Origin of the sequence: Vibrio sp. B1ASS3 (assembly GCF_905175355.1) — a bacterium.
GTDB classification, from domain to species: domain Bacteria; phylum Pseudomonadota; class Gammaproteobacteria; order Enterobacterales; family Vibrionaceae; genus Vibrio; species Vibrio owensii.
In genome coordinates, this window is record NZ_HG992742.1 from 288,357 (window position 1) to 519,042 (window position 230,686).

The window sequence follows — 230,686 nt, forward strand, 5'->3', positions numbered from 1 at the left end:
TGCCCATGGTCATGGGTACGGTCATTTTGCGTAAGGTGTCGGGAATGGGGGCGGTCAACAAACCATGTTTGTCTTCGGCCTGATTGCCCGGCTTATTCTTTTCCAACATTTTTGACGTCTATCTGGTGAGGGAAGGGCAAGGATACAAGAAAGCCATTGCCTCGGCGAGCGAGCATTTCGCACGCAAACCGTTGCTTAGCTGCTGGTTATTTTAACTAAGTCACAAAAATTTCACGTCTACCCCTTGGGATCCTTAGCTTTGCCCTTATATACAGATCACGTGCCCCTGAGCGGGCAATTATCAAATAATCATGGAAATTTTCAGGAGAGACGACCGATGAACATTCGTCCATTACATGACCGAGTTATCGTTGAACGTAAAGAAGTTGAATCTAAGTCAGCTGGTGGCATCGTTTTAACTGGTTCTGCTGCGGAAAAATCGACTCGCGGTGTTGTTCTAGCTGTGGGTAAAGGCCGCATCCTAGAGAACGGCACAGTGCTACCGCTGGACGTTAAAGTTGGTGATACCGTTATCTTCGCTGAAGGTTACGGCACTAAGACTGAGAAGATCGACGGCAAAGAAGTTCTTATCATGTCTGAAAACGACATCATGGCTATTGTCGACTAATAGCAATCGTTGAGTAATTTTTTGCTCTGATTCAAAACGCAATCAAAAACAGAATTTAGAAAGGAAATCAAAGATGGCTGCTAAAGACGTTAAATTTGGTAATGACGCACGAGTTAAAATGCTAGAAGGCGTAAACGTTCTAGCGGACGCAGTAAAAGTAACACTGGGTCCTAAAGGTCGTAACGTAGTTCTAGACAAATCTTTTGGTGCACCAACAATCACTAAAGATGGTGTATCAGTAGCGCGTGAAATTGAGCTGGAAGATAAGTTCCAGAACATGGGCGCACAAATGGTTAAAGAAGTTGCGTCTAAAGCAAACGACGCAGCGGGTGACGGTACAACAACAGCAACCGTACTAGCGCAAGCAATCGTAAATGAAGGTCTAAAAGCAGTAGCAGCGGGTATGAACCCAATGGATCTTAAGCGCGGTATCGACAAAGCAGTTATCGCAGCGGTTGAGCAACTAAAAGAGCTATCTGTTGAGTGTAACGACACTAAAGCAATCGCACAGGTTGGTACTATCTCTGCGAACTCTGACTCAAGCGTAGGTAACATCATTGCTGAAGCAATGGAAAAAGTTGGCCGCGACGGTGTTATCACTGTTGAAGAAGGTCAAGCGCTACAAGATGAGCTAGATGTAGTAGAAGGTATGCAGTTCGACCGCGGTTACCTATCTCCTTACTTCATCAACAACCAAGAAGCAGGCAGCGTTGATCTAGAAAACCCATTCATCCTTCTGATCGATAAGAAAGTATCGAACATCCGTGAACTTCTTCCAGCACTAGAAGCAGTAGCAAAAGCATCTCGCCCACTACTGATCATCGCTGAAGACGTAGAAGGTGAAGCACTAGCAACACTAGTTGTGAACAACATGCGTGGCATCGTTAAAGTAGCAGCAGTGAAAGCGCCTGGTTTTGGTGACCGTCGTAAAGCAATGCTACAAGACATCGCTATCCTAACTGGCGGTATCGTGATTTCTGAAGAAGTAGGTCTAGAGCTAGAAAAAGTAGCACTAGAAGACCTAGGTCAAGCGAAGCGCGTTGCAATCACAAAAGAAAACACAACCATCATTGATGGCGTGGGTGAAGAAGCAATGATCCAAGGTCGTGTTGCTCAAATCCGTCAGCAAATCGAAGATGCAACTTCAGACTACGACAAAGAGAAACTACAAGAACGCGTTGCTAAGCTAGCAGGCGGTGTTGCAGTAATCAAAGTTGGTGCAGCAACTGAAGTTGAAATGAAAGAGAAGAAAGACCGCGTAGAAGACGCACTACACGCGACTCGCGCAGCGGTTGAAGAAGGCGTAGTTGCTGGTGGTGGTGTTGCACTAATCCGCGCTGCATCTAAGATTGTTGACCTAGAAGGCGACAACGAAGAGCAAAACGTTGGTATCCGCGTTGCACTACGTGCAATGGAAGCGCCAATCCGTCAAATCACGAAGAACGCAGGTGACGAAGAGTCAGTAGTAGCGAACAACGTGAAAGCGGGTGAGGGTTCTTACGGCTACAACGCAGCAACAGGCGAATACGGCGACATGCTAGAGATGGGTATCCTAGACCCAACTAAAGTAACTCGTAGCGCACTACAATTCGCAGCATCAGTAGCGGGTCTAATGATCACAACTGAAGCGATGGTTACTGACCTACCACAAAAAGACGGCGCAGGTATGCCTGATATGGGTGGCATGGGCGGTATGGGTGGTATGGGCGGCATGATGTAATTTGCTGCTTGTCTTGTCGCTCTAACGCTGTATCGCTGCATCGAAAGTGCTCATTTACGAGTGTAAACTCCGCGCTTTCTCTTTGCTCTAAGACGTTATAGCTTAAAGACAACCGACCAAACCAAACTAGAAAGCCGAGGCGAATGCCTCGGCTTTTTTGTGTCTGTTACTTTGGGACTGAGCCATTTGTGCGTAAGTTTGTAGGTTTGTTCTTACTTTTTCTTTTTAATCTGATAGTTAGCGAGTAATTATTACGCTTAATTTTTATCAGGTTAATTGGTTTAAAAATACGCAATTGTGTGGCTATTGTGCGCAAACGGTCAGGAAAAATGCAGAAAAATAAGTTTGATGAATCAATTGCTTATTTATTCAAGCGGTTAAATATGACTTCCCGCTAACATTTATTTGGTTAAAATGACGCAAACTTTGAACATTACAGTGTGTTGTAAACACTAAATTCCCCCATGGAGATAAAAATGAAAAAGCTAATGACGTCACTGGCTGTTGCAGCCGTTATCGCTTCACCTGTTGCTCTTGCTGATAGCTCACCAGTTATGTTCTCTACTATCGACAACACTAACGCACCTTCTAACTCTTCTGTTGGCGGTGTTCGTCTTGCGGTTCTTCACGGTCAAGTGAATGAAGTAAAAGGTGTCGATTTCTCTCTACTAGGTATGTCTGAAACAGACCGTACTACTGGTGTGAACTTCGGTCTTTTCTTTGGTGCGTCTAAAGTAAACCAAGAAATGAAGGGTGTTTCTCTAGGTCTATTCAACTGGAACCAAGGCCAAACAACGGGTCTTAACCTAGGTGCGGTAAACGTAACTAACAACGTTGAAGGTCTAAACTGGAGTGCTGTGAACTACTCTGAAGGTTACACAATGGCAGACATCGGTCTGGCAAGTATCTCTAAAAAATCTAACTTCCAGCTAGGTTTCTTCAACATGACTGACCAAATCGACGGTGTTCAAATTGGTCTTCTAAACTGTGCGGACAACGGCTTCTTCAAGTGTTTCCCAATCGTGAACTTCGCTAAATAATCAGCGAGCTTCGCCAAAAGTTAAGTCACCTTCCTAACTTAACGCCAGATACAAAAAGACCCCGGCTTGATGTCGGGGTCTTTTTTATTGTGCTTGATTACTTAACTAAACGCGTTGATGTTTTTCGTTGCTGCATTTTCTGGTGCACACCACGGCGCAATGCTTTGACGCGGTTTTCCGCTTTGTCCACACCGAGTAAAACGGTCAGTGCCAATACGGTAATGATGATCGACTGTGATAAGTAACCCAAGCCAATCATCAAGCCTAACCCCGCCAACACCCAAATGACGGCCGCAGAAGTCACGCCGTGAATTTTTCCGTCTTGAGTCATCATCACACCGGCACCTAAAAAGCCGACACCAGTAATGATCTGACCCAGTACACGGGCTTGATCTAATGTATTTGGCGAGAGCGATACCGCCATCGACATAAACAGGTAAGTACCTGAGATAACTAAAATTGCGGTACGAATACCAACGGGTTTACCGCGAGTTTGGCGCTCTATGCCAATCATCAAACCATTGATGGCACAACAAAGCAGCGCAGCCCAACTAAAAGGGCCAAGATCGAAAAGGTGTTCAAAAGTTGCTTGCATCTTAACCTCCAAATTTGCGGAGTATGCATAGATAAGACCGCCTGATCGAACAAAAGCTTTTGCTCGTAACGACAATCTTTATACGGCAAGCAACTTACTCTAGATGCAGATCCAGTGGTGTTTTACTTGGGCGACCGCCAATTTCACGGGTGAGCTTAGGTACTAGGTAACCGGAAACTCGCGTGATCACACCGCGCATGATTTCTTTGGCTTCTTCATCGGAAACAAAGTAGTGCGCTGCACCTTGGACTTTATCCAAAACGTGCAAGTAGTACGGCAAAATGCCAGCATCGAATAACGCTTCGTTCAGCGCAACCTGTGCTTCAACGCTGTTGTTAACGTCTTTCAGCAGTACACCTTGGTTAAGCAGAGTGACGCCAGCTTGCTTTAGATTCGCCATTTGAGCTGCAAACTCAGCGTTGATTTCGTTGGCGTGGTTAATGTGCGTCACCAATACGATCTGTAGACGAGAAGCGCGAAGTAGGTGGCATAGTTCATCGGTGATACGTGCAGGGATCACCACAGGCAAGCGGCTATGAATACGCAGGCGTTTGATGTGTGGGATTTTTGCGATGTGTTCAAGTAGCCAGTGAATTTCATCGTCTTTGGCCATCAGAGGATCGCCACCAGAGAAGATCACTTCATTGAGCTCTGGTTGTTGTGCCATGTACTCCAAGCACTTCGTCCACGCCTGTTTGCCACTTTTATTCTCTTGATATGGGAAGTGGCGGCGGAAGCAGTAACGGCAATTCACCGCACAACCACCTTTCACGATCATCAATGCGCGATTGCGGTATTTGTGTAGCAACCCAGGAAGTTCGTTGTCTTGCTCTTCCAAAGGATCATTCGAATAGCCTTCATGTACCTCAAACTCTTCGCTCAAAGGTAATACTTGGCGCAAAAGTGGATCGTAAGGATTGCCTTTTTCCATCCTATCGACAAAACTTTGCGGTACACGCTGTGCAAACAGCTTACGCGCAGCGAACCCGTCCTGCCACGGTGAAGGATCGATTTCCAACATTTCCAGCAATTTTGCAGGATCGGAGATCCCATTCGCTAACTGTTTGAGCCAGTTTTGCTCAACAGATTCGACTTTTCGGGTTATTATGTGCGGCATTGAATTTAGCTCTAAGAATGTAAGAGGAAAAAATGGCTACAGTTAGCACCAATGAATTTAAAGGCGGCCTTAAGTTAATGCTTGATAACGAGCCTTGTGTAATTCTGGAAAACGAATACGTTAAACCAGGTAAAGGCCAAGCGTTCAACCGCGTTAAAATTCGTAAACTTCTTTCTGGTAAAGTGCTAGAGAAAACATTCAAGTCTGGTGACACTTGTGAAGTGGCAGACGTAATGGATATCGACCTAGATTATCTATATTCAGACGGCGAATTCTACCACTTTATGAACAACGAAACTTTCGAGCAGATCGCTGCTGACTTGAAAGCGGTTGGTGAAAACGCTAAGTGGTTGGTAGAAAACAACACTTGTATGATCACGCTTTGGAACGGTAACCCAATTACTGTTACTCCACCAAACTTCGTTGAACTAGAAGTTACTGACACAGATCCAGGTCTGAAAGGTGATACTCAAGGTACAGGTGGTAAACCAGCAACACTATCAACTGGCGCTGTAGTACGTGTACCACTATTCATCGCAATCGGCGAAGTGATCAAAGTTGACACTCGTACTGGTGAATACGTAGGTCGTGTGAAGTAATTCACCTTAGATTTTCTGATTGAAAAGGTCGCTTCGGCGGCCTTTTTTATTGCCCGCTATTTTCCTCCCTTTGACGCCTCTGTGCAAAACATCGATATTCTCCGCAAATTTCTGATGATTTTGTATTATTCGTAAAAATCTTATTTATTTCATGAATCTTTCGATTATTTCTTAATGTAACAATTTGATACATTAGACCTCGTTGTCAGCGAGTTGCATAGCAATTTGATTTTTATCGATTTAACTCAATGACAATCCAAAAAGGAGAACAAAATGGAAAGCAGAGGCTTAGGACGAGGTTTAAAGGTGGAAGAGAGACGTCAGTTACTACATAAAGGATTGAAAGCAGCCGTATTTGGTATTCCACTGCTGGCAATAGGCTTAACGATTAACAGCTCAGTGCTGATGACCGATGCGGGTTACAGCTATGTGCATCAGAACAACATCACTGGTGAATTGGACGTATTCACAGAGCCGGGCATTCACTTTCGCATGCCGTTTCTGTCCAAGATTACCAAGTATGACCAAGTGATCACCGTGTCATTTGGTAACAGCAAGGGCGAAGATTTTTATCAACGTCTTGATGCGATTCAGGTTCGCTTTGCCGATACCTACATTGGTCAGATCCCAGTGACATTCCGCTTCAAGTTAAGTAATGACCCAGAAGCGGTGAAGAAGATGCATAAAGAGTTCCGCAACAACAGCAACCTAATCGATGCATTGTTGGTGAAGAACGCACGTAACGTGACGGTGATTACCGCGACTCAATACACAGGTGAAGAGTTTTTCCAAGGCGGCTTGAACCAGTTCAAATCCAAATTGGGAGACCAACTGCGTGAAGGTATTTATCTGACAGAGCGTCGTCAGGTAGAAGTGGAAGAGCTAGATCTTGCTCCGGTGGGCGCGAATCAGTCGAACGCGAACCAACTGCAACGCACTAACCAATTGGTTTGGAAGACGGTACCGGTCGTGGACAATACAGGCCAACCAATCCGTCAGGATAACCCGCTACAGCAATACGGTATTCAAGTGACGCAGGTGACCATCGGTGACCCACAGCCAGAGAAGCAGCTTGATCAATTGCTGGCAGATAAAAAGCGCTTAGTAGCAGACCGTATCCGTGCGATTCAGGAGCAAGAGACCTCGAAAGCACAAGCAGAGACTGAGCAGTTACGTAAAGAGATTCAACGTACCCGCGAAGTACAAGATGCTCAACGTAGTAAAGAGCTCGCGATCATCGCACAGCAAAAAGAAGTCGAAGTTGCACGTCAGATTGCAGAGCGTGAAATCGTCGAGGTTGAGAAAACCAAGCGATTGGCTGAGGTGGAAAAAGAGAAAGAGTTAGCGATTGCAGAAGCGAACCTAGCGATTCAAAAAGCCAATGCTTTATCTGCGGAATTTGAAGCAAAAGCGATTCTTGAAAAAGGCCGTGCAGAAGCGGAAGTCTTGAAAGCGAAGTACGCAGCACTGGGTGCAAACCGAGAAGTGTACTTGGCAGAGTTGAACCGAGATGTGGCGAACTCGCTGTACAACAACCTGCAAAACTTCCAAGTGCAGATGCCACAAAACTACATCGGTGGTGGTGACGAAACGGGTCTGAAAACTAACCTTGATGTGATTACTGGCTTTGGTGCGTTGGGCTTAATGGACCAAACTAAGAAGGTCACACAGCAATAAGATCATAGGTGGTCAAAAGCTCAAAAAGCAAAAAGATCATAGGTGACCAAAAGCTCTGGTAGCTGTACAAATCGGAGTAATGCAGAGGCGGATACGTGTTATCCGCCTCTCTTTTTTGTTGGTGAAATACGGCTGAATATTTGCGCCTTATCTCAATATCACATTGATTTTATGAAGATAAAAAGGCGAGGGTGAAATTTGTGGCTATAGTGAATCAACACCCAACAAGCGCAAGGAAGCACTATGTCGAATCAAGAACAGCATCACCCACTCAATGATTATGTGGAATACCCTCCACAGGAAATGGCAGCAAGAGCTGTACATAATCTTGAGCAACTTCAGCGCCGTCATTCGATTCGAAGTTTCTCTGATCGCCCAGTGGCGAGAGAAGTGATTGAACATTGTATTCGAGCGGCAGGTACGGCACCTAGTGGGGCAAACCATCAACCTTGGCATTTTGTTGCGATTAACAGTGCAGAAGTCAAAGGGCAGATCCGTCAAGCCGCTGAAGAACTAGAACGTTCTTTCTATGAAGGTCGAGCAGGGCAAGAATGGTTAGATGCACTGAAGCCACTTGGCACGAATGCCAGTAAGCCGTATTTGGAAAAAGCGCCGTGGCTGATCGCGGTGTTTTCGCAAAAGAAAGGTGGTATGAGTAACGATGGGGAGCAAGCCAATTATTACGTGCATGAGTCAGTCGGGATTGCGACGGGCTTTTTGCTTCAAGCATTACATAACGCCGGTTTGGGTACCTTGACGCACACGCCAAAGCCGATGAGTTTCTTGAGCAAGATTTGTGGGCGAGACAACGATGTTGACCGTCCGTACATGTTGATTGTGACCGGTTATCCGGAAGAAGATGCGACCATTCCAGAGCATGCGATGCACAAAAAGTCGTTGGATGAAATCGCGACCTTTATTGAATAGTGCCTGAAACGAATAGCACTGACGATAAACACAAATAGCAGGCAATAAAAAAGCTGGCGAGGTGCCAGCTTTTTTCATTTCCGTCGGTATCTTAAATCATGAAGATAAAGATAACGGCTAGTGCAGAGATAAGACCTGCAAACGCGTAACATGCAATTTTACCTACCACACCTGTGTGGAATTTAAGGTCGTGCATGCCGTGGTGTACACGGTGCATCGCATGCCACATTGGCAATGCTAGCGTACCGATGATAAACAGTGCGCCAATGATGCTAGTCGCGAATTCAGATACGCGCTCGTAGCTCATTGCTTCTGCATCAATCACACCTAGTGGAACTAGGATGCCCAGTACGAGTACCGTGATTGGCGTGATCATCGCAAACCAAGTACCACCGGCACCAAATAGACCCCACCAGATTGGCTCATCAGAACGTTTCGGTGCTGTATTAACACTATAATTCGGTTTCATTACTCAAGCTCCTTACATCACGATGAGAACGATCAGTGAGATGAACGCTACCGCTGCCCACTGAGTCAGAACGATGATCTTCTTATCCACTGGTTTGCCTTTCAGACGAATTGGCATTACCTGTGGCATCATGCTGAAGAAAGTTTGTGCGTGGAATAGGCTACCTAGCAGTGCAACGATGTTGATCGCTACTACGATAGGGTTTGCCATGAACTCCAACCAACCTTGCCAAGCTTCTGGGCCTTTCACTAATGAACCTAGACCGAAAGTCAGGAAGATAGTGAATAGGATCAGAGGAAGCACCGTTGCTTCACGTACCATGTAGAAGCGGTAGAAAGGATGGTTCTTCCACCATGTGCGTTTTATTTCACGAACGTAAGGTTTACGGTTGCTCATCCTTATGCCTCCACTTTCTTTGGTGAACCATCAGGTTTCAACATCGCAATCACGAAGTCCATAGAAGACTCCACTTTGCCTTGGTTTACTGCCGCTGCAGGGTCAACGTTCTTCGGACAAACTTCAGAACAGTAACCTACGAATGTACAACCCCAAGCGCCGTTTTCACCATTGATCAGCTTCATGCGCTCATCTTTACCGTTGTCACGGCTGTCTAGGTTGTAACGGTGTGCCAGAGTTAGTGCTGCAGGACCAATGAACTCAGGGTTCAAACCGAACTGAGGACAGGCTGCGTAGCAAAGACCACAGTTGATACAGCCAGCAAACTGCTTGTATTTCGCCATTTGCTCAGGCGTTTGCAGGTTTGTGCCGTCTTCTGGTTTGCGGTCGTTACCAATGATGTAAGGTTTGATCGCTTCTAGGCGCTCGATGAACGGCGTCATGTCCACGATCAAGTCTTTCTCGATTGGGAAGTTTGCTAGTGGCTCGATAGTCACGCCATTCGGGTAATCACGTAGGAAGCTCTTACAAGCAAGCTTAGGCACGTTGTTTACCATGATGCCGCAAGAACCACAGATCGCCATACGACAAGACCAGCGGTAAGACAGATCTTTATCTAGGTGATCTTTGATGTAGCCAAGTGCGTCAAGTACAGACATGGTTTCATCAAATGGAACTTCGAATGTTTGCGTGTATGGTTCCGCGTCCTTCTCAGGGTCGTAACGCAGAATGTCTACTTTTTGAATGCGGTTTGCTGACATTATGCTTGCTCCTCTGCGCTCTTCGCTTCTGCTTCAGCGGCTTTTTCAGCTGCTGCTGCTTTCTCTGCCGCTTCACCGTATAGGCGCGCTTTAGGCTGAGACTTAGTGATCTTCACGTTGCTGTAGTCGATGCTTGGTGCTGCATCTTCTTTGAAGAAAGCAAGCGAGTGTTTCAGGAAGTTCACGTCATCACGCTCTGTACAACCATCGTCTAGACGTTGGTGCGCACCACGAGATTCTTTACGCAGGATTGCAGAGTGAACCATCGCTTCTGCGACTTCTAGACCGTAGCCCACTTCAATAGCGTAAAGAAGGTCAGTGTTGAACACTTTGCCTTTGTCTTTGATGCTGATTTTCTTGTAACGAGCTTTCAGCTCAGTGATCTTTTCAATCGTTGCTTGCATCAAATCTTCTTGGCGGTAGATACCACAACCCGCTTCCATGGTGTGACCCATTTCAGTACGGATATCTGCCCAGTTTTCTTCGCCTTCTTGGTTCATTAGAGCGGCAATGCGGTCTTCAACTGCTTTCACCTGAGTCGCGATAGACTCTTCGTTCCAGCCTTTGAACTCTGCAGCACGTTTCACCGCTTGTTCACCCGCAACGCGACCAAATACCACGAACTCAGCCAGCGAGTTAGAACCTAGACGGTTTGCACCGTGAAGACCAACAGACGCACATTCGCCAACCGCGAATAGACCTTTAATGCGAGTTTCACATTCGCCGTTAGTCTCAATACCACCCATGGTGTAGTGAACCGTTGGACGAATTGGAATTGGCTCTTTTGCAGGGTCAACGTTCACGTAAGCTTTCGCTAGTTCACAGATGAACGGTAGACGCTCTTGTAGGTACTCTTCACCTAGGTGGCGAAGATCTAGATGCACTACATCACCAAGAGGGTGTTTGATGGTGTTGCCTTTCTGTTGTTCGTGCCAGAAAGCTTGAGAAACTTTGTCACGTGGACCAAGTTCCATGTACTTGTTCTTAGGTTGACCCACTGGAGTCTCAGGGCCCATGCCGTAGTCTTGTAGGTAACGGTAGCCGTCTTTATTGACGATGATACCGCCTTCACCACGACAACCTTCAGTCATCAGGATACCTGTACCAGGAAGACCTGTTGGGTGGTACTGAACGAATTCCATATCACGTAGAGGAACGCCGTGACGGTAAGCCATCGCCATGCCGTCGCCCGTTACGATACCGCCGTTGGTGTTACAGTGGTAAACGCGACCTGCGCCACCTGTTGCTAGTACGACAGACTTCGCCTTGATCGTAACTAGTTCACCTTCAGACATGTGGATTGCAATCAGACCTTGTACTTCACCTTCATCAACAAGCAAGTCGACAACAAAGTACTCATCAAAGCGCTTGATGTTGTCGTACTTCATCGACGTCTGGAATAGCGTGTGAAGCATGTGGAAGCCAGTTTTATCTGCAGCGAACCAAGTACGTTCAACCTTCATACCACCAAAGCGGCGTACGTTGACTTCACCGTTCTCTTTACGACTCCATGGGCAACCCCATTGCTCCATTTGGATCATTTCGCGAGTCGCGTTCTCTACAAAGTATTCAACAACGTCCTGTTCACATAGCCAGTCACCACCGCCAACAGTGTCGTTGAAGTGGTTGTCTAAGCTATCTTCATCCTTGATAACTGCTGCTGAGCCACCTTCTGCAGCAACCGTATGGGAGCGCATTGGGTAAACTTTAGAAATAAGCGCTACTTCTAAGTCCGGGTTTGCTTCAGCCGCTGCAATAGCAGTACGAAGACCAGCGCCGCCTGCGCCGATGACTGCGATATCTGTGGTGATAGTTTGCACAGTTATCCTCCAGTGTGTGATTGCGGAAATCCGCTTGTTATTGTGAGTGTGAGGGCACCGTTTTTAGGCTATCCCTCAAAAGTAGTAGGGTTAGTGTAGGGGAGCCTTATGGCAGAAAAATTGATGTATTTGGGTTTTTTCTCCGGTAATGCACACGAGAGCATAGAAATTCTAGGTTATGTGACTGCTATCACGGCACGAAACAGTTGAGGGATAAACGTAAAGCTGCTCAATGTTACACAGGTGTTGCACGACATTACCCTCATTGATAATAGGGTAAGTTGTGAGTGTTTTTTGTACTGTAGAACGTGGAATGCTTGCTTCAATTCTGATCGAGTTTTATTCGTATTTAGACCAATACAATTAAGATGAATCCCCCCTCGCCGAGCTAGGCAAAGCGTGACAAAATTGCTATTTTCCTCGCTCACTTATGTATTGAGAGTCTTGTTATGCAAACGATCTGGCAACCTACTGCTTCTATGGAACAACTTCGTCAACGCGCCGCGTTGATCACCGCTATTCGTCAATTCTTTGCCGAGCGACAGGTGATGGAAGTCGACACGCCAGCCATGAGTCACGCCACCGTGACCGACATTCATTTGCATACCTTCCAGACCGAGTTTGTTGGCCCAGGTTATGCCGATGGCAGCAAGCTGTTCTTTATGACTAGCCCTGAATTTCACATGAAGCGCTTACTTGCTGCAGGCAGTGGTTGCATCTACCAAATCAACAAAGCGTTTCGTAATGAAGAAAATGGTCGTCACCACAATCCTGAATTCACTATGTTGGAGTGGTACCGCATCGGCTTTGATCACCACAAGCTGATGGACGAAATGGACGATCTGCTGCAACTGGTATTGAAGTGCGGTGCTGCTGAGCGAATGACTTACCAGCAAGCCTTTATTGACGTGCTTGGCGTGTGCCCGTTAGAGGGCTCGATGCAAGAGCTCAAAGCAGTCGCGGCAAAGCTGGGTTTGAGTGACATAGCCGAGCCTGAAGAAGATCGTGATACCTTACTCCAACTACTTTTCAGTATTGGTGTCGAAGCGAAGATTGGTCAGCAAGTGCCTGCATTTGTTTATGACTTCCCTGCATCGCAAGCCGCATTAGCGAAGATTAATCCACAAGACAATCGCGTTGCTGATCGCTTTGAGGTGTACTTCAAAGGTATTGAGTTGGCGAACGGTTTCCACGAGCTAGATAACCCGAAAGAACAATTGGCGCGCTTTGAACAAGATAATGCTAAGCGTCTTGAAATGGGCCTGAAGCCACAGCCGATCGATTATCATTTGATTGGCGCATTAGAAGCAGGCTTGCCAGATTGTGCCGGTGTGGCGTTAGGCGTTGATCGCCTGATTATGTTGGCTCTTGGTTGTGACCATATTGACCAAGTGACTGCTTTCCCATTCCCTATTGCGTAAGGATTGACGATGAACCTGACCGCTGCACGTTTGGTGCTGCTTAGTTATGCGACCTTGATTGCTTACTTGTCTCTGAGCTCGGGAGAGTTGCAAGATTGGGGCAACATTGCATATTTGGATAAGATGCAGCACGCGATGGCGTACAGTGGTTTTGGTTTCTTGGGCTGCTTCTGTGTCGCAAGCTGGCGTCAGCGTTGGACGGTGGCTCTGAGCATTCTGTTATTCAGCGCTGTGATTGAAGTTTTACAAGGTTATGTGGGGCGCCAAACCTCTTGGCACGACTTGGTTGCGAACTCGATTGGCATTCTAACTGGTCTGCTATGTTACCGTATTTGGAGCCTCTATCGACCTAGGTTGGTGAAGTCGCTATACTCGATTCGATAATGAAGAGGGAATACGATAACCATGAAAACGCGCGACAAAATCGTTTATGCCGCACTGGAGTTGTTTAACCAACATGGTGAGCGCAATATCACAACCAACCATATTGCTGACCATATTGAAATTAGCCCAGGCAATCTTTACTACCACTTCCGCAACAAACAAGAAATCGTGCGTGAGATTTTCGCGCTTTACTCTGCGGAACTGCTAGAACGCTTTACTCCAATTCAAGGTTCTCAAGAGAGCCTGACCATGCTGAAAAGCTACCTCGATTCAATCTTCACTCTGATGTGGAAGTACCGCTTTTTCTACGCGAACCTGCCAGAAATCCTTTCTCGAGACGAGCAACTGCATGATGAATACATTGATGTTCAAGAGAAGCTGCAAGCCAACCTCATTGCAATCATGCAAGAGTTTGTGTCGCTGAAGCTGTTGAATGTCGACCAAGAGCAGTTGAAATCACTGGTTTGCACGCTGCACCTTATTGCGTGTAGTTGGTTAGCTTACCAATCGGCGATGTCATCAAAGACCGATATTACCGAGCTCATGGTGAAACAAGGCATGTTGCAGATGCTTAACGTGGTGAAACCCGTGGCGACCGAGCAGGGCATGGAACAGTTGCTTTTGCTTGAAGAAGCAGTGAGTCGTCTGCACAGTTAATACTATTTTCCCTCCTTATTCATTTCAGAAAATGAGAGTATGGCTCAACGCTTAAGGTTTAGAGCGCAGCTCTCATTTTCAACTCCTTCCTTGAGTTGACTTGCTGTGCTCATTTCGCACAATAGAACTCATGCTCTTCCATACTTTCTAGTGGAAGATGATTCTCGATAAAGGAACTATCGTTCAATGAATTACGACATTTTTAATGGCGATGCCGATGGCATCATTGCATTGCTGCAATTGCGCTTAGCGGATCCTATCAACGCTCAGTTGGTGACTGGAGTAAAGCGCGACATCAAACTGGTGGAAAAAGTGGATGTGCAAGCGGGTGATGAGCTGACAGTGTTGGACATTTCAATGGAAAAGAACATGGTAGGCCTAGAGCAAGCTTTGGCTCAAGGCGCGCATGTTTTCTACGCCGATCACCACAAAGCGGGCGATATTCCTCAGCACGGTAATTTGGACGCGCACATCGATCTCGATGCCAACATGTGTACTGCGTTGATTGTCGATAAACTGCTTGATGGCCGTTTTCATACGTGGGCGATTACCGCTGCTTATGGCGATAACTTGATCGCTAAAGCAGATGCATTGGCGGACAAAGCCGGACTTAATCAAGAGCAGAAAGCACAACTAAAAGAGCTTGGCACTTTAATCAACTACAACGGTTATGGCTCTAAAGTAGACGACCTTCATTTTCACCCAGCGGACTTGTACCAAGCGTTAAAACAATACGTTTCACCATTCGATGCGATTGCAGATAAAGCGTCACCTTACTACCAATTGCAATCGGCTTATCAACAAGATATGGATGCGGCGCAGGCGGTTCCTGCTACTCACGAAAGTGCGAAGCTCAAGCTATTTGAACTGCCAAACAATGCAGCATCACGTCGAATTAGTGGTGTTTATGGCAACTGGCTTGCAAACCAAAAACCAGACTCCGCGCATGCGGTATTAACTGAAAATGCAGACGGTACTTACACGGTTTCTCTTCGTGCACCGTTGAATAATAAGCAGGGTGCCGTGGCGGTGTGTGGACAGTTCCCAACAGGTGGTGGCCGAGAGGCTGCGGCGGGCATCAATGCGCTAAGCAAAGATGACGTTAGTGCCTTTATCGATGCGGTCGAAAGCTACTACGCATAGCATTTTCCAAAATAGACATACAACAAAGGAGCCGAGTGGCTCCTTTGTTTTTTGTGTCGTGATAGTGCTGATTAGAACTGCGATGATAAACGGCAGCTACATGCGCTTTAACCAAGATTTTGGGTTTTGCGCTTCACTGTTACGGCGAATTTCGAAGTAGAGTGAAGGTCTGTCTTGACCACCTGTATCACCCGCAAGGGCAATTACTTCACCGGCTGTTACCTTATCGCCTTCTTTCTTGGTCAATGCTTGGTTGTAACCGTAGAGCGTCATGTCGCCTTTACCATGGTCGAGCAGAACGACTAGACCATAACCGCGTAAGTATTCAGCGAATACAACGGTACCTGGGTAAACGGCTTTGACTTGTTGACCGTAGCTTGCTGAAAGCACCATGCCTTTCCAGTTTACTTGGCCAGTTTGTCTGGTTCCGAAGTTATGTAGCACTCGGCCTTTGAGTGGCCAAGGCAGTTTGCCGCGTTGTTTCGCAATACCATCCATCGGTACTGCGTTACGTTTCGCGGCTTTCGCAATTTCCGCTTTTAGGCGGGTTTCGTTGCGTTGCAGTTCTGAAAGGTAACGTTTGTCGTCTTTGATGCTTTTCTGAATCTTGCTTAGCGTGCCTTTACGTTTTGATTGCGTGCTTGCCAATGACGAGCGCTTTTCCGATTGCTGCTTAAGCAAGGTTTCTATCTGTTCTTTTTCCAACTCAAGTTGGTTTTTATTGTGCGCCAACTCTTGAGTGGTTTTAGTAATGGCATCAATAACCTCCGCACGTGCTTTCGCTAAGTGCTGGAAATATTGGCTGATACGATCTTCTTCAACCCCTTCATTGAGCAGATGCCCATTGGCTTTGGCGCGTTCTGTCACGTAGTAGGTTTGAATGAGCTGTTTTAGCTCTTCCTCTTGCGCTTGGCGTTGGCCTTCTTGCAGTGCAATTTTCTCTTCCAACTTATTAATGTTCTGATCGGCTTGCGCTAATTCCGCCTTAGTTTGCTTAATTTCTCTTTCTAGTTTAGAGATACCAAGCTCTTGGTCTTTAAGCGACTTTTGCAGATCGTTAAGTTGTTTTTCTTGAGAAGTGAGCGATTTACGCTGACGGCTGATTTCGCTAGAAACGCCTTTTAACTCTTGCTGACTGTCAGCGGAAGAGGTGAGGGGATATGTGGCAGATAAAGCACAAGTTAATAAAATAGCCGAGCGTAGCACTGGGTGATTTTGTTTTCGCACTTGAGAGTTACCTACCACATTATTGTCAAAGGATCAGATGACGATTAAATACCATCTCCATGGATAAAGCTTTGCGATTTGCCATTAAAGCCTTGATCCATATCGAGAGAAGGTTTGTCCGTTTTCGGACGACCAACGATTTTTGCAGGCACACCAGCCACAGTTGTGTGGGGTGGCACTGCTTGCAATACCACAGAACAAGAGCCGATTTTCGCCCCTTGACCGACTTCAATATTGCCAAGAATCTTTGCACCTGCGCCGATCATTACGCCTTCGCGAATTTTCGGGTGACGGTCACCGCATTCTTTGCCGGTACCACCAAGGGTGACGTCCTGCAAAATAGACACGTCGTTTTCTACGACAGCCGTTTCACCAATCACGATGCCAGTTGCATGGTCTAGCATGATACCACTACCGATGCGCGCTGCAGGGTGAATATCGACCTGACACGCCACAGAAATCTGATTTTGTAGATATGTCGCAAGAGCGTGACGACCTTGTTTCCACAACCAGTTTGCTACTCGGTAGCCTTGCAGAGCATGGTAGCCCTTTAAGTACAATAATGGCATTGAGTACATAGAAACCGCAGGGTCGCGATTGACCGTGGCACAAATATCACAAGCTGCGCCGTCCGTGATAGTAGGATCGGCAGCAAATGCCTCTTCAACCACTTCACGCACTGCCATAGCAGGCATCGACGCAGTGTTTAATTTGTTGGCCAGAATATAGCTCAATGCGGCACATAGGCTGTCATGCTTAATAATGGTCGCATGATAAAAGCTCGCCAGCATAGGCTCTTGCTCTGACATTTCACGGGCTTCTGAAACGATTTTGTTCCAGACTTTTTGTTTTTCGCAGTGTTTCATTCTCAATATCCTGAGTGGTTCTTCCGTGACCCGACAACTTCTATTCTTCTCAGATGAGGTGCAAAGGGAGCTAGGGTGCTACTTTCCTTCGGCTTTTTTGTCACGAGCAAGTAAATCTTGCGCTGCCAGGCGTGCATCTTTTCCTTGATACAATACTTGATAAATTTGGTCAACAATTGGCATCTCTACGCCCATGCGCTGAGAGAGCATCCAAACTTCTTTGGTGTTGCGGTAGCCTTCAACGACTTGACCGATTTCTTCTTGCGCAGTGTCGACGTCTTTACCTTGACCTAGTGCCAAACCAAAACGGCGGTTACGCGATTGGTTATCGGTACAAGTCAAGACGAGGTCGCCCAAGCCAGCCATACCCATAAAGGTTTCTGGTTGTGCGCCCAGAGCTGCGCCAAGACGGCTCATTTCTGCCAAACCACGTGTAATCAGTGCGGTACGAGCGTTGGCACCAAAACCAATACCATCAGACATACCTGCGCCAATCGCGATAACGTTCTTCACCGCACCGCCAAGTTGCATACCGATAAAGTCGTTGTTTGCGTAGACACGGAAAGTTTTGCTGCAGTGAATCTTCTCTTGCAGGTCAGCAACGAAGTCTGCGTCTGGAGAGGCAACAGAGATAGCAGTAGGCATGCCCATCGCAAGCTCTTTAGCAAACGTAGGGCCAGACAGTACCGCTAGCGAATAGCTGTCACCGATGATGTCGAACGCCACTTCTTTTAGTAGACGACCGGTTTCTGGCTCAAGACCTTTGGTTGCCCAACAGATGCGAGAATCTTCACGTAAGAAAGGCTGACAGCTTTTTAGTACGATGCCGAAAACGTGGCTAGGAACCACAACTAACAAGTCACGGCTTGCTTGAACGGCTTTTTCTAAATCCGATTCAATGATCAAGCTCTCTGGGAAATCAATACCAGGTAGGAATTCGTGGTTGGCACGGTCTGCTTCAAGGCGTGCCATGTGCTCTGGCTCGTGACCCCAAAGGATAACGTTCGCGCCGTTACGAGCAAGGGAGATTGCCAAAGAAGTGCCGTATGAGCCAGCACCGATCACAGTCATTGCGATGTCTTTACCGTAAGCATTGTTTGTATTTGCTTGTGTCATGCTACCGCCTAATTGTCTTTCTACTAGTAGAATCTAGTTCATAATCGCTAGAGTTTACGCTCTCAAGGGGTTAGGAACTAGGAACTTTTATCAGAAATAAAAAATGCACATTGCATCGCTGAGAGGACGCTTTGTGCATTTTCTTCAGGTATATGACGTGTGCTCATTCTCTATGAAGGACAACACGTCACTTACAAAACGTGAATTACGCTTCAGCTTCGCCTTGTTGAGCTTGCTGTTGTAGGTAGTTCATGAATAGCGCGTCGAAGTTAACTGGCGCTAGGTTCAGTTGAGGGAACGTACCTTTAACCACTAGGCTTGAGATAGTTTCACGAGCGTATGGGAATAGGATGTTCGGGCAGAATGCGCCTAGGCAATGTGCAAGTTGACCTGCTTCCATTTGCTCAGCAGTGAAGATACCACCTTGTTGAACTTCACATAGGAACGCTGTTTCTTCTTCGTTCTTAACAGTAACAGTTAGACGTAGAATTACTTCGTAAACACCTTCACCAAGCTCACGGCTTTGAGTGTCTAGGTCTAGTTTAACGTCTGGGTTCCACTCTTTTTGGAAGATTACTGGAGAGTTAGGCGCTTCGAAAGAAACGTCTTTTAGGAAGATGCGTTGAATTGCAAAGTTTTGTTGTGCGTCTTGTGGTGCTGCTTCAGCCATTTTTAAATCCTTAATAAACATTTGTTGGGTCTAGGATTATCTAAACCCAGAAATATGGTTTGTCCTGAGACTAACTGAGCAAATCTACCTTGACTAGATGAAGCGCTTATTACGTGCAAAGCATCACAACTTAGTGCTTCAACTGCTTTCAATTTGCTCAGTTTATATAAACGAGGCTGGCAAAATTGTTTTACCGCGACCTTATTTCTTACCACGTACTAGTGGAAGGTTCGCTTCGTTCCATGCAATCAAACCGTTTTTCAGTAGGCTTACGTTTTCGAAGCCTGCTTTCGCTAGTAGGTTTGCACTTTCTTGAGCGGTTTGACCCGTTTTGCATACCACAATGATTGGGGCTGATTTGCGGTTTTCAAGGCTACCAAAGTTACCTGCTTTGATATCAGACGGCAAAATGTGAAGTGCGTCGGTGATATGACCTTGTTTGAACTCATCTTTAGAGCGGATATCCACCACAACGCCGTTTTCACGGTTCATAAGGTGAGTCAATTGGTTTACGTTAATCTCTTTGTATGCGGCTGTCGCTGATTTCACGAGGTTCATGATAAATGCGACAAGAAGACCTACCCAAACCAAAGATAGAATCATGTTCTGTTGGAAAAAATCAATGTACTCTTGCATGTCTTGAGCTCTTGCAATGTTGGCGGAAAAATAAAGCAGGAGTATAGCGGGGTTAGCCGTCTTAGGCGAGAGGGTTAAAATTTTCTAACGAATAATTGAGATCTACGCGCTTGCCTCAAGGCTTTTCTGATGCGCTATTCATGCAATCTTATTATCACTTCCTCCTATCAATTCAATCGGCGTAATTGACTTCACTTCTGGTCGAAAAAGCGCACAATGGGTCACAACAAAAAGTTTTTCACCAAAGTATTTCGGTGGTCGTACAAAGCGTCTTGAAAGTGACTATGCTTGTGGAACACGTTTGCTGACTGAGTCGGATTGCTTGCTAACTTGTAAGATAGCAACAATAAATCGCAAACATTATTTGATCTTAACCTACAGTTTTGGTTAAAAAGTGTAGTAAAATTACGCTAGTTTTGTTTCAAGGTTAGATAGAGCAGCGAAGCTCTACACCGAAAGTTACTTAAATTTGATGAGGTCATCACTATGTCTGCTAAGAAGCCATTGGCTCTAGTTATCCTTGACGGTTACGGTTACCGTGAAGACACAGCAAGTAACGCAATTGCAAATGCTAAAACACCAGTAATGGATGCACTAATTGCGAACAACCCTAACACTCTAATCTCTGCTTCAGGCATGGACGTTGGTCTACCTGACGGTCAAATGGGTAACTCAGAAGTTGGTCACACCAACATCGGTGCAGGTCGCGTTGTATACCAAGATCTAACTCGTATCACTAAGTCTATCGCTGACGGTGAATTCGCTGAAACAGCAGCACTAGTTGAAGCTATCGACTCTGCAGTAAAAGCTGAGAAAGCTGTACACATCATGGGTCTTATGTCTCCTGGTGGTGTTCACTCTCACGAAGATCACATCTACGCAGCGGTTGAAATGGCAGCAGCTCGTGGCGCAGAGAAAATCTACCTACACTGCTTCCTAGACGGCCGTGACACGCCACCACGTAGTGCTGAAAACTCACTACAACGTTTCCAAGACCTATTTGCGAAACTAGGTAAAGGTCGTGTTGCTTCTCTAGTGGGTCGTTACTACGCAATGGACCGTGACAACAACTGGGATCGCGTTCAAGTTGCTTACGATCTTCTAACTCAAGCGAAAGCTGAGTTCACAGCAGAAACGGCAGTTGCAGGTCTAGAAGCGGCTTACGCTCGTGAAGAAAACGACGAATTCGTTAAAGCAACAGCTATCAAAGCAGAAGGTCAAGAAGACGCAATCATGCAAGATGGCGATGCGGTTATCTTCATGAACTACCGTGCTGACCGTGCACGTCAAATCACTCGTGCATTCGTTCCTGCATTTGACGGCTTCGAGCGCGCTGTATTCCCAGCAATCAACTTCGTGATGCTGACTCAATACGCAGCTGATATCCCTCTAGCTATCGCATTCCCACCTGCGTCTCTAGAAAACACTTACGGTGAGTGGCTATCTAAGCAAGGTCAAACTCAGCTACGTATCTCTGAAACAGAGAAATACGCGCACGTAACGTTCTTCTTCAACGGTGGTGTTGAGAACGAATTCGAAGGTGAAGAGCGTCAACTTGTTGCTTCTCCAAAAGTAGCAACTTACGACATGCAGCCAGAAATGAGCTCTCCAGAGCTAACAGAGAAGATGGTAGCTGCTATCAAGTCTGGTAAGTTCGATACTATCATCTGTAACTACCCGAACGCAGATATGGTTGGTCACACTGGTGTTTACGAAGCGGCTGAGCAAGCTATCGAAGCACTAGACGAAAGCGTTGGTAAAGTGGTTGAAGCAATCAAAGAAGTTGGCGGTCAAATGCTAATTACTGCGGACCACGGTAACGCAGAGATGATGATCGACCCAGAAACGGGCGGCATCCACACTGCTCACACTAACCTACCAGTACCTCTAATCTACGTAGGTGACAAAGCGGTTGAGTTCAAAGAAGGCGGTAAACTGTCTGACCTTGCACCAACAATGCTTTCTCTAGCAGGTCTAGAAATTCCTGCAGAAATGTCTGGTGAAGTGCTAGTTAAGTAATTAACTGACGATTCAGAATGATAAAAGCCCGAGTTCGACTCGGGCTTTTTTGTATCTGTAATTCTGTGTTCGGTAAGGCGGTGAGTTACTGAGCTCAACAGTTACTAAGCTCAACAGGCCTTAACTACTGCACTAAGATGCCAGTGCCTATGACCGCTAGTGCTGCGCCAAACCACGCGAATCGATTCGGACGTCTCTTGGTGTAAATCCACAACAATGGCAGCAACATGATCGGCGTTGTTGAAGAAAGCAGAGCTACCATCCCGACATTACCCTCACGCAGGGCATATAGAATCAACGTCATACCTACCGCCATGGCCAAAAAGCCGTTTAATGCGGTAATGCCAAAAACTTTCCATGTGATGGTTTGAGTCGCGCGAGCGACTTTTGCGCCAATTAACCAAAGTGCGCAATGTGCGACGAAAGCACTGATCATACGAATCGCGGAAGCTGCGACTGGATCGACACTGGTTTGCATGACAGGTTTAGCAATAATGCCGCCCAGAGCCTGACACATAGCGGCAGTTAAACCGAGCCCAACACCAATCCAAACGTTACCTTTTATCTCTTCTAGCGCATTGCTGGTTTGCCCGCGTCGACCATAGAAAATCGCCATCACTACTCCGCTAAAAACTAAGGCGGCTCCAATCAGCTCCATACCCGTCATGCTTTCGCTAAATAGAAAGTAACCTAAAATGGCAGAGAAGACGGCGTGACAAGAAAACAGTAAACCTGCTTGGCGTGGCCCCATGCGGTTCAAACAAGCGAACAACGCGGTATCGCCAATAAAGATACCAATCAAACCGGACGCCATCATCGGCGTAATGTGTTCCGCCGAGACACTCAGCCAACCACCCGTTATCCACGCCATTGTGGAGAGGATTACTGCGGTACAGCCCATACGCCAACGGCTATAGGCAAACGCACCAAGATGCTGAGCGGGAACAACAGAAATTAAGCTAGAAACAGCCCATAGGAAAGCAGCGCATAGCGCCAGCCATTCATAACCCATGATTGCGAGACATCCTTGTAGAGCAGGGTAAGGCTCTAATATGCATCAATTTATAGAGATGTAAAAGAGCATCTTATCGCTAATAAAAAAGCAGCTCGTTGAGCTGCTTTTGATAGGGCGCGTTACACTTTAAAGCGACTGATGTTCTCACGCATGGTATTGGCGGTATCGTACATCTGGCGTGCGCCTTCACTGCTTTTAAGCGATTGTTCGGCAATCATGTCGGCATCGTCTTTAATGCCTTGTGTGTTGCGGCTGATGTCTTCGCTTACCGCGCGTTGCTCTTCTGCAGCGCTTGCGATTTGCATTGCCATGTCGTTGATCTCAGTGATCGAGTTAGTAATGCTGGTTAAGCTGTCGTGTGCTTGCTGAGCATAATCCACGCTAGTATCTGCCAAGCTGGTGCTTGTTTGCATGCTATTGACTGCCAGCTTGGTGTTGTTTTGCAACGTTTCGATCATGGTGCGGATTTCTTCCGTTGAACCATGAGTGCGTTGGCTAAGCACACGTACCTCATCAGCAACCACGGCAAAACCACGACCTTGCTCACCAGCACGAGCCGCTTCAATGGCAGCATTAAGTGCTAACAAGTTGGTTTGCTCGGCAATGCCTTGGATAGTCGATAGGATTTGGTTGATGCTTTGCGTGTTTGCTTCTAGCTCTGAAATCACGCTGGCAGCATCACTGACTTGTTCAGCCAGTTCGACAATCGCTTCACGGTTTTTCTGGATGACGTTTTGTCCTTCCATACAAGCAGATGCGGAGTTTTGCGAAGCACTTGCTGTTAGCTCTGCATGACTTGCTACCTCAGCAGCGGTTGCTGACATCTCATGAATAGCAGTAGCAATTTGGTTGACGTCATTTTGCTGATGTTCAACACGACCCGCTGCCATCGCAGATAGCTCATTTGCTTGATTCGCCTGTTCTGAAAGCTGTTCACTGTTTTCAACAATACTCTTCAACATGGTCTGCATTTGAGCAAGGAACTGGTTCACGTGAGTGGCAAGTTCACCAATTTCATCCATGCGCTCGATCTTGATGCGTTGAGTAAGGTCGCCTTCGCCCTGTGATAACTCTGAAAGCGCATCAGACAGGGTTTGAAGTGGCTGCAGTAGGCGAGTGATGATGTAAGTACTGATTGCCGCAATAATCAGGTACAGCACGATAGAAGCGATAGCCGTAAACGTCACCTGCTCAGAGACAGAAGCAAACGCCATTTGTTTGTCTTGCACAATACCTAAAGACCAATCGGTGTTCGGCACTTTAGCCACGTAAATCAGCTTATCGCCTTGGCTCGGCCATTGAATTGTGTCTAGCTTCGCATCACCGGCTAGCGTCATCATCGTGCTATGAGTTAAGGCTGGGTTGAGCTCTGTCAGCGGTTTTTGGCTGAGCTTTTCATCTTTGTAAGCCACTAAGTTGTTGTTGCCATCAACTAGGAACGCGAAACCGTCATTATCAAGCTGAATATTAAGGACTTCTTTGATGATGTCAGTTACTGCTAAGTCAGCGGCAAGTACCCCTTTTTTACCTTGGTTGAATGCCTTAGCAAAGCTAACCACAATGCTGCCATCGAAATCTTGATATGGCTCCGTGATGATCAACCCCGATTTCGCCATCGCATCTTGATACCAAGGACGAGTGCGAGGATCGTAGTCAGAAGGCCAAGATTCAGACTTATCACCGTAGGCAATCGAGCCGTCAGAGAAGCCAGCGTAGACCGATAAAAACTTACCAGCACGCTTGGTCAGTAGCATCTCGCGATCGGCGGTATCAGTGTCAGCGATGATGTTTTCATTCGCGAGCATCATGTCGCTGCGAATCGCCAGCCAATCGCTGATATAACGGTTGGTCGATTGAGAGATGTTTTGAATTTCTCGATTAAGGGTAGAAGTGGTTTCTTCGCGTAATTGATGGTATGTAATATTTACCTTTAAGAGTAGAATCAAAGAAACAAGAGATTTAGAAAGGTAAGTATTTATGAGCATTGCGTATTCTTACATCCGCTTTTCATCAGCACAGCAAGCACAAGGGGATAGCTTGCGCAGACAGACACAACTCGCCCAACAATACTGTGAAAAGCACAACCTGACGCTATCAGATACCAACTTTCAAGACTTAGGAGTATCTGCTTTTCATTCTGTTAATGCACAAGAGGACAGTGGTCTAGGACAATTTTTAGCGGCACTACGGCAAGGTTTGATTCCAGAGGGCTCTTATCTGTTAGTGGAAAGTCTAGACCGCTTGAGTAGGGCTAAAGTTCAAACTGCATTGGAGCAAATGTTAGGCATTATTCGATGCGGAGTGAAGATTGTTACATTGATAGACGATTGTATTTATGACCGAGATTCTGATAGTCGAGATTTGATTATCTCTTTGACTATCATGGAGCGAGCACACAATGAAAGTAAGACAAAGTCAGAGCGCTTAAAGGCTGCATGGGATAACAAAAGGCAAAACCCGAGCTCAACCAATCGTCATGGTAGTACGCCATTTTGGTTGGCTCTAAACCCAGATAAGCGCACGTATACAGTCAAAGAAGATTATGCAGAGCTCATACGTAAAATCTACCAATTATCCATTGACGGGTGGGGACTAGTTAAGATTGTTCGGTATTTGAATGAGTGTGGTATACCTGCGCCTAAAGGTCGTAGTTGGGCTATAACGACGGTTAGTAAAATCTTAAATTCGAAAGCTGCTCTAGGTCATTATGAGCCTGCTCAAGGTAGAAAGTCTTTGAATACCCTGATTAAGAACTACTACCCTTCAATCATTGATGAAGAAACTTACTATACTTCTCTACAGCGTAAAAAAGAACGTTCAGCACCAGAGGCGGCGGGAAGAAAAACCACTTACCCTAATCCATTAGTTCATATAGCTAAATGTCATTTGTGTGGTTCTTCAATGTTCTTTGAAAACAAACAACCATCACTTAACTATTTGACTTGTAGAGAGTCTAAAAAGAAAAACTGTACTAACAAACCAATAAGAATGGAGTTGATTTACCGGTTCATCTATGAAGTGTTCAACAGTCCTATGTACCATCAACAACATGCTAAGTTAGTGGACAAGTCAAAGCAGAAAGATGTTAACAAGCTTGCAGAGTTAGAAGGAAGGTATGAAGCAGAACGCATAGCTTATGAGGGGCTTCTAGAGGCATTTTCTTCCTTTAGTGACCCTGTTGCGCTAAAAGAGTTGCAAAGGCGCTCTACGTTGATTACAGGGCTTTCTAAGCAGGTGGAAGAGGCAAAAGCTAAGAAAGCAGTTGAACAAGCTAGAACAGCACACATAAACTTTGCGGAAGCCCTAAAATTAACAACTAAAGCATTATATTACCCCTTAGAGGGGGAAAGGATAGAGGAGTTATCCCCTGAAGAACTATTCAATACTAGGGTTAGACTCAATAGAATCTTAAAGCAAACCTTCAATCATCTATCTATCTTCCATTGTAATGAAAGTAAAAGAATAACAATAGAAACAGAAGTGACAGAGGATTACCCAATAGATTTGAGATATGAGACCAACCAGAAAGCTATCAAAGAACCAATGAAGGATAGGATTTGGTCAGTGTACTAAGCCTCTCAGTGCTAAGCACAATAGCCCCAAGTCAGGGGCTTTCTTTTTCCTTTAATATCAAAAAAGAGAGAGTATCTAAGGCTTTGTAAAGCTTGTATCTCTTTGTTTCTTCTATCTGGATACTAATAGGAAGAGAAACTAGAATGAAGACAATTTACTCTTAACCCCCTTTATTATAAAACGTAAAATCATCATTTGTGTGACATAGAAGTAACAAAAAAACAAATGTAGATGAGAAAAATTCTTTTATATCAGAGGCTTTTCCCCCTTTTAGGGAATGTGTCTACTCACGGTAGACGGATATAAAAAATGGACAAATCCTATAGGGATACATATATCAATATTATGTATGTGACACATTGCCTACTAAGTTAGTGAAATCTAATGGATGATTAGTTATTGCGTTTAAAGATTAATCAATTCGAGATTGGTAAAATCGTTAGATTACTCTCATTTATCTAATAACGTTATGCCTATCGAGTTTCCTAAACCTAAGCACCTTAGAGGTGCAGGTTATGCCCCCATTCAAGAAGATATCCCTAAATTACCGCTTCCAGCGGTTTCTGATGTAGAGGTTCAACCAACGCCAGAGTACGAGTGCAAGATTAAAATACATGCCTCTAAGAGCGTTCTAGATGCGCTACAGACAGGTCTTTTCTCTATTGAAAACTTCGGAGGAGGATAAGATACAGCGCTGGCAAATGAGCGAAGAAACAACTCCTTACCGTCACACTGTTCTCACCACTGAATGCTTTCAAGACGAAGAGAAAACACTACTGCATGAGTTTTTCTCTGACATAGGGGTAAGTGAATCATTTAAGATTGAGCCAAAACCAATCGATTCAAACCATATCAATGCAGAGTTTGTACCCTTCCTTCCCTCTGTTGAAACAAATGAATGTTTGGGATGGGCAGCTCACGGCTTTTACTATTACTTTGTCGACGGTAGGTTAGTTTATGAGTTCGACATTTTAGGCAATGGGAAATGGGCTTGGTGTATCACTCGCTCTACCCATGATGGCATAAGCTCAGAGCAAGTTAGTGACCAAGTCTTTACCTCTCTATTAGTCCCTGTATCCATTGAAGGGCAACCAATGCCCCCTCAGCACATATTATATCGTCGAACTAAGTTAACAAATGATGAACTGGCAGAGGTCAACACTTCATGGCTTGATGAGCATGCAGCACTGATAGATACCAAGGCTCTAACATCAATCTGTGAGCAAAAGCTACTGCCTAGGGAAGCAAAGCAAGATAAAGCGAATGTCACTCAACCAGAAGCCAACAAGCACACCGTAAAGAACAAAGAAGATGGACAGCCAGAACAATGGACAGACATTGCTGCTTTGTATGGCATAGGAGCAAAGGATTTACTAAGTCTCAATCCTGCTTATGAGCATGACCCTTTATCTTTGAGTGTTGGGGATGTTTTGTTTATCGAAGATGCACTAGATTCAGTAGAAGATGTTGAGCAAGCAGAACAACCATCACCAATCACTAAGCCTAGCGTAGGTAAGTGTTATCCATTTGGTGATGCTTGGGGACATTATCTAGAATCCTCGCTCTCTGCTTCTGTGAAGCGCATCTTTAATCATTCTGACTACAGCCCTAACATTGCGGTGTTAGATGTGGCAAGGGTGGAAGAGAAAGTGCTACGCATAGGTGTCTTCTTTGATGGGACAGGACAAAACCACCTCAATGATAAGTACAAGGAAAGTCACGGAGTAAAATCTCGCACTAATGTAGCTCGGTTGTTTGAGGTTTATCCGGTAAATGAAGAAGATGTGAATAAAATCTATGTATCTGGTGTCGGTACTGTTGATGATGCTTGGAAGAATCCAACCCTGATAGATGAAGGAAAGGATGAGGTTGATTTAGCTCAAGCGTTTGGCGTAAGCCCTAACAAGCTACATCAAACATCTACTTTTATTGACGCTGCTTACAACCTTGTTGCTGACGAAACAGGGGCTTTCTATAAGTGGCAAAACTGGATAAAACAGTATTTTAATATAGTTCAAGCTTTAAAAGATAATCAATCATTTCAGAGTATTACACACATTGAATTTGACGTTTTCGGCTTTAGTCGTGGCGCTGCTTTGGCTCGTCATTTTGTCAATGCAGTCAAAGATGGATTACCTGATTATGACAAGCCTCGTGATGGTGAAAAATTCGGGGAAGTCTATCCCAATTTATTAGCACACCAAGACGATATAAGTAGTCAGCTTAAACATGGTTACTATCCTGACGAAACACGTACCTGTAGCGTTCGTTTTGTCGGATTATTCGATACCGTAGGCTCATTTTACCTCGCTGGTAACAACAATGAAGGTAACTTTGAATTAGGGCTTGATACCAATTGTGCGGAGCGTGTATTCCAGATAAGTGCACACCACGAGTATAGAAAGAACTTTCCTTTAACGTCATTACTATCTAGTGATGGAATCTTACCCTCTAACTTTTATGAAGAAGCTTTTGCTGGCTGTCACACTGACATTGGTGGTGGATACCCTTCAAAAGAGCAGTATGCAAAACAGGGGCTACCTGAAAGGTACGGCATGCCTCTTTCTGCAACTTACAATCGTGAGCTAATGAAAACAGAATCCATAAGACAAGAGGTACAGACACAACAAAATGCTTATGGAGCAGCCGTATACAGCGAGCGTTTACACAAGCAAGCTCAAGATGCTTGGGATTTGGAATGCAGCTCTAAGAGCTTGTATGGAGTTGTGACATTGGTTAATGGCATTCTTTACTATTACGAGTTACAACCTATTAGCAATGCTCTATCAGCTTTGTCTTTAGAAAGGATGAGGCAACAAGCAGAGAATATTGGGGTTCAATGGGCTAGAGAAGTTGAACATCCATCTGATTTTATTCAGCTAACAGGGAGCGATTCAGCTTTAACAGTGCTGAATGAAAAGCTATTAACCCAGCCTTTGGGAAGTATTACGCCGACACATTGGCAAGGTGAGATTAGTCAATATGGGAAGGAGTGGATACACCGCCCTCATGATGCGCTAATCAACGCAGGATGCGCAACGCCTATGGATAACCTTGTAAATGCAGTGACAAAAGAAGGAAACCAACTCAAACGAGTGGTATTTGATAATGAAGTATAGATTTTTAATCGCCGTAAGTATGTGTTTCTTACTTAATGGTTGCTTTGAAAGTAAGCCTGTTTCAGTTGCTAGTATCGGTAATGCAGGAACTCTAGGAAGTCCTCATTTCATTAGTGACATGTGGGTGAGTGATACCTATGGTGGTGGTGCCAATTTTGGCTATGGTGCTGTTCAGGGATGTTGTGCTAGCTCAAGTATTGGCATTGGTATTCCTAATGCTATCAAAGGTGAATGGGAGAATAACTTCGGTAGCGGTTACTGGAAGAAGGAATGGAAAAAACGCTGGAAGCCTGAATGGGGGGATTACGACAAGAATTATGGTACTCGTTGGTATCGAATTGATGATGTGATAGATAGTGACCTTGCTAAGCAAAAAATAGAAACAATGAACCATTACTACAAAAACCACCATGCAAATCCAGTAATGAAGCTTCTTGTTAATGATGACAAAGTTATGCTTCTGTATTCAATTTTGTGTGTGAAATCTGCAAATGATGATTGCACTGTTAAAGAGGGGGTAGACCCTAATGGATGGATTGTCCCATCCCCTAATAGACATCCTAAAAGTGTTGCTGTAGTTGCCGTACTATATGAAGGTAAAGGGGAAATATCAGACAAGCCATTTACAGATAAGACTCATTAGTATGACCATCACAAAGCCTAAAAACAAACAGGTAAAACGCTCATTGCTCAAGATGCTGATTGTCATTGTAGGATTGATTGCGCTTGGCTTTATTGGCTATATGGCTCTCTTTGTTACCGCTGTCGGTCAAGTCGGTTGGCGGTAACCTCTTAACATTAAAGGTTAGAATTTAGTGGATGATAGAAAGGCTCGGTATCGAGATATCTCTGATGGATTACTTCGGCAGCGTCGTAACTTGTTACTCATATCTATGCTTATGCCTCTGTTCTTCTTAAGCGGAGCGAGTATTGAAAAAATCAACATTCTTGGGACTATTATCAATGTATCTAATCCTGTAATTCTCAAGTATGCATTAGTCACGCTCTTTGCATACTTTTTTTTGAGGTATTGGCAGTATTACCAAGAAGAAACATACGTCAAAGATATGCACCGAGAGATGCGTGATTACATGTATCATCTGGAGTATATGTACTTGCTGAGAAAGGTTAGAAAGAAAGCCAACTTTGTAGAAGAATCGGTTTTAAGCGCATGCTTTACAGACCCACGTTATAACCGTAGTGTCAGATATACTGCAATCCCAGAGAAGGAAGATAAAGTACTTTTTCTATTTAGGCGAGAGTGTGAATTTTACATTTATCCAGATGATAGAGGCTACCCCAATAAGCAAGAACACATTAGACAATTTCATGCAACTTTAGCAACTGAACAACAGGCAAGCTGGAAGCCAGTTGATAGTTCAGGCGGTGAAAGTGGTGAGCCTCATTTCTATCGAGAGTACTTAAATTACAACATTATTCGCTTCAACATCTATCGTTTAATCGGCTTATCTAAGTACGCACTCAATCAGTCTTATTTTACTGACTATCAACTGCCTTTTTTGATTGCTTTGGTCTCAACAATAGTGACTGCTAGTGCAGTCCTTAGTTAAACAATTACAGAGCCTCTTTCCAGTGTCTTTTTACTGTGCTTAGACCAATCCCTAAAGTTCTAGCTATGTCGCTTTGTCCTAAGCCTTGAGCTTTGGCTAATTGGACTCTTCTGTTTGTTTCTGTTGCTGGTGGACGTCCTAGTTTCTTACCTTCGGCTTTTGCTCTCTCTAAGCCTTGAGCTGTACGCTCTCTTATTCTGTTTCTTTCAAACTCAGCAAAAGCCCCGAACATTTGAAGCATCAAACGCCCTTCTGAACTGCTAAGGTCAGTAACAGGTAAATCAAGACAAACAAGCCTTACACCCATATCAGAGAACATCTGTACAGTTTGCTGTATGTCGATAGCATCACGCCCTAAACGGTCAAGCTTTAGAACAATAAGACAGTCACCTTCTTCTAGTCTGTCTACTAGCTTTGAAAACTCTGGTCTATCCATAGCCTTAACACTACCGCTAATCGTTTCTGATACAACTCTGTTTGTTTGTACTTCAAAACCTGCATTAGCAATAGCTAAAGTTTGGTTCTCTGTTGTTTGTTCAGTGGTACTAACACGACAATAAGCAAAACTTCTCATTCGTCTATCTCTAGTTCTCTAGTTGGTTCATAAAAGGGTAGCTCATATTTAAGCATAGTCCATAAATGAACTTCAATGCTTTATGGACTAGTTTTTTATGGTTAATGAGTTAGGTCATAAAACGAATGTTTAATGGTCTAGTTGTAAGCTAACCTCTTTTTTATATTGCATTTATTAAAAAGGTTAATATTGCATGCGTAATTGATTGACGGAAACCCAAGCTTGAACGCCACTAACAATGGCGATAATGACTGCAATCGCAATCTGTATTTTTAGTTTGATGGTATTTCTCATTGCCTTACCTTCATAAAACAGACAAAAAGATCAATGTCACGAGCCGTGACTTCAAAGGGTGTGAGACGATTCAAGCACTGAAAGTTACATGAAAGGCTTTAGCTAATTTATCGACGTTTTACGTGAAAACTTGAGATAAATAGCGTAATTTTTATTCAATATGTTGATTATAAAAGTGAATTTTCTAGATTCGAAAATCGATATGGATTTCGCAAATATCGCTGTGGATTGAAAGTGCTGGAAGGAAAGAGTCTGGGGTGGCGTGAACCACCCCGAAGTTAGCGTGTTAGAACAAGATAATCACAGCGCCATAGACGATGAACAGGCCAACCAAACCGATAATCAAACCGACTTTTGCCATGTCTTTGCTTTCAATTAATCCTGTTGAGTAAGCGAGTGAGTTAGGTGGTGTAGAGACTGGCAAAATCATACCGAGCGATGCCGAGAAGGCGACCACAACCAACAAACCTTGTAAGCCTCCGATAGCAACCAGGCTCGGCATAGAAGCCCCAATCGCTGCTGCAATCGGCATCAACAAGTTCGCGGTGGCGGTGTTGGACATAAAGTTTGCCATTAGCCAACACACGACCGATAGGGCAACGACCACCGCAAATGGAGACAGGGACTCATAATCTATTGCGTGAGCGAGGGCTTCTGCCAAGCCGGTTTTATCTAGCGCAATACCAATGGCGATACCACCGGCTACCAGCCACAGCACATCCCAGTTGATAAGCTTGAGCTCTTCTTTACCCATGATGCCTGTTAGCGTGAACACAGCGAGTGGAATGATGGCGACGACATAGGTATTCATGCCATGCACTTTGGTTGTCATCCACAGCAGAATGGTCATGGCGAAGGTGACGTAAACCACGATCGCACGCCAGCTCTTCTTGAACTTACCATCCAGACGCAGCTTCATTTCTGGTTCGCTAGAAGGGAAGAGCTTTTGCAATAAGAACCAAGCCAGCGTCAGTTGCACTAAGACAAAAGGCAAGCCCATCATCATCCAAGATAGGAAATCGATGCTGTTTTCTCCGGTTAAATATTGCAAGGCAATCGCGTTAGGCGGGGTACCGATTGGCGTTGCAATACCACCCGTATTAGCGGCAATAGGAATACATAAAACCAGCGCTTTGATCCCCAAGTCTCCTTTTGGTGCTGAAGCTACAATGGGACCAAGGAGAGCCAGCATCATAACGGTCGTCGCAGTGTTCGACATAAACATCGAGAACACGGCGGTGATCAGCATTAAGCCTAACATGATGAACTTAGGTTGAGTGCCAAACGGCTTGAGCAGCACACGAGCAAGGTTGTTATCAAGCTCGTATTTAGAGGCAGCAATAGCGAGTGCGAAACCACCCATGAAAAGGATAATGATGGGAGAGGAGAAAGCGGAGAAAATATCGGTGTAAGCGATCAACTCACCCAAATCATGTCCCGCTGGTGGATTGCGAAATAGGTGTAAGCCTTTGTCCGATATCATGATCAATTCAAGAGCGATGATAAGAATCGAAGTAGCGAATACGGGAACCGGCTCTAAAACCCAAAGTAGTGCAGCAAGAAGAAAAATAGCCAGAAGACGATGCTGAATTAAAGTGAGATCGTCAATTGGAATGGCATCTATCGGCATCATTAAGACACCGAGTGGAATCAAAAAACACACCAGTAACTTGACCAGTGTGTCCGCACTCATCTTTGGCATTGGCAGCCCCTTTTATAATCATCCCTTAACGCAGAATAATTGATTGCGCTTTTAGGTACTTAGAGGCAAGTACGAGTTTGAAAAAGAGAGGCGAAATTTCGAACAGAGTTTTGCTTTTTGTCAAAAAAGCCCCCGCGAGCGGCTGTCTCTTGATCACAAGTCTAGTGATCAAGAGACATTGCGAGCTCGTAGCCTTCAAGGATGGTTTGCAGTTTAAACCATCCTTCCCATAGTGCCTTTATTGAAGCTCTGCCCCGTTCCTCTTGGTATCTTTCCCAACCGTCCTAATTTAGCAAGATTTCTGTACGCCCAGCTCATATCGGGTACTTCTTTAGGTAATGTCTTGCTTTCTAGTTTCAACCACAGCAGCTTCCAAGCTTTTGTGCCCAAGGCCTTTTCACAACTTTCTGTTGATAGCTCATCAACTTCTTTAATGAAACGTAACGCCAATAAACGAGTCGCAACAAAGGCATAGATGACACTTAACCTCTCTAAGTTACCTTTACTTTGGAGTCTTAGTGACTCCACATCCGTACCTTCACTTTTCCAGACTTTATGGAAGTCTTCAATCAGCCATCGACGCTCGTAATAACCGATAATTCTCATGGCGTCTTCAACGTTGTTTATTGGCTCCGACGTCAAGAGGTGCCATGCTAACTTGTCTTTTGATGCCCCTTGCTCAAGGCAACCAACATAATAAACAGGTATGCCTGCGTGCTCTTTTTGTTTGCCGGAGCCTTTAATGTCACCTGACCATATTTAACGTCAAGCTTTACATCTCTCGCTTTTCTCCCTCCTTTTTGGGGGATGGTAAGCTCCTTTGTCTCGACACTTGGTAACGCTTGCGCATAGTCGTAAAGCTTTTGAGCGTGTTCTTCTAGACAACGACTTTGCATTGAGCGAACGACAAAGCGCTGCTGATGTTGACGTTTATAAGTTAAGTATTCGAATAGGTCTGTTCTCGGTCACAGACCGAGATAACATCTAACATCTTATCCCCTAGGCGCTCAACGACACGGCGAGAAGCTTGCTCCCATTTGTAACTCTCTTTCTCCTCGTAAGGACGAGTCGCGTGTTGGTGCTTTTGCCCACGCTTAGTAATATCTCGGCTCCATCGTTGTTGCTCTATAAGACCAACAATGGTCTGACTTTGTGGTGCAAAAAGTAACGTCGAATGTACATGGAGAGCTCGAATTCTGTCGCCTTGATTCGTGTGCCCGAGTTCATCTTTTATACTTCGATGAGGAAAACAGAGCGTTGTTGTATCTTCAAGCGCGAGTAATTCCTCATGCTCGTTAGCTCGAGATACCGTTGATTGAAAACCTGCTTCAGCGATGTCTTTTGCATCGATGTTTTCATTGCGGATAAAGCGATATGCCCCTTCCATATCGGCGGGAGAAAAAGGAAGTTTAGCCACGGAGACTCTGGTTGATTAGCAATGGAAGTCGCTAAACTGATGAGGCGTTGTGTTCTTCGAGGATCTTTAAGTTGTGCTTGTCCAAATTGTTCTTGCGCCCAAAGTTTAGCGTCTGAGTGTGTCATCTTAGTGTTTCAGTAAGGATTCTTAAGTGATCAGATCGCACACACTTGAAAGAGTTCAAAAAAAAATCCCTAAGCTACAAGCTTAGGGATTTGTGTATAAGAGACAGCCGCGAGCGGAGGCTTTAAAATCAGTTTGATCGGAAAAGCTTACTGCTGGTGCGCGTAAGGAGTACCCATTACGGTTGGCTTACCATTTTCCATGCTTTCATCAAATGCGATAGCATCTTTTGCGAACAGGTTGATAACGGTTGAGCCAAGCTTGAAGAGACCCATTTCTTCGCCTTTCTTCAAGATAACCGCTTTATCGCCCTCTGCTGGGTAATCCCATTTGTAAACCGAGTTTCCACGTGGTGGCGTGATAGTGCCAGCCCATACTTGCTCGATGCTACCTACGATGGTTGCACCAACCAGTACTTGTGCCATTGGACCAAACTCAGTATCAAAGATACATACCACGCGTTCGTTACGTGCGAATAGGTTTGGCACGTTCTCGGCAGTTAGTGGGTTTACCGAGAATAGGTCACCAGGTACGTAAATCATCTGACGCAGTGTACCGTCACATGGCATGTGCACACGGTGGTAATCACGAGGTGATAAGTACAAGGTTGCGAAAGAACCGTCTTGGAACTCTTCAGCTAGTTTTGCGTCGCCGCCAAGTAGTTCTTGTGCTGAGAAGTTATGACCTTTAGCTTGGATAAGCTGGCCGTCTTCAATTGGACCGAATTGGCTTACGCACGCGTCCGCAGGGTGAGTAATCACCGCATCGCCTTCAGCAATTGGGCGTGCGCCTTCCTTTAGCTCACGTACAAAGAACTCATTGAAGGTTTTGAAGTGTTTAGGATCGGAGTGCTTCGCCTCATCCATGTTCACGTTGTATTGCTTGATAAACCAGCGAATGATTGCTGTTGTTAGACCGCCAGCCTCTGCTGAAGCTAGTTTGCCCACTAGGCGTGTTAACCCATGTTGTGGGATCCAGTACTGCAGTCCAACTTTAATCTTGTCCATCTTTAATTCCGATACTTCTGTTTGATTCTCGCTTTAGGGCGCGTGATGTTACTGAAATTTAATCTGCTTGTCAGTATTAGGTGATGATTTCTTACACAGTTGCAGTCTTAACTCAGCTACAGATCCGCTTTCTTGCTGCGTGAGTACTGACGGTTTGCTTTGTTTTCACTCATGCTTTCTAGGATGCGATGGTAGTTTTCAAAACGGACTTCACTCACTTCGCCTTTTTCCACGGCTTCTCGCAAGATACAGCCAGGATCGTCGTTGTGCTTACAGTCGCGGAACTTACACCCACCAAGATAAGGACGGAATTCAACGAACGCTTTGGTCACTTCTTCTGCTTCTAAGTGCCACAGGCCAAACTCACGTACCCCTGGAGAATCGATCAGATCGCCGCCAGTAGGGATGTGGTACAAGCGAGCAGCTGTAGTGGTGTGTTGACCCAAGCCTGAGTTTTCAGAGATCTCACCTTCTTCAACTTCTTGCTCAAGTTCTGGCATTAACGCGTTCACTAGACTTGATTTACCTACACCAGATTGCCCAACGAAGATGTTGATACGGTCGCGTAGTTGCTCTTCAAGTTCGGCAATGCCCTCACCTGACTGCTTACTTACAAACAATACTTTGTAGCCAATACGTTTGTATTCTTCTAGCCACTCTTCGTACATTGCTCGCTCTTCATCAGCAAGCAAGTCGATTTTGTTGAGTACTAGTAGTGGTGCGATGTTCAGTGTTTCGGACGCCACTAGGTAGCGGTCGATGATGTTGAGTGAAAGCTCTGGCAAAACTGAGGAAACGATCACCATTTGATCGATGTTCGCGGCGACGGGTTTCAAACCATCATAGTAGTCAGGGCGAGTCAGCATGGATGTTCTAGGTTCAACAGCTTCAACAACACCAGAAATACCAGCCATTGATTCAAGACCTTCGCGCCATAGCACGCGATCGCCTGATACCAGTGATTCGATACCACGACGAAGGTTACAGCGCTGCACTTCACCAGTTTCTAAATCTTCGATGTCAGCGTGCTGACCGAAACGAGTGATAACGAGACCCTGTTTGCTTGCGCCTAGCATGTTCTCATCCCACTGGATGGACTCTTCTTGCTTCTTTAGGCGTTTTTGTTGGTTGCTGCGTACGCGGCGCACCTGACCTTTGGTTAACTTTTTCTTTTTTGCCACAATCTTGTACTTAATGTGAGTTAACTCAGTTGATTAAACGGAATCTTCGTCAATCGAGTGAGTATCGTGTTTCAAGTATTTTCAGGTATAGTACCTCTTTTATCGATAAACAAATAGGCGGCGTAATCATGTCCTTTAGCGATCAAAACCTGATTTGGGTGGATTTAGAGATGACAGGGCTCGATCCTGAAACGCATAAAATCATCGAAATTGCTTCTATCGTCACGGATAGTGAATTGAATATTTTGGCTGAAGGTCCTGTTCTTGCTGTCCATCAGCCAGAAGAAGAATTGGCTAAGATGGACGACTGGTGTACTAATACACATACGGCAAGTGGTTTGGTTAAGCGTGTTCAAAACAGCCAAATTTCAGAGCAAGATGCTGTTGCGCAGACCATTGAGTTTCTCGAAAAATGGGTACCAAAGGGCGTTTCTCCAATTTGTGGTAACAGTATTGGTCAGGACCGTCGATTCTTGTACAAACATATGCCTGAGTTGGAAGAATACTTCCACTACCGCTATTTGGACGTGAGTACGCTAAAAGAGCTGACTCGCCGCTGGAAACCAGAAGTGTTAGACGGTTTTTCGAAGCAGGGCACGCATCTGGCATTGGATGATATCCGTGAGTCGATTGCTGAGCTAAAGTACTACCGCGAAACGATCTTTAAGATCTAACTGTTAAGGCTGCGATCCAAATTGTTGGAATTAATGAGCGTTTTGCTTGCTTTTTCATCTGTTGGTAAAAAAATAAAGTTTTTTTGAACGAAGGACTTGCATCACAAAAAAATGCTCTTATAATTCGCAGCCCTGAACGACGGAAACGTTGTTGATGCGACACTAGCTCAGTTGGTAGAGCGCAACCTTGCCAAGGTTGAGGTCACGAGTTCGAACCTCGTGTGTCGCTCCAATTTTATAGCCCTCATTGTGCTTAACAATGAAATACGGACGCGGGATGGAGCAGCTTGGTAGCTCGTCGGGCTCATAACCCGAAGGTCGTCGGTTCAAATCCGGCTCCCGCAACCAAATTCAAGACAGTTTGATCGTTATTTATCATAACCCTCAGGCCGTCGACGGATGCGCCGCCCGGTTCAAATCCCGGCTCCCGCAACCAATTCTCTTTTGAGAATATGCGACACTAGCTCAGTTGGTAGAGCGCAACCTTGCCAAGGTTGAGGTCACGAGTTCGAACCTCGTGTGTCGCTCCAAATTAAAAGGCTTTCATCATGCCTCAAATGGTGAATTACGGACGCGGGGTGGAGCAGCTTGGTAGCTCGTCGGGCTCATAACCCGAAGGTCGTCGGTTCAAATCCGGCCCCCGCAACCAATTCTCTTTTGAGAATATGCGACACTAGCTCAGTTGGTAGAGCGCAACCTTGCCAAGGTTGAGGTCACGAGTTCGAACCTCGTGTGTCGCTCCAATTTGATAGCTCTCATTGTGCTTAACAGTGAAATACGGACGCGGGATGGAGCAGCTTGGTAGCTCGTCGGGCTCATAACCCGAAGGTCGTCGGTTCAAATCCGGCTCCCGCAACCAATGCGACACTAGCTCAGTTGGTAGAGCGCAACCTTGCCAAGGTTGAGGTCACGAGTTCGAACCTCGTGTGTCGCTCCAATTTGATAGCTCTCATTGTGCTTAACAATGAAATACGGACGCGGGATGGAGCAGCCTGGTAGCTCGTCGGGCTCATAACCCGAAGGTCGTCGGTTCAAATCCGGCTCCCGCAACCAATTCTCTTCTGAGAATATGCGACACTAGCTCAGTTGGTAGAGCGCAACCTTGCCAAGGTTGAGGTCACGAGTTCGAACCTCGTGTGTCGCTCCAGTTTGATAGCTCTCATTGTGCTTAACAATGAAATACGGACGCGGGATGGAGCAGCTTGGTAGCTCGTCGGGCTCATAACCCGAAGGTCGTCGGTTCAAATCCGGCTCCCGCAACCAAATTCCAAGACAGTTTGATAGTTATTTATCATAACCCTCAGGCCGTCGACGGATGCGCCGCCCGGATCAAATCCCGGCTCCGCAACCAATTCTCTTTGAGAATATGCGACACTAGCTCAGTTGGTAGAGCGCAACCTTGCCAAGGTTGAGGTCACGAGTTCGAACCTCGTGTGTCGCTCCAATTTAATAGTCCTCATTGTGCTTAACAGTGACATGCGACACTAGCTCAGTTGGTAGAGCGCAACCTTGCCAAGGTTGAGGTCACGAGTTCGAACCTCGTGTGTCGCTCCAATTTGATAGCTTTCATTGTGCTTAACAGTGAATTGCGACACTCGCTCGTTTACAGAGCAAACTTACCAAGGTTGAGGTTACGCCTTTCTGTTATGGATAGGGAACTTCGTGTGTCGTTCCAATTCTTGTTACTGCTTAAAGCAGTGATACATGGACGCGGGATGGAGCAGCTTGGTAGCTCGTCGGGCTCATAACCCGAAGGTCGTCGGTTCAAATCCGGCTCCCGCAACCAATTCACATCGCTCTTTTCATAATGCTGCGAAGCATGAACCCCTGAAAATCATATTTTAATCCGCATTAGTCGATGCCGGACGATTTCGTTTGTGTTTTAAACATGAGACGACTTGTCTGAGCAACGAATTATCTGGTGTTCGGAGTGCTTTCTGCTCTTTAATTAACAGAGTTATCCACATATATCATTCTGTGGATAAGTTGGTTGATAAAGTGTTTTCAGCTTGGGTTTAAAGGGCTGCAAAGAAAGATCTTTTCTTTATTCGACAACAATAAAATTTTCTCTTTACCACGTAAGTGTATGTTATTTATCGGGAAAGTTGCTTTTATTGCGGATCGGATGCGTTAAATCAGGATCATTAATTTGTATTTTTTTGATCCTAATCATTTCTTCAGGTTGTGTTTAACTTTTTTCTCTTCCCTGAAATCTTTCGAGTCTTGACTTTTTTTCCACATTCCAGAATTGAGAACAAGGTCATGAATTGAACATGTAAAAAGTGTTTTCAATCTCTTGCATATGAGCTACGCGTTAGGCATCTCTTGGAAGGCCTTTTTCGACGATTCTGATTAAGCGTTTCTTCTTCGTCTCGATAGAGTCGGATTCATTGGTAGGAAATTGGCTGAATTGCTGTTCTAGAGCCCAATTGATATGTTCATCTAGTAATTCACTTTCACCACGACGACTCTCTAGGGCGTCAATGGCCTCTTGGCTGTATTTTGCATTACCAAGTGCGACAGAAATATTACGCAACCATTGTAAGTGGCCAATTCGGCGGATCGCAGACCCTTCCATTTGTTTTAGGAAGGTTGCCTCATCCCAATTGAACATAGTAATGAGATCTGGGTCTTCAAAGCTATCACGGCGGTGAAAGTCTTCTTGAGTGGTGACTTCCGCGTATCGGTTCCATGGACAAACTAACTGACAATCGTCGCATCCGTAGATACGGTTCCCCATCGGTTTGCGGAACTCTTCAGGGATAACACCATCAAATTCGATCGTGAGATAAGAGATACAGCGTCGCGCATCTACGATTTTATCGTCAACGATAGCTTGCGTCGGACAGGATGTGATACATGCTTTACACTTGTCACATTGATCGACGCTTGGTTCATCCACGGGTAATGGCAAGTCGATAAGCAATTCGCCAAGGAAGAACCATGAACCACAGTCTTTATCTAAAATGAGTGAGTGCTTGCCTGTCCAGCCTAACCCAGCTTTTTGAGCGAGTGGGCGTTCAAGGATAGGGGCTGAGTCGACAAAGGGGCGATAGCCATATTGTCCGACTTCTTGCTCAATAAGTTTGCCAAGTTTATTAAGCTGCTTTCTCACCAACTTGTGATAATCACGACCAAGCGCATAGCGACTGATGTAAGCATGATTTTTGTTTGCCAAATTGGAAGCGAACTTAGCTTCAGGTGGCAGATAGTCCATGCGCACGCTGATGACACGTACGGTTCCCGGTAGAAGTTCACTGGGTCTGGCTCTCATCATGCCGTGACGAGCCATCCAATCCATTGAACCGTGATAGCCAGCATCAAGCCATTTTTGCAGAGCCGCTTCATGTTCACTAAGATCAACATCGCAGATACCGACTTTTTGAAAGCCGAGCTCTTTACCCCAAATTTTGATTTGTTGAGCGAGTTGTTCGAAGTTCATGTTTTATCACCGAGATAAAGGGGGCGGATCTTACCGGATCTTATGAATTGGTGCTACCAGAAAGTCTAGATAAGTATTTTGAAACAAAGTCAGCAAAAGTTGACGTGGGCATGAGCAATTTTCCTTATGCATTCAATAGAATCAGGTAATTAGGATTTGTCTTTTTTGGTCATTTTTTCGCATATATGACATTTGAGAGCTTGTCTCTCAAAACCAACACAGTTTACTATTCCTGTTCTTTTGATTTTTATATAGTCAACGATCATTAGTTAGAGAAACATCAATGAGCACGAAACAATTTAATCTTAAAGATGAGCATGAAACGGTAGCACTAGGTACCGCATTGGCTCAGCTTTGTTCTCAACAAACCACCATTTATCTGCACGGTGATCTGGGTGCGGGTAAAACAACCTTCAGTCGTGGTTTTGTCCGTGCTCTTGGCCATCAAGGAAATGTAAAAAGCCCGACCTATACTTTGGTTGAACCTTATCAGCTAGATAAGTGGCAAGTTTACCATTTTGATCTTTACCGATTGGCGGATCCGGAAGAGTTGGAATTCATGGGGATTCGAGACTACTTCACGGATGATGCGATTTGTTTGGTGGAATGGCCAGAGAAAGGGCAAGGAATGCTGCCACAACCAGATCTTGATGTGGACATTCGTTATCAAGGCGAGCAGCGTGTAGCCGAACTAACGGCGAACAATGAATATGGTGTGCAGTTACTCAGTCGATTGGAGCTATGTTGAGTCTTCCTAAATTTAGAGTAGTGGCGGCGTTTGTCGCCACTTTTCTCCTTATCATCCCCAATTTAGCATTTGCTAACGTCGTAAAAAGTTTCCGAGTTTGGCCTTCACCAGATGAGACTCGTGTCGTCATCGATTTGAGCTCGGAAGCAGATTATTCCTATTTTTCTCTGTCTGGACCAGACCGCTTAGTCGTGGATATTAAAAACACCACGATGCAAGCCAAATTGCCTGTCACAGTAACTGACAGCCCGGTTCTAAAGCGGGTTCGCAAGAGTTCTCCTCCGAGCAAAGGTACATACCGTTTGGTATTTGAGCTCAAGAAGAACGTTAAAGCTGAACTCTTTACGCTAAAGCCAACTGGGCAATATGGCCACCGTTTGGTTATTGACTTGCCACATGGCGCGAAGACATCGACAGCAGCAACCAGTACACCAAAACCAAGTACCCCAGCAACACCAAGTAAAGACATGAGCTCGGTGAAGCGCGCACAAGAAATTCTTATTGTCATCGACCCTGGTCATGGTGGTGAAGATCCTGGCTCAATCGGCCCATCGCGTCGTAAATATGAAAAGGATGCGGTGCTGAGCATTTCTCGTAAGATCTCGGCTCAGTTAGATGCGGTTCCAGGTATCAAAACTCGTATGACTCGTAATGGCGACTACTTTGTTAACCTCAACCGCCGTGTGGCGATTGCGCGTGAGAACAATGCTCACCTGCTGATTTCGATTCACGCTGATGCGTTCACCTCTCCAAAACCTCGTGGTGGTTCGGTATTCGTATTGAACACGCGTCGTGCAAACACAGAAATTTCCCGTTGGGTTGAAAACCACGAGAGACAATCTGAGTTGCTCGGCGGATCGGGTACGGCGTTTGTTGGCAACACCAATGATCGTAACGTCAACCAAACGTTGCTGGATCTTCAGTTCAGCCATTCGCAGAAAGAAGGCTACAAGCTAGCAACCAACATTCTTGGCGAGATGGGTAAAGTTGCTCGTTTGCATAACTCGAAGCCGATCAATACCAGCTTGGCGGTTCTGCGTTCTCCGCAAATCCCTTCAGTTCTGGTTGAAACAGGTTTTATCTCGAATCCAACGGAAGAGAAGTTATTGTTCCAACGTGCGCACCAAGACAAGTTAGCACGAGCTATCACTAAAGCGGTTGTACAATATCTGAAAGATAACCCGCCAGAAGGCACGGTGTTCTCGTCTTCTGCTAAGCCATCGATTTATACTGTGAAACGTGGTGAATCGCTGTCTGTGATTGCTCAGAAATACGGTACGTCGACCAAAGCAATCATGAGCGCGAACAAGCTTAAATCGAGTGGTTTAGCTGTTGGTCAGAAGCTGAAAATTCCTGGTTCTGGTGCGGCGTCGGTTTCTATTCCGAACAAGCCAAATACCGTTGAAACTGAGACGATCACACACACGGTTAAATCCGGAGAGTTCCTTGGCAAGATTGCCAGTCACTACAAAGTGAAAATTGCGGATATTCGCCGTGAGAACAACCTGAAATCAGACACTCTTTGGGTTGGCCAGAAGTTGAAGATCACTGTCGCAGTGAAAGAAAAACCAATCCGCAAGCACAAGGTTGCTCGCGGTGAATACCTAGGTAAGATTGCATCGAAGTATGGCGTTAGCGTGTCAAGTATTCGTAAGGCGAACAACTTACGTTCTGATGAACTAGCGGTTGGGCAGGTGCTGATCATTCCAAACAAATAAGTGAGCTGATAACTCATCATGACCATCAAGATTTTGCCAGCTCGACTGGCAAACCAAATCGCGGCAGGGGAAGTGGTTGAAAGACCCGCCTCTGTCGTGAAAGAACTGGTAGAAAACAGTCTCGACTCTGGCGCGACTCGTATTGATATTGATATCGAGAAAGGTGGCGCCAAGCTGATTCGCGTACGCGATAACGGCAAAGGGATTGTGAAAGATGAGTTAGGTCTGGCGTTGAGTCGCCATGCTACTTCTAAGATCCACACATTGGACGATCTAGAAGCCATCATGAGTTTGGGATTCCGCGGTGAGGCGTTAGCGAGTATTAGCTCTGTGTCGCGCTTAACCATGACTTCTCGCCCGGCAGCGCAAGAACAAGCGTGGAGTGCCTACTCGGAAGGGCGTGACATGAAGGTTAAGCTCCAGCCGACGGCACACCCAATTGGTACCTCGGTTGAAGTCTTAGATCTGTTCTTTAATACGCCCGCACGCCGTAAATTTCTCCGCACTGAGAAAACCGAATTTGCTCACATCGACGAGTTGCTAAAGCGTATTGCGTTAAGTCGTTTTGATGTCACTATCAATGTTCGCCACAACGGCAAAGTGATTCGCCAATACCGTGCGGCAAAGAACCAGCTTCAAACTGAAAAGCGTATTGCTGCAGTGTGTGGTAATGCCTTTGTGCGTAATATGCTTCGCATCGAATTGGAGCATCAGGGTCTCAAGCTTCATGGCTGGATCACCACGCCAGAAGGGGCGAGACAGCAGAGCGACTTACAGTACTGTTACGTGAATGGGCGTATGATGCGTGATAAGTTGATCAATCACGCGATTCGTCAAAGCTATGAAACCAGCTTAAAGCCGGATCAGTTCGCCGCGTATGTCTTGTTTATTGAGCTCGACCCGCACCAAGTGGATGTTAACGTGCACCCTGCTAAGCATGAAGTGCGTTTCCATCAAGCCCGCTTAGTGCATGACTTTATCTATCAAGCTTTGGCAGATGCGCTTGCGCAAAGCTCGGTGATTGATAAACCCCACGTCAACGAATCCGCGTTCCACCATGCCGACTCTGTTGAATCTTTTGAGGCGAGCACGGCAAATCAAGAACCAGTCAGCGCACCAAAGCCTGTGACCTCTCCTGTGCCAGAGCAAGTCTATCAAGCGATTGATAACACTCCAGCTTATCCGGGGCGTTCAGACTATGAAGTGAAACCTCGCGATAGGGCACCAAGTGATTCTTCTGTGCGAGAAGCACGTCCGGTAGACTCTTTCAGACGAACAGATTGGGTTGAATCAAAACCTGCGCCTAAACCAAGTTCTAACAGAGAACAACGTCATGCTGAGCCTGCGCCAAGTAAACAAGAAGTGCGCGCTTATCATGAATTGCTTCAAACGCCAGATTTTGAGCCTCAAAAAGAAGCTCCAAAAGCGTCAGTTAGCACATCGGCAGAAGCTGCTTTACGGCCAGTTACGGCATTAAGCAAAGCGCTGGCTGTGGTGGACGAGCAGTTTGTCTTGATGAGCAGCGATAGTGGTGTGGCTTTGGTTGCACTGCCAAGAGCAGAGTTCTATCGAACCAAAGGTCAGCTCACACCAAGTGACGGAGCGTTAAAAGCTCAGCCACTGTTGGTTCCATTATCCGTAAAGTTGGAGCCGGAATTAGTGGAGCTTGCGCGCGATTATCAGCAAGATTTTGCGCAGCTGGGCATTCAACTGAAAGCTCGAAATGACAAAGCTTTAATGGTCATGGGCGTGCCATCACCATTGCGTCAACAAAACTTACAAAATTTGATACCAGATCTGTTATCTTACGCGCAAACTCGCGTGAGAGGAGAGGTGGCAACGGTTCAGCTGCTATCAGAGCTGATAGATTGGCTTGCTTTGCAGGTCACTACTGTTAAGAGCCACTATACTCTTTCCGAAGCCATTCAAATTATTGCGGAACTTGAACAGCTAAGACATGGTCAATTGCCATTAGAAGATACAAAATTTGTGTCTGCTGTTGATTTCTCTGCCACGATTGCCAAATTAAGACCATGACAGACAAACTACCTTTGGCGCTATTTCTAATGGGGCCAACAGCATCCGGGAAAACAGAGCTAGCGATTCGACTTCGCCAGAGATACCCAGTTGAGATCATCAGCGTGGACTCGGCGTTGATCTACAAAGACATGAATATCGGCACAGCAAAACCAGATGAGCGAGAGCTAAGTCTAGCACCGCATCGTCTTATCGATATTCTTGATCCAAGCGAATCATACTCTGCGGCGGACTTCCGTCGTGATGCACTACAGGCAATGGATGACATTGTTGCAGAAGGAAAAATTCCGTTATTAGTCGGCGGAACAATGCTGTACTACAAAGCGTTACTTGAAGGCTTATCACCTCTTCCTGCTGCAAATCCTGAAATTCGTCAGCAAATTGAGCAAGAGGCATTGACTAAAGGTTGGTCGGTGTTGCACGATGAGCTGAAAGAGATTGATCCTGTATCAGCTGCGAGAATTCATCCAAACGATCCTCAACGTTTATCTAGGGCATTGGAAGTATTCCGCATTTCAGGTAAAACTCTTACTGAGTTGACTCAAACGAAAGGCGACAGCTTGCCTTACCGAGTCAAACAGTTTGCAATAGCTCCCAAGGACAGGGCAGAACTTCACCGTCGAATTGAGCTGCGTTTCGATAAGATGATGGAAGCAGGTTTTGAAGAAGAAATGAAAGCGTTGTATGCGCGCAAAGATCTTCACCCTGATCTTCCTTCTATCCGTTGCGTGGGCTACAGACAGATGTGGGAGTACTTAGACGGGGACTGCACGCGCGACGAAGCCGTTTTTCGTGGCATCTGTGCAACTCGTCAATTGGCCAAGCGTCAAATCACCTGGTTACGCAGCTGGAATGATTTAACTTGGTTGGATAGCGATAACATTGAACAGGCACTTGAAACTATGTCAGAAGCAATAGCATCTGATTGAGATAGCTGTGTATAATGTGATCGTTTTTGCGTGAACGCACTCTCAAAGGATCTGTTATTGGCGGTTTTTATACTATGCTGCTAATTACTTAGGGTGCATTTTGATTCGTTTAGCTCAGATGCAAAAGCAGTATCTTTTGCATTGCACCACTAGCTAAATAATTACAACTACAAATTAAATAAGGAAAATAAAATGGCTAAGGGGCAATCTCTACAAGACCCATTCCTAAATGCGCTACGTCGTGAGCGTATCCCGGTATCTATCTACCTTGTGAACGGTATTAAACTACAAGGTCAGATCGAATCTTTCGATCAATTCGTGATCCTGCTGAAAAACACTGTAAATCAAATGGTGTACAAGCACGCAATCTCTACCGTTGTTCCGGCTCGTCCAGTGAGCCACCACAGTGGTGATCGTCCTCAAGGTGATCGTCCACAAGAGAAATCTGAAGATTAATTCTTCATTTAGTATTGCAAAAATAAGGAGTTGATTGCTTGTTTGACCGTTATGAATCCGGTGAGCGAGCCGTACTTGTTCATATCAACTTCACGCAAGAAGGTGAATGGGAAGATCTGGCTGAATTCGAAATGCTGGTTTCTTCCGCTGGGGTAGAGGCGCTGCAAGTTGTAACTGGCAGTCGTCAATCCCCACACCCGAAATACTATGTCGGAGAGGGTAAGGCGCAAGAAATTGCTACTGCGGTACAATTAACTGGTGCTGAAATTGTGATTTTTAATCACTCCCTCTCTCCTGCCCAAGAACGTAACCTCGAAGCGCTGTGCAAATGTCGAGTCCTCGACCGCACCGGTCTCATCCTCGATATCTTTGCTCAACGAGCACGAACACACGAAGGTAAGCTGCAAGTAGAGCTAGCCCAACTTCGTCATATTTCTACTCGTTTAATTCGCGGTTGGACGCACCTTGAAAGGCAGAAAGGCGGCATCGGTCTACGTGGGCCAGGTGAAACCCAGTTAGAAACCGACCGTCGTTTATTGCGTGACAGAATCAAAGCTATCCTTCGTCGTCTTGAAAAAGTCGCGAAGCAGCGTGAACAAGGGCGCCGTGCCCGAAACAGAGCAGAGATCCCAACGATTTCTCTCGTGGGCTACACCAACGCGGGTAAGTCGACACTCTTCAACCGTATTACAGAAGCTGGCGTTTACGCGGCAGATCAATTGTTTGCTACTCTTGACCCAACTTTACGTAAGATAGAGTTAGCAGACGTAGGACCTGCGATACTTGCAGATACCGTTGGTTTTATCCGACACCTGCCTCACGATTTGGTTGCGGCCTTCAAAGCAACCTTGCAGGAAACGCAAGAAGCTGACATTTTGTTACATGTTGTTGATGCCAGTGACGAGCGTTTTCGTGAGAATATTCAAGCTGTTCATGAAGTTTTAGAAGAGATCGACGCACATGAAGTGCCGACACTCGTAGTAATGAACAAGATTGACAATCTAGAAGAGCAGAAACCACGTATAGAACGTGATGAGGAAGGCGTGCCTCGTACGGTCTGGGTTTCCGCGATGGACGGATTAGGCATTGATCTTCTGTTTGACGCGCTGACCGAGCGTTTAGCGTCGCAAATGGTTGAGCATCAGTTGCGAATTCCTCCACAGTATCAAGGACGATTCCGTAGTACATTCTTCCAAATGAAGTGTATTCAACGTGAGGAATATGACCAGGAAGGTAACTTGTTGATCAATATTCGAATGCAACAGGTAGATTGGTCTAGACTTGAAAAAAGAGAAGGGGCAGTTTTAGTCGACTTTATAGTCACTTAAAGGACTGCTACAGTATAACGTCATATCAAATGATGGAGCTTTCTAATGGCGTGGAATGAGCCTGGAAATAACAACGGCAACAATGGCCGCGATAATGACCCTTGGGGTAATAATAATCGTGGTGGCCAGCGTCCTGGTGGCCGAGATCAAGGTCCGCCAGATTTAGATGAAGTGTTCAGCAAACTGAGTCAAAAGCTGGGTGGCAAATTTGGTAAAAAAGGCGGCGGTGGTGGTTCACCTATCGGCGGTGGTGGTAGTGCGATTGGCTTTGGTGTCATTGCAGTTATCGCGATTGCGGTGTGGTTCTTCGCTGGCTTTTACACCATCGGTGAAGCAGAGCGCGGTGTTGTGCTGCGTTTAGGTAAATACGACCGTATCGTAGACCCAGGTCTGAACTGGCGTCCTCGTTTTATCGACGAATACGAAGCGGTTAACGTGCAAGCGATTCGTTCGCTACGTGCATCTGGTCTAATGCTGACAAAAGATGAAAACGTAGTAACGGTAGCAATGGACGTTCAATACCGTGTTGCTGACCCATACAAATACCTATATCGCGTAACCAATGCGGACGACAGCTTGCGTCAAGCAACGGATTCTGCGCTACGTGCGGTAATTGGTGACTCACTGATGGATAGCATCCTAACAAGTGGTCGTCAGCAAATCCGTCAAACAACACAAGAAACTCTGAACCAAATCATCGATAGCTACGATATGGGCATCGTGATTGTTGACGTGAACTTCCAGTCTGCACGTCCACCAGAGCAAGTTAAAGATGCGTTTGATGATGCAATCGCAGCACGTGAGGATGAAGAGCGTTTCATCCGTGAAGCAGAAGCTTACAAGAACGAAATCTTGCCTAAAGCAACTGGTCGTGCAGAGCGTTTGAAGAAAGAAGCGCAAGGTTACAACGAGCGTGTAACTAACGAAGCACTTGGTCAAGTAGCTCAGTTTGAAAAACTACTACCTGAATACCTAGCGGCACCGGGTGTAACTCGTGACCGTCTGTACCTAGATGCGATGGAAGAAGTTTACTCAAGCACATCTAAAGTGCTGATTGACTCTGAATCTAGCGGCAACCTTCTTTACCTTCCAATTGATAAGTTGGCTGGTCAAGATGGTCAAACAGACACTAAACGTAAATCGAAATCGACTTCAACGTACGACCATATCCAATTGGAATCTGAGCGTACGCAAGAAGACACTTCGAGCTCGCAGTCTCGTTCAACTGGTACACGTCAAGGGAGATACTAAGAATGCGTAAGTTAATGATCCCTGTACTGGTAATCGCACTGGCATTAATGCTGATGTCACTGTTTGTGATTCCTGAAGGTGACCGCGGTATTGTGGTTCGATTTGGTCGTGTCTTGAAAGACAACAACGACATCACTCGTATTTACGAGCCGGGCCTGCACTTCAAAATGCCTTTGTTTGACCGCGTAAAAACACTTGATGCGCGTATCCAAACAATGGACGGCCGTGCTGACCGTTTCGTAACGTCTGAGAAAAAAGACGTAATCATCGATACCTACGTGAAGTGGCGTATTGAAGATTTCGGTCGTTACTACCTAGCAACTGGCGGCGGTAACACGCTGACAGCTGAAGCGCTTCTTGAGCGTAAAGTAACAGACGTTTTACGTGCAGAAATCGGTTCTCGTGAAATCAAGCAAATCGTATCTGGTCCACGTAATAACGACGTACTTCCAGAAGACGCAAGCAGTGATGAAGTAAGTACTGAGGCGGCTCGTGAGGCATTGGAAATCGATGGCGAACGTGACCTAATCATGTCTGAAGTGTTGAAAGACACGCGCGACAGCGCAATGAAGGACTTGGGTGTTCGTATCGTTGACTTCCGTATGAAGAAGATCAACCTACCAGATGAGATCAGTGAATCTATCTACCGTCGTATGCGCGCGGAGCGTGAGTCGGTAGCTCGTAAACACCGTTCTCAAGGTCGTGAGAAAGCAGAAGTAATCCGCGCACAAGCTGAGCTTGAAGTGGCAACGATTCTTGCTGAAGCAGACAAAACAGCTCGTGTAACACGAGGTGAAGCGGATGCAGAAGCAGCGAAGATCTACGCAGATGCGTACAACAAAGATCCTGAGTTCTTCAGCTTCCTACGTTCTCTAAAGGCTTACGAGAAATCATTCAGCTCTAAGAGCGACATCCTTGTTCTGGATCCGAAGAGCGAATTCTTCCAATACATGAACAATGCGAAAGGCGCAGAAGCGAAATAAGCTCCGCGTTCAAGCAAATTGAAAAGGCTCCGTTATGGCTGTCTCTTGATCACAAGTCTAGTGATCAAGAGACATTGCGAGTTCGTAGCCTTCAAGGATGGTTTGTAGTTTAAACCATCCTTCCCAAAGTGCCTTTATTGAAGCTCTGCCCGTCCTCTTGGTATCTTTCCAACCGCCTAATTTAGCGAGATTCTTGTACGCCCAGCCCATATCCGGCGTTTCTTTAGGTAACGTCTTACTTTCTAGTTTCAACCACAGCAGCTTCCAAGCTTTTTTGCCCAAGACCTTTTCACAACTTTCTGTTGATAGCTCATCAACCTCTTTAATGAAGCGTAACGCCAATAAACGTGTCGCAACAAAGGCATAGATGACACTTAACCTCTCTAAGTTACCTTTACTTTGGAGTCTTAGTGACTCCACATCCGTACCTTCACTTTTCCAGACTTTATGGAAGTCTTCAATCAGCCATCGACGCTCGTAATAACCGATAATTCTCATGGCGTCTTCAGCGTTGTTTACTGGCTCCGACGTCAAGAGGTGCCATGCTAACTTGTCTTTTGATGTCCCTTGCTCAAGGCAACCAACATAATAAACAGGTATGCCTGCGTGCTCCTTTTTGTTTGCTGGAGCCTTTAATGTCACCTGACCATATTTAACATCAAGATTTACATCTCTCGCTTTTCTTCCTCCTTTTTGGGGGATGGTAAGCTCTTTTGTCTGGACGCTTGGTAACGCTTGCGCATAGTCGTAAAGCTTTTGAGCGTGCTCTTCTAGACAGCGGCTTTGCATTGAACGAACGACAAAACGCTGCTGATGTTGACGTTTATAAGTTAAGTATTCGAATAGGTCAGCTTCTCGGTCACAGACCGAGATAACATCTAACATCTTATCCCCTAGGCGCTCAACGACACGGCGAGAAGCTTGCTCCCATTTGTAACTCTCTTTCTCCTCGTAAGGACGAGTCGCGTGTTGGTGCTTTTGCCCACGCTTAGTAATATCTCGGCTCCATCGTTGTTGCTCTATAAGACCAACAATGGTCTGACTTTGTGGTGCAAAAAGTAACGTCGAATGTACATGGAGAGCTCGAATTCTGTCGCCTTGATTCGTGTGCCCGAGTTCATCTTTTATACTTCGATGAGGAAAACAGAGCGTTGTTGTATCTTCAAGCGCGAGTAATTCCTCATGCTCGTTAGCTCGAGATACCGTTGATTGAAAACCTGCTTCAGCGATGTCTTTTGCATCGATGTTTTCATTGCGGATAAAGCGATATGCCCCTTCCATATCGGCGGGAGAAAAAGGAAGTTTAGCCACGGAGACTCCTGGTTGATTAGCAATGGAAGTCGCTAAACTGATGAGGCGTTGTGTTCTTCGAGGGTCTTTAAGTTGTGCTTGTCCAAATTGTTCTTGTGCCCAAAGTTTAGCGTCTGAGTGTGTCATCTTAGTGTTTCAGTAAGGATTCTTAAGTGATCAGAGCGCACACACGTTAAAGAGTTCAAAAAAATCCCCAAGCTATAAGCTTGGGGATTTGTGTATAAGAGACAGCCGTTATGGAGCTTTTTTTGTATCTATTTCTTGCTGCGCTTATTGCTAACGGCCAGATAGGTCAGAGTTAGAGCGATAGAGTGATTAACTCATCATGAGAGCGATCACAGCACCAGCTACGACCAAGCAACCGCCAATGCGACGCAGATGGTTATCGGGTTGCTCGCTCAGTTGAGCAACCATGTTGCGCCAACCATTTGGGGCGACCAAGGGGCCAATCCCTTCAACAATCAATACTAGCCCTATCGCTAGCCAAATTGACTCAGACATTGCGATTCCTTGTGGATTTAAGAAAGGTAAATATTATCAGTGATGTAGTGATTTCGAAATGAACAACATCGGTGATGTTTGCATTCTAGTATCAACTCTGTGAACAAAAATGACTGCAAGAAGAGTGATTCGGTGCTAGAATCCATTTTTAACTAGCAATCAGACTTGGAAAGATGGGAAATAACGTAGTCGTTCTAGGCACCCAATGGGGTGACGAAGGTAAAGGTAAAATTGTAGACCTTTTAACTGAAGATGCAAAATACGTGGTACGCTACCAAGGCGGTCACAACGCAGGTCACACACTTGTAATTGACGGTGAAAAAACCGTTCTTCACTTAATTCCATCAGGTATCCTTCGCGATAACGTAAAATGCGTTATCGGTAACGGTGTTGTACTATCGCCTGAAGCTCTAATTAAAGAAATGAAACCTCTTGAAGAGCGCGGCATTCCAGTACGCGAGCGTCTTTTCATTTCTGAAGCATGTCCTCTAATTCTTCCTTACCACGTTGCAATGGACCAAGCTCGCGAAATCGCTCGCGGTAAAAAAGCTATCGGTACAACTGGTCGTGGTATCGGTCCAGCATACGAAGATAAAGTTGCTCGTCGCGGTCTACGCGTTGGTGACCTATTCGATATGGAAGCTTTCGCAGAGAAACTAAAAGAAGTAATGGAATACCATAACTTCCAACTAGTTAACTTCTACAAAGCTGAACCAGTAAGCTACGAAGAAGTACTTGAGCAAGCTAAAGGCTATGCAGATCTACTAACTTCAATGGTTATCGACGTAACTGACGAACTAGACGCAGCACGTAAGCGCGGCGACAAGATCATGTTCGAAGGTGCACAAGGTACTCTACTTGATATCGACCACGGTACTTACCCGTACGTAACTTCTTCTAACACGACTGCTGGTGGTGTTGCTGCAGGTTCTGGTTTCGGTCCTCGTCACATCGGTTACATCCTTGGTATCGCGAAAGCTTACTGTACTCGCGTTGGTGCAGGTCCATTCCCGACTGAGCTATACGACGGTCTAGACAAGCAAGATCCAGTAGGTAAACACCTAGGTGAAGTTGGTCACGAGTTCGGTGCGACAACAGGTCGTCTACGCCGTACTGGTTGGTTCGATGCTGTTGCTATGCGTCGTGCAATCCAAATCAACTCTGTATCTGGTTTCTGTCTAACTAAACTAGACGTACTAGATGGTCTAGAAGAGCTAAAAATCTGTACTGGTTACAAGATGGAAGATGGCTCTACACTAGAAGTTTCTCCGATGGCTGCTGAAGCATTCGAAAAAGCAACGCCTATCTACGAAACAATGCCTGGTTGGTCTGAGAACACATTCGGTGCGAAATCAATCGAAGAGCTACCACAAGCTGCTCTAGATTACATCAAGCGTATCGAAGAGCTAACTGGCGTGCCAGTAGACATCATCTCTACAGGTCCTGACCGTAACGAAACTATCATTAAGGTTCACCCATTCGAAGCTTAATCGATACTCGTTAGAGATTATAAAAACCGGCTTTTATAGCCGGTTTTTTTGTATCTGTGAGTTATGTTCACTATTGAAAAACTGCTGAAAAATGCGACTCGCTGTGGCAAATATTTGCCGTTAAGCTTAAGTAGGAGGCAAAAATTGCCTAAAGCTTAACTGACCTTTGCCGATAAGGTTATCAAGCAGAGGAGATCCTTGGCTGATCTTTGGTTTCTTAGATACCTTAAAGAGTACATTTATGAAGTTACGAACAGTGGCTGCTTCACTGTTATTGATGCTGAGTGCGACATCGGCTAAGGCAAATGTTGCCGATGTAGGGGCGCCTGTCCCCATCTACACCGAAGCAGAGCTTATAAAGCTAATTGAGCAGAATAAGCACCTAGAACGTGTGCGCGCTGATAACTGCCAGTTGGTAGAAGATATCGTGGCACGTGCGACGCGCATTAACTTGCCGTCTTATGAATTCCTTTATGGCGATATGTTGGCGTGGGGCGTTTGTGTTGATCAAGATGTCGAACTTGGTCTTTATTACATGGAAAACGCAGCACACCAAGGTTTGCCTGCTGCACTAGAGCAGCTAGGTCGCTATTACTCTCGCGGTACTTTAGTCCAACAAGATAAAGAACGTGCAATCCCATACCTGCGAGAAGCGGCGGCAATGGGTAACTTGAATGCGCGTATTCATCTTGCTGAGCTATTGCTACGTGATTACGGTAGCCCGTTAGATTACGAAGACGCTTACCGTTGGTTATATAACTCGGTGACTGCCGACCAAAGAAAGCACAAGCGTATTGCGATGCTGAGAAACGGTCTTGAGCAACGTATGCCACAAAACATTATTGCGCGGGCTAAACGCCGCGACACCTTCTGGTAGGTGTACTCTTAAAATACCAGTAACTTCATAAAGCTCTGCCAATAGATACAACAAAGCCCACATCATGTCTGTCTCTTATACACAAATCCCCAAGCTTATAGCTTGGGGATTTTTTTTGAACTCTTTAACGTGTGTGCGCTCTGATCACTTAAGAATCCTTACTGAAACACTAAGATGACACACTCAGACGCTAAACTTTGGGCACAAGAACAATTTGGACAAGCACAACTTAAAGACCCTCGAAGAACACAACGCCTCATCAGTTTAGCGACTTCCATTGCTAATCAACCAGGAGTCTCCGTGGCTAAACTTCCTTTTTCTCCCGCCGATATGGAAGGGGCATATCGCTTTATCCGCAATGAAAACATCGATGCAAAAGACATCGCTGAAGCAGGTTTTCAATCAACGGTATCTCGAGCTAACGAGCATGAGGAATTACTCGCGCTTGAAGATACAACAACGCTCTGTTTTCCTCATCGAAGTATAAAAGATGAACTCGGGCACACGAATCAAGGCGACAGAATTCGAGCTCTCCATGTACATTCGACGTTACTTTTTGCACCACAAAGTCAGACCATTGTTGGTCTTATAGAGCAACAACGATGGAGCCGAGATATTACTAAGCGTGGGCAAAAGCACCAACACGCGACTCGTCCTTACGAGGAGAAAGAGAGTTACAAATGGGAGCAAGCTTCTCGCCGTGTCGTTGAGCGCCTAGGGGATAAGATGTTAGATGTTATCTCGGTCTGTGACCGAGAAGCTGACCTATTCGAATACTTAACTTATAAACGTCAACATCAGCAGCGTTTTGTCGTTCGTTCAATGCAAAGCCGCTGTCTAGAAGAGCACGCTCAAAAGCTTTACGACTATGCGCAAGCGTTACCAAGCGTCCAGACAAAAGAGCTTACCATCCCCCAAAAAGGAGGAAGAAAAGCGAGAGATGTAAATCTTGATGTTAAATATGGTCAGGTGACATTAAAGGCTCCAGCAAACAAAAAGGAGCACGCAGGCATACCTGTTTATTATGTTGGTTGCCTTGAGCAAGGGACATCAAAAGACAAGTTAGCATGGCACCTCTTGACGTCGGAGCCAGTAAACAACGCTGAAGACGCCATGAGAATTATCGGTTATTACGAGCGTCGATGGCTGATTGAAGACTTCCATAAAGTCTGGAAAAGTGAAGGTACGGATGTGGAGTCACTAAGACTCCAAAGTAAAGGTAACTTAGAGAGGTTAAGTGTCATCTATGCCTTTGTTGCGACACGTTTATTGGCGTTACGCTTCATTAAAGAGGTTGATGAGCTATCAACAGAAAGTTGTGAAAAGGTCTTGGGCAAAAAAGCTTGGAAGCTGCTGTGGTTGAAACTAGAAAGTAAGACGTTACCTAAAGAAACGCCGGATATGGGCTGGGCGTACAAGAGTCTCGCTAAATTAGGCGGTTGGAAAGATACCAAGAGGACGGGCAGAGCTTCAATAAAGGCACTTTGGGAAGGATGGTTTAAACTACAAACCATCCTTGAAGGCTACGAACTCGCAATGTCTCTTGATCACTAGACTTGTGATCAAGAGACAGACATCATGTGGGCTTTGTTGTTTTTCCCGAAGCGTAATCGCAGGCGATTAAACGACTTTGTGTGGACCGAAGCACTCGTAGTGGAACTGCTCTTGCGCTACGCCAAGCTCAAGCAATTGTTTCGCGACGTGCTGCATAAAGCCAACAGGACCACAGAAGTAGACTTGTACATTGTCTTGCTTAAGGGCTGCTTCAATTTCATTTAGGTTGACGAAACCAGTGAAGTGGAAGTCTTCACCAATCTTGTCTTCTGCTGTTGGTTGGTTGTACCAAACCAATGAATTTATGTTCTCTTTAGCATTCACGATCTGGTTTACGTGCTGTTTGAATGCGTGTTGTTGACCGTTTTCTGCAGCATGCACCCAGGTTACTGGCGCTTGGTGCTCAGAAAGGCTCTCAAGCATCGATAGAGTCGGAGTTAGACCAACGCCCGCTGACACCAAAACAACCGGTGTAGTTGCGTCCACATCCATAAAGAAATCACCCGCAGGTGCGGCAAGTTGCACCTTATCGCCGATGTTCAATTCATCGTGAAGGAAGTTCGATACTTTACCGCCTTCTTCACGTTTCACCGAGATACGATAAGTGTTCTCTTGAACCGCAGAGGATAGGCTGTATTGGCGAATCTCTTGGTTTTCGAACTTATCACTGTTGATGTAGATGCCTAGGTATTGACCCGGTTTGTACTCAGAAACCACTTCACCATCGGTTGGTTTGAAAACAAAGCTACAGATGTTTTCACTCTCAAGATGTTTACCCACCAACTCAAATTCGCGCAGACCACGCCATCCACCTTGAAGCGCAGCGTTCTCTTGGTAGATTTGCTCTTCGCGTTGAATAAACACGTTAGCCAAAACGCCATAAGCTTCTGCCCATGCATCAATCACTTCCTGACCCGGAGAGAACAACTCGTCGATCGTCGCAAGTAGATGTGTGCCGACGATTTGGTACTGATCTTTAGTGATCATAAAGCTGGTGTGCTTGTGCGCGATTTTCTCTACAGCACCAAGTAGTGCTGGTAGGTTATCGATGTTGGTTGCGTAAGCGCAGATTGCATTAAATAGAGCTTCACGTTGGTCACCATTACGCTGGTTGCTCATGTTGAAAATGTCTTTCAACTCAGGGTTATGGGTGAACATGCGATCGTAAAAGTGTGCCGTTAACTTAGGACCAGTTTCTGCAAGAAGTGGTGCAGTTGCTTTCACGATATCAATGGTTTGGTTGCTGAGCATAATGGCTTCCTATTTAAAGTTGTATTTGTAATGCATGTTTAAAGTTGTATCTCAAATGTATCTTTCGATCAAGAAAAGAATTACAATTTTGCTACTACAGAGGATAGCAACATGCAGTTAACTAGCTTTACCGATTATGCGCTCAGAACCTTGATTTACTTGGCTTCATTGCCAAAAGATGAGCTAACAAACATTACCGAAGTGACTGATTTATTTGGTGTATCACGTAACCATATGGTGAAAGTGATTAACCGCCTTGGTCAGCTTGGTTATGTGCATACGGTGCGCGGTAAAAATGGTGGTATCCGTTTGATGAAAGCGCCGCAAGAAATCACTGTCGGTGGTGTGGTGCGTGATTTAGAGCCATTAGATTTGGTGAATTGTTCTGTGGAATTTTGCCATATCACGCCGGCATGTCGTCTAAAAGAAAAGCTAGCGAAAGCGAAAATGGCGTTTTTGGCTGAATTAGATGGCTGCACGATTGAAGAGCTATTAAGTGATAATTCTGAACTGCTGATCTTACTTACCCGTCCTTAGCCTTCTTAACGTTCTATAAATCTTCTCACTGACACTCTTTTTTAAAGCAATTTCTGTAGCTTATCGAGAGACTCGGATATACTAGCTCTATACCTTCCTTGCTAGATAGGCGTGCCTATGTCAGACAATATTCCAAACGATCCTTTCGCAGATCGTGAATCCAAAAATTACGAAAATCCAATCCCAAGCCGAGAGTTCATTCTTGAGTTTCTAGAAGAAGCGGGCGTACCGATGAATCGCAATGATTTGTTTGAAGCGCTAAAACTTGAAGGTGAAGAGCATTATGAAGGTTTACGCCGTCGACTGCGCGCAATGGAGCGTGATGGTCAGCTCGTATTTACGCGCCGTCAGTGTTACGCGTTGCCAGAAAAACTTGAGATGGTGAAAGGTTACGTAATTGGTCACAAAGATGGTCATGGTTGGGTTCGTCCAGAAGGCAGTGTCGGCAAGGATAATGACATTGTACTGCCGCATCACCAGATGAAGCACATCATCCACGGTGACTACGTGTTGGTGCAACCAACTGACAATAGCAAGCGTGGTCGTCGTGAAGGTCGTCTTGTTCGTGTTTTAGAAGAGCGTAACACGCAGATCGTGGGGCGTTTCTTCCTTGAATACGGCTACTCATACGTTGTGCCAGATGACTCTCGCATCAGCCAAGATATTCTGATCCCAAATGAGCACAAAGCAGGTGCTCGTATGGGTAACGTGGTCGTTATTGAGATTACTGATCGCGGCTCTCGCTCACGTGGCATGATGGGTAAAGTGGTTGAAGTTCTTGGTGAGAACATGGCGCCGGGCATGGAAACGCAAATAGCAATCCGTACCCACCAAATTCCACACGATTGGCCAGCAGCCGTCGATAAACAGATCGAAAATCTGGGCGAAGAAGTTCCAGAAGAAGCAAAAGAAGGTCGTGTCGATCTACGTGACTTGCCGCTAGTAACCATTGATGGCGAAGACGCTCGTGACTTTGATGATGCTGTTTACTGTGAGAAGAAAAAGAGTGGCGGTTGGCGCCTATGGGTCGCAATTGCTGACGTAAGTTACTACGTGCGTACAGACTCTGCGCTGGACAAAGAAGCCATCAACCGTGGTAACTCGGTATACTTCCCATCGCAAGTTGTGCCAATGCTACCTGAAGTGCTATCAAACGGTTTGTGTTCACTTAACCCTCAGGTTGATCGCTTGTGTATGGTATGTGAGATGACCATCTCTGACACCGGTAAGCTATCAGGCTATAAACACTACGAAGCTGTGATGAACTCGCATGCGCGTCTGACTTACAACAAAGTGGGTGCGATTCTAGAAGGGGATGAAGAGCTGCGCATGCGTTATCACGCTGTCGTTCCTCACCTTGAAGAGCTGCATGCGATGTACAAAGTACTTAAAGAAGCGCGTGATAACCGTGGTGCGATTGAATTCGAAACCGTTGAAGCTAAATTTATCTTCAATGCGGATCGTAAGATTGAAAGCATCGAGCCGGTAATTCGTAACGACGCACATAAGATCATCGAAGAATGTATGATCTTAGCGAACATTGCTTCAGCGTCTTATGTTGAGAAAGCAAAAGAGCCAGCGTTGTACCGTGTTCACGAATCTCCGGGTGAACTGCGCCTGCAGGGGTTCCGTGATTTCCTCAGTGAGCTAGGTCTGGATCTGAAAGGTGGTTTAGAGCCATCACCAACCGATTATGCAGATTTGGTAAAACAAATTGCAGAACGTCAGGACAAAGAACTGATTCAAACCATGTTACTGCGCTCAATGAAGCAAGCGGTCTACAACGCAGACAATGCCGGCCACTTTGGTCTAGCGCTGAAACGTTACGCACACTTCACGTCGCCAATTCGTCGTTACCCAGACCTACTGTTGCACCGCGCAATCAAGTACCTGATTGCTAAAGAAGAAGGTCGCAACCAAGATCGTTGGACACCAACTGGCGGTTACCACTACTCGTTTGACGACATGGACTTCTACGGTGAGCAATGTTCGATGACAGAGCGCCGTGCAGACGACGCAACTCGTGAAGTAGCTGATTGGTTGAAGTGTGAATACATGCAAGACCATGTTGGCGACGAGCTGGATGGTGTTATTGCCAATGTAACCAGTTTTGGTTTCTTTGTTCGTCTGACTGAGCTGCATATCGATGGTTTGGTGCACATTTCGACACTAGAGAACGACTACTACCAATTTGATCCGATTGGTCAAAGACTTATCGGTGAAAGCTTCGGTAACATCTATCGTCTAGGCGATGCGGTGAAAGTGAAAGTGCTTGCGGTTAACTTAAATGACAAGCAAATTGACTTTGAATTAATCGAAACAAGCCGTAAGCTACGCGGCAAAGGTAAGACTGCGAAGAAACGCGCAGCAGATGCCAAACGCAAAGCAAAAGAGAAAAAACGTGCGGCAACCAAAGGCGGTACTCGCGCGAAGCCGATGATTGAACCGACCAAGCACCCTGAACCTGCGGAAGCAGGCAGTGCTCGCAAAGGTAGCGCGAAACGCGGTGACGCTGAAGGTACGAAAAAGCCGAAGAAAGCACGCAAGAAAAAGCCACACAGTAAGCCGAGAAAGACTAAGCGTACTAAGAGCGACGCTGAGTAGGCTGAAGCGCCAATCTAGTCCGGATTTAAAGGGGTAGATTGGCGAAGGCAAGACGACCAGAACAACAGGTTAAACAATGAGTAACGAATTTATTTACGGCATTCACGCAGTGAAAGCGGTATTAGAACGCGAACCAGAGCGTTTTATCGAAGCATACGTCCTAAAAGGCCGCCAAGACGATCGTCTAATGCCAATCCTGAACGATCTTCAGGTTTGTGGTGTTTCGATTCAACAAATGACACGTAAAACGCTAGACGACAAAGCACACGGTGCTAACCACCAAGGCATCATTGCTCGTGTTAAAGCTGCGAAACAGCTTAATGAAAATGACATTGATGGCATCCTAGCGCAGCATGAATCACCGCTACTATTGGTATTGGATGGCGTGACGGATCCACACAACCTAGGTGCTTGCCTACGTAATGCAGATGCAGCTGGCGTAGCGGCGATCATCGTACCGAAAGATCGTTCTGCACCGATGAACGCAACCGTAAGCAAAGTGGCTTGTGGTGCAGCTGAAGTCGTGCCATTGATCCGAGTGACTAACTTGGCTCGTACTATGCGTACACTGCAAGAGCAAGGTATCTGGTTTGTTGGTACGGCGGGCGAAGCAACGCACGACATCTACCAAGCAAAACTGACGGGTCCTCTTGCTATCGTAATGGGTGCAGAAGGTGACGGTATGCGTCGTCTAACTCGTGAAACCTGTGACGATTTGATTAAGATCCCAATGGCTGGCAGCGTCTCTAGTTTGAACGTATCTGTGGCATCAGGTATTTGTTTGTTTGAAGCGGTTCGTCAGCGTATTGCTGCAAAGTAATTGCTAAACAATTTTAATAAACAAACAGTTACTCTAAAGTCAGACAAAATGATAAAAACAAAGGATGGGGTGCCATCCTTTGTCGTTTTCACCGATTTATAAATAAAAATCTTCAGGGAAGTTATGACTCAACAAGACATTAAATTCATTGCCTTTGACCTAGACGGTACTTTGCTTGATAGCGTTCCGGATCTAGCGGTTGCGGCAGACCAAACCGTTCAAGCACTTGGTTTTCCTTCTGTTTCAGAAGAACAGGTTCGTGACTATGTTGGTAACGGCGCAGACGTGCTGATTGGACGCTCACTAAGCCAAAGCCTGACTATCAACCCAGATTTGAGCGAAGAGCTTCGTGCAAAAGCGCGTGTACTGTTTGATGATTACTACGAGCAAAGCGGTCACAAGCTAAGTCATCTATACCCAACGGTAAAAGAGACACTAGCAGAGCTGCACAAAGCGGGCTTTGTTATGGCGTTGGTGACCAACAAACCTTCAAAGTTTGTGCCTGACGTTTTGGAAAAGCACGACATCGCAAAATACTTCGTTGATGTCCTTGGCGGTGATGCATTCCCAGAGAAAAAACCAAACCCAGTAGCACTGAACTGGCTGATGGAAAAACACCAAATCCAACCTAGTGAAATGCTGATGGTTGGCGACTCGAAGAACGACATTCTCGCAGCGAAGAACGCAGGCTGTGCCTCATTTGGTCTGACATATGGTTACAACCACGGTGAGCCTATTTCTGCATCAAATCCAGATTTCGTCGCCGACAGTTTGGCAGAATTATTGGATGTTGTAGCGGTTTCTGCATAACGGCTACAAAAGAGCTTCCAAAATACTCGTTAATGAGTACACTGAGTAAACCGTGCATCTATTACTGCACGGTTTTTTTCATTTAATTAGATTAAGAAGTCAAAGGAATCATTCTAATGAGCAAACCCATTGTATTGAGTGGTGTTCAACCTTCGGGTGAACTAAGTATCGGTAACTACTTGGGTGCTCTACGTCAATGGCAGCAGATGCAAGACGATTATGATTGCCAATACTGTGTGGTAGACCTTCACGCGATTACGGTTCGTCAGGACCCTAAAGCGCTGCATGAAGCGACTCTAGATGCACTGGCGATCTGTCTGGCAGTTGGTGTTGACCCGAAGAAGAGCACGCTATTTGTTCAGTCACATGTACCAGAGCATGCTCAACTTGGTTGGCTTCTTAACTGTTACACCCAAATGGGTGAACTGGGTCGTATGACGCAGTTTAAAGACAAATCTGCACGTTACTCAAACGACAGCTCAAGCCAGTTTGGTGATGTAAACGTTGGTCTGTTTGACTACCCAGTACTGATGGCGGCAGACATCCTGCTTTACGGCGCGCACCAAGTGCCTGTAGGTAGCGACCAGAAGCAACACCTAGAGCTAGCGCGTGATATTGCTAACCGCTTTAACAACATCTACTCACCAGAGCAGCCAATCTTCCAAGTGCCAGAGCCTTACATTCCGACGGTAAACGCGCGTGTAATGAGCCTTCAAGACGCAACGAAGAAGATGTCTAAATCTGATGACAACCGTAAAAACGTTATCACGCTGTTGGAAGAGCCTAAGTCGATCATTAAGAAGATCAACAAAGCGCAAACCGACACAGAAACGCCACCGCGTATCGCTCACGATTGGGACAACAAGGCAGGTATCTCTAACCTAATGGGTCTGTACTCTGCGGCAACAGGCATGAGCTTTGAAGAGATTGAAGCGAAATACCAAGGCGTTGAAATGTACGGTCCATTCAAGAAAGACGTTGGTGAAGCTCTAGTTACTATGCTTGAGCCTATTCAAGCTGAATACCACCGTATCCGTGCTGACCGCGCTTACATGAACGAAGTGATGAAGCAAGGCGCTGAGAAAGCATCGGCACGTGCGGCTGAAACGTTGAAGAAAGCGTACGAAGCAGTCGGTTTTGTTGCTCGCCCATAGTTGCTAAAAAGCATTCAGAATTTAAGAGCTCCACCATCGGTGGAGCTTTTTTTATGCTTGTATTACTGGAATGGAGTGTCTTGTTCGCAGCGTTCCATATCGTAATACTCCACACGTCCTCTTTTTCCCAAGAACTCGGACTTTACGACGAGCCCGCGATCGACGAAATAGCTCAACTCAATACATGATATTTCATAACTGATTTCTTTTATCCTTGCGGGTTTCCAATAGTAGCCAGGGCCCGGCAATCGGGCGGTATAGGTGATTAAGCCATTGTCACTTACTTCAAACATTTCTAACTCACTGAGTTCTTGCTTAGCCACTTCGACCAGGTGCTCAGAGGTACTTGGTTCGATGGGCTCACTCGAGGTCAATTGACACCCCGCCATTAACATTGAAGCCGAAAAGGCTAGCGCAATCTGCTGAAATCGTTTCATTTTCTTATCCTGATAGTCGTTATTGGAGACCTTGTTCTCTGTCTCTTGCGGGTTTTATAACGAGTGGTTATGGATTTGGCTAGTATTGTGTGGTGAAAATGATGTTTGATTTATAAAAATTTGAACTTAACAGGCTTAAATAACCAGAAAGCTTATTTTGATTCACACGGTAAAAAGGAAGGAAATAATAAGTTTTGTTATTCTAAATTAGCATTGATTAATATTTGGTTTGGGTTACTAGAATCAAGTGAATTCAAAATAAATATCCAGATATTCACATAACATGTTGAGAAATATAAAACTGAGTAATAAGTCTAATTCTAACCTTTTATCTGTTTAGTTACTGTATTTGTTACAAAAACTGTTTAAATGAACAGCCCTGGCATAATTTTACGTATCCACATGTGATTTATTTCACGGCTTTTACTGGTCTTTCTTATTTATTTCATAAATAAACCTGATAGTAGGCGCAAATGGTGGGCTCTGCTTAGGGCTTAGTTTGCATTTAAATAAATATCAGGTACGACAATGGATACGTTAATCAAACCCTCTTTACTGGCACTGACGATTGCTAGCGCACTTAGTGCTAACGCTAATGCAGAAATTATCATCTCTCAGTATGTAGAAGGTGGTTCATACAACAAAGCAGTAGAGATCGCGAATACAGGCGATGCAGCGGTAACGCTAACCGGTTACGAGCTAGCGAAATCATCAAACGGTGGCGGTACTTGGGGTAGCACACTCGATCTTAGCCAAGTGACGCTACAAGCTAACCAAGTGTATGTACTGGCGCATGGTGACGCGAGCGATGCCATCAAAGCTGTCGCGGATATTACAGATAAAAGCGTTGCGAACTTTAACGGTGATGATCCGATCGCACTGCTTAAAGATGGTGAAGTGCACGACATCATCGGTGTGATGGGTGACGTAGACTTTGGTAAAGACACCACATTGGTTCGTAACAGTGATGCACTAACCCCTTCTGCCACTTATGATGCATCTCAGTGGACAGCATTTGAGAAAGACAACATTGACGGTCTTGGTGAGCTAAATGCGACTGAGCCACCTGCACCATTCGCTTGTGAAGTCGACGGTCAGCAACCTAACTTCACTACCATCCAAGATATTCAAGGTGAAGGCGATACGTCACCATTCATTGATGGTTACCCATACATTACTGAAGAAGATCATTTCGTAACTGGTGTTGTGACTGCTGTTACCACTGGCCTAACCAAAGGCTTCTACCTACAAGCACTAGAAAATGACAACAACGATAAGACCTCAGAAGGCTTGTTTATTCATACTGATGCGGCAGACACGGAACTAAAAGCTGGTGATGTTGTTTGTGTTAAAGGTAAAGTTCAAGAGTACTACAGCAATACTCAGCTAGCTTCTGATGCTAACAGCTATGTGAAAACAGGCACATCGGATATTCCTCGAGTTACCGATCTTGTTATCAAAGAAGGTGAGACGCTACGTGATGCGCTAGAGCGTCATGAAGGCATGCAAGTTGAACTAACTTCGGCAAGTGACCTGTTTGTAACTCGCAACTTCTCTTACGACTACGATTCACGTCGTAACAACATGATGTTGTCTCATGAAGCGCCATTGTTTAAGCCAACTCAATTACACGCAGCAGAGAGCGATGCTGCTGTTGAGCTAGCAAAAGACAACGCAGCGAACCGCGTATACCTAGAATCTGATGGCAAAGCACCAAACGGCCAAATCCCTTACTACCCAGATTTTGCGAAAGATGCAGACCAAGATGGCTCTTCTGAGCAGCACATTCGCCTTGGTTCGCGAGTAGAGGGTCTGCAGGGCGTGGTGGCTTACAGCTACAACGAATACCGCCTGATTGCGACCAATGAAGTTGATAACACCAACTTCGTGACTTCAGGTGAAGGCTTCGACGTGGCTCGTAAAGATGCTCCAGCGATTGCGGATTCAGATTTGCGTATCGCCAGCTTCAACGTACTGAACTACTTCAACTCTGTGGCTGACAGTGGCCATGAAAACCCAACTGGACAAAACCGTGGTGCGACTAACCTAGATGAGTTCCTGATCCAACAAGCGAAAATCGTTGCGGCGATGAACAAGATGGACGCTGACATCATTGGTTTGATGGAAGTCGAGAACAACGGCTTTGGTGACAGCAGTGCAGTGAAGAACTTGGTTGACGCATTGAACGCTGAAATCGAAGATGCAGAAGATCATTACACTTACGTTGAAATCGCGGATCAAGACAAATACCAAGATGAGTACTTTGGTAGCGATGCGATCATGGTAGCGATCCTATACCGTGCAAACGAAGTGACGCCAAAAGAAGCGGCGAAAGTGATTGTGACGCCAGAACAGCACATCGAAGAAAACACCATTACGCGTGGTGACGATGCGGAAGGCAACCCAGCTTACGACAAATACCAACGTCATAGCTTGCTACAAACCTTCACGGTGAAAGAGACAGGTAAAGATCTGTCTGTTGTTGTTAACCACTTCAAATCGAAAGGTTCTGAATGTATTGAAGAGTGGATTGCGGGCGTAGAAGACTCTGAGCCGGCGGATCTGCAAGGCAACTGTAACAACTTCCGTGTTTCTGCAGCCAACGTTGTGGGTGACGCTCTGAAAGGCATTGAAGGTGACGTGCTAGTAATGGGTGACCTGAACGCCTACGGCATGGAAGATCCTCTGCTTACACTGACTGATTACTCGAAAGAGAAATACGGCCGTGACATCTACACTGCTGCTTACACAACCATTGGTGGTGGTGAGCTTCAAGTCGAGAAGACCAAAATTGAAAAAGGTTACGGTTACCATAACCTGAACACAGTACTTCACGGTGCAGATACCTTCTCATACACCTACTCTGGTGAGCTCGGTAACCTAGACCACGCGTTGGCGAGCAACAGCTTGGCACAAAAAGTGGTGGCGATTGAAGATTGGCACATCAACTCACTAGAAAGTAACTTGTTCGAATACAGCAGCAAGTACACAGGTGATATGCCGAAGTACAAAGATGCGTTCTCGGCGTCTGACCACGATCCTGTGATCATCGCGATTGATTTCCCAGATACAGACATCGATCTACCAAGCTCAGGTGAAAACCTAGCAGTGGAAGTTCGTCTGCCACCAAACGCAGTTGTCGGTGATATCGTGACAGTAAGCCTAACGGAGGCAACTCAAGCGGCGTCGTCAACGTCTGATGCTGATGGTTACGAAGCGAGTGCAACTCTGACACAAACGGACATTGATGCTCGTAGCGTGAGTGTGGAGTTCGACAAAGCACCAACGGAAGGCCAGTACGTTCTAGAAGAGAGAGTGACAGACTCTACCGGTAACACGGTTAAGTTCAGTGACTCTCGCGATGTCACGTTAGAGCCGTCGAGCACTACCCCATCAGACGATGATGATGGTGGTTCATTTGGCTTTGGCGCGCTAATTGCTCTGCTAGGTCTAGGCTTATTCCGCCGTCGCCGCTAAGCGAATTTATTTCCTGACAAACAGTTCCTAAATAGCTGTAAAGACCAAAGGCCAGCCTATGCTGGCCTTTTTATTCAGCAAAAACTTGCCTTTCTTGCTTGGTATAGCAAAATACCGCCCTTGATTGTCACGAACGTGGCGATTCACTACGTAAGCATTGCCAAAACGGATTGGAGCAACCGACCCTTTATGTTGTTGATCATCGATAACTACGACTCTTTTACCTACAACCTTTACCAATACTTCTGCGAGCTTGGTGCAGACGTAAAGGTGGTGCGTAACGATGAAATCGACATCCAAGGCATTGAGGCGCTCAACCCAACTCATTTGGTGATCTCCCCAGGGCCATGTACCCCTAACGAAGCGGGTATCTCTCTACAAGCCATTGAACACTTTGCTGGTAAGTTGCCTATCTTGGGCGTTTGCCTTGGTCATCAGGCGATTGCACAAGTGTTTGGAGGGGAAGTGGTACGTGCTCGACAGGTGATGCACGGTAAGACATCCCCAATTCGCCACAACGGTCGCAGTGTGTTTAAAAATCTTAATAACCCACTGATGGTAACCCGCTACCACTCTCTGGTGGTGAAAAACGGCACATTACCTGATGTGTTTGAATTGACCGCTTGGACTGAACTGCCTGACGGAGCTATGGATGAAATCATGGGTTATCAGCATAAAACCCTGCCAATTGACGCAGTACAGTTTCATCCTGAGTCGATCAAGACAGAACAAGGTCACGAGCTGCTTGCAAACTTTCTTGCGCGCAAAGCGATCTGATCGCGATCACCTTTCTTAACAAATTCTTCATGTTTTTCGTCTAAGAATGGGAATGCAAAACTATGCGTTCCGTCTATTTGGTGGCGGCTATTCATTTTTCTCCTTTCTTTTTAACCCTTGTCATACATAACTTTTATAAAAAATCGCTTCTCTATTTGCGTTTCTTGGTGCATAAATAATCATAGATAGTGAGTATGGGTGGTTGCGCTCCAAAGCGAAAAGAATAAATCACTATTGAAATGGTTAATTAAATGTAAATACAATGCCGCAATAGCTTAAATGCAAAACATTATTTGCTGGCAAAGAGTGCCGGTTAAATTCGCTTATCTGCTAGGCATGCGGTATCAAGAAGGAATGTGCAATGACAACGGAAAACAAAGTAGAGCGCGGTTTATTCGATGAGGTAATGGTACCTTGCTATAACCCGATGGAAATGATCCCTGTAAAAGGTGAAGGTTCACGCATTTGGGATCAGAACGGAAATGAATACATCGACTTTGCTGGTGGTATTGCGGTGAGCTGTCTTGGTCATTGTCACCCAGTTATGGTGAACGCATTGACTGAGCAAGGTAACAAGCTTTGGCACCTAAGTAATGTTATGACTAACGAGCCTGCGCTGCGATTGGCGAAGAAGCTAACAGAAGTCAGCTTTGCTGAGCGCGTGTTCTTTGCTAACTCTGGCGCAGAAGCGAACGAAGCGGCACTAAAGCTAGCACGTCGTTACGCAGCAGACGTTCATGGTACAGAGAAATCTGAAATCATCGCATTCAAACAAGGTTTCCACGGTCGTACTTTCTTTACGGTAACAGTAGGCGGTCAAGCGGCTTACTCAGACGGTTTCGGTCCTAAACCTGGCGATGTGACACACCTTCCTTACAACGATATCGAAGCACTTCAAGCACACATGTCGGATCGCACTTGTGCGGTAATGATGGAGCCTCTGCAAGGTGAGGGCGGCATCATTCCACCAACACCTGAGTTCGCTCAAGCAGTTCGTGAACTGTGTGACAAGCACAACGCACTGTTGATCTTCGATGAAGTTCAAACTGGTAACGGTCGTACGGGCCACTTCTACGCATACCAAGGTCTAGGCATTACGCCAGACATTCTAAGCACAGCGAAATCACTGGGTGGCGGTTTCCCTATCGGTGCCATGTTAACGACGGCAAAACTGGCTGAGCACATGAAAGTGGGCACGCACGGTTCAACTTACGGTGGTAACCCACTAGCGTGTGCAGTTGCAGAAGCAGTTGTTGAAGAAGTGACAAAACCAGAAGTACTGGCTGGCGTATTAGAGCGTGAAGCCATGTTCCGTGAAGGTCTGGAGAAGATTAACGCGAAATACAACATCTTCTCTGAAGTGCGCGGTAAAGGTCTACTGCTTGGTGCAGCACTGAATGAAGAGTGGCAAGGACGTGCGCGTGACGTACTGGTTGCTGCAGGTAAACAAGGTCTCATGGTATTGGTTGCGGGTGCCAATGTCGTACGTTTCACACCATCACTCGTTATCACACAACAAGAAATCGAAGAAGGTTTGGCGAAGCTAGATAAAGCGATCGCAACGCTGGTTTAAGCGCGATCTCCGCTTATCGTCAAATTAGAAACCCCCATCAAGGATCTCTGATGGGGGTATTGTTCCTACAATATAGTTAGGATCTTCTTGCATCTGGAGGGAGTATTGATGCTAGTAGTTCGCCCTATCGCAATGTCGGATTATGACGCGCTGCACACCTGTGCGGTTGAGTCTGGTCATGGATTTACATCTCTACCGGTTAACGAAGAACTGTTAACCAATCGAATCAAACACTCAGAATACAGTTTTGGCAAACCTGACGTGAAGGAAGCCGGTGATGAAGGCTACTTAATGGTGGGCTTTGAATCTGAAACTGGTGAAGTGGCAGGTACCACAGGTATTGAAGCTTCGATCGGCTGGGATGTGCCTTTTTATTCTTACCACATCAGCAAAGTGGTGCACTCGTCACCAAAGCTTGGCGTAAACAACGTGGTGAAGCTGCTGACGTTTGGTAACAATTACACGGGTAACAGTGAAATCTGTACCTTGTTCCTACGTGAGAAATTCCGTGGTGGCTTGAACGGGCGTCTGATGTCCAAATGTCGTTTCTTAATGATGGCAGAGCACCCAGAGCGTTTCTCGGAAACCATCTTTGCTGAAATGCGTGGCGTATCAGACGAGAACGGTAACTCGCCATTCTGGCAGTGGCTTCAAGAGCATTTCTTCTCTATCGATTTTACGCTTGCGGATTACCTAACTGGTATCGGTAAGAAAGGCTTTATCGCCGACTTGATGCCGAAGTTGCCAATCTATATCAACCTACTGAGCCCAGAAGCACAAGCCGTGATTGGTAAAGTGCACGACAACACACGTCCAGCATTGAAGCTGCTTGAGCGTGAAGGTTTTACCAACCGTGGATACGTCGACATTTTCGATGGTGGTCCAACGGTGGAGTGTGACTTACGTAATATCGAATCGGTACGCCACTCATTCCGCGCGCAAGTCAAAATCTCGGAGCACACCAGCACACAAGACTTCTTGATGTGTAATTCATCATTCGAGAACTTCCGTGCTGCAGCTGCAAAAGCGGCTTACGACGCAGAAACGCAAAGCGTAGTGCTTGCACCAGAATTGGCGGATGCACTCTTGGTTGAGGAAGGGGATTTTGTTCGCCTTCTTCCGCAGTAACTGACGACAGAATTTAAGGATAGAAACAATGACACATTGGATTGCAGGTGAATGGGTACAAGGTCAGGGTGAAGCATTTACGTCTCTGTCGCCTTACAACCAAGAAGTGATCTGGCAAGGCAACGGCGCAACAGCAGAGCAGGTCAACCAAGCGGTATCTGCGGCGCGTGAAGCGTTTGTCGATTGGAAGAAGCGCCCATTTGCAGAGCGCGAAGCGATCGTGTTGGCTTTTGCAGAGAAAGTAAAAGAGAACAGCGAAAAAATCGCTGAAGTGATTGCCAAAGAAACCGGCAAGCCAATTTGGGAAACACGCACTGAAGCGGCAGCGATGGCAGGTAAAATTGCGATTTCTATTCGTGCTTACCACGACCGCACTGGCGAAGCGACACGTGAAGCCGCAGGCAACCAAATTGTATTGCGTCATCGCCCACTAGGTGTGATGGCGGTGTTTGGCCCTTATAACTTCCCAGGTCACCTGCCAAATGGTCACATCGTGCCAGCACTACTGGCTGGTAACACTGTCGTCTTCAAACCGTCTGAGCAAACACCATGGACAGGTGAACTCGCTATGAAGCTGTGGGAAGAGGTCGGTCTACCAAAAGGTGTGATTAACCTAGTCCAAGGCGCGAAAGAGACTGGTATTGCGCTGGCGGATGCGAAAGGCATTGATGGCGTGCTGTTCACTGGTAGTGCAAACACAGGTCATGTTCTCCATCGTCAGTTTGCTGGTCAGCCGGGCAAAATGCTGGCGCTTGAAATGGGTGGCAACAACCCGATGGTTATCTCGGATAACTACGGCGACCTAGACGCAACGGTTTACACCATTATCCAATCTGCTTTCATCAGTGCAGGACAACGCTGTACCTGTGCTCGTCGTCTATACATTCCGTTTGGCGACAAGGGTGATGCCGTCATTACTAAGCTGGTGGAAGCGACACTCAATATTCGCGTAGACCAACCATTTGCAGAGCCTGCGCCTTTCATGGGACCGCAAATTTCGGTAGCGGCGGCCAAGTTCATTCTCGATGCACAAGCGAACTTGCAAGCACTGGGTGGCGAAAGCTTGATTGAAGCCAAAGCAGGTGAAGCGGCGTTTGTTTCTCCGGGTATCATCGATGTGACGAACATTGCCGAATTGCCAGATGAAGAGTACTTCGGTCCACTTCTGCAAGTGGTGCGCTACGAAGGGCTAGAGAAAGCAGTCGAGCTGGCGAACGATACGTGCTTTGGTCTATCTGCAGGTCTGGTTTCAACTGATGACCAAGAGTGGGAATACTTCGTGGACCACATTCGTGCAGGCATCGTGAACCGTAACCGCCAGCTAACAGGCGCAAGTGGTGATGCACCATTTGGTGGTCCGGGTGCGTCGGGTAACCTACGTCCAAGTGCTTACTACGCAGCAGACTATTGTGCGTACCCAATGGCATCAATGGAAGGACAAGAGACGGTCTTGCCTGCTACATTGAGCCCGGGTGTAAGCCTGTAATAGAGAAACACGAAGTGGTGACAAAGTATCGCCGCTTCTCTCTGCCGGAGCTATTTACCAAGTTAGGATTCTGGTAAGCGCGCTGGCAAACGCCAAAGGCGAGCTTAAGACTCTCCAGAGCGTGTTGACTGACTGGCACTTATGCCACACATACCGTCACAGGTTGATGACCGCTCGTTCGTGATTCTGGACAGCTTTAGGGCTGTGAACGAGCGGTCAACTTCCTCTTACCCCTAACTCTACATTTCATAACAAGGAGTCGTTATGACGCCCGATGTGTTATTTGAATCGCTATGGCAAGACTACATTCAACGTCTTTGCCCTTCCGCTGCTAAAGTCCATCAACTTCTTCAAGAAGATGAGCCTCTGATTAATGACCATATTGCGCTACGTACATTTAATGTCGCTCCCCTAGGCATTGAAACGTTAGCGAAGCCATTCCTAGCGGTGGGTTACAAAGCCTGTGGTGATTACGTATTTGAAAGCAAAAAGCTGGTGGCAAAACATTTTGAGCACCCAGATCCGAAACAACCAAAAGTCTTCATCAGTGAGTTGAAAGTGGATGAGTGCTCATCAGAGCTACAAGCCATTGTTCATAAATTGGTAGAGCAGGTTGATGCTTCTAAACTGACAGGCAGTGACTTCTTGTACGGCGGACGTTTGTGGGACCTTAGCTATGCTGACTTCCAAACTTTGGCGAAAGAGAGTGAATACGCTTCTTGGCTTGCTGCGCACGGTTACGGAGCAAACCACTTCACAGTGAGTGTGAACCAACTCAATCAGCATGAAGAAGTAAAGCAAGTGAACGACCACCTGCGCACCGTAGGCTTTACCATCAACGAGAATGGCGGTGAAGTAAAAGGCACGCCAGAGGTGCTACTAGAGCAATCATCGACCATGGCAGACAAAGTGCCAGTGACCTTTACTGAAGGCGTTGAGGTGATTCCTGGAGGCTTCTACGAGTTTGCTAAGCGCTACCCAATGGATAACGGTGAGTTGTACCCAGGATTTGTGGCTGCATCGGCAGATAAGATCTTCGAGAGTACCAACGGGTAGAAAGAATCGAGAACGTGCTACGTACTAGAGATGCGGGAATGCTTCGCTTTGGGAGGTTTTAATTCTCAGAATCTTAGAGGGCTTTATCTCGTAGGACGAAGTCCGCTCTCGGAACGCAGTGTTCAAGGTTCTCATCTCTTAAAAACAAAAAAGCCACCAAACTTACATTTGGTGGCTTTTAAATTTTTTAAACGTTAATCGAGATTAACGAGTCCCGTAAACAACGATAGTTTTACCGTGCGCAGAAATTAGGTTCTGCTCTTCTAGCATCTTCAAGATACGACCTACTGTCTCACGAGAACAGCCAACGATTTGACCGATTTCTTGACGAGTGATCTTGATTTGCATGCCGTCTGGGTGCGTCATCGCATCTGGCTGTTTAGCAAGGTTCAGAAGAGTCTGAGCGATACGACCAGTTACGTCTAGGAACGCTAGGTCACCCACTTTTTGGCTAGTAACTTGTAGACGACGAGCCATTTGCGCAGAAAGGCGCATTAGGATGTCTGGGTTAACTTGGATAAGTTGACGGAATTTCTTGAAAGAAATCTCAGCCACTTCACAAGGAGATTTAGCGCGAACCCAAGCTGTACGCTCTTGGTCTTCTTCGAATAGACCAAGTTCACCAATGAAGTCGCCCTGGTTTAGGTAAGAAAGGATCATTTCCTTACCTTCTTCGTCTTTGATAAGAACCGCAACAGAACCTTTAACGATGTAGTACAAAGTCTCTGCTTTTTCGCCCGCGTGAATTAGCGTGCTTTTTGATGGGTACTTATGAATATGACAGTGTGAAAGAAACCACTCTAATGTTGGGTCGGTTTGAGGTTTACCTAGAACCATAATATCTCACTTCCTCTGCAGGGTACGCTTGCGCTATCCATATTTTAGCTAAGCCTGAATTGGCCTACTAGAATAAGAGCACTTTTTATATGCTGCAAGCTCTCTTGTGTTTCGGTTAGAAATAGTATCCTTTTTCGAAAACGATTTCTTGATTTTAATCGTGCCATGATTGAGATTTTGTAAGCAAAACTGTGCACATGATCACGGTATGAAAAGTAAACACTCCAGTAGGGAGGTTTTTAGCCAATTTTCCCTGTTTCGATGAGTTGTTGCAGAATCGGCCTTACTATGAGCTCCATTGCAAAGCTCATCTTGCCGCCAGGAACCACAATGGTGTTATGGCGAGACATGAATGAGCCATCAATCATCGCCAACAAATACGGGAAGTCGACATTCTTGATACCGCGTAGGCGGATCACCACAAAACTCTCATCCAAACTTGGGATGCCTTTGGCGTTAAGTGGGTTAGAAGTATCGACGGTCGGTACGCGCTGAAAGTTGATATGTGTACGAGAAAATTGCGGGGTAATGTAGTTTAGGTAATCGTCCATCGAGCGCACGATCGAATCCATCACCGCTTCTCTTGAGTGACCACGATCGCGTGTGTCACGCACGAACTTTTGGATCCATTCCAAGTTTACAATCGGCACCATGCCAATCAGAAAATCGACGTGACGCGCGACATTGACATCGCCATCTACCACGCCACCGTGTAAACCTTCATAGAACAGTACATCGCTGTTTTCTGGCAGATCTTGCCAAGGCGTAAAGGTGCCTGGCATTTGGTTGTATGGAACGGCTTCATCAAAAGTGTGCAGATAGCGGCGCACGCTGCCAGTGCCATCTTCACCAAACTTACGGAAGAACTCTTCTAGCCCCGGAAAGTCATTGGCTTGTGGACCAAAGTAGCTGATGTGTTTGCCTTGCTCACGCGCTTTACGGATTTCGACATCCATCTCTGGACGTGTAAAGCGGTGGAAGCTGTCACCTTCAACCCACGCTGGTTTGACGTTCATCATATTGAACATCTTACGGAAGGCTTCAGAAGTGGTGGTTGTGCCGGCACCGGACGAACCAGTAACCGCAATGATTGGGTGTTTCGCTGACATGACAAACCTTGTCGAAAATTACTTACCTGTAAAGTGCAGCACACGTATGCTGCACGGTCGATAACCCACTATAGCACGTAACAAGCCCTTGTCATCGAGTGGGATACGGTAAAATGTGAAGGGTCTAAAACTTTGCTTTTAGTTGGATATCAACCGTTTCATGAAGCTCAGAAAATACGATGACCGCTTCGCCTTTCTCTAATTGGGATTTGACCTGATCGATTTTACTCTGCAGTGAAACTTCGACTGAGCCGTAGTCGGTGCCTTCACGTAGCACGAATTCTCGGATCAGGTTTTCTAGTGTCTCTGGCGCAATGTCTTGCCATGGAATGATCATAAATACCTCAAACTTTTATGATGTTTAGTGCGTGCAGAAGCCTTATGTCTGGCACGTCTAGTAGTTTACTGTGTTCGCGGTACGGATACAGCAGAAAGGTAGTCTGCGGCGATACTTTCGTAATATGAAGGCAAGGCTTCTTCCAACCAGAACTTAGGTTTTAATGCCGTGCCCGTCAGGAAGCCAACGTGTCCACCATGTTCATAAAGCCGATAATCAATGTTGTCTGGCAACACGAATTTCGGGATCACCTCTTCGGTCATAAACGGATCGTCTTTGGCGTGGATGATCAAGGTTGGCAAGGTGATTTGTTGCAACTTGCTTAAGCCTGAACATTGATCGTAATAATCTTGCGCGTCTTTGAAGCCATGCAGAGGGGCAGTGATCAAGTCATCAAATTCATATAAGCGAGTCACGCGTTTGATCGAGTTATACGACAAGGCGAGTTCACCTTGGATTAAGTCGTGCTTTTGCAGCGCATTGCATTTGAGCGAAGAGAGTAGGTAGCGCTTGTAGACCTTGGAGAAGCCTTGTTCAATACGGTTAGCACACGCGGCCAAATCCAGTGGCGCAGACACAATGGTTGCGGCGCTCAAGATTGGATCATCTTTGTATTCAGCTAAGTAGTTCGCCAACATGTTCCCACCGAGAGAAATGCCTACCGCGACTTTTGGGTTGTTGGGAAACTGCTGATTGAGCTGTTCAAGGAAGAAGCGAGCATCGGTCACTTCGCCAGAATGATAAGCGCGGGCTTTCTTGTTTGGTTTACCGCTGCAACCACGAAAGTGCATCATCACTGACAGCCAGCCCGATTTAGAGAAGGCGTTCATCAAACCGTTCGCATATGGGCTATAGAAGCAGCCTTCCAAGCCATGGAATAGGACGAAAATAGGTTTATTGCGTGCGGCTTCGGAATCTGGCTGTTGCGACCATGCCAAATCGAGGAAGTCACCATCCGGTGTATCGAGTGTTTGCCAAATAGGCGTAAACAACGCTTTTTTGCGGATAAAGCGCGGTAATAGCGTCTGGAGATGCGGGTTCTTAATCCCGGCGGCTGCGAAAAATTGTGTCATACCTAACTGCTCTTATATGGTCCTTCAATGCTCGCTGAAGAACTTATTAATATAATCCTTTATAGCTTTAGTATAGATATTTTACTGGTTTATGACGGATTTATGGATGGTGAATGTTCGGAACGGGAATTGAGAACGCCTGTTGCAAATGCTCTCCACCCAATTGGCGGCAATATCTCAGCGTCAGTGGGTCACCATCGTTTTTGACTAATTGAAGTGAGTTAACACAGTCAACTAAGTCTGATTGCTGCTGCTTTTCGAGCTGCAATTCGAACTGCAATGCTTCACGATAAAGTGCGTCGTTGACTTGCGCTTTGAGGTGGCGACGAAGTTCGCGGTAAGAGTGGAGGAGGGTTTCGCTTCGACCAAGACAGCCTTGCACCAAGTGCCAGTCTTGCTCTTGGAAATCACCTGCTGCTCATCGAGCCATCTGAGCAGCAGTAATAAGTTCACGTTGCCGTGGTAGTTGTTTTGCAATGATAAGCACGCTTCCTTCACTTCTCGCACACCATAAAATTGCAGACTGAACTGCCAAAGGTGTTCTAGGGTAAGAGTGTATTCTGCGTGCTCGTTTGTCATTGATTAAACTCTAGTTCCATCTGCTCGAGTGTTTCTTGGGCAGACATCCATTCCATTTCTACTTCTTCAAGATCTGCTTTGCTAGATGCTTGAAGCGCCAACACTTCGTTAAGTTTAGCCTTGTTTTCGGCTTCATACAGCGAGTTATCCGCTAATTGCTCTTCTGCTTTCGCTAGAGCTTCACCTAACTTATCCATTTTGTTTTCTAACTGTGTCAGCGTTTTGCGAATTGGTGCGGTCTGCTTACGAAATTCTGCTTCGCGTCGCTTTTGCTCTTTTTTCGCCGCTGCACTGTTGGCGTTATCTTTAACTGGCTGAGCCGCTTGTGCTTCTTTACGCTCGGCTTTTTGTTGCTCGGTCAACCACTTGTAGTAATCGTTCAAGTCACCGTCGAATGGTGCTACTTGGCGATCGTGCACAAGGTACAGATCATCTGTGGTTGCACGCAATAGGTAACGGTCGTGCGAAACAATCACCATTGCACCTTCGAATGTTTGCAGTGCCATGGTCAGTGCTTGGCGCATATCCAAGTCCAAGTGGTTGGTCGGTTCATCGAGTAGCAATAGGTTTGGTTTCTGCCACACAATCAATGCCAATACCAAACGCGCTTTCTCACCACCTGAAAACGGTGCAACTTTCTCAAGCGCTTTATCACCTTGGAAACCAAAGCTACCTAGGTAATCACGTAGCTGCTGCTCGGTTTGATCTGGTGCGATTTGCATCATGTGCTGCAACGGTGTTTCTTCTGGGTGCAGCGTTTCTAGTTGATGCTGAGCGAAGTAACCGATCTTCACGCCTTGAGAATAAGTGAGATCGCCGCCTTGCGCTTTGAGCTCACCAGACAGCAATTTGATCAAGGTTGATTTACCCGCGCCGTTACGACCAAGTAGACCAATACGGCTGCCAGGCACTAGGTTAAGGCGGATCTTCTCTAGGATCAGGTTGTCACCGTAGCCTGCCGATACTTCATCCATCATCATGATTGGGTTTGGTAGGGCTGCAGGATCGCGGAACTGGAAACTAAATGGGTTATCGAACTGCGCTGGCAGTACCTTCTCCATACGCTCCAGCGCTTTAATTCGGCTTTGTGCTTGGCGCGCTTTTGATGCTTTGTAACGGAAGCGGTCGATGTAGCTTTGCATGTGCGACATCTGTTTCTGTTGCTTCTCAAACATCGCTTGTTGCAGCACCATTTTTTGTGCGCGTTGGTTTTCGAATGACGAGTAGTTACCCGTGTATTCGTTCAACTGCTGGTTCTCGATGTGAATGATGCGACCAACGATCGGGTCCAAGAAGTCACGGTCGTGCGAGATTAGAATCAGCGTGCCAGGGTAGTTTTGTAGCCAGCGCTCTAGCCACATTACCGCGTCCAAATCCAAGTGGTTGGTTGGTTCGTCGAGTAACAGTAGATCAGAACGACACAACAGCGCTTGAGCCAAGTTAAGGCGCATACGCCAACCACCCGAGAACTGAGTCAGGTTCCAACTCATTTGCTCTTGGCTAAAGCCTAGGCCGTCAAGCAGTTCGGCAGCGCGAGCGCGAATGCTGTAACCGCCAATGGTTTCAATTTTGCCGTGGATCTCTGCAACCAGTGTACCGTTGTCTTTCTCTTCGGCGATCGCCAGTTGAGCTTCAAGATCACGGAACTCTCGGTCACCATCAATAACGTATTCAATTGCGCTGCGGTCTAGTGCAGGGGTTTCTTGTGCTACCCATGCCAACTCCCAATGCTGCGACTGACTAAATGAGCCCGCATCAATCGACAACTCGTCTTTCAGTAGTGCGAATAGAGTCGATTTACCACAGCCATTTTTACCAACCAGACCCACTTTATCGCCTGGGTGAATGGTTGCAGAAGCTTGGTCTAAAAGAGGTTTACCGCCACGCAGTAACTGAATATCAGAGAAGGTAATCATAGAGTTTTAATTCACTTTGCGCAGTGCGCGTTTCTTGGTCGTTGATCTCGCGATGAATAGTAGGGGTATTGGCGGGAAAAGTCGATCTCTGAGCTTTAATTGCATTATGCTATACAAAAAAGTATAACAATCTGATAACGATAATTTTTACTAGGAAATCAATACAAGGACGACCATTTGGCTGTTGCAGCGTCTATTCCCCCAAGAGTTCTGGTTATTTATGCTCACCCAGAGCCGCAAAACTCCATTGCCAATCAAGTGATGATTAAAAAAATCGAATCGCTTGATCATGTCACGGTGCACGATCTTTATGGTGCGTACCCTGATTTCTTTATCGATGTTAACTATGAACACCACTTGTTGGCAGAACACGATGTGATCGTTTTTCATCATCCCCTCTATATGTATTCCTGCCCAGCATTGCTAAAAGAGTGGATGGATCGTGTGTTAGGCAAAGGTTTTGCGTTTGGCGATGGTTGTGCATTAGAGGGTAAGTATTGGCGCAGCGTCATTACCACCGGAGGGAAAGAAGATGCGTTTAGTCCTATGGGCTACAACAAGTACCCACTTGAGCAAATTCTGCAACCGTTCGAGTTGACCGCAGCACTATGTCAAATGCACTGGATGGAACCTTTGGTGTTGTACTGGTCGCGTAATGTCTCGGATATCGAACGTTATCAGCATGCAGAGCAGTATCGTCAGTGGCTCAATCATCCCCTGAGAGAGTGGGGAGAGCAAGGAGGTCAACATGGCGATGACCAGTGAGTTTCTTCAAAGTAGCGTCGTTTTTCTTTCTGCCGCCGTTGTTGCCGTACCGATTGCTCAGCGACTTGGTTTGGGATCGGTACTCGGTTACCTGATTGCAGGTGTTTTAATTGGCCCTTGGGGGCTGGGGTTGATCAGCGATGTGGATGCGATTCTCCATTTTGCTGAGCTCGGGGTTGTGTTGCTGCTGTTCTTAATTGGCTTGGAACTGAACCCCAAAAATTATGGCAAATGCGTGGGCCGATACTCGGCTTAGGTGGCGCTCAAGTCATCGTGACCACGGCAGTAATCGGCAGTATCGTCAGCTTGTTTGGATTGAGCATGCAAGTCAGCCTCGTCATTGGTATGGGTTTGGCGCTCTCGTCGACGGCAATTGCACTCAAAGTGATAGAAGAGCAGGGGCAAGCTGGCACGGAAACCGGACAGTCTGGCTTTGCAGTACTGTTGTTCCAAGACATTGCGGTCATCCCTATGCTCGCTATGCTGCCATTACTTGCTGGTGGGCAAGGTGGTGGCGATTGGTTAGATGCCATTTGGGTACTAGGTAGTGTGGCAGCGTTATTGGTGGGCGGGCATTTCCTTTTACGTCCTCTGTTCCGTTTTGTTGTGATGAGTGGCGTGCGTGAACTCTTCACCGTTGCCGCCCTCCTAGTCGTACTTGGCATTTCTGTTGCGATGCAAAAACTGGGGCTATCGATGGCACTCGGTACTTTCTTAGCGGGCGTGCTGCTAGCAGAAAGTGAATACCGTCATGAGCTAGAAATCGCGATTGAACCTTTTAAAGGTCTGCTGCTTGGCTTGTTCTTTATTGCTGTTGGTATGGCGGTGAATTTGGGCTTATTAGCACTCCAACCGTTCGCGATAATTAGTGCCGTGATTGCCCTTGTTGTAGTCAAAGGTTTAGTTCTGTATGTCTTGGCTCGCACTGCTCGAGTCCGTGCTAAATCACGTAGTCGTATGGCGGCGATTTTGAGCCAAGGTGGTGAGTTTGCGTTTGTGATTTTCACCGCTGCAAGCCAAGAAGGTATTTTAACCAAAGAGCAAGTTTCCTTCTTACTGGTCGTGGTGAGTTTGTCTATGGTGACGACACCACTGCTGCTCATGGGACAGAAAAAATGGTTTGCTCATACGCTGAACCAAGAAGAAGAGAGCGTGGCCAGCAATGTTGTTGATCGTCGACCACGAGTGATCATCGCAGGCTTTGGTCGTTTTGGTCAGATTGTCGGACGCTTGATGTACGCCAACAAGATCAAAGTAACGGTACTAGAAAGTGACGCGAGCCAAATCCACTTGCTGCGTAAATACGGCTATAAGGTGTTTTATGGTGATGCGACTCAAATTGATTTGTTACGTGCCGCAGGTGCAGACAAGGCGGAAGCGCTGGTTATCTGTACCGACTCACCCGATGAGGTCATGGCGATTGTCGACATTTGCCGTGAATACTTCCCGAAATTAAAAATCCTCGCCCGTGCTCGCAGCCGTGTGGAAGCGTATCAGCTGATGAATCACGGCGTGCAGAACTACTCGCGTGAAACCTTTTTAGGCGCCTTAGATCTAGGTCGCCAAGCGCTCGTAGAATTAGGCATGCACCCGTATCAAGCAAAGCGGGCAGAAGCACATTTTCGTAAGTTAGATAATGCTATGCTCAAGGACTTGTTACCTCAGCACAATGAGGACAAAGAACTTGCTCAACGCTCGAAAGAAGCACGTAAAGAACTAGAAGAAATCTTTGGTCGCGAAATGGAAAGCGACCAACAGTCGCCAAATCATTGGAAGTAGTACCCGCGCAGCATCAAGCGGGAAAAGGAATAAAAGTGAAAGCCAAGAAACGTTTTATCGCGGGTGCAAGCTGCCCGAAATGCAGCCAGCAGGATACCCTGCGCTGGTGGATCGAGAACAACATCGAACTGGTTGAGTGTGTTGACTGTGATTTTACCGAGCAGCGTAAACCGCAATCTGTAGAAAAAAATAAACACTCAGAACAAGAAATGATTGGGATTTTTAAGCCTGAGTAATTGAACTTCGTTAATTGATCCCCATAATACTACCATCTCGGTACTTAACCCCATTCTGGTTAGGTCAATTAATCTCCCTGGAGTTAGTATGAAAATTGAAAAGAACGTTGTTGCAAGCCTTGCATACAAAGTAATGTTGGAAGACGGTGTTGTTGTTGATCAATCAACAGCTGACGCGCCTCTTGATTACCTACACGGTCACAACAACCTGATCACTGGTCTTGAAAACGAACTAGAAGGCAAAGTGGCTGGCGACAAGTTCTCAGTAACAGTAGCTCCTGAAGATGCGTACGGCGACCACAACGATGCACTAGTGCAACGTGTTCCTGCAGACGTATTCCAAGGCGTTGACCAAATCGAAGTTGGCATGCGTTTCCTAGCAGATACTGACCAAGGTCCAATCCCTGTAGAAGTAACTGAAGTAGACGGCGACGAAGTTGTTGTAGATGGCAACCACATGCTAGCTGGCCAAACTCTAACTTTCGAAGTAGAAGTTATGGCTACTCGTGAAGCAACAGCTGAAGAGATCGAGCACGGTCACATCCACCAAGGTGGTGGCTGCTGCGGCGGTGACGACAAAGAAGGCGGCTGCTGTGGTGGCGAAGAGAAAGGCGACGACCACGAATGTTGTGGCGGCGGCGGTTGCGGTTCTCACTAATCGCACGCTCTTCACTAGATAACCTAATCTAGAAAAGCTTTGAAAAGCGCAAGTTGAGGTTTCAACTTGCGCTTTTTGTTTATCTAGGGTGTAGTGCAAATCATACAAGGAATAACAGTTGGACAAAGTGATGACGAAACCCTTCTCGATTGCGATTCATGGTGGTGCGGGCACTATCTTACGTGAACAGATGAGTGATGAACTGCAGCAATCCATCTTGGCGGATTTAGAGGCTGCGGTAAAAGCGGGCCATCAAATTCTAGAAAAAGGCGGCGAAGCGTTGGATGCTGTGGTTGCTGCGGTTAAGGTTCTTGAAGACTCCCCTAATTTCAATGCAGGCAAAGGCTCGGTTCTTACTCATAACGAAATGGTAGAAATGGACGCCTCCGTAATGGATGGTAGAAACCAAGCGGCAGGTGCTGTTGCCGGTGTTCGTCATATTAAGAACCCCATTGAGCTCGCTCGTGATGTAATGAAAAACAGCAACCATGTGCTGTTAGTCGGCGAGGGCGCTGAGAAATTTGCTTTCGAACAAGGTCATGAGTACACCGAGCAAGATTACTTCTTCACTGATCGTCGCTATGAACAACTGATTTCTATGCGTGAGAAAGGCTTGTTTGCTCTTTCCGAGTCCCGTTACCCAGATGATCGTAAACACGGTACCGTCGGCGCTGTGGCATTGGATCAACACGGTAACTTAGCCGCAGCAACCAGCACTGGTGGTGTGACCAACAAGAAATACGGACGAGTGGGAGATTCCGCTCTGATTGGTTGCGGCACGGTGGCAGAGAATGGCGTTGTTGCGGTTTCCACTACAGGTGTCGGCGAGTTCTTTATCCGTAAACGAGTGGCGGAAGATGTCGCAGCACGCATGCGCTATTTGCAAGAAAACGTCCACACTGCTTGTGAACATATCATCCAAGGTGAACTTAAAGAGATGGGCGGAGAGGGCGGTCTAATTGCCATTGATACACAAGGTGAGTTGCACTTTGCGATGAACAGTTCTGGTATGTACCGAGCAGGGATCAACACTCAAGGTGAGTTGAGCGTAAACATTTACTCGGACGAGTAGCGATTCGCTTTCTTAAAGACAACAAAGCCCAGATAAGAGTCTGGGCTTTGTGTTATTTACTGCACTGGGATTCGGAAGAATCAGTAGTGCGGTGGCGGTGTTTCTTCTGATGGATCGGCCAAATTCGACGAATCCATATTCTTCACTTTACCTACCACGTATTTCATCTGATCGAGCATCTTGGTGATTTGCAGTTGCTGCTGTGACAAGGCACCGTTCAGATCTTCAATCGTCTGTTCTTGGAACGCAAGCTGACACTCTAAGTCATTAATGCGAGCTTCCAATTGCTGAATAAGTTTTTCTGTCATGATCCGTTCTCTAGCTGCCAAGCTTGGGCAATGCCCGCAGAAGTGGCAGTAATTATACGTTGCTTGGAATCAAAGGCTGCATCATACACGACCGCACGAGGAGGGCGAGTATCTTTTTTCGGCTCGACTTCAAATCGATCCACTCGTTTACCCGTGTGAGTATCCCATACCATCACGCGCCCTGAAGGCGTTCCTGTAACTAATAAGCTGCCATCGTCTGAGAATCGTGCTGTCGAGAAGATTAATTGACGAGACCAACTGCTTAGTTGCGTGACTTCTTCTCCAGTTTCTAAATCCCAAATGATGGCTTGATTACCGCCATCGGATGTCATGGCCAGTTTCCCATCACGTTGAAGCGCGACTCTGACCACGCGTTGTTCGTGTTCAAAGCTGCGCAGTACTTGGCCTGTTTCTGTATCCCACAGATACGCTTTGTAGTCGTTGCCACCTGTGAGAGCGAAGCGACCATTGGGAGATATCGCCACGGAATTGACTTTTTCTTGGTGTGCAAGGAACTCTAGCCTGCGACCAGTGACTAAGTTGACGTGAATCGCTTTACCGTTGGACAAGCCAAGCAACACTTGTTCTCCGTTACTGGTGATATCAACGTCTCGAATCAGCGCGTCATCGATAGACCAAAGTCCTTCGGCTTGAGTCCATCCGAGATCCCATACAGCGAAGTTCATTTGGCTCGCAGTGACTGCATAACGACCATTGTCCGAAATGCGAATATGGGAGACCACATTGGCGGCTTGATCGAGTTCACCCAGCTTTGCGAGTTGTTTGTTTTGCTCTAAATCCCAAAGAACCAACTGGTGCTCTTTGGAGTACAGCAGTGCGAATCGGCCATCTCGACTGAGCGCAAAGCTGGTGGAACCTTGTGGTTCGAGTGACCAACGTTGAACATCGCGATCGGTAAAAAAGCATCCATTTAACGTGGTGATGACAATTAAATATAGGAATAAATGAGAAATTCTTTGCATCACATCTAATAATCCGGTTTGTGTCTTAAGACATATAGCTAGTATATTGGTATAACGATTGTCTTCACTAGTCTCATAGAAGATTTGTGCACAACAACCAGTGGCTAAGCCATTATTGGGAGAATTTAATGAAATCAGTTTTAAAAGTGTCGCTACTTGCTGCAACAGTAATGCTAGCGGTAGGTTGTCAAAAAGAAGAAACAAAACCAGAAGCAGCACCTCAAGCAGAACAAGTTCAAGCAGAAACTGGTAAAGCAGTTCACTTTAAAAACGACGATGACAAAGCGGCTTACGCGATCGGTGTTTCATTTGCTAACTACCTAAGCACTAGCATTGAGAAACCAAGCGAGATTGGCATCGACCTAAACAAAGACCTAGTTCTTAAAGGTATCGAAGACGTATTTAAAGACAAAGCAGCGCTAAACGAAGAAGAAACTCGTGCAGCTCTAGAATCTCTAGACAAGCGCGTTGCTGAAACTATGCAAAAGCAAGCGGCTGAAAAAGCAGCTGAAGCGAAGAAAGCTGGCGATGACTTCCGTGCAGAGTTCGAGAAACAAGAAGGCGTAGTGAAGACAGATTCTGGTCTTCTATACCAAGTTGAGACTCCAGCTGAAGGCGAGAAGCCAAAAGACACTGATACTGTTCAAGTACACTACAAGGGTACTCTGATCGACGGTACTCAATTCGACAGCTCATACGATCGTGGCGAACCAGCAACATTCCCACTAAACCGCGTAATCCCAGGTTGGACTGAAGGTGTTCAGCTAATGCCTGTGGGTTCTAAGTTCAAATTCGTTATCCCGCCAGAGCTAGCATACGGTGATCAAGACACACCAAGCATCCCAGCTAACTCAACGCTAGTATTCGAAGTTGAGCTGCTAAAAATTGAGAACGACAACGCTGCTCAATAATTACAGTTAGCGATAACTTGATGAAAAAAGGTCCGTTTTACGGACCTTTTTTGTTCTAGGTCACTAGTTGGTGAGTTTGCTAGGTTGCCTTTCAAATTTTCTGATAAACTTACACCAATTTGTTGATTTTTCGCTCGAAGGCTTATGACAACTACAGAAACAATAAATGCGGAAATGTTGCTCGAAATGGAATCTGTCAACGTGATGCCATTTACCGAGCACGATAAAATCATCTTGAGATCTTACGAAGCGGTCGTGGACGGCATTGCCAGTCTGATCGGTCCTTTCTGTGAAATCGTTCTTCACTCACTCGAAGATCTCAATACCTCTGCAATCAAAATCGCTAACGGCGAGAACACTGGTCGTCAGGTGGGCTCTCCTATCACAGATTTAGCGCTTAAGATGTTGAAAGACATCGAAGGCTCTGAGCGTAACTTCTCGCGTTCGTACTTTACCCGCGCAAAAGGCGGCGTATTAATGAAGTCGATCACCGTTGCTATTCGTAACGGCGAAAACCGCGTGATTGGTCTGCTTTGTATCAACGTCAACCTTGATGCGCCTTTCTCTCAAGTGCTGCAATCGTTCATGCCAACGCAAGAAGCGAAAGAAGCGGCGTCTTCTGTTAACTTCGCAAGTGATGTTGAAGAGCTCGTAGACCAAACGGTTGAGCGCACGATTGAAGAGATCAACGCCGATAAATCGGTATCGAACAACACCAAAAACCGTCAGATCGTGATGGAGTTGTACGACAAAGGTATCTTCGATATCAAAGACGCTATCAACCGCGTCGCAGACCGTCTGAACATTTCTAAACACACCGTTTACCTATACATTCGTCAGCGTAAAACTGAGGACGAATAAGCGTGAGTGGATTAACTTACACGCTGGTCGTGAACGGCCCAGTTTACGGCAGTCAATCGGCACGCAGCGCATACCAATTCGCAAAAGCGGTAATTGAACAAGGACATACTCTGGTGAGTGTGTTCTTTTACCAAGATGGCGTCACCAATGGTACGGTTCTGAGCGTGCCTGCCAACGACGAGTTTGACCTAACCAAAGCATGGCAATCACTCGCACAGCAACACGATGTTCGTTTGGAAACGTGCGTGGCAGCGGCATTACGTCGCGGCATCATCAGCGAAGATGAAGCGAATCAACATGGTCTTGAGCAGAACAACCTAGCTACAGGGTTCGAGCAGGCCGGTTTGGGGAGCTTAGCCGAAGCCATGTTAACCCAAGATAGAGTGGTGCAGTTTTGAGTCAGCTAACTTACCTATTTCGTAGCGCACCTCATGGTAGCAATGCAGGACGTGAAGGTGTGGATGCACTGCTAGCGGCATCTGCGTACTGTGAAGACATCACCGTTCTATTTGTTGGCGATGGTGTGTATCAGTTACTGCTTGGACAAGAGCCTAACGGCATCTTAAGCAAAGACTACGCACCAATGCTCAAGCTGTTCGACTTGTACGACATTGAGCAAGTGTTTGTTTGTACCGATTCGCTTGCCGAGCGTGGCTTGGTTCAAGCCGATTTAGTCATTGATGCAGAGGCTCTAAATACTGAGCAACTAAAAGCTAAACTGCAACAAGCGGGTAAACTGCTGTCATTCTGAGGAAGCCATGTTACATATCATCAAATCCGTAGCTGCATTAGACGATGCAATGGCACTGTACAGTGAGCAAGATGATGTCTTGTTGATTGAAGATGCCGTGTACGCTGCGAACCCTCAGCATAAGGCGTTCAGCAAGGTAAAAGGTCCATCAGTGTTTGCGCTACAAAGCGATATTGAAGCCCGTGGTATGAGCAATCGTATCAGCCCATCTATTGAGGTGATTGGCTATGCTGGCTTTGTTGAACTAACAGCAAAACAAGCCAAATCTCTGACTTGGGATTAACCCTTCTTTCCTGTCGATTGAGCTTTACGGACTAATTACCCTAATTGAACAAAAAAGATCCGTATATTTCTTGACACACCTCTCACTGCTGCATAGAATTTTGCGTCCCTAACTGCCAACCGCTGTTAGGGATAGATTTTTCACAAAGCTTACTTTCAAGTAAATCAGGAGCTAGTTAATGGCAACTATTAACCAGTTGGTACGTAAGCCACGTGCAAAGCAAGTTGTTAAAAGCAACGTGCCTGCACTAGAAGCGTGCCCACAAAAACGTGGTGTATGTACTCGTGTTTACACTACTACACCTAAAAAACCTAACTCAGCACTTCGTAAAGTTTGTCGTGTACGTCTGACAAACGGCTTCGAAGTTACATCGTACATCGGCGGTGAAGGTCACAACCTTCAAGAGCACAGTGTTGTACTAATCCGTGGCGGTCGTGTAAAAGACCTTCCGGGTGTACGTTACCACACTGTTCGCGGTGCACTTGACTGTGCTGGCGTTAACGACCGTAAACAAGGTCGTTCTAAGTACGGTGTGAAGCGTCCTAAGTCTTAATGGATTCCGTTAAGTAAGGCCAAACACTAAATTATTTTTAATTTTTTGAAAAAACTGAAAAGTTTTGGATAAAACCTGAAGAAGACAACGGAGAAAATCCATGCCACGTCGTCGCGTCATTGGTCAGCGTAAGATCCTTCCAGATCCAAAGTTCAAATCTGAACTGCTGGCAAAATTCGTTAACATCCTAATGGTTGACGGTAAAAAATCTACTGCAGAGAAAATTGTTTACACTGCACTAGATTCTATGGCTGAAAAGTCTGGTAAAGACCACTTAGCTATTTTTGAAGAAGCTCTTGAAAATGTTCGCCCAGCGGTAGAAGTTAAATCTCGCCGTGTAGGTGGTTCAACTTACCAAGTACCTGTAGAAGTACGTCCGGTTCGCCGTAACGCACTTGCTATGCGTTGGTTGGTTGAAGCTGCGCGTAAGCGTGGTGAAAAATCTATGGCTCAACGCCTAGCTGCTGAAATGCTAGACGCGTCTGAGAACAAAGGTACTGCGGTTAAGAAACGTGAAGACGTTCACCGCATGGCTGACGCAAACAAAGCGTTCGCTCATTACCGTTGGTAATACCTTTTCAGTGCTGCAAGGTTCCTTGCAGCACTTCTTTAGTTCCTATGCATATGCTAGGAACTATTGCTATATCTAGGGGATAGCATTTTTTAGCTATAGCAATAGTCCCTATCTCTAAGTAAGAGGATTCAATCGTGGCTCGCAAAACTCCTATTGAGCGCTACCGTAACATCGGTATCTGTGCTCACGTAGATGCAGGTAAAACAACCACTACTGAACGTATTCTGTTCTACACTGGTCTGTCTCATAAAATCGGTGAAGTTCACGATGGCGCAGCAACCATGGACTGGATGGAGCAGGAGCAAGAACGTGGTATCACAATCACGTCTGCGGCGACTACTACCTTCTGGCGTGGTATGGAAGCACAATTCCAAGAGCACCGCGTTAACATCATCGACACCCCTGGACACGTTGACTTTACTATCGAAGTAGAGCGTTCTCTGCGCGTACTTGATGGTGCAGTTGTTGTGTTCTGTGGTTCATCTGGTGTTGAACCTCAGTCTGAAACTGTATGGCGTCAAGCTGACAAGTACCACGTTCCACGTATGGTATTTGTAAACAAGATGGACCGTGCAGGTGCTGACTTCCTACGCGTTGTGGACCAAATTAAAAACCGTCTTGGTGCGAATCCTGTTCCAATCCAACTGAACGTTGGTGCAGAAGATGATTTCCGTGGTGTTATCGACCTTATCAAGATGAAAATGATCAACTGGAATGAAGCCGACCAAGGCATGTCGTTCACATACGACGAAATTCCAGCAGACATGCAAGAGCTTGCTGAAGAATGGCGCAACAACCTAGTTGAAGCGGCAGCGGAAGCAACTGAAGAGCTAATGGACAAGTACCTTGAAGAAGGTGAACTGTCTGAAGCTGAGATCAAACAAGCTCTACGTACTCGTACACTAAACAACGAAATCGTACTGGCTACTTGTGGTAGTGCGTTCAAAAACAAAGGTGTTCAAGCAGTACTAGACGCAGTGATCGAATTCTTGCCGTCGCCAGTTGATGTTCCTGCAATTAAAGGCATCGACGAAAGAGAGAACGAAGTTGAGCGTCACGCAGACGACAACGAACCGTTCTCAGCACTAGCATTCAAGATCGCGACTGACCCATTCGTGGGCACGCTAACTTTCATGCGCGTTTACTCAGGTGTTGTGAACTCAGGTGATGCTGTTTACAACTCAGTAAAAGACAAGAAAGAGCGTTTCGGTCGTATCGTACAGATGCATGCGAACAAGCGTGAAGAAGTAAAAGAAGTTCGCGCTGGTGATATCGCAGCTGCTATCGGTCTGAAAGACGTTACAACAGGTGACACGCTATGTGACCAGAACCACAAAGTGATTCTAGAGCGCATGGAGTTCCCTGAACCGGTAATTCAGATCGCGGTAGAGCCTCGCTCTGTTGCCGATCAAGAGAAGATGGGGATTGCACTGGGTAAACTAGCGGCAGAAGATCCATCATTCCGCGTAAAAACGGACGACGAAACAGGTCAGACACTGATCTCTGGTATGGGTGAGCTTCACCTAGATATCATCGTTGATCGTATGAAACGTGAATTCAGCGTTGACTGTAATGTTGGTAAACCTCAGGTTGCGTACCGTGAAACAATCCGTGGCAACGCGGAAGTTGAAGGTAAATTTGTACGTCAATCTGGTGGTCGTGGTCAGTATGGTCACGTATGGATCAAACTGGAGCCATCTGAACCTGGTGAAGGTTTTGTCTTTGTTGACGAAATTGTGGGTGGTGTTGTTCCTAAGGAATACATCAACTCGGTAGCGAAAGGTATCGAAGAGCAAATGAACAGCGGTGTTCTAGCGGGTTATCCTGTATTAGATATTAAAGCCACTCTGTTTGATGGTTCTTACCACGATGTTGACTCTAACGAGATGGCGTTTAAGATCGCTGGCTCGATGGCATTCAAGAAGGGTTCATTAGAAGCACAGCCTGTTCTTCTTGAGCCAATGATGAATGTTGAAGTAACTACTCCTGAAGATTGGATGGGTGATGTTGTTGGTGACCTTAACCGCCGTCGCGGTATGATCGAAGGTATGGACGATGGTGTGGCTGGTATTAAGATCATCCGCGCTCAAGTACCACTATCTGAGATGTTTGGTTACGCAACGGACCTACGTTCTGCAACTCAAGGCCGTGCGTCTTACTCTATGGAGTTTAACGAGTACGCTGAAGTACCGAAAAACTTCGCAGATAAAATCATTGCAGACCGTGGTTACTAATTAAAACGCTTTGAGCTGAAAAAAAGTCCAGCTTTTTTTAAAGATCAATGCGTCCAAATATTGCGCTAACAGGCGTTGGCGCATAAAATAACAATTTCTGGCGCGTCGGGATCAATAATGATCACGGCGAATCATAACTAGGAAGGAACACGATTGTGTCTAAAGAAAAATTTGAACGTGTAAAACCGCACGTAAACGTTGGTACTATCGGCCACGTTGACCACGGTAAAACTACTCTAACTGCAGCTATCTGTACAACACTTGCTAAAGTATACGGCGGTGCTGCTCGTGACTTCGCATCTATCGATAACGCTCCAGAAGAGCGTGAGCGCGGTATCACAATCGCTACTTCTCACGTAGAGTACGACACTCCAACTCGCCACTACGCACACGTAGACTGTCCAGGACACGCGGATTATGTTAAAAACATGATCACTGGTGCTGCACAGATGGACGGTGGTATCCTAGTTGTTGCTGCGACAGATGGTCCAATGCCACAAACTCGTGAGCACATCCTACTAGGCCGTCAGGTTGGTATCCCATACATCATCGTATTCATGAACAAATGTGACATGGTTGACGATGAAGAGCTACTAGAACTAGTAGAAATGGAAGTTCGTGAACTTCTATCTGAGTACGATTTCCCAGGTGATGACCTACCAGTTATCCAAGGTTCAGCTCTAGGCGCACTAAACGGCGAAGAGCAATGGGAAGCTAAGATTGTTGAACTAGCAGAAGCGCTAGATTCATACATCCCTGAGCCAGAGCGTGCAGTAGATATGCCATTCCTAATGCCTATCGAAGACGTATTCTCAATCCAAGGTCGTGGTACAGTAGTAACTGGCCGTATCGAACGTGGTATCCTAAACGTAGGTGACGAAGTTGCTATCGTAGGTATCAAAGACACTACTACTACTACATGTACTGGTGTTGAAATGTTCCGTAAGCTTCTTGACGAAGGTCGCGCTGGTGAGAACGTTGGTGCACTTCTACGTGGTACTAAGCGTGATGAAGTTGAACGTGGTCAAGTACTAGCTAAGCCTGGTTCAATCACTCCACACACTAAGTTCGAGTCAGAAGTATACGTACTTTCTAAAGATGAAGGTGGTCGTCACACTCCATTCTTCAAAGGCTACCGTCCACAGTTCTACTTCCGTACAACTGACGTAACTGGTGACATCTCTCTACCAGAAGGCGTAGAAATGGTAATGCCAGGCGACAACATCCAAATGCAAGTTGAGCTAATCGCTCCAATCGCTATGGACGAAGGTCTACGTTTCGCTATCCGTGAAGGTGGCCGTACTGTAGGTGCTGGTGTTGTTGCTAAGATCTTCGACTAATTCTTACTGAATTAATCGTAATCTTGCACTCTTCTTCTTTTTGAAGAAAGCGCTAGAAAAAGGGAAGCTAAGGCTTCCCTTTTTTATACCTACTATTCCTCTTTTCAATATGGTTATAAGCCCGTCATTCTTAATCATGCTTTTTGTTCCTTAAAAACATGAGCTTAGTTCTACTCGATTTTCTCTTCTTTTTAGCTATCTGCTAAGTCACTGAAAACTGCCAAAACGGTCCAGACCGTTATAACAAAACGTTCTGTAATTCGTCTTAATACAACTGGTAACAAGAACGATTCTTGTTTATATTTCATTCCAAAGTGAAATTTAAAGGTTTTGAATATGTACGTTTGTCTTTGCCATGGTGTCTCTGACAAGAAAATTAGGAAGTTGGCGATAGATGAAGGCGTAACCGACATTAAAGGAATCAAACGATGTACTGCTCTAGGTAGCCAATGTGGCAAGTGCATCAAGCAAGCAAAAGAAATTTTAGCTGAAACGGAATACTTAACACTGAAACAAGCTAGCTAATTATTAGTTAGGGCTTTTTGACACCTTCTCATTTGCTTCTACATTTAAATGAAGCCAAAGAGGAGGGCTTTGTCATGAAAGGCGATCCAATCATAATCCAACATCTCAATAAAGTGCTCGGCAACGAGCTCGTCGCTATCAATCAATATTTCCTTCATGCTCGAATGTATAAAGACTGGGGCTTAAAGCATCTTGCTGACAAGGAGTACCACGAATCGATTGATGAAATGAAGCACGCTGATCATCTGATCGAACGTATCTTGTTTTTAGAAGGGCTACCTAACTTACAGGATCTCGGTAAGCTAATGATTGGAGAAGATACCAAAGAAATGCTTGAGTGCGACTTAAAGCTCGAGATGGCAGCGATTCCCGATTTAAAAGATGCGATTGCTTATGCTGAAGACGTTCGTGATTACGTATCTCGAGATCTTTTCCAAGAGATCTTAGAGGATGAAGAAGAGCATGTTGATTGGCTTGAGACACAACTTGGCTTGATCGAAATGTCCGGCATAGAGAATTATCTGCAAGCACAGTACGTTGACGAAGAGTGAGAAGATAACGCTGTTTTCTCATCTGAACGAAGTGATTCAAAGAGCACCTGACCTGTAAACTAGGTGCTCATCACTAATATCTGGTCTAATCTCTTTTATTATCGGCCTTTTTAAGGATATCGCTCGCAATCTAGCCTATGAAGATTGACTTCTATCCTTTAGAATTTATTCCCCCTTACCGAAAAAATAACAAAAGAGAAACGATCCATGTCTGAAGACAATCGCCAAGAAGTCACCCCAGAAGAAGAACGCCGCCAACAAGCATTGGATTACCATGCATACCCAACTCCAGGAAAAATTGCAGTAGAGTTGACTAAGCCTGCTGAAACTGCAAATGATCTTGCTCTTGCATACAGCCCTGGTGTTGCAGAGCCTGTACGTGAAATCGCACAGAACGCTGACAACGTGTATAAGTACACAGCGAAGGGCAACATGGTTGCGGTTATTTCTAACGGCACGGCTATTCTTGGTCTTGGTAACCTTGGCCCGCTAGCTTCTAAACCAGTAATGGAAGGTAAAGCGCTATTGTTCAAACGCTTTGCTGGTTTAGACTCAATTGATATCGAAGTAAAACACCGCACGATCGACGAATTTGTCGACACAGTAGCAAACATTGCTGATACATTCGGTGGTATTAACTTAGAAGATATCAAAGCACCAGATTGTTTTGAGATTGAAAAGCGTCTGATTGAACGTTGTGACGTACCAGTATTCCACGACGATCAACACGGTACAGCGATCGTAACGGCAGCAGGTATGTTGAATGCAATCGAGCTGCAAGGTAAGAAGTTAGAAGAATCAACCATCGTTTGTCTTGGTGCGGGTGCTGCGGCTGTGGCATGTATGGAGCTGTTGATCAAATGTGGCGCAATGCGCGAGAAGATCTACATGCTGGATCGTAAAGGGGTGATCCATACACGTCGTGACGACCTAAACGAATACAAACAACTATTCGCAAACAACACTGACAAGCGCACGTTAGAAGATGTTATTGAAGGTGCGGATCTGTTCTTGGGTGTATCGGGTCCAAACCTACTACCTGCAGAAGCATTGAAGCTAATGGCAGATAAACCAGTGGTGTTCGCATGTTCAAACCCAGACCCAGAAATCAAACCCGAATTGGCTCACGAAGTGCGTGATGACTTGATCATGGGTACTGGTCGTAGCGACTACCCGAACCAAGTAAACAACGTGCTTTGCTTCCCATTCATTTTCCGTGGTGCGTTAGATGTGCGTGCAAGCGAGATTAATGATGAAATGAAGCTAGCGGCAGTTGATGCGATTCGTGAATTGGCAAAAGAGCCAGTTCCAGAAGCGGTATTGAAGGCGGCAGGCGTAGACAAGCTAGAGTTTGGCTCTGACTACATCATTCCAAAGCCAATGGACCCACGTCTATTACCACGCGTAGCAAAAGCAGTAGCACAAGCTGCGGTTGATTCAGGTGTGGCGCGTATTGAAATGCCTGAAAACTACATGGCTGAGTAATTAGTAGAGTAGATGCTTCAGATAAGCAAAAGGGACGCCAGTGCGTCCCTTTTTCGTTTGGTTTGAAACTGCCCCGGTGCAGGTTCTCATCTTGACGAATTTGTAAGCAATTATTCTTCGTCAAACGCTTCGAATTCGATGCCCATTGCTGTCATCAGTGCTTTCGCTTCCGTCGGAATATCATCTGGACGGTCTTTACGAAGGTCTTCATCTGTTGGCAGTGGTTGACCTGTGTAAGCATGTAGGAACGCTTCACATAGTAGTTCACTGTTAGTCGCATGGCGTAAGTTGTTGATCTGGCGGCGAGTTCGCTCATCAGTCAGCACTTTTAAAACTTTTAGCGGGATAGAGACGGTAATTTTTTTTACTTGTTCGCTTTTTTTACCGTGCTCAGCATACGGGCTAATGTATTCGCCATTCCAGTCAGCCATTGCGCACCTTCATTAATGTAATAAGTTAGAGAAATAAATATAGGTGCTGATTTTAGCTGCATTTACTGCCATAAGCAAAGATATATAGACGTCTAGAAGTGTTGACGTCTCATTTTTAGACAAGTAAAGTGAGGTTAATAGTTAGGGAAGAGTGTTAATCAATTGAGCAATACAAGCTAGATATAGCGCATTCCCATTTAGATGTCACCACCCGTGAAAGGATACACCCATGAGCACCCGTAAGCCTGCGACCATTGCTGTACGCACTGGTATCGAGTCAGACAGTCAATATCACGCTGTTGTACCACCAATCTACCTTTCTACTAACTACGGCTTCCCTGCGTTTGGTGAAGTTCCACAATACGATTACACCCGTTCTGGTAACCCAAACCGAGGCTTATTAGAAAAAGCACTGTACGAGCTTGAATCAGGCAAAGGCGCGGTTGTCACTAACTGCGGGACTTCGGCATTGAACCTTTGGGTATCGGCGTTTCTTGGACCTGATGACTTAATTGTTGCGCCACATGATTGCTACGGCGGTACTTACCGTTTGTTCAATACTCGCGCCAACAAAGGCGACTTTAAAGTGCAGTTTGTTGACCAGTCGGATCAGCAAGCGTTGGATGCGGCGATTGCGAAAAAGCCAAAGCTTATCTTGTTAGAAACACCATCAAACCCACTCGTACGTGTTGTTGATATTGCGGCCGTGTGTGAGAAAGCAAAACAAGTCGGCGCTTTAGTCGCAGTGGACAATACCTTTTTGACACCTGTGTACCAAAAGCCTTTGGAGCTTGGTGCGGACTTTGTTATCCACTCAACAACGAAATACATTAATGGTCACTCTGACGTGATTGGTGGCGTGGTGATCACCAAGAGCGAAGAGCATGCTGAAGAATTAGCATGGTGGGGTAACTGCATTGGCGCTACGGGTACGCCATTCGACAGTTATATGACGCTCCGTGGAATTCGCACGCTGGGTGCACGAATGCGAGTCCATGAAGAAAGCTCTCAGCAAGTGTTGGCGTATCTGCAAACACAACCCTTGGTAGCGAAGATTTATCATCCTAGTCTGCCAGAGCATCCCGGTCATGACATCGCGAAAAAACAACAATCAGGCTTTGGCTCTATGCTGAGCTTTGAATTTGCCGGTTCGTTTGAGCAATTAAAAGTGTTCGTTAAAGAGCTTGATCTGTTCTCCCTTGCTGAGTCGTTAGGTGGTGTAGAAAGCTTGATTTGTCACCCTGCTTCAATGACGCATCGTGCGATGGGTGAAGAAGCTCTGGCTGAAGCGGGTGTTTCTCAACAGTTACTGCGTTTATCAGTTGGCTTAGAAGATGCGCAAGATTTGATTGCCGATCTTGAGCAAGCATTCGCGAAAGCAGCACAGTAATTGGGAGAGAAAAGGTCATGAGTGTACAACGTCAGCTGCATAAATTTGGTGGTAGCAGCTTAGCAAACCCAGAGTGTTACCAACGCGTCGTGGGGATCCTTAAAGAGTATTCATCAGAAAATGATTTAGTGGTAGTGTCCGCAGCAGGCAAAACCACTAACCGCTTGATTGAATTTTTGGAAGGGTTGGATAAAGACGGCCGCATCGCACACGAAGCGCTGCAAAGCTTACGTCAGTTCCATACAGAGTTAGTTGAAGCTTTGTTAGAAGGAGAAGTTCAAGCGCAAGTGCTTGCTTCACTTCAGGATGAATTCAGTACCTTAGCTGAGTTAACGGCTCCGCTAACAGAAGCCCAAAAAGCCGCAGTGCTAGGGCATGGTGAAGTCTGGTCTTCACGTTTGCTAGCCGCCTTGTTATCTCAGCAAGACTTGCCAGCAGTCGCTCAAGACTCACGTGCCTTTTTACGCGCAGAAGCAGGCACGCAGCCAGAAGTCGATCGTGCTCGTTCTTATGCACTTATTAAAGAAGCGTTAACTCAACATAACCATAAGCGCGTCATCATTACGGGTTTCATGGCGCAGAATAATGCAGGTGAAACCGTTCTGTTAGGTCGCAATGGTTCAGATTACTCAGCCACTGTGATTGGTGCGTTGGCGGAAGTAAATACCGTCACTATCTGGAGTGATGTCGCTGGTGTGTATAGTGCAGATCCGCGTTTGGTGTCGGATGCATGCTTGTTACCTCTGCTGCGTTTAGATGAGGCTAGTGAACTTGCTCGTTTAGCAGCCCCAGTACTGCACAGTCGCACACTTCAGCCTGTTGCTCAAAGTGCGATGGATTTGAACTTAAAGTGCAGCTATCAACCAGAATCTGGCTCAACACGTATTGAACGTGTATTAGCCTCGGGGCGTGGTGCGAAGATCATTACTTCCCTTGATGAAGTGCTACTCGTGCAACTGTCATTTGTGCATGGCCATGATTTTGAGCGAGCGCAGAAAGAAGTATTGCAAGCGTTAAAGCGCGCTCAATTAGAGCCACTAGCATTTGAAGCGCAAGAGGATCAGCAAACCTTACGTTTGGCGTACACCGCAGAGATTGCTGGCGGTGCATTGACTTATCTACAAGAGCTCGCCGTTGAAGCGGAAATCAAACTGAAAGAAGGGTATTCGTTGCTAGCTGCCGTTGGCGCTGGTGTGACGAAAAACGCAAACCACTGCTTTGGTTTTTACCAACAACTTAAGCATGCGCCTGTTGAGTTTATTTCAGAGACGGAATCTGGCTTGAGCTTGGTCGCTGTACTACGCCGTGCAGAAGTCGAAGAGTTGGTACAACGCATTCATAGTCAGTTGTTTCAAGCGCAAAAGCGTGTAGCGGTGGCCTTGTGTGGTAAAGGTAACATTGGTTCAAGTTGGTTATCGCTGTTTGCAGAGCAAAAAGAAGAGCTCGAAAAACGCCATGGAATGAGCTTTGATTTAGTGGCCGTTGTAGATAGCCAGACTTACTGGTTCGATGAAAACGGTATTAATGCTGCAACGGTTGCTCAGCGCTTCGATGATGAAAGCATTGAGAATGACGGTCACTGGCTCAATAAACTGGGTGCTCTGCAAAATTACGATGAAGCGGTCGTGCTTGATGTCACGGCAAGCAAGGAGCTCGCTGCCCGTTATGTTGACATTGCACAGCAAGGTATTCACCTGATCTCTGCAAACAAAGTAGCGGGTTCAGCAGACAGCCAGTACTACCATCAAGTGCAAGATGCTTTTGCGAAGATCGGTCGTCATTGGCTTTACAACGCGACAGTGGGGGCAGGGCTACCGATAAACCATACGGTTCGAGATTTACGTGAAAGTGGCGATGATATTGTCGCACTATCAGGCATTTTCTCCGGTACGCTATCTTGGTTATTCCAACAGTTTGACGGTTCGGTACCTTTTGCGGAGCTTGTCGATTTGGCATGGCAACAAGGTTTGACTGAGCCTGATCCTCGCTCCGATTTAGATGGTTCTGATGTTATGCGCAAGCTGGTTATCTTAGCCCGTGAGTCTGGTTTAAATATTGAGCCTGAGAGCGTGAAGGTTGAGTCACTTGTTCCTGAGGAATTACGTGATTTGAGCATTGATGCTTTCTTCGACCAAGGTGATATTCTCAGCGAGATTCTTCAAGAACGTTTGACCAAGGCGCAGAGAAACGACCAAGTGCTACGTTACGTCGCGCGCCTAGAGCGTAATGGTAAAGCAACGGTGGGTGTAGAAGCGTTGTCACGTGAGCATGCATTAGCGAACTTGTTGCCGTGCGACAACATCTTTGCCATTGAGAGTAAGTGGTACAAAGACAATCCTTTGGTGATTCGCGGCCCTGGTGCGGGGCGCGAAGTAACGGCTGGTGCGATTCAATCGGACCTTAACCGTCTCGCGGGCTTGTTCTAAATCTCGCTGAAGCAATTTTTGCGAACGACAACAAAACCTCGGACTGTCTCTGGGGTTTTTTATTATTTGGATAATGCCATACTGAATCGGAAAGCGAGGCTATGAATAAGCCGCCAAGCAACTTGAACTATCCTCATTATGAACTTGAGAAAAATTCATAATCACAAGGTTGACATTAAATCACATTCAATACATTCTGTAGACATATAGACGTCTAAACGGCGATTTAAGGAATTTTGATTTCGTGGTGGAGTTGCCACAGGGAGAGTAAGATGGGATACACGCATGCAGGGCACATCGATGCCTTAAACCAGAATATCGCTGAACTATCAGACAATATCAATGTCTCATTTGAGTTTTTTCCACCAAGCAGTGAGAAGATGGAAGAAACACTGTGGAACTCAGTACACCGCCTTAAAACTCTTCAACCAAAATTTGTATCTGTTACGTACGGTGCCAACTCAGGCGAACGTGACAGAACCCACTCCATCATTAAAGAAATCAAAGCGGCGACAGGCCTTGTTGCTGCGCCACACTTAACTTGTATCGATGCATCTCGTGATGAACTCATCAACATTGCAGATGACTATTGGAATAACGGTATCAAGAACATTGTTGCCCTACGTGGTGATATTCCACCAGGTGGCGGTGCGCCAGATATGTACGCTTCGGACTTGGTAGAGTTACTTAAAGCGCGCCATGATTTCGATATTTCAGTAGCCGCTTTCCCAGAAGTTCACCCAGAAGCGAAAAGCGCTCAATCAGATCTGCTTAACCTAAAGCGTAAGGTAGATGCAGGTGCAAACCGTGCAATTACCCAATTCTTCTTCGATGTGGAGTCTTACCTACGCTTCCGTGACCGCTGTGTCGCGGCAGGAATTGATGTTGAAATTGTCCCAGGTATTTTGCCAGTTTCTAACTTCAAACAAGCCTCTCGCTTTGCGGCGCAGAACAATGTGAAAGTACCAGGCTGGATGAGTAAGCAGTTTGAAGGCCTAGATGATGACCCAGTGACGCGTCAGCTCGTTGGTGCAAGCCAAGCGATTGATATGGTTCGTGTATTAAGCCGTGAAGGTGTAAAAGATTTTCACTTCTACACATTGAACCGTGCAGAGATGACTTATGCACTTTGCCACACTCTAGGTGTTCGTCCACAAGTTGCAGTAGGCGCTTAATACGCTTTCCCTTGATAAACAAAAGGCTTGCCCATCGGCAAGCCTTTTTCGTTTCATATAAAGTGACGAATTAGCCGATCACTTCAAGTTCTGTTAGCACTTCTTCTGCCCAGTTAATCCAAGCTTCACGTAGCATTAAGTTGCGACGAAGTGTTAGACGCTCAAGACGTGCTTGTTTGTCTAGTGTTGATGGCGTCGCATAGTACGCTGCTTCGATTTCTTTGTAGTGAGAAACCAGTTTGCGAGACTCTTCTACAAGCTCAGAAAGTTGATCGCGGAACGGCGTCGCTGGTTGCACTGCGCAAGCCATTAGCTTTGCAGAGAACTCATCACGTACTGTTGGGTGTGCAGTTGGTTGATCAAACCACTCGCCCAGAGCGCTGCGACCAGCGTCAGTGATTGAGTATACCTTACGGTCTGGTTTGCCTTCTTGAGGTTCTAATACGCAAGTAACCAGTTCTTTCTCAGCCATTTTATTAAGTTCACGATAAACTTGTTGGTGGCTTGCTTTCCAGAAGTAACCGATGCTAGCTGAGAATTCTTTAGTGATGTCGTAACCGGTAGCGTCGCGAGTGCTAAGTACAGTTAAAATTACGTGTGGTAATGACATGTCTTCAATCCAAATGGTCAATAAACTTGTAAACAAGCTATCTACACTTTCAGTTGCGCTCTTATTGGCGCTTGAGTTTTTTATGTGTAAATAGCACCAACAATGTTGGTCCTGTCACCTTAAAGCCGTTTATCACCTAGAGTGATGGATGTTTCCATCGAGCTGGAGCTTATTTGATTGGACTTGTGAGCTTCCAGCAGGCAAGTAGTATATAAATAATAAGCATGAAGTGGAATAGTAGGACAAAATTACCCAAAAAAACTAATAAAATACTCAATAGTGTTTTTGTGTAGTGATTTATTTTGATTTTAAGAGACTTTTTGTTTTATTTTTGGATTAATGAGCTGGTTGCGTATTGCTCAAATAGTAGAAGTGATTGGTGATTAGTAATAAAGGCTGAGCAAGAGCTCAGCCTTTTAATGCTTTTAGCGTAGCTAAGTTAACCTGTGTTACGCATACCCGCGGCAATACCAGCAATCGTCACCATCAATGCTTCTTCTAGATTTGCAGAAGCTTCTTCTGTTTGACGAGTACGGTATAGCAACTCCGCCTGAAGCATGTTCAATGGCTCTACGTAGATGTTACGTAGGCGGATTGATTCTTGGCCCCAAGGGTCGCTTTGCATCAAGTTCTCGTTGTTCTCTACGTTCAGTACGGACTTAATATCACGTTGAAGCTGTTCACGCAGTCGGTCACCCAATGGCTGAAGTGGCGTCTCAACTAGGCGTTGATCATAGTAACGAGAGATTTCCATGTTGCACTTGGTGTACACCATCTCAAGCATGCCTAGGCGAGTTGAGAAGAATGGCCATTCACGACACATTTCTTCCAGTAGCGCCTGATGACCTTTATCTACTGAGTATTGAATTGCTTCACCAGCACCTAGCCATGCAGGTAGAACCAAGCGGTTTTGGCTCCAAGAGAAGATCCATGGAATCGCACGTAAGCTTTCTACGCCACCGTTTGGATTACGTTTTGCAGGGCGAGAGCCTAGAGGCAGTTTACCTAGCTCAAGCTCAGGTGTTGCTTGGCGGAAGTAAGGTACGAAGTCTGGCTCGCCACGAACGACGCTACGGTAGGCTTCACAGCTCACTTCAGACAGCACGTCCATTAGGTCGCGCCACTCTTGTTTAGGCTCTGGCGGTGGCAGTAGGTTAGCTTCAAGGATTGCACTCGCGTACAGGTTGAAGCTGTTAACGGCAACATCAGGTAGACCTAGTTTAAAGCGGATCATCTCACCTTGCTCTGTTACGCGCAGGCCGCCTTTCAGACTCTTAGGTGGTTGAGACAGTAGTGCTGCATGAGCAGGCGCACCACCACGACCAATCGTACCGCCACGACCGTGGAACAGTGTGAGTTCTACGCCTTCTTCTTCTGCAACCTTAACCAGTGAATCCATCGCGTGGTATTGCGCCCAACCTGCTGACATTACGCCTGCATCTTTTGCAGAGTCAGAGTAGCCGATCATCACCATTTGGTGGTTTTGGATAAAGCCGCGGTATAGGTCGATGCCCATCAGTTGTTTGATTACCGCTTCTGCATTGTTCAAATCGTCTAGGGTTTCGAACAGAGGACATACGTCCATGCGGTAAGGGCAACCTGCTTCTTGCAGCAGCAGGTGCACAGCAAGTACGTCAGAAGCGGTACGTGCCATTGAGATAACGTAAGCACCAAACGCTTCGCGAGGTTGCGCAGCAACAATCTTACAGGTATCCAAAACCTCTTTAACTGGTTCTGATGGTTCCCAGTCACGAGGTAGAAGAGGGCGCTTAGATGCAAGTTCGTTGGTTAGGAAAGCTACCTTATCTTGCTCGCTCCACTGCTCGTAGTCACCAATACCTAGGTAACGAGTCAGTTCAGATAGAACGTCGGCATGACGAGTACTTTCTTGACGGATATCGAGACGAACTAGGTGAATACCAAACGCTTTAACACGGCGTAGCGTATCCAGCAGTGAACCGTTGGCAATTACGCCCATGCCACATTCGTTTAGTGATTGGTAACACGCGTAGAGTGGTTCCCAAAGCTGCTCTACTTTTTGCAGCGGCGCTTTGACTGCCAGTTTCTGGCCATGAACTTTCGCGTCTAGAATGTCTTTCGTTTCGTTCAATAGTGAACGAAGCTGTTTTAGGATCGCACGGTATGGTTCGTGTTGATCATCACCGGCAAGCTCACGAACTTTGTCGTTGCACACTGTCATTGACAGTTCGCTGATCAGTTCGTTGATGTCATTGAGGTATAGGTCTGCCGCTTTCCAGCGAGACAGAAGCAGTACTTCACGAGTCACGCTGTGGGTTACAAATGGGTTACCGTCACGGTCACCACCCATCCAAGATGAGAAGTGCACAGGGCGGGCATCAATTGGTAGACCTTCGCCAAGGTAAGATTTCAGGCGGTCGTTCATTTCACGTAGGAAGTCAGGTACGGCTTCCCATAGTGAGTTCTCTACAACCGCAAAGCCCCACTTGGCTTCATCAAGAGGCGTTGGACGCTGCTGACGGATAACGTCAGAGTGCCAGCTTTGAACGATAAGTTGCTCAAGGCGACGTTCAGTTTTTTTACGCTCTTTGAAAGAGAGATCGCTCAGCTCTAGCTTAGATAAACACTCGTTGATCTTCACCAGCTTGTTGATCATGGTGCGACGAGTGATTTCGGTTGGGTGCGCAGTTAGAACCAATTCAATGTTCAGGTCGCGAACCGCTTGCGCCGTGTCTAGCTTGCTCACATCATTTTGCACTAGCTTTGAGAACAGCGAGTTAATTGCGTCAGGTTCGCAGATGTGCTCTTCACAATGGCGTGAAATGGTGTGGTATTGCTCAGCAATATTGGTCAGGTTTAGAAATTGGTTGAACGCACGGGTCACGGGCGTTAATTGCTCATCTGGTAGGCTTTTAATTTCTTCTATTAAGCTGTCTCTGTCAGCATTATTCCCAGCTTGAGCCGATTTGGATAATTTACGAATGGTTTCCACTTTCTCGAAGATTTCTTCGCCATGAGCATCACGAATTGTGTTACCCAGAAGGTGGCCCAACATGCGCACATTACTTTTGAGTGCGGCGTATTTCTCGTTCATTGTCATCCTGCCTCGTAAAAAAACTACATCCATTGTCCTTGTTAAGACTCCAATCTAGCGAAAACCACCAGTTCTAGTCAAATAAAGCAGAGTAAGTTTGCAATTATTCCACTGCTCTCCTGATTTAGAGCAAAATTAGGTCAGCTTATACAGCTTGAAGTGAAAATTAATTACAAAATCGCTCACTAAAAGAAGGATATAGCGTGCTAGAAGATGAGTGGCGCAGATAACAAAATGCAGCCCAATCGAGCTGCATTGTCAGGAAAGTACAGAATGCGACTAACAACAATATTTCACCATCGCACGTGACAGCACATCGATAGTTGGGTCAATAAAGTCGAAAGAGAGGAATTCATCTGGTTGGTGGGCTTGGTCAATAGAGCCAGGACCAAGAACTAAGGTAGGGCACAACTGTTGAAGAAATGGTGCTTCAGTACAGTAGTTAACGGTTTCTGAACTGGTTTGGCAGATCTCTTCAACACCACCGATAAATGGGTGGTCGTGTTGACATTCGTAACCCGGAATTGGCTCGTGCAGGGGAATAATTTCTAATCGCCCTGGCCATTTCGCTTCGACTTCTTTCAAGGCTCCGCGTAGCATGTTCTCTAAACCATCAAGGCTAATACCAGGAAGAGGACGCACGTCATAATGCAGTTCACAGCAGCCGCAAATACGGTTTGCACTGTCACCGCCATGAATATGACCAAGGTTTAGGGTAGGGCTCGGAATGGCAAAACCCGGATGGTGGTACTCTTTCACTAGCTTGTCACGCAGTTGCATCATGGCAAACATGACCTCATGCATGATTTCAATGGCGTTGACACCAAGTGCTGGATCCGATGAGTGACCAGATTTACCCGTTACGCGAATAGCATTTGCCACATGTCCTTTGTGACCACGAATAGGCACTAGGCTCGTAGGTTCACCAATGATGCAGTAATCCGGTTTAAACGGCGCATTCTCAGTGAAATGGCGCGTACCCAGCATGGTAGTTTCTTCATCACAGGTCGCCAACACATACAGCGGCTTGGTTTGCTTACTCCAGTCGACTTTCTTTACCGCTTCATAAATAAACGCAAAAAAGCCTTTCATATCCGCGGTACCCAAACCATAAAAGCGGTTGTCTTTTTCGGTTAGCTTATGTGGATCAAAACTCCAGCGCCCTTCATCAAATGGCACGGTATCACTGTGGCCAGCGAGAAGTAAGCCGCCTTCACCGTCACCCATACGTGCGATCATATTGTGTTTGCCTGGTTCCACTTCGATCACTTCAACACTAAAGCCAAGATCTTTAAACCAAGATGCCAGCTTCTCGATCACTTTGGCATTGCCTTGATCCCAACTTGGATCGGTTGAGCTTATCGAAGAGGTACTGATCAGTCCTTCATAGACCTCTAGAAAACTTGGTAATTGCATGGATTCTTCAATTCTCCTGTTGACAGACAGAGCACAAAAATGTAAAACACATATTAAATCATATTTATTGAATAAAAAATCAAAATAAAGCAAAAATTAAATATGAATAATCACTTTGAGCCTTAAGTATATGGATGTTATGTAATGCTAAAAACCACGATTATCGGAGCCAGCGGCTACACCGGCGCAGAGTTGGCTTTAATGGTCAACAAACACCCTGAACTCAAGCTATCAGGTTTATACGTTTCCGCCAATAGCGTAGATGCAGGAAAGAATATTGCTCAATTGCACGGCAAGTTAGCGGGTGTGATTGATATGCCAGTTTCGCCACTGACTGACCCTGAGCAGGTTGCTCAAGCGTCAGATGTGGTCTTTCTGGCTACAGCACATGAAGTGAGCCACGACTTAGCTCCAATTTTCTTAGAGGCGGGCTGTCAGGTATTCGATTTATCCGGTGCATTCCGTGTGAAAAGCGAAGGCTTCTACAACACCTTCTATGGCTTCGAACATCAATATAACAACTGGCTAGATAAAGCAGCATACGGCTTAGCGGAGTGGAACCAAGAATCAATAAAAACCACTCCTTTGATTGCAGTGGCAGGTTGCTACCCGACCGCTTCACAGCTTGCAATCAAACCTTTATTAGAACACGCATTACTGGATACCAACCAATGGCCTGTGATTAACGCAACTAGCGGTGTATCAGGTGCAGGGCGTAAAGCATCCATGGTTAACAGCTTCTGCGAAGTGAGCTTGCAACCTTACGGTGTCTTTAACCATCGTCACCAACCAGAGATTGCTCAGCATTTGGGTTGCGATGTGATTTTTACTCCACACCTAGGCAACTTTAAGCGCGGCATTCTTGCCACTATCACGATGAAGTTGGCGCAAGGCGTGACGGAAGCACAGGTGGCGAAAGCGTTTGAACAAGCTTACCAAGGCAAGCCTGCGGTTCGTCTTAAAGGTGATGGTATTCCACGTATTCAGGATGTCGAAAATACCCCTTTCTGTGATATCGGCTGGAAGGTTCAAGGCGAACACATCATTGTGATTTCGGCGATCGACAACCTACTTAAAGGTGCATCGAGTCAAGCGATGCAATGTCTCAACATTCATTACGGTTACCCAGAACTGACAGCGTTGCTGTAGTCGTTGAAAGAGGGAAATGCGATGACGCAAACCAATCAAGCTCCTTTAGTCATTAAGCTCGGTGGTGCAGCTCTATCTTGCACTCAAACCTTAAGCCAACTGTTTGGCGCCATTGCGGCTTACCAAAAGTCGGCACAGCGACAAATCGCCATCGTTCATGGCGGTGGCTACCTAGTTGATGAGTTGATGGCAAAGCTTCAGCTTGAAACCGTAAAGAAAAACGGTCTTCGCGTGACGCCTTATGAGCAGATTCCTGTGATTGCAGGCGCGCTTGCAGGCACAGCAAACAAATTGCTTCAAGGTCAAGCGATTGCGGATGGTCTAAACGCTGTAGGTCTTAGTCTCGCCGATGGTGGGTTATGTCATGTTGAAGAGCTGGACCCAGAGCTAGGCGCAGTAGGTAAAGCATCACCGGGTGATTCAACCCTATTACAAGCGGTGCTAAATGCAGGCGCATTGCCGATCATCAGCTCAATTGGTCTGACTGAAAAAGGTCAGATGATGAATGTGAATGCTGACCAAGCCGCTGTTGCCGTGGCCGGTGCGTTAGATGCGGAGTTAGTGCTTCTGTCTGATGTGAGCGGCGTTCTCGATGGCAAAGGGCATTTGATCAAAACGCTATCTGAGCAAGAAGCCGATGCATTGATCCAAGGGCAAGTGATCACCGACGGCATGATCGTCAAAGTTAAAGCCGCTTTGGAGGCCGCCAATGATCTTGGTCGTCCTATCGAAGTCGCGACATGGCGTTACCCAGAGAAACTGAACCAGCTATTCGCGGGTGACAGTATTGGAACGCAGTTTCTGCCGCAATAAAGCAGAAGCAAAACAGTTAAAGAATTGAACATTAGGAAGTGGTTGGCACTGACCGCCGAGAGCAGCGCCAGTTAAGTTTGGAGAAAAAACATGAGCAAAGTGAACGTAAATAAAGTGGTAGTCGCATACTCAGGCGGTCTAGATACTTCAGTAATCATCCCGTGGCTAAAAGAGAATTACGACTGTGAGGTGGTGGCTTTCGTTGCCGATGTTGGTCAAGGTGCCGAAGAATTAGAAGGAATTGAAGCGAAAGCAAAAGCTTCAGGTGCTTCTGAGTGCTATATCGCTGACCTGAAAGAAGAAATGGTTGCAGACTACATTTACCCGACACTAAAAACGGGTGCTTACTACGAAGGTAAATACCTACTAGGTACATCAATGGCGCGTCCAATCATTGCCAAAGCGCAGGTTGAAGTTGCACGTAAAGTGGGTGCAGACGCTCTGTGTCATGGTTGTACAGGTAAAGGTAACGACCAAGTACGTTTTGAAGGTGCATTTGCAGCGCTAGCACCAGATCTGCATGTTATTGCGCCTTGGCGTGAGTGGGATCTAGTGAGCCGTGAAGAATGTTTGGATTACCTAGCAGAGCGCAATATCCCTTGTACGGCTTCTCTTACTAAGATTTACTCGCGTGATGCGAACGCATGGCACATTTCTACTGAAGGTGGCGTTCTAGAAGATACATGGAATGCGCCAAATGAAGATTGCTGGGCTTGGACGGTAGATCCAGAGCAAGCACCGAATGAAGCTGAAACCGTGACACTGAAAGTAGCGAAAGGTGAAGTTGTTGAGGTAGACGGTGAAGCGATGACCCCATACAACGCGTTGGTTTACCTAAACGAAAAAGGTGCGAAGCACGGCGTTGGTCGTATCGATATTGTCGAAAACCGTCTAGTGGGTATGAAGTCTCGTGGTTGCTATGAAACTCCGGGGGGCACCATCATGATGGAAGCGCTGCGTGCTGTAGAGCAACTGGTGCTGGACAAAGCATCATTTGAATTCCGCGAGGAGCTTGGCCTGAAAGCATCTCATCTTGTGTACGATGGTCGTTGGTTCACGCCGCTATGTAAGTCAATCCTTGCGGCTTCTGAAGAGCTTGCGCAAGACGTGAATGGTGAAGTGGTTGTGAAGCTTTACAAAGGCCACGCAACGGTCACGCAAAAACGTTCGGATAACAGTTTGTACTCTGAAGAGTTTGCTACTTTTGGTGAAGATGAAGTTTATGACCAAAGCCATGCTGAAGGCTTTATCCGTCTCTACTCGCTATCAAGCCGTATTCGTGCGCTGAACAGCCAGAAAAAATAAGCTAATTTAAAACCTTATAAGATAAGAGACCTGCCACTATTGGCAGGTCTTTTTCGTTTTTGCTGACCTCATTGGCATAAAGATAAAATAACCATGAATAAATATGTAAAAATATTGAATTTCTACTTTATTTTTATCCGTGATTATCGTAACGTTGAGACATAAGAAAAAGTGAGCAAATGACCACCGATTTGGTCAACACTTAATGAAGAACACGTTAGCGTAAGCAATAGTCATCAGGAGAAACGCAATGGCATTATGGGGCGGAAGATTTACCCAAGCGGCAGACACCAGATTTAAAGACTTCAACGATTCATTGCGTTTCGATTACCGATTGGCTGAGCAAGACATCGTAGGCTCAATTGCGTGGTCTAAAGCATTGCTTTCTGTTGACGTGTTATCTGCAGAAGAACAACAAAAGCTTGAGCTGGCACTGAATGAGCTCAAACTGGAAGTGATGGAAGACCCACATCAAATCTTGCGCTCAGACGCGGAAGATATCCACTCTTGGGTCGAGCAACAACTGATCAACAAGGTCGGTGACCTAGGTAAAAAGCTACACACGGGCCGTTCTCGTAATGACCAAGTGGCAACCGACCTTAAACTTTGGTGTCGCCAGCAAGGTCAGCAATTGTTAATTGCGCTTGATCGCTTACAAACTCAGATGGTTGGCGTTGCTAAGCAACATCAAGGTACCGTTCTTCCTGGTTACACTCACTTGCAACGTGCTCAACCTGTGACGTTTGCGCACTGGTGTTTGGCTTATGTTGAAATGTTTGAGCGTGATTACTCACGTTTGAGCGATGCACTTAAGCGTTTGGATACTTGTCCGCTTGGATCGGGTGCGCTTGCTGGTACCGCTTATCCAATCGATCGTGAAGAGTTGGCTCATAACCTTGGTTTCCATCGTGCAACACGTAACTCGTTGGACTCTGTGTCTGACCGTGACCACGTGATGGAGTTGATGTCTGTGGCGTCTATCTCGATGTTGCACATGTCTCGTTTGGCAGAAGACATGATCTTCTACAACTCGGGTGAATCTAACTTTATTGAATTAGCCGATACTGTGACGTCAGGTTCTTCTCTGATGCCACAGAAGAAAAACCCAGATGCCCTAGAGCTTATTCGTGGTAAGACAGGTCGTGTATATGGTGCACTTGCTGGCATGATGATGACAGTGAAAGCGCTGCCACTGGCTTACAACAAAGACATGCAGGAAGACAAAGAAGGCCTGTTCGATGCACTTGATACATGGAACGACTGCATGGAAATGGCAGCACTGTGTTTTGATGGCATCAAGGTTAATGGTGAGCGTACGTTAGAAGCCGCGAAGCAAGGTTACGCAAACTCGACTGAGCTTGCTGATTACCTAGTAGCGAAAGGTATCCCATTCCGTGAAGCGCACCATATCGTTGGCGTTGCCGTCGTTGGTGCGATTGCCAAAGGATGTGCACTAGAAGAGCTGTCGATTGATGAGCTGAAAGCTTTCTCTGAAGTGATTGAAGCGGATGTGTATGACATCTTAACCATCGACTCGTGTCTTGAGAAACGTTGTGCACTAGGTGGTGTGTCGCCGCAACAAGTGGCTTACGCTGTTGACCAAGCAGACAAGCGTCTGTCTCAACGCGATACATCAGCAGTCAACGTTCGCCCTGCTCGCTTAACGGACATCGAAACGTTAGAAGGCATGGTGGCATACTGGGCAAACATGGGTGAAAACTTACCACGCTCACGCAATGAGTTGGTACGTGATATTGGCTCCTTCGCGGTTGCCGAGCACCACGGAGAAGTAACCGGATGTGCATCTTTGTATGTCTATGACTCAGGGCTAGCAGAGATTCGCTCTCTCGGTATTGAAGCTGGTTGGCAAGGCCAAGGGCAGGGCAGTGCGATTGTGAACTATCTGGTTGAGAAAGCGCGCCAAATGGCCATCAAGAAAGTCTTTGTGCTGACACGTACGCCAGAATTCTTTATGAAGCAAAGCTTCTTGCCAACGTCGAAGTCGTTGTTGCCTGAGAAAGTCCTGAAAGATTGCGATCAGTGTCCGCGTCAGCATGCGTGTGATGAAGTTGCACTAGAGATCAACTTGTTCGAACAATTGATCCAGAAAAGTAACGTAGCCTAGGTTGATGATTCTATTAGTATTTAAGAAAACACTAAAAAAATTGGAAAAAAACTTGGAACCTTTGAGAGGAAGCCCGGTCTATTAAAGTACCACTGCTTTTTCTTAGAAGAATCTAAGAGAGCCCCAAGACCGGTATTGGTTTTGGGGCTTTTTTCTATCTGTCATCTGAGTGATGATCATCCTTACTTTGTTTGTTGCGACGGCGTTGCAACGGCAAAACCACAAAACGCATCCATAGGTGCAAAAACAGTAAGCCGTTAAATGCAAATCCGGCAAAGATCAGTGCGATCGATTCAATACTTTGCGGATCATCTTTAAACGCAAACCACCACACGATCCAACACAAAACAGAAAGTACCGTCAGTTGATCCATGCATCGTTGGCAACGTCCGATCTTTTTCCAAAACCAGTGCTCTTGGCAACTTCGACAAGCCATTGTTCTATCCACACTATCTATTTGTCCCTGATTATAACGGCTAGCTCATGTTTGAGTTTCTCTTTGTCAGGAGTCTATGTCGTGTCTATCGAACCAAAAATGGAAAATTAACTTGGTTAAAAATGTGTAGCACGTAATTGGTGTATGGTGCGCTGTCAGCCTGACAATAGGAAAAATTATAATGTCGACAGAACTTAAAGTAGCACTAGGCCTTGCTGGTGGTTTCTTCACAATTGGTTTTACTGCCATTGTGCTTGTTAGCCGTTACGCAATGATGACTGCTTAAACAACCACTTTGCTCAGTTTTGAACTGATAGAGTTGGAATGAGAAAGCCTCGTCTATGACGAGGCTTTTGTTTTTTGTGAGGGCTAAAGATAGTGAGTATTAGCAACCAGGCCCGCAATCTAGGCAGTGTTTAATCGTCTCTGGACCTAAGTGAAGTTTCGCATTCAGGTCACGTAGCGCAGTGCGAACGCCTTCTTCAATCACAGGGTGATAAAACGGCATATCCAACATTTCAGAAACTGTCATTTTATTTTGATGCGCCCAAGCAAGCAGGTGGGCTAAGTGCTCGGCGTTTGGCCCCATCATTTCTGCACCCAAGAAACGACCAGTACCTTGTTCACCGTAGACATGCAGAATGCCTTTGTTTCGAAGCATCACGCGTGAACGCCCTTGATTTTCAAACGATACTTGACCGGTTGCAAAACAGCCGCAAGTACCTAGACGAGCTTCCAACTGCTTAAAGGTTTCGCCTACCATTGCTATCTGCGGGTCTGAGAACACAGTAGAGATTGGTGAGCGACGTAGACCCGCTCGAATATCTGGGAAGCGGCCTGCGTTATCACCAGCAATACGACCTTGGTCTGCCGCTTCGTGCAGCAATGGAATTTGGTTACTTGCATCACCTGCGATGAAGATGCTCTCTACCGAAGTTTGCAATGTATAGTGATCCGCCGTTGGTACGCCGCGCTCATCTAATGCCACATTGGTGTTTTCAATCGCGAGCTTATCCACATTTGGACGGCGACCTGTTGCTGCTAATACGTAATCGACAATAAAGGTTTCTAGTTCACCATCGTGGTTGATGAATTGGATTTCTACCTTATCTTCGCCGTCATTTTCTGGCGAAGTAATGCGCTTCATGCTTTCAACTTTTACATCGGCATCAAGGTAAAACTCTTCTTTGAAGGCTTTATCGGCGTACGCCATCACTTCAGGATCGGTCAATGGCCCTACTTGACCACCAAGACCAAATAGCTTCACATTTACACCTAAACGGTGTAACGCTTGACCCAATTCAAGACCAATCACACCAGGGCCAAATACGGCAACAGATTCTGGCAAGTCATCCCAATCGAACACATCATCGTTAATCACTAAGCGGTCGCCGAGTTCATTCCATACCGCTGGGTAAGCAGGACGAGAACCTGTTGCGATCACAATACGCTTAGCTGTGATTTGAGTGTGGTCATCAACGATTAATGTGTTGTCGTTGGTAAACTTAGCGTAACCCGACACTTTATCTTCAGCAGGAATTTCATCGACGCCTTCCAATACAAAGCCTACAAAGCGGTCACGTTCACGCTTTACTCGATCCATTACTTCACGACCGTTAATGTAAATCTCGCCTTGTGGGTGTACCCCAAAGCCCGGTGCTTTCTCGATTTGATGTACGCTTTCTGCTGCGGCGATTAATAGCTTCGATGGCATGCATCCGACACGAGCACATGTCGTGCCGTAAGGGCCACCTTCAATCATCACAACACTGTCTGTGTGTGCTTTTGCTGCGCGGTATGCGCCAAGACCTGCTGTACCACCACCAATAATTGCTACGTCGACATTTAACTGTTTCATAATGGATTCTCGTTTTTCCCAAACGCAGTTGAAGTAACTAAGTTTGGATGAGTGAATTTGAGTTCATTAATCTTGATAACTGGTCGAACGGTGAAGACGACCAGTTATCAAGACTAAGCATAGGAAGTGATTGAGGGGATGGTCTCCCGGGCGAGGGATGCTCCGGGAGACCTAGGGCTGAGTTCTGGACAGCGAGATTGCCAACCCAAGCCCATTAGGCAAACTATTAACCTAGGTACGCTTCTAGCTCTTCGCTACCGCCGATGTGTTTACCACCGATAAATACTTGAGGTACCGTTGTGCGACCAGAGATTGCACGTAGACTTACTGTTGTTGCGTCTTTACCCAGAATCACTTCTTCATATTGAAGACCGTGGTCAATCAGATTTTGTTTCGCCTTCATGCAGAAAGGACAACCTGGTTTGGTGAACACAGTGATCGATTCTTGAGTTTTGTACTCAGGTGCTACGTAGTTCATCATTGTGTCTGCATCTGAAACTTTGAACGGGTCGCCTGGTTCATTTGGTTCGATGAACATTTTCTCAACCACGCCGTTTTTCACTAGCATGCTGTAACGCCATGAACGCTTGCCAAAGCCGATGTCGTTTTTGTCTACAAGCATACCCATTCCGTCTGTGAACTCACCGTTACCATCTGGGATGAAGGTTATGTTTTCTGCTTCTTGGTCAGCTTTCCATGCGTTCATTACAAACGTATCGTTAACTGATACACATAGAATTTCATCCACACCGTGTTCTTTAAATACTGAGAACAATTCGTTGTAACGCGGTAGGTGGCTTGATGAACACGTCGGAGTAAACGCACCTGGTAAGCTGAATACGATAACCGTTCTGTCTTTAAACAGTTCTTCCGTGGTTACGTTCACCCATGCGTCACCTTTACGAGTCGGAAAAGTAACTTGTGGTACAGCTTGACCTTCTTTTGATGCAAACATGATGATTTCCTTTTTAAATTTATGAAATAATTCGTTATCGAGCTTAGCGTTATTTGGCGCTCAGTTTCGTTTTGTTGAGCTCATTATTGAAAAAAAACTTTGATAGCTCTAATCGTTTAATGCTATGGTTTTGATAGATTATTTCTATCGCCAAACAAGAAGCGAATCGTACGTTATGAATATCCGAGATTTTGAGTACTTGGTGGCGCTTGCGGAGCACAAGCATTTTCGAAAAGCAGCGGAAGCCTGTTTTGTCAGCCAACCGACTTTAAGTGGCCAAATTCGTAAACTAGAAGACGAATTAGGTACGGCATTGCTGGAGCGCAGCAGTCGTCGTGTTTTGTTTACCGATTCAGGTTTGCAATTGGTGGAGCAAGCAAAACGTATCTTAAGTGAAGTGAAAACCTTTAAAGATATGGCAAGTGGTCAAAGTGGTGCTATGACTGGCCCGATGCACATCGGCTTTATTCCGACTGTTGGTCCTTATCTCTTACCTAAAATCGTTCCTCGACTAAAAGAAGAGTTTCCTGAATTGGAACTGTTTTTACATGAGGCGCAGACCCATCAGTTGGTTCGTCAGCTAGAAGAGGGCAAACTGGATTGCCTAGTATTAGCTTCAGTGGATGAGACGGCTCCATTTAAAGAGATTGAAGTCTACAACGAACCATTGAGTGTGGCGGTTCCTTGCGACCATGAATGGGCAGGGTTGGATCATATCGATATGCTCGATTTGAACGGTAGAACAGTATTAGCTCTGGGTGATGGCCACTGCTTACGAGACCAAGCACTTGGATTCTGTTTTGCGGCAGGAGCGAAAGATGATGAACGTTTTAAAGCAACGAGCTTAGAAACGCTGCGCAACATGGTGGCAGCGGGCGCGGGTATTACTTTGTTACCTCAGTTGTCCGTACCTCATGAGAAGAAAAAAGACGGCGTGTGTTACGTTCCTGCAATTAACCCAACGCCTTCTCGCAGTATCGTACTGGTTTATCGTCCGGGGTCACCATTACGTACCCGCTTTGAAACATTGGCCGCAATGATCAAAGGTGTGCTTGAGTCTAGAGAAGACTCTATCGCTGCTTGATAACCTAAAAGCCAAATAAACAAAAGGGAGCTCAATGGCCTGTCTCTTATACACAAATCCCCAAGCTTATAGCTTGGGGATTTTTTTTGAACTCTTTAACGTGTGTGCGCTCTGATCACTTAAGAATCCTTACTGAAACACTAAGATGACACACTCAGACGCTAAACTTTGGGCACAAGAACAATTTGGACAAGCACAACTTAAAGACCCTCGAAGAACACAACGCCTCATCAGTTTAGCGACTTCCATTGCTAATCAACCAGGAGTCTCCGTGGCTAAACTTCCTTTTTCTCCCGCCGATATGGAAGGGGCATATCGCTTTATCCGCAATGAAAACATCGATGCAAAAGACATCGCTGAAGCAGGTTTTCAATCAACGGTATCTCGAGCTAACGAGCATGAGGAATTACTCGCGCTTGAAGATACAACAACGCTCTGTTTTCCTCATCGAAGTATAAAAGATGAACTCGGGCACACGAATCAAGGCGACAGAATTCGAGCTCTCCATGTACATTCGACGTTACTTTTTGCACCACAAAGTCAGACCATTGTTGGTCTTATAGAGCAACAACGATGGAGCCGAGATATTACTAAGCGTGGGCAAAAGCACCAACACGCGACTCGTCCTTACGAGGAGAAAGAGAGTTACAAATGGGAGCAAGCTTCTCGCCGTGTCGTTGAGCGCCTAGGGGATAAGATGTTAGATGTTATCTCGGTCTGTGACCGAGAAGCTGACCTATTCGAATACTTAACTTATAAACGTCAACATCAGCAGCGTTTTGTCGTTCGTTCAATGCAAAGCCGCTGTCTAGAAGAGCACGCTCAAAAGCTTTACGACTATGCGCAAGCGTTACCAAGCGTCCAGACAAAAGAGCTTACCATCCCCCAAAAAGGAGGAAGAAAAGCGAGAGATGTAAATCTTGATGTTAAATATGGTCAGGTGACATTAAAGGCTCCAGCAAACAAAAAGGAGCACGCAGGCATACCTGTTTATTATGTTGGTTGCCTTGAGCAAGGGACATCAAAAGACAAGTTAGCATGGCACCTCTTGACGTCGGAGCCAGTAAACAACGCTGAAGACGCCATGAGAATTATCGGTTATTACGAGCGTCGATGGCTGATTGAAGACTTCCATAAAGTCTGGAAAAGTGAAGGTACGGATGTGGAGTCACTAAGACTCCAAAGTAAAGGTAACTTAGAGAGGTTAAGTGTCATCTATGCCTTTGTTGCGACACGTTTATTGGCGTTACGCTTCATTAAAGAGGTTGATGAGCTATCAACAGAAAGTTGTGAAAAGGTCTTGGGCAAAAAAGCTTGGAAGCTGCTGTGGTTGAAACTAGAAAGTAAGACGTTACCTAAAGAAACGCCGGATATGGGCTGGGCGTACAAGAGTCTCGCTAAATTAGGCGGTTGGAAAGATACCAAGAGGACGGGCAGAGCTTCAATAAAGGCACTTTGGGAAGGATGGTTTAAACTACAAACCATCCTTGAAGGCTACGAACTCGCAATGTCTCTTGATCACTAGACTTGTGATCAAGAGACAGGCTCAATGGCTCCCTTTTTAGTCTCTCAATGATGAGGTTAGAACAGCTCTTCTGAACCGCTGCCACCGCCTGAGTAGATGCTATCTTCAAGGCTGTTACCTACGTATTCCGTAGGCTCAGTTCCCTTCTCGAAGTATTCAAACATCGATGAACCATCGACTTTGTGTGTCAGTAGGCCGCTATCACGGTCGATACGAACACGTACGATATCACCTGGAATGTTCTTGCCTTGTTGTGGAGTACCTTCAAGAGCAACGCGCATGAAGTCAATCCACGCAGGCTCAGCCGTTTTAGCACCAGATTCAGCGCCAGAGATCTGGCCTTTACCTAGGTTGCTGTTCACTGTTGTGCGACCAAGCGTACGAGAGTGATCATCGAAGCCAACCCATGCAATCGCAACGATGCCAGGGCCGTAACCGTTGTACCAAGTATCTTTCGAATCGTTGGTTGTACCGGTTTTACCACCAATGTCACGACGCTCAAGCTTTTGTGCACGCCAGCCAGTACCATTCCAACCTGTACCATCACGCCAGCTACCACCACCCCAGATGTTGCTGTACATCATTTCACGCATCAGGAATGCGTTTTGCGCTGAGATAACTTGCTTCGCGTATTGCGGTGTGTCGTTTTCAAGTGCGTTGTCTGGAGCAATGTTCTCTGTCGCGACGTCTTGCTCGCCAAATTCAGCAGCAAACTTATCTTCTGCAGGAACGTGTGTTTCCATTTGAGGACAATCTTGTTGGCAGATGACTTTCGGGTTTGCCTTAAACAACACTTCACCGAACGAGTCTTCAACATGGTCAATGTAGAACGGTTCTACATAGTAACCGCCGTTGGCAAACACCGAGTAGCCTTGCGCCACTTTCATTGGCGTTAAGCTACCAGCACCAAGCGCGATAGTTTCTGAGCGTGGCACTTGGTCAATATCAAAGCCAAAGCGAGTTAGGTATTCACGGGTTTCGTCTAAGCCAACTTCACGTAGCGTACGAACCGCCATAACGTTCTTAGATTGTGCAAGACCGATACGTAGGCGGGTAGGGCCGATGTAAGTCGGTGGCGAGTTCTTCGGACGCCATGCTGAACCAGAACCAGCATCCCACTTGTTGATTGGCGCATCGTTAACAAGTGAAGCGAGCGTTAAACCTTTGTTTAGTGCTGCAGAGTAGATGAAAGGTTTGATACTTGAACCTACTTGACGCACAGACATGGTCGCACGGTTAAACTTGCTGTGAACAAAGTTGAAACCACCAACCAGAGAAAGTACTGCACCGTTTTCTGGGTTCATTGCCACAAATGCAGTGTTGGCACTTGGTACTTGGCTTAGCTTCCAGCTGTTAACGGTGTTGCCTTCTTTATCGGTTGTGCTGATTTCACGAACCCATACTTGTTGGCCTGATTCTAAAATCTGTTTTGCTGACTTAGGCACCGCACCTTGACGTTCATCCGTTAGGTATTTACGAGCCCAGTTCATGCCTGCCCAAGCGATGGTTTGCTCATCGTTGTTCTTCACCCAAACTTGCGCAGTTTTATCGTCAACTTTAGTCACGACTGCTGGGTAAAGTTGGCCGTAAGTTGGCTGCTTCTTAAGGTGTTTTTCAATTTGCTCGGTATCCCAAGCGCTTTCACCTTCTTTCCAAAGTACTTTTTCTGCACCTCGGTAACCGTGACGTTCATCGTAAGCAAGGATGTTATTGATCGCTGCTTTGTTTGCTGCGTCTTGCAGCTTTGAATCTACCGTCATATAGATGTTCAAGCCAGAGGTGTATGCTTTTTCTGTGCCGTACTCTTTCACTGCCCATGAACGTGCTAGCTCAGCCACGTATGGCGCAGAAAGCTCGATTTCAGCACTGTGGTAACGAGCGACAATAGGTTCAGCACGCGCTTCATCATATTGCTCTTGAGTGATGTATTTCTCATCGAGCATACGCATCAGAACGACGTTACGACGGTTCGTTGCACGCTCTAGCGAATAGAGTGGGTTCATGGTTGATGGTGCTTTTGGCATACCAGCAAGCGTTGCGATTTCACTTAGCGTCAGTTCGTTCAGGCTCTTACCAAAGTAAACCTGAGCGGCCGCACCGAAACCATATGAGCGGTAACCAAGGAAGATCTTGTTAACGTAAAGCTCCATGATCTCTTGCTTAGTCAAAAGCTGCTCAATGTGGATCGCAATAAAGATCTCTTTGATTTTACGCATGATCTTCTTCTCATTGGAGAGGAAGAAGTTACGTGCTAGCTGCTGAGTGATGGTACTCGCACCTTGCTTAGCTGAGCCGGATAGAGCCACGACGACAGCGGCACGAGTAATACCGATTGGGTCGATACCAGGGTGCTCGTAAAAGCGGCTATCTTCGGTCGCAATCAGCGCGTGAATCAAATCTTGTGGAATTTCGTCGTAGGTAACAGGAATTCGGCGTTTCTCACCAAACTGTGCGATCAGTTTCCCGTCTTGACTAAATACCTGCATAGGTGTTTGTAATTCAACATCTTTTAGAGTTGCAACATCTGGCAATTCAGGCTTCACGTATTGATAGAAGCCAAAAATTGTGGTGACTCCAAGAATTATGCAAATCAATGTTAAAAATAATAAACGCTTTATGAACTTCACCGGAGAATCCCTGATTGGTTGAGGCTGTGTAACGGCAAACCCTTGTACTCTTAGGTCAAAAATTTAGCACATAAGAGATATTAACTCTTATTTGGATGCTAATAACAACCTTTGCACGAAGAAAATTCTCTGGGTGCTATTTACAACCACACGCAGGAATTTCGGAGCGAGAGTAGAGATGGATAAGCTATTAGTTACGGGCATAGATATTGGCCATAACAGCCTCAAAGCCGTGGTACTTAAACCCAATGGCAACAGTTACGCTTTATTGGGTTACAAAGAAATAATACTTAAGGAACGTATTGTCGCTGAAAATAACACCATAAATCATCAAGAAATTGTAAAGACCCTTAAAGAGATGAGAAAAGAGCTCCCAATTCGAGCTAGAAAGGTCGCAATTTCGGTTCCAGACAGTGCTGTGATCAGCAAAAAGCTACAAATAGAGCAGAACCTAGAAGAAAGCGAAAAGGAATTTGCGGTGATGCAAGCCTTCGCGCATCAGTCTCCCTTTCCGGTTGAAGAGCTCAGCCTCGATTTTGTGAAGGTTGATACGGATGAGCAGATGGGCGGCACAGAGAGCTACCAAGTGTTTGCAACACGCAGAGAGGTGGTGGAAAGCCGAGTGGATACATTAACGAAGTCTGGCCTAAAAACCGTGCTGGTGGATGTGCACTCACAAAGTCTTGGTCATATATGGAAGCTAACCGCAGAACGTTTTCCAGAAAAGAATAAGCATTGCTTGTTAGACATTGGTGCGATGAGTAGCTCTTTCACTATGTTTACCGAGCAAGGTGAGCTATTCCATAAGGAGTTTCCTTGCGGTACTCGCACAACAAACGACTTGTCTCAACACGATCCACTCAATGACGATATTCAAACCGCAACTGAGGAGTTCAATCGACAAATGGTTGAACGTGTTAAGCGTCAGATGCAGCTCTATACCTCGTTCAATGGCAGCCAAGATATCAAAGGCATTTGGCTTTCCGGTGAGGGGGCGGCTACGCCAATGTTAGCTGAGGAGCTATCAAGTCAATTGGCGCTGGAGTGTGAACTGCTCAATCCTCTTAGTTTGTTTGAAATGAAAGTCTCTAAACGTAAACGCCGAGCTGCAGATTGGCAGCACTTCACGGCAGCCGCAGGTTTAGCGGTACGCGGTATTCAGTGGTTGGGAGGTGACGATGCTGCATCACATTAACCTCCTCGCTTGGCGCGAAAATCAACGTGAAGAACATCGTCGACGTTTTATTGGTTTGATTGTTCTTGGTGCGATTGCTGCGCTGGGCGTGCAGTGGGGCATCGGTAAGTACTACCAATACCAACAAGACCAGCAACAACAGCGCCTAGACTATTTAGCTCACTATATATCTCAGCTTGATAAGCGAATTGAAGCAATGAAGATTGCTGAGCAAGAGCACGGCAAGATCTTAGAGCGTTTAAAGATCGTCGAAGGGTTACAAAACGGACGCAACAAAACCACTGAGTTCATGAACTTGATGCCATCAGTTATTCCTGAAGGTGTGTATGTCGACAAGATTAAGATGAATGACTACGAAATCGAGATCTCAGGAATTTCAGACAGTACGCCGCGTCTCGCGACAATGCTCGACAACATGGAGCGTTCGGCAAAATTGTTAGATGTCGAGATGCACTCCATTGTCCATGGTAAAGCCCGTTTCGGTAAAGAGTTTCAGACGTTCAAAGTCTCCTTCATGTTTAAAGGTGCCTCTATAAAAGAAGGAGGTAAACAGCATGGTTAATTGGCAAGACCTTGAAATGGATGAAATCGCTGAATGGCCACTGGTGCCGCAGTTAGTCGTTCTCTTAATGCTCGTGTTTCTGATTCAAGGTTTCGGTTACTGGTTCTATTTAAAGCCAGAGCAAGCGCGTTTGGACAATTTGATTCAAGAAGAGCAAACCTTAAAAGTTGCGCTGAGAATCAAGGCCAATAAAGTGGCGGCTTTGCCTCAACTGCAATCACAACTCGATGAGCTCACCACTCGCTACGAACTGCTACTGCAACAGCTACCTGCGCAAAAAGAGCTGGCCACCATGCTGGCTTCGGTGAATGAACTGGGCATCGATAACAAACTGACATTTACCCGCATTGACTGGGGGGAGAAACAGTCAGAGCACTTCCTTTATCGTCTGCCGCTGAATATTGAACTCACTGGAGACTTTCATGATATCGGCCGTTTCTCTCAAGCCATCGCCACATTGCCTCGCATCATCACGTTTAAAGACGTGACTTGGCAACGAGTGAGTCAAGAAAGTGAAACTTTGCACTTCCGTGTAAAAGCGAATACCTACCAGTTCAAACCAGAGGAAAAGAAAGATGCGAAATAAATCTTTGCTGATGGTTTGTATTGCAGGGGTGCTAGCGGGTTGCCAAGCCAACGATGAATCACTGACAGACTTTATTCGTGGTGTAGAAAACCAAGCACGCCGTGACGTCGCCAAATTACAGCCCGCTGAAGACTATGTTGTCATCGGTTATGAGCCAGAGATTCTACGTGCGCCTTTTGAGCTCCCTAAAGAAGCCACCATCGCCACTCAACCTTTGGCCAGACAAGATTGTTGGCAACCGCCATCAAGAAAGCGGGTAGGTAAGTTAGAACGCTTTCCTCTCAATAAACTGCGCTTAAAAGGTGTTATGGGGATGGGGAGCAATGTTTCTGGTTTGGTCCAAGCACCAAATGGCACCGTTTATAAGGTGAAGCCGGGTCAGTACCTTGGTCGTAACAATGGCAAGGTGACCCACGTATCCCACAACTATTTATTAATTAATGAAACCTTACCCGACGGTTTAGGGTGTTGGCAAAAGCGCAAAGTTAAGTTGGCTTTGAGATAGGCATAGCAGCATTTATTTTTGATATTGAGTAATGATGAAAATGAGACAAGGATTAACACTGACACCAAGGAAGCTAGCAGGGATCTTCTCTTTGTGGTTCTTTTTACTTTTAGCCCCTTTTGTAGCAGCACAGGAAGTAAAGTCTAACTCGCTAAAGACCATCGACTTTCGTACAAACAAAGACAAAGATGCCGTGATTGTTGTAGAACTTGCGTCCCCTGCTGCAATCGTTGATATCAAGCGCGTACAGGAAGGGTTGAGTATCGACTTACTCAACACATCTGTAAAAGACGACCAGCTTTACCTTCTGGATGTAAAAGACTTTTCTACGGTCGTCGAGAGTATTGAAATATTCCGAGATACCTCAACCACACGTTTAGTTGCTTATATTGATGAGGAATACACTCACGATTACCGTCTGACTGGGCGTTACCTAGAGATCAAAGTCGGTAAGATAAAAGCCAATGAAAAAGCACCGGATAAGAGCATTCTAGAAAAAGAAGGGAAGCTGATTTCAATTAACTTCCAAGACATCCCAGTGCGAAACGTATTGCAACTCATCGCCGACTACAACCAATTTAACTTAGTGGTATCTGACTCCGTTGAAGGCAACTTAACTTTGCGTCTTGATGGTGTACCTTGGCAGCAAGTGCTCGATATCATTCTTCAAGTAAAAGGCTTGGATAAGCGTGTTGATGGCAACGTGATTTTGGTGGCGCCGAAAGACGAACTGGATTTGCGTGAAAAGCAACAATTAGAGAAACAGAAACTTGAGCAGGAGATGGGTGAGCTTTCTTCTGAGATCATCAAAGTTAATTTCGCTAAAGCTTCGGACATTGCCGAGATGATTAATGGCGAGGGGAATATCAGTATGCTCTCAGAACGTGGCAGCATGACCATTGATGAGCGGACGAACTCACTCTTAATTAGAGAACTACCAGAGAACATTGAGGTTATCCGAGAGATCATTGAGTCTTTGGATATTCCGGTCAAACAAGTTCAGATTGAAGCGCGAATCGTCACCATCAATGAAGGTAATATGGACGAACTTGGTGTGCGCTGGGGCTTCACCTCTATTAACGGCAGCCACACTGTCGGTGGTTCGATTGAGAATAACCTTGCGACAATTGGCCTGTACGATGGCGGCGGTGATGGCGAAGGTGATGACGGTGGCAGCAGTGTTGGTATTGATGACTTCCTAAACGTGAACTTGGCTGCAACCAGTCCGAATGCGACCAGTCTTGCCTTCCAAGTTGCGAAATTAGGCTCAGACACACTGCTTGATTTAGAGCTTTCTGCGCTGCAACAAGAATCCAAGGCAGAGATCATTTCTAGCCCGCGATTGATTACCACTAACAAGAAGCCTGCTTATATCGAGCAAGGTACCGAAATCCCGTACCTTGAGTCTTCTTCCAGTGGCGCGACGTCTGTCACGTTCAAAAAAGCTGTATTGAGCTTAAAAGTGACACCACAGATTACCCCTGACAATCGTTTAGTGTTGGATTTGAGCGTTACGCAAGACAGACCGGGTCAAGTTGTAAAAACAGGCACAGGTGAAGCCGTCGCGATCGATACTCAACGCATTGGCACACAAGTTTTAGTCAATAACGGTGAAACGGTTGTGTTGGGTGGTATTTTTCAACATAGCATCACAAACTCCGTCGATAAGGTGCCTTTATTAGGTGATTTACCGCTGTTAGGGGCACTTTTTCGTCGAAGTTATGAAAATGTCGGCAAAAGTGAACTGTTGATTTTTGTCACGCCTAAAGTTGTGATTCAGTAGGCGCTCAGTGAGTAAAAAATCGATTAGATCAAAAATAAAGTTGCATTAGTGGCACCATGCTTGGATAATTTCGGGTCTTATCACGAATTATCTGTGAGGAATTGGTGCCACAAGCCTTGTGAAACAGCAGTTTGGCTGTGTTTTCTTGTGGCGATCTTATTGAATTAACGTTGTAAATTACCGCTAAATATGGCTGAGAAACGTAATATTTTCCTTGTTGGCCCAATGGGCGCCGGCAAAAGTACAATTGGTAGACATCTAGCACAGCAGCTGCATATGGAGTTCGTGGACTCTGATACAGTGATTGAAGAACGCACTGGTGCAGACATCTCTTGGGTTTTTGATGTAGAAGGTGAAGACGGCTTCCGCAAACGCGAAGAAGCAGTACTTGAAGACCTGACTCAAGAGCAAGGCATCGTGCTAGCAACCGGCGGTGGTTCTGTGAAGAGCAAAGAAAACCGCAATCGCCTTTCTGCACGTGGTGTTGTTGTTTACCTAGAAACGACTATTGAAAAGCAACTTGCTCGTACTAACCGCGACAAGAAGCGTCCTCTACTTCAAACTGACAACCCTCGTGAAGTATTGGAAAGTTTGGCAGGCGAACGTAACCCTCTATACGAAGAAGTAGCGGATTACACGGTTCGTACTGACGATCAGAGTGCAAAAGTGGTAGCCAACCAGATCGTAAAAATGCTAGAAGAGAGATAAGCATTTATCTTTTTCAAATTGGAGCACACCGATGGAACGGATTACGGTCAATCTAGCAGAGCGTAGCTACCCAATCTCAATTGGCGCCGGGTTATTTGAAGACCCGGCGTACCTTTCTCAAATTCTTTCAAACAAAAACGCAAATCAGAAAGTTGTCGTGATCAGTAATGTCACGGTTGCTCCACTGTATGCGGAAAAAATACTTGGTCAGCTTGAACAGCTCGGTTGTGATGCCTCATTACTTGAATTGCCTGATGGTGAGCAATACAAAAGCCTAGACACGTTTAATCAAGTCATGAACTTCCTGCTAGAGGGAAGCTACGCACGTGATGTAGTGATTATTGCGTTAGGTGGTGGTGTTATTGGCGATCTCGTTGGGTTCGCGTCTGCTTGTTACCAACGTGGTGTGGATTTCATCCAGATCCCAACCACATTGTTGTCTCAAGTGGATTCATCTGTTGGTGGTAAAACCGCAGTTAACCACCCACTAGGCAAAAACATGATTGGTGCTTTCTACCAACCTAAAGCCGTTATCATTGATACCAACTGCTTATCAACGCTTCCTGAACGCGAGTTCGCAGCGGGCATTGCCGAAGTGATCAAATACGGCATTATTTATGATGCGGATTTCTTTGATTGGCTGGAAGAGAATCTCGACAGACTGTACGCACTGGATGAAGAAGCACTGACTTATGCCATCGCACGTTGCTGTGAAATCAAAGCAGAAGTTGTGGCTCTTGATGAAAAAGAGTCAGGCATACGAGCGCTGTTGAATCTGGGTCATACCTTCGGTCATGCTATTGAGGCTGAGCTAGGTTATGGCAATTGGCTTCACGGTGAAGCGGTGTCATCTGGCACAGTGATGGCGGCGAAAGCTTCGCACTTACGCGGATTGATTTCGCAAGAGCAGCTGGATCGCATTATTACTATTATGCGCCGCGCTAAACTGCCAGTGCATACGCCAGAGTCGATGAGTTTTGATGACTTTATGACGCACATGATGCGTGATAAGAAAGTCTTATCTGGTCAGCTGCGCTTAGTATTGCCTACCGGAATTGGTAGCGCCGAAGTCATTGCGGATACACCGCAAGATATCATCAAACAAGCTATCGACTTTGGTCGTGACATTTAACCTTGTAATGGCGCCTTAGGGCGTCATTCTTGTAGTTTATTAAGGTTATTTAGATGAGTTTTGCTCACGTTCTTGAATTGGATTCACAAACCGAGTTACTAGACAGATTAAGCTTATTAACCAACTTTGGTTCTAATTTGATCGCCGTGAATGGTCAATCCGGATATGGAAAATCTTGGATGGCACAGCGATACCTTGAACTCGGTGCAAGTAACAAAAATCAATGTTTGTTACTTTGTCATTCCAATCAAGATGATGTGCAACGTCGTATGCTCATCTTGAGTCAGATAGTTTCCGATGCCTTATTCAATCAACAAGATACATTGCTTGATAGCTTAGAACGTATCTTGGGTGATGAAGTGTGTGACATTGCCATTGTGGTTGATGACGCTCATTTGCTGAGTGAAACCCTAGTTTCAGAATTATGGATGCTAGTGCTAGTTGCACAAGCGAATCCAAAATGGAAAATCAACATCTTGTTGTTCACTCAAAGTGGGCGTTTGGAATCGGTATTGTCGCGTATTAGTTACGGGCAAGAGCTCAAACCGGTTGAACTTGATATTGAGATGTTGTCAGAAGTCGAAGCGCGTCGTTTCTTTGAATCTTTGGTGATTCGATATGTTGACGATGAATCTGAAAAACGCGTTCGAGATGCATTTAAGAAAGTCGACCCGATTCCGGGAGACATCATGGCGTTAGGAGAGATGAAAGTGGAAAAAAGGATCATTATCCGCTCAATTGTAGGCTCACCCCTTAATATCGCATTAGTTGTTTTGGTGCTGTTATTGTTGGCCGCTGGTGGTTATTGGTGGATGTACAATCAGCCAAGCCCAGACGACAAAGCACAGCAAATCACAGGTACGATTGAGCAAACTGCCATCCCAACCCTAACCGAGCCCGAAGTTCAAACCAGCGGCGCAGATTCCGCAATCAGTGACGCGTCAGATACGACAGAACTTGCTGGCGCGACGGACGATTCCGATTCATTGCCGCCGGCCGTGACAGAGGAAGTTGCAAGTGTTGGCACAGAAGATAAACAGCAGCGCGTTGTGATTGAGTCGGATGTGGTGGATGCCTTACTTGAAGGCAAACCTGAAGAAGCCAATACCGATGAAATCAAACAAGTTGTGGAAGAATCAGTGCCTCAAGCGCAGAGCAGTTCGAACTCTTCATTGATTAATGTTGTACAAACGGGCGAACAACCTAAGGCAACACAAGCAAATTCAACGAAGCCTGTCGTGAAGTTCTCTTTTGCTCGTGAAGAGCTAAAAGCGTTATCACCACGCGCTTATACTTTGCAATTAGGAGCGATGACGGCAATGGAAGATGTGCAAACCTTCCTTGACGAGTACGACCTAAATGGAAAAGTAAGAATTTACCCGACCGTGCGCAGCGGAACAGAATGGTACCTCATTACCTATCAAGATTACCCGACTATCCAGCTCGCTCGAGACGCGGTAGAAAGCCTGCCAGATGCGCTTAAATCGGTGAGTCCGTGGGCAAAATCCTTGGGTCAGGTACATCGTGAAATTGATCGCGTGAAATAATCCTGAGCTTCGTTGAAAAATATGTTACATTCCGCAGCCTTAATTTTTGGTCGATAGATAGAGCAGTAGATGAAAAAGCAACGAGCCTTTCTTAAGTGGGCAGGAGGAAAATACGGTCTGGTTGAAGACATCCAACGTCATTTGCCACCGGCTCGAAAGCTAGTTGAACCTTTTGTTGGTGCTGGCTCGGTATTTCTTAATACCGACTATGACCACTACTTGCTGGCGGACATCAACCCCGACTTGATTAATCTCTACAACCTACTGAAAGAGCGCCCTGAGGATTACATCTCAGAAGCTAAGCGTTGGTTTGTTGCAGAGAATAACCGCAAAGAAGCTTATTTGAGCATTCGCGCTGAGTTTAATAAAACGGACGACGTGATGTACCGCTCATTGGCGTTCTTATATATGAACCGTTTCGGTTTTAATGGCTTGTGTCGTTACAACAAGAAGGGCGGTTTCAACGTACCGTTTGGTTCATATAAAAAGCCTTACTTCCCAGAAGCTGAATTGGAATTCTTTGCTGAAAAAGCGAAGAAGGCGACCTTCGTATGTGAAGGCTACCCAGAGACTTTCCGTCGAGCGCGCAAGGGAAGTGTGGTCTATTGTGATCCTCCGTACGCACCATTGTCGAATACGGCTAACTTTACCTCTTACGCAGGTAACGGCTTCACGCTTGATGACCAAGCTGCACTGGCTGACATCGCGGAGAAAGCGGCGACCGAGCGCGGAATTCCCGTTCTGATTTCAAATCACGATACCACATTAACGCGTCGTCTATATCACGGTGCGGAATTGAACGTGGTCAAAGTGAAGCGAACCATCAGTCGTAATGGTAGCGGGCGCAATAAAGTCGATGAACTGCTTGCTCTCTTCCGTGCCTCTGACACGGATAAATCAGACTCATAATTCTCACACTATTATGTCTAAATAGTGGATATCCTGACTGGCTTCGGTAGAATTGCGCGCAACATTGTTTGTTGTTTGCTCGCCACTATTGAGGTCAGGTATGAAAGATTTTCTTATTGCTCCATCCATTTTATCGGCTGATTTTGCTCGTCTAGGTGAAGACGTAGAAAAAGTACTCGCAGCGGGTGCGGATGTGGTGCATTTCGATGTGATGGATAACCACTACGTACCAAACCTGACTTTTGGTGCGCCAATCTGTAAAGCGCTTCGTGACTACGGCATTACCGCTCCAATCGATGTTCACCTAATGGTGAAACCTGTAGACCGCATCATCCCTGACTTCGCAAAAGCGGGTGCATCGATGATTACTTTCCATGTGGAAGCGTCAGAGCACGTTGACCGTACACTACAGTTGATCAAAGAGCACGGCTGTAAGGCGGGTGTGGTACTTAACCCAGCTACGCCGTTGTCGCATCTTGAATTCATCATGGACAAAGTTGACCTAATTCTTCTAATGTCAGTTAACCCTGGCTTTGGTGGTCAATCATTTATCCCTCACACGCTAGATAAACTGCGTGCAGTACGTAAGATGATCGACGAGTCTGGCCGTGATATCCGCCTAGAAATTGATGGTGGTGTGAAAGTGGATAATATTCGTGAAATCGCAGAAGCGGGTGCAGACATGTTTGTTGCGGGTTCAGCGATTTTCGGCCACCCAGATTACAAGCAAGTGATCGACCAAATGCGTGACGAGCTAGCAAAAGCAAAATAAGCATTGAAGCCCTAATCTTAAAAGGCTGCCACTTTGTTGGCAGCCTTTGTCGTAGCTAGGGCCAGAGCGAAGAAAATATCGCCAGCGCGCCGTAAATAATCACTTGCCTATTTTGCTTCCTTTCTGTACTATCCGTCTTCCTTAATTCTCGGTCATTTTTCTTTAGTTCCTTGCTTCCTCTGGACGACCGAGCCAATCGTGGAAGCTAATAATCCGTAAGGAGCAACCAATGCGTCATTACGAAATCGTATTCATGGTGCACCCTGATCAAAGCGAGCAAGTTGCTGGCATGATCGAGCGTTACACTGGTTCAATCACTGAAGCTGGCGGTAAAATCCACCGTCTAGAAGACTGGGGCCGTCGTCAACTGGCTTACCCAATCAACAAGCTTCACAAAGCTCACTACGTTCTAATGAACGTTGAAGCTGGCCAAGAAGTGATCGACGAACTAGAAACTGCTTTCCGTTTCAACGATGCAGTTCTACGTAACATGATCATGCGTACTAAAGCGGCTATCACTGAGCAATCTATCATGCTTAAGCAGAAAGAAGAGCGTGCAGAGCGTGCTCCTCGTCGCGAAGAGCGTGCTGAAGCTAAGCCAGAAGCAGCTGCTGAGTAATATTTCTTATGACCAATCGAATGGAGCTGAGTGGCACCATTGCCAAGCCGCCCATTCGTAGTAAAAGCCCTGGTGGCATTGAACACTGTCGATTTTGGCTAGAGCATCGCTCTACTGTTATCGAAGCTAATCTACCACGACAAGTTTATTGTCGAATGCCGGTAGTAGTTAGTGGGCTTGGGTCACAAGCATTAACTCAGAATTTAGTACAAGGCAGTAACATTAAGGTAGGCGGTTTTGTCGCTTATCAGACCGGCCGAAATGGCGTTGGGAAATTAGTGTTACACGCCGACAACATTACTCAAATTTAAGATCAGGAGATAGCCCATGGCTCGTTTCTTCCGTCGTCGTAAATTCTGCCGTTTCACTGCAGAAGGCGTACAAGAGATTGATTACAAAGACGTAGCAACTCTTAAAAACTACATCACTGAAGCTGGTAAAATCGTACCTAGCCGTATCACTGGTACAAGCGCTAAGTACCAGCGTCAACTAGCTCGCGCTATCAAGCGTTCTCGCTACCTAGCTCTACTACCGTACACTGACAAGCATCAGTAATCGGTTCGTTTTATTAAGAAAGAGGATTAAACAATGCAAGTTATTCTACTTGATAAAATCGGTAACCTAGGTGGTCTTGGCGATACAGTAAACGTTAAGTCTGGCTACGCTCGTAACTTCCTTATCCCTCAAGGTAAAGCAGTTATGGCAACTAAAGGCAACGTTGAAATGTTCGAAGCTCGTCGCGCTGAACTAGAAGCTAAAGTTGCTGAGCAACTAACAGCTGCTGAAGCACGTGCTGAGAAAGTTAACGCTCTAGAAGCAGTTGTTATCGCTTCTAAAGCTGGTGACGAAGGTAAACTATTCGGTTCTATCGGTACTCGTGACATCGCTGACGCTATCACAGCTGCAGGCGTTGAAGTTGCTAAGAGCGAAGTTCGCCTTCCTGAAGGTGCTCTACGTAACACTGGTGAGTTCGAGATCAGCGTTCAACTTCACTCAGAAGTTTTCGCTACTGTGAACGTACAAGTTGTTGCTGCTGAGTAATTCAGTACCAAGCGAAATAGTAAAAAGCACCTCTTAGGAGGTGCTTTTTTTATGTCTGAATAATATGAAAAGCGGGACTTAGAAGGCAAACAAAAGGTTGACGGAAAACACACTATCCGCCTTGCTCAAGCCCTCTGGCACTTTATCGTGATATTGGCGAGAGTGCGCTAATTTAAGAGCAATGTCTTCGGTAATGTCGTTGGTCACACTCAGATCACTATCAACACGAGTGTTGCTTTTACCTGCTACTAACGTGATATCGGCAGAGAGACTTAAGTTATCTAAAGCTTGCCAAGTGGTATTGATGTTACCACGCAAGATCCCTTCCTGAACGATATCTGGAAAGACAATGTCGTCGTCATCAATTTCATCTAAGTTTGGTTCTTGGTAACGAAAACCAGGGCCGACCTCCGCTTCCAAAGTAAACTTTTCTGTATAAGCGAACTGGTAACCCAAACCGCCAGAAAATGTGTAATCTTTAAAGTAAGCACTGTAGCGTGAATCAACCCCTTTAAAGCTGCCGTACAAGTAAGTCTTTGGACCTAACTTGTAGTCGCTTTGCGCAGTATAGGTAGAAGAGCGTTTATCTTCTTCCCCATCTTTATATAGGTTGTAGTACTTCCATTCGCCGTAAGAACGGTGACGACCAGAAGTGTATTCAGCACTCAGACGAGCATTCAGGGAACGAGAGTCCGTGTTACCTGTGTGAGCTTGATAGCCGAACTCGACCTCAGTTTGGAGAGGGTCGGGCACTTCAATTTCTTGCTCTGGCTGTACTGATTCTTCAGCGTACGATGCTCCCGTGCAAAGTAAGCTAAAGCCAAGTAACCAGTATCGGGACACAAATACCTCGAACGTAATAAAAAAGGAGGGGCATGATACTGATACAGATGTTTTATTGGGTCAATGATAGGTTAATTTTTATTAGACCTAAGCCGGAGAAGCGTGGTGGGCGTTCTCATTTGCGCATCAAACTTAATTAACTGTCTGTTTCAGCATGAATTGGGGAGATTCTACCGCAATCGAGTAATTTCGCACCATAAAAAGCGAATTCTTAGCCATTCACTTGTTGAATTCTTAACAAGTAATTGTCGCTTCAGGGAAGCATCTTGGCTAAGTTTAAGGTTATAATCTCGGGTCATTAGTAGTTATCGAGCAAAGTCATGGCGGAAAACAGAAATCGCAAACCTTCAGACAGTCAGGTCGACGCAATCAAAGTGCCACCTCATTCGCTAGAAGCCGAGCAATCAGTAATTGGTGGTCTCTTACTGGACAATGAACGTTGGGACACGGTCGCTGAGCGTGTTGTGAGCAGTGATTTCTATAGCCGTCCTCATCGTCTCATTTTCGAGGGCGTTAAAACCATTCTTGAACAGGGTAAGCCTCTCGACTTGATCACCTTGTCTGAGCACCTAGAGCGTCACGAACAATTGGAAGACGTGGGTGGCTTTGCGTACCTTGCGGATCTTGCGAAAAACACACCAAGTGCAGCGAACATCAACGCTTACGCGGACATCGTAGCGGAGCGTGCAATCGTGCGCGGCCTGATCGGTGTTGCAAATGAAATTGCGGACGCTGGTTATGATCCACAAGGTCGAAGCTCAGAAGACTTAATTGATATGGCGGAGAGTAAAGTTTTCGCCATTGCAGAATCTCGTACTAGCGAAAACGAAGGCCCACAAAACGTCGATAACATTCTCGAAAAAACGCTAGAGCGTATCGAGATGCTATACAAAACACCTCAAGATGGTGTGACAGGTGTGAACACTGGCTTCAACGACCTCAACAAAAAAACGGCGGGTCTACAAGGTTCTGATTTGGTTATCGTTGCGGCACGTCCATCGATGGGTAAAACCACTTTTGCGATGAACTTGTGTGAAAACGCGGCGATGGACCAAGACAAACCGGTACTTATCTTCTCGCTAGAGATGCCTGCCGAACAGTTGATGATGCGTATGCTTGCGTCCCTATCTCGCGTTGACCAAACCAAGATCCGTACTGGTCAGCTTGATGATGAAGATTGGGCTCGTATTTCTTCTACCATGGGTATCCTAATGCAGAAGAAAAATATGTACATCGATGATAGTTCAGGCCTAACGCCAACCGAAGTACGTTCCCGTGCTCGTCGTGTCGCGCGTGAACACGGTGGCCTGTCGATGATCATGGTCGACTACCTTCAGTTAATGCGTGTTCCTGCTCTCTCTGATAACCGTACCTTGGAGATTGCGGAAATTTCGCGCTCTCTGAAAGCTCTGGCGAAAGAGTTGAACGTTCCTGTGGTAGCACTATCGCAGCTAAACCGTTCCCTAGAGCAGCGTGCCGATAAGCGCCCAGTTAACTCGGACTTGCGTGAATCGGGCTCTATCGAGCAGGATGCCGACTTGATCATGTTTATTTACCGTGACGAGGTTTACAACCCAGATAGCCCATACAAAGGCACGGCAGAAATTATTCTTGGTAAGCAACGTAACGGCCCTATCGGTTCGGTTCGCTTAACCTTCCAAGGCCAACACTCGCGTTTCGATAACTACGCGGGTCCTGCATTTGATATCGATGATGAGTAATGCAATGAGCTACATGAAAGCTGCGATGGCATGTATTGACTTGTCAGCACTGCAGCACAATTTACAACGCGTGAAAGAACAGGCGCCAGAAAGCAAAGTGATGGCGGTGGTGAAGGCAAATGGCTACGGTCATGGTCTTCGTCATGTAGCTAAACACGCTACGCATGCTGATGCCTTTGGCGTTGCTCGCATTGAGGAAGCACTTCAGCTACGCGCTTGTGGCGTGGTAAAGCCGATTCTTTTACTAGAAGGTTTTTACTCACCTGGCGATTTGCCAGTTTTGGTGACCAATAACATTCAAACTGTTGTCCATTGCGAAGAGCAACTCGCGGCATTAGAACAAGCGGATCTCGAAACGCCAGTTGTGGTTTGGCTTAAAATCGACAGCGGTATGCATCGACTTGGCGTGCGTCCAGAGCAGTACGATGAATTCATAACACGTCTTAAAGAGTGCCCGAATGTGGCGAAACCTCTGCGTTACATGAGCCACTTTGGTTGCGCTGATGAGCTGGATAACAGCATTACCACAGAGCAAATCGATTTATTTATGTCGCTAACGGCTGGCTGTCAGGGTGAGCGCTCTCTGGCGGCTTCAGCAGGCTTGCTTGCTTGGCCACAAAGTCAGTTAGATTGGGTTCGTCCAGGCATCATAATGTATGGTGTATCTCCATTTGATGATAAAACTGCGCAAGACATGGGTTACAAACCAGTGATGACACTGAAGTCACACTTGATCGCCGTTCGTGAAGTGAAGAAGGGCGAAAGTGTTGGCTATGGCGGTATGTGGACAAGTGAACGCGACACTAAAGTAGGCGTGATTGCTGTTGGTTACGGCGATGGCTATCCACGTACAGCGCCAAACGGCACGCCAGTGTTTGTCAATGGGCGCAAAGTACCAATCGCGGGTCGCGTTTCTATGGATATGCTGACGGTTGATTTAGGTCCTGATGCAACGGATAAAGTAAGCGATGAAGCCATTCTATGGGGTAAAGACTTACCAGTAGAAGAGGTAGCTAGCCACATAGGTACCATTGCTTATGAACTGGTGACCAAATTAACTTCTCGTGTCGAAATGGAATATTCGAAGTAACTCATGAAGACAAGACTATTCTCTGTGCTGGCATTTTCTGCCAGCCTTTTTTTATCTCCGCAGTTGATTGCCAAAGAGAAAGACTCAGCGTTCGTCCCTTTCTATTTCAGTACGGAGACCATGGGCAGCACCATAGGTTTAGCGGGCGTTGCTAAAGGTGTCGGCCAACCCCAAGCAGCCCTGTTTGGTATGGGCTTGTATTCTGAAAAAGACAGTTACGTCGGTTTCCTTTCTGCTTTTAACTACGCTTTGTCGCCAAACCTTTTGTTTAGCACGCAGATGTATCAAGCGCGCTTTAACGACAACCCTTATTACTTAGGTGACCAAGGTTCGAATAACTCTTCAACGGAAGATAAAACCGTAACCAATGGCGACGAAGAGAACTACAAACTGGAGTTCAAGTACCTGCTTCCTTGGGGGAATGTTCGTGAACACGGACTGCTTGGTGCATTCCAACCTGTGAGAGATGTGAGTTTTGCTTCTCCAGTCGATTCTGGTGTCAGTTCAATTATCTTCACCCCGTTCTATTCTTCTCGTGAGTTGGATATCTACAACGACAAGAAAGAAGAAGCTACGGGGTTTAGTCTGACATTTGACTGGGACAACCGCGACAGCGTGCGCAATACGACGCGAGGCTCCCATACGTCGTTTGATTTAACCACGGGTGCAGAAAGTTTGCAGTCGGAAGACTTATGGCTGAAGTGGGAATTCCAAAACAGTCAGTACTACTCGTTGGGTCCACTTGGTGATTGGTTCGATCAGCAAGTGCTCGCGTTTGATTTCTACACGGCGGATACACCGACATGGAACAAATGTGATGGTTTAATGTGTGCTCGTCCACCAGAGCAAGAACAAGTTCGCTTAGGTGGTTTGTATCGTCTACGTGGTTATACCGCGGGTCGTTACCACGGCCGCAGTGCGATTCACTATTCTGCAGAATACCGGGTATTACCAGACTGGCAGCCGCTCGATGATATTCCTCTTATCAACTACTACGATCTGCCTTGGTGGCAATGGGTCGCGTTTGTTGAAGTAGGGCGAGTGGCGGATGACTATGATCTAAAAACGTTGCATGAAGATATGAAGTGGAACGTCGGTGGCGCGGTTCGCTTCCAAGTTGAAGGGATTGTGGTTCGTGCTGAAATGGCCAAAGGGGCAGATGAAGGCACCTTCCGAGTCATGATCAACCAACCGTTCTAAATCGATATAAAAACAAAGGCTAACCTTTTGAGTTAGCCTTTGTTTTATCTGATTTATTCGCCGTTGATGGTGGCGATGATGCGTCGACTTCCACCGTAATCTCGGTGCTCACCTAAGTAAATACCCTGCCATGTTCCCAAAGCTAACTGACCGTTTTGGATAGGAATCGTCACACTACTGCCAAGTAAAGACGCTTTAATATGGGCTGGCATATCATCATCGCCTTCATAAGTGTGCTGGTAGTAAGGCGCTCGTTCAGGCACAAACTTATTAAAGTGGGCTTCCATGTCCATACGTACTGTTGGGTCTGCGTTTTCATTTAAGGTCAGGCTAGCGGACGTATGTTGAATAAACAAATGTAACAAACCTACTGAAAGCGATTGGATTTGTGGTAATTGTTGTTCAATTTCATCAGTGACCAGATGGAAACCACGCTGACGCGCTTTTAATTGCAGTGTTTTTTGTGCCCACATATGCGTTCCTTTGGAAAAATTTGATTTGGCGTCTATCCTAATCCAATTAGAGCCTGTCATTACGAAATGATATGATTCTCAGCATCATAAATGAATTGTTTAAATTCGAAACAGGGAACGTGACCTAACTCAATGTGAGTGTAAAGGCACTCCGTCATAATTGATGGCTGAAAAAAAATTACAAAGACTTGTTTTGTGGCAATTCGCCCTAACATCTTATTTATATTCTATTTGCTAAATCGGGGATTCCGCAGTTTTCGCTAGACTGTAAGGAATGGAACCTACTGTAACATCGGGATAAAGACCATGTTGAAAAATATCAATCCAACGCAAACACAAGCTTGGAAAGCGCTAACTGCGCATTTCGAATCTGCACAAGATATGGATCTGAAAGAGCTATTTGCTCAAGACGCAGCGCGTTTCGACAAATACTCAGCACGCTTCGGCTCAGACATCCTAGTCGATTACTCAAAGAACCTAATCAACGAGGACACTCTGAAGCACCTTTTCGCTCTTGCTAAAGAGACTGAGCTTAAGTCAGCAATTGAAGCGATGTTCAGTGGTGAAGCGATCAACAAAACAGAAGATCGCGCTGTTCTTCACACTGCACTGCGTAACCGTTCTAACAAGCCAGTATTGGTTGGCGGCGAAGACGTAATGCCTGCGGTAAACGCAGTTCTTGAGAAAATTAAATCATTCACAGATCGTGTAATTGGCGGTGAGTGGAAAGGTTACACAGGTAAAGCAATCACAGATATCGTAAACATCGGTATCGGCGGTTCTGACCTTGGTCCTTACATGGTGACTGAAGCACTAGCACCATACAAAAACCACCTAAACCTACACTTCGTTTCTAACGTTGATGGTACTCACATCGTTGAGACGCTGAAGAAAGTAGATCCAGAAACAACGCTATTCTTGATCGCGTCTAAGACGTTCACGACTCAAGAAACCATGACAAACGCGCACTCTGCTCGTGATTGGTTCCTAGCAACTGCTGGCGATCAAGCACACGTTGCTAAGCACTTCGCAGCGCTTTCTACTAACGCTCCTGCGGTATCTGAGTTTGGTATCGACACAGACAACATGTTTGAGTTCTGGGACTGGGTTGGTGGTCGTTACTCACTATGGTCAGCAATCGGTCTTTCAATTGCATTGTCTGTAGGTTACGACAACTTTATCGAGCTTCTAGACGGTGCTCACGAGATGGATAACCACTTCGTATCGACAGAACTAGAAAGTAATATCCCTGTGATTCTTGCTTTGATCGGTATTTGGTACAACAACTTCCACGGCGCTGAGTCTGAAGCAATCCTACCTTACGATCAGTACATGCACCGTTTCGCGGCGTACTTCCAGCAAGGTAACATGGAATCTAACGGTAAGTACGTAGACCGTGAAGGTAACGCAGTGACTTACCAAACTGGTCCTATCATCTGGGGTGAACCAGGTACTAACGGTCAGCACGCGTTCTACCAGCTGATTCACCAAGGTACTAAGCTGATCCCATGTGACTTCATTGCTCCTGCAATCAGCCACAACCCAGCAAGCGACCACCACCAAAAACTGATGTCTAACTTCTTTGCACAAACAGAAGCATTGGCATTTGGTAAGTCAGCAGAAACTGTGAAGGCAGAATTTGCGAAAGCAGGTAAGAGCGAAGAAGAAATGGCGTCTCTAGTGCCGTTCAAAGTATTTGAAGGTAACCGCCCAACGAACTCTATCCTAGTTAAGCAAATCACACCTCGCACGCTAGGTAACCTGATCGCAATGTACGAGCACAAAATCTTCGTTCAAGGCGTTATCTGGAACATCTTCAGCTTCGACCAATGGGGTGTTGAGCTAGGTAAACAACTAGCAAACCAAATCCTACCTGAGCTAGCAGATGAGTCAGAAATCAGCTCTCACGACAGCTCGACAAATGGTCTAATCAATGCATTTAAAGCGTTCAAAGCTTAATGTTTGAATAGAAAAAGAAAAGGTCAGCAAACGCTGACCTTTTTTATTGCCTGAGGCAGAAACAAAATAGGTTGGCATTGACCAACCTATTTCTTCTCTATTATTCGAAGCAAATCTCGATGAAGGCATTTCCCCACTGTGAAGAGAAAGGCATGATGATGATTGAGCCTTCACACTTGTGGCGAATGGTGTGGCCTCGACCTGATACCACAACCGGTGTTGCCATATCAAAATCAAATCCACTTTCCGCTAGAATGCGCTTCGCACCGCCTGTCACCATGTTCGTGATCTCACCAACCATGTCTGTCACTTCTTCGTTCAGTCCATTTGGACGTTCACCAAGCATGTTCTGCATGATTTCTAGTGCTAACGCTTCATCAAAGGTAATCGACATTGAACCACGAGTTTGTGGACCAACCATACCGATAAGGCCAGAAACGTCACCTCGTGCGATCTCATCTTTCTTGATTCGCGGTTTTTGTGGCTTCAGTTCAAGCGAAGCCATGGTTTTTAGCACATTCATTAACGAAGCTAAAAACGGGTTTACAAATTCAGCGCGCATAACGTTCTTCTATCTTTCTTCTTTCGTCTCCGAGGAACATGCCTGGCACTCGCCATGGGTCTCGATAACTTGATTCGTCAGCTTGAATCCATGTTTCTCGGCGTTATTGGCTAATAAGGATATCAGCGTCTCGTCTTCAAGTTCAACGACATCACCACATTTATCGCAAATTAGCAGTTGGAAAAAGTGCTGTTGAGTGTTGAACGAACAGCAAGTGATAAAGCTGTTGTTTGATTCCACTCGATGAATAAAGCCTTGTTCTAGAAGAAAATCTAATGCTCGGTATACCGTCGGTGGTTTAGCCTGAGGCTCACTCTCTTTCAATTGCTCCAATAGCTCATACGCACTTGAGGCGCGGCGATTAGAACAAATAAGCTCAAAAACGCGTCGGCGTTGCGGCGTCAATCTTACTCCGCGCTCAGCGCAGATTTGTTCAATTTGTTCAAGGATTGTTGGGTCCAAATCTTTCACCATAACTATCGGACGTGCTTTATGATAAACCATTTCTATACGAAGTTCGTTTAGAAAGACTCCATTTTACCCACTATCAGACCGAAAATCATGAATTAAAGCAAGCCAGTGTCCCTTAGAGCGCGCAACAGATATCACAGAACGAGACACCAATGCCGAAATGCGCTTATCAGCGATTGAATTCACAAGGCTCGCATCCACTGCACAGTGGGTATACAATACCCGACTTAATTTTTTTGAGCGCACCTTCGCGCTCTACCTTGGCAACGTAAAAACGGGTGTTTATATCATGACTCATTCTTGCAGGCTCTCTGTAGCACCAATGTTGGATTGGACTGATATTTGATAAAAATCATTAAATATCAACACCTTGCCTTGGCCTTCTGTATTTTGGGGGCAAATTGGGGGTAAATATTAAAAGTATTTTATTTACGCCTTTCACACCACCTTCAAGCCCCATAATATTGCCCCTCCAAAAAAAATCGACTTTTTTACAAATTAAATTTGGATTATTGGTAAAAACTTTGTATTAGCTTTGGGTATGAGTAAATTTTCTCATACGTTCACGTCATCCATGAGAGGTTAAAATGACAGGACGTACAGCCCGCAATACCAACAATCTTCTATCAACAAAAGCGATGTTAGCTGGAATGTTTGGCATGAAACCATGTATTCCACTTGATGAAATCGCAACAGAATTCCTAGATATCTCGATTAAGACCGCCCAACGCAAGGCGAGACTGAATGAGCTTCCTTTTCCTACCTTTCGGCTGGGAATAAGTCAAAAATCGCCTTGGTATGTCAATCTTGATGACTTAGCTATTTATATCGATGAACGCAGTTCTTCGGCTCGTAAAGCTTGGCAGAGGGCTATGATATGAATCTGGGTAATATGGCAATCCTAAACCCATGGTTTAGTGGATCTGACGTTGATAAGCGCCTTATAGAGGAGTGCGTTCAAGGGTTAGTTCACAGTGACAACTTTGTAGAGTTCGTTCTCAGCATTTCAAATGACTCTAGAGTTCAGAATGTTAACTTTGGTAACTTGATCAGGGAAACGAGTGTATTTGAAATAACTGGGTTACTGAGGGTCATTGAACTAGCTATGTATTGTACAGCTGAGGATATATTCTCTATGGAGCTTATATCGTATTTAAGACTGAGAAGGTGATTCCCCTTTAGTGTAATGAAAGAGTTGTTAGGGCTAAGTTTTTGTTTTGTAAGGTCTCTATTTCCACTTAGTTTTTGGTGTATTGTCAAACCCAACTTAGGTAATGCGAGAGATAAAGACAATGACACGCACAACGGGAGCAATTAATGCGTCGCAGATGTTCTAGAGGAACTCGTCAATTGCATACTATTTCACTAGCAGGTACTGGAGGATATCGTTGAATTTCTGGAGCTCACCCTACCTAATATATAGGAATATTTGTGGTCAGATAGGGGGAGGCTATCTATTTAGAGTGGCTGGAAGAGTACCAGAGTATGGCATTTAACCTGTACTACGTTCACAACAGGCGCGAAAGTAGAGGTTAAGTACTATCATTACGTTTCCCCCTCGAACGAGGGGCTTTTTATTTTTTAGTGGGTCAAACCAACTGTTGATTTTAGGTCTTGAATCGAGTTGTGATACTTAGTGGGAACGTTAAGCTCAGAAAGCTCCTCAAAAATTTTTATTAGGCGATTCAGCTGACGGTTAGCTTGTCGTTTATTGTTGTTATCATTTGCCTCAAACCATTTTTCTGCCTGTTTTTGCATTCTTAGAACAACTTTTTCAACATGTAGGGCTTCCTCTGCTTTTTGCTGCTGATATCTCCAAGTTTCTAGTCGTTTACCTCGATCTATTTCATGGGGGGTATAGTCCTGATGATCTATGCCAATATGCTTTAATACGGCGGCATTAAAAGCAGACTTGAGCACTTTAGTTCCTTTTTTCTGTTGGAGTACTTTTAGCACTCTCCGGCAAACAACTTTACCGATCACTAGGTGAACATGATCGCCTGTACCGCGGATAAGGTTTTGATTTTGTCTGTGCAGTATAGCTCTGATCTGGGATTTGAACTGTCTTATCTCGTGTGGTTGTAGTTCACAAAGCAGAGCAAGAGTGCTGCAACAGTCGTTCAAAATTAATTTCCACTGCTTTTCTGTTGGACGATACCCCTTTGGGAGCGCCAAACAATATTCCATTGCATAGCTGCAAATGGGTCTACCACCGTGAGGATTTAGTTGTTGTTGTACTCTAAATTGTTCACCAGCTAAAGCTATTCTTTGTGATGTTTTAGCATCGCCTACCAGTGAGATGATCGATTCTGTATTTCTGTGGTTTGAGTGATTTTTAGCTAGAAGATAACGTTCTCTAGCCATAACACCGTTAGTGCTATTTTTCACTGGTTCAGTAGTTACTATCCAATTTTTTAGCATGTTTTAATTGAAGCATATTAAATCGTAGTTATTGAATGCAAATAACTCATCAACAACATCACATAGAGTCAGGTATTCCAGATAGGACAACTCCATCTGCTACGCATTTGTTGGTTGTCACTGGTGAGATTGGGATACCCCCTCTCAACGCCCCCTCAGGTTGATACCATTTCTGATACTTATTAACCTCTAGATAAAATGGAAAATTACTCTCCGTCATTTAAATGTAAGTTGTTAAAAAGCATCGATAACAAGAAAAGTAAAAGGCTTATTGTTCAGGCAAGAGTGCTTAAACATTGCGTTGATGCAGGGCTTATTGAGCAAGAAGATATCAACTCAGATTCGACAATCTGGAAATGGTTATCAACGATTATTAACGATAACTTGACTTGCCTTAGCCTGTTGGAAGAAGTCACCTGTCTATCGATATACACTACAGAAGACTTCGAAATGCACATTGATGAGCTAGTTTCTACAGTGGTTAAAGATATTGCAAAAAGGGTGCTGCAAGCTCATAAGTGTGAATGTAGTGATAAAGATAAAAACTAAGGTAATATAATTGTAGAACATTGAGTATCTTTGGTTATCTAGAACCATTCTGATGCTAAACTTCTCAAAAAAACAGTGCGGTACAGTATTGAGCATGAAAGATGAGAGACAGATTACTTGCAAACTTATTGATTACCTTGAACGTGTCTATGACTTTGACTTTATAGCTAGAGAAGTTCCTTTTGCTGAGGGGGTAAGGAGAGCTGATGTTGTTTCGGCAAGTAAAAAATCGAGATCTACGTATGCATTTGAAATCAAAAGTGATAGTGATACTTTAGTTCGGCTCGATGGACAATTAGAAGATTACAGGCGAACATTTAACTATGTATATGTTGTAACCACCTCAAAATATGTAGAGTCTGTAAAAAATTACGGTCTATGGTTTGGGGTGTTATCTATCACGAAAGATGGGACGATCTTAATCGAGAGAGAGGCTAGAAGGCGAAATCTGACGAATCATTTAGATGGTAGACCGCAAGCCAACACAGTGGAAGGAGATCCCAATTGGAGGTACCTCAATTGGCTTTGTCAGAGATATGAGCCTCTCTATGAATTGTTTCTCAAGGAGAGACCATCAAATCTGACAAATGAAGAAGATATTAAAGTTCTATCCTTGAGAAGTGACCGAATTCCGCTACTTTAACCAAAGTACACTTCTAGTCATATGAATGTTAATTCTTACGGATATCCAATATGAAGGGCTTTTGCCGTTTGGTTTTGAACACGCATCAAGGATCTCTTGATTGCCCCAGCAGTTGATAGGGTTAGCCTTGTACGTTTTATTTACAACCATTCGGTTTGCACAGTCTTTATAACCACCTAAATTTCGTTGTTTGCGACAAAAAACAACCTTATCGATTGTTGGGTAATCTATTCTTGGAACCCAGTTGTAAGCTGTTACGTCATTTCTGAATGGGTGTACGGAGGCATAGTCACCATACTTTAAGTCTAGATATGGGAACAATGCTACAAGTTCCGAGTAAAACTGCTTTTCATGTAAGCTAAACTCGCCAGCATCTTTGTTTCCATGATTTACCATAGCAGGGAATGATGATGAGCAAACTATAGTTTTACCGAGTTTTAGTTTGTCTGATTCACACTGTTGTATGAAAGATGAATAGATAGATTTGGAGTAACTAATATTTTCAGAGTCAACATACTCTGCGTCTAAGATCGTCGTAAAATCAAACTTTTGCGCTGCTTGAATCAACTTAATGGATATGTCCATATCAAGGTATTCAGGCTTCAACCTGATAGCAAAAGTACCACAAAGCTCCGAAAAGTAGAGCATTTGACTTTGGATCTCCTCAATCGAACTGTCATCAAAAGCCTGAATTATGGGTCTTACAGCTAACCCTTCATTTACTAAGCTTTCAATGAAAGAGCGCCAATTTTCGAAATTATTAAAATCGTCAAAGTAGGACTCTATCTGTGAGTTGCTTAGGCTATCTTCTGAAGTTAGATCTAGATAGAAATAGTTGTTTTCAACAATGTCGGATATTTCTTGAACTCTTTTGTAGACATCGCCTATTTCATCATATTTGGACTTTCTCGCTTTAGTCAATTCGAGGATGGGGTGAATGACTGAGCCGTCTGTACAGTTAAACTGCTTGAGTGCTCTCATCTCGGATACAGTGGTTTTCAGAATTGGATAATAGCAGCTAGAACTCATATGAATTATTCCTTATTACATCGGCTCGTTTCTTTATTGCTACACTCGATGTACCAAAGTACTCAGCAATATCGTCGATCTTATTGGATGAGAATCGGACATAGTCTCTGAACTCGTCTTTTGGCATTAAAAGAGCCCCTGCAAAATTATCTGCCTCTAACTCTTTTTCTGAGTATGCTTTACCACGGTGAAAGGTAGTATCTTCATAGTCTTGTTGTGAGTCTCTATGAAGAAAGTAATGCCCTAATTCATGAGCAATAGTGAACCTTTGTCTTCTTGGGTGATGAAGAGAATTGACGTTGATTAACCAGCGATTCCCATCGTGATGTAGTTTGCCGGAAACGTTATTCTCTAATGGTAGATATTGAATTCCAATTCCAAGTAAGTGGCATAGACCCTTCAAATCGATAGGACGAGTTTCAATATTGTTTTTTTTGGCAATAGCAAGGATATCCTCCGGTGTCTTTTGGTTCACTTGAAGGTTGCTTGGGGTGTTACGCTTGTTTCTAATGCGGATTGCCATTGTTTACTTCTGTTTCCATTAATACGACGGTGTCATCACCATCAGTGTTCGCTTGTTCTTCTAGCGTTAGGTTGATCTGTTGTATTGAAGAGGAAATACTTTCTATATCTTTAGAGTTTTTTAGTATGTCTTCTTGCATCGAAGCGATGTTGTAGTCTTCTAAAGACTCTTCAGACTTGCTATAGATAGATTCTTCGATTTTATTCCAAAAGTGTATTGAATCCAGTACCTTATACTTTAGAAGGTAGTCAATTTTCTTATCTAACTCTGGATCACTGAACTTGGTAAGCTGGTCATCGATCTGCTGCTTCATTGGAGTTATCTTATCATCAATGGCCTGTTTGGCGACAGCCTTGGCTTGGGCCTCAGCTTTTTCTTCTGCACTAGCTTTAACAAAGAATAGAGTGAACAAACTCATAACGGTAATGATGGCAATCAAAAAAACGATTATGGTTGAGTAGAAAGTGCCAATTTGCCCAAGTAGGTCATCAGCAGAAAATATGATGTTCTTGTCTAAAAGTCGCTCAAGTCTCAGCTTGTCAACATGAGAGAGATTCTCCAATGTTGGAGCTAAGATATGGGGGGAGTCCGGTATCAAAGAGCTGATATCACCTTTGTATAGTGTTGCTACTAGTACAAGAGTCAAACTACTACCAAGAATAGCGCCAATAACGGTCGAAAAGATTTGTTTTACGTAGCTCATTTTATCAAACCAATTTCACATATGACCTAATACTGCCAAATAAGTATAGGTTTAAGGAAGAAGTGATTGATTTATTCCTAAAAAATTTGACGTACTTCATCATAAGATGGAGCGATAGGATGAGTGTTAATCACTTCTCACCTAAAATGTGCCATTTCAGGCGAAAAGCGATTGAAGGTTTTGGGAACATCCGACTGTGACATGTGACACACCTATATGGTGTGTCACATGTCACAGGCTAGATAACAGTAATGATGTCCGTCCCAGTAGCTTTATTGGAATGTTGTTCTAGAGTGATTAGCCCTTTATCAACAAGAGCCTGAATTGCTCTACGAAAACTTTGTCGTTGAGTGTTATCCATTGTTCCTTCTGGATGTAATAAGTTTCTTAGTTGATCGCGTGTAGCTTTGCCTGCAAAATTGTTGTTCAAAGCATCAACTATTGGGTGTGTTTTGGGCTTAATGTTGTCTTCCTTTTGCACAGCCTTCTTCCTTCTTGCTAGAGAAGTGATTGGTCTTTGGTTGTCGCAGACAATACCTAGGTCTACGGTTTCCATTTCCAATTCTAAGCACGCCATTTCAACACCTTCTTTTTGTTTCGTATTGCTAAAAGTAAGCAATTTTGACTGTCCATTTCTTTTTACGTGGAACTCGTAGTCACATGCTGCTCTAAGGACGCTACTGCCTCTTGCTCCTTTACTTGAGTCCTTTCCCGTGTGGTGTACAGCTAGAACGCTAGCGCTAGTCGCGGCTTTCACCTTGTCACAACCTGCGATAAATGCCCCCATATCTCTTGACGAGTTCTCGTCACCGCTGAAGCATCTAGCTAAGGTATCAAGAATTAGCAACTGAACTTTTACATTATGACTATCTTCAATCTGCTGAATTGCGGTTATAAGTTGCTCCTGTGTGCTATCTTCAGAAAGTAACACGCTATTTCCTAGAACAAAAACGTTGTCAGCACATAAACCATTAGCCAACTCCCACGCTTTGATTCGCTTGGATATGCCAATTTGACCTTCTGCGGCGACATAAACTACGGCACCGCTCTCAACCTCTTTTTCGCACCACGGTTTATTTGTGGCTATGCAGCACGCTATATCAATAGCTTGAAATGATTTTAAAGTCCCGCTTGCTCCATAAACTACACCGAAGGATAGAGTTGGAAAATAGTCTTTAATTAACCATTGAGCTTGATGGTCGTACCCTGCTGAGCCTCTTGAGAAACAGAAGCTTCCGTATTTTTCATTAGTGTTTTTATTCTCTGTAGTTGTTGTATATGTATTTGTAGTTCTAATCATTATTTGAAGTTTTGTTTAATGCCACATCTTGTGTGGTCCTTATTGATTAGATCTTTTCAAAAGGTGATGCAAATTTTTTGAATGGCGAGCTAAATGGCTCGCCAAACAGATGATATCTACGATCTTCTAATGTTATTTAGCATCACGCTAATTTCAGATGCTTTGATCCGGTTGTAATGCTCTTGCAGGATACGAAAATCTTTGTGACCAGTAATTTTCGCTACAACTGCGATATCCATTCCTGCCTCAATCAATCGAGATGCTCCCTCGGCTCGCAAGTCTCGGTAACATAGATCGGTGATCCCTAGTTTAGCTCTAACTCTTTGCCAGCCAGCAGTTATGGATTGGGGGTTGTATGGAAAGATCCTTCCATCTTTGCTTTGAGGTTGAGATTCAATAATCTTTATCATTTCATCACAGAGCGGGAGAGCCATGTCATTGCCGACTTTCTTTGTCGGGTGTTTTCTGTCACGCACCAACAGTGTCTTTTTATCTGCATCATAGTCACTCAGTCTAACTTTACATAGCTCCCCAATTCTCAAGCAAGACAGTATCGAGAAAGGAACAATTGAGCTGTAGGGAATGTGTGCAGCTCTATGAACCTCCCTTTTTTTCAGTTCATCCATAATTCGATCAAGCTCAATACTGGTAGGTCTACGGGTACGCCCTCTACTTCGAGCAATTACCCCTTTGTCTACAAGCTTCTTATACGCTTTATCATGGTAGTCTGTGTTAGCCTTTATGCCATATTCCTCTTGTGCAACATCCATAACCGTCTTTAAGTAAATTACATCGGTCATTATTGTTGATGGGCTTGGTGATGTAGGGGAGTTGATTCGTTGTTTACAGTGTCGCTCTAAATCCTTAGCAGTGATTTCATGAGCATAGATTGTGCCCAAATCTGAAATAGCGAGACGTTGTAAAACGTAGCATTTGTCTGTGCCTTCGTACCTTCTTAGGTTGTCGGGGTCGTTGAGATACGTGTAGATAAGGTCAGATATTGTAGCATTTACAAGCTTTTGTGGTGCTTGCTGTAGATGTTGTGGGTTTTCTTGTAGGTATTCAAGTTCTACTCTCATCTTTTTAGCCCAACTAGCGGCTTGTGGGCGAGTATCAAAAGTACGGCTTTTGCTGCTCATTACCACTCCTTTTTCAGTGCACTTAACGCGAGCCTTAAAACGAATGCTTTTCTTGTTCTTAACTTGAGTTATTTCGATTGATGCCATGTTGATACCTTCAACTCTATCCAAGACAACACAACCTTCGTTGTGCGGGTGAGGTAGGAACGTTCGACACAAAATCTTCAACCTATAATAAAAGATTGAAAAAATGTTGATTATCAAATGTTCGCTGAAGGTTGGTGTGAGAGACATTTCCTTGTATAATCGCCGCCCAATTTTAAGGGGCGATTTACCCCCTGATTTTGCCCCTTAAGGGGCAATTGAATGTCGAAACAGATCAAAACAAGCCAGAACACCCCAAAATACTCCAAAACGGAAGGGCTGGTAAGGCGTTGATATATAAAGGTTTACCAATGAAATACCCTGCAGCACGTCTCAGCGTTGCCCCAATGTTGGATTGGACAGATCGTCATTGTCGCTACTTCCATCGCTTAATGACCAAAGAAACCCTGCTGTACACCGAAATGGTGACCACAGGCGCGATCATTCATGGAAAAGGGGATTTCCTTGCTTATAACGAAGAAGAGCATCCGTTAGCCCTTCAGCTTGGCGGTTCAAACGCAGCGGATTTGACTACGTGTGCCAAACTCGCTCAAGAGCGTGGCTATGATGAAATCAACCTAAACGTAGGTTGTCCATCTGATCGCGTTCAAAACGGTCGCTTTGGTGCATGCCTAATGGCAGAGCCTCAGTTGGTTGCGGACTGTGTTGCGGCGATGAAAGACGTGGTTGATATTCCTGTTACGGTAAAAACTCGTATCGGTATTGATGACCAAGATTCTTACGAGTTCCTAACGGACTTCGTATCTATCGTCTCTGAGAAAGGCGGCTGTGAGCAGTTCACTATCCACGCACGTAAAGCATGGTTAAGTGGTTTAAGCCCGAAAGAGAACCGTGAGATCCCACCATTGGATTATCCACGCGCTTACCAACTGAAGAAAGATTTCTCACACTTAACGATTGCGATTAACGGTGGTGTGAAATCATTGGAAGAAGCGAAAGATCATCTACAACACCTAGATGGCGTGATGATCGGTCGTGAAGCTTACCAAAGCCCTTACTTGCTAGCATCTGTGGACCAAGAGTTGTTTGGTTCAAATGCTCCAGTGAAAAAGCGCAGCGAAATCGTTGAAGAGATGTACCCGTACATTGAAGCGCAATTGGCAAAAGGTGCTTACCTTGGCCATATCTCACGTCATATGCTGGGTCTGTTCCAAAACATGCCGGGTGCTCGTCAATGGCGTCGTCACATCAGTGAAAACGCGCACAAACCGGGTTCTGGTCTAGAAGTGCTGCAAGACGCACTGGCGAAGATTCCAAAAGAATTGAACGTGTAAATTTCACCAGTGGTTGGTGAAAATTACCAACTTACAAATAGAAAAGCCAGAGTGCAGAAATGTCTCTGGCTTTATTTTTACTTATAGATCATGGTTTTATTCTTGTTTTAATAAGTTGGTACAGAACCTGCTCTAGTAAAACTAAAACAAAGGAGAAGTGATTATGTTGGAGCTGATCTTTATTTTAGTATTTGCGGCAACTCTGCTCGTGACTGGTATTACGATGGTGACTGTATTTGCTGCGACTGGCATTGCATTGGTGGTGATGTTCTTATTGGGCATGGTTGGAGCTGTGCTAAAACTATTGCCTTGGCTAATAGTGATTGCATTAGGCATATGGTTTTTTAAAAACTTCGTCGCTCAGCCTCGTTATAAGTAACGGATTGTAGAGATTTAGTTGATGGTGGGCTGTGAGAGTATGTTAGTATTTCTCACATGCCCCTTAATGTTGAAATCAGCTATCTCGGAGTAAAAATTACATGACATATAAAGCGACCATCGCTTTAGCGACACTATCGTTGGCAGCATCTTACCCTTGTTTTGCAGAACAAGAGTCTTCTTTCACAACCACGGTTGGTGCAGAAGTTTGGGTTGCGGATACCAAAGTGAATGAAGTAAGAAGAGATAGCGATACAACGGGTACTTTCTACGCAGCGATTGAACATGACGTTAAATACGTACCAAACGCGCGTCTTCGTTACTCAAGCGTTGATGCCGATTACATGGGTTTCGACAAACTAGACCTCACTCTTTACTACCAAATTCTTGAACACGACTTAATGCACTTTGATGCGGGTCTGACCTTTAGTAATTTGAGTGACACAAAATACGTAGACGCAGGTACCAATGCTCGTACAGAAGATTTTGATGAGCTGATTTGGGCTTGGTATGGCTATGCAGAAATCACCGTGCCAAATACAAACTTTGATGTGATTGGTGAGATGAACTTTGGTGATAACAAGGGGATTAAGAGTACTGACCTAATGGCTGGTGTTCAGTACCGCATTCCTTTCCAAGAGTCTGAATTAACATTCCGTGGTGGTTACCGAGTGATCGACTTGGAGTCAGAAGAGTTTCTATCAAGCTTAGGTAAAGAGTTCATTTTTGCGGACGGTTTCTTCGTTGGCGCTCAGTACTCCTTCTAAACACATTTCTCTGAATCTCTTAAAACGTCGCTTTATAAGCGGCGTTTTTTTTATATCACTTCATTATATTAAATCGAATTTCTCGCCCAAGTATCAGACTTCGACCATGCTTATCTAGGAGCAATGTATAAAAGTTGGAGCAGGGATTGCGATGACAATAAATGAATTACGACATCTATTTCGTGACAACCAGCTAGTAGAAGCCATCATCGAACCTTCAATTCAAGAAGGTGGATGGGTTGTTGAGTTTCGCCACGCACGCGGTGGGTTTGTCTGTCTAACGGACAGTCACGGGGAAGAGTGTCATTATGATGATCTCGATACGGCATCCAAATCGGCAATGGCCGTCGGCTTTCAGCAGGTTCGTATTGAAGATCGGTGAGTCTTAGCGCGACTTGCTTACTTCCAAAAAGTTATAAAACATTCTCTTCTATTCTTTCTTGTTATTAGAGAGAGTGGTTAATCTATCGTCACGCAATGAATAGGGATGTCGTGACAATGTCTTTTCAACAGAATGAATATTCTCACAAGAAAGTGTCGGAAGATAATAATGGGCAAGGTGGTAATCCGCCAATCGCAAGCCCGCTTAATGACCAGCAATTTAACTCACTCCAGCAAACTGTCTCAGAGTTGTCTTCACAGCAACTTGCATGGGTCAGCGGTTACTTCTGGGGACTCGCTCAAAACCAACCAAGTGCAGCGGCTGCATCGCCTATCGCACAGGCGGCTGCTTCCGTTGCTGCAAAACCAGCAGGCAAGCTAAGCATCATTTTTGCTTCTCAGACTGGTAATGCGAAAGGCGTTGCTGAAGCACTAGAGCAAGAAGCCAAAGCAGAAGGCATTGCTGTAGAGCTGTTTGATGCTAGCGATTACAAAGGCAAGAACTTAGCAAAAGAGACTCACGTGATCATCGTGGCGTCGACCAATGGTGAAGGCGAAGCGCCAGATAATGCCATTGAACTGCATGAGTTCCTTCAATCTAAAAAAGCACCCAAGTTACCAAATCTACAATACGCCGTGATTGCACTGGGCGATTCTAGTTATGAGTTCTTCTGCCAAACGGGCAAAGACTTCGATACTTATTTGTCTAAGTTAGGCGCAACTGCCTTCATCGATCGCATTGATTGTGATGTGGATTATGAAGCGCCGGCTGCTGAATGGCGTAAGCAAGCGCTTGAACAAGTAAAAGAAGCCCTTTCTTCAGGTAACGAAGCAGAAGTAGTCCAACTACCTGTTGGTCAAGCCGCTCCAGGACATTCTGCTTATAACAAGCAAAACCCATATACCGCAACGTTACTGACAAGCCAGAAAATCACGGGTCGCGATTCGGGCAAAGATGTTCGCCACGTAGAGATTGACCTTGAAGAATCAGGTTTAACTTATCAAGCCGGTGATGCTTTAGGGGTGTGGTTCGATAATAGTTCAGAATTAGCCAACGCGATCTTAGCTAAGGTTGGTCTATCCGGTGTAGAAAGTGTTGAAGTGGATGGCGAAAGCCTTTCTATTCATAGTGCATTGGTTAGCAAGTACGAAATCACCGCATCAAACCCTCAGTTTGTCACTAAATTCGCAGAGCTATCTGGTAGTAAGAAACTGCAAAAGCTAGTGGAAGATAAAGACAAGCTTCGTGAGTACGCTGCAAATACCCAAGTTGTAGACGTGCTTGCAGAGAAGAAGACCAAGCTAAGTGCAGAAGAATTGGTTGGTTTACTTCGTCGATTGACACCTCGTCTATATTCTATCGCTTCGAGTCAAACGGAAGTCGATGAAGAAGTTCATCTAACCGTAGGCTTGGTTGAATACAACAAAGGTGATGAAAAGCGCTATGGCGGAGCATCAAGTTTCCTCGCTCAACGTCTAGAAGAAGGCGGCGAAGTGAAAGTGTTTGTTGAGCACAACAATAACTTCAAACTGCCACAAGATGACAACACACCAATCATCATGGTTGGTCCTGGTACCGGTATTGCACCTTTCCGCAGCTTTATTCAGGAGCGTGATAACCGTGACGCGGAAGGCAAGAACTGGTTGTTCTTTGGTGATCGTACCTTTACTCAAGATTTCCTTTACCAAGTTGAATGGCAGAAGTACCTCAAGTCAGGTTTGCTGACTCGCCTTGATGTTGCGTTTAGTCGCGACCAAGCAGAGAAGGTTTACGTTCAACATCGCATCCTAGAAAACGCTGAACAAGTGTGGCAATGGATTCAAGATGGTGCCTACATCTATGTATGTGGTGATGCCACTCGTATGGCAAAAGATGTTCACGATGCGCTGGTATTTGTAGCCGAGCAACAAGGCAAGCTATCTCGTGAAGAAGCCGAAGCATTTATCAACGATCTACGTAAAGCGAAACGTTACCAAAGGGATGTGTACTAATGAGCGCGAATCAACAATCAAACAGCCAAGAAGTATTAGGTGAGGTGCTTGGTCCACTCTCGGATAACGAGCGCCTTAAAAGAGAAAGTAATTTACTGCGTGGAACGATTGAACAAGATCTGCAAGACCGCATTACTGGTGGCTTTACTGCAGACAACTTCCAATTGATTCGTTTTCACGGAATGTACCAGCAAGATGACCGCGATATCCGTAACGAGCGTGCTAAACAAAAGTTGGAGCCGCTACATAACGTCATGCTTCGTGCACGTATGCCGGGTGGCATCATTACACCAAAGCAATGGCTAGCGATCGACAAGTTTGCAACCGAGCACTCTTTATATGGAAGTATTCGTCTTACTACTCGTCAAACGTTCCAGTTCCATGGCGTGCTAAAACCAAATATCAAGTTGATGCACCAAACGTTAAACAGCATTGGTATCGACTCGATTGCAACTGCGGGTGACGTTAACCGTAACGTGTTGTGTACCACTAACCCAGTGGAGTCGGAGCTACACCAAGAAGCTTACGAATGGGCGAAGAAGATCAGCGAGCATCTACTACCGAAGACACGTGCTTATGCCGAGATTTGGTTGGACGGTGAAAAAGTAGAAAGCACGGAAGAAGACGAACCGATTCTGGGTAAGAACTATCTACCACGTAAGTTTAAAACCACAGTGGTTATTCCACCGCAAAATGACGTAGACGTACACGCTAACGATCTTAACTTCGTAGCGATTGCGGATAACGGCAAGCTGGTTGGTTTTAACGTGCTTGTGGGTGGCGGTCTAGCGATGACGCATGGCGATACGTCAACCTATCCACGTAGAGCGGATGATTTTGGTTTTATTCCATTGGAGAAAACACTTGATGTTGCTGCTGCTGTAGTAACAACTCAACGTGATTGGGGTAACCGTTCTAACCGTAAGAATGCAAAAACCAAATACACATTAGATCGTGTCGGTAGTGATGTGTTTAAAGCGGAAGTAGAAAAACGTGCCGGTGTTAAGTTTGAGCAAAGCCGTCCTTACGAATTCACGGAACGTGGTGACCGTATCGGTTGGGTTGAAGGTATCGATGGTAAGCATCACCTAGCACTCTTCATCGAAAACGGCCGTCTATTAGATTTCCCGGGTAAACCACTTAAGACTGGTGTTGCTGAAATTGCCAAAATCCATAAAGGCGATTTCCGTATGACAGCAAACCAAAACCTGATTGTTGCTGGTGTACCAAAAAGCCAAAAAGCGAAGATCGAGAAGATTGCTCGTGAACATGGTTTGATGGATGACGGCGTAAGTGAACAACGTAAGAACTCGATGGCGTGTGTGGCGTTTCCAACATGTCCATTAGCAATGGCAGAAGCAGAGCGTTTCCTACCTCAGTTCGTAACCGATGTAGAAGGTATTCTAGAAAAGCATGGTCTACCTGAAGAAGACAATATCATCCTACGAGTAACAGGGTGTCCAAATGGTTGTGGTCGAGCAATGCTGGCAGAAATCGGCTTAGTTGGTAAAGCTCCAGGTCGATACAACTTACACCTAGGTGGTAACCGCGGCGGTACTCGAGTACCGAAGATGTATAAAGAGAACATTACGGATAAGCAAATCTTAGAAGAGATTGATCAGCTGGTGGCTCGTTGGGCTGTTGAACGTGAAGAAGGCGAAGCATTTGGTGACTTCACGATTCGAGCTGGCATTATCCAAGAAGTGTTCGTATCAAAGAGGGACTTCCATGCTTGATTCTGTAGCGTCCAAACCGGAGCTAGCAGAGTTACTGACATTAACTAAGACGGAGCAAATCCTCCGTCTTGCTCAAATCAATGTCGAGCTCGAACAGCTTTCGGCACAAGAGAGAGTAAAGTGGGCATTGGATAATTTGGAAGGGGAGTTCGCTGTCTCATCCAGTTTCGGTATCCAAGCTGCAGTGATGCTCCATCTTGTGACACAACAAAAACCGGACATCCCTATCATCCTAACGGACACCGGTTATCTATTTGCAGAGACTTATCAATTTATCGACCAGCTGAAAGCGCAACTGAACCTCAACCTTAAAGTGTACCGAGCAAAAGAAAGTGCCCATTGGCAAGAAGCGCGTTACGGAAAACTTTGGGAACAAGGCGTCGAGGGAATTGAGAAGTACAACAAGATAAATAAGGTTGAACCAATGCGACGAGCTCTGCGAGAGCAAAACGTTGGAACTTGGTTCTCAGGATTGCGCCGAGAGCAAAGTCAGTCTCGTGCTGGTCTACCAATCTTATCGATCCAAAATGGCGTATTTAAATTCTTACCAGTGATCGACTGGACGAATAAAGATGTCCACTACTACTTAGAAGAACATGGCTTGAGTTATCACCCGTTGTGGGAGCAAGGTTACCTCTCAGTAGGCGATACGCATACAACGAGAAAGTGGGAATCGGGCATGTCAGAAGAAGAAACGCGCTTCTTCGGCTTAAAACGTGAATGTGGATTACATGAAGATGACGATAATGAACAAGATGGTTCTGGCATTTAGTTGTTAAGCCCGTAAAAGCCGTGTTCAGGTCTAATAAAGAAAGCTGCTGCAAAGCAGCTTTCTTTGTTTATAGAGGCTAAAAATAAGGGTAAAAAGGATAACTCTGTGGATAAGTTGTTTGCTATCTATGGGTAAAGTTGGATAAATAAGGCTTTGATCGAAAAGTCGTCGCTTAACCATTATTTTTGCAATTTTTGCAAAATAACGCTTGCCAATGTGAGCGCGATCTCTATAATGCCTCCTTGTCGACAGGGCAGAGCTCACAAGGCTTCAAAGCGAAGTTGACAAGGTCAGAAAGAAAAACGAAATAATTTGAAAAAGTGTTTGACACAGAAAATTATCTCGCTAGAATGGCCGCCTCTTCCGAAGTGATGTAAATCACAAAGAAGAGTAGCTCTTTAAAAATAAGAACCTATCAATCTGTGTGGGCACTCGTTGATGATAATCCAATTAGATGTTTCTTTCTTAACGGAAAGCGGTATCAAATTAGGTTTCAATGAAACGAAGTGACCATTGAGTCGAAAGACTCAGCACAGTCAATTCAAACATTACTTATGTAATGTTCAGTATTCATTGAGCCGAACAAAATCTTAAATTGAAGAGTTTGATCATGGCTCAGATTGAACGCTGGCGGCAGGCCTAACACATGCAAGTCGAGCGGAAACGAGTTATCTGAACCTTCGGGGAACGATAACGGCGTCGAGCGGCGGACGGGTGAGTAATGCCTAGGAAATTGCCCTGATGTGGGGGATAACCATTGGAAACGATGGCTAATACCGCATAATGCCTACGGGCCAAAGAGGGGGACCTTCGGGCCTCTCGCGTCAGGATATGCCTAGGTGGGATTAGCTAGTTGGTGAGGTAATGGCTCACCAAGGCGACGATCCCTAGCTGGTCTGAGAGGATGATCAGCCACACTGGAACTGAGACACGGTCCAGACTCCTACGGGAGGCAGCAGTGGGGAATATTGCACAATGGGCGCAAGCCTGATGCAGCCATGCCGCGTGTGTGAAGAAGGCCTTCGGGTTGTAAAGCACTTTCAGTCGTGAGGAAGGTGGTAGTGTTAATAGCACTATCATTTGACGTTAGCGACAGAAGAAGCACCGGCTAACTCCGTGCCAGCAGCCGCGGTAATACGGAGGGTGCGAGCGTTAATCGGAATTACTGGGCGTAAAGCGCATGCAGGTGGTTTGTTAAGTCAGATGTGAAAGCCCGGGGCTCAACCTCGGAATAGCATTTGAAACTGGCAGACTAGAGTACTGTAGAGGGGGGTAGAATTTCAGGTGTAGCGGTGAAATGCGTAGAGATCTGAAGGAATACCGGTGGCGAAGGCGGCCCCCTGGACAGATACTGACACTCAGATGCGAAAGCGTGGGGAGCAAACAGGATTAGATACCCTGGTAGTCCACGCCGTAAACGATGTCTACTTGGAGGTTGTGGCCTTGAGCCGTGGCTTTCGGAGCTAACGCGTTAAGTAGACCGCCTGGGGAGTACGGTCGCAAGATTAAAACTCAAATGAATTGACGGGGGCCCGCACAAGCGGTGGAGCATGTGGTTTAATTCGATGCAACGCGAAGAACCTTACCTACTCTTGACATCCAGAGAACTTTCCAGAGATGGATTGGTGCCTTCGGGAACTCTGAGACAGGTGCTGCATGGCTGTCGTCAGCTCGTGTTGTGAAATGTTGGGTTAAGTCCCGCAACGAGCGCAACCCTTATCCTTGTTTGCCAGCGAGTAATGTCGGGAACTCCAGGGAGACTGCCGGTGATAAACCGGAGGAAGGTGGGGACGACGTCAAGTCATCATGGCCCTTACGAGTAGGGCTACACACGTGCTACAATGGCGCATACAGAGGGCAGCAAGCTAGCGATAGTGAGCGAATCCCAAAAAGTGCGTCGTAGTCCGGATTGGAGTCTGCAACTCGACTCCATGAAGTCGGAATCGCTAGTAATCGTGGATCAGAATGCCACGGTGAATACGTTCCCGGGCCTTGTACACACCGCCCGTCACACCATGGGAGTGGGCTGCAAAAGAAGTAGGTAGTTTAACCTTCGGGAGGACGCTTACCACTTTGTGGTTCATGACTGGGGTGAAGTCGTAACAAGGTAGCGCTAGGGGAACCTGGCGCTGGATCACCTCCTTAAACGATGATTACTCACGATGAGTGTCCACACAGATTGATACGGTTTATAAGTAAAAGAGACGATACTGGGTCTGTAGCTCAGGTGGTTAGAGCGTTCGCCTGATAAGCGAGAGGTCGGTGGTTCGAGTCCACTCAGACCCACCAATTTCTTTTGAGATTGGTATGCAGTATCGACACCTTGATGGGGCTATAGCTCAGCTGGGAGAGCGCCTGCCTTGCACGCAGGAGGTCTGCGGTTCGATCCCGCATAGCTCCACCATCTTTAAGCATTCTTACGAGTGTGTTTAAAAATGGTTTCATCAGAAAATCTAGCTCTTTAACAATTTGGAAAGCTGACAAAACAATCTTTAAGATTGTTTGTAAAGTTCTCAATGTTTGTCTTTATGACAAACACCAAAAAACACATTCAAGTGTTCTTGGGAATATCACTTTTAAGTGATTATTCGAAATTGAGTCCGGCAAAATCGAAATGTCTCTCGCTCATTCAAATAATGAGAGACAACTTTGGTGATTTGAACATCAACTCGAAACTCCTTCGGGTTGTATGGTTAAGTGACTAAGCGTACACGGTGGATGCCTTGGCAGTCAGAGGCGATGAAGGACGTATTAACTTGCGATAAGCCCAGATTAGGTAGTAAAAACCATTTGAGTCTGGGATTTCCGAATGGGGAAACCCACTTACATAAGTAAGTATCGCTGCGTGAATACATAGCGCAGCGAGGCGAACCGGGGGAACTGAAACATCTAAGTACCCCGAGGAAAAGAAATCAACCGAGATTCCGAAAGTAGCGGCGAGCGAAATTGGACTAGCCCTTAAGCTTTTTATGCGTCAGGTGAAACTTCTGGAAAGTTGTGCGATACAGGGTGATAGCCCCGTAACCGGCAACGCATATAAAGTGAAATCGAGTAGGGCGGGACACGTGATATCCTGTCTGAATATGGGGGGACCATCCTCCAAGGCTAAATACTACTGACTGACCGATAGTGAACCAGTACCGTGAGGGAAAGGCGAAAAGAACCCCTGTGAGGGGAGTGAAATAGAACCTGAAACCGTGTACGTACAAGCAGTAGGAGCACCTTCGTGGTGTGACTGCGTACCTTTTGTATAATGGGTCAGCGACTTATATTCAGTGGCAAGGTTAACCATCTAGGGGAGCCGTAGCGAAAGCGAGTGTTAACTGCGCGACTCAGTCGCTGGATATAGACCCGAAACCAGGTGATCTAGCCATGGGCAGGTTGAAGATTGAGTAACATCAATTGGAGGACCGAACCGACTAATGTTGAAAAATTAGCGGATGACTTGTGGCTAGGGGTGAAAGGCCAATCAAACCTGGAGATAGCTGGTTCTCCCCGAAAGCTATTTAGGTAGCGCCTCGGACGAATACTACTGGGGGTAGAGCACTGTTAAGGCTAGGGGGTCATCCCGACTTACCAACCCTTTGCAAACTCCGAATACCAGTAAGTACTATCCGGGAGACACACGGCGGGTGCTAACGTCCGTCGTGGAGAGGGAAACAACCCAGACCGCCAGCTAAGGTCCCAAATTACTACTAAGTGGGAAACGATGTGGGAAGGCTCAGACAGCCAGGATGTTGGCTTAGAAGCAGCCATCATTTAAAGAAAGCGTAATAGCTCACTGGTCGAGTCGGCCTGCGCGGAAGATGTAACGGGGCTAAGTAGTAAACCGAAGCTGCGGCAATGCACTTTGTGCATTGGGTAGGGGAGCGTTCTGTAAGCGGTTGAAGGTGTGTGGTAACGCATGCTGGACGTATCAGAAGTGCGAATGCTGACATGAGTAACGATAAAGGGGGTGAAAAACCTCCTCGCCGGAAGACCAAGGGTTCCTGTCCAACGTTAATCGGGGCAGGGTAAGTCGACCCCTAAGGCGAGGCCGAAAGGCGTAGTCGATGGGAAACGGGTTAATATTCCCGTACTTCTTACAATTGCGATGGGGGGACGGAGAAGGCTAGGTGGGCCTGGCGACGGTTGTCCAGGTTCAAGTGCGTAGGCTGAGAAATTAGGTAAATCCGGTTTCTCTTAAGGCTGAGACACGACGTCGAGCTACTACGGTAGTGAAGTCATTGATGCCATGCTTCCAGGAAAAGCCTCTAAGCTTCAGATTGTAAGGAATCGTACCCCAAACCGACACAGGTGGTCGGGTAGAGAATACCAAGGCGCTTGAGAGAACTCGGGTGAAGGAACTAGGCAAAATGGTACCGTAACTTCGGGAGAAGGTACGCTCTTGATGGTGAAGTCCCTTGCGGATGGAGCTGACGAGAGTCGCAGATACCAGGTGGCTGCAACTGTTTATTAAAAACACAGCACTGTGCAAAATCGTAAGATGACGTATACGGTGTGACGCCTGCCCGGTGCCGGAAGGTTAATTGATGGGGTTAGACTTCGGTCGAAGCTCTTGATCGAAGCCCCGGTAAACGGCGGCCGTAACTATAACGGTCCTAAGGTAGCGAAATTCCTTGTCGGGTAAGTTCCGACCTGCACGAATGGCGTAATGATGGCCACGCTGTCTCCACCCGAGACTCAGTGAAATTGAAATCGCTGTGAAGATGCAGTGTACCCGCGGCTAGACGGAAAGACCCCGTGAACCTTTACTACAGCTTGGCACTGAACATTGACCCTACATGTGTAGGATAGGTGGGAGGCTTTGAAGCAAGTACGCCAGTATTTGTGGAGCCGTCCTTGAAATACCACCCTTGTAGTGTTGATGTTCTAACGTCGACCCCTTATCGGGGTTGCGGACAGTGCCTGGTGGGTAGTTTGACTGGGGCGGTCTCCTCCCAAAGAGTAACGGAGGAGCACGAAGGTGGGCTAATCACGGTTGGACATCGTGAGGTTAGTGCAATGGCATAAGCCCGCTTGACTGCGAGAATGACAATTCGAGCAGGTGCGAAAGCAGGTCATAGTGATCCGGTGGTTCTGAATGGAAGGGCCATCGCTCAACGGATAAAAGGTACTCCGGGGATAACAGGCTGATACCGCCCAAGAGTTCATATCGACGGCGGTGTTTGGCACCTCGATGTCGGCTCATCACATCCTGGGGCTGAAGTCGGTCCCAAGGGTATGGCTGTTCGCCATTTAAAGTGGTACGCGAGCTGGGTTTAGAACGTCGTGAGACAGTTCGGTCCCTATCTGCCGTGGGCGTTGGAAGATTGAAGGGGGCTGCTCCTAGTACGAGAGGACCGGAGTGGACGAACCTCTGGTGTTCGGGTTGTGTCGCCAGACGCATTGCCCGGTAGCTAAGTTCGGAATCGATAACCGCTGAAAGCATCTAAGCGGGAAGCGAGCCCTGAGATGAGTCTTCCCTGATACTTTAAGTATCCTAAAGGGTTGTTCGAGACTAGAACGTTGATAGGCAGGGTGTGTAAGCGTTGTGAGGCGTTGAGCTAACCTGTACTAATTGCCCGTGAGGCTTAACCATACAACACCCAAGGGGTTTTGATGGACTCAATGCAAGAACATTGAATGTGTAAATAGAACTTAAAACAGCTTTCCGAATTAAAGAATTTGCTTGGCGACCATAGCGATTTGGACCCACCTGACTTCCATTCCGAACTCAGAAGTGAAACGAATTAGCGCCGATGGTAGTGTGGGGCTTCCCCATGTGAGAGTAGGACATCGCCAGGCTTTATTTCGCACTTGCTTAAGATTTAAGCAAGTCACCATAAAGTTCTAAATTATTTTAGAGTTTTATGTTGACTTTCAAAGTGGAAAGCGTATTATACGCACCTCGCTTAAGTGCTAAGGCACTGAAAGCCAAGCTCTTTAACAATATAGACCTATCAATCTGTGTGGGCACTCGTTGATGATAATCCAATTAGATACCTCGGTATCAAATTAGGTTTCAATGAAACGAAGTGACCATTGAATCGAAAGATTCAGCACAGTCAATTCAAACATTACTTATGTAATGTTCAGTATTCATTGAGCCGAACAAAATCTTAAATTGAAGAGTTTGATCATGGCTCAGATTGAACGCTGGCGGCAGGCCTAACACATGCAAGTCGAGCGGAAACGAGTTATCTGAACCTTCGGGGGACGATAACGGCGTCGAGCGGCGGACGGGTGAGTAATGCCTAGGAAATTGCCCTGATGTGGGGGATAACCATTGGAAACGATGGCTAATACCGCATAATGCCTACGGGCCAAAGAGGGGGACCTTCGGGCCTCTCGCGTCAGGATATGCCTAGGTGGGATTAGCTAGTTGGTGAGGTAATGGCTCACCAAGGCGACGATCCCTAGCTGGTCTGAGAGGATGATCAGCCACACTGGAACTGAGACACGGTCCAGACTCCTACGGGAGGCAGCAGTGGGGAATATTGCACAATGGGCGCAAGCCTGATGCAGCCATGCCGCGTGTGTGAAGAAGGCCTTCGGGTTGTAAAGCACTTTCAGTCGTGAGGAAGGTAGTGTAGTTAATAGCTGCATTATTTGACGTTAGCGACAGAAGAAGCACCGGCTAACTCCGTGCCAGCAGCCGCGGTAATACGGAGGGTGCGAGCGTTAATCGGAATTACTGGGCGTAAAGCGCATGCAGGTGGTTTGTTAAGTCAGATGTGAAAGCCCGGGGCTCAACCTCGGAATAGCATTTGAAACTGGCAGACTAGAGTACTGTAGAGGGGGGTAGAATTTCAGGTGTAGCGGTGAAATGCGTAGAGATCTGAAGGAATACCGGTGGCGAAGGCGGCCCCCTGGACAGATACTGACACTCAGATGCGAAAGCGTGGGGAGCAAACAGGATTAGATACCCTGGTAGTCCACGCCGTAAACGATGTCTACTTGGAGGTTGTGGCCTTGAGCCGTGGCTTTCGGAGCTAACGCGTTAAGTAGACCGCCTGGGGAGTACGGTCGCAAGATTAAAACTCAAATGAATTGACGGGGGCCCGCACAAGCGGTGGAGCATGTGGTTTAATTCGATGCAACGCGAAGAACCTTACCTACTCTTGACATCCAGAGAACTTTCCAGAGATGGATTGGTGCCTTCGGGAACTCTGAGACAGGTGCTGCATGGCTGTCGTCAGCTCGTGTTGTGAAATGTTGGGTTAAGTCCCGCAACGAGCGCAACCCTTATCCTTGTTTGCCAGCGAGTAATGTCGGGAACTCCAGGGAGACTGCCGGTGATAAACCGGAGGAAGGTGGGGACGACGTCAAGTCATCATGGCCCTTACGAGTAGGGCTACACACGTGCTACAATGGCGCATACAGAGGGCAGCAAGCTAGCGATAGTGAGCGAATCCCAAAAAGTGCGTCGTAGTCCGGATTGGAGTCTGCAACTCGACTCCATGAAGTCGGAATCGCTAGTAATCGTGGATCAGAATGCCACGGTGAATACGTTCCCGGGCCTTGTACACACCGCCCGTCACACCATGGGAGTGGGCTGCAAAAGAAGTAGGTAGTTTAACCTTCGGGAGGACGCTTACCACTTTGTGGTTCATGACTGGGGTGAAGTCGTAACAAGGTAGCGCTAGGGGAACCTGGCGCTGGATCACCTCCTTAAACGATGATTACTCACGATGAGTGTCCACACAGATTGATACGGTTTATAAGTAAAAGAGACGATACTGGGTCTGTAGCTCAGGTGGTTAGAGCGTTCGCCTGATAAGCGAGAGGTCGGTGGTTCGAGTCCACTCAGACCCACCAATTTCTTTTGAGATTGGTATGCAGTATCGACACCTTGATGGGGCTATAGCTCAGCTGGGAGAGCGCCTGCCTTGCACGCAGGAGGTCTGCGGTTCGATCCCGCATAGCTCCACCATCTTTAAGCATTCTTACGAGTGTGTTTAAAAATGGTTTCATCAGAAAATCTAGCTCTTTAACAATTTGGAAAGCTGACAAAACAATCTTTAAGATTGTTTGTAAAGTTCTCAATGTTTGTCTTTATGACAAACACCAAAAAACACATTCAAGTGTTCTTGGGAATATCACTTTTAAGTGATTATTCGAAATTGAGTCCGGCAAAATCGAAATGTCTCTCGCTCATTCAAATAATGAGAGACAACTTTGGTGATTTGAACATCAACTCGAAACTCCTTCGGGTTGTATGGTTAAGTGACTAAGCGTACACGGTGGATGCCTTGGCAGTCAGAGGCGATGAAGGACGTATTAACTTGCGATAAGCCCAGATTAGGTAGTAAAAACCATTTGAGTCTGGGATTTCCGAATGGGGAAACCCACTTACATAAGTAAGTATCGCTGCGTGAATACATAGCGCAGCGAGGCGAACCGGGGGAACTGAAACATCTAAGTACCCCGAGGAAAAGAAATCAACCGAGATTCCGAAAGTAGCGGCGAGCGAAATTGGACTAGCCCTTAAGCTTTTTATGCGTCAGGTGAAACTTCTGGAAAGTTGTGCGATACAGGGTGATAGCCCCGTAACCGGCAACGCATATAAAGTGAAATCGAGTAGGGCGGGACACGTGATATCCTGTCTGAATATGGGGGGACCATCCTCCAAGGCTAAATACTACTGACTGACCGATAGTGAACCAGTACCGTGAGGGAAAGGCGAAAAGAACCCCTGTGAGGGGAGTGAAATAGAACCTGAAACCGTGTACGTACAAGCAGTAGGAGCACCTTCGTGGTGTGACTGCGTACCTTTTGTATAATGGGTCAGCGACTTATATTCAGTGGCAAGGTTAACCATCTAGGGGAGCCGTAGCGAAAGCGAGTGTTAACTGCGCGACTCAGTCGCTGGATATAGACCCGAAACCAGGTGATCTAGCCATGGGCAGGTTGAAGATTGAGTAACATCAATTGGAGGACCGAACCGACTAATGTTGAAAAATTAGCGGATGACTTGTGGCTAGGGGTGAAAGGCCAATCAAACCTGGAGATAGCTGGTTCTCCCCGAAAGCTATTTAGGTAGCGCCTCGGACGAATACTACTGGGGGTAGAGCACTGTTAAGGCTAGGGGGTCATCCCGACTTACCAACCCTTTGCAAACTCCGAATACCAGTAAGTACTATCCGGGAGACACACGGCGGGTGCTAACGTCCGTCGTGGAGAGGGAAACAACCCAGACCGCCAGCTAAGGTCCCAAATTACTACTAAGTGGGAAACGATGTGGGAAGGCTCAGACAGCCAGGATGTTGGCTTAGAAGCAGCCATCATTTAAAGAAAGCGTAATAGCTCACTGGTCGAGTCGGCCTGCGCGGAAGATGTAACGGGGCTAAGTAGTAAACCGAAGCTGCGGCAATGCACTTTAGTGCATTGGGTAGGGGAGCGTTCTGTAAGCGGTTGAAGGTGTGTGGTAACGCATGCTGGACGTATCAGAAGTGCGAATGCTGACATGAGTAACGATAAAGGGGGTGAAAAACCTCCTCGCCGGAAGACCAAGGGTTCCTGTCCAACGTTAATCGGGGCAGGGTAAGTCGACCCCTAAGGCGAGGCCGAAAGGCGTAGTCGATGGGAAACGGGTTAATATTCCCGTACTTCTTACAATTGCGATGGGGGGACGGAGAAGGCTAGGTGGGCCTGGCGACGGTTGTCCAGGTTCAAGTGCGTAGGCTGAGAAATTAGGTAAATCCGGTTTCTCTTAAGGCTGAGACACGACGTCGAGCTACTACGGTAGTGAAGTCATTGATGCCATGCTTCCAGGAAAAGCCTCTAAGCTTCAGATTGTAAGGAATCGTACCCCAAACCGACACAGGTGGTCGGGTAGAGAATACCAAGGCGCTTGAGAGAACTCGGGTGAAGGAACTAGGCAAAATGGTACCGTAACTTCGGGAGAAGGTACGCTCTTGATGGTGAAGTCCCTTGCGGATGGAGCTGACGAGAGTCGCAGATACCAGGTGGCTGCAACTGTTTATTAAAAACACAGCACTGTGCAAAATCGTAAGATGACGTATACGGTGTGACGCCTGCCCGGTGCCGGAAGGTTAATTGATGGGGTTAGACTTCGGTCGAAGCTCTTGATCGAAGCCCCGGTAAACGGCGGCCGTAACTATAACGGTCCTAAGGTAGCGAAATTCCTTGTCGGGTAAGTTCCGACCTGCACGAATGGCGTAATGATGGCCACGCTGTCTCCACCCGAGACTCAGTGAAATTGAAATCGCTGTGAAGATGCAGTGTACCCGCGGCTAGACGGAAAGACCCCGTGAACCTTTACTACAGCTTGGCACTGAACATTGACCCTACATGTGTAGGATAGGTGGGAGGCTTTGAAGCAAGTACGCCAGTATTTGTGGAGCCGTCCTTGAAATACCACCCTTGTAGTGTTGATGTTCTAACGTCGACCCCTTATCGGGGTTGCGGACAGTGCCTGGTGGGTAGTTTGACTGGGGCGGTCTCCTCCCAAAGAGTAACGGAGGAGCACGAAGGTGGGCTAATCACGGTTGGACATCGTGAGGTTAGTGCAATGGCATAAGCCCGCTTGACTGCGAGAATGACAATTCGAGCAGGTGCGAAAGCAGGTCATAGTGATCCGGTGGTTCTGAATGGAAGGGCCATCGCTCAACGGATAAAAGGTACTCCGGGGATAACAGGCTGATACCGCCCAAGAGTTCATATCGACGGCGGTGTTTGGCACCTCGATGTCGGCTCATCACATCCTGGGGCTGAAGTCGGTCCCAAGGGTATGGCTGTTCGCCATTTAAAGTGGTACGCGAGCTGGGTTTAGAACGTCGTGAGACAGTTCGGTCCCTATCTGCCGTGGGCGTTGGAAGATTGAAGGGGGCTGCTCCTAGTACGAGAGGACCGGAGTGGACGAACCTCTGGTGTTCGGGTTGTGTCGCCAGACGCATTGCCCGGTAGCTAAGTTCGGAATCGATAACCGCTGAAAGCATCTAAGCGGGAAGCGAGCCCTGAGATGAGTCTTCCCTGATACTTTAAGTATCCTAAAGGGTTGTTCGAGACTAGAACGTTGATAGGCAGGGTGTGTAAGCGTTGTGAGGCGTTGAGCTAACCTGTACTAATTGCCCGTGAGGCTTAACCATACAACACCCAAGGGGTTTTGATGGACTCGATGTAAGAACATTGAATGTGTAAATAGAACTTAAAACAGCTTTCCAGATTAAAGAATTTGCTTGGCGACCATAGCGATTTGGACCCACCTGATTTCCATTCCGAACTCAGAAGTGAAACGAATTAGCGCCGATGGTAGTGTGGGGCTTCCCCATGTGAGAGTAGGACATCGCCAGGCTTTAAATTTAGACTTAAATGTCTAACCAGTGCGGAGCGGTAGTTCAGTTGGTTAGAATACCGGCCTGTCACGCCGGGGGTCGCGGGTTCGAGTCCCGTCCGCTCCGCCACTTATTTAAAAACCCAGTCTTCGGATTGGGTTTTGTCGTTTTAAAGCTCAAAAATGTTCCCTTTCAGGGAATGAGTCCCGCTTGAACGCAAGCTCGAACTAGGCGTCCCCGCCGACTCGCCGCTTATTCCAGACCTCAGCAGAAATGCGGAGGTCTTTTCGTATTACGATATTATACTTTGGTCTGCGACTAACGAGTCCCGCTCGTGTGCGAGTCCAATTGAACGTAAGCCTAGACTCGGCATCATCACCACTCCGCTACTTATTTAGAACCTTAGTCTTTGGACTTGCTTTTGTTCTTTCTTGAGTATGATGATGTTCCCTTTTAGGGAGCAGATCTCCAAAAGGCGTTCTCTTACTCGAGTGCTCCTTCAGGAGTTTCCGATTGTATTTCTCTTACTCAGAAAAACACTAAACAACGATGTGAAAGAGCGCCTTGGACTTTTCGTATCTATGGGCTTGTTAATTCTCTAATAAAGCTTAGTTAGCATGTAATCTATGTTTCGGACTTATCAACTCATTTAGAATGCCCTATCTTAATTTAGTAATGATTTTGATGTTTGAGTCGATAAGCTCCATAGCTCTCGCTAGTCTCGTCTTCACTTATTCCTGTAAAGCAGGCCTTAATCAGAAGACCCTATATTCCATCATTCATTAACGGCTAAGCTTTGGAGTTGTTCTTATAGTATGGGGGAGGGAGAGCTTCTTCTTTTCAATTTTGCAAGCTACTGTCGACTCTCCTCTTAGTGTTACATCGGTCTGTGTACTTGATTATGGATTAAGAAGCGCTGAATGAAATTACTAGAGCTAAGGGGGAGGGAAATGGGCTTTAGTTTATTGTTCTGGCTTTAGATGTCCTCAATTTTCGGCATAAAAAAGGCAGCCAAATGGCTGCCTTTTTTGATAGTTGTAGAAGTACTTACTCTTGAGAAGCTTTTGCTTCTTGTGGTTCAACTGAGCCTTCTGCTTCCACTTCTTTCTCAGCTTGTTTCGCTTTCTCGATCATTGGCGTAATGGTGGAGCCTTGAATCAGGATTGAGAATACGACTACCGAGTAGGTCATCACCATGATGATCTCTTTCACATCAATCAATTTCTCTGGAATAACTAAGATACCCGATGGGATTGATAGCGCCATAGCTAGAGCGAGGCCGCCGCGCAAGCCACCCCAAGTTAAGATCTTAATAGACCATGGATTATATTTTCTATAGCGCTTAAACCCAATGTAAGAAATGAACACACTTAGGTAACGAGCAGCAAGTACTAGTGGTACTGAAATTGCCATCATGAGCCAGTCTTCTTTGTGGAATTCGAACAGCAGCATCGACATACCAATCAGAAGGAATAGCACGCCATTCAAGAACTCATCGACCAACTCCCAAAAGTGGTCTAGATGATCTTCACTTTCTTTAGAGAAGCCAATAAAGCGTGTCCAGTTACCGATCATGATGCCCGATACCACCATTGCAAGCGGGCCCGAAACATGAAGGTATTCAGCAAATGCGTAACCAGCGGTTGGCACACCAATAGTAAGTAATAGCTCCATTGAGTGGTCATCAGTGGCGCTGATTAAGTAGTGGAAAATAAGACCTAGTACGAAGCCATAAACGATGCCGCCAATCGCTTCTTGAACAAATAGAAGTGTCACACTGCCAACGGTAGGAGCTTCAGTACCGAAGGCGATGGTGAATAGTGTTACGAAAATTACCAGACCAAAGCCGTCGTTAAACAGAGACTCACCTTCAATCTGTGTAGAGATCCGTTTTGGTGCATTAAGCTTTTTAACAATGGCGAGCACTGCAATCGGGTCGGTTGGGGAGATAAGCGCACCGAAGAGCAGACAGTAGACGAGGTCAAATTGAATGCCGATAACTTGGCAGAAGCCGTAAAGTACAAAACCGATAAAGAAGGTTGAGAAGAGTGTTGCACCTAAAGCGAGTACGGTGATTTCCCATTTTTGATCTTTGAGGTTAGGGAGTTTGATACCCAAACCACCGGCAAAAAGTAGGAATCCGAGGATACCTTTAAGAAGAAAATCCTCGAAGTTAATGCTGGTAACAGTTTCGGTCGCTATCTCGGTGAGATGAAACCAATCATTTTGACCTGCGATTAGAATGAGGAGTGAAAGAATCATCGAACCGGCAGTGATTGCGATGGTGGTTTGCATCTTTCCTATCTTACTGTTTACAAAGGCAATAACCATTGCCGCTGCAGATAGAAAACATAAAGTATGATAGACCGACATAGAGCTCTCTATTTGTAACATTTTATGAATGGAATTCTCGGACGATGTTGACTAAATAGCAAACATTTTTTCGAGATTATTTTGTAACTCGACGGAGACAAAATAATCAGTAATTCGTATTTTAGACGTCTAGACTCCTTTAATTTGTGTGATAGGATGGAGAAATAACTAAAGGAATGAGGCTGTACTGTGGGAAGTAATGTAAGACAACAGATTGAAGCTCAATTAAAGCAACGTATCTTGCTGATCGATGGTGGTATGGGCACCATGATTCAGGGATACAAACTTGAAGAGCAAGACTATCGAGGAGAGCGCTTTGCGGATTGGCATTGTGATCTAAAAGGCAACAACGATTTGTTGGTGCTCACTCAGCCTCAATTGATTAAGGAAATTCACAGCGCTTACTTAGAAGCAGGCGCTGACATTCTTGAGACCAACACCTTTAACGCGACGACAATTGCGATGGCTGACTATGAGATGGAAAGCCTGAGTGAGGAAATCAACTTTGCCGCTGCAAAGCTTGCGCGTGAAGCCGCTGATGAGTGGACGGCAAAAACGCCAGAGCGTCCACGTTATGTCGCGGGTGTGCTTGGTCCAACAAACCGTACTTGTTCTATCTCCCCTGACGTAAACGATCCGGGCTATCGCAACGTCAGCTTCGATGAGCTTGTTGAAGCTTATTCAGAATCCACTCGAGCGCTGATCAAAGGTGGCTCTGATCTTATTCTGATCGAGACCATCTTCGATACGCTTAACGCTAAAGCTTGTGCCTTCGCGGTTGATAGTGTTTTCGAAGAACTAGGTATCGAGTTACCAGTGATGATCTCCGGTACCATTACCGATGCTTCTGGGCGCACCCTCTCAGGTCAAACTACGGAAGCCTTCTATAACTCTCTTCGTCATGTTAACCCGATTTCATTTGGTTTGAACTGTGCACTTGGCCCAGACGAACTACGCCCATACGTAGAAGAGCTTTCTCGTATTTCGGAATCTTTTGTTTCTACTCACCCAAATGCGGGTCTACCGAACGCTTTTGGTGAGTATGACCTTTCGCCAGAAGATATGGCGGAACACGTTAAAGAGTGGGCGGAGAGTGGTTTCCTCAACTTAATTGGTGGTTGTTGTGGTACCACGCCAGAGCATATTCGCCATATGGCAATGGCAGTTGACGGCGTGAAACCTCGTGATTTGCCTGAGCTTACGGTTGCGTGTCGTTTATCCGGTCTTGAGCCTCTTACTATTGAAAAAGAGACGCTGTTTATCAACGTAGGTGAGCGTACTAACGTAACCGGTTCTGCTCGATTTAAACGTCTTATCAAAGAAGAACTCTATGATGAAGCGTTAGAGGTCGCACGACAACAAGTTGAAAACGGCGCTCAGATCATTGACATCAACATGGATGAAGGCATGTTGGATGCAGAAGCCTGTATGGTTCGCTTCCTAAACCTATGTGCGTCTGAGCCAGAGATCTCCAAAGTGCCAATAATGGTCGACTCTTCTAAATGGGAGGTCATCGAGGCGGGTCTGAAGTGTATTCAGGGCAAGGGCATCGTGAACTCCATCTCTTTGAAAGAAGGCAAAGAGAAGTTTGTTGAGCAAGCAAAACTGATTCGTCGATATGGTGCTGCAGTTATCGTTATGGCGTTTGACGAAGTTGGTCAGGCAGAAACACGTGAGCGTAAGTTAGAAATCTGTACTAACGCTTATCGTATCTTGGTTGATGAAGTCGGCTTCCCACCAGAAGATATCATCTTTGACCCGAACATCTTTGCAGTTGCGACTGGTATCGAAGAGCACAACAACTACGCCGTCGATTTCATCGAAGCGGTTGCCGACATTAAGCGCGACTTGCCTCACGCGATGATCTCCGGTGGTGTCTCTAACGTTTCCTTCTCATTCCGCGGTAATAATTACGTTCGAGAAGCGATTCACGCGGTGTTCCTATACCACTGTTTTAAAAATGGTATGGACATGGGCATTGTGAACGCGGGTCAGTTGGAAATTTATGATAACGTTCCAGACAAACTGCGTGAAGCGGTAGAAGATGTGGTTCTTAACCGTCGTGATGATTCGACCGAGCGGTTACTTGATATCGCAGCAGAATACGCAGGTAAAGGCGTTGGTAAAGAAGAAGATGCTTCTGCACTAGAGTGGCGTACTTGGGCGGTAGAAAAACGTCTAGAACATGCGCTGGTTAAAGGTATTACTGAGTTCATTGTCGAAGATACCGAAGAAGCTCGTCTAAATGCCTCTAAGCCACTTGAAGTCATTGAAGGTCCGTTGATGGACGGCATGAACGTGGTGGGTGACTTATTTGGTGAAGGTAAGATGTTCCTTCCTCAGGTAGTGAAATCCGCGCGTGTTATGAAGCAAGCGGTAGCGCACCTAGAGCCTTTCATTAACAAGGAGAAGCAAGCGGGTTCTTCCAACGGTAAGATCTTACTGGCTACGGTTAAAGGTGACGTACACGATATTGGTAAGAACATTGTTGGTGTGGTACTGCAATGTAATAACTACGAGATCATCGATCTTGGCGTAATGGTGCCATGTGAGAAGATCCTCAAGGTAGCCAAAGAAGAAAACGTCGACATCATTGGTCTTTCTGGTTTGATCACTCCGTCCCTTGATGAAATGGTGCATGTCGCCAAAGAAATGGAGCGTCTTGATTTCGAGCTTCCACTTCTAATTGGTGGTGCAACAACATCCAAAGCGCACACGGCGGTTAAGATTGAGCAGAACTACAAACATCCTGTGGTTTACGTCAATAACGCTTCTCGTGCGGTTGGTGTATGTACATCATTACTTTCAGACGAACTTCGTCCTGGCTTTGTTGAGAAACTGGACGTGGACTATGAACGCGTACGTGATCAGCATAATCGTAAGAAGCCGCGCACTAAGCCTGTTACTTTAGAAGAAGCACGAGCGAACAAAGTCGCGATTGATTGGGATAAGTACACGCCTCCTACCCCTGTGAAGCCGGGCATTCATATCTTTGATGACTTTGAAGTATCTACTTTGCGTAAGTACATCGACTGGACGCCTTTCTTTATGACTTGGTCGTTAGTCGGCAAGTATCCAACAATCTTTGACCATGAAGAAGTGGGTGAAGAGGCTCAACGCCTGTACAAAGATGCTAACGAACTACTAGATCGTGTTGAGCGTGAAGGGTTACTCAAAGCGCGTGGCATGTGTGGTCTGTTCCCTGCAGCAAGCGTGGGTGATGATATCGAAGTCTACACCGACGAATCGCGTACAGAAGTGGCGAAAGTCCTGCATAACTTACGCCAGCAGACGGAGAAACCAAAAGGCTTCAACTACTGTCTATCTGATTATGTTGCACCTAAAGAGTCCGGTAAGCGAGATTGGGTTGGTGCTTTTGCGGTAACTGGTGGTATCGGTGAGCGTGAACTTGCTGACGAATACAAAGCACAGGGTGATGATTACAATGCCATCATGATCCAAGCAGTAGCGGACCGTTTGGCGGAAGCATTTGCTGAGTATCTACATGAGCGCGTGCGCAAAGAGATTTGGGGTTACGCTGCGGATGAAGAGCTATCGAATGAAGAGCTGATTCGTGAGAAATACCAAGGTATTCGTCCTGCTCCCGGCTATCCAGCATGTCCAGAGCATACTGAGAAAGGACCGCTTTGGGAGCTTATGAATGTTGAAGAAAACATTGGAATGTCACTGACATCGAGCTATGCGATGTACCCAGGAGCATCCGTTTCGGGTTGGTACTTCTCGCACCCTGACTCTCGTTACTTTGCGATCGCTCAGATCCAAGAGGATCAGTTGCAAAGCTATGCTGATCGTAAAGGTTGGGATAGGATCGAAGCGGAAAAATGGTTAGGTCCCAACATTAACGGTTAACCAAGCTATATAGAAACGAAAAGGGCTGCCATGTGCAGCCCTTGTTTATTAGTGATTGAAAGTATTTTTATTGCTCAAACAACTCGGTGTGCAATTTTTGGATTGCTTGGCGAGATACGGACTCGTGAACAAGGAAGCACAGGTTATGTGGGCTTGCACCGTAACAGATCATACGTAGGTTGAAGTCTTCTAGCGTGCCAAATACTTGCTTCGCGTAGCCTTTGCTTTCACTCATGTTGTTACCAATCAGAGCGACGAGACATAGATCGTGTTCCACCTCTACCTTACATAGCTCTTCAAGCTCTTCACGCGCGGCTTGTGGCAATTGAGGTGCTCCGCCAGATGTGTCTGTTTGATCAAGAGTGAGTGACACACTGATTTCAGATGTGGTGATCAGATCAACAGAGATTTTGTGCTTCGCTAGGATCTCAAATACTTTGGCTAAGAAGCCGTACGCGTGGAACATGTTAGCACTGCGTAATGTCACCATGGTTTGGTTGCAGCGAAGAGCAAGTGCTCGGAATAAAGGCGAACTCTCTGCTTGATGGCGAATCCATGTGCCGCCTTTTTCCGGCTCTTTAGATGACCCAACAAATACCGGAATGTCGTGACGAAGTGCTGGAACTAGCGTTGAAGGGTGCAGGATTTTTGCGCCAAAGTTCGCCATCTCTGATGCTTCGCTAAAGCTGATCTCTGGGATTGGCGCTGCTTTTGAGGCGATACGTGGATCTGTGGTGTAGATGCCCGGAACGTCGGTCCAAATCTCTAGACCTGCAGCTTTCACGCCTTCTGCAATGAGTGCTGCACTGTAGTCACTGCCGCCACGGCCAAGCGTAGTGGTATTACCTTCTTCATCTGAACCAATAAAACCTTGGGTGATAACCACGTATTCTTGGCAAAGTGAGACTAACTTTTCTTGTGCTAGTTGTGCAATGGTCTCGACATTAGGTTCAGCTCGACCAAAGTTTCCATCGGTTTTTAACACGTCGCGAATATCAAAACGAATCGCATTCACACCACGCTCTCGCATTAATTGAGCAAGGATATGAGTCGACATTAATTCACCACAAGCAACTAAATGATCGGTCAGTTTGGTGCTTGCTTGGATTGAAGCGGCCTCTGCCAAACTTGTGACGGTATCAAGAATCGAATAAACCTCTGCCGCAGCTTCGGTTGCGTCCTCAAGTTGCGACAGAATCGATTCGTGGATGCCTGCTAGTTTCTGAAGTACTTCCGCACGATGTTCTTGGTCTTGAACACCATTTGCCAGTTCAACCAATAGGTTAGTGACACCTGAGCAAGCGCTGCTAACCACAAGGCGAGTATTTGGGTTGTTTTCTATAATAGTGGAGCAACGGCTCATTGCCTCAAAGTTGGCAACACTGGTTCCACCGAATTTTGCTACGTTAAATGCGCTCACTGCGTTCTCCCACGACTTCCTGAAAAAATAACAACAATTAATAGGTTGCCTAATACATCCAATGTTTGGTGAGGAAAGGAACAGAGCAAATAGAGAGGTAGTTAGAATGTAATTTGAAAATTTACCCTCAGAAGCTCTTCATCATACGGCGCTGATGACAGTTGATGGGATTCAACCCAAGTCAACCGACAAGTCAAATCCTGCAACTTTGACTTACCTCGGCACTACTCCCCCTGAGTGATTGGTATTGGAATTGCGGCTCCACAAATCACCTGCCTGGGCAGTGCTCCTCTTCTGCATAAAGCTTAAACATTGAACGGTTTTGCTGTCACATTGTCAACCAATATCTCAACCAGATTGAAAGTTTTTATTAACGAATTTGTGACAGTGGTTTGACCTCTATACTTAGGGCTAATTGCCGATAGAGGAAAAATCTATTAGGGTGAAAACTTCGATACCTGAGCCAACCTTTTGAATAGAACTTTTATAACGCTCAGGATGAATGACTGCAATCAAGGAGCTGACATGCCGATTCAAAGCTTTATTCCCCCACACCGTATTTTGATGGGACCTGGTCCATCTGATATTTCACCTCAGGTTTTACAAGCACTAAGCCGTCCAACAGTTGGTCACCTAGACCCACTTTTCATTGCCATGATGGATGAGCTAAAACAGCTGCTTAAATACGCTTTCCAAACGGAAAATGAATTTACTATCGCAGTTTCTGCGCCGGGCAGTGCGGGCATGGAAACGTGCTTCGTTAACCTGATAGAAAAGGGCGACAAGGTCATCGTCTGCCGCAATGGTGTTTTCGGTGAGCGTATGCGTGAAAACGTGGTTCGTGCTGGTGGTGAAGCGCTTGTTGTCGATGATGAGTGGGGAAACCCTGTATCTGTCGATAAAGTTGAAGAAGCATTAAAGCAGCACCCTGATGCTAAGATTCTTGCTTTTGTTCATGCTGAAACATCAACAGGCGCGGTAAGTGATGCTCAAGCTCTGGGTCTACTCGCGAAGCAATACGGTCTGTTATCGATTGTTGATGCTGTGACCTCGCTTGGTGGTGTACCTCTTAAAGTTGACGAGTGGCAGTTAGATGCAGTGTATTCGGGCAGCCAAAAATGTCTTTCGTGTGTTCCAGGTTTATCGCCTGTGACGCTTTCTCCGGCAGCTATTGAGAAGATTCAATCAAGAACGACACCGGTTCAAAGCTGGTTCTTGGATCAAAGTTTAGTATTAGGTTACTGGAGTGGAGAAGGCAAACGCAGCTATCACCACACTGCGCCCGTGAACAGTTTGTATGCACTGCATGAAGCTCTACTTATTCTTAAGAATGAAGGTTTAGAAAATGCGTGGGCACGTCACCAGTTAATGCATGAGAAGCTTAAAGCCGGTTTACAAAAACTAGGTTTTGAATTTGTGGTAGAAGAAGAGTATCGACTACCGCAATTGAATGCCATTTATGTCCCTGAAGGAATTGATGAAGCAAAAGTGCGTAATCACTTACTCGAAACCTACAACCTAGAGATTGGTGCAGGTCTTGGTGCACTTGCTGGTAAAGCATGGCGAATTGGTTTGATGGGCTATGGTGCTCGACCTGAAAATGTAGCTTTGTGTTTGCGAGCTTTAGAAGAGTCACTGACTGAATAAATCGACTCGGTAATGAGGTAAAGAAAAGCGAAGGTTATTCCTTCGCTTTTTTGTATTTATTGCTCAGCACCTGAAGTCGGTGTTGGTGAAGCAGATATGGCTTGAGAAGGTGGCTGATAGTTGACGCCACTGAAATCAATTTTAGGGAACAGGAACTGTGCCTCTGCACGAATTTGTTCTGCCTTGCTTGTGTCATCCAACCCTTGATATGCCAGTATCAAGTTGTTGTAAAACGCTGGGCGTGGCTTGTCTTTAATGATTTCCAAAGACCAATCAATGTAAGGCTGAATCAAAGTTGGATCTTGCTTGTATAAACCGATGTTTAAGAAAGTACTGTATACATCCCAGTCGAAACGATCTTTCCAAACCACAGGGTTCGTCACTTGATTCAAGATATCCGGGTTGGTTGGGCGCGTAGTTTCAAACTTGGTTAAGACATAGTTAGTGTGCAATGCGCTAACCATATAGAAAGTAAACACTGCTGGAATGACTAGGCTACATACTCGCAATAAACTTTTGGTTACTTTGCTAAACGGTGCTTGGCGGTAACGAGACACTCGTTGGTCGACCCAATAAAGAAGAATCACAAAGATCAGCCAATGCACCAATGAATGATAGAAGGGGTATTCTAATTGTGAGTGCAGCACGATTGGAATAAACAGAGCCAACAGTGCTAATCGAGTACCGCGTTTGGCTTGGTAGATGCGATATAGCACTAGCGCGATTGCCAAAAAGATCCCCAGAATTGGCAACAGTCCGCCTTCTACCGCCCAGTACAACAACTCATTGTGCGGGTGGTCCATCGATGGCAAGCCCGCAGGATAGCTTTCATTAAGTGCATGCTGACGTGCCGTATATAGCATGTATTCTGACTCAAACTTGCCGTAACCATAACCAGTGAATGGCTTCTCAATCACCATATCTAAGGTTTGAGGGAAGGTATAGGCACGTGGTGATTCCATGTTCACTTTTTCACTGGCTAATCCGCTTCCATCGGGAAAAGCTATCTGCATGATCACAATAGATAAAGCTAAACCTGTTGCCATTGCGAGTGCCCAACGTACGAACCTTGCTTTGGTTGCGAAGCGGTACATATACGGAATAACTAATAAAATTGCGATGATAGAAGCAAGCCATCCCGTTCGAGATGCCAAGGCGACAATCAACGGTAGAGTCAGTACTGGCACAGCATAAAGCAGATAGATATCGCTAAGTTTACGCGAGTATTTATAAGGTTGACGGACAAGCAGGTAACTTGCGATAACTAAACCAGTTGCAAGGAAGCTCGCCATGACATTGGGTTGCTGGAAGATGCCATAAGGGCGGTTAGCTACCGTGTCATATCCAAATACGTTTCCTGGCTTAAGATAAAGATATTGCGTTAAACCGAAAATCGATTCGATAACGACGGCAAGCACAATAAACCATAATAATCGCTGACGGTGCTTGTTACTGAAATGGAATTGCTGCAGCACGATGAAGAACAACATGCCGCACCACAGACCAATCAGCTTATTTGCCGCAAGCGCACTATCCGCATTAGGGTAGAAGATAGGTAGCGTCATGATGATGCAGCTGATCAACAGGCCAATTGTTAATTTGGAATAGCGTAATACACGATTGGTCGCAAGTTGGTAGCAGCCAATACCAAGTGCAAAGCTGAACGCAATCCACGTGGTCGCATTAAAAGATAGTGCTAGTCCAGAGCCACCCGGATTAGGCATGAAGAAGTGCATCGCCAGCAGAAAGAGTGCTGCTAACGCGATGAGAAACTTGCGGTTAAGAGGAACTTGCACTTTACCTGGAGAAAGCTTAGTTCCACTGACGTGTATAGTAGCCATAGTTATTGTGTTGTTTTGAATGAAAAAAGACCAGCAATGGCTGGTCTTTGTACTTTACCTGTTTTTTCTACTTCAACATAGGCTTAAGGAAGCGAGCTGTGTGCGAACCTTCGATCTGAGACACATCTTCAGGCGTTCCTTGTGCGATGATTTCACCGCCGCCTTGTCCGCCTTCGGGACCTAAGTCGATAATCCAGTCTGCTGTCTTAATCACATCGAGGTTGTGCTCAATGACAACAACAGTATTTCCGTGGTCGCGCAGACGGTGCAGTACGGTTAATAATTGCTGGATATCGTGGAAGTGTAGACCGGTTGTCGGTTCATCCAAAATGTATAAGGTTTTTCCTGTATCACGCTTAGACAGCTCTCTAGCCAGTTTCACACGCTGAGCTTCACCGCCTGACAGCGTAGTTGCTGCTTGACCTAAGCGAATGTAAGACAGGCCTACATCCATCAGAGTTTGCAGCTTACGAGCAATCGCTGGTACTGGATCGAAGAAAGTTCGTGCGTCTTCTACTGTCATTTCCAGTACTTCATCAATGGTCTTGCCTTTGTAACGTACTTCAAGTGTTTCGCGGTTGTAGCGTTTACCTTTACATACATCACAAGGAACGTAGACATCTGGTAAGAAGTGCATTTCTACTTTGATTACACCATCGCCCTGACAGGCTTCACAGCGACCACCGCGTACGTTAAAGCTAAAGCGGCCTGGCTTGTAACCACGAGAACGCGACTCTTGCGTGCCTGCAAACAGTTCACGAATCGGAGTAAAGATTCCCGTGTAAGTAGCTGGATTTGAACGTGGTGTACGACCGATAGGGCTTTGGTCAATGTCGATCACTTTATCGAAGTGCTCTAACCCTTTGATTGCTTTATATGGCGAAGGGTGCGCCGTTGTTGCACCATTCAACTGGGTATGAGCAATCTTAAAGAAAGTATCGTTGATCAGAGTCGACTTACCTGAGCCAGATACGCCGGTAATACAACTGAACAAGCCAACAGGAACGGAAAGGTCAACATTCTTTAAGTTGTTACCTGTCGCGCCAAGTAGTTCAACGGTTTTCTTTGGATCGCGTGGTGTACGCTCTTTTGGTACTGCAATCTCTTTCGCGCCACTGAGGTACTGACCAGTCAGTGAGTTTGGATTTGCGATGATCTCGTCCATCGTACCTTCAGCGACCACGTTACCACCGTGTACACCGGCACCTGGACCGATATCGATCACGTGGTCTGCGCAACGAATCGCATCTTCATCGTGCTCAACCACTAATACTGTGTTACCCAAATCTCTTAGGTGGGTCAGGGTCTTCAATAGGCGTTCGTTATCACGCTGGTGGAGGCCAATCGATGGCTCATCTAGAACATACATGACACCCACTAAACCAGCACCAATTTGGCTCGCTAAACGAATACGTTGAGCTTCACCGCCTGATAAGGTTTCCGCGCTGCGCGATAAGTTGAGGTAGTTCAATCCCACGTTAACCAAGAATTGCAGGCGATCGTTGATTTCCTTCATCACTTTTTCAGCGATTTGGGCGCGTTGACCTTCTAGTTTCAAAGAGTGGAAGAATTCCAATGCGTCGGCGATACTGAGTTCAACAATTTCCGGTAGCGTTGTATCAGCAATAAAGACATTACGTGCTTCTAGGCGCAGACGAGTACCGCCACAGCTTGAGCAAGACTTCGTAGAGATGTATTTCGCAAGCTCTTCACGTACCGAGTTAGATTCGGTATCGCGGTAACGGCGTTCAAGTGTATTCAGGATCCCTTCAAAAGGATGGCGCTTAACGCGAATGTCACCACGATCGTTAATGTACTTGAACTCAACTTCAGTACGCCCCGATCCTTTAAGAATGATGTCTTGGGTTTTCTTTGGTAGAGAGTTAAATGGTGCATGAAGATCGAAGCCGTAATGATCCGCCAGTGCTGTCAGCATCTGGAAGTAGTAATAGTTCTTTTGATCCCAACCACGAATGGCGCCTTGTGCCAAACTCAGAGTTTCATCTTGAATAACTCGGCTTGGGTCGAAATATTGCTGCACACCTAAACCATCACAAGTGCCACACGCACCTGCTGGGTTGTTGAATGAGAACAAACGAGGCTCAAGTTCTTGCATGCTGTAGCCACAAATAGGGCAAGCAAAGTTAGCTGAGAAGATCACCTCTTCGCCATCGCCGTCCATTGGAGCAACAACAGCGATACCTCCAGATAGCTCTAGTGTGGTTTCGAATGATTCAGCTAAACGTTGCTGTAGATCTGGGCGTACTTTAAAGCGGTCCACAACGACTTCAATAGTGTGTTTCTTATGCAGTTCTAGCGGTGGTGGATCAGAAAGATCGCAAGTTTCACCATCGATACGTGCGCGGATGAAACCTTGAGCTGCTAGGTTCTCTAGCGTTTTAACATGCTCACCTTTACGCTCTTTCACGATAGGAGCAAGCAGCATCATTTTGCTGCCTTCTGGTAACTCTAAGACCTTGTCAACCATTTGGCTGACAGTCTGTGCTGCAAGAGGAGTATGGTGCGTAGGACAGCGAGGCTCACCAACGCGTGCATAAAGTAGGCGTAGGTAGTCGTACACCTCAGTAATAGTACCGACGGTAGAACGTGGGTTGTGTGATGTTGATTTCTGCTCAATCGAGATCGCAGGAGACAAACCTTCGATGTGGTCAACATCTGGTTTTTCCATAAGAGACAAAAACTGACGTGCGTAAGCTGATAGCGATTCTACGTAACGTCTTTGACCTTCAGCGTACAAAGTATCGAATGCGAGAGAGGACTTACCAGAACCACTCAAACCAGTAATGACAATCAGTTTATCGCGGGGGATAGTGAGGTTGATGTCTTTGAGGTTATGGGTTCGGGCACCACGAACTTCTATTTTATCCATCGTTTTTGCTCTATGTATAACCAAGTGACGCAAGTATTACATAGTGTGAGAAATGTGCAAAGAAAATACTGGACAAAAAAACAGTAAACAAAAAGCCCAGCATTAAGCCTGTCTCTTGATCACAAGTCTAGTGATCAAGAGACATTGCGAGCTCGTAGCCTTCAAGGATGGTTTGCAGTTTAAACCATCCTTCCCATAGTGCCTTTATTGAAGCTCTGCCCGTCCTCTTGGTATCTTTCCAACCGCCTAATTTAGCAAGATTTCTGTACGCCCAGCTCATATCGGGTACTTCTTTAGGTAATGTCTTGCTTTCTAGTTTCAACCACAGCAGCTTCCAAGCTTTTGTGCCCAAGGCCTTTTCACAACTTTCTGTTGATAGCTCATCAACTTCTTTAATGAAACGTAACGCCAATAAACGAGTCGCAACAAAGGCATAGATGACACTTAACCTCTCTAAGTTACCTTTACTTTGGAGTCTTAGTGACTCCACATCCGTACCTTCACTTTTCCAGACTTTATGGAAGTCTTCAATCAGCCATCGACGCTCGTAATAACCGATAATTCTCATGGCGTCTTCAGCGTTGTTTATTGGCTCCGACGTCAAGAGGTGCCATGCTAACTTGTCTTTTGATGCCCCTTGCTCAAGGCAACCAACATAATAAACAGGTATGCCTGCGTGCTCTTTTTTGTTTGCCGGAGCCTTTAATGTCACCTGACCATATTTAACGTCAAGCTTTACATCTCTCGCTTTTCTCCCTCCTTTTTGGGGGATGGTAAGCTCCTTTGTCTCGACACTTGGTAACGCTTGCGCATAGTCGTAAAGCTTTTGAGCGTGTTCTTCTAGACAACGACTTTGCATTGAGCGAACGACAAAGCGCTGCTGATGTTGACGTTTATAAGTTAAGTATTCGAATAGGTCTGCTTCTCGGTCACAGACCGAGATAACATCTAACATCTTATCCCCTAGGCGCTCAACGACACGGCGAGAAGCTTGCTCCCATTTGTAACTCTCTTTCTCCTCGTAAGGACGAGTCGCGTGTTGGTGCTTTTGCCCACGCTTAGTAATATCTCGGCTCCATCGTTGTTGCTCTATAAGACCAACAATGGTCTGACTTTGTGGTGCAAAAAGTAACGTCGAATGTACATGGAGAGCTCGAATTCTGTCGCCTTGATTCGTGTGCCCGAGTTCATCTTTTATACTTCGATGAGGAAAACAGAGCGTTGTTGTATCTTCAAGCGCGAGTAATTCCTCATGCTCGTTAGCTCGAGATACCGTTGATTGAAAACCTGCTTCAGCGATGTCTTTTGCATCGATGTTTTCATTGCGGATAAAGCGATATGCCCCTTCCATATCGGCGGGAGAAAAAGGAAGTTTAGCCACGGAGACTCCTGGTTGATTAGCAATGGAAGTCGCTAAACTGATGAGGCGTTGTGTTCTTCGAGGGTCTTTAAGTTGTGCTTGTCCAAATTGTTCTTGTGCCCAAAGTTTAGCGTCTGAGTGTGTCATCTTAGTGTTTCAGTAAGGATTCTTAAGTGATCAGAGCGCACACACGTTAAAGAGTTCAAAAAAAATCCCCAAGCTATAAGCTTGGGGATTTGTGTATAAGAGACAGAGCATTAAGCTGGGCTTTCTCATCAATCAATTTGAGTTGGTTACGCTTCTTTCTTCGTAGCGTGTTTGCCTAGCTCAGACTTCTTTTCGTCTTTTAGGTACAGGTTTTCGAAGCAGTAGTTTGTTGCTTCGATGTAGCCTTCTACGCTACCACAGTCGAAACGCTGACCTTTGAATTTGTACGCCAATACACAGCCCGCTTTTGCTTGTTTAAGCAGTGCGTCTGTGATTTGGATTTCGCCGCCTTTACCTGGTTCTGTGTTTTCGATCAGCTCAAAAATATCTGGAGTCAGGATGTAACGACCAATGATCGCTAGGTTGCTTGGCGCCGTGCCTTGCTCTGGTTTCTCAACCATGTCGTCTACACGGTAGATGTCATCTTTGATCATCTCACCAGAGATTACGCCGTATTTATGGGTTTCTTCTTCTGGAACTTCTTGAACAGCAACGATTGAACAACGGAACTGTTTGAAGAGCGCTACCATCTGAGCCAGTACGCCTTCTTGCTCATTCACACAAAGGTCATCAGCAAGTACAACAGCAAATGGTTCATCACCTACAAGTTCACGACCAGTTAGGATTGCGTGACCTAGACCTTTCATTTCGCGTTGGCGGATGTAAGTGAAGTTTGCAGAGTCGATGATTTCACGGATATCAACCAACAGTTCTTCTTTGTTTGTACCGCTGATTTGGTGCTCCAATTCGTAGTTTTTATCGAAGTGGTCCATGATTGAGTGCTTACCACGGCCAGTCACAATACACATGCCGTTCATGCCAGCTTGGATTGCCTCTTCTACACCGTATTCAATCAGTGGCTTGTTCACTACAGGCATCATCTCTTTAGGCATCGACTTGGTCGCAGGGAGGAAGCGCGTACCATAGCCCGCTGCAGGGAACAGACATTTTTTAATCATCGGGGGAATATCCTTTCTCATTTTTTAATCAAGAATCTGGGCATCACTTTAACACGAGAGATGCATATGAATCATGAATTAAGTAGGAAAAAATCTGAGAATCGGAGCCTAAAGAAGCATGAGCAACTAATGTCTTTGTGAATTTGTGTCGCGCATCTAGTTTTATGACATCAGATTTTGGTCAGCCCAAGCAATGGCTTGTACGCGGTTTTTTACCGAGAGCTTCTTAAAAATTTGATACAGGTGTGACTTGATGGTGAACTCACTAACGAACAACTCTTCCGCCATTTGATTGTTCGATGCCCCCGCTTGAAGGCAGCGTAAGACTTGCAGCTCACGAATGGTCAAATCGACGGTGGCTGGCGCTGTGTGGGTACTGATGACATTGCGATAATAATGCAGGAGTTGGCTAGTCACATTGCGAGGTAACCAGTTCTGACCGTTTACGATCTCTTTTAAACCCTCCCCAATTTGTTCTAAAGAACTATCTTGGTAGAAAATGCCTTTCAATTGCCCAAATGTCAGCAATTCATCTGTAGTCAAACGCTTAGGCACATTGAACACCACGGTTTCAAAATTTTTCCAGATCAACGGCAGATTTTTGATCGATTGAACCAGTTCTTTATGTTCACTAAAGTCGATCAACAAGATTTTATTGCGGTGTTTCGGGTTGGCTTCCATCAAAGCTTGAGTCGAAATGACAGGGATGTTGATGTCGGTGTATTTTTCCAGAGCTTCGACCTTTTTCGCTGCACCATCTTCCATGCTGATCAGAAAAAGTTTTCTCGCATAAGCCGATTTTTTCACGCGCTTTAATCTCCTTGAGTAAAGTTTCTTGAGTTCGAAAACGCGGATACGTTGGCATCAATCATCACTCAGAGCTATAGGAAGGGAGGAGAAATGCGTTGAGATTCAAAGGTTCGCGAAACGATGTCTGCAAAACGAATCAAAAATGCTACGCCTAGAGGTTGAAGTGAGATTTCGATTCCACCAACTGTTGTCACAGAAGACAATGGGGATTAGGCTTTAATCAAAACATCAAAGCGTGTATTCTTATGCGCTAAAATTTTATATAGATCCAGAGTGAAACGGAGCACATCATGGCCAGCCGTGGAATTAACAAAGTTATTTTGGTGGGGAATCTAGGTAACGACCCTGAAATTCGTTACATGCCTAATGGCGGTGCAGTAGCAAACATCACAATTGCAACTTCTGAGTCATGGCGTGACAAAGGGACTGGCGAACAGCGTGAGAAAACAGAATGGCACCGTGTTGTGTTATTCGGCAAACTTGCTGAAGTAGCAGGTGAGTACCTACGTAAAGGTTCTCAAGTTTACGTTGAAGGCCAGCTTCAAACTCGTAAATGGCAAGACCAAAGTGGTCAAGACCGTTACTCAACAGAAGTTGTTGTTCAAGGCTTCAATGGCGTAATGCAAATGCTTGGTGGTCGTGCTCAAGGTGGCGCACCTATGGGCGGTGGTCAGCCACAACAGCAACAACAAGGTGGTTGGGGTCAGCCTCAACAGCCAGCTCAGCAGCAGCAATACAATGCTCCTCAGCAACAACAACAGGCTCCGCAGCAACCACAGCAGCAATACAACGAGCCACCAATGGACTTCGACGACGATATCCCGTTCTAGCGATTACTAGAGATCTAGTTTTGTTAAGGTAACTAGAACCATTCTAAGTCGATTCAGTATTGAGTTTAAAAGGCCGCGAATTTCGCGGCTTTTTTATTATCTTCGCGCCTATATCGTGGGCTCAATCATTTCAATTTGTAATTAAAAGACAGTAACGCTCAAATATCGAATGATGTTTTGTTTCTTTCCGCCTCAGCTTCTCACATTCACACGAATGCGATTGTTTACTGAACGCTTATCAAGTATAAATATTTCAACAAGGTATATGATGAATAGAAAAGGAATTTGGTATTCATGAGGTATACCCCAACTCTTAAGCTAAGCACGCGGCTGGTGGCCTTTGTCACCATGATCGTTATTTGCGCAATGTTTATCTTGTTTGTCGGTGGCACCCTCTCTTTCAAACGACTAGGACAAGAGTATCTCAACCATTATTTGGAAGGGATAGTAGAAGTTGTTGATAAAGAGATGGAGGATCCTGACGCAGCGTATTCGATGCAACGCTGGATGCCAAAGATGCTGCAAGCAAGCAACATTGTTGAAATGACACTCTCAACCAACAATGCTGTGGTTTATCGCTTCAAAGATACTTCCCATAAGATGGATAATTCCGTTTTGTTTGAGCACGAGTATCAGCTTAATCATAACCAAGATTACACCATCTACTTCAAAGCCATTCCTCCGTATTTAGGCTACGGCTATTCGATGCAAGCACTTTGGTCGATCACGCTAGCGGTCATTTTGATCATTTTCTGTTTAATGCGCGGTGTTAAATGGCTCAAAGAGCAGCTAGCAGGATCGGAAATGCTTGAAGAGCGTGGACGCATGATCCTCGCAGGGCGAGTCGAACAATACGCCAAAGGTGATGAGCGAGAATGGCCATATACAGCCAGTGAAGCGCTAGATGTATTGATCGAAGAACTTCAAGATGCGCGCCAGGAGCGTAGCCGCTTTGATACCTTTATTCGTACTCAAACCTTTCTTGATAAGCTCACCGGTACTGCAAATCGTGTGCTGTTTGATAGCAAGCTTGAGTCTGCTTTGTTGGAAAGTGGTGCTCGTGGTTCAGTGATGCTGATTCGTATCCAAGATTGGAAGTCTGTCGAAGAAGAGCAAGATAAACAAACTAGTGATGAGTTTATTGTTGAAGTGGGCCGTTTGCTTTCAAACTTAGTTCAGCGTTATCCCGATGTTGTGTTCTCACGCTACTACAATGCTGATTTTGCCCTCTTCTTACCTCATCAAGCGGCAAAAGATGTCGCAAACTTGGCGTCTCAATGTATTCGCCAATTAGAAAAGCTTCATCCTCCTTACCCTCTCGATTCTGACAACTGGTGTCATATCGGTATCACCATGTACAAAGAGGGCGAACGTCATAGCCAAATCATTGATGAAGCTGAAACCGCATTGCGTAGTGCTCAGTTACAGAATAATAACAACTGGAGTCGTTTTAAGAAGTGGAACCACGACGAAGAAGCTCGCGGTAGTGTGAGATGGCGTACGTTATTTGATTCAGCACTCACATCTGAAAATGTGATACTCTACGCACAATCGGCCTATTCAATAAGTGATGTGGCGCATAAAAAACCATTACATGAAGAGTTAACATGTCGGATTCGCGATCCGGAAAATGGCATTGTTAAAGCGTCTCGCTTTATTTCTGCTGTTCGACAAGTTGGCTATGAAGCACAAATGGATCGCGCTGTTGTTCATAAATTCTTAAAAGATTTTAAACATAGCTTTGATAGTTCCAAGTGTTATGTCGTTAATCTGCATGTTGTGCCTTTTGGACATCGAGAATACTTCAAATGGTTCCGTGATGAACTCTTACAGTTGTCACGTGAGCAAAGAAAGTGTCTCATTTTTGAGTTTGTGGAAGCACAATTTGTAAGACACTTAGACTTTATGCGACCAGTCGCTAAAATGCTGGCCGGTTTAGAATGTCACGTCATGATTGGGCAAGCGGGACGCACGATCGTTAGCACCCATTATTTAAAAGAAGTAGACATTCGTTACCTTAAGCTTCATCGCAGCTTGGTAACAAAAATCGATCAGAGACATGAGAACCAGTTGTTTGTTCGCAGTATGTTGGGTGCGGCCGCAAACAGTAAAACAAAAATAATAGCAGTGGGAATTGAGAATAAGCACGAATTGAACACCCTGAATGAATTAGGGGTTCATGGCGGGCAGGGGCGTTATTTCTCTCCAGAAGAGCAGTATCTACCTAGATCCAAACCAACGGTCATTTCTCAATCTGAATCTCAAGTAAAATTGGGACGCAGAAATCGCTGGCGAAAAAAATAAAGATAATAATCATGGATTTTAAAGCAGTACTCGATAAGCTCAAGCGGTCATCGGTTGGTGGTCGTACGTGCTTTTTGGTCATTCAGCCAGACGCAGTTTATTTATCATCACCAACGAAAAGCAGTCGACCATCCAAATTTGAGATCACAGAATCAAATTGGGAACGAGCTTGTGAGCAAGCACTCAGTGTTGCTGCCAGTTCTTACGACTCGTTGGCAGTTGTGCTTTCTCACAACTATTACCAGATGTATCAAATCGACAAGCCTGCGATGCCGCGCAATGAGTGGCCGTCGGCGTTGCCGTTTCTGTTAAAAGAACTTATTTCTGAACGTGCTATCGACATTATTGCCGATGCCGCAGAGTTACCTAACTCAAATAAAGTTCAAGCTTATGTGCTTTCGCGCAAAATCCTCGACAAGATCGTACTTCTGGCAAACCGAGTTCAATTAAAGCTTGAAGCAATTATTCCTGAAGATGATATCTGGGGGGATACCTCTGGTGAGCTAGGCAACTTCCTACTTCTACAACGCAGTGCGCGCGGTCACTTCCGAATCAGTGCGTTTGTCGAACATACCATTGCTTTCCACCGTTCTATTCGTAGCGTCACGCCACCATTAACAGGCGTACCTTCAAGTGACTTACAAATGGACAGTTTGTCACTGGAACTGCAACGATCGATAGATTATCTCTCTTCTCAATTACGTCATGTTCAATTGCACCAGCTTAAGGTTTGTTGTGATGATGAAGATGAAAAAGAATTGGTGGAGTCGCTTAACTATCGTTTAAGCACCAAAGTTTCGCCATTGCTTGCAGAAGAGCACGAGCTATCAGGTCATGTATTGGCTGATACTGCATTAGCAACATCAAGTGCTCGACGTGTCAATCTCTACCCTGATTTTCTAAAGCCGAAGAAGAACCTGCTTACGTTAAAAAACGTCGCGATCTCTTGGGGTGTCGCTGCCGCGCTGATTTTCTTGTCTTACGGTTATGTTACTTGGCAGGTAACTATTCACCCATGAGCTATTGACGACGGTTTACGCTAAAAATACTGGCGCCTGATAATCAACTTTCAACATGTGATGTTCGACGATTTCACGCAGCCATTTATAAGCAGAGACCTGCTGAAGTTTGGCTGTTTCTATCAGCGAGAACATTCGTTCGCGGAACTGGTCGCCTCGATATGAGCGAGTCACGTAACAACACTTCCTCATCAGTATGTAATTACGGAGAACTCGCTCCGCTGCGTTGTTTGTTAACGGGCACTCGGAGTCGTCCATAAACCGCCAGACCATAGCATCATCAGCGATGAGATTTCGACATCTACCTCGATATCGTTTTGAGCATTGATAACTACCCAATTTGAGCCAATGAAGCCAGCTCTTTCGTAACCGCCTGAGTCGGCGGTAATATTGGCTTTCGGTAATTTCTTCTTCGATATATCGGTGATGACACCTGAATACGCTATGAGCGATTAAAGCGAGTTTGTCTCCGATTTTTTGGTTTTCAGGACAAACGCTTTCCTCGATAGCGATGACGTTCCTTAATATGTGAGCCCAGCATAATTGGCGCTTAGATTCGTCGATATATTTGTAGGCAGAATATTGGTCAGTCACTAAAAGGTGTGAAACCGCTTCACCAAGTAGTCGTTTGGCAGCATGTTGGTTTCTTCCGCTGTTAATTTGGAAAAAGGCTACGTTATTGCTGAGTGCGGCCCACATCCAGCGTTTATCATTATTGCGCTGATGTGAAGTCTCATCAGCCATAATCAGTTTAGATGCTTTTACTGTGTCATGGATTTGAGTATGAGTATCAGCTAAGTATTCAGTGACTCGTCCTTGCGCCGCAGATATTGCACCTGTTGAGAAGTTAAGCTGGAAGACGTCTTTCAGCATAGATTGTATTTTACCTATGCTTTGGTGGTGCTGCGTCGCTTGGATTGCGATAAAGCTATGTAGATTTGGCCCCATTTGAACATCGGGCACAGACTCTGGAAGCTCCGCTTGATGCTTATCACCACACCATGAGCACTCGCCTTTAAAAATTTGATGTTCAACAAGCGTGTATGAGATATCTGGCAAGTCAAAGATTTGGTGTCGTTTATAAGGTTTTCTATTTGGAATAACACACCCACCGCAGTGGCATATCTTATTCGGTAAATATTGCTCAACCGAGGCGCTCTCTTCAATAGGATGAAGCAGTCGGCGATTGCCTTTATGACCTGGTTGAGCTCCTTGCTTTTTTCCAGATTTCTTCCGATTCGGCGAAGTATTTTTAGCTTTATTATGCAGGGGTTGTTGAGATGATGGCACAGAAGAGTTGCGACTATTTTGGTTTAGCCTATCTTCAAGCTCAGCCAACTTATTCCATAAAAAGTGGATGATATCTTTCGCCTCTTCAGGCGAATCGAAATCTGGCGGTGGAGGTAATGTTTTCTTATTCATACCTCCAGATTGCCACCACAAAAAGATCACTCAAGTTGAATGTGGGATCAAGTTAACTCAGTCACATAAATTTGCTGTCAATAGCTCCTGGGTGAATAGTTACCTTGGCAGAGCCAAGGTGTTGAGGATGAAATCGCGATTGTTAAAAGTCGTGGCGATATCATGAAATCAGAGCTGACGCGCCAACAAGCTAAGTTGCGTAAACACCAGCCGGATACCAACAAGTTGGCGGCGAAAGCACGTTTAGAGCGTGAGGTGAAGGCAAAACGTGACTCACTAAAAGCGGTCGGCAAATATGACGATTCACAACGCACTGGATACTCCGGCGTGATGCAATCTCTTGCCAAGCTTGGCAGCAATAACATTTCTTTGTCTGAAATTCGTATCGACAATACGACTTTAGATCTCAAAGGCTTGGCTCGTTCGCCAAGCTCAGTCCCAAACTGGGTGAGTCAATTTAAGAATGAAATAAGCCTTGTTGGACGTACTTTTGATGATGTGAAGATTGGTCGTAACGAAGACAACATTGTGACCTTTGAATTGAAGACGCGTGGAGACAAAGAGAAATGAACGAATTCTGGTCCTCGTTAGAAGAGCGCTTCGATGAGATGAGCGCACGAGAGAAGGTATTGATTGCCTTGTGTGGTCTTGTCACAGTCGTAATGCTGCTGTTTACCTTGGTGTTAGAGCCGAAACTGAATGAAGTTACCAGCAATGATAAACAGCTACGTAACTTAAAGCAGACTAATCAACAGACTGAAATCGAGATCTTACGCATCCAAGCGCAATTAAAGAAAGATCCGAACGCTGAGATTGATCAGGCTATTTCTCAATTGCTAACCGAAAGTCAGCACCTATCGATGCAGCTTTCTGAAATTATTGAACACTTGATTACACCTTCTCAAATGGCGAACTTGTTAGAAAGTGTATTGGAGCAGCAAAGCGGTATTCATTTATTGTCACTTCAGACATTGCCTGCGGAGCCGATAACAGAAGATAAAGAAGCGTCGCAATACTCAGGTTACTACGTGCACCCAGTTCGAATGGAACTTACCGGTGACTACTTTGCAATTGCTAATTACCTAACAAAACTTGAAAGCTTGCCTGCAAGTTATTACTGGCGAAGCTTCAGCTACAAAGTCGAAGATTATCCAAAAGCAAAACTTGTATTGGAAGTCTACACCCTAGGTTCACGAGAGGAGTTTATTGGTGGTTAAGAAACTCATTATCTCATTGGCGCTTGTTTCTATTGCAGGCAGCTGTTGGGCGAACCAAGACCCAACTGCGCCGCTGGGTTGGACGAAACCAGCTACCGATCAAGCAAAGCCAAAAGCGAAACAATATCGTCTGCCAACACTAAATAGCATTGTTTGCAAGCCAAACACGCCCTGTGTTGCGATTTTGAACGACCGTATTGTTGAGCCTGGGGCAAAACTTAATGGCTACCGAGTAGCTAGCATCAACAGTGAATTTGTAACTTTAAAGCGTGGTAACCGTCAGTGGAAACTAGAGCTTTTTGGTTTAAACGTAAAAAAATAATAATCAGAGCCTGATCAGATATGCGCAAATTAGTTGTAGGAATTATGATTGCTTCCTTAATGGGTTGTTCTATGGGTCACCGCGATCCAGTAGAAGTGAAGCAAGCACTGAATGAATCTATCAATGAAGCAAACAGTCGTGCCCTAGAAGACATTCCATCTTCAGTGGAAGCCGATCTTATGCCAAACCTAGACGCTAACATGTCGTCTCAGCAAGGAACATTGAAGCGTTTTAGAATCCAAGCCAACGCGGTTGAGGCGCGTAGCTTTTTTGCTTCTTTGGTTAAAGGCACCGAATACAGCGTGGCGATCCACCCTGCGGTACAAGGCAATATTACCGTAAACCTTTCTGATGTGACGCTAGATGAAGTGCTGAATGTTGTGCAAAACATGTACGGTTATGACGTCGTGAAGTCGGGTAAGGTAATTCAAATCTACCCAGCAGGTATGCGTACCGTAACAATCCCTGTGGATTACCTTCAGTTCAAACGTTCTGGTCGCTCGCTAACAAGCATCGTAACCGGCTCTGTAACCTCAGCAGGTACATCAAACTCAGGCGGCAGCTCTGACGATTCCGATTCTTCAGATTCAAATAACAACAACGGTGATAGCTCAACAACCTCAACGGGCGGCACTCGCATTGAAACCATCACTGAAAGCGATTTCTGGCCAATGCTACAGCAAGCGGTGGCTAACCTAATTGGCTCAGGTAAAGGCCAAAGCGTTGTTGTGACCCCACAAGCTGGCGTGATCACAGTACGTGCTTTCCCTGATGAAATTCGCGAAGTTCGTGAGTTCCTCGGTGTATCGCAGGAGCGTATGCAACGCCAAGTGATTTTAGAAGCGAAAATCTTGGAAGTAACGTTGAGCGATGGCTATCAACAGGGGATCAACTGGTCAAATATGTCAGCCTCAATTGGTAACTCTGGCAGCGTTGTCGTGGATAGAAACCCAGTAACTCTACCTCTGGATGCGATTGGCTCATTGCTAGGTGGACAGACTAATGTGACGTTTTCTGATGGTAACTTTGAAGCAGTGATGAACTTCATGGCTACGCAAGGTGATTTGAACGTACTATCAAGCCCGCGTATTACCGCTGCAAACAACCAGAAGTCCGTGATTAAAGTGGGTACTGATGAGTACTTTGTCACTGAGCTGTCGAGCAATGCAGGTAACGGTGAGAACTCAAATGCCGTTCCTGAAGTTGAGTTGACGCCTTTCTTCTCTGGTATTTCTTTAGATGTTACTCCGCAAATTGACGACAAAGGAAATGTGTTCCTGCATGTTCACCCTGCTGTCATTGAAGTCGAAGAAGAGATTAAGAAGCTAAATCTTGGTGGTGACTTCGATAACGTTCAACTTCCACTAGCTAAAAGCTCAATTCGTGAATCTGACTCTGTGATTCGTGCAAAAGACGGTGATGTCGTTGTGATTGGCGGCTTGATGAAGCAACAAAATCTAGAGCAGGTCTCGAAGGTTCCTTTCTTAGGTGATGTACCTGCACTTGGTAACTTGTTCCGCAACATCAATAACGTAACGCAAAAAACCGAACTGGTTATTCTGCTTAAGCCAACCGTTGTTGGCGTGAACACATGGCAGAAAGAGCTAGAGCGTTCACGTGATTTGTTGCAAGAGTGGTTCCCTGACGCTGAGTAATCGGCGTTAGAACTGTCGTTAAACGTGGTTTTGTGATTCGACTATGTACTTGTCGCATTTTGGATTTCGAGTTCAACCTTTCTCACTGACCCCTAATACAGAAATGTTTCTGGGGTTAGTGCCTCACTACGAGGCCATTCAAACCATTATGGCTGCAGTCAAAATGGGTGAAGGGGTGATTAAGGTGACCGGAGAGGTTGGCACGGGCAAAACCATGGTTTGTCGTAAGTTAATCGAGCAAATCGAATCTGAAGTTGAGCTTGTTTACTTACCTAACCCCGTTCTAAATGGCGAGCAGTTACAGTTTGCAGTCGCTCGTGAGTTAGGTATTGAAGATAGCGATCCGCTTAAAGTCGTTTCTTTGATTCAAGAACGTTTAATTCAAATTCATGCGCTAGGTAAAAAGACCGTACTGATTGTCGATGAAGCACAAGCACTGTCATCTGAAGCTCTCGAAACGCTGCGCTTATTCGGCAATTTGGAAACGGAACAAGACAAGCTGATTCAACTGGTCTTGTTTGGTCAGCCTGAATTGGATGAGCGACTTGGCACTCATGAATTAAGACAGTTCCGTCAGCGAATTACGTTTAGTTGCCAGCTTCGTCCTCTCTCGATTGAAGAGGGCGTCGCCTATATCAACAACCGTTTAGACAAAGCAGGAAATGGTGCGCATATCTTCTCGATTGAGCAGAAAAAAGCCATTTGGCGTTCGGCGATGGGTATCCCGAGATTGATCAACCAAATCAGTCATAAAGCCTTGCTTACGGCGTTTAATGACCGTTGCACCTTATTAAAGAATCAACACGTTTACGTTGCAATGCATGACACCTTTGATGCGCGTAAGCCTAAGTTTAAAACTCCCAAATTTTGGGGATGGAGCCAGCCTTGAGTGCCATCAATAAAGCATTATCAGAACTTGTTGAAAAAGAATCGCCTTCTGCACTAACGAAAGCAGAGATTCCAAGTATCACACGAAGCAAACCGTGGCTGTGGCTAGTGGGTGGCTTCTCATTGAGCCTTGCTGTTGGAGGTTGGGCTGTCTCTCAAGGTCCGGCACCGATGGAAGACATCACATCTTCATCGAACATTTCAATGAATACCGTCAGCGTTGAGACCTCGCCAATCATGGCAGTGAATCACTCACCGACCAGTAAAGTGACGCCTCAGTTAGATAATGTGGTGTACACGCAAAGAATTGATAAACCAAAGGTGACGATTGAGTTGCCTGTGACGAAGTCCACTCCGCAAGCAGACCAATTCACTACTAACGCAGAAGTGAACCGATCAGTAGAACAACCGATGTTGTTGGCGAGCGTGAATCAGAATGTGAATACCTCGTCGAATGTGTCACAAGATAGCTCAATGCGCATTGAGCAAGTTGAACTGACGCACCAGCAGTTAGCAGAAAAAGCATTAGCCCGTGCAGATAAAGCCATGGATGCAAATGATATGAAGACGGCTTTGTCTGCATTCGATGAAGCGCTTCGCTATCAGCCAACGAATTTAGAGGCTCGTCAGAAGTTAGCGGCGCTGTATTTTGGAAAAGGGGATACGCGCAAAGCTTATGAGATCTTACAGTCGGGCATCGCTCTAGACACCAATAACCAAAGCCTACGTCTTGCGCTATCAAAACTGTTGATGAAAGCGGATCAAGCTGAAGCGGCGTTGAGCCCACTCGTGCATTTACCGCCAGCCCCGAGTCGCGAATATTTAGCCATGCGTGCCGCGTTGGCCCAAAAGCAAAAGCAAAATGAAATTGCACTGGAAAGCTACCAATTATTGACTCAGCGTGAGCCTGAAAATGCGCGCTGGTGGCTTGGTTTAGCCATTCAACAAGAGCGAGCATTAGCTTTCACTCCGGCGATCGCTTCTTATAAGCAAGCACTTGGCAAAGTCGGTATTTCAAATCAATCTCAGGCATTTATTCGTGATCGCTTGAATATCTTAAAACAACTGGAGAGTGCGCAATGAAAATTCAGTTGAGAAAACGCTTAGGCGATCTGTTAATTGAAGAAGGTATTGTTTCTGAAGATCAAGTTCAGCAGGCGCTGAATGCTCAGCATAGTACCGGTCAAAAACTGGGTGATGCACTGATTGACCTTGGGTTTATCAGTGAAAAGCAGATGCTTGAGTTCTTGTCCCAGCAACTGAGCTTGCCCTTAATTGATTTGAGTCGTGCTCCTGTTGATGCCGATGCGGTGCAAATTCTTCCTGAAGTGCACGCACGCCGTTTACGTGCCATGGTTGTGGCTCGCAACGGTGACACATTACGCGTGGCGATGAGTGATCCGGCGGACTTGTTTATTCAAGAGTCGTTGATGAACCTTCTTGGTCAATACGACTTAGAGTTTATCATCGCACCAGAACGCCAGTTAGTAGAGAGTTTTGACCGTTATTACCGTAGAACCAAAGAGATCGCTTCGTTTGCAGAACAGCTTCAAGCTGAGCACCAAGACGTTGAAGGTTTCGATTACGGCATTGATGAAGGTGATAGCGAAGAAGTTACCGTTGTTAAACTGGTTAACTCCATGTTTGAAGATGCGGTGCAAGTCGGTGCGTCGGATATTCATATCGAGCCCGATGATAAAGTGCTGCGTTTGCGTCAACGTGTCGATGGTGTTCTCCATGAAACACTTCTAAACGAGGTGAACATTGCCTCTGCGCTAGTATTGCGTCTGAAGCTGATGGCACATCTCGATATCTCTGAAAAGCGCTTACCTCAAGATGGTCGATTCAATATCAAAGTTCGTGGCCAATCGATCGATATTCGTATGTCGACGCTGCCGACGCAATACGGTGAATCAGTAGTAATGCGTTTGCTAAACCAATCTTCTGGTTTGCGTAAACTTGAAGATTCCGGTTTGCCACCTGAGCTACTCGCTCGTCTTCGTCGTCAGCTTTCTCGCCCACACGGAATGATCTTAGTTACTGGTCCAACAGGCTCCGGTAAAACCACCACGCTTTACGGTGCGTTGAGTGAATTAAACGAACCGGGTAAAAAGATCATCACCGCAGAAGATCCGGTGGAGTACCGCTTACCGCGTATTACACAGGTGCAGATCAACAGCAAGATTGATCTAACGTTTTCTCGCGTGCTACGTACCTTCCTACGTCAAGACCCAGACATCATCCTTATTGGTGAGATGCGTGACCAAGAAACGGTTGAAATTGGCCTTCGTGCTGCACTGACTGGTCACTTGGTATTAAGTACCTTACACACCAACGATGCCGTAGACAGTGCGCTGCGAATGATTGATATGGGGGCGCCTGGCTATTTGGTAGCAAGTGCTGTTCGTGCGGTTGTGGCTCAGCGTCTTGTTCGCCGTGTTTGTCCAGATTGTAAAACAACGGATGCGCTCGATGAAGCCCGTCAGCAGTGGCTTGCTGGTCGCTTCCCTAATCAAGTAGGGCAAACCTTCCACAAAGGCGCGGGTTGCCAAAACTGTAACCTAACTGGTTATCGCGGCCGAGTGGGTGTGTTTGAGATGCTTGAGCTTGAACATGAAATGATGGACAAGCTACGTGCTAATGATGCTGTGGGCTTTGCTCAAGCGGCGCGCCGCTCAGAAAACTACAAGCCGCTATTGGCTTCTGCAATGGAACTTGCGCTGCAAGGTACTGTGAGTTTGGACGAAGTTATGACCCTTGGCGAGGGTGATGCTTCTGGTAAAACCGACCCAATTTTCATGTAGGTAAGTGAATGCCAACTTTTCGTTATCAAGGCCGCACCTTAGACGGCTCATCAACCAGTGGCAAAGTCGATGCGGTGAATTCCGAAGCGGCAGCGGAAGCATTGATGAATAAGGGGATCATTCCTCTAAACCTGCGATTAGAAAAAGAAGCGGTCAAAAGCAAAGTCAGTTTATCCAAGTTACTTGTGCCTGCGATTCCGCTTGAAGTGATTATCTTGTTCTCACGTCAGCTATTTAGTTTGACCAAAGCGGGCGTGCCATTGTTGCGCTCCATGCGTGGTCTGCTGCAAAACTGTGAGAACAAACAGCTCAAAGAAGCCTTAGAAGATGTAGTAGCTGAGTTGAGTAACGGTCGCGGCCTTTCCTCCGCGATGCAACCGCATACCAAAGTGTTTAGCCCGTTGTTCGTTTCGATGATCAACGTGGGTGAAAATACAGGTCGCCTAGACCAAGCCTTGCTGCAGCTAGCAAACTACTACGAACAAGAACTGGAAACGCGTAAGCGCATCAAAGCAGCCATGCGCTATCCAACTTTTGTAATCGTGTTTATCACCATCGCGATGTTTATTTTGAACATTCTGGTTATCCCAGAGTTTGCTTCCATGTTTACACGCTTTGGTGTTGAGTTACCGCTGCCTACCAGAATTCTGATCGCGACGTCGAACTTCTTTGTAAATTACTGGGGCTTGCTGATCGCCGCGATCATTGGTGTGTTTATTATTTTCAGATCTTGGGTCGCAACCGCAGACGGTCGAGAAAAGTTCGACAAACTGCGTTTAAGACTGCCTATTGTTGGTGACATTGTTAACCGCGCTCAGCTATCGCGATTCTCACGAACATTTTCATTGATGTTGAAATCCGGTGTGCCGCTCAACCAATCATTAGCTTTAGCTGGTGAAGCGTTAGGTAATAAGTTCTTAGAGAACCGAATTCTAGAAATGAAAGCGGCCATTGAAGCGGGTAGTACCATTTCAGTTACGGCAATCAACAGTAAGATTTTCACGCCTTTGGTTATTCAGATGATTGCGGTGGGTGAAGAGACCGGTCGAATTGATGAGTTGTTATTGGAAGTCTCAGACTTCTATGACCGCGAGGTGGATTACGACTTAAAAACCCTAACCGCGCGAATAGAACCGTTACTTTTGGTCATTGTTGCAGGCATGGTTATGGTGTTGGCACTTGGTATCTTCCTACCAATGTGGGGGATGCTGGACATCATCAAAGGCGGCTAACGGCGTGGTCGAAAATCAAAGTCGAGCGACACTGATTCTCGTGGGTGTCGTCGGTATTATTGTGCTGGCGGCGTTTATGCAAAAGTTGAAACCTATAGAGCAAGAAGCGCAAGAAACAGGTGCGAAACTTGCCAAGGTTTGGATGCAAGACAGCGTGCAACGATACCACCAAGCGTGGCTCGTTCATGGAGAGCCTAAGTTACTGTTAATGGACGGTTTTGAACTTAACATGACGAATGGGGGTTTAGTGTCACCTTTCAGAGCAAGCGGTGCACTCGATTGTGACTATTGGCTGACGGTCCACTACCCGCAACGTAAAATTATGGCGAGCGAGTTGTTAGAAATTCGTGGAGCAATTAAAAGTAATAGTTATACATGTAACTATACTTATGAAAATGGACAGAGAGTTGTTGTTATATCAGACGCTAATTACCTGAAAATAGACGTCGAAATGTCGACGGAGTGAATTTTTTGACACTTAAGTACTATAAATAGGAATGAAAGTCGGTATAATGCAAACATTACCATAAGCAAAAGGTTGTAATAAAAAGTAAACCAAACATGGGATGTCTTTTTTGCACGGCTTTAACTTAATAATGGCGAATCGTCATTCTGCTCAAGCGGTAGAAAAAGGGCTCAATGGATAAACCTTGGTTTACCGTTGGGATGCCACACCGTTTTGACATTATCCAAAATGGTCGCATGACCGATAAACTTTGCAGTCACTCTGCATGCTTACATAGAGAGAGTAAACAATGAAAAGACAAGGTGGTTTCACCCTTATCGAATTGGTAGTGGTAATTGTAATCCTAGGTATTCTAGCTGTTACGGCTGCACCACGTTTCCTTAACCTGCAAGATGATGCTCGTGATTCAGCGCTTGACGGTTTGAAAGGCGCGATGACTGGCGCTGCTGGTATTACTTACGGTAAGGCTGCTATTGAAGGTCAAGAAGCTGCAGCAGACGGTGCAATCAGTATTGGTACATCAACTCTAGGCCTTACTTACGGTTACCCAGACGCTACATCTGCAGCGCTGTCACTAGTTGTTGATGGTCTGTCTGAAGATTGGGTTGTTAAGAAAGATGGTTCAAGTGCAACTCCAAAGTACATCTCATACGGTTTTGATAACTACGACACCAAATGTGTGAAATACACTCAAGCTACAAGTAAAGATGCACCAGCAACAGTTGCTGTTACTAACACCGAAGCTGATTGTAAGTAATTTTGATTACTTAAAGGCCAGCTAGTCTGGCCTTTATCTCTTTATTTTGATTAATCTTGGAATAGTTCATATGCGTAAATCATCGGGTCTTAGTGCAATAGAGTTTGTGGTTGTGCTGGTTATCTTCGGTGTCGTCGGTTATGTGGTATTGCCAAGATTTATCAGCTTTGAACCAGAAACTTACGAAGCAAAGTGGGAGCAAACTAAGCAAACCGCTGAGCACGTTTCTGAGACGCTAAGCAACAAAGAAACTTACGATCGAATTGAAGAAGAATTGGAGCGCTCAAAAGGGGAGAAATAACCTTTTGGCGGTTATTTGTACACCAGCTCACAGTTCGAATTTAAAACTTATAAACCTATCATTATTCTCATAATTTCATCGTATACTTATTTCGCTTGTCCTAAGCCTAAGGTTGGGTTATGAAAATTCGCAGCTCTACATTAGGGTTTACATTAATGGAGCTGATCCTAGTGATCGTCCTCCTTTCCATTCTTTCTCTCTACGCTGCTAGCCGCTTTATGGGCAAAGGTAGTGTCTCCGCGTTTGCGCTTCAAGAGCAGGCTATTTCAGTGATTCGCCAAGTACAGGTGAATCGTATGCAGTCAAACACCTCAACCACGGATACCAATTTCCAATTGCAAGTTTCCTCTAGTTGTATCGGCTCGGTTGCCGCTTGTTCGCTGAGTGGCAATGCAAAAGATGCTCGTAGTGATTTGGTTGAAGACTCCGCTGCAACGTTCAGTTTAACTGGAGCAACAAGCCCAATTAGCTTTGATTTGTTAGGGAATCCATTGAGTGTTGCTTCTGGTGGCGTGTCTATTCTTATCCGTGATGTAAACGGTCAAAGCCAATGTCGAGTGCTGATTAACTCTCAAGGTTATGTCTCTGAGGGTTCATGCTCATGAGAAAACAACTCGGTATGACCTTAGCTGAAATGATCATTGCTATTGTCCTGATGGGTATTGCGATGGTTGCGTTTACCTCCTTTCTTGTTCCTCAAATTCGTGACTCTGCGATGCCACACTATCAAACCCGAGCAACCGCGCTTGGGCAAAGTTTTATGTCGCAAATTTTGGCGCGTGGTTTTGATGAGAACAGCGACTTTGATGGCGGTCTATTACGTTGTGGGGAAAGTACGCTTGGAGCGCCAAATTGTTCGAGCAACCTCGGTCCTGACTCTGGTGAGTCTATTCCTGAAAACTTCAACGATGTAGATGATTACATCGGCTGTTGGAGTACACCAACTACAGCTAGTCAATGCCAAGGGACAAACCGTGGCAATATCTCAGATATCTTGGGCACAAGTAGTGAAGACAAGTACCGTAACTTCCGAGTTGAAGTTGGCGTGGCATATGACGATCTGAGTGCGACACCACCGACAGGAATCACTAACTATAAAAAAGTCACAGTTACGATTTTTGCTAGTAATGCTCAACCTCTGACACTAACAGCAATAAGAGGTAACTACTGATGAAAGTTCGTGGTTTTACCTTAATAGAGATGATCGTCACCATTGTGATCGGTAGCTTTATCATGCTAGGCATTGCAGGTTACGTGCAACTTGGTATGAAGGGGTACGCAGACACGATTGATCGTCAACGAATGCAAACGCAAGCGCAGTTTGTGCTAGAGAAAATGTCACGAGAAATTCGCCACGCAGTCCCAAACAGCTTTCATGTACCTGCCGGATCTAATAATTGTTTGGAATTTATGCCGATCGAATATTCTGGTTTTTACACGCTAACAAATAACAACTTAGAGTTTCTGTTAGGTAATGACTCTACATTGAATCCTATTCCTTCGGATCGTTGGATGGTGATCAATCCAAGTCGCTATGAAGATTTGCAATCTGCCTCTCCTCAGAGTTTAGCGGTTGGCAATCTAGCGAAAACTGGTGATGTCTTTGTTGTCAGTGGTGCAGCCAGTACGATTGGTGGTACTTCCATTTCTAGCCGTCATTACATCTATCAAGATAACTCTGAAGTACGTTACTGCTTCGACAATGGTCAAATCACGCGTAATGACATTACGGTTGCGGACAGTGTAGATACTTCTGTTAGCGATATGCATTACCTCGAGCCAACACTTCAGCGTGGCGGTATTGTGCATATCAACTTAGAGTTCACTCAAAACGGGGAGCGTAGTGTTTACCAACAAGACGTGCAGGTGCTCAATGTTCCGTAAAAAAGCTCAGCAAGGCAATGTCCTGATCGTCGTATTGTTCGTCATCATTGTGATGGGTTATCTAGCCGCATCTTTAATGAAGGTGAGTTGGTCAAACCAAAGCACGTTAACCAGAGAATTCTTAGGAACGAAAGCTTGGTTTATTGCGCAATCTGCCAATGAGTGGGCACTAACTCAGCTTTATCCTTTAAACGACACTACTCCAGATGTGGCCGATTTTTGTGCCAATACGGTAAGTGGCGCTACACCAAATGTTACACAAGGCACTGGTTGCCAATTAAGTGCTATGACATGTTCAAACATTGGTACCTTTAATGCGGGTACCTCTGAAGCTGAATCTCTATTTAGAGTGCAAGCCACAGCGATTTGTGGTTCCGGGGTTGCACAAGTACAGCGACAACAAGAGATTTGGGTTAGGGAGTAAAAATAATGAGAAAAATAATAACGCTAATACTTGCTAAAGTACTTTTGCTTTCTTCTTTTGCGAGTTTTGCTGCTGTCAATAACAACCCTCAGTTTGAATTCGGCACAATCCCTGCTGAAGACTGTCAGGTATTAAACAATGAACGAGGTGTCACTTGTGATATCAAGTTCCAAAATACTTACGACGAAGAACCCTTGGTCTTCGTTATGTCGACGATTGATGCATCAATGTCGAACTTTTCTCAAAAGAAAACAGAATACCCGTCAGATCTACGAGTGTGGTCAAAGTCCAAGACTCAAGCCACAGTGAAGCAATTGTTTCCACCTCATAGCGCCGCTTGTAAGCGTTTGAGATATAACTCAAGCAAGAAAAAGTGGCAATGCACCAACAATAATAATCAAGGTCAAGCCGTAACTTTCGTCGATGCTCCGATGGAAGATATTGATTATCTGGTTATTGAACCTGGTGTTATTAAGTTTGACGGTGATGCCATGATTGTAGCTGGTGAGGTTAGCTCTAATCTCACGTACTCTAATATTGGCGGTTCAACGTATCGAAGCAAAGATGTTAAGTTTCGTGACTTTGGCCTAAATACATCATTTGCATCTGCTCCTGGTGTCTTGGTGCAATTGCAAACACGAAATAATTACTTAGGCAATGAACCGTTATGGTTGAGCTCGATTGCTTTGAATCCTACCACCAAAGGTTTCTCACTAATTATTGATCGTTCTGAAGTGACTCGAAACTCAGTTTTGTCTAAGTCAGAGGATGTGGCGTTTGTGGCTGGCCTAGGGCAAGGCTTTGTTAACGGCCGTAAGTTTTGGCTAGGAGATGGTTCTACTCGAAATACACTCGGTGATCTTGACGACAACGTTATAAAACCAGTCACTGAAGGGTGTTTACAAGTCAGTGACTTTCCGGTTTCTGGCTTTAAGTCAGCACCTGTGTTGCTTGCGTCTAAAAGAACTCGTAATGGTAATAATGGTGGTTGGTTACGCCGTTGTTCTGTAACGAAGACAGGTGTCGCACTGATCAATGAAGAAGATATGCAAAAAGACTCGGAACGTGGTCACGTTGTCGAGCCATTCTCCTATTTCCTTTTTGATAAACCTCCAGTTGATGGGGTTTGTGAACTTTTCCCTTCGCCAGCTCAAACATGGGATTCAAATAATAATGCCAAGCTTGAGATGAGTAATACTGCCAAAATTTCTGGCGCGCAATTAAGTAACGGTAAGCGTTACGTTGGTTTCCGCCCAGCAGATATTACGATGCATAACCAAGCTAACTGTGATGGCCAAAGCTGTCTGGGTGACTCAGGTTTGAGAGTGAAAAAACAGGAGCTTGAAAGTTTTCGGTCTCCTGATGACCCGAACTTGACTAATGTGAATATATGGCAAGATGAGCGTGAGTTTAGCAATAATGAGGTGATTGGCACCCTAACTGTAGGTAAAGGCAAGGTAACTTTTAAAACAGGTACTTATTGGGTGGGGAGTATCAACTTAAACAATTCAGGAGTCATTGAAATACCTGATGGAGAGAAAGTTACTATCCATACAAAAAGCCTATCGATAAGTAATAACGATAGCCACTTTGGTGAAGTGGGAGACGCTGAGTTAGTTGTGCTTGTACATGGTTCAAGTGATGGGCAGGTTGTACTTAGTCAAAACGCAGTTTTTACAGGTCTACTGTATAGTGAAAAAGATGTTTACCTGAGCAACTCAACGATTGTAAATGGTGCGATCACTGCAAGACGAATTCAGATGAACAACAGCTCACAAATTATAGCGACCGATAACCACTGTTTTACGCCTTCTGACAACTATGAAGTAACGCTATCACCAGCAACACAATATGCGCTGATGTGCGGGACAGAGCAACCTAGCTTTGAAATAGAAACCAAGAATGATGGCTATGCGGAAAGTACAGGGGTTACTGTGCAGGTTTATCCTGATGCCGATAAGTTCTCTGTAGAAGTCGCTGATAGCACTGGTGCAGGCACTTACCCAAGCTTTACAACGAGCAATGTGTCTTCGAAACTCGGTAAGCTAAAACTACAAGTTACCGTCACAGATCAAAGTGGCATTGAGCTTAATGACGAATATACGTTAAAAGTTACCGTGGACAATGACCCATCAAAAACGCAGACGTCTACCTTCAAATTTGTACCATTCAAGTTTGATGTAGATGACCAAACAATCGTAGCTGGTAAAAATTATCAAATAGAAACAAGAGTATTAGCTTGTAGCGATGGCCAGCAAACGGTAGTGAAGAGTTACACGGGCTCACCAAGTGTCCAGTTAGAAATCGAAACACCAGCTGACGGGCGCAGTGACGAGAGCTTATTAACATATGAGCCTAAATTTATTGGCTCAGAGCAAGGTAAGACATCAGATACCTTTAAGCTAATGGAGTCGGGCTTGTACACAATCAAACTCGAAGATGCGAATTTCACGTGTGACCCTCAGTACTCAGATGAGTGTCCAATCGCTCCGGATGAAGAGAAAGGTGAGCAAGAATCAGTGACTCTCAATGGATCATTCAGCGTTAAGTCTCGACCATGGAAAATTGCTGCATGTAATATTGTGGCGAAAAATGGTGGAAAAACTAACCCTGCGACACAAGCTACTGGTGATGGCTTTATTGCCTCTGCTGAAAGCTTTAATGTGACATACAAGCCGGTTGTTCATAGCGACTCACGTGGTAATGCTACCAATGTTTGTGAATACCCACTGACACAAAACTATTTCTCTGATTCAAATACGGCTGCACCACTTGATGCTGAGTTTTCTGTCTTGTATCCATCGGGTGGTGATATCGCCAACTTAGACCCAAGTAAAGGTTCAAGCTTAGACTTTAGTTCGGAAGAAGCTAAAACGGGCAAAACAGTTGAATACGTTTGGGATGAAGTTGGCGCTTTAAACCTTAAAACTAAAGCAACGTATTTGGGAGAGAAACTAGATGAATATGACGTCACCGTTGGTCGTTTCTATCCTAAATATTTTAAGGTTGTGGACAGTTCTTGGACTTACCCTGATGAGCTAAGTTTTGTTTACATGAACCAGCCTTTTGATGGGGTCGAGTTCAGCGTAGAAGCTTTGAATGCTAACAAAGCTGCGATTAAGAACTATGCAGACTTTGTTACAAAAGCGGAATTCAACCTCGATGATATTGACGATTACTCAGCTCGCTTTGATGCGCCCGATTTTGGCGCTGGTGATTGGAGCAACGAATCTGATAAAAGTATCGGAGACTTCTCAATTGGTAATAGTGGTCAGTGTATCGGAAGTGCATGCTGGAACAAAGATATTGGCGGCAGTTACCCTGATGGGCCATTTAACTCAAAAATTGGTACTGCAATCTCAGAGATTGGCTTGGTGTACACCAATAATGCAGACCCCGTTGAGTACATTATTGATACTGAAAAAGGCACTAACTCACGCTTAGTCGAACAACCAGATATCCGTTTTGGTCGTGTCGACCTAGATGATGTTGGCGGTAACCAAGGTACGACATTGCGAGTACCACTTCGAGTTGAATACTGGAATGGCAGCCGTTTTATCGCCAACTCTGATGATAGTCAAACTAGTGTACTTGGGGAAACTGAAGATAGCTCTCAGGTACATATTTGGCCTACAGATAATACTGCTAAAGTTGTTTCTCTAGGGGCTGGTGGTCGAGTTAGTTCAGGTTATTCTCGTTCAGTTACTGCAATGGAGGCGGAGTCTTACCGTCAACAAACTCGTGTGTGGCTTCAGCTTGATGGTGTTCTAAATGCAATCCCATGGCTCAAATACGACTGGGATAAAGATGGCTCAGAAGAAAACCCATCATCGGTCGTCACGTTTGGTATTCACCGCGGTAATGACCGCGTGATTTATCGGGGTGAACCGGGGTTAACCGGGGTTAACCGGACAATAACAAACTTCGGTTTCTTGCGTTAAGTAAGGAAACTGCAAGAAATTGAGGCTTTCTGCTCATGTTTGTGTACCAATGCCTTGCTGTGACAGCGAGGCATTGGTACATTTAGGACAATTTTTGTCTTCTAAATTTTTGCAGGATGAGCGAAGAATATGTTTAAAAAACTTCGTGGCATGTTTTCTAACGACCTATCTATCGATTTAGGTACTGCCAACACTCTAATTTACGTAAAAGGACAGGGCATCGTCCTTGATGAACCTTCTGTAGTTGCTATTCGCCAAGATCGTGTAGGTTCTGCAAAAAGCGTTGCTGCTGTGGGCCATGCGGCAAAACAGATGCTTGGTCGTACACCAGGCAACATTTCAGCAATCCGTCCAATGAAAGACGGCGTTATCGCTGACTTCTACGTAACAGAAAAAATGCTTCAGCACTTCATTAAGCAAGTGCATGACAACAGCATCCTTAAACCAAGCCCTCGCGTATTGGTTTGTGTTCCTTGTGGTTCTACTCAAGTTGAGCGTCGTGCGATTCGTGAATCTGCACTAGGTGCTGGCGCGCGTGAGGTTTACCTAATTGACGAACCAATGGCGGCGGCAATCGGTGCTGGCCTTCGCGTATCTGAGCCAACAGGTTCAATGGTGGTCGATATCGGTGGTGGTACAACGGAAGTTGCGGTTATCTCACTAAACGGTGTGGTTTACTCTTCTTCTGTACGTATCGGTGGTGACCGCTTTGATGAAGCCGTTATCAACTACGTGCGTCGTAACTACGGTAGCTTGATCGGTGAAGCAACAGCTGAAAAGATCAAACACGAGATCGGTTCTGCTTACCCTGGTGATGAAGTTCAAGAGATCGAAGTTCGCGGCCGTAACCTTGCAGAAGGTGTACCACGCAGCTTTAGCCTTAACTCAAACGAAATCCTAGAAGCACTGCAAGAGCCGCTATCTGGCATCGTATCTGCAGTGATGGTTGCTCTTGAGCAATGTCCACCAGAGCTAGCGTCTGATATCTCTGAAAACGGTATGGTTCTAACTGGTGGTGGTGCACTACTTAAAGACCTAGACCGTCTACTAATGGAAGAAACTGGCATTCCAGTTGTTATCGCTGAAGACCCACTAACGTGTGTGGCTCGTGGCGGCGGTAAAGCTCTAGAAATGATCGACATGCACGGTGGCGATCTATTCTCTGAAGAATAAAATGTAGGGTGGAGTCCAAATGGGCTTCACCTTCATTTCCGCTCTCTGTAATTTCAATCTGCTCCATACCTAGAATCTCTTCATGTCAGATTCTCTGGTTGCCAAGTAAGGCTCAATAATCATGGTAGCAATCAGGTTAAAAACAAGATGAAACCGATTTTTGGCAGAGGCCCATCTCTGCAATTACGTCTGTTTTTTGCTGTCATCGTGTCGGCGAGCTTGATGCTGGCTGATAACCGTCTAGATACGTTTTCCAACGTCCGATACCTATTGAACAGTATGGTTGCGCCAATTCAATACGCAGCTAATTTGCCTCGCAGCATGTTCGATGGAATGTTCGAGAGTTTAAACACTCGTCAGGCACTGATTGAAGGCAATCGCAGTTTGAAGCGAGAAGTGCTTCGCCTGAAGAGCGAGCTGATCTTGCTCGACCAATATAAAGAAGAAAACCAACGCCTGCGTAAACTGCTCGGCTCTTCATTCGTCCGTGACGAAAAGAAAGTCGTCACTGAAGTGATGGCTGTAGATACCTCTCCGTATCGTCACCAAGTGGTGATTGATAAAGGTCGTATTGATGGTGTTTACGTTGGCCAGCCTGTTATTAACGAGAAAGGCATCGTTGGTCAGGTAACGTTTGTTGCAGCGCATAATGCACGCGTATTGTTGCTAACAGACGCGAAAAACGCGATTCCTGTTCAAGTGATTCGTAACGATATTCGTGTGATCGCTTCCGGTAACGGTGAAGTGGATGAAATCCAACTGGAACACATCCCAACCAGTACAGATATTCAAGTGGGCGACTTGCTAGTGACGTCGGGTCTCGGTGGTATTTACCCTGAAGGCTACCCTGTCGCAACCGTCACGAATGTCGATCACGACACTCGTCAAGAGTTTGCATCGATCAAAGCGGAACCTGTGGTTGAGTTTGATCGTCTGCGCTACTTGCTGTTGATTTGGCCGAATGAAGATCGTCAACACAAAGTACTGCAATCCAATGTCGAAGAAGGTTCAGAGCAAGAGGTAACCGATGGCCAATAGTGTATTTAGAAGCCGAATGGTCATCGGCGTTAGCTTCTTTGTCGCGCTAGTCTTACAAACTATTCCATGGCCGGGCGTGCTCGATTTGCTGCGTCCGTCATGGCTGTTCCTAGTGGCCTGTTACTGGGTGTTGGCATTGCCTCACCGTGTTAACGTCGGTACCGCTTTGATCTTAGGTTTGTTGTGGGACATATTGATTGGCTCGACGCTCGGTATCCGAGGGATGATGATGTCGATCATTATCTACTTAGTGGCCTTGAATTTCTTGGTGATCCGTAACATGGCGCTTTGGCAACAATCTATCTTGATTGCCTTTTTTACCGTGCTACTGGAACTTCTCATATTCTGTGGGGAATATTTGAACCAAGACGTAGTATTTAATCCATTATCTCTGTGGACTGCGGCAATAAACTGTATACTTTGGCCATGGATGTTTTTACTTATGCGACGCGTCCGTCGCGCATGGCACGTAAGGTAGCGTTGTGAAAAAGGGCTTATCCCTCGTTCTCGCATCGGGTTCTCCGAGAAGAAAAGAGTTGCTTGCTCAATTAGGTTATGACTTTGATATTGTGCTTCCTGATATTGAGGAAGCCAAGCAAGACCACGAGCAAGCAAAAGACTATGTTTTGCGTCTCTCTCTGGAAAAAGCTCAAGCAGGCTTAGCGATGGCTAAGCCTGATTCCGTTGTATTGGGCTCAGATACCGTGGTGGTATGCGATAACCACGTGTTAGAAAAACCTAAAAATTTCGAAGATTCAAAACGCATGCTCAGCAATCTGTCCGGTCGTCAGCATCAAGTGATGACTGCGGTGAGCGTCGTATCAAAAGAACAACAACATTCAGTGGTCGTTATCACTGACGTGTGGTTCAAAACACTGACTGAAGAAGAAATAGAACGATACTGGCAGTCAGGTGAACCATGCGATAAAGCTGGAAGTTATGGTATTCAAGGACTCGGTGGGCGTTTCGTCACCCGAATCGAAGGCAGTTATCACGCCGTAGTAGGCTTACCTTTGTTCGAAACCGATCAGCTAATTCAAGAATTTTTATAATTGTTTTGAGGTGTGCACATGAGTGCAGAATTGCTGCTAAACGTGACCCCGAGTGAAACTCGTGTGGCCATGATTGAAGGTGGAGTACTACAAGAAGTTCATATAGAACGTGAATCACGCCGTGGCATTGTTGGCAATATCTACAAAGGCAAAGTGAGCCGAGTATTGCCAGGCATGCAAGCGGCGTTTGTTGATATTGGTCTTGATAAAGCGGCGTTCTTACACGCGTCAGATATCGTTCCACACACCGAATGTGTGGCAGAAAACGAAAAGCAACAATTCCAAGTACGTGATATTTCTGAATTGGTTCGCCAAGGACAGGATATCGTTGTACAGGTTGTGAAAGATCCTCTGGGCACTAAAGGCGCACGTCTGACAACCGATATCACCTTGCCATCACGTTATCTTGTCTTTATGCCGGGTGCTAGTCACGTCGGTGTCTCTCAGCGTATTGAAAGTGAAACTGAGCGCGAGCGTTTAAAGAAAGTTGTCAATCACTACTGTGATGAGCATGGCGGCTTCATCATTCGCACTGCCGCAGAAGGTGCAGACGAAAAAGAGCTTTCTCAAGATGCGGCATTTTTGAAGCGCTTATGGCTGAAAGTCATGGAGCGTCGCTCGAAATACAAAACCCGTTCTACCTTGTACGGTGAGCTAGGTTTAGCGCAGCGCATTCTACGTGATTTTGTTGGCACTGAGCTTGACAAAATCATGGTCGACTCTCGCCTTGAATACGAGAATCTGAAAGAGTTTACCTCTGAATATGTGCCTGAGCTGACAGAGAAGCTTGAGTTGTACGAAGGCGATAAGCCTATCTTCGATATGTACGACACAGAGAACGAAATCCAACGCTCTCTTGAACGCAAAGTTGAGCTTAAGTCCGGCGGCTACCTGATCATCGATCAAACGGAAGCCATGACTACGGTCGACATCAATACCGGCGCGTTTGTTGGCCGTCGCAATCTAGAAGAAACCATCTTCAATACCAACGTTGAAGCGACACAAGCCATCGCACGTCAACTTCGTTTACGCAACCTTGGCGGGATTATCATTATTGACTTTATCGATATGGCATCGGATGAACACCGTAAGCGCGTTCTGAGCTCTCTTGAAGCTGCACTATCAAAAGACCGAGTGAAAACCAACATTAATGGTTTTACTCAACTAGGCTTAGTGGAGATGACTCGTAAGCGCACGCGCGAAAGTATTGAACATATCCTGTGTTCAAGCTGTCCTACTTGTGAAGGTCGCGGCAGCGTGAAGACTGTCGAAACTGTGTGTTACGAGATCTTGCGTGAAATTACCCGTGTTAACCGTGCTTACGATGCCGACAACTTTGTTGTGTACGCGTCACCGTACGTTGCGGAGACACTACTGGGTGATGAATCTCACGCACTGGCTGAACTCGAAGTATTTATTGGTAAGCAAGTTCGTATTCAAGCTGAACCCCTGTACATTCAGGAGCAGTTTGACGTCGTCATGATGTAATTGGAAAATTTGTGAATTCTGGTTTTAACCGTTTCGGGCGTTTCTGCGCGTGGACTTTAGTTACTCTGTTGGTGCTTCTGGCCATCTTAGTAACCACACTGCGCGTAGCATTGCCACAACTTAACCACTTCCAAGATGAGATCAAAACCTGGGTCAAGCAAGGCACAGGTTTTGACTTTTCTATTACCAGCGTTGCTGGTTCTTGGCGTAACAGCCATCCATCTATCGCCCTGCAAGGTTTAGAAGCGAATCTGCCTAATAACCAAGACGCTCGCTTTGCAGTGGATGAAATCCATATTGAATTCGATTTGATTCAATCTCTTCTGAGTTTTAAACCGGTTGTCGCTGATTTAACGATTGATGATTTAGCGTTAGACATCCGCACTGTCGACCTTTTGTCGAAATCTGAAGGCAAAGAACCGCAAGCGAATGTCAGCAAAAATGAAACCAAGCTGATAGACCAGTTAGACTCCTTGTTGTTGCGTCAGTTTGAAGACTTCACCATCACAGATTCTCGCATTTGGTATAAATCCGTTTCAGGCGAAACACGCCGTTTGGACATCGATCAATTACGTTGGAGTAACCAAGGTAAGCATCATTTAGCAGAGGGCACAGTAAGCATTGCGGACGCCAGTCTCAACTCATTGTTAGTACGTGCTAACTTCAAAGATTATGGTTCGCTGCGTGATGTGTCGGGTGAGTTTTATGTCAGTGCGAAAGATGTCTCAGTCACGCCTTGGCTAACCACTTACATGCAAGATGAGTCTGGCGTTGAGTCTGGCAAAGTCAGCTTAAACACTTGGTTGACTCTCGATCGCAGCCAGCCAAGTTATGCCTATGTTGACTTACAACCTTCCGAGTTAGTTTGGGACGAAAATGGTCGTCATGATCTGCTATTAGAGTCTGGCATTTTTAAGCTGTCTCCTGATAAAGAAGGCTGGAAAGTAAATGGTCACTCACTGCAAATCCGCACGGATGACAGACCATGGCCAGAGTTGGATGTTGCCTTTGATTGGCAACCGGATGGCTGGCTACTAAACCTTTCCCAATTAGATATTGAAGCGTTAACACCACTGGTTAAGTTGGCGCCAAAGTCTGAGTCCACCACCGATTTACTCAACAAGCTTGCACCAAAAGGACGAGTGGAAGACATTCGTCTATCGATGAATGGCGGCTTAGATACCTTGCGTTATTCTGCTGAGTTAGATGAACTGGGCTTAACGCAATGGGAATTGCTGCCTGGCTTTAGTCATGTGCAAGGTAAAGTCTCGGGTGACTTAGAACAGGCAAAAGCGAAAGTTACCGTTATTGATGATGTCTTCCCTTACGGAGATGTATTCCAAGCTCCATTGAACATTAAGCAAGGCGAAGTCGACATCATTTGGCAGCAAGATGAAGATGGTTGGCGTTTGTGGTCTGATAAAGTGACGGCGGCGACACCAGACTTACAAGTGCTGGGCGCATTCCGCCTCGACTTCCCGAAAGAGCAAAGTCCATTCCTGTCGTTTTATGCTGAGGCTGACCTCTACAACGCAGGTGAAACATGGCGTTATCTTCCGACTTTAGCGCTTGGGCAAGATCTCACGGACTACCTATCTACCGCGATTCAAGGTGGTAAGGTCAATACCGCAAAACTGCTTTGGTATGGCGAGTTGGCTGACTTCCCATACAAAGAGCATAACGGCATGTTCCAAGCATGGGTTGGATTGAAGAACGCGAAGTTCAGCTTTGATACTGCTTGGCCGACCATCACAGATTTACAGCTTGACTTGTTGTTTGAAAACGACGCCATGTACCTAGATTCGAAATCCGCAACGTTAAATGGTGTGAAAGCGAAGCGAATCACAGGACGTATTCCGGAGCTTGCGGAAGGTGGCCATATTGAAATAGAAGCCAAGGCTAGCGCTCCGGGTAATGAAGTTCGCGACTACATGATGGCAACACCATTAGTTGACTCTGTTGGTGCTGCGTTGACCGCGCTGCAAGTCAGTGGTCCGGTATATTCTGAATTCCGACTCAATATCCCATTTGATTCAGACCGAGATGCGAGAGCTTGGGGTTATGCCGATCTTAAGAACAATCGCGTAGATATCGATGCGCCGCCGATGACGTTAGAAAATGCGACAGGACGTATTAAATTCGATAACGATGTAGTGACCACATCTGGCTTGTCAGCGGAACTGTTGAAGCAACCAATCTCACTGGATTTCCGAGGTGAGAATGCTGAGCAAGGCTATAACGTGACCATCAATACCCTTGGTGATTGGGAAGTGGACCCGCTCAAGCCTTACCTCGGTGAACGTTGGTTAAGTTTGGTTTCTGGTCATGCGCCGTGGCAAATGGACATCGACTTACAACTTAATGATGTCGGCTTTACCTACCAAGTCGATGTGCTTGCTCAGCTTAGTCAGCTTGCGAGCGAATACCCATATCCATTGGCGAAAAAACGCGGCGAGAAAGGACAAGCGAAACTGCAAGCTTCTGGCAACCAAGAAAGCATCTCGGCTCGATTACAAATCCCTAATGCGAAGTACCAGACGGAAATCGATATCTCTGGCGATGTACCTCAGTTAACCGCGACTAATCTGGTTATTGGCAATGGTGGTTTCAAGATAAGCCCAGTTGTGGGGCATGATGCTTCGATTCGTTTAGATGACTTGAGCCTCGATAAGTGGGCGGACTTAATGCACGTTCCACAAAGTACGACGCAATCAGTATTGTCGAGTATGAAAACGCCGACGATTCCGTTGCCAACGCGCGTCAGTATGGATGTGCAAAACCTAGAGCTCGGTGGTATTGAGTTCCACGACGTCGACTTAAATGCGCGTAAGAAGAACCTAAGTTGGCAGCTTGAAGTCGATAGCCAAGAGGTGAAAGGTAAAGCCAATTACCTCAAACCGTATGATCTGTCTGTTTCATTGGATCACCTGCACTTGTACATTCCGGGTTTCGATGAGATGACCAAGGAGCGTAGTTCTCTGTTTGCTAGCGAAGATCAAACTGCGCCACTTATCTCAAACTTTGACCGCAAGTTCCATGCAGAGATGCCAAACTTAACCTTGAGCATCGATGATTTTTGGTTGCAAGGTTACAAGGTCGGTAAGGTGAACGTGGATGTTGAACGTGGCAACAACCGACTTGAATGGAAGAATGTAAACTTTAGTAGTGGCCAGAACCGCGTTGATATGAGTGGTTGGTGGGAGCTGACGAAAGAACGAAGCCATTCAAACCTGACCATGAAAGTAAAAGGTGAAAACAACAGTGATTTAATGGAGCGGTTTGGTATCACTTCAGGTATCCAGCAAGCGCCGTTTGAAATCAATGCCAACCTCGATTGGGATGGCGCGCCTTGGTCGATGAAAACACAAAGCCTGCAAGGGGATGTCTCTACCGAGTTTGGTAAAGGCGTGATCACCGAAGTGAGCGGCGCGGCGCGATTACTGGGTCTGTTTAGTCTTGATTCGATCATTCGTAAGATGCAGCTCGACTTTACTGACGTGTTCGACAAAGGGATGGCATTCAACTCAATTACGGGTACAGGCAAAATCCAAGATGGCGTGTTTATCACCAACGATATTGTGATGGATGCGTTAGCCGGCGAGATGAAGATCCGCGGCATTGCCAATATGAACACACGTTTGGTGGATGCAGAAGTGAACTTCACTCCGGATATTACTTCGGGTTTGCCTATGTTGACGGCCTTTGCGGTAGCGCCTCAAACGGCGTTGTACGTACTGGCGATTTCGACCGTTATTTCTCCAGTGGTGGAGGTCTTCACGCAAGTAAACTACGAGGTGAAAGGCCCGCTAGATTCACCTACCGTAAAAGAGATTTCACGAAGCAAAGGTGAATACAAGTTGCCAGAAAAACTGCGTGAGCAAGCGAAGTAATTACGTGGTCAGTCTTCTGACGAACAAGGAATTGAATACATGGAACGTGTTGGCATCATTCAAATGACATCGGGTCCAGATATCGAGCAGAATCTGGACTTCATTGCCAAGCAATGTGCATTGGCAGCTGAGCAAGATGTGAAGCTGGTTGTGACACCAGAAAATACCACACAATTTGCTAACCGAGAGGCGTATCACCAGAACGCAGAAACTTTAGGTGACGGTCTAACTCAACAGCGTTTATCAGATATCGCACAGCATAACCAACTGACTTTAATCGTGGGCAGCATGCCGATTCGTACTGAACAAGGTGTGACTACCACAACATTGGTTTTCTCACCGCAAGGCGAGTGTATTGCTCACTACGATAAGCTGCATATGTTTGATGTGGATGTCGCTGATGGGCACGGCAGTTATCGTGAGTCGGATACTTTTACCGCAGGTAATCGCATCGTGACGGTAGATACCAATATTGGTACGGTAGGCTTAAGTATTTGCTACGACGTACGCTTTCCTGAATTGTTTAAAGCGCTACGCTTAGCAGGAGCACAAGTTATAGTGGTGCCTGCTGCGTTTACCGCGGTGACGGGGCAAGCGCATTGGGAAGTACTGCTAAGAGCGCGTGCGATTGAAACCCAATGCTGGATTCTAGCCTGCGGGCAAACGGGGACGCATCCGTGTGGTCGCCAAACTTGGGGGCACTCCATGGTGATTGACCCTTGGGGGCGTGTTCACCAACAATTGAATGACCAAGTAGGATTGCTGGTGGCAGAGATAGATTTGTCACACAACCAGCAAGTAAGGCAGAATATGCCGCTGACTCAACACAGTCGCTTTCAAAATGAATTGAAACGGAAATAAAAGAGCTAACTATGAGCATAAACCAAATAGAACAGGCACTCCTTGCCCCAAACGGTCTGACAGAGCAAGACATCGCTGACACACTAGCGAGCATTGCGACGCGCCAGATCGATTATGCGGACATTTACTTTCAGTCCAGCTGGCACGAGTCTCTGGTTCTAGAAGACAGCATCATTAAAGATGGCTCTTTCAATATTGACTGTGGTGTCGGTGTACGAGCAGTCACAGGCGAGAAAACCGGTTTCGCCTATTCAGACCAAATTCAACTGGACGGTTTGAAGCAAAGTGCGATTGCAGCGCGTGGTATTGCGCAGCAAGGCCAAAACGGCAAAGTGCACGCATTTAAACGTTCTGATAACCAAGCTTACTACGATGCGGTAAACCCACTAGCAAGCTGGGAAAAGCAACAAAAAACTGAACTGTTGCTGTCTCTAGATGCGTACATTCGTACCAAAGAGCCAATGATCAAAGAAGTATCGATCAGCATCAGTGGTGTGCATGAGCAAATGTTGGTTGCTGCAACTGACGGTACTTACGCTGGTGACATTCGCCCGCTTGTTCGTCTCTCAATCAGTGTTCTTGCTGAAAAAGGCGATCGTCGTGAACGCGGTAGCGCTGGTGGCGGTGGTCGTTTCGGTTACGACTTCTTCCTGTCTGAAACAAACGGCGTGAAACAAGCCTTCCAATTCGCTGATGAAGCGATTCGCATGGCGCTCGTGAATCTAGAAGCAGAAGCGGCACCTGCAGGCATGATGCCTGTGGTACTTGGTTCTGGTTGGCCGGGCGTATTGCTGCACGAAGCGGTAGGCCACGGTTTAGAAGGCGACTTTAACCGCAAAGAATCATCAGTGTTCTCTGGCAAGATGGGTGAGCAAGTGACGTCTCCACTTTGTACTATCGTGGATGATGGCACACTGAAAGATCTTCGCGGTTCATTGAACGTCGATGATGAAGGTGTGAACGGTCAATACAACACACTTATCGAAAATGGTGTGCTTAAGGGCTACATGCAAGATAAATTGAACGCACGTCTAATGGGTGTAAATCCTACAGGTAACGGTCGTCGTGAGTCTTACGCGCATCTACCAATGCCACGTATGACCAACACTTACATGCTGCCGGGCGAGCACACGCCAGAAGAGATCATCTCTACAGTGAAGAAAGGTCTGTACGCACCAAACTTTGGTGGCGGTCAGGTGGACATCACTTCTGGTAAGTTTGTATTCTCAGCATCGGAAGCTTACTTGATTGAAGATGGCAAAATCACTCGTCCAGTGAAAGGCGCAACGCTAATCGGCTCTGGCATTGAAGCGATGCAGCAAGTTTCTATGGTGGGTAACGACCTAAGCATCGACAGAGGTGTTGGCGTGTGTGGTAAGGCGGGTCAAAGCGTACCGGTTGGCGTTGGTCAGCCTACATTGAAGCTCGATTCCATCACCGTTGGTGGTACTGAATAAACTTCATCTGAAGCAGAATTAAAAAGAGCGCTCATTGAGCGCTCTTTTGTTTTTAGGGGGAGAGTGTTCGTTATAGGTTCTCTTCAGCAAATTCAGCCAAGCGACTTCGCACCACACCATTGAGGTGAATATTGGCGCTGCCTTCAAAGTTCTTGAAGCGTTCAACCATATACGTCAAACCAGACGTCACTGGGGTTAGGTAATGAGAGTCAATCTGTGCCAAGTTACCCGAACACACAATCTTAGTGCCTTCACCACAACGGGTGATGATGGTTTTGATTTGTGAAGCGGTTAAGTTCTGACACTCATCGAGCAAGACAAACGCATTCTGGATCGAGCGGCCACGCATAAAGTTAATCGACTTAAACTGAATGTTGGCTTTATCACAGATGTACTTCATCGAACCTTCGGTGCAATGGTCGTTCTTGTGCAGCGCTTCCAAGGTATCGGTCACCGCTGCTAACCAAGGCATCATTTTCTCTTCTTCCGAGCCCGGCAAGAAGCCAATGGACTCACCAATGTCTGGCGTGTTACGCGTTACGATGATCTTATCGAACATGCCTTTTTCAATGGTTTGTTCCAATGCTGCTGCCATAGCAAGGAGCGTTTTACCACTACCTGCAGCACCGGTCAGAATCACCAAATCAATATCTGGATCGAGCAGGGCATCCATCGCCATGCCTTGATAGATATTCTTAGGTGTAATGTCCCAAGCGCGGCGATGCATCATGCGCTCGCGGCTGAGGTCGAGTAAGGTGAGCTTATCCTCATTGATGGTTTCTACTCGGCCTACAAAATCACTCTCTTCATCAATCACGTATTGATTAATAAAGGTCGGGTCGAACGGTTCGCGGCTGAGTTTATGGAACGTTTTTCCACCCAGCGCATAGCTCTCAACTTCATCCACGCCACTCCAAAAATCACCTTCACGTTGTTGAAAGCCCTTGGTGAGGTATTGGATATCATCAATCAGTTGGTCTGTACGATAGTCTTCAACAAAACGCACGCCAGCGCCTTTGGCTCGCAAACGCATGTTGATGTCTTTGGTCACGAGCACGACTTCGCGTGGTGCGCGTTTGTTTTGCAGATAAAGCACCGCATTGAGTATGCGGTTGTCACCGGCTTTGTCGGCGAAGGCTTTGACGGTTTCCTGCAATTCGAAGTCCGCCAAAATAGAGATGGTGCCTTGGCTTGGGTTGTCTTTAGAAACGGGAATGCCTTCTGAGATTTCATCTGGCGTGGCTTCTCTAAATAAATCCTCCAAAGCGCGAATCGCAACGCGTGCATCTCGTGCAACATCACGTTTGCTGTCTTTGATTCGGTCGAGTTCTTCCAACACAGTCATTGGGATGACGACATCGTGTTCTTGGAAAGAGAAGATGGCGAAGGGTTCATGAAGAAGAATGTTGGTATCGAGTACAAACAGTTTCCGATCGGTATCGCCCATAGCGTCTCCTTGCCGCAGCGCGGCTTTGCTGGCTAGTAGTTAAGAAGGAACAGACTTCCTAACTCTGATTGCTTGCAATAGAGGTTGTCGGGCAATGTCGGTTAGTGCGCAACCGAGTAGCAAGACAACTTACTGCAAACCCGTGTTGATCCTAATCGTGTACTTAATGCGCTCAAATCATGCACGATGACTCTAAGCGCCCCTCAATAGAAGTATACGTAATATTTACTTCTTACAACTTAATAATTGTCATGAGTTTTTTACAATTTGATTGCATTCCTAATTCAGGAAAAAAAGTTTGCCCTCTGGGCGGTTTCGGCGTGACCTAAATCACAGCTTCAAGTAAGATTAGCGACCTTTTTCTGCGTATAGGCTACGCCCGATTTATCATGTTCAGCTGGCTTAAAAATGCACAGCACAAAGTGGCATGACAAGCACGATTGGCATAGCAGAAGCCAGAATCAGATCTAAACTAATATCCATGCCCATCGGGATGGGTAGAGACCAACAAGAAACAACAACGAGGTAGTCAATTCATGACATTTGCTTTGGGGCAGCGCTGGATTAGCGATACGGAAAGCGATTTAGGTTTAGGTACCGTAGTAGCAATGGATGCTCGTACTGTGACATTGATGTTTGCAGCATCAGAGGAAAACCGAGTTTACGCACGTAACGATGCACCAGTTACCCGAGTAACGTTCAACGTCGGTGATGTCATCGATTGCCAAGAAGGTTGGTCATTAAAAGTTGAAGAAGTACTGGAAGATGAAGGTCTATACACCTATTTCGGTACTCGTGAAGACACGCAAGAAACGGCGATCGTGCTGCGTGAAATCTTCCTAAGCAACCACATTCGTTTTAACAAACCGCAAGACAAGTTGTACGCAGGTCAAATCGACCGCATGGACAACTTCGTGCTTCGCTACCGTGCGCTACAAAACCAATTTGAGCAACACAAGAGTCCAATGCGTGGCCTGTGTGGTATGCGCGCAGGTTTGATCCCTCACCAGCTTTACATTGCGCACGAAGTCGGTCGTCGTCATGCACCTCGCGTATTGCTAGCGGATGAAGTTGGTCTTGGTAAAACCATCGAAGCTGGAATGATCATCCACCAGCAAGTGTTGGCGGGTCGTGCGGAGCGTATTCTTATCGTGGTTCCTGAGACGCTGCAACACCAGTGGCTCGTTGAGATGATGCGTCGTTTCAACCTGCACTTCTCTATCTTTGATGAAGAGCGTTGTATTGAAGCGTTCGCAGAAGCAGAAAACCCATTCGATACGCAGCAATACGTATTGTGTTCACTGGATTTCCTACGTAAGAGCCGCAAGCGTTTTGAGCAAGCGCTCGAAGGCGAGTGGGATCTATTGGTTGTCGATGAAGCGCACCACCTAGAGTGGAGCCAAGACAAACCAAGCCGCGAATACCAAGTGGTAGAAGGCTTGGCAGAACGCACTGCGGGTGTACTACTACTGACAGCGACACCAGAGCAACTTGGTCGTGAGAGCCACTTTGCTCGTCTACGTCTGCTAGATCCAGATCGCTTCTACGATTACGACGCATTCGTTGAAGAAGAAGAGCAATACGCACCTGTTGCGGATGCTATCACATCGCTATTTTCTGGTGAGAAACTGCCTGACGAAGCGAAAAACCAAATTACAGAACTGCTTTCTGAACAAGACGTTGAGCCGCTATTCCGCATTATCGAAAGCGACAGCGATGAAGAAGCGAAAGCGTCAGCACGCCAAGAACTGATCGACAACCTAATGGACCGTCACGGTACAGGTCGCGTTCTGTTCCGTAACACACGTGCAGCAATCAAAGGCTTCCCGAAGCGTAACGTGCATCTAATGCCAATGGACATTCCGCAGCAGTACACCACATCAATGCGTGTATCAGGCATGATCGGTGGCAAGATGACACCAGAAGCACGCGCGGTGAAGAACCTTTACCCAGAAGAAATTTTCCAAGAGTTTGAAGGTGAAGATTCAAGCTGGTGGCAGTTCGACTCACGTGTGAACTGGCTGCTTGAAAAAGTAAAAGAGAAGCGCAGTGACAAAGTGTTGGTTATTGCCTCTCGTGCAAGTACGGCGCTGCAACTTGAGCAAGCATTGCGTGAGCGTGAAGGTATTCGTGCAACTGTATTCCACGAAGGCATGTCGATCCTTGAGCGTGACAAAGCAGCAGCTTACTTCGCACAAGAAGAGGGTGGCGCGCAGGTTCTTATCTGTAGCGAAATCGGCTCAGAAGGTCGTAACTTCCAGTTTGCGAACCAACTTGTGATGTTCGATTTGCCGTTCAACCCAGACTTGCTCGAGCAACGTATTGGTCGTTTGGACCGTATCGGTCAGAAGCGTGATATCGACATCCATGTACCTTACCTAAAAGGCACATCACAAGCGATCCTTGCGCGTTGGTTCGATGAAGGTCTAAATGCGTTTGCTGAAACCTGTCCAACAGGTCGTGCGGTTTATGATAAGTACTCTGATGCGCTGATTGAAATGCTGGCGTCTGGTGATGTTTCAAACCTTGATGAAGTGATTGAAGAATCAGCGAAGATGAACAAAGACCTGAAATCACAACTTGAGCAAGGTCGTGACCGCCTACTAGAGATGCACTCAAATGGCGGTGATAAAGCACAGCAAATCGTTGAGAAAATTGCATCAACGGATGGCGACACAAACCTAGTGACATTCGCGTTGTCTCTGTTCGACACCATTGGCTTGAACCAAGACGACAAAGGCGAGAACGCACTTGTGGTAACGCCATCTGAACACATGATGGTACCAAGCTACCCAGGCTTGCCATACGAAGGCGCGACAATCACGTTTGACCGTGATACTGCGCTGTCTCGTGAAGACATGCACTTCATCAGTTGGGAGCACCCAATGATTCAAGGCGGTATCGATCTACTGATGAGTGAAGGTGTGGGTACGTCTGCGGTTTCTCTGCTGAAGAACAAAGCGCTACCAGTCGGCACTATCCTACTTGAACTGGTATACGCGGTGGATGCACAAGCGCCAAAACGCAGCGGCATTGCTCGTTTCCTACCGAAGACACCAATTCGTATGATGATGGACGGTCGTGGTAATGATCTGTCTTCTCAGGTTGAGTTTGAAGGTTTCAACCGTCAGCTTAGCCCGGTAAACCGTCACCTAGGCAGCAAGCTAGTGACATCAGTACAGAAAGACATTCACAGCCTAATCGAAGCGGGTGACGCATTGGTTGAGCAGAAAGTGGAAGAAGTTCGTAAGCAAGCGCATCAAGACATGCAACAAAGCTTGAATGCAGAGCTTGAGCGTCTACAAGCACTGAAAGCGGTTAACCCGAACATCCGTGATGAAGAAATTGAAGCGATTGAAGAACAAATTAAAGAGCTAACAGGTTACATCAACCAAGCTCAGGTTCAGTTAGATTCGCTACGTCTGATTGTGGTCAGCCACAACTAGTCAGCGTTCATACAAACAAAAAAAGGTCTTCAATTGAAGACCTTTTTCTTTATCTGAGCTTTGTTTACCCATGAGCTAAGTTAGTCGCTCGCAGCTAATTACATCAACCACTTCCACCAAATAAACAGCGCTAAGAAGCCGAATAAGTAAATCAATCCAGCAATCGACAACCACTTCAATTTACGACCCAATGCCAATGGTTTAGGTAAGTCCGTTTTACTCACGAGAATGTAGTTCAATAGCGCGAAGAACGGTGTCGTCATAAATGCCAGCACCATGGCAAAGTCCAACATTGGCAGCAGTGCCGAAGCCCAGAAAACGACAATACCTAAAGCCAGTAGCGATACGATCAGTATGATCGCTGACGTCGCTTTCGGATCGGTTTCTGGTTGTGAACGCAGTAGGCGCTGAGAGTCTGAAATGACACGTGAGTAGCCATCAATCACCGTAATCGTACTACCGAAGATACAGAAGAACGCAATCACTGCAATTAGGTAACGTGACCACTCACCAATGGTCGAAGCGTACAAGCCAACAAGCTGGTGAGAGAAGCCTACGCCGGAGCTCTTAAGTTCAATGCCCGAGCCGTGTAGCATCAACGCACCTAGCGATACAAACACCAACGCCAATACTGCTGTGCCAATGTAGCCGACATTGAAATCAAACAGGGCAGATTTTGCCGTAACTTCTTGTTGGCTAGTTTGGCGTTTTAACCACGCAGACGTCAAACAAGAGATTTCGATTGGAGCAGGCATCCAGCCCATGGTCACAACGATAAAGCCGATGGCTGCAATTGACCACGGAGAAGGGGATTCAAAGTTCGCAACAGGCTCTACAGGGTTACCAAACGCAATCGCCACCGCTAGCAATGTCGCAATGGTCAGTACTGTCATGATGGCTTTAGAGAGTGTATCTAGGGCTTTGTAATGACCAGCAAATAGGATCACCAAGCACGTGACCAATACGATGATGCTGAGTGATGCCATCGACAATGAAAATGGAATGAAGTAGCCCAATAAGCTAGCACTGAACATCAACAGGGCTGCTGTATTGATTACCGCTGAAACAGCACTAAGAAACAAGAACAACCACAAGTATGGGCGACCAAGCTTTGCATAGCCTTCAACCAGAGTTTTACCTGTGCCCATGGTGTATTGCACGCCTGCTCGGAAGAATGGGTATTTAAAAAGGTTTACCAGCAGGATGAGCGCCGCGAGTTGCCAGCCGTAGATCGCCCCAGCTTTGGTGGATGCAACAAGGTGAGAGCCACCGACGGCGGCAGAGGCCATAAGAATGCCAGGACCAAGGGAGCGGAAGAATTGCGAGACTTTGGATTGGGGTTGATCGGATACTGCGGATTCCATTTATTATTGTCCTTTTTGTGTCAACTAGTGCTTATAAATAACATTACCGCTTAGCTTGTCAATTTATATTTACGAAGTGATTTTTTTAATTTTTCTCTTCGTTATTGACTTGGCTGTTTTTGTTATTTCTAAAAGTTATATCGATGGTAAAAAGAGGCAGGATTTAAGCGATTTTTCTGCATGCATCTTTGCATCTCTTGGGTATAATCAGCGCGTTTTTATTCTGTAGAGATCCAGCCCATGGCAATGCTTGAGTACAATCCACCAACCGACCCTTGGATTGATGTCGTTTTTGAAGATGAGCAAATTTTGGCGGTAAACAAGCCATCTGGTTTGCTTTCTGTGCCGGGGCGTCTTGCTGAGCATCATGACAGCATGTGGAGTCGCTTAACCGAGCAATACCCTGACATTCAAGTCGTGCATCGCTTAGATATGTGCACTTCTGGCTTGATGGTACTCGCTAAAAACAAACGTGCAGAAAGTGCGTTAAAAAAGCAGTTCCAATACCGATTGACGCATAAGATTTACTACGCGCGCGTTTGGGGACATTTAGAGCAAGAAGAGGGTGAAATCGACCTGCCATTGATTTGTGATTGGCCGAATCGTCCCCTGCAGAAAGTGTGTTTTGAAGATGGCAAACCTTCTAAGACGCTGTTCCAAGTAGCGAAGCGAGAAGAACATCCTGATGGCTCAAAGACGACGATTGTACGTTTGTTGCCGATTACTGGTCGCTCACACCAATTGCGAGTTCATATGCAGGCATTGGGTCACCCGATTGTAGGCGATGAGTTTTACGCAACTGAAGAAGCGAAAGCCTTCTCTGAACGCCTAGAACTGCATGCCGCTGAGTTGAGCTTCTACCATCCGAAATGCCATTGGCTGCGCAGCATTTTTGTTCCTTGTGATTTTTACCCGGAAGCGGAAGCGATGATCTTTGACTATTTCGACCCAGCGCGTAAATTACCAGATTACAAAACACTGCCTCGCCCATAAATTCATCTCTAGGCAGTGAACAAGGAGTTGTTATGTCACTGCCTAAAGTGGTCTTCCTCGACCGCGCGACCATCCCCACTCAAATTCAAATACCTCGTCCAAGCTTTGCCCATGATTGGGTGGAATACGATCTGACTTCTTCTGAGCAAGTTGTTGAGCGTCTCGCTGATGCAGATATCGTGATCAGCAACAAGGTGGTGCTCGAACAATCTGTTCTCATTCAACTTCCTAACCTCAAGATGATTGCCGTCGCGGCAACGGGCTTTAATAACGTCGATGTAAACTACTGCGCCGAGCACAACATCGCGGTTGCCAACGTGCGTGGTTATGCGACTCGGTCTGTACCAGAGCACGTTATCGCAATGCTGTTTGCCTTGCGTCGTAACTTGTTTGGTTATCATCAAGATATTGCTGCAGGTGAGTGGCAACGCAACAAGCAGTTCTGTTTCTTTACACACCCGATTGGAGACGTTGCAGGTAGCACCTTAGGTGTGGTTGGCAGCGGCGCATTAGGTCAGGCAACGGCACAATTGGCAAAAGCATTGGGTATGAATGTGTTGTTTGCCGAGCGTAAAGGCGCAACAGAGTGCCGAGAAGGCTATGTTTCTTTTACCGAGATGTTGGAGCATGCGGACGCCATCACTCTGCATTGTCCATTGAATGATGAAACACGTAATTTGATTGGCGAAGCCGAACTCAAGCTGATGAAGCCTACATCGATTTTGATTAATACCGGACGTGGCGGCTTGGTGGATGAACAAGCTTTAGTGGATAGCTTAAAACAAGGTGAGATTGCTGGGGCTGGGTTTGATGTCTTTACCCAAGAGCCAGCTGATGAGAGTAATCCGTTGATTGCCAATATGCACTTACCGAATCTATTGCTGACGCCACACGTTGCTTGGGGCAGTGATTCATCGATACAGCGTTTGGCTGAGATTCTGATAGAGAATATTAACGCCTTTGAACGTGGCGAAAGCCTTAATCGTTTGGCGTAATGCCAGAAAATAGGCATGAAAAAGCAGACTCAAAGGTCTGCTTTTTGCTTTCTTAAACACCGAATTAAATTTCTTCTTCTTCGTGCGCTTTTAGAATTTGGAAGATTTCACGGTAAGATTTTGCTGGTTTACCGGCTTTCTTCTCTTTCGCTGCTTGGCGAGCAAGTTGGCGTAGACGTTGACGATCCGCTTCTGGGTACAGTTCCATCACGTCATCAATCGCTTTATCGCCTTCTTCTACAACACGATCACGCAACGCTTCTAGCTTGTGCAGAGCGGCTGTTGCTTGTGAGTGCTTGTTGCGCACTTTGTCCAGTGCCGCTTGAATTGGCTCTGGATCTTCGTAACGCATTAACTTACCGATGCGTTGCAGTTGACGACGGCGTGCTTCGTTTTTAAAGCGCTGCGCATCAGCAATTGCTTCGCGTAGGTCTTCGCTCAATGGAAACTTTTCGAGAACTGCTGGCTTAAGGCCGACAAGCTCTTCGCCAAGCTTTTGCAGCTCTTCCATGTCTCGCTTCATCTCGGATTTACTTACCCAGATGATCTCTTCTTCTGGTTCCCATGGCGCTTTTTGATTCTTACGTGCCATTTCAGTTGCCTGTGTTTTGATTAATATTATGACTATTTTAACAAGAATCGTGGGGAGAAAGCGAAATTCTTGTTATTCTATTGTACATCGAATACATGATGTGAAAGACAATGGATATTAAACAGCAGGTTGCTGAGCAACGTACCGAGCTAGAACAAGCCGTTTCACGTGCACTAGAAATCGCTGCGGCGAAGTCTGATGCCGCTGAAGTCGCAATCACCAAGAGCACGGGTTTGAGTGTTTCCACTCGCATGGGTGACGTGGAAAACGTTGAATTCAACAGCGATGGCGCACTGGGCATTACTGTCTACCGTGGTCAACGCAAAGGCAGCGCTTCCACATCTGACTTGAGCGAAGCAGCTATTGAGCAAACGGTATTAGCGGCGCTAGACATTGCTCAATACACATCAGAAGACCCATTCGCAGGTCCCGCTCCAAAAGAATACATGGTGAAAGAGGTACCTGACTTAGACCTTTTCCACCCAGACGCACCCGATCCAGATTACGCTGCACAAGTTGCGATTGCCGCTGAAAAAGAAGCGCTGAACTACAGCGATGCGATTAAGCAAAGCGATGGTGCGAGCTACGACAGTCACTACGGCGTAAAGGTTTACGGTAACAGCCACGGCCTGCTAGCAAGCTACGCATCGAGCCGTCATAGCACCAGCTGTTGTGTGATTGGTGTAGGTCAAAACGGTGAGATGGAACGCGATTACAGCTACACCGTTGCTCGTCATCGTGACGATCTTTGGTCACCAGAAATGGTCGGTCGCAAAGCAGCTGAGAAAACCATCAGCCGCCTTGATGCGCAAAAGCTTAAGACAGGCAAATACCCAGTAATGTTTGCTGCGGACGTAGCGACAGGCTTGATTGGTCACTTAGTGATGGCAATCAGCGGTGGTAACCTGTACCGCAAGTCTTCTTTCCTATTGGATCACCTTGGTAAGCAAGTATTGCCAGAGTGGTTCAACATTTCTGAGCGTCCACACGTACTACGTGGTCTGGCTTCAAGCCCATTTGATAGCGAAGGTGTATACACACAAGATCGTGAAATCATCACTGATGGTGTCTTGGCTACTTACTTGTTAACCAGCTACGCGGCTCGCAAGATGAAGATGGACCCAACGGGTCACGCTGGTGGCATCCATAACTGGTACGTGAACTCTACCGGTCAGAACTTCGAGCAAATGCTTAAAGAGCTAGGCACAGGTTTACTGGTAACAGAAACCATGGGTCAAGGCGTGAACGTTGTGACTGGCGATTACTCTCGTGGTGCAGCCGGTTTCTGGGTTGAGAACGGTGAAATCCAATACCCAGTGTCTGAAATTACCATCGCGGGTAACCTGAAAGATATGTTCAACCAGATTGTTGCTGTGGGTAGTGATGTAGAAACACGCTCGCAAATCCAAACGGGTTCTATCTTGTTGGATACTATGAAGGTTGCTGGTGAATAAGCTTGCTAACCGCTAGATACGAAAAAGCCTGATGTGTTCATCAGGCTTTTTTATTGCTCGTTATCTGTAGGTCATTACTGATATTAAATCATTAAGGTCGCGAGACCGAGGAAGACCGACAGACCGATTACATCAGTCACTGTGGTTAGCGCCATACCACCAGCGAGGGCTGGGTCGATGTTCATTTTCTTCAGTAGGATTGGGATGGTAACACCGGCAACACCCGCAACCAGTAGGTTGGTCAGCATAGCTGCTGAGATAATCCCACCAAGCATCCAGTTACCTTTCCAAGCAACCACAATGCCACCGATGATCAGCGCCCACATAATGCCGTTTAACAAGCCGATGGCGGCTTCTTTCATCAAGAGTTCGCGTTTGTTCGAGTCACCGATGTGACCGAGTGCTAAGCCACGGATAACAAGCGCTACGGTTTGGTTACCGGCCACACCACCCATTGAAGGTACAATGGTCATCAAAACGGCAATCGCGGCCATTTGATCGAGCGTGGCTTCAAACATATTAGATACTGAAGCAGCTGCTAGTGCAGCAAGTACGTTGGCACCTAACCAGATACTACGTTTACGCGCTGATTTAACTACCGGAGCAAAGGTATCTTCGTCGTCGTCCATACCCGCCATACTCATCATTGAGTGCTCGGCGTCTTCACGGATAACGTCGACCACGTCATCGATGGTGATACGACCGACAAGATGCTGGTTTTCATCCACAACCGGAGCTGATACCCAGTTACGACGTTCAAACAGGCTTGCTACGTCAGAGTCACTGGTATCAACAGTAATTGCATCGTCGGCGTCTTCCATTACTTCACTGACTTTGACATCAGGCTGCGTGGTTATCAGCGTGGTGATCGGTAGTTCACCAATCAGTTTGCTGTCATCATCAATTACGTACAGTGCATCGGTCGCCTCGGGTAGTTCGCCTTTCATGCGCAGGTAACGCAGGACTACGTCGACATCAACGTCACCACGAATGGTGATTACGTCGGTGTTCATCAGTCCACCTGCGGTATCCTCAGGGTAGGATAGGGCGGTTTCAACGCGCAGACGATCGGCGGAGTCCATCTGGGAAAGAACTTCGCGTGAGACGTCGTCAGGCAAGCTACGCAGTACGTAAGCCACGTCATCGGTGTCCATGCCTTCCGTCGCTTCTGCAAGCGCTTCAGGAGCCATTTTGGACACAAGACTGTCTTTGACGTCTTCGTTTAGCTCGTCAAGAATCTCACCGTAATCTTCTGGGTCGGTAAGTTGCCAAAGAACCTCACGACTTTTACGCGGGGAGGCTTCTAAAAGGTGGGCAATATCCTCAGGCTCCATGTCCTGAAGTTGGCGACGAACATGGACGAAGCGGCCGTTTTCCAGCGCTTCAGTGACTTCTTGGAGGGCTTGGTGAGCTTGGTCGAATTCTATTTGCTCTGCCATTCATTCCTCCCAATTCCTGATATTTACAATGCTTTGAATAATAACTTAATTCTAGGCACCTTTTAATAACAACTTATGAAAGTCGACAAAATTATTTATCGGAATTTAAGTCGGAGGTGAAACTTATGTGGGATATCTGGCTAGAGATAATAAAAAAGCGAGTGAATCACTCGCCTTCATCAAACTTATCTTCAATCAAATGACACACTGCATCAAGGGCTTGCTCAGATTGATCGCCAGTAGCGTGGATAGTCACGTATTGTCCTTGGGCGGATTCCAGCATCAGCAACCCCATGACGCTGTCTGCGGTCGCGGTTTTGTCTTCTTCGTTGTCAATGGTGATTACTGCATCGAAGCTTTGCGCCAGTTCTACCAGTTTAACCGCAGCACGGGCGTGCAAGCCTAAGCGGTTTTGGATCAATACTTTACGACTTATTTCCACCGTTATTCCTTAACGTTCTTTTCCAATGAAGTGTGGCGAATTTGTACTTGATGGCCTTTATCAGCAAAGAACTCACCGATTTTTTGAGTTAAGTACACTGAGCGATGTTTACCACCAGTACAGCCAATCGCAACTGTTAGGTAGCTGCGGTTGTTTTTCTCTAGCAGTGGTAACCAAGTCTCAATGAAACTCTCAATTTGGTATTTAAGATCAAGTACAGACTGGTGTTGTTCTAGGAAAGCACCGATTGGCGCATCTAAGCCGGTCAATGGGCGCAATGCTGGTTCCCAATGTGGATTTGGCAAGAAGCGTACATCGAACACGTAATCGGCATCAGAAGGAAGGCCATATTTGAATCCGAATGACTCAAACACCATGACTAAGTCTTTACGATCTCGACCTTGAACACGCATACGGATCGTTTCGCTGAGATCATGCAAAGATTGCCCGCTACTGTTCAGCACTAAATCAGCGTGCGCTTTGAGTGGCATTAAGATCTCTTGTTCAAGCTCAATGGCCTGATCAAGCGACAATGACTGACTACCAAGTGATAACGGGTGAATTCGTCGTGTTTCGCTGTAGCGAGTAAGGAGCGTTTCTTTATTCGCGTCTAAGAACAGTACTGTCACATCCAGTTCAGCTTTAAGCTTCTCTAAGGTGGTGTTCAGTTCTTTGAGTTTCTTAGGAATGTTTCGAATATCAATGCTTACTGCAACGTTCTGTTTGCTCTCTGATACAGATTGAACAAACGCGTCAAGCAAGTTTACTGGTAGGTTGTCTACACAGTAATACCCCAAGTCTTCTAGTACGCGCAGGGCAACACTCTTCCCGGCACCGGAATGCCCGCTAACAACGATTAATCGCATGGTGATCGTCCTGATTACTGATGAATCATAATGTCGTAGAGTTCTTCATCACTCTGAGCGTTACGCAGGCTCTTTAGCACTTGCTTGTTGCTCAGGCGTTCTGCCATAGAGGATAGTGTTTTGAGGTGCTCTTTGCACTGTTCTTCTGGAACAAGAAGAGCAAAAAGAAGGTCGACAGGTCGGTTGTCGATAGCATCAAACTCAATCGCCTCGTCACATTGCAGTAATACGGCGATGGCTTTGTCGCTAGATTGCATTCTTGCGTGAGGGATAGCAATACCGTTGCCGATACCCGTACTACCCATTTTTTCTCTGCTGAGCATACACTCAAACAGTTCTGTAGAATCTTGGCCCGTGTTCTCAGCAACAATTTGGCTGATCATTTCTAGGGCACGTTTCTTACTTGTACAATGGACTGCACTTTTGGTGCAGTCCAGTGACAGTATCTCGCTCAATTGCATGATTAATGACTGTTTAGTTTTTCTTTGTGCTTGTTAAGTTGACGAACTAATTTATCCACCAGCGAATCAATTGCTGCATACATACTTTCGTCGTTCGATGACGCGTGGATTTCGCCCTGATTGATGTGGAGCGTAGCTTCCGCTATTTGGTTGAGTTTTTCAACTTTTAGTACGACTTGGACTTGGTTAATGTGGTCGAAGAACCTTTCGAGCTTCTGAAACTTAGATTGAACATAGTCTTGCATTGAATCGGTAAGATCAACGTGATGGCCTTGAATATTGATTTGCATAGACTTTCCTTTTCAGTTGGTGCCTTAAAGTAGGCGTTTACGCTGACTTGAAGGGGCGATACCCAAGGATTCGCGATATTTCGCTATCGTTCGTCTCGCGACTTGAATCCCTTGGTCAGCCAGAAGAGCAGCAATCTTGCTATCACTCAGTGGTTTAGCGGTATTCTCCGCTGCGACCAGTTTCTTGATAAGAGCACGAATTGCTGTGGACGAACATTCTCCACCATTGTCTGTACTAACATGGCTAGAGAAGAAGTACTTCAATTCAAAAATGCCACGTGGGGTATGCATAAACTTCTGTGTTGTCACACGAGAGATTGTTGATTCATGCATGTCCACATCCAATGCTACATCGTTTAGTACCATTGGTTTCATGGCTTCTTCACCATACTCGAAGAAATCTTGTTGATGTTCAACAATACATCTTGCAACTTT

Annotated in this window: 189 protein-coding genes, 18 tRNA genes, 6 rRNA genes, 5 pseudogenes and 1 riboswitch (2 of these 219 only partly in view); of the genes and pseudogenes, 151 read left to right on the forward strand and 67 right to left on the reverse strand. The window is 45.9% G+C overall.

Annotation, left to right across the window (positions count from 1 at the left end; translation table 11 throughout):
• A protein-coding gene (locus KJB05_RS01330; protein ID WP_208444909.1) for an MATE family efflux transporter crosses the window boundary here: on the reverse strand, window positions 1–109 show its start. 1,271 nt of this gene lie to the left of the window's left edge; 109 of the gene's 1,380 nt are visible here — the first part of the coding sequence; it begins with the start codon at window positions 107–109; its stop codon lies off the left edge, out of view.
• Between the two features lie 228 nt (window positions 110–337).
• On the opposite strand from KJB05_RS01330, the gene KJB05_RS01335 reads away from it, so the two are divergent.
• The 3 genes from KJB05_RS01335 to KJB05_RS01345 all read left to right on the forward strand — a co-directional run bounded on the left by KJB05_RS01335 (window position 338) and on the right by KJB05_RS01345 (window position 3,388).
• Complete coding sequence (locus tag KJB05_RS01335; protein ID WP_005440461.1) at window positions 338–628, forward strand: co-chaperone GroES; 291 nt, start codon at window positions 338–340, stop codon at window positions 626–628.
• A 73-nt stretch (window positions 629–701) separates the two neighbouring features.
• A complete protein-coding gene (gene groL / locus KJB05_RS01340; protein WP_005440463.1) occupies window positions 702–2,348 on the forward strand; it encodes a chaperonin GroEL in 1,647 nt (548 codons plus the stop codon).
• Between the two features lie 476 nt (window positions 2,349–2,824).
• A complete protein-coding gene (locus tag KJB05_RS01345; RefSeq protein WP_033006223.1) occupies window positions 2,825–3,388 on the forward strand; it encodes a hypothetical protein in 564 nt (187 codons plus the stop codon).
• Between the two features lie 97 nt (window positions 3,389–3,485).
• Here the strand turns inward: KJB05_RS01345 and KJB05_RS01350 are convergent, their stop codons facing one another.
• Together KJB05_RS01350 and epmB are read right to left on the reverse strand one after the other, a co-directional pair.
• Window positions 3,486–3,983, reverse strand: a complete 498-nt coding sequence (locus KJB05_RS01350; RefSeq protein ID WP_005440468.1) for an MgtC/SapB family protein — start codon at window positions 3,981–3,983, stop codon at window positions 3,486–3,488.
• Window positions 3,984–4,077: 94 nt separating this feature from the next.
• On the reverse strand, window positions 4,078–5,100 hold the full coding sequence (gene epmB / locus KJB05_RS01355) for an EF-P beta-lysylation protein EpmB (RefSeq protein ID WP_208444910.1): 1,023 nt from the start codon (window positions 5,098–5,100) through the stop codon (window positions 4,078–4,080).
• A gap of 32 nt (window positions 5,101–5,132) precedes the next feature.
• Between epmB and efp the strand changes: the two genes are divergently transcribed.
• The 3 genes from efp to KJB05_RS01370 all read left to right on the forward strand — a co-directional run bounded on the left by efp (window position 5,133) and on the right by KJB05_RS01370 (window position 8,303).
• Window positions 5,133–5,699, forward strand: coding sequence for an elongation factor P (gene efp, locus KJB05_RS01360; RefSeq protein WP_005440472.1), 567 nt, complete (start codon window positions 5,133–5,135; stop codon window positions 5,697–5,699).
• A 273-nt stretch (window positions 5,700–5,972) separates the two neighbouring features.
• Window positions 5,973–7,376, forward strand: coding sequence for an SPFH domain-containing protein (locus tag KJB05_RS01365; protein ID WP_041060873.1), 1,404 nt, complete (start codon window positions 5,973–5,975; stop codon window positions 7,374–7,376).
• 243 nt (window positions 7,377–7,619) lie between these two features.
• Window positions 7,620–8,303: a nitroreductase family protein gene (locus KJB05_RS01370; protein ID WP_208444911.1), complete on the forward strand. Its 684-nt coding sequence runs from the start codon at window positions 7,620–7,622 to the stop codon at window positions 8,301–8,303.
• Window positions 8,304–8,394: 91 nt separating this feature from the next.
• Here KJB05_RS01370 and frdD read toward each other — a convergent pair whose 3' ends face one another.
• Genes frdD through frdA form a run of 4 tightly spaced genes read right to left on the reverse strand, consistent with a single transcriptional unit; the run spans window position 8,395 to window position 11,749 of the window.
• Complete coding sequence (frdD, locus tag KJB05_RS01375) at window positions 8,395–8,772, reverse strand: fumarate reductase subunit FrdD (protein WP_005440479.1); 378 nt, start codon at window positions 8,770–8,772, stop codon at window positions 8,395–8,397.
• A 12-nt stretch (window positions 8,773–8,784) separates the two neighbouring features.
• Window positions 8,785–9,168, reverse strand: coding sequence for a fumarate reductase subunit FrdC (gene frdC, locus KJB05_RS01380; RefSeq protein WP_005440480.1), 384 nt, complete (start codon window positions 9,166–9,168; stop codon window positions 8,785–8,787).
• A gap of 2 nt (window positions 9,169–9,170) precedes the next feature.
• Window positions 9,171–9,929 carry a succinate dehydrogenase/fumarate reductase iron-sulfur subunit gene (locus KJB05_RS01385; RefSeq protein WP_005440483.1) on the reverse strand — a complete coding sequence of 253 codons (759 nt, stop codon included), beginning with the start codon at window positions 9,927–9,929 and terminating at the stop codon, window positions 9,171–9,173.
• Window positions 9,929–11,749, reverse strand: a complete 1,821-nt coding sequence (frdA, locus tag KJB05_RS01390; protein ID WP_208444912.1) for a fumarate reductase (quinol) flavoprotein subunit — start codon at window positions 11,747–11,749, stop codon at window positions 9,929–9,931. Before frdA ends, KJB05_RS01385 begins: the two co-directional genes overlap by 1 nt.
• A gap of 449 nt (window positions 11,750–12,198) precedes the next feature.
• On the opposite strand from frdA, the gene epmA reads away from it, so the two are divergent.
• From epmA to KJB05_RS01410, 4 genes are all read left to right on the forward strand, one after another.
• Window positions 12,199–13,170 carry an elongation factor P--(R)-beta-lysine ligase gene (gene epmA, locus KJB05_RS01395; protein WP_208444913.1) on the forward strand — a complete coding sequence of 324 codons (972 nt, stop codon included), beginning with the start codon at window positions 12,199–12,201 and terminating at the stop codon, window positions 13,168–13,170.
• 9 nt (window positions 13,171–13,179) lie between these two features.
• Window positions 13,180–13,554: a VanZ family protein gene (locus tag KJB05_RS01400; RefSeq protein WP_208444914.1), complete on the forward strand. Its 375-nt coding sequence runs from the start codon at window positions 13,180–13,182 to the stop codon at window positions 13,552–13,554.
• 21 nt (window positions 13,555–13,575) lie between these two features.
• A complete protein-coding gene (locus KJB05_RS01405) occupies window positions 13,576–14,211 on the forward strand; it encodes a TetR/AcrR family transcriptional regulator (protein ID WP_005440488.1) in 636 nt (211 codons plus the stop codon).
• A 186-nt stretch (window positions 14,212–14,397) separates the two neighbouring features.
• Complete coding sequence (locus KJB05_RS01410; protein WP_208444915.1) at window positions 14,398–15,354, forward strand: DHH family phosphoesterase; 957 nt, start codon at window positions 14,398–14,400, stop codon at window positions 15,352–15,354.
• A 96-nt stretch (window positions 15,355–15,450) separates the two neighbouring features.
• Here the strand turns inward: KJB05_RS01410 and KJB05_RS01415 are convergent, their stop codons facing one another.
• The 5 genes from KJB05_RS01415 to KJB05_RS01435 form a co-directional block, all read right to left on the reverse strand.
• On the reverse strand, window positions 15,451–16,599 hold the full coding sequence (locus KJB05_RS01415) for a murein hydrolase activator EnvC (protein ID WP_208444916.1): 1,149 nt from the start codon (window positions 16,597–16,599) through the stop codon (window positions 15,451–15,453).
• Window positions 16,600–16,625: 26 nt separating this feature from the next.
• Window positions 16,626–17,447, reverse strand: a complete 822-nt coding sequence (gene cysE, locus KJB05_RS01420) for a serine O-acetyltransferase (RefSeq protein WP_005440502.1) — start codon at window positions 17,445–17,447, stop codon at window positions 16,626–16,628.
• 78 nt (window positions 17,448–17,525) lie between these two features.
• The gene (gene gpsA, locus KJB05_RS01425) at window positions 17,526–18,563 is read right to left on the reverse strand and encodes an NAD(P)H-dependent glycerol-3-phosphate dehydrogenase (protein ID WP_009707847.1); all 1,038 of its coding nucleotides are present in this window, start codon (window positions 18,561–18,563) and stop codon (window positions 17,526–17,528) included.
• Window positions 18,564–18,768: 205 nt separating this feature from the next.
• A complete protein-coding gene (secB, locus tag KJB05_RS01430; protein WP_005440506.1) occupies window positions 18,769–19,233 on the reverse strand; it encodes a protein-export chaperone SecB in 465 nt (154 codons plus the stop codon).
• Window positions 19,234–19,434: 201 nt separating this feature from the next.
• A complete protein-coding gene (locus KJB05_RS01435; RefSeq protein ID WP_208444917.1) occupies window positions 19,435–19,869 on the reverse strand; it encodes a rhodanese-like domain-containing protein in 435 nt (144 codons plus the stop codon).
• A gap of 486 nt (window positions 19,870–20,355) precedes the next feature.
• On the opposite strand from KJB05_RS01435, the gene gpmM reads away from it, so the two are divergent.
• Entirely contained in the window at window positions 20,356–21,888 is a 1,533-nt protein-coding gene (gene gpmM, locus KJB05_RS01440; protein ID WP_010644839.1) for a 2,3-bisphosphoglycerate-independent phosphoglycerate mutase, read from the forward strand.
• Between the two features lie 124 nt (window positions 21,889–22,012).
• On the opposite strand, the gene KJB05_RS01445 is transcribed toward gpmM, so the two are convergent.
• The gene (locus KJB05_RS01445; RefSeq protein ID WP_208444918.1) at window positions 22,013–22,900 is read right to left on the reverse strand and encodes a DMT family transporter; all 888 of its coding nucleotides are present in this window, start codon (window positions 22,898–22,900) and stop codon (window positions 22,013–22,015) included.
• Window positions 22,901–23,022: 122 nt separating this feature from the next.
• Complete coding sequence (locus tag KJB05_RS01450) at window positions 23,023–24,888, reverse strand: methyl-accepting chemotaxis protein (RefSeq protein WP_208444919.1); 1,866 nt, start codon at window positions 24,886–24,888, stop codon at window positions 23,023–23,025.
• On the opposite strand from KJB05_RS01450, the gene KJB05_RS01455 reads away from it, so the two are divergent.
• From KJB05_RS01455 to KJB05_RS01475, 6 genes are all read left to right on the forward strand, one after another.
• On the forward strand, window positions 24,881–26,476 hold the full coding sequence (locus KJB05_RS01455; RefSeq protein ID WP_208444920.1) for a recombinase family protein: 1,596 nt from the start codon (window positions 24,881–24,883) through the stop codon (window positions 26,474–26,476). The two genes, KJB05_RS01450 and KJB05_RS01455, sit on opposite strands and share 8 nt — an antisense overlap.
• A 469-nt stretch (window positions 26,477–26,945) precedes the next feature.
• Complete coding sequence (locus KJB05_RS28495) at window positions 26,946–27,161, forward strand: hypothetical protein (protein ID WP_244868311.1); 216 nt, start codon at window positions 26,946–26,948, stop codon at window positions 27,159–27,161.
• Window positions 27,162–27,177: 16 nt separating this feature from the next.
• On the forward strand, window positions 27,178–29,595 hold the full coding sequence (locus KJB05_RS01460; protein WP_244868312.1) for a DUF2235 domain-containing protein: 2,418 nt from the start codon (window positions 27,178–27,180) through the stop codon (window positions 29,593–29,595).
• Window positions 29,585–30,238 (forward strand): hypothetical protein, encoded by a 654-nt coding sequence (locus KJB05_RS01465; protein ID WP_208444921.1) that lies wholly within the window; start codon window positions 29,585–29,587, stop codon window positions 30,236–30,238. The genes KJB05_RS01460 and KJB05_RS01465 overlap by 11 nt, the downstream gene beginning before the upstream one ends.
• A gap of 1 nt (window position 30,239) precedes the next feature.
• Window positions 30,240–30,383: a hypothetical protein gene (locus KJB05_RS01470; protein ID WP_208444922.1), complete on the forward strand. Its 144-nt coding sequence runs from the start codon at window positions 30,240–30,242 to the stop codon at window positions 30,381–30,383.
• Window positions 30,384–30,410: 27 nt separating this feature from the next.
• Window positions 30,411–31,166, forward strand: coding sequence for a hypothetical protein (locus tag KJB05_RS01475; RefSeq protein ID WP_208444923.1), 756 nt, complete (start codon window positions 30,411–30,413; stop codon window positions 31,164–31,166).
• 4 nt (window positions 31,167–31,170) lie between these two features.
• On the opposite strand, the gene KJB05_RS01480 is transcribed toward KJB05_RS01475, so the two are convergent.
• The 5 genes and pseudogenes from KJB05_RS01480 to rsgA all read right to left on the reverse strand — a co-directional run bounded on the left by KJB05_RS01480 (window position 31,171) and on the right by rsgA (window position 37,464).
• Window positions 31,171–31,740 (reverse strand): recombinase family protein, encoded by a 570-nt coding sequence (locus tag KJB05_RS01480; RefSeq protein WP_208444924.1) that lies wholly within the window; start codon window positions 31,738–31,740, stop codon window positions 31,171–31,173.
• A 580-nt stretch (window positions 31,741–32,320) separates the two neighbouring features.
• Window positions 32,321–33,736 carry an SLC13 family permease gene (locus KJB05_RS01485; protein WP_032803123.1) on the reverse strand — a complete coding sequence of 472 codons (1,416 nt, stop codon included), beginning with the start codon at window positions 33,734–33,736 and terminating at the stop codon, window positions 32,321–32,323.
• A 161-nt stretch (window positions 33,737–33,897) separates the two neighbouring features.
• Window positions 33,898–35,278 (reverse strand): annotated as a pseudogene (locus KJB05_RS01490) (IS4 family transposase).
• A gap of 147 nt (window positions 35,279–35,425) precedes the next feature.
• Complete coding sequence (gene asd / locus KJB05_RS01495) at window positions 35,426–36,283, reverse strand: archaetidylserine decarboxylase (protein WP_208446319.1); 858 nt, start codon at window positions 36,281–36,283, stop codon at window positions 35,426–35,428.
• A 116-nt stretch (window positions 36,284–36,399) separates the two neighbouring features.
• On the reverse strand, window positions 36,400–37,464 hold the full coding sequence (rsgA, locus tag KJB05_RS01500) for a small ribosomal subunit biogenesis GTPase RsgA (RefSeq protein WP_038896845.1): 1,065 nt from the start codon (window positions 37,462–37,464) through the stop codon (window positions 36,400–36,402).
• Between the two features lie 128 nt (window positions 37,465–37,592).
• On the opposite strand from rsgA, the gene orn reads away from it, so the two are divergent.
• From orn to KJB05_RS01570, 14 genes are all read left to right on the forward strand, one after another.
• On the forward strand, window positions 37,593–38,138 hold the full coding sequence (gene orn, locus KJB05_RS01505; RefSeq protein ID WP_199455779.1) for an oligoribonuclease: 546 nt from the start codon (window positions 37,593–37,595) through the stop codon (window positions 38,136–38,138).
• A gap of 156 nt (window positions 38,139–38,294) precedes the next feature.
• Window positions 38,295–38,370: transfer RNA gene (locus KJB05_RS01510), tRNA-Gly, on the forward strand.
• Between the two features lie 39 nt (window positions 38,371–38,409).
• Window positions 38,410–38,486: transfer RNA gene (locus KJB05_RS01515), tRNA-Met, on the forward strand.
• 106 nt (window positions 38,487–38,592) lie between these two features.
• Window positions 38,593–38,668: transfer RNA gene (locus KJB05_RS01520), tRNA-Gly, on the forward strand.
• 42 nt (window positions 38,669–38,710) lie between these two features.
• Window positions 38,711–38,787: transfer RNA gene (locus KJB05_RS01525), tRNA-Met, on the forward strand.
• A gap of 18 nt (window positions 38,788–38,805) precedes the next feature.
• Window positions 38,806–38,881 (forward strand) — tRNA-Gly (locus KJB05_RS01530).
• 39 nt (window positions 38,882–38,920) lie between these two features.
• A tRNA-Met gene (locus KJB05_RS01535) sits at window positions 38,921–38,997 on the forward strand.
• A 2-nt stretch (window positions 38,998–38,999) separates the two neighbouring features.
• Window positions 39,000–39,075, forward strand: a tRNA-Gly gene (locus KJB05_RS01540).
• A 39-nt stretch (window positions 39,076–39,114) separates the two neighbouring features.
• Window positions 39,115–39,191 (forward strand) — tRNA-Met (locus KJB05_RS01545).
• Between the two features lie 18 nt (window positions 39,192–39,209).
• A tRNA-Gly gene (locus tag KJB05_RS01550) sits at window positions 39,210–39,285 on the forward strand.
• Between the two features lie 39 nt (window positions 39,286–39,324).
• Window positions 39,325–39,401: transfer RNA gene (locus tag KJB05_RS01555), tRNA-Met, on the forward strand.
• A gap of 105 nt (window positions 39,402–39,506) precedes the next feature.
• Window positions 39,507–39,582: transfer RNA gene (locus KJB05_RS01560), tRNA-Gly, on the forward strand.
• Window positions 39,583–39,616: 34 nt separating this feature from the next.
• Window positions 39,617–39,692 (forward strand) — tRNA-Gly (locus tag KJB05_RS01565).
• Between the two features lie 155 nt (window positions 39,693–39,847).
• Window positions 39,848–39,924, forward strand: a tRNA-Met gene (locus KJB05_RS01570).
• A 528-nt stretch (window positions 39,925–40,452) separates the two neighbouring features.
• Here the strand turns inward: KJB05_RS01570 and queG are convergent.
• Complete coding sequence (gene queG / locus KJB05_RS01575) at window positions 40,453–41,580, reverse strand: tRNA epoxyqueuosine(34) reductase QueG (protein ID WP_208446318.1); 1,128 nt, start codon at window positions 41,578–41,580, stop codon at window positions 40,453–40,455.
• 283 nt (window positions 41,581–41,863) lie between these two features.
• Between queG and tsaE the strand changes: the two genes are divergently transcribed.
• The 8 genes from tsaE (at window position 41,864) to hflC (ending at window position 51,030) form a co-directional block, all read left to right on the forward strand.
• Entirely contained in the window at window positions 41,864–42,328 is a 465-nt protein-coding gene (gene tsaE, locus KJB05_RS01580; protein WP_005438321.1) for a tRNA (adenosine(37)-N6)-threonylcarbamoyltransferase complex ATPase subunit type 1 TsaE, read from the forward strand.
• A complete protein-coding gene (locus tag KJB05_RS01585; protein ID WP_208446317.1) occupies window positions 42,322–44,046 on the forward strand; it encodes a LysM peptidoglycan-binding domain-containing protein in 1,725 nt (574 codons plus the stop codon). Before tsaE ends, KJB05_RS01585 begins: the two co-directional genes overlap by 7 nt.
• An 18-nt stretch (window positions 44,047–44,064) precedes the next feature.
• On the forward strand, window positions 44,065–46,083 hold the full coding sequence (gene mutL / locus KJB05_RS01590; RefSeq protein WP_208446316.1) for a DNA mismatch repair endonuclease MutL: 2,019 nt from the start codon (window positions 44,065–44,067) through the stop codon (window positions 46,081–46,083).
• On the forward strand, window positions 46,080–47,012 hold the full coding sequence (miaA, locus tag KJB05_RS01595) for a tRNA (adenosine(37)-N6)-dimethylallyltransferase MiaA (RefSeq protein WP_005438326.1): 933 nt from the start codon (window positions 46,080–46,082) through the stop codon (window positions 47,010–47,012). The genes mutL and miaA overlap by 4 nt, the downstream gene beginning before the upstream one ends.
• A 192-nt stretch (window positions 47,013–47,204) precedes the next feature.
• Window positions 47,205–47,468 carry an RNA chaperone Hfq gene (gene hfq / locus KJB05_RS01600; RefSeq protein WP_005438329.1) on the forward strand — a complete coding sequence of 88 codons (264 nt, stop codon included), beginning with the start codon at window positions 47,205–47,207 and terminating at the stop codon, window positions 47,466–47,468.
• 38 nt (window positions 47,469–47,506) lie between these two features.
• Window positions 47,507–48,796: a ribosome rescue GTPase HflX gene (gene hflX, locus KJB05_RS01605; RefSeq protein WP_005438331.1), complete on the forward strand. Its 1,290-nt coding sequence runs from the start codon at window positions 47,507–47,509 to the stop codon at window positions 48,794–48,796.
• Between the two features lie 45 nt (window positions 48,797–48,841).
• Entirely contained in the window at window positions 48,842–50,047 is a 1,206-nt protein-coding gene (gene hflK / locus KJB05_RS01610) for an FtsH protease activity modulator HflK (protein ID WP_005438333.1), read from the forward strand.
• Between the two features lie 2 nt (window positions 50,048–50,049).
• Complete coding sequence (gene hflC, locus KJB05_RS01615) at window positions 50,050–51,030, forward strand: protease modulator HflC (RefSeq protein WP_005438334.1); 981 nt, start codon at window positions 50,050–50,052, stop codon at window positions 51,028–51,030.
• Between the two features lie 57 nt (window positions 51,031–51,087).
• On the opposite strand, the gene KJB05_RS01620 is transcribed toward hflC, so the two are convergent.
• The gene (locus KJB05_RS01620) at window positions 51,088–52,467 is read right to left on the reverse strand and encodes an IS4 family transposase (protein WP_213053097.1); all 1,380 of its coding nucleotides are present in this window, start codon (window positions 52,465–52,467) and stop codon (window positions 51,088–51,090) included.
• 189 nt (window positions 52,468–52,656) lie between these two features.
• Entirely contained in the window at window positions 52,657–52,842 is a 186-nt protein-coding gene (locus KJB05_RS01625; RefSeq protein WP_208446505.1) for a DUF2065 domain-containing protein, read from the reverse strand.
• 173 nt (window positions 52,843–53,015) lie between these two features.
• Here KJB05_RS01625 and KJB05_RS01630 point away from each other — a divergent pair, with 173 nt between their 5' ends.
• The 3 genes from KJB05_RS01630 to KJB05_RS01640 all read left to right on the forward strand — a co-directional run bounded on the left by KJB05_RS01630 (window position 53,016) and on the right by KJB05_RS01640 (window position 56,763).
• Window positions 53,016–54,332 carry an adenylosuccinate synthase gene (locus KJB05_RS01630; RefSeq protein WP_005438335.1) on the forward strand — a complete coding sequence of 439 codons (1,317 nt, stop codon included), beginning with the start codon at window positions 53,016–53,018 and terminating at the stop codon, window positions 54,330–54,332.
• A gap of 241 nt (window positions 54,333–54,573) precedes the next feature.
• On the forward strand, window positions 54,574–55,209 hold the full coding sequence (locus KJB05_RS01635) for a tetratricopeptide repeat protein (protein WP_005432781.1): 636 nt from the start codon (window positions 54,574–54,576) through the stop codon (window positions 55,207–55,209).
• Window positions 55,210–55,383: 174 nt separating this feature from the next.
• Window positions 55,384–56,763: an IS4 family transposase gene (locus KJB05_RS01640; RefSeq protein ID WP_213053098.1), complete on the forward strand. Its 1,380-nt coding sequence runs from the start codon at window positions 55,384–55,386 to the stop codon at window positions 56,761–56,763.
• Window positions 56,764–56,829: 66 nt separating this feature from the next.
• On the opposite strand, the gene hmpA is transcribed toward KJB05_RS01640, so the two are convergent.
• On the reverse strand, window positions 56,830–58,014 hold the full coding sequence (hmpA, locus tag KJB05_RS01645; RefSeq protein WP_208445931.1) for an NO-inducible flavohemoprotein: 1,185 nt from the start codon (window positions 58,012–58,014) through the stop codon (window positions 56,830–56,832).
• A 111-nt stretch (window positions 58,015–58,125) separates the two neighbouring features.
• Here hmpA and nsrR point away from each other — a divergent pair, with 111 nt between their 5' ends.
• From nsrR to trpS, 5 genes are all read left to right on the forward strand, one after another.
• On the forward strand, window positions 58,126–58,551 hold the full coding sequence (gene nsrR, locus KJB05_RS01650; protein WP_005451426.1) for a nitric oxide-sensing transcriptional repressor NsrR: 426 nt from the start codon (window positions 58,126–58,128) through the stop codon (window positions 58,549–58,551).
• A 117-nt stretch (window positions 58,552–58,668) separates the two neighbouring features.
• The gene (gene rnr / locus KJB05_RS01655; RefSeq protein ID WP_208445932.1) at window positions 58,669–61,155 is read left to right on the forward strand and encodes a ribonuclease R; all 2,487 of its coding nucleotides are present in this window, start codon (window positions 58,669–58,671) and stop codon (window positions 61,153–61,155) included.
• A 76-nt stretch (window positions 61,156–61,231) separates the two neighbouring features.
• Window positions 61,232–61,975, forward strand: a complete 744-nt coding sequence (gene rlmB, locus KJB05_RS01660) for a 23S rRNA (guanosine(2251)-2'-O)-methyltransferase RlmB (RefSeq protein WP_005438340.1) — start codon at window positions 61,232–61,234, stop codon at window positions 61,973–61,975.
• Between the two features lie 123 nt (window positions 61,976–62,098).
• On the forward strand, window positions 62,099–62,785 hold the full coding sequence (locus KJB05_RS01665) for a phosphoglycolate phosphatase (RefSeq protein ID WP_208445933.1): 687 nt from the start codon (window positions 62,099–62,101) through the stop codon (window positions 62,783–62,785).
• Window positions 62,786–62,901: 116 nt separating this feature from the next.
• The gene (trpS, locus tag KJB05_RS01670) at window positions 62,902–63,939 is read left to right on the forward strand and encodes a tryptophan--tRNA ligase (RefSeq protein WP_005432761.1); all 1,038 of its coding nucleotides are present in this window, start codon (window positions 62,902–62,904) and stop codon (window positions 63,937–63,939) included.
• A gap of 62 nt (window positions 63,940–64,001) precedes the next feature.
• On the opposite strand, the gene KJB05_RS01675 is transcribed toward trpS, so the two are convergent.
• Window positions 64,002–64,376: a hypothetical protein gene (locus KJB05_RS01675; protein WP_039985052.1), complete on the reverse strand. Its 375-nt coding sequence runs from the start codon at window positions 64,374–64,376 to the stop codon at window positions 64,002–64,004.
• A gap of 528 nt (window positions 64,377–64,904) precedes the next feature.
• Between KJB05_RS01675 and KJB05_RS01680 the strand changes: the two genes are divergently transcribed.
• From KJB05_RS01680 to KJB05_RS01705, 6 genes are all read left to right on the forward strand, one after another.
• Window positions 64,905–67,853: an ExeM/NucH family extracellular endonuclease gene (locus tag KJB05_RS01680; protein ID WP_208445934.1), complete on the forward strand. Its 2,949-nt coding sequence runs from the start codon at window positions 64,905–64,907 to the stop codon at window positions 67,851–67,853.
• 189 nt (window positions 67,854–68,042) lie between these two features.
• A complete protein-coding gene (locus KJB05_RS01685; protein ID WP_208445942.1) occupies window positions 68,043–68,630 on the forward strand; it encodes an aminodeoxychorismate/anthranilate synthase component II in 588 nt (195 codons plus the stop codon).
• Between the two features lie 361 nt (window positions 68,631–68,991).
• Complete coding sequence (locus KJB05_RS01690; RefSeq protein WP_005438347.1) at window positions 68,992–70,203, forward strand: aspartate aminotransferase family protein; 1,212 nt, start codon at window positions 68,992–68,994, stop codon at window positions 70,201–70,203.
• 108 nt (window positions 70,204–70,311) lie between these two features.
• Window positions 70,312–71,331 carry an arginine N-succinyltransferase gene (gene astA / locus KJB05_RS01695; protein WP_005438349.1) on the forward strand — a complete coding sequence of 340 codons (1,020 nt, stop codon included), beginning with the start codon at window positions 70,312–70,314 and terminating at the stop codon, window positions 71,329–71,331.
• 28 nt (window positions 71,332–71,359) lie between these two features.
• Window positions 71,360–72,817 (forward strand): succinylglutamate-semialdehyde dehydrogenase, encoded by a 1,458-nt coding sequence (gene astD / locus KJB05_RS01700; RefSeq protein WP_208445935.1) that lies wholly within the window; start codon window positions 71,360–71,362, stop codon window positions 72,815–72,817.
• 264 nt (window positions 72,818–73,081) lie between these two features.
• Window positions 73,082–73,873 carry a DUF1338 domain-containing protein gene (locus KJB05_RS01705; RefSeq protein ID WP_208445936.1) on the forward strand — a complete coding sequence of 264 codons (792 nt, stop codon included), beginning with the start codon at window positions 73,082–73,084 and terminating at the stop codon, window positions 73,871–73,873.
• A gap of 204 nt (window positions 73,874–74,077) precedes the next feature.
• On the opposite strand, the gene crp is transcribed toward KJB05_RS01705, so the two are convergent.
• From crp to KJB05_RS01735, 6 genes and pseudogenes are all read right to left on the reverse strand, one after another.
• Window positions 74,078–74,710: a cAMP-activated global transcriptional regulator CRP gene (gene crp / locus KJB05_RS01710; protein ID WP_005381432.1), complete on the reverse strand. Its 633-nt coding sequence runs from the start codon at window positions 74,708–74,710 to the stop codon at window positions 74,078–74,080.
• 239 nt (window positions 74,711–74,949) lie between these two features.
• Window positions 74,950–75,819 carry a phosphoribulokinase gene (locus KJB05_RS01715; protein ID WP_005438358.1) on the reverse strand — a complete coding sequence of 290 codons (870 nt, stop codon included), beginning with the start codon at window positions 75,817–75,819 and terminating at the stop codon, window positions 74,950–74,952.
• Between the two features lie 124 nt (window positions 75,820–75,943).
• Window positions 75,944–76,156, reverse strand: a complete 213-nt coding sequence (locus tag KJB05_RS01720) for a YheU family protein (RefSeq protein WP_005432763.1) — start codon at window positions 76,154–76,156, stop codon at window positions 75,944–75,946.
• A gap of 65 nt (window positions 76,157–76,221) precedes the next feature.
• Window positions 76,222–77,229, reverse strand: a complete 1,008-nt coding sequence (locus KJB05_RS01725) for a hydrolase (protein ID WP_208445937.1) — start codon at window positions 77,227–77,229, stop codon at window positions 76,222–76,224.
• A 100-nt stretch (window positions 77,230–77,329) separates the two neighbouring features.
• Window positions 77,330–77,808, reverse strand: a pseudogene (locus KJB05_RS01730) (TIGR02444 family protein).
• Window positions 77,805–79,724, reverse strand: coding sequence for an ABC transporter ATP-binding protein (locus KJB05_RS01735; RefSeq protein ID WP_208445938.1), 1,920 nt, complete (start codon window positions 79,722–79,724; stop codon window positions 77,805–77,807). The pseudogene KJB05_RS01730 and the gene KJB05_RS01735 overlap by 4 nt, the downstream one beginning before the upstream one ends.
• 177 nt (window positions 79,725–79,901) lie before the next feature.
• Between KJB05_RS01735 and kefG the strand changes: the two genes are divergently transcribed.
• The 5 genes and pseudogenes from kefG to KJB05_RS01760 all read left to right on the forward strand — a co-directional run bounded on the left by kefG (window position 79,902) and on the right by KJB05_RS01760 (window position 84,234).
• On the forward strand, window positions 79,902–80,489 hold the full coding sequence (gene kefG, locus KJB05_RS01740; protein ID WP_005438364.1) for a glutathione-regulated potassium-efflux system ancillary protein KefG: 588 nt from the start codon (window positions 79,902–79,904) through the stop codon (window positions 80,487–80,489).
• A pseudogene (kefB, locus tag KJB05_RS01745) lies at window positions 80,473–82,268 on the forward strand (glutathione-regulated potassium-efflux system protein KefB). Before kefG ends, kefB begins: the two are co-directional and overlap by 17 nt.
• Window positions 82,269–82,303: 35 nt before the next feature.
• Window positions 82,304–82,504, forward strand: a complete 201-nt coding sequence (locus tag KJB05_RS01750; RefSeq protein WP_033005797.1) for a YheV family putative zinc ribbon protein — start codon at window positions 82,304–82,306, stop codon at window positions 82,502–82,504.
• 88 nt (window positions 82,505–82,592) lie between these two features.
• A complete protein-coding gene (gene slyD, locus KJB05_RS01755) occupies window positions 82,593–83,162 on the forward strand; it encodes a peptidylprolyl isomerase (RefSeq protein ID WP_005438368.1) in 570 nt (189 codons plus the stop codon).
• A 130-nt stretch (window positions 83,163–83,292) separates the two neighbouring features.
• Window positions 83,293–84,234 carry an isoaspartyl peptidase/L-asparaginase gene (locus tag KJB05_RS01760; protein ID WP_208445939.1) on the forward strand — a complete coding sequence of 314 codons (942 nt, stop codon included), beginning with the start codon at window positions 83,293–83,295 and terminating at the stop codon, window positions 84,232–84,234.
• Window positions 84,235–84,314: 80 nt separating this feature from the next.
• Here KJB05_RS01760 and KJB05_RS01765 read toward each other — a convergent pair whose 3' ends face one another.
• Together KJB05_RS01765 and KJB05_RS01770 are read right to left on the reverse strand one after the other, a co-directional pair.
• On the reverse strand, window positions 84,315–84,542 hold the full coding sequence (locus KJB05_RS01765) for a SlyX family protein (protein WP_005438375.1): 228 nt from the start codon (window positions 84,540–84,542) through the stop codon (window positions 84,315–84,317).
• Entirely contained in the window at window positions 84,539–85,525 is a 987-nt protein-coding gene (locus KJB05_RS01770) for a PQQ-binding-like beta-propeller repeat protein (protein ID WP_199483432.1), read from the reverse strand. The genes KJB05_RS01765 and KJB05_RS01770 overlap by 4 nt, the downstream gene beginning before the upstream one ends.
• Window positions 85,526–85,653: 128 nt before the next feature.
• Here KJB05_RS01770 and fkpA point away from each other — a divergent pair, with 128 nt between their 5' ends.
• The 12 genes from fkpA to KJB05_RS01830 all read left to right on the forward strand — a co-directional run bounded on the left by fkpA (window position 85,654) and on the right by KJB05_RS01830 (window position 95,593).
• Window positions 85,654–86,436: an FKBP-type peptidyl-prolyl cis-trans isomerase gene (gene fkpA / locus KJB05_RS01775; RefSeq protein WP_009705500.1), complete on the forward strand. Its 783-nt coding sequence runs from the start codon at window positions 85,654–85,656 to the stop codon at window positions 86,434–86,436.
• Between the two features lie 144 nt (window positions 86,437–86,580).
• A complete protein-coding gene (locus KJB05_RS01780; RefSeq protein ID WP_005438378.1) occupies window positions 86,581–87,297 on the forward strand; it encodes a transcriptional regulator in 717 nt (238 codons plus the stop codon).
• Between the two features lie 2 nt (window positions 87,298–87,299).
• Entirely contained in the window at window positions 87,300–87,695 is a 396-nt protein-coding gene (gene tusD, locus KJB05_RS01785; RefSeq protein ID WP_208445940.1) for a sulfurtransferase complex subunit TusD, read from the forward strand.
• Window positions 87,692–88,048: a sulfurtransferase complex subunit TusC gene (gene tusC / locus KJB05_RS01790; protein ID WP_208445941.1), complete on the forward strand. Its 357-nt coding sequence runs from the start codon at window positions 87,692–87,694 to the stop codon at window positions 88,046–88,048. The genes tusD and tusC overlap by 4 nt, the downstream gene beginning before the upstream one ends.
• Before the next feature lie 7 nt (window positions 88,049–88,055).
• The gene (gene tusB, locus KJB05_RS01795; protein WP_005438388.1) at window positions 88,056–88,331 is read left to right on the forward strand and encodes a sulfurtransferase complex subunit TusB; all 276 of its coding nucleotides are present in this window, start codon (window positions 88,056–88,058) and stop codon (window positions 88,329–88,331) included.
• A gap of 178 nt (window positions 88,332–88,509) precedes the next feature.
• Window positions 88,510–88,884, forward strand: coding sequence for a 30S ribosomal protein S12 (gene rpsL / locus KJB05_RS01800; protein ID WP_004399892.1), 375 nt, complete (start codon window positions 88,510–88,512; stop codon window positions 88,882–88,884).
• Window positions 88,885–88,984: 100 nt separating this feature from the next.
• Window positions 88,985–89,455 (forward strand): 30S ribosomal protein S7, encoded by a 471-nt coding sequence (gene rpsG / locus KJB05_RS01805; protein ID WP_005438390.1) that lies wholly within the window; start codon window positions 88,985–88,987, stop codon window positions 89,453–89,455.
• A gap of 137 nt (window positions 89,456–89,592) precedes the next feature.
• On the forward strand, window positions 89,593–91,692 hold the full coding sequence (gene fusA / locus KJB05_RS01810) for an elongation factor G (protein ID WP_005438392.1): 2,100 nt from the start codon (window positions 89,593–89,595) through the stop codon (window positions 91,690–91,692).
• 155 nt (window positions 91,693–91,847) lie between these two features.
• The gene (gene tuf / locus KJB05_RS01815; RefSeq protein WP_005438393.1) at window positions 91,848–93,032 is read left to right on the forward strand and encodes an elongation factor Tu; all 1,185 of its coding nucleotides are present in this window, start codon (window positions 91,848–91,850) and stop codon (window positions 93,030–93,032) included.
• 336 nt (window positions 93,033–93,368) lie between these two features.
• Window positions 93,369–93,557 (forward strand): bacterioferritin-associated ferredoxin, encoded by a 189-nt coding sequence (locus tag KJB05_RS01820; protein WP_005451472.1) that lies wholly within the window; start codon window positions 93,369–93,371, stop codon window positions 93,555–93,557.
• A gap of 74 nt (window positions 93,558–93,631) precedes the next feature.
• Window positions 93,632–94,108, forward strand: a complete 477-nt coding sequence (gene bfr, locus KJB05_RS01825; RefSeq protein WP_005438394.1) for a bacterioferritin — start codon at window positions 93,632–93,634, stop codon at window positions 94,106–94,108.
• Window positions 94,109–94,315: 207 nt separating this feature from the next.
• Window positions 94,316–95,593, forward strand: coding sequence for a malic enzyme-like NAD(P)-binding protein (locus tag KJB05_RS01830; protein WP_005451474.1), 1,278 nt, complete (start codon window positions 94,316–94,318; stop codon window positions 95,591–95,593).
• A 110-nt stretch (window positions 95,594–95,703) separates the two neighbouring features.
• On the opposite strand, the gene metJ is transcribed toward KJB05_RS01830, so the two are convergent.
• Window positions 95,704–96,024, reverse strand: a complete 321-nt coding sequence (metJ, locus tag KJB05_RS01835; protein WP_005432736.1) for a met regulon transcriptional regulator MetJ — start codon at window positions 96,022–96,024, stop codon at window positions 95,704–95,706.
• 229 nt (window positions 96,025–96,253) lie between these two features.
• On the opposite strand from metJ, the gene KJB05_RS01840 reads away from it, so the two are divergent.
• The 3 genes from KJB05_RS01840 to metF all read left to right on the forward strand — a co-directional run bounded on the left by KJB05_RS01840 (window position 96,254) and on the right by metF (window position 101,015).
• Window positions 96,254–97,414, forward strand: coding sequence for an O-succinylhomoserine (thiol)-lyase (locus KJB05_RS01840; RefSeq protein ID WP_208446157.1), 1,161 nt, complete (start codon window positions 96,254–96,256; stop codon window positions 97,412–97,414).
• Window positions 97,415–97,431: 17 nt separating this feature from the next.
• Entirely contained in the window at window positions 97,432–99,840 is a 2,409-nt protein-coding gene (locus KJB05_RS01845; protein WP_208446158.1) for a bifunctional aspartate kinase/homoserine dehydrogenase II, read from the forward strand.
• A 272-nt stretch (window positions 99,841–100,112) separates the two neighbouring features.
• Window positions 100,113–101,015 carry a methylenetetrahydrofolate reductase gene (gene metF, locus KJB05_RS01850; RefSeq protein WP_005438398.1) on the forward strand — a complete coding sequence of 301 codons (903 nt, stop codon included), beginning with the start codon at window positions 100,113–100,115 and terminating at the stop codon, window positions 101,013–101,015.
• 70 nt (window positions 101,016–101,085) lie between these two features.
• Here the strand turns inward: metF and KJB05_RS01855 are convergent, their stop codons facing one another.
• The 3 genes from KJB05_RS01855 to argE form a co-directional block, all read right to left on the reverse strand.
• Window positions 101,086–101,625 (reverse strand): PadR family transcriptional regulator, encoded by a 540-nt coding sequence (locus KJB05_RS01855; protein WP_009705507.1) that lies wholly within the window; start codon window positions 101,623–101,625, stop codon window positions 101,086–101,088.
• A 439-nt stretch (window positions 101,626–102,064) separates the two neighbouring features.
• Window positions 102,065–104,698, reverse strand: coding sequence for a phosphoenolpyruvate carboxylase (gene ppc, locus KJB05_RS01860; protein ID WP_009705509.1), 2,634 nt, complete (start codon window positions 104,696–104,698; stop codon window positions 102,065–102,067).
• 279 nt (window positions 104,699–104,977) lie between these two features.
• Window positions 104,978–106,114 (reverse strand): acetylornithine deacetylase, encoded by a 1,137-nt coding sequence (argE, locus tag KJB05_RS01865; RefSeq protein ID WP_208446159.1) that lies wholly within the window; start codon window positions 106,112–106,114, stop codon window positions 104,978–104,980.
• 144 nt (window positions 106,115–106,258) lie between these two features.
• Here argE and argC point away from each other — a divergent pair, with 144 nt between their 5' ends.
• The 4 genes from argC (at window position 106,259) to argH (ending at window position 111,506) form a co-directional block, all read left to right on the forward strand.
• Window positions 106,259–107,263 (forward strand): N-acetyl-gamma-glutamyl-phosphate reductase, encoded by a 1,005-nt coding sequence (gene argC, locus KJB05_RS01870; protein WP_005438403.1) that lies wholly within the window; start codon window positions 106,259–106,261, stop codon window positions 107,261–107,263.
• A 21-nt stretch (window positions 107,264–107,284) separates the two neighbouring features.
• On the forward strand, window positions 107,285–108,076 hold the full coding sequence (gene argB / locus KJB05_RS01875) for an acetylglutamate kinase (protein ID WP_039988002.1): 792 nt from the start codon (window positions 107,285–107,287) through the stop codon (window positions 108,074–108,076).
• Between the two features lie 90 nt (window positions 108,077–108,166).
• On the forward strand, window positions 108,167–109,381 hold the full coding sequence (locus KJB05_RS01880; RefSeq protein ID WP_009705512.1) for an argininosuccinate synthase: 1,215 nt from the start codon (window positions 108,167–108,169) through the stop codon (window positions 109,379–109,381).
• A gap of 250 nt (window positions 109,382–109,631) precedes the next feature.
• Window positions 109,632–111,506: an argininosuccinate lyase gene (argH, locus tag KJB05_RS01885; RefSeq protein WP_208446160.1), complete on the forward strand. Its 1,875-nt coding sequence runs from the start codon at window positions 109,632–109,634 to the stop codon at window positions 111,504–111,506.
• Between the two features lie 154 nt (window positions 111,507–111,660).
• Here argH and KJB05_RS01890 read toward each other — a convergent pair whose 3' ends face one another.
• The 3 genes from KJB05_RS01890 to KJB05_RS01900 all read right to left on the reverse strand — a co-directional run bounded on the left by KJB05_RS01890 (window position 111,661) and on the right by KJB05_RS01900 (window position 114,755).
• A complete protein-coding gene (locus KJB05_RS01890) occupies window positions 111,661–111,942 on the reverse strand; it encodes a DUF3624 domain-containing protein (protein WP_208446161.1) in 282 nt (93 codons plus the stop codon).
• 385 nt (window positions 111,943–112,327) lie between these two features.
• Window positions 112,328–113,800, reverse strand: coding sequence for a dihydrolipoyl dehydrogenase (locus KJB05_RS01895; protein ID WP_208446162.1), 1,473 nt, complete (start codon window positions 113,798–113,800; stop codon window positions 112,328–112,330).
• Between the two features lie 226 nt (window positions 113,801–114,026).
• Window positions 114,027–114,755, reverse strand: coding sequence for a redoxin family protein (locus KJB05_RS01900; RefSeq protein WP_005438421.1), 729 nt, complete (start codon window positions 114,753–114,755; stop codon window positions 114,027–114,029).
• Between the two features lie 175 nt (window positions 114,756–114,930).
• On the opposite strand from KJB05_RS01900, the gene oxyR reads away from it, so the two are divergent.
• Both oxyR and KJB05_RS01910 read left to right on the forward strand, forming a co-directional pair.
• Window positions 114,931–115,839, forward strand: a complete 909-nt coding sequence (oxyR, locus tag KJB05_RS01905; protein ID WP_039842511.1) for a DNA-binding transcriptional regulator OxyR — start codon at window positions 114,931–114,933, stop codon at window positions 115,837–115,839.
• A 145-nt stretch (window positions 115,840–115,984) separates the two neighbouring features.
• Window positions 115,985–117,364, forward strand: coding sequence for an IS4 family transposase (locus KJB05_RS01910; protein ID WP_213053098.1), 1,380 nt, complete (start codon window positions 115,985–115,987; stop codon window positions 117,362–117,364).
• A gap of 56 nt (window positions 117,365–117,420) precedes the next feature.
• Here KJB05_RS01910 and KJB05_RS01915 read toward each other — a convergent pair whose 3' ends face one another.
• Window positions 117,421–119,991, reverse strand: coding sequence for a PBP1A family penicillin-binding protein (locus KJB05_RS01915; protein ID WP_208445805.1), 2,571 nt, complete (start codon window positions 119,989–119,991; stop codon window positions 117,421–117,423).
• A 178-nt stretch (window positions 119,992–120,169) separates the two neighbouring features.
• On the opposite strand from KJB05_RS01915, the gene pilM reads away from it, so the two are divergent.
• The 14 genes from pilM to rplI all read left to right on the forward strand — a co-directional run bounded on the left by pilM (window position 120,170) and on the right by rplI (window position 131,350).
• Window positions 120,170–121,186: a type IV pilus assembly protein PilM gene (pilM, locus tag KJB05_RS01920; RefSeq protein WP_208445806.1), complete on the forward strand. Its 1,017-nt coding sequence runs from the start codon at window positions 120,170–120,172 to the stop codon at window positions 121,184–121,186.
• Window positions 121,170–121,748 (forward strand): PilN domain-containing protein, encoded by a 579-nt coding sequence (locus KJB05_RS01925; protein ID WP_005438427.1) that lies wholly within the window; start codon window positions 121,170–121,172, stop codon window positions 121,746–121,748. The genes pilM and KJB05_RS01925 overlap by 17 nt, the downstream gene beginning before the upstream one ends.
• Window positions 121,741–122,334 carry a type 4a pilus biogenesis protein PilO gene (pilO, locus tag KJB05_RS01930; RefSeq protein ID WP_039988232.1) on the forward strand — a complete coding sequence of 198 codons (594 nt, stop codon included), beginning with the start codon at window positions 121,741–121,743 and terminating at the stop codon, window positions 122,332–122,334. The genes KJB05_RS01925 and pilO overlap by 8 nt, the downstream gene beginning before the upstream one ends.
• The gene (locus KJB05_RS01935) at window positions 122,324–122,839 is read left to right on the forward strand and encodes a pilus assembly protein PilP (RefSeq protein WP_005438430.1); all 516 of its coding nucleotides are present in this window, start codon (window positions 122,324–122,326) and stop codon (window positions 122,837–122,839) included. The genes pilO and KJB05_RS01935 overlap by 11 nt, the downstream gene beginning before the upstream one ends.
• A gap of 34 nt (window positions 122,840–122,873) precedes the next feature.
• Window positions 122,874–124,622, forward strand: a complete 1,749-nt coding sequence (locus KJB05_RS01940; protein WP_199435956.1) for a type IV pilus secretin PilQ family protein — start codon at window positions 122,874–122,876, stop codon at window positions 124,620–124,622.
• A gap of 189 nt (window positions 124,623–124,811) precedes the next feature.
• Window positions 124,812–125,330: a shikimate kinase AroK gene (gene aroK / locus KJB05_RS01945; RefSeq protein WP_005438434.1), complete on the forward strand. Its 519-nt coding sequence runs from the start codon at window positions 124,812–124,814 to the stop codon at window positions 125,328–125,330.
• Between the two features lie 31 nt (window positions 125,331–125,361).
• Window positions 125,362–126,462 (forward strand): 3-dehydroquinate synthase, encoded by a 1,101-nt coding sequence (aroB, locus tag KJB05_RS01950; protein WP_005438436.1) that lies wholly within the window; start codon window positions 125,362–125,364, stop codon window positions 126,460–126,462.
• A 53-nt stretch (window positions 126,463–126,515) separates the two neighbouring features.
• Window positions 126,516–128,009, forward strand: a complete 1,494-nt coding sequence (locus KJB05_RS01955) for an AAA family ATPase (protein ID WP_208445807.1) — start codon at window positions 126,516–126,518, stop codon at window positions 128,007–128,009.
• A gap of 69 nt (window positions 128,010–128,078) precedes the next feature.
• Window positions 128,079–128,918, forward strand: a complete 840-nt coding sequence (locus KJB05_RS01960; protein WP_009705524.1) for a Dam family site-specific DNA-(adenine-N6)-methyltransferase — start codon at window positions 128,079–128,081, stop codon at window positions 128,916–128,918.
• 100 nt (window positions 128,919–129,018) lie between these two features.
• Window positions 129,019–129,690, forward strand: a complete 672-nt coding sequence (rpe, locus tag KJB05_RS01965; protein ID WP_005438444.1) for a ribulose-phosphate 3-epimerase — start codon at window positions 129,019–129,021, stop codon at window positions 129,688–129,690.
• Between the two features lie 229 nt (window positions 129,691–129,919).
• Complete coding sequence (gene rpsF / locus KJB05_RS01970; protein WP_005438446.1) at window positions 129,920–130,309, forward strand: 30S ribosomal protein S6; 390 nt, start codon at window positions 129,920–129,922, stop codon at window positions 130,307–130,309.
• Between the two features lie 8 nt (window positions 130,310–130,317).
• Complete coding sequence (gene priB / locus KJB05_RS01975) at window positions 130,318–130,620, forward strand: primosomal replication protein N (RefSeq protein WP_005438449.1); 303 nt, start codon at window positions 130,318–130,320, stop codon at window positions 130,618–130,620.
• A 16-nt stretch (window positions 130,621–130,636) separates the two neighbouring features.
• A complete protein-coding gene (rpsR, locus tag KJB05_RS01980; RefSeq protein ID WP_000090472.1) occupies window positions 130,637–130,864 on the forward strand; it encodes a 30S ribosomal protein S18 in 228 nt (75 codons plus the stop codon).
• A gap of 33 nt (window positions 130,865–130,897) precedes the next feature.
• Window positions 130,898–131,350, forward strand: coding sequence for a 50S ribosomal protein L9 (gene rplI / locus KJB05_RS01985; protein WP_005438451.1), 453 nt, complete (start codon window positions 130,898–130,900; stop codon window positions 131,348–131,350).
• Between the two features lie 78 nt (window positions 131,351–131,428).
• Here the strand turns inward: rplI and KJB05_RS01990 are convergent, their stop codons facing one another.
• Complete coding sequence (locus KJB05_RS01990; RefSeq protein WP_208445808.1) at window positions 131,429–132,193, reverse strand: DUF481 domain-containing protein; 765 nt, start codon at window positions 132,191–132,193, stop codon at window positions 131,429–131,431.
• 320 nt (window positions 132,194–132,513) lie between these two features.
• On the opposite strand from KJB05_RS01990, the gene KJB05_RS01995 reads away from it, so the two are divergent.
• Genes KJB05_RS01995 through KJB05_RS02005 form a run of 3 tightly spaced genes read left to right on the forward strand, consistent with a single transcriptional unit; the run spans window position 132,514 to window position 136,204 of the window.
• Window positions 132,514–133,914: a replicative DNA helicase gene (locus KJB05_RS01995; RefSeq protein WP_020196769.1), complete on the forward strand. Its 1,401-nt coding sequence runs from the start codon at window positions 132,514–132,516 to the stop codon at window positions 133,912–133,914.
• 13 nt (window positions 133,915–133,927) lie between these two features.
• On the forward strand, window positions 133,928–135,004 hold the full coding sequence (alr, locus tag KJB05_RS02000) for an alanine racemase (protein WP_086027735.1): 1,077 nt from the start codon (window positions 133,928–133,930) through the stop codon (window positions 135,002–135,004).
• Window positions 135,005–135,007: 3 nt separating this feature from the next.
• Complete coding sequence (locus tag KJB05_RS02005; RefSeq protein ID WP_009705528.1) at window positions 135,008–136,204, forward strand: BamA/TamA family outer membrane protein; 1,197 nt, start codon at window positions 135,008–135,010, stop codon at window positions 136,202–136,204.
• A gap of 53 nt (window positions 136,205–136,257) precedes the next feature.
• Here KJB05_RS02005 and KJB05_RS02010 read toward each other — a convergent pair whose 3' ends face one another.
• Window positions 136,258–136,677 carry a secondary thiamine-phosphate synthase enzyme YjbQ gene (locus KJB05_RS02010; protein WP_005438458.1) on the reverse strand — a complete coding sequence of 140 codons (420 nt, stop codon included), beginning with the start codon at window positions 136,675–136,677 and terminating at the stop codon, window positions 136,258–136,260.
• A gap of 306 nt (window positions 136,678–136,983) precedes the next feature.
• Here KJB05_RS02010 and pgi point away from each other — a divergent pair, with 306 nt between their 5' ends.
• Window positions 136,984–138,636, forward strand: coding sequence for a glucose-6-phosphate isomerase (gene pgi / locus KJB05_RS02015; RefSeq protein WP_208445809.1), 1,653 nt, complete (start codon window positions 136,984–136,986; stop codon window positions 138,634–138,636).
• A 100-nt stretch (window positions 138,637–138,736) separates the two neighbouring features.
• Here pgi and KJB05_RS02020 read toward each other — a convergent pair whose 3' ends face one another.
• Window positions 138,737–139,198: a chemotaxis protein CheX gene (locus tag KJB05_RS02020; RefSeq protein ID WP_005381269.1), complete on the reverse strand. Its 462-nt coding sequence runs from the start codon at window positions 139,196–139,198 to the stop codon at window positions 138,737–138,739.
• A 9-nt stretch (window positions 139,199–139,207) separates the two neighbouring features.
• Complete coding sequence (gene zur, locus KJB05_RS02025; RefSeq protein WP_005438461.1) at window positions 139,208–139,672, reverse strand: zinc uptake transcriptional repressor Zur; 465 nt, start codon at window positions 139,670–139,672, stop codon at window positions 139,208–139,210.
• A 584-nt stretch (window positions 139,673–140,256) separates the two neighbouring features.
• On the opposite strand from zur, the gene KJB05_RS02030 reads away from it, so the two are divergent.
• On the forward strand, window positions 140,257–140,550 hold the full coding sequence (locus KJB05_RS02030; protein WP_208445810.1) for a pyocin activator PrtN family protein: 294 nt from the start codon (window positions 140,257–140,259) through the stop codon (window positions 140,548–140,550).
• Window positions 140,551–141,250: 700 nt separating this feature from the next.
• Here KJB05_RS02030 and KJB05_RS02035 read toward each other — a convergent pair.
• A complete protein-coding gene (locus KJB05_RS02035) occupies window positions 141,251–142,033 on the reverse strand; it encodes a hypothetical protein (RefSeq protein WP_244868313.1) in 783 nt (260 codons plus the stop codon).
• A 342-nt stretch (window positions 142,034–142,375) separates the two neighbouring features.
• Here KJB05_RS02035 and KJB05_RS02040 point away from each other — a divergent pair, with 342 nt between their 5' ends.
• Window positions 142,376–142,639, forward strand: coding sequence for a hypothetical protein (locus tag KJB05_RS02040; RefSeq protein ID WP_213053099.1), 264 nt, complete (start codon window positions 142,376–142,378; stop codon window positions 142,637–142,639).
• A 94-nt stretch (window positions 142,640–142,733) separates the two neighbouring features.
• Window positions 142,734–143,282 carry a sce7726 family protein gene (locus KJB05_RS02045; RefSeq protein ID WP_244868322.1) on the forward strand — a complete coding sequence of 183 codons (549 nt, stop codon included), beginning with the start codon at window positions 142,734–142,736 and terminating at the stop codon, window positions 143,280–143,282.
• On the opposite strand, the gene KJB05_RS02050 is transcribed toward KJB05_RS02045, so the two are convergent.
• From KJB05_RS02050 to KJB05_RS02070, 5 genes are all read right to left on the reverse strand, one after another.
• On the reverse strand, window positions 143,274–144,311 hold the full coding sequence (locus KJB05_RS02050) for a beta family protein (protein ID WP_208445814.1): 1,038 nt from the start codon (window positions 144,309–144,311) through the stop codon (window positions 143,274–143,276). The genes KJB05_RS02045 and KJB05_RS02050 overlap by 9 nt on opposite strands.
• On the reverse strand, window positions 144,301–144,834 hold the full coding sequence (locus tag KJB05_RS02055) for an ImmA/IrrE family metallo-endopeptidase (RefSeq protein ID WP_208445815.1): 534 nt from the start codon (window positions 144,832–144,834) through the stop codon (window positions 144,301–144,303). Before KJB05_RS02055 ends, KJB05_RS02050 begins: the two co-directional genes overlap by 11 nt.
• Complete coding sequence (locus tag KJB05_RS02060; RefSeq protein WP_208445816.1) at window positions 144,818–145,537, reverse strand: hypothetical protein; 720 nt, start codon at window positions 145,535–145,537, stop codon at window positions 144,818–144,820. Before KJB05_RS02060 ends, KJB05_RS02055 begins: the two co-directional genes overlap by 17 nt.
• A gap of 238 nt (window positions 145,538–145,775) precedes the next feature.
• Window positions 145,776–146,837, reverse strand: coding sequence for a helicase RepA family protein (locus KJB05_RS02065; protein WP_208445817.1), 1,062 nt, complete (start codon window positions 146,835–146,837; stop codon window positions 145,776–145,778).
• 116 nt (window positions 146,838–146,953) lie between these two features.
• Complete coding sequence (locus KJB05_RS02070; RefSeq protein WP_208445818.1) at window positions 146,954–148,063, reverse strand: site-specific integrase; 1,110 nt, start codon at window positions 148,061–148,063, stop codon at window positions 146,954–146,956.
• 308 nt (window positions 148,064–148,371) lie between these two features.
• Between KJB05_RS02070 and dusA the strand changes: the two genes are divergently transcribed.
• The 18 genes from dusA (at window position 148,372) to KJB05_RS02160 (ending at window position 166,789) form a co-directional block, all read left to right on the forward strand.
• Complete coding sequence (gene dusA, locus KJB05_RS02075) at window positions 148,372–149,355, forward strand: tRNA dihydrouridine(20/20a) synthase DusA (protein ID WP_208445819.1); 984 nt, start codon at window positions 148,372–148,374, stop codon at window positions 149,353–149,355.
• A 163-nt stretch (window positions 149,356–149,518) separates the two neighbouring features.
• Window positions 149,519–149,734: an envelope stress response protein PspG gene (gene pspG / locus KJB05_RS02080; protein ID WP_005438463.1), complete on the forward strand. Its 216-nt coding sequence runs from the start codon at window positions 149,519–149,521 to the stop codon at window positions 149,732–149,734.
• Between the two features lie 100 nt (window positions 149,735–149,834).
• Window positions 149,835–150,500, forward strand: coding sequence for a TIGR04219 family outer membrane beta-barrel protein (locus tag KJB05_RS02085; protein WP_005438464.1), 666 nt, complete (start codon window positions 149,835–149,837; stop codon window positions 150,498–150,500).
• A gap of 151 nt (window positions 150,501–150,651) precedes the next feature.
• On the forward strand, window positions 150,652–150,882 hold the full coding sequence (locus KJB05_RS02090) for a hypothetical protein (protein WP_005438465.1): 231 nt from the start codon (window positions 150,652–150,654) through the stop codon (window positions 150,880–150,882).
• Between the two features lie 116 nt (window positions 150,883–150,998).
• On the forward strand, window positions 150,999–152,873 hold the full coding sequence (locus tag KJB05_RS02095) for an assimilatory sulfite reductase (NADPH) flavoprotein subunit (RefSeq protein WP_208445820.1): 1,875 nt from the start codon (window positions 150,999–151,001) through the stop codon (window positions 152,871–152,873).
• The gene (gene cysI / locus KJB05_RS02100) at window positions 152,873–154,609 is read left to right on the forward strand and encodes an assimilatory sulfite reductase (NADPH) hemoprotein subunit (RefSeq protein WP_208445821.1); all 1,737 of its coding nucleotides are present in this window, start codon (window positions 152,873–152,875) and stop codon (window positions 154,607–154,609) included. Before KJB05_RS02095 ends, cysI begins: the two co-directional genes overlap by 1 nt.
• Window positions 154,602–155,381, forward strand: a complete 780-nt coding sequence (locus tag KJB05_RS02105) for a phosphoadenylyl-sulfate reductase (RefSeq protein WP_208445822.1) — start codon at window positions 154,602–154,604, stop codon at window positions 155,379–155,381. The genes cysI and KJB05_RS02105 overlap by 8 nt, the downstream gene beginning before the upstream one ends.
• Window positions 155,382–155,973: 592 nt before the next feature.
• Window positions 155,974–157,526, forward strand: a 16S ribosomal RNA gene (locus KJB05_RS02110).
• 67 nt (window positions 157,527–157,593) lie between these two features.
• Window positions 157,594–157,670 (forward strand) — tRNA-Ile (locus tag KJB05_RS02115).
• Window positions 157,671–157,709: 39 nt separating this feature from the next.
• Window positions 157,710–157,785, forward strand: a tRNA-Ala gene (locus tag KJB05_RS02120).
• Between the two features lie 287 nt (window positions 157,786–158,072).
• Window positions 158,073–160,962: ribosomal RNA gene (locus KJB05_RS02125) — 23S ribosomal RNA — on the forward strand.
• A gap of 89 nt (window positions 160,963–161,051) precedes the next feature.
• Window positions 161,052–161,168, forward strand: a 5S ribosomal RNA gene (gene rrf, locus KJB05_RS02130).
• 316 nt (window positions 161,169–161,484) lie between these two features.
• Window positions 161,485–163,037, forward strand: a 16S ribosomal RNA gene (locus KJB05_RS02135).
• A 67-nt stretch (window positions 163,038–163,104) separates the two neighbouring features.
• Window positions 163,105–163,181: transfer RNA gene (locus KJB05_RS02140), tRNA-Ile, on the forward strand.
• Window positions 163,182–163,220: 39 nt separating this feature from the next.
• Window positions 163,221–163,296: transfer RNA gene (locus tag KJB05_RS02145), tRNA-Ala, on the forward strand.
• A 287-nt stretch (window positions 163,297–163,583) separates the two neighbouring features.
• A 23S ribosomal RNA gene (locus tag KJB05_RS02150) occupies window positions 163,584–166,474 on the forward strand.
• Between the two features lie 89 nt (window positions 166,475–166,563).
• A 5S ribosomal RNA gene (rrf, locus tag KJB05_RS02155) occupies window positions 166,564–166,680 on the forward strand.
• The 16S, 23S and 5S rRNA genes sit together here with 5 tRNA genes alongside, the layout of an rRNA operon.
• A gap of 32 nt (window positions 166,681–166,712) precedes the next feature.
• A tRNA-Asp gene (locus tag KJB05_RS02160) sits at window positions 166,713–166,789 on the forward strand.
• A 918-nt stretch (window positions 166,790–167,707) separates the two neighbouring features.
• Here the strand turns inward: KJB05_RS02160 and KJB05_RS02165 are convergent.
• The gene (locus KJB05_RS02165; RefSeq protein ID WP_208446320.1) at window positions 167,708–169,033 is read right to left on the reverse strand and encodes a sodium:proton antiporter; all 1,326 of its coding nucleotides are present in this window, start codon (window positions 169,031–169,033) and stop codon (window positions 167,708–167,710) included.
• A 189-nt stretch (window positions 169,034–169,222) separates the two neighbouring features.
• Here KJB05_RS02165 and metH point away from each other — a divergent pair, with 189 nt between their 5' ends.
• Window positions 169,223–172,903: a methionine synthase gene (metH, locus tag KJB05_RS02170; protein WP_208446321.1), complete on the forward strand. Its 3,681-nt coding sequence runs from the start codon at window positions 169,223–169,225 to the stop codon at window positions 172,901–172,903.
• A gap of 67 nt (window positions 172,904–172,970) precedes the next feature.
• On the opposite strand, the gene lysC is transcribed toward metH, so the two are convergent.
• Window positions 172,971–174,323 (reverse strand): lysine-sensitive aspartokinase 3, encoded by a 1,353-nt coding sequence (lysC, locus tag KJB05_RS02175; protein ID WP_208446322.1) that lies wholly within the window; start codon window positions 174,321–174,323, stop codon window positions 172,971–172,973.
• Window positions 174,324–174,446: 123 nt separating this feature from the next.
• Window positions 174,447–174,625, reverse strand: a riboswitch (Lysine riboswitch).
• A gap of 223 nt (window positions 174,626–174,848) precedes the next feature.
• Here lysC and KJB05_RS02180 point away from each other — a divergent pair.
• On the forward strand, window positions 174,849–175,970 hold the full coding sequence (locus KJB05_RS02180) for an alanine--glyoxylate aminotransferase family protein (RefSeq protein ID WP_208446323.1): 1,122 nt from the start codon (window positions 174,849–174,851) through the stop codon (window positions 175,968–175,970).
• A gap of 56 nt (window positions 175,971–176,026) precedes the next feature.
• Here KJB05_RS02180 and KJB05_RS02185 read toward each other — a convergent pair whose 3' ends face one another.
• The 5 genes from KJB05_RS02185 to KJB05_RS02205 form a co-directional block, all read right to left on the reverse strand.
• Window positions 176,027–177,811, reverse strand: coding sequence for a PglL family O-oligosaccharyltransferase (locus KJB05_RS02185; RefSeq protein WP_208446324.1), 1,785 nt, complete (start codon window positions 177,809–177,811; stop codon window positions 176,027–176,029).
• A gap of 67 nt (window positions 177,812–177,878) precedes the next feature.
• Window positions 177,879–180,701, reverse strand: a complete 2,823-nt coding sequence (gene uvrA, locus KJB05_RS02190) for an excinuclease ABC subunit UvrA (protein WP_038896953.1) — start codon at window positions 180,699–180,701, stop codon at window positions 177,879–177,881.
• 127 nt (window positions 180,702–180,828) lie between these two features.
• Window positions 180,829–182,208 (reverse strand): IS4 family transposase, encoded by a 1,380-nt coding sequence (locus KJB05_RS02195; protein ID WP_213053101.1) that lies wholly within the window; start codon window positions 182,206–182,208, stop codon window positions 180,829–180,831.
• Between the two features lie 146 nt (window positions 182,209–182,354).
• Window positions 182,355–183,227: a UTP--glucose-1-phosphate uridylyltransferase GalU gene (gene galU / locus KJB05_RS02200; RefSeq protein ID WP_009707668.1), complete on the reverse strand. Its 873-nt coding sequence runs from the start codon at window positions 183,225–183,227 to the stop codon at window positions 182,355–182,357.
• A 162-nt stretch (window positions 183,228–183,389) separates the two neighbouring features.
• The gene (locus KJB05_RS02205; RefSeq protein ID WP_009707667.1) at window positions 183,390–184,034 is read right to left on the reverse strand and encodes a LuxR C-terminal-related transcriptional regulator; all 645 of its coding nucleotides are present in this window, start codon (window positions 184,032–184,034) and stop codon (window positions 183,390–183,392) included.
• A 293-nt stretch (window positions 184,035–184,327) separates the two neighbouring features.
• Between KJB05_RS02205 and KJB05_RS02210 the strand changes: the two genes are divergently transcribed.
• The 3 genes and pseudogenes from KJB05_RS02210 to KJB05_RS02220 form a co-directional block, all read left to right on the forward strand.
• Entirely contained in the window at window positions 184,328–184,867 is a 540-nt protein-coding gene (locus KJB05_RS02210; protein WP_005438106.1) for a single-stranded DNA-binding protein, read from the forward strand.
• A 294-nt stretch (window positions 184,868–185,161) separates the two neighbouring features.
• Window positions 185,162–187,171 carry an RNase E specificity factor CsrD gene (csrD, locus tag KJB05_RS02215; RefSeq protein WP_208446463.1) on the forward strand — a complete coding sequence of 670 codons (2,010 nt, stop codon included), beginning with the start codon at window positions 185,162–185,164 and terminating at the stop codon, window positions 187,169–187,171.
• 11 nt (window positions 187,172–187,182) lie between these two features.
• A pseudogene (locus tag KJB05_RS02220) lies at window positions 187,183–188,172 on the forward strand (MSHA biogenesis protein MshI); the annotation flags it as partial.
• A gap of 33 nt (window positions 188,173–188,205) precedes the next feature.
• On the opposite strand, the gene KJB05_RS02225 reads toward KJB05_RS02220, so the two are convergent.
• Complete coding sequence (locus KJB05_RS02225; protein WP_208446529.1) at window positions 188,206–189,612, reverse strand: IS66 family transposase; 1,407 nt, start codon at window positions 189,610–189,612, stop codon at window positions 188,206–188,208.
• 105 nt (window positions 189,613–189,717) lie between these two features.
• On the opposite strand from KJB05_RS02225, the pseudogene KJB05_RS02230 reads away from it, so the two are divergent.
• The 24 genes and pseudogenes from KJB05_RS02230 to tldD all read left to right on the forward strand — a co-directional run.
• Window positions 189,718–190,182 (forward strand): annotated as a pseudogene (locus KJB05_RS02230) (PilN domain-containing protein); the annotation flags it as partial.
• A complete protein-coding gene (gene gspM / locus KJB05_RS02235; protein ID WP_045411472.1) occupies window positions 190,179–190,829 on the forward strand; it encodes a type II secretion system protein GspM in 651 nt (216 codons plus the stop codon). The pseudogene KJB05_RS02230 and the gene gspM, both read left to right, overlap by 4 nt.
• Window positions 190,822–191,151: an MSHA biogenesis protein MshK gene (locus KJB05_RS02240; RefSeq protein ID WP_199483345.1), complete on the forward strand. Its 330-nt coding sequence runs from the start codon at window positions 190,822–190,824 to the stop codon at window positions 191,149–191,151. The genes gspM and KJB05_RS02240 overlap by 8 nt, the downstream gene beginning before the upstream one ends.
• 20 nt (window positions 191,152–191,171) lie before the next feature.
• Window positions 191,172–192,806 carry a pilus (MSHA type) biogenesis protein MshL gene (gene mshL, locus KJB05_RS02245; protein WP_208444958.1) on the forward strand — a complete coding sequence of 545 codons (1,635 nt, stop codon included), beginning with the start codon at window positions 191,172–191,174 and terminating at the stop codon, window positions 192,804–192,806.
• A gap of 43 nt (window positions 192,807–192,849) precedes the next feature.
• Window positions 192,850–193,695, forward strand: coding sequence for an AAA family ATPase (locus KJB05_RS02250; RefSeq protein WP_038896959.1), 846 nt, complete (start codon window positions 192,850–192,852; stop codon window positions 193,693–193,695).
• Window positions 193,680–194,777: a tetratricopeptide repeat protein gene (locus KJB05_RS02255; protein WP_208444959.1), complete on the forward strand. Its 1,098-nt coding sequence runs from the start codon at window positions 193,680–193,682 to the stop codon at window positions 194,775–194,777. Before KJB05_RS02250 ends, KJB05_RS02255 begins: the two co-directional genes overlap by 16 nt.
• Window positions 194,774–196,498: a GspE/PulE family protein gene (locus KJB05_RS02260; protein WP_045411484.1), complete on the forward strand. Its 1,725-nt coding sequence runs from the start codon at window positions 194,774–194,776 to the stop codon at window positions 196,496–196,498. The genes KJB05_RS02255 and KJB05_RS02260 overlap by 4 nt, the downstream gene beginning before the upstream one ends.
• An 8-nt stretch (window positions 196,499–196,506) precedes the next feature.
• A complete protein-coding gene (locus KJB05_RS02265) occupies window positions 196,507–197,730 on the forward strand; it encodes a type II secretion system F family protein (RefSeq protein WP_208444960.1) in 1,224 nt (407 codons plus the stop codon).
• 4 nt (window positions 197,731–197,734) lie between these two features.
• Complete coding sequence (locus KJB05_RS02270) at window positions 197,735–198,196, forward strand: MSHA biogenesis protein MshF (RefSeq protein WP_208444961.1); 462 nt, start codon at window positions 197,735–197,737, stop codon at window positions 198,194–198,196.
• A 289-nt stretch (window positions 198,197–198,485) separates the two neighbouring features.
• On the forward strand, window positions 198,486–198,953 hold the full coding sequence (locus tag KJB05_RS02275) for a type II secretion system protein (RefSeq protein ID WP_208444962.1): 468 nt from the start codon (window positions 198,486–198,488) through the stop codon (window positions 198,951–198,953).
• Between the two features lie 70 nt (window positions 198,954–199,023).
• Complete coding sequence (locus KJB05_RS02280) at window positions 199,024–199,254, forward strand: prepilin-type N-terminal cleavage/methylation domain-containing protein (RefSeq protein ID WP_208444963.1); 231 nt, start codon at window positions 199,024–199,026, stop codon at window positions 199,252–199,254.
• Between the two features lie 119 nt (window positions 199,255–199,373).
• Window positions 199,374–199,859, forward strand: a complete 486-nt coding sequence (locus tag KJB05_RS02285; protein WP_208444964.1) for a type II secretion system protein — start codon at window positions 199,374–199,376, stop codon at window positions 199,857–199,859.
• Window positions 199,856–200,425, forward strand: coding sequence for a type II secretion system protein (locus KJB05_RS02290; protein ID WP_208444965.1), 570 nt, complete (start codon window positions 199,856–199,858; stop codon window positions 200,423–200,425). Before KJB05_RS02285 ends, KJB05_RS02290 begins: the two co-directional genes overlap by 4 nt.
• Window positions 200,425–201,138, forward strand: coding sequence for a prepilin-type N-terminal cleavage/methylation domain-containing protein (locus tag KJB05_RS02295; RefSeq protein WP_208444966.1), 714 nt, complete (start codon window positions 200,425–200,427; stop codon window positions 201,136–201,138). The genes KJB05_RS02290 and KJB05_RS02295 overlap by 1 nt, the downstream gene beginning before the upstream one ends.
• Window positions 201,128–201,562 (forward strand): hypothetical protein, encoded by a 435-nt coding sequence (locus KJB05_RS02300; protein WP_009707649.1) that lies wholly within the window; start codon window positions 201,128–201,130, stop codon window positions 201,560–201,562. The genes KJB05_RS02295 and KJB05_RS02300 overlap by 11 nt, the downstream gene beginning before the upstream one ends.
• 5 nt (window positions 201,563–201,567) lie before the next feature.
• Complete coding sequence (locus KJB05_RS02305) at window positions 201,568–205,503, forward strand: DUF6701 domain-containing protein (protein ID WP_208444967.1); 3,936 nt, start codon at window positions 201,568–201,570, stop codon at window positions 205,501–205,503.
• Window positions 205,504–205,632: 129 nt separating this feature from the next.
• Entirely contained in the window at window positions 205,633–206,676 is a 1,044-nt protein-coding gene (locus KJB05_RS02310; RefSeq protein WP_005381144.1) for a rod shape-determining protein, read from the forward strand.
• 147 nt (window positions 206,677–206,823) lie between these two features.
• Window positions 206,824–207,714: a rod shape-determining protein MreC gene (mreC, locus tag KJB05_RS02315; protein WP_009707647.1), complete on the forward strand. Its 891-nt coding sequence runs from the start codon at window positions 206,824–206,826 to the stop codon at window positions 207,712–207,714.
• On the forward strand, window positions 207,704–208,192 hold the full coding sequence (mreD, locus tag KJB05_RS02320; RefSeq protein WP_020195896.1) for a rod shape-determining protein MreD: 489 nt from the start codon (window positions 207,704–207,706) through the stop codon (window positions 208,190–208,192). The genes mreC and mreD overlap by 11 nt, the downstream gene beginning before the upstream one ends.
• 4 nt (window positions 208,193–208,196) lie before the next feature.
• The gene (locus tag KJB05_RS02325; protein ID WP_009707646.1) at window positions 208,197–208,766 is read left to right on the forward strand and encodes a Maf family protein; all 570 of its coding nucleotides are present in this window, start codon (window positions 208,197–208,199) and stop codon (window positions 208,764–208,766) included.
• An 18-nt stretch (window positions 208,767–208,784) separates the two neighbouring features.
• A complete protein-coding gene (gene rng / locus KJB05_RS02330) occupies window positions 208,785–210,254 on the forward strand; it encodes a ribonuclease G (protein ID WP_005438152.1) in 1,470 nt (489 codons plus the stop codon).
• A gap of 11 nt (window positions 210,255–210,265) precedes the next feature.
• Window positions 210,266–214,144 carry a YhdP family protein gene (locus KJB05_RS02335; protein WP_208444968.1) on the forward strand — a complete coding sequence of 1,293 codons (3,879 nt, stop codon included), beginning with the start codon at window positions 210,266–210,268 and terminating at the stop codon, window positions 214,142–214,144.
• A 39-nt stretch (window positions 214,145–214,183) separates the two neighbouring features.
• On the forward strand, window positions 214,184–215,005 hold the full coding sequence (locus tag KJB05_RS02340) for a carbon-nitrogen hydrolase family protein (protein WP_208444969.1): 822 nt from the start codon (window positions 214,184–214,186) through the stop codon (window positions 215,003–215,005).
• Window positions 215,006–215,016: 11 nt separating this feature from the next.
• On the forward strand, window positions 215,017–216,462 hold the full coding sequence (gene tldD / locus KJB05_RS02345; protein WP_005438159.1) for a metalloprotease TldD: 1,446 nt from the start codon (window positions 215,017–215,019) through the stop codon (window positions 216,460–216,462).
• 70 nt (window positions 216,463–216,532) lie between these two features.
• On the opposite strand, the gene KJB05_RS02350 is transcribed toward tldD, so the two are convergent.
• Window positions 216,533–217,909 carry a PhoH family protein gene (locus tag KJB05_RS02350; protein WP_005438161.1) on the reverse strand — a complete coding sequence of 459 codons (1,377 nt, stop codon included), beginning with the start codon at window positions 217,907–217,909 and terminating at the stop codon, window positions 216,533–216,535.
• A 536-nt stretch (window positions 217,910–218,445) separates the two neighbouring features.
• Here KJB05_RS02350 and rapA point away from each other — a divergent pair.
• Window positions 218,446–221,355 carry an RNA polymerase-associated protein RapA gene (gene rapA / locus KJB05_RS02355; RefSeq protein WP_208444970.1) on the forward strand — a complete coding sequence of 970 codons (2,910 nt, stop codon included), beginning with the start codon at window positions 218,446–218,448 and terminating at the stop codon, window positions 221,353–221,355.
• Between the two features lie 98 nt (window positions 221,356–221,453).
• Here rapA and KJB05_RS02360 read toward each other — a convergent pair whose 3' ends face one another.
• A complete protein-coding gene (locus KJB05_RS02360) occupies window positions 221,454–222,719 on the reverse strand; it encodes a divalent metal cation transporter (RefSeq protein ID WP_208444971.1) in 1,266 nt (421 codons plus the stop codon).
• A 240-nt stretch (window positions 222,720–222,959) separates the two neighbouring features.
• Here KJB05_RS02360 and rluA point away from each other — a divergent pair, with 240 nt between their 5' ends.
• Together rluA and KJB05_RS02370 are read left to right on the forward strand one after the other, a co-directional pair.
• Complete coding sequence (gene rluA / locus KJB05_RS02365) at window positions 222,960–223,712, forward strand: bifunctional tRNA pseudouridine(32) synthase/23S rRNA pseudouridine(746) synthase RluA (RefSeq protein ID WP_038896975.1); 753 nt, start codon at window positions 222,960–222,962, stop codon at window positions 223,710–223,712.
• A gap of 32 nt (window positions 223,713–223,744) precedes the next feature.
• Window positions 223,745–224,707, forward strand: coding sequence for a D-2-hydroxyacid dehydrogenase (locus tag KJB05_RS02370; protein WP_208444972.1), 963 nt, complete (start codon window positions 223,745–223,747; stop codon window positions 224,705–224,707).
• A gap of 64 nt (window positions 224,708–224,771) precedes the next feature.
• Here KJB05_RS02370 and yjgA read toward each other — a convergent pair whose 3' ends face one another.
• Window positions 224,772–225,299, reverse strand: a complete 528-nt coding sequence (gene yjgA, locus KJB05_RS02375) for a ribosome biogenesis factor YjgA (RefSeq protein WP_005442209.1) — start codon at window positions 225,297–225,299, stop codon at window positions 224,772–224,774.
• Between the two features lie 110 nt (window positions 225,300–225,409).
• Between yjgA and pmbA the strand changes: the two genes are divergently transcribed.
• Entirely contained in the window at window positions 225,410–226,753 is a 1,344-nt protein-coding gene (pmbA, locus tag KJB05_RS02380) for a metalloprotease PmbA (protein WP_005442211.1), read from the forward strand.
• 83 nt (window positions 226,754–226,836) lie between these two features.
• Here pmbA and mgtE read toward each other — a convergent pair whose 3' ends face one another.
• The 6 genes from mgtE to KJB05_RS02410 form a co-directional block, all read right to left on the reverse strand.
• Window positions 226,837–228,192, reverse strand: a complete 1,356-nt coding sequence (mgtE, locus tag KJB05_RS02385; protein WP_005432861.1) for a magnesium transporter — start codon at window positions 228,190–228,192, stop codon at window positions 226,837–226,839.
• 166 nt (window positions 228,193–228,358) lie between these two features.
• Window positions 228,359–228,634, reverse strand: coding sequence for an HPr family phosphocarrier protein (locus KJB05_RS02390; RefSeq protein WP_005442213.1), 276 nt, complete (start codon window positions 228,632–228,634; stop codon window positions 228,359–228,361).
• A gap of 2 nt (window positions 228,635–228,636) precedes the next feature.
• The gene (gene rapZ, locus KJB05_RS02395) at window positions 228,637–229,500 is read right to left on the reverse strand and encodes an RNase adapter RapZ (protein ID WP_005442214.1); all 864 of its coding nucleotides are present in this window, start codon (window positions 229,498–229,500) and stop codon (window positions 228,637–228,639) included.
• A gap of 14 nt (window positions 229,501–229,514) precedes the next feature.
• The gene (ptsN, locus tag KJB05_RS02400) at window positions 229,515–229,961 is read right to left on the reverse strand and encodes a PTS IIA-like nitrogen regulatory protein PtsN (RefSeq protein WP_020195889.1); all 447 of its coding nucleotides are present in this window, start codon (window positions 229,959–229,961) and stop codon (window positions 229,515–229,517) included.
• Between the two features lie 2 nt (window positions 229,962–229,963).
• Complete coding sequence (hpf, locus tag KJB05_RS02405; protein WP_005432838.1) at window positions 229,964–230,251, reverse strand: ribosome hibernation promoting factor; 288 nt, start codon at window positions 230,249–230,251, stop codon at window positions 229,964–229,966.
• A 24-nt stretch (window positions 230,252–230,275) separates the two neighbouring features.
• Window positions 230,276–230,686, reverse strand: the final stretch of a protein-coding gene (locus tag KJB05_RS02410; RefSeq protein WP_005442216.1) for an RNA polymerase factor sigma-54. 1,065 nt of this gene lie beyond the right edge of the window; 411 of the gene's 1,476 nt are visible here — the last part of the coding sequence; the start codon falls outside the window, past its right edge — the gene reads right to left on this strand; its stop codon occupies window positions 230,276–230,278.

Coding starts and splice junctions, on each gene's coding strand:
- KJB05_RS01335 (WP_005440461.1), top strand. CDS start 338: ATGAACATTCGTCCATTACATGACCGAGTTATCGTTGAACGTAAAGAA.
- groL (WP_005440463.1), top strand. CDS start 702: ATGGCTGCTAAAGACGTTAAATTTGGTAATGACGCACGAGTTAAAATG.
- KJB05_RS01345 (WP_033006223.1), top strand. CDS start 2,825: ATGAAAAAGCTAATGACGTCACTGGCTGTTGCAGCCGTTATCGCTTCA.
- KJB05_RS01350 (WP_005440468.1), bottom strand. CDS start 3,983: ATGCAAGCAACTTTTGAACACCTTTTCGATCTTGGCCCTTTTAGTTGG.
- epmB (WP_208444910.1), bottom strand. CDS start 5,100: ATGCCGCACATAATAACCCGAAAAGTCGAATCTGTTGAGCAAAACTGG.
- efp (WP_005440472.1), top strand. CDS start 5,133: ATGGCTACAGTTAGCACCAATGAATTTAAAGGCGGCCTTAAGTTAATG.
- KJB05_RS01365 (WP_041060873.1), top strand. CDS start 5,973: ATGGAAAGCAGAGGCTTAGGACGAGGTTTAAAGGTGGAAGAGAGACGT.
- KJB05_RS01370 (WP_208444911.1), top strand. CDS start 7,620: ATGTCGAATCAAGAACAGCATCACCCACTCAATGATTATGTGGAATAC.
- frdD (WP_005440479.1), bottom strand. CDS start 8,772: ATGAAACCGAATTATAGTGTTAATACAGCACCGAAACGTTCTGATGAG.
- frdC (WP_005440480.1), bottom strand. CDS start 9,168: ATGAGCAACCGTAAACCTTACGTTCGTGAAATAAAACGCACATGGTGG.
- KJB05_RS01385 (WP_005440483.1), bottom strand. CDS start 9,929: ATGTCAGCAAACCGCATTCAAAAAGTAGACATTCTGCGTTACGACCCT.
- epmA (WP_208444913.1), top strand. CDS start 12,199: ATGCAAACGATCTGGCAACCTACTGCTTCTATGGAACAACTTCGTCAA.
- KJB05_RS01400 (WP_208444914.1), top strand. CDS start 13,180: ATGAACCTGACCGCTGCACGTTTGGTGCTGCTTAGTTATGCGACCTTG.
- KJB05_RS01405 (WP_005440488.1), top strand. CDS start 13,576: ATGAAAACGCGCGACAAAATCGTTTATGCCGCACTGGAGTTGTTTAAC.
- KJB05_RS01410 (WP_208444915.1), top strand. CDS start 14,398: ATGAATTACGACATTTTTAATGGCGATGCCGATGGCATCATTGCATTG.
- cysE (WP_005440502.1), bottom strand. CDS start 17,447: ATGAAACACTGCGAAAAACAAAAAGTCTGGAACAAAATCGTTTCAGAA.
- gpsA (WP_009707847.1), bottom strand. CDS start 18,563: ATGACACAAGCAAATACAAACAATGCTTACGGTAAAGACATCGCAATG.
- secB (WP_005440506.1), bottom strand. CDS start 19,233: ATGGCTGAAGCAGCACCACAAGACGCACAACAAAACTTTGCAATTCAA.
- KJB05_RS01435 (WP_208444917.1), bottom strand. CDS start 19,869: ATGCAAGAGTACATTGATTTTTTCCAACAGAACATGATTCTATCTTTG.
- gpmM (WP_010644839.1), top strand. CDS start 20,356: ATGTCTGCTAAGAAGCCATTGGCTCTAGTTATCCTTGACGGTTACGGT.
- KJB05_RS01445 (WP_208444918.1), bottom strand. CDS start 22,900: ATGGGTTATGAATGGCTGGCGCTATGCGCTGCTTTCCTATGGGCTGTT.
- KJB05_RS01455 (WP_208444920.1), top strand. CDS start 24,881: ATGAGCATTGCGTATTCTTACATCCGCTTTTCATCAGCACAGCAAGCA.
- KJB05_RS01450 (WP_208444919.1), bottom strand. CDS start 24,888: ATGCTCATAAATACTTACCTTTCTAAATCTCTTGTTTCTTTGATTCTA.
- KJB05_RS28495 (WP_244868311.1), top strand. CDS start 26,946: ATGCCTATCGAGTTTCCTAAACCTAAGCACCTTAGAGGTGCAGGTTAT.
- KJB05_RS01460 (WP_244868312.1), top strand. CDS start 27,178: ATGAGCGAAGAAACAACTCCTTACCGTCACACTGTTCTCACCACTGAA.
- KJB05_RS01465 (WP_208444921.1), top strand. CDS start 29,585: ATGAAGTATAGATTTTTAATCGCCGTAAGTATGTGTTTCTTACTTAAT.
- KJB05_RS01470 (WP_208444922.1), top strand. CDS start 30,240: ATGACCATCACAAAGCCTAAAAACAAACAGGTAAAACGCTCATTGCTC.
- KJB05_RS01480 (WP_208444924.1), bottom strand. CDS start 31,740: ATGAGAAGTTTTGCTTATTGTCGTGTTAGTACCACTGAACAAACAACA.
- KJB05_RS01485 (WP_032803123.1), bottom strand. CDS start 33,736: ATGCCAAAGATGAGTGCGGACACACTGGTCAAGTTACTGGTGTGTTTT.
- asd (WP_208446319.1), bottom strand. CDS start 36,283: ATGGACAAGATTAAAGTTGGACTGCAGTACTGGATCCCACAACATGGG.
- orn (WP_199455779.1), top strand. CDS start 37,593: ATGTCCTTTAGCGATCAAAACCTGATTTGGGTGGATTTAGAGATGACA.
- queG (WP_208446318.1), bottom strand. CDS start 41,580: ATGAACTTCGAACAACTCGCTCAACAAATCAAAATTTGGGGTAAAGAG.
- tsaE (WP_005438321.1), top strand. CDS start 41,864: ATGAGCACGAAACAATTTAATCTTAAAGATGAGCATGAAACGGTAGCA.
- KJB05_RS01585 (WP_208446317.1), top strand. CDS start 42,322: ATGTTGAGTCTTCCTAAATTTAGAGTAGTGGCGGCGTTTGTCGCCACT.
- mutL (WP_208446316.1), top strand. CDS start 44,065: ATGACCATCAAGATTTTGCCAGCTCGACTGGCAAACCAAATCGCGGCA.
- miaA (WP_005438326.1), top strand. CDS start 46,080: ATGACAGACAAACTACCTTTGGCGCTATTTCTAATGGGGCCAACAGCA.
- hfq (WP_005438329.1), top strand. CDS start 47,205: ATGGCTAAGGGGCAATCTCTACAAGACCCATTCCTAAATGCGCTACGT.
- hflK (WP_005438333.1), top strand. CDS start 48,842: ATGGCGTGGAATGAGCCTGGAAATAACAACGGCAACAATGGCCGCGAT.
- hflC (WP_005438334.1), top strand. CDS start 50,050: ATGCGTAAGTTAATGATCCCTGTACTGGTAATCGCACTGGCATTAATG.
- KJB05_RS01620 (WP_213053097.1), bottom strand. CDS start 52,467: ATGACACACTCAGACGCTAAACTTTGGGCACAAGAACAATTTGGACAA.
- KJB05_RS01625 (WP_208446505.1), bottom strand. CDS start 52,842: ATGTCTGAGTCAATTTGGCTAGCGATAGGGCTAGTATTGATTGTTGAA.
- KJB05_RS01630 (WP_005438335.1), top strand. CDS start 53,016: ATGGGAAATAACGTAGTCGTTCTAGGCACCCAATGGGGTGACGAAGGT.
- KJB05_RS01635 (WP_005432781.1), top strand. CDS start 54,574: ATGAAGTTACGAACAGTGGCTGCTTCACTGTTATTGATGCTGAGTGCG.
- KJB05_RS01640 (WP_213053098.1), top strand. CDS start 55,384: ATGACACACTCAGACGCTAAACTTTGGGCACAAGAACAATTTGGACAA.
- hmpA (WP_208445931.1), bottom strand. CDS start 58,014: ATGCTCAGCAACCAAACCATTGATATCGTGAAAGCAACTGCACCACTT.
- nsrR (WP_005451426.1), top strand. CDS start 58,126: ATGCAGTTAACTAGCTTTACCGATTATGCGCTCAGAACCTTGATTTAC.
- rnr (WP_208445932.1), top strand. CDS start 58,669: ATGTCAGACAATATTCCAAACGATCCTTTCGCAGATCGTGAATCCAAA.
- rlmB (WP_005438340.1), top strand. CDS start 61,232: ATGAGTAACGAATTTATTTACGGCATTCACGCAGTGAAAGCGGTATTA.
- KJB05_RS01665 (WP_208445933.1), top strand. CDS start 62,099: ATGACTCAACAAGACATTAAATTCATTGCCTTTGACCTAGACGGTACT.
- trpS (WP_005432761.1), top strand. CDS start 62,902: ATGAGCAAACCCATTGTATTGAGTGGTGTTCAACCTTCGGGTGAACTA.
- KJB05_RS01675 (WP_039985052.1), bottom strand. CDS start 64,376: ATGAAACGATTTCAGCAGATTGCGCTAGCCTTTTCGGCTTCAATGTTA.
- KJB05_RS01680 (WP_208445934.1), top strand. CDS start 64,905: ATGGATACGTTAATCAAACCCTCTTTACTGGCACTGACGATTGCTAGC.
- KJB05_RS01685 (WP_208445942.1), top strand. CDS start 68,043: ATGTTGTTGATCATCGATAACTACGACTCTTTTACCTACAACCTTTAC.
- KJB05_RS01690 (WP_005438347.1), top strand. CDS start 68,992: ATGACAACGGAAAACAAAGTAGAGCGCGGTTTATTCGATGAGGTAATG.
- astA (WP_005438349.1), top strand. CDS start 70,312: ATGCTAGTAGTTCGCCCTATCGCAATGTCGGATTATGACGCGCTGCAC.
- astD (WP_208445935.1), top strand. CDS start 71,360: ATGACACATTGGATTGCAGGTGAATGGGTACAAGGTCAGGGTGAAGCA.
- KJB05_RS01705 (WP_208445936.1), top strand. CDS start 73,082: ATGACGCCCGATGTGTTATTTGAATCGCTATGGCAAGACTACATTCAA.
- crp (WP_005381432.1), bottom strand. CDS start 74,710: ATGGTTCTAGGTAAACCTCAAACCGACCCAACATTAGAGTGGTTTCTT.
- KJB05_RS01715 (WP_005438358.1), bottom strand. CDS start 75,819: ATGTCAGCGAAACACCCAATCATTGCGGTTACTGGTTCGTCCGGTGCC.
- KJB05_RS01720 (WP_005432763.1), bottom strand. CDS start 76,156: ATGATCATTCCATGGCAAGACATTGCGCCAGAGACACTAGAAAACCTG.
- KJB05_RS01725 (WP_208445937.1), bottom strand. CDS start 77,229: ATGACACAATTTTTCGCAGCCGCCGGGATTAAGAACCCGCATCTCCAG.
- KJB05_RS01735 (WP_208445938.1), bottom strand. CDS start 79,724: ATGATTACCTTCTCTGATATTCAGTTACTGCGTGGCGGTAAACCTCTT.
- slyD (WP_005438368.1), top strand. CDS start 82,593: ATGAAAATTGAAAAGAACGTTGTTGCAAGCCTTGCATACAAAGTAATG.
- KJB05_RS01760 (WP_208445939.1), top strand. CDS start 83,293: ATGACGAAACCCTTCTCGATTGCGATTCATGGTGGTGCGGGCACTATC.
- KJB05_RS01765 (WP_005438375.1), bottom strand. CDS start 84,542: ATGACAGAAAAACTTATTCAGCAATTGGAAGCTCGCATTAATGACTTA.
- KJB05_RS01770 (WP_199483432.1), bottom strand. CDS start 85,525: ATGCAAAGAATTTCTCATTTATTCCTATATTTAATTGTCATCACCACG.
- fkpA (WP_009705500.1), top strand. CDS start 85,654: ATGAAATCAGTTTTAAAAGTGTCGCTACTTGCTGCAACAGTAATGCTA.
- KJB05_RS01780 (WP_005438378.1), top strand. CDS start 86,581: ATGACAACTACAGAAACAATAAATGCGGAAATGTTGCTCGAAATGGAA.
- tusB (WP_005438388.1), top strand. CDS start 88,056: ATGTTACATATCATCAAATCCGTAGCTGCATTAGACGATGCAATGGCA.
- rpsL (WP_004399892.1), top strand. CDS start 88,510: ATGGCAACTATTAACCAGTTGGTACGTAAGCCACGTGCAAAGCAAGTT.
- rpsG (WP_005438390.1), top strand. CDS start 88,985: ATGCCACGTCGTCGCGTCATTGGTCAGCGTAAGATCCTTCCAGATCCA.
- KJB05_RS01820 (WP_005451472.1), top strand. CDS start 93,369: ATGTACGTTTGTCTTTGCCATGGTGTCTCTGACAAGAAAATTAGGAAG.
- bfr (WP_005438394.1), top strand. CDS start 93,632: ATGAAAGGCGATCCAATCATAATCCAACATCTCAATAAAGTGCTCGGC.
- KJB05_RS01830 (WP_005451474.1), top strand. CDS start 94,316: ATGTCTGAAGACAATCGCCAAGAAGTCACCCCAGAAGAAGAACGCCGC.
- metJ (WP_005432736.1), bottom strand. CDS start 96,024: ATGGCTGACTGGAATGGCGAATACATTAGCCCGTATGCTGAGCACGGT.
- KJB05_RS01840 (WP_208446157.1), top strand. CDS start 96,254: ATGAGCACCCGTAAGCCTGCGACCATTGCTGTACGCACTGGTATCGAG.
- KJB05_RS01845 (WP_208446158.1), top strand. CDS start 97,432: ATGAGTGTACAACGTCAGCTGCATAAATTTGGTGGTAGCAGCTTAGCA.
- metF (WP_005438398.1), top strand. CDS start 100,113: ATGGGATACACGCATGCAGGGCACATCGATGCCTTAAACCAGAATATC.
- KJB05_RS01855 (WP_009705507.1), bottom strand. CDS start 101,625: ATGTCATTACCACACGTAATTTTAACTGTACTTAGCACTCGCGACGCT.
- ppc (WP_009705509.1), bottom strand. CDS start 104,698: ATGAACGAGAAATACGCCGCACTCAAAAGTAATGTGCGCATGTTGGGC.
- argE (WP_208446159.1), bottom strand. CDS start 106,114: ATGCAATTACCAAGTTTTCTAGAGGTCTATGAAGGACTGATCAGTACC.
- argC (WP_005438403.1), top strand. CDS start 106,259: ATGCTAAAAACCACGATTATCGGAGCCAGCGGCTACACCGGCGCAGAG.
- argB (WP_039988002.1), top strand. CDS start 107,285: ATGACGCAAACCAATCAAGCTCCTTTAGTCATTAAGCTCGGTGGTGCA.
- KJB05_RS01880 (WP_009705512.1), top strand. CDS start 108,167: ATGAGCAAAGTGAACGTAAATAAAGTGGTAGTCGCATACTCAGGCGGT.
- argH (WP_208446160.1), top strand. CDS start 109,632: ATGGCATTATGGGGCGGAAGATTTACCCAAGCGGCAGACACCAGATTT.
- KJB05_RS01890 (WP_208446161.1), bottom strand. CDS start 111,942: ATGGCTTGTCGAAGTTGCCAAGAGCACTGGTTTTGGAAAAAGATCGGA.
- KJB05_RS01895 (WP_208446162.1), bottom strand. CDS start 113,800: ATGAAACAGTTAAATGTCGACGTAGCAATTATTGGTGGTGGTACAGCA.
- KJB05_RS01900 (WP_005438421.1), bottom strand. CDS start 114,755: ATGTTTGCATCAAAAGAAGGTCAAGCTGTACCACAAGTTACTTTTCCG.
- oxyR (WP_039842511.1), top strand. CDS start 114,931: ATGAATATCCGAGATTTTGAGTACTTGGTGGCGCTTGCGGAGCACAAG.
- KJB05_RS01910 (WP_213053098.1), top strand. CDS start 115,985: ATGACACACTCAGACGCTAAACTTTGGGCACAAGAACAATTTGGACAA.
- pilM (WP_208445806.1), top strand. CDS start 120,170: ATGGATAAGCTATTAGTTACGGGCATAGATATTGGCCATAACAGCCTC.
- KJB05_RS01925 (WP_005438427.1), top strand. CDS start 121,170: ATGCTGCATCACATTAACCTCCTCGCTTGGCGCGAAAATCAACGTGAA.
- pilO (WP_039988232.1), top strand. CDS start 121,741: ATGGTTAATTGGCAAGACCTTGAAATGGATGAAATCGCTGAATGGCCA.
- KJB05_RS01935 (WP_005438430.1), top strand. CDS start 122,324: ATGCGAAATAAATCTTTGCTGATGGTTTGTATTGCAGGGGTGCTAGCG.
- KJB05_RS01940 (WP_199435956.1), top strand. CDS start 122,874: ATGAAAATGAGACAAGGATTAACACTGACACCAAGGAAGCTAGCAGGG.
- aroK (WP_005438434.1), top strand. CDS start 124,812: ATGGCTGAGAAACGTAATATTTTCCTTGTTGGCCCAATGGGCGCCGGC.
- aroB (WP_005438436.1), top strand. CDS start 125,362: ATGGAACGGATTACGGTCAATCTAGCAGAGCGTAGCTACCCAATCTCA.
- KJB05_RS01955 (WP_208445807.1), top strand. CDS start 126,516: ATGAGTTTTGCTCACGTTCTTGAATTGGATTCACAAACCGAGTTACTA.
- KJB05_RS01960 (WP_009705524.1), top strand. CDS start 128,079: ATGAAAAAGCAACGAGCCTTTCTTAAGTGGGCAGGAGGAAAATACGGT.
- rpe (WP_005438444.1), top strand. CDS start 129,019: ATGAAAGATTTTCTTATTGCTCCATCCATTTTATCGGCTGATTTTGCT.
- rpsF (WP_005438446.1), top strand. CDS start 129,920: ATGCGTCATTACGAAATCGTATTCATGGTGCACCCTGATCAAAGCGAG.
- priB (WP_005438449.1), top strand. CDS start 130,318: ATGACCAATCGAATGGAGCTGAGTGGCACCATTGCCAAGCCGCCCATT.
- rpsR (WP_000090472.1), top strand. CDS start 130,637: ATGGCTCGTTTCTTCCGTCGTCGTAAATTCTGCCGTTTCACTGCAGAA.
- rplI (WP_005438451.1), top strand. CDS start 130,898: ATGCAAGTTATTCTACTTGATAAAATCGGTAACCTAGGTGGTCTTGGC.
- KJB05_RS01995 (WP_020196769.1), top strand. CDS start 132,514: ATGGCGGAAAACAGAAATCGCAAACCTTCAGACAGTCAGGTCGACGCA.
- alr (WP_086027735.1), top strand. CDS start 133,928: ATGAAAGCTGCGATGGCATGTATTGACTTGTCAGCACTGCAGCACAAT.
- KJB05_RS02005 (WP_009705528.1), top strand. CDS start 135,008: ATGAAGACAAGACTATTCTCTGTGCTGGCATTTTCTGCCAGCCTTTTT.
- KJB05_RS02010 (WP_005438458.1), bottom strand. CDS start 136,677: ATGTGGGCACAAAAAACACTGCAATTAAAAGCGCGTCAGCGTGGTTTC.
- pgi (WP_208445809.1), top strand. CDS start 136,984: ATGTTGAAAAATATCAATCCAACGCAAACACAAGCTTGGAAAGCGCTA.
- KJB05_RS02020 (WP_005381269.1), bottom strand. CDS start 139,198: ATGCGCGCTGAATTTGTAAACCCGTTTTTAGCTTCGTTAATGAATGTG.
- zur (WP_005438461.1), bottom strand. CDS start 139,672: ATGGTGAAAGATTTGGACCCAACAATCCTTGAACAAATTGAACAAATC.
- KJB05_RS02030 (WP_208445810.1), top strand. CDS start 140,257: ATGACAGGACGTACAGCCCGCAATACCAACAATCTTCTATCAACAAAA.
- KJB05_RS02035 (WP_244868313.1), bottom strand. CDS start 142,033: ATGGCTAGAGAACGTTATCTTCTAGCTAAAAATCACTCAAACCACAGA.
- KJB05_RS02045 (WP_244868322.1), top strand. CDS start 142,734: ATGAAAGATGAGAGACAGATTACTTGCAAACTTATTGATTACCTTGAA.
- KJB05_RS02050 (WP_208445814.1), bottom strand. CDS start 144,311: ATGAGTTCTAGCTGCTATTATCCAATTCTGAAAACCACTGTATCCGAG.
- KJB05_RS02055 (WP_208445815.1), bottom strand. CDS start 144,834: ATGGCAATCCGCATTAGAAACAAGCGTAACACCCCAAGCAACCTTCAA.
- KJB05_RS02060 (WP_208445816.1), bottom strand. CDS start 145,537: ATGAGCTACGTAAAACAAATCTTTTCGACCGTTATTGGCGCTATTCTT.
- KJB05_RS02065 (WP_208445817.1), bottom strand. CDS start 146,837: ATGATTAGAACTACAAATACATATACAACAACTACAGAGAATAAAAAC.
- KJB05_RS02070 (WP_208445818.1), bottom strand. CDS start 148,063: ATGGCATCAATCGAAATAACTCAAGTTAAGAACAAGAAAAGCATTCGT.
- dusA (WP_208445819.1), top strand. CDS start 148,372: ATGAAATACCCTGCAGCACGTCTCAGCGTTGCCCCAATGTTGGATTGG.
- pspG (WP_005438463.1), top strand. CDS start 149,519: ATGTTGGAGCTGATCTTTATTTTAGTATTTGCGGCAACTCTGCTCGTG.
- KJB05_RS02085 (WP_005438464.1), top strand. CDS start 149,835: ATGACATATAAAGCGACCATCGCTTTAGCGACACTATCGTTGGCAGCA.
- KJB05_RS02090 (WP_005438465.1), top strand. CDS start 150,652: ATGACAATAAATGAATTACGACATCTATTTCGTGACAACCAGCTAGTA.
- KJB05_RS02095 (WP_208445820.1), top strand. CDS start 150,999: ATGTCTTTTCAACAGAATGAATATTCTCACAAGAAAGTGTCGGAAGAT.
- cysI (WP_208445821.1), top strand. CDS start 152,873: ATGAGCGCGAATCAACAATCAAACAGCCAAGAAGTATTAGGTGAGGTG.
- KJB05_RS02105 (WP_208445822.1), top strand. CDS start 154,602: ATGCTTGATTCTGTAGCGTCCAAACCGGAGCTAGCAGAGTTACTGACA.
- KJB05_RS02165 (WP_208446320.1), bottom strand. CDS start 169,033: ATGTCGGTCTATCATACTTTATGTTTTCTATCTGCAGCGGCAATGGTT.
- KJB05_RS02180 (WP_208446323.1), top strand. CDS start 174,849: ATGCCGATTCAAAGCTTTATTCCCCCACACCGTATTTTGATGGGACCT.
- KJB05_RS02185 (WP_208446324.1), bottom strand. CDS start 177,811: ATGGCTACTATACACGTCAGTGGAACTAAGCTTTCTCCAGGTAAAGTG.
- uvrA (WP_038896953.1), bottom strand. CDS start 180,701: ATGGATAAAATAGAAGTTCGTGGTGCCCGAACCCATAACCTCAAAGAC.
- KJB05_RS02195 (WP_213053101.1), bottom strand. CDS start 182,208: ATGACACACTCAGACGCTAAACTTTGGGCACAAGAACAATTTGGACAA.
- galU (WP_009707668.1), bottom strand. CDS start 183,227: ATGATTAAAAAATGTCTGTTCCCTGCAGCGGGCTATGGTACGCGCTTC.
- KJB05_RS02210 (WP_005438106.1), top strand. CDS start 184,328: ATGGCCAGCCGTGGAATTAACAAAGTTATTTTGGTGGGGAATCTAGGT.
- csrD (WP_208446463.1), top strand. CDS start 185,162: ATGAGGTATACCCCAACTCTTAAGCTAAGCACGCGGCTGGTGGCCTTT.
- KJB05_RS02225 (WP_208446529.1), bottom strand. CDS start 189,612: ATGAATAAGAAAACATTACCTCCACCGCCAGATTTCGATTCGCCTGAA.
- gspM (WP_045411472.1), top strand. CDS start 190,179: ATGAACGAATTCTGGTCCTCGTTAGAAGAGCGCTTCGATGAGATGAGC.
- mshL (WP_208444958.1), top strand. CDS start 191,172: ATGCGCAAATTAGTTGTAGGAATTATGATTGCTTCCTTAATGGGTTGT.
- KJB05_RS02250 (WP_038896959.1), top strand. CDS start 192,850: ATGTACTTGTCGCATTTTGGATTTCGAGTTCAACCTTTCTCACTGACC.
- KJB05_RS02255 (WP_208444959.1), top strand. CDS start 193,680: ATGGAGCCAGCCTTGAGTGCCATCAATAAAGCATTATCAGAACTTGTT.
- KJB05_RS02260 (WP_045411484.1), top strand. CDS start 194,774: ATGAAAATTCAGTTGAGAAAACGCTTAGGCGATCTGTTAATTGAAGAA.
- KJB05_RS02265 (WP_208444960.1), top strand. CDS start 196,507: ATGCCAACTTTTCGTTATCAAGGCCGCACCTTAGACGGCTCATCAACC.
- KJB05_RS02275 (WP_208444962.1), top strand. CDS start 198,486: ATGAAAAGACAAGGTGGTTTCACCCTTATCGAATTGGTAGTGGTAATT.
- KJB05_RS02280 (WP_208444963.1), top strand. CDS start 199,024: ATGCGTAAATCATCGGGTCTTAGTGCAATAGAGTTTGTGGTTGTGCTG.
- KJB05_RS02285 (WP_208444964.1), top strand. CDS start 199,374: ATGAAAATTCGCAGCTCTACATTAGGGTTTACATTAATGGAGCTGATC.
- KJB05_RS02290 (WP_208444965.1), top strand. CDS start 199,856: ATGAGAAAACAACTCGGTATGACCTTAGCTGAAATGATCATTGCTATT.
- KJB05_RS02295 (WP_208444966.1), top strand. CDS start 200,425: ATGAAAGTTCGTGGTTTTACCTTAATAGAGATGATCGTCACCATTGTG.
- KJB05_RS02300 (WP_009707649.1), top strand. CDS start 201,128: ATGTTCCGTAAAAAAGCTCAGCAAGGCAATGTCCTGATCGTCGTATTG.
- KJB05_RS02305 (WP_208444967.1), top strand. CDS start 201,568: ATGAGAAAAATAATAACGCTAATACTTGCTAAAGTACTTTTGCTTTCT.
- KJB05_RS02310 (WP_005381144.1), top strand. CDS start 205,633: ATGTTTAAAAAACTTCGTGGCATGTTTTCTAACGACCTATCTATCGAT.
- mreC (WP_009707647.1), top strand. CDS start 206,824: ATGAAACCGATTTTTGGCAGAGGCCCATCTCTGCAATTACGTCTGTTT.
- mreD (WP_020195896.1), top strand. CDS start 207,704: ATGGCCAATAGTGTATTTAGAAGCCGAATGGTCATCGGCGTTAGCTTC.
- rng (WP_005438152.1), top strand. CDS start 208,785: ATGAGTGCAGAATTGCTGCTAAACGTGACCCCGAGTGAAACTCGTGTG.
- KJB05_RS02340 (WP_208444969.1), top strand. CDS start 214,184: ATGGAACGTGTTGGCATCATTCAAATGACATCGGGTCCAGATATCGAG.
- tldD (WP_005438159.1), top strand. CDS start 215,017: ATGAGCATAAACCAAATAGAACAGGCACTCCTTGCCCCAAACGGTCTG.
- KJB05_RS02350 (WP_005438161.1), bottom strand. CDS start 217,909: ATGGGCGATACCGATCGGAAACTGTTTGTACTCGATACCAACATTCTT.
- rapA (WP_208444970.1), top strand. CDS start 218,446: ATGACATTTGCTTTGGGGCAGCGCTGGATTAGCGATACGGAAAGCGAT.
- KJB05_RS02360 (WP_208444971.1), bottom strand. CDS start 222,719: ATGGAATCCGCAGTATCCGATCAACCCCAATCCAAAGTCTCGCAATTC.
- rluA (WP_038896975.1), top strand. CDS start 222,960: ATGGCAATGCTTGAGTACAATCCACCAACCGACCCTTGGATTGATGTC.
- KJB05_RS02370 (WP_208444972.1), top strand. CDS start 223,745: ATGTCACTGCCTAAAGTGGTCTTCCTCGACCGCGCGACCATCCCCACT.
- yjgA (WP_005442209.1), bottom strand. CDS start 225,299: ATGGCACGTAAGAATCAAAAAGCGCCATGGGAACCAGAAGAAGAGATC.
- pmbA (WP_005442211.1), top strand. CDS start 225,410: ATGGATATTAAACAGCAGGTTGCTGAGCAACGTACCGAGCTAGAACAA.
- mgtE (WP_005432861.1), bottom strand. CDS start 228,192: ATGGCAGAGCAAATAGAATTCGACCAAGCTCACCAAGCCCTCCAAGAA.
- rapZ (WP_005442214.1), bottom strand. CDS start 229,500: ATGCGATTAATCGTTGTTAGCGGGCATTCCGGTGCCGGGAAGAGTGTT.
- ptsN (WP_020195889.1), bottom strand. CDS start 229,961: ATGCAATTGAGCGAGATACTGTCACTGGACTGCACCAAAAGTGCAGTC.
- hpf (WP_005432838.1), bottom strand. CDS start 230,251: ATGCAAATCAATATTCAAGGCCATCACGTTGATCTTACCGATTCAATG.